At 70.5% G+C, this 173,952-nt stretch carries 144 protein-coding genes, 1 tRNA gene and 2 pseudogenes; 55 read left to right on the top strand and 92 right to left on the bottom strand.

Annotated elements, in window-relative coordinates; all coding sequences use genetic code 11:
* The first annotated feature begins 641 nt into the window (after window positions 1–641).
* A complete protein-coding gene (trpS, locus tag ACFYW8_RS29785; protein WP_365881239.1) occupies window positions 642–1,649 on the top strand; it encodes a tryptophan--tRNA ligase in 1,008 nt (335 codons plus the stop codon).
* 135 nt (window positions 1,650–1,784) lie between these two features.
* Here trpS and proC read toward each other — a convergent pair whose 3' ends face one another.
* From proC to ACFYW8_RS29800, 3 genes are all read right to left on the bottom strand, one after another.
* The gene (gene proC / locus ACFYW8_RS29790) at window positions 1,785–2,594 is read right to left on the bottom strand and encodes a pyrroline-5-carboxylate reductase (protein ID WP_365881241.1); all 810 of its coding nucleotides are present in this window, start codon (window positions 2,592–2,594) and stop codon (window positions 1,785–1,787) included.
* A gap of 200 nt (window positions 2,595–2,794) precedes the next feature.
* On the bottom strand, window positions 2,795–3,628 hold the full coding sequence (locus ACFYW8_RS29795) for an ABC transporter permease (protein ID WP_389083430.1): 834 nt from the start codon (window positions 3,626–3,628) through the stop codon (window positions 2,795–2,797).
* Window positions 3,625–4,572: an ATP-binding cassette domain-containing protein gene (locus ACFYW8_RS29800; RefSeq protein ID WP_389083433.1), complete on the bottom strand. Its 948-nt coding sequence runs from the start codon at window positions 4,570–4,572 to the stop codon at window positions 3,625–3,627. The genes ACFYW8_RS29795 and ACFYW8_RS29800 overlap by 4 nt, the downstream gene beginning before the upstream one ends.
* 308 nt (window positions 4,573–4,880) lie before the next feature.
* Here ACFYW8_RS29800 and ACFYW8_RS29805 point away from each other — a divergent pair, with 308 nt between their 5' ends.
* Window positions 4,881–6,302 (top strand): SulP family inorganic anion transporter, encoded by a 1,422-nt coding sequence (locus ACFYW8_RS29805; protein WP_389083438.1) that lies wholly within the window; start codon window positions 4,881–4,883, stop codon window positions 6,300–6,302.
* On the opposite strand, the gene ACFYW8_RS29810 is transcribed toward ACFYW8_RS29805, so the two are convergent.
* The 3 genes from ACFYW8_RS29810 to ACFYW8_RS29820 form a co-directional block, all read right to left on the bottom strand.
* Window positions 6,266–7,060: a class I SAM-dependent methyltransferase gene (locus ACFYW8_RS29810; RefSeq protein ID WP_389083443.1), complete on the bottom strand. Its 795-nt coding sequence runs from the start codon at window positions 7,058–7,060 to the stop codon at window positions 6,266–6,268. The two genes, ACFYW8_RS29805 and ACFYW8_RS29810, sit on opposite strands and share 37 nt — an antisense overlap.
* A gap of 238 nt (window positions 7,061–7,298) precedes the next feature.
* Window positions 7,299–7,796 (bottom strand): EamA/RhaT family transporter, encoded by a 498-nt coding sequence (locus ACFYW8_RS29815; RefSeq protein ID WP_389083447.1) that lies wholly within the window; start codon window positions 7,794–7,796, stop codon window positions 7,299–7,301.
* A gap of 93 nt (window positions 7,797–7,889) precedes the next feature.
* A complete protein-coding gene (locus ACFYW8_RS29820) occupies window positions 7,890–8,210 on the bottom strand; it encodes a peptidase (protein ID WP_365881254.1) in 321 nt (106 codons plus the stop codon).
* A gap of 134 nt (window positions 8,211–8,344) precedes the next feature.
* On the opposite strand from ACFYW8_RS29820, the gene ACFYW8_RS29825 reads away from it, so the two are divergent.
* Window positions 8,345–10,528, top strand: coding sequence for a PQQ-binding-like beta-propeller repeat protein (locus ACFYW8_RS29825; RefSeq protein ID WP_389083452.1), 2,184 nt, complete (start codon window positions 8,345–8,347; stop codon window positions 10,526–10,528).
* 83 nt (window positions 10,529–10,611) lie between these two features.
* Here the strand turns inward: ACFYW8_RS29825 and ilvD are convergent, their stop codons facing one another.
* The 4 genes from ilvD to ACFYW8_RS29845 all read right to left on the bottom strand — a co-directional run bounded on the left by ilvD (window position 10,612) and on the right by ACFYW8_RS29845 (window position 15,746).
* A complete protein-coding gene (gene ilvD, locus ACFYW8_RS29830) occupies window positions 10,612–12,465 on the bottom strand; it encodes a dihydroxy-acid dehydratase (RefSeq protein ID WP_389083456.1) in 1,854 nt (617 codons plus the stop codon).
* A gap of 363 nt (window positions 12,466–12,828) precedes the next feature.
* Window positions 12,829–13,446, bottom strand: coding sequence for a TetR family transcriptional regulator (locus tag ACFYW8_RS29835; protein ID WP_365881260.1), 618 nt, complete (start codon window positions 13,444–13,446; stop codon window positions 12,829–12,831).
* Window positions 13,443–14,267, bottom strand: coding sequence for a sugar phosphate isomerase/epimerase (locus ACFYW8_RS29840; RefSeq protein WP_365881262.1), 825 nt, complete (start codon window positions 14,265–14,267; stop codon window positions 13,443–13,445). Before ACFYW8_RS29840 ends, ACFYW8_RS29835 begins: the two co-directional genes overlap by 4 nt.
* A gap of 546 nt (window positions 14,268–14,813) precedes the next feature.
* A complete protein-coding gene (locus tag ACFYW8_RS29845) occupies window positions 14,814–15,746 on the bottom strand; it encodes a Ppx/GppA phosphatase family protein (protein ID WP_365881264.1) in 933 nt (310 codons plus the stop codon).
* Between the two features lie 125 nt (window positions 15,747–15,871).
* Here ACFYW8_RS29845 and ACFYW8_RS29850 point away from each other — a divergent pair, with 125 nt between their 5' ends.
* Entirely contained in the window at window positions 15,872–16,711 is an 840-nt protein-coding gene (locus tag ACFYW8_RS29850) for a hypothetical protein (RefSeq protein ID WP_389083470.1), read from the top strand.
* Window positions 16,712–16,747: 36 nt separating this feature from the next.
* Here the strand turns inward: ACFYW8_RS29850 and ACFYW8_RS29855 are convergent, their stop codons facing one another.
* Window positions 16,748–18,532, bottom strand: coding sequence for a hypothetical protein (locus ACFYW8_RS29855; protein ID WP_389083473.1), 1,785 nt, complete (start codon window positions 18,530–18,532; stop codon window positions 16,748–16,750).
* A 412-nt stretch (window positions 18,533–18,944) separates the two neighbouring features.
* On the opposite strand from ACFYW8_RS29855, the gene radA reads away from it, so the two are divergent.
* Window positions 18,945–20,354 carry a DNA repair protein RadA gene (radA, locus tag ACFYW8_RS29860; protein ID WP_355842583.1) on the top strand — a complete coding sequence of 470 codons (1,410 nt, stop codon included), beginning with the start codon at window positions 18,945–18,947 and terminating at the stop codon, window positions 20,352–20,354.
* Between the two features lie 68 nt (window positions 20,355–20,422).
* Entirely contained in the window at window positions 20,423–21,547 is a 1,125-nt protein-coding gene (gene disA / locus ACFYW8_RS29865) for a DNA integrity scanning diadenylate cyclase DisA (protein ID WP_389083478.1), read from the top strand.
* 71 nt (window positions 21,548–21,618) lie between these two features.
* On the opposite strand, the gene ACFYW8_RS29870 is transcribed toward disA, so the two are convergent.
* Window positions 21,619–22,485, bottom strand: a complete 867-nt coding sequence (locus tag ACFYW8_RS29870) for a hypothetical protein (RefSeq protein WP_389083483.1) — start codon at window positions 22,483–22,485, stop codon at window positions 21,619–21,621.
* Window positions 22,486–22,676: 191 nt separating this feature from the next.
* Between ACFYW8_RS29870 and ACFYW8_RS29875 the strand changes: the two genes are divergently transcribed.
* The 5 genes from ACFYW8_RS29875 (at window position 22,677) to cseC (ending at window position 27,314) form a co-directional block, all read left to right on the top strand.
* Window positions 22,677–23,594, top strand: a complete 918-nt coding sequence (locus ACFYW8_RS29875; protein WP_389083488.1) for an A/G-specific adenine glycosylase — start codon at window positions 22,677–22,679, stop codon at window positions 23,592–23,594.
* A 251-nt stretch (window positions 23,595–23,845) separates the two neighbouring features.
* The gene (locus ACFYW8_RS29880) at window positions 23,846–24,385 is read left to right on the top strand and encodes a SigE family RNA polymerase sigma factor (RefSeq protein WP_328554197.1); all 540 of its coding nucleotides are present in this window, start codon (window positions 23,846–23,848) and stop codon (window positions 24,383–24,385) included.
* A complete protein-coding gene (locus tag ACFYW8_RS29885) occupies window positions 24,373–25,023 on the top strand; it encodes a hypothetical protein (protein ID WP_389083492.1) in 651 nt (216 codons plus the stop codon). The genes ACFYW8_RS29880 and ACFYW8_RS29885 overlap by 13 nt, the downstream gene beginning before the upstream one ends.
* A gap of 19 nt (window positions 25,024–25,042) precedes the next feature.
* Window positions 25,043–25,750: a two-component system response regulator CseB gene (gene cseB / locus ACFYW8_RS29890; RefSeq protein WP_365881278.1), complete on the top strand. Its 708-nt coding sequence runs from the start codon at window positions 25,043–25,045 to the stop codon at window positions 25,748–25,750.
* 220 nt (window positions 25,751–25,970) lie between these two features.
* A complete protein-coding gene (cseC, locus tag ACFYW8_RS29895; RefSeq protein ID WP_389083892.1) occupies window positions 25,971–27,314 on the top strand; it encodes a two-component system sensor histidine kinase CseC in 1,344 nt (447 codons plus the stop codon).
* 114 nt (window positions 27,315–27,428) lie between these two features.
* On the opposite strand, the gene ACFYW8_RS29900 is transcribed toward cseC, so the two are convergent.
* From ACFYW8_RS29900 to ACFYW8_RS29910, 3 genes are all read right to left on the bottom strand, one after another.
* On the bottom strand, window positions 27,429–27,875 hold the full coding sequence (locus ACFYW8_RS29900) for a VOC family protein (protein ID WP_389083897.1): 447 nt from the start codon (window positions 27,873–27,875) through the stop codon (window positions 27,429–27,431).
* A 94-nt stretch (window positions 27,876–27,969) separates the two neighbouring features.
* Window positions 27,970–28,416: a helix-turn-helix transcriptional regulator gene (locus ACFYW8_RS29905; protein WP_389083901.1), complete on the bottom strand. Its 447-nt coding sequence runs from the start codon at window positions 28,414–28,416 to the stop codon at window positions 27,970–27,972.
* Between the two features lie 186 nt (window positions 28,417–28,602).
* Window positions 28,603–30,234, bottom strand: a complete 1,632-nt coding sequence (locus tag ACFYW8_RS29910) for an MDR family MFS transporter (RefSeq protein WP_365881280.1) — start codon at window positions 30,232–30,234, stop codon at window positions 28,603–28,605.
* 173 nt (window positions 30,235–30,407) lie between these two features.
* Between ACFYW8_RS29910 and ACFYW8_RS29915 the strand changes: the two genes are divergently transcribed.
* Complete coding sequence (locus ACFYW8_RS29915) at window positions 30,408–31,055, top strand: TetR/AcrR family transcriptional regulator (RefSeq protein WP_389083503.1); 648 nt, start codon at window positions 30,408–30,410, stop codon at window positions 31,053–31,055.
* Window positions 31,056–31,144: 89 nt separating this feature from the next.
* On the opposite strand, the gene ACFYW8_RS29920 is transcribed toward ACFYW8_RS29915, so the two are convergent.
* Window positions 31,145–31,831, bottom strand: coding sequence for a M23 family metallopeptidase (locus tag ACFYW8_RS29920; protein WP_365881284.1), 687 nt, complete (start codon window positions 31,829–31,831; stop codon window positions 31,145–31,147).
* Window positions 31,832–32,516: 685 nt separating this feature from the next.
* Here ACFYW8_RS29920 and ACFYW8_RS29925 point away from each other — a divergent pair.
* The 3 genes and pseudogenes from ACFYW8_RS29925 (at window position 32,517) to ACFYW8_RS29935 (ending at window position 34,130) form a co-directional block, all read left to right on the top strand.
* A pseudogene (locus ACFYW8_RS29925) lies at window positions 32,517–32,902 on the top strand (hypothetical protein).
* The gene (locus ACFYW8_RS29930; RefSeq protein WP_389083510.1) at window positions 32,899–33,798 is read left to right on the top strand and encodes a hypothetical protein; all 900 of its coding nucleotides are present in this window, start codon (window positions 32,899–32,901) and stop codon (window positions 33,796–33,798) included. Before ACFYW8_RS29925 ends, ACFYW8_RS29930 begins: the two are co-directional and overlap by 4 nt.
* Window positions 33,799–33,827: 29 nt before the next feature.
* Window positions 33,828–34,130, top strand: a complete 303-nt coding sequence (locus tag ACFYW8_RS29935; RefSeq protein WP_389083514.1) for a hypothetical protein — start codon at window positions 33,828–33,830, stop codon at window positions 34,128–34,130.
* 113 nt (window positions 34,131–34,243) lie between these two features.
* Here ACFYW8_RS29935 and ACFYW8_RS29940 read toward each other — a convergent pair whose 3' ends face one another.
* Window positions 34,244–36,769 carry an ATP-dependent Clp protease ATP-binding subunit gene (locus ACFYW8_RS29940; protein ID WP_365881290.1) on the bottom strand — a complete coding sequence of 842 codons (2,526 nt, stop codon included), beginning with the start codon at window positions 36,767–36,769 and terminating at the stop codon, window positions 34,244–34,246.
* Between the two features lie 430 nt (window positions 36,770–37,199).
* Between ACFYW8_RS29940 and ACFYW8_RS29945 the strand changes: the two genes are divergently transcribed.
* Window positions 37,200–38,042 carry an SCO3374 family protein gene (locus ACFYW8_RS29945; protein WP_389083521.1) on the top strand — a complete coding sequence of 281 codons (843 nt, stop codon included), beginning with the start codon at window positions 37,200–37,202 and terminating at the stop codon, window positions 38,040–38,042.
* On the opposite strand, the gene ACFYW8_RS29950 is transcribed toward ACFYW8_RS29945, so the two are convergent.
* From ACFYW8_RS29950 to ACFYW8_RS30000, 11 genes are all read right to left on the bottom strand, one after another.
* Complete coding sequence (locus ACFYW8_RS29950) at window positions 37,973–38,308, bottom strand: Lsr2 family protein (RefSeq protein ID WP_365881294.1); 336 nt, start codon at window positions 38,306–38,308, stop codon at window positions 37,973–37,975. The genes ACFYW8_RS29945 and ACFYW8_RS29950 overlap by 70 nt on opposite strands.
* Window positions 38,309–38,535: 227 nt before the next feature.
* Window positions 38,536–39,111, bottom strand: a complete 576-nt coding sequence (locus ACFYW8_RS29955) for an amino-acid N-acetyltransferase (RefSeq protein WP_389083528.1) — start codon at window positions 39,109–39,111, stop codon at window positions 38,536–38,538.
* Between the two features lie 9 nt (window positions 39,112–39,120).
* The gene (locus tag ACFYW8_RS29960; RefSeq protein WP_389083906.1) at window positions 39,121–39,537 is read right to left on the bottom strand and encodes a BlaI/MecI/CopY family transcriptional regulator; all 417 of its coding nucleotides are present in this window, start codon (window positions 39,535–39,537) and stop codon (window positions 39,121–39,123) included.
* 192 nt (window positions 39,538–39,729) lie between these two features.
* The gene (locus ACFYW8_RS29965; protein ID WP_389083911.1) at window positions 39,730–40,617 is read right to left on the bottom strand and encodes a DUF6480 family protein; all 888 of its coding nucleotides are present in this window, start codon (window positions 40,615–40,617) and stop codon (window positions 39,730–39,732) included.
* Between the two features lie 77 nt (window positions 40,618–40,694).
* Window positions 40,695–42,329, bottom strand: a complete 1,635-nt coding sequence (locus ACFYW8_RS29970; protein WP_389083533.1) for a hypothetical protein — start codon at window positions 42,327–42,329, stop codon at window positions 40,695–40,697.
* Between the two features lie 227 nt (window positions 42,330–42,556).
* A complete protein-coding gene (locus ACFYW8_RS29975) occupies window positions 42,557–44,194 on the bottom strand; it encodes an LPXTG cell wall anchor domain-containing protein (RefSeq protein ID WP_389083538.1) in 1,638 nt (545 codons plus the stop codon).
* Between the two features lie 118 nt (window positions 44,195–44,312).
* The gene (locus ACFYW8_RS29980) at window positions 44,313–45,110 is read right to left on the bottom strand and encodes a type III pantothenate kinase (RefSeq protein WP_389083543.1); all 798 of its coding nucleotides are present in this window, start codon (window positions 45,108–45,110) and stop codon (window positions 44,313–44,315) included.
* Window positions 45,111–45,118: 8 nt separating this feature from the next.
* Window positions 45,119–46,096, bottom strand: coding sequence for a carboxylating nicotinate-nucleotide diphosphorylase (gene nadC / locus ACFYW8_RS29985; RefSeq protein WP_389083548.1), 978 nt, complete (start codon window positions 46,094–46,096; stop codon window positions 45,119–45,121).
* Window positions 46,097–46,101: 5 nt separating this feature from the next.
* The gene (locus tag ACFYW8_RS29990; RefSeq protein ID WP_389083551.1) at window positions 46,102–47,871 is read right to left on the bottom strand and encodes an L-aspartate oxidase; all 1,770 of its coding nucleotides are present in this window, start codon (window positions 47,869–47,871) and stop codon (window positions 46,102–46,104) included.
* Window positions 47,868–48,860, bottom strand: coding sequence for a pantoate--beta-alanine ligase (panC, locus tag ACFYW8_RS29995; RefSeq protein ID WP_389083554.1), 993 nt, complete (start codon window positions 48,858–48,860; stop codon window positions 47,868–47,870). The genes ACFYW8_RS29990 and panC overlap by 4 nt, the downstream gene beginning before the upstream one ends.
* Window positions 48,857–49,795 carry a Rossmann-like and DUF2520 domain-containing protein gene (locus ACFYW8_RS30000; RefSeq protein WP_389083557.1) on the bottom strand — a complete coding sequence of 313 codons (939 nt, stop codon included), beginning with the start codon at window positions 49,793–49,795 and terminating at the stop codon, window positions 48,857–48,859. The genes panC and ACFYW8_RS30000 overlap by 4 nt, the downstream gene beginning before the upstream one ends.
* Window positions 49,796–50,014: 219 nt before the next feature.
* Here ACFYW8_RS30000 and ACFYW8_RS30005 point away from each other — a divergent pair, with 219 nt between their 5' ends.
* Window positions 50,015–51,244, top strand: coding sequence for a threonine aldolase family protein (locus ACFYW8_RS30005; protein ID WP_389083561.1), 1,230 nt, complete (start codon window positions 50,015–50,017; stop codon window positions 51,242–51,244).
* Between the two features lie 225 nt (window positions 51,245–51,469).
* Here the strand turns inward: ACFYW8_RS30005 and ACFYW8_RS30010 are convergent, their stop codons facing one another.
* Window positions 51,470–51,688, bottom strand: coding sequence for a hypothetical protein (locus ACFYW8_RS30010; protein ID WP_365881314.1), 219 nt, complete (start codon window positions 51,686–51,688; stop codon window positions 51,470–51,472).
* 159 nt (window positions 51,689–51,847) lie between these two features.
* On the opposite strand from ACFYW8_RS30010, the gene ACFYW8_RS30015 reads away from it, so the two are divergent.
* Window positions 51,848–52,954 (top strand): DUF5937 family protein, encoded by a 1,107-nt coding sequence (locus ACFYW8_RS30015; protein ID WP_389083568.1) that lies wholly within the window; start codon window positions 51,848–51,850, stop codon window positions 52,952–52,954.
* Between the two features lie 58 nt (window positions 52,955–53,012).
* On the opposite strand, the gene ACFYW8_RS30020 is transcribed toward ACFYW8_RS30015, so the two are convergent.
* Window positions 53,013–53,684, bottom strand: a complete 672-nt coding sequence (locus tag ACFYW8_RS30020) for a response regulator (protein ID WP_389083571.1) — start codon at window positions 53,682–53,684, stop codon at window positions 53,013–53,015.
* A gap of 97 nt (window positions 53,685–53,781) precedes the next feature.
* Entirely contained in the window at window positions 53,782–54,990 is a 1,209-nt protein-coding gene (locus tag ACFYW8_RS30025) for a sensor histidine kinase (RefSeq protein WP_389083575.1), read from the bottom strand.
* Between the two features lie 118 nt (window positions 54,991–55,108).
* On the opposite strand from ACFYW8_RS30025, the gene ACFYW8_RS30030 reads away from it, so the two are divergent.
* Window positions 55,109–56,302, top strand: coding sequence for an SAM-dependent methyltransferase (locus tag ACFYW8_RS30030; protein ID WP_389083580.1), 1,194 nt, complete (start codon window positions 55,109–55,111; stop codon window positions 56,300–56,302).
* On the opposite strand, the gene ACFYW8_RS30035 is transcribed toward ACFYW8_RS30030, so the two are convergent.
* Window positions 56,267–57,418, bottom strand: coding sequence for an NADH-quinone oxidoreductase subunit D (locus ACFYW8_RS30035; RefSeq protein ID WP_365881324.1), 1,152 nt, complete (start codon window positions 57,416–57,418; stop codon window positions 56,267–56,269). The two genes, ACFYW8_RS30030 and ACFYW8_RS30035, sit on opposite strands and share 36 nt — an antisense overlap.
* A 31-nt stretch (window positions 57,419–57,449) precedes the next feature.
* Between ACFYW8_RS30035 and ACFYW8_RS30040 the strand changes: the two genes are divergently transcribed.
* Both ACFYW8_RS30040 and ACFYW8_RS30045 read left to right on the top strand, forming a co-directional pair.
* Window positions 57,450–57,956, top strand: a complete 507-nt coding sequence (locus ACFYW8_RS30040; RefSeq protein WP_389083587.1) for a PH domain-containing protein — start codon at window positions 57,450–57,452, stop codon at window positions 57,954–57,956.
* Between the two features lie 68 nt (window positions 57,957–58,024).
* The gene (locus ACFYW8_RS30045; RefSeq protein WP_389083916.1) at window positions 58,025–59,341 is read left to right on the top strand and encodes a PH domain-containing protein; all 1,317 of its coding nucleotides are present in this window, start codon (window positions 58,025–58,027) and stop codon (window positions 59,339–59,341) included.
* Between the two features lie 202 nt (window positions 59,342–59,543).
* Here the strand turns inward: ACFYW8_RS30045 and ACFYW8_RS30050 are convergent, their stop codons facing one another.
* Together ACFYW8_RS30050 and ACFYW8_RS30055 are read right to left on the bottom strand one after the other, a co-directional pair.
* Complete coding sequence (locus ACFYW8_RS30050) at window positions 59,544–61,355, bottom strand: hypothetical protein (protein ID WP_389083590.1); 1,812 nt, start codon at window positions 61,353–61,355, stop codon at window positions 59,544–59,546.
* A 481-nt stretch (window positions 61,356–61,836) separates the two neighbouring features.
* Window positions 61,837–62,967, bottom strand: coding sequence for an alpha/beta hydrolase-fold protein (locus ACFYW8_RS30055; protein ID WP_365878483.1), 1,131 nt, complete (start codon window positions 62,965–62,967; stop codon window positions 61,837–61,839).
* Between the two features lie 200 nt (window positions 62,968–63,167).
* On the opposite strand from ACFYW8_RS30055, the gene ACFYW8_RS30060 reads away from it, so the two are divergent.
* From ACFYW8_RS30060 to ACFYW8_RS30085, 6 genes are all read left to right on the top strand, one after another.
* Window positions 63,168–64,997, top strand: coding sequence for a phosphatidylglycerol lysyltransferase domain-containing protein (locus ACFYW8_RS30060; protein WP_389083595.1), 1,830 nt, complete (start codon window positions 63,168–63,170; stop codon window positions 64,995–64,997).
* Between the two features lie 231 nt (window positions 64,998–65,228).
* Window positions 65,229–66,158 carry a dihydropteroate synthase gene (gene folP, locus ACFYW8_RS30065; RefSeq protein ID WP_389083599.1) on the top strand — a complete coding sequence of 310 codons (930 nt, stop codon included), beginning with the start codon at window positions 65,229–65,231 and terminating at the stop codon, window positions 66,156–66,158.
* A complete protein-coding gene (locus ACFYW8_RS30070; RefSeq protein WP_365878479.1) occupies window positions 66,155–66,649 on the top strand; it encodes a nuclear transport factor 2 family protein in 495 nt (164 codons plus the stop codon). Before folP ends, ACFYW8_RS30070 begins: the two co-directional genes overlap by 4 nt.
* A gap of 246 nt (window positions 66,650–66,895) precedes the next feature.
* Window positions 66,896–67,255: a dihydroneopterin aldolase gene (gene folB / locus ACFYW8_RS30075; protein ID WP_389083606.1), complete on the top strand. Its 360-nt coding sequence runs from the start codon at window positions 66,896–66,898 to the stop codon at window positions 67,253–67,255.
* A complete protein-coding gene (gene folK / locus ACFYW8_RS30080) occupies window positions 67,252–67,863 on the top strand; it encodes a 2-amino-4-hydroxy-6-hydroxymethyldihydropteridine diphosphokinase (RefSeq protein WP_365878475.1) in 612 nt (203 codons plus the stop codon). The genes folB and folK overlap by 4 nt, the downstream gene beginning before the upstream one ends.
* A gap of 72 nt (window positions 67,864–67,935) precedes the next feature.
* Window positions 67,936–68,424, top strand: a complete 489-nt coding sequence (locus tag ACFYW8_RS30085; RefSeq protein ID WP_261704685.1) for a DUF3180 domain-containing protein — start codon at window positions 67,936–67,938, stop codon at window positions 68,422–68,424.
* Between the two features lie 90 nt (window positions 68,425–68,514).
* Here the strand turns inward: ACFYW8_RS30085 and folE are convergent, their stop codons facing one another.
* The 6 genes from folE to dacB form a co-directional block, all read right to left on the bottom strand.
* The gene (gene folE / locus ACFYW8_RS30090) at window positions 68,515–69,120 is read right to left on the bottom strand and encodes a GTP cyclohydrolase I FolE (RefSeq protein ID WP_326721525.1); all 606 of its coding nucleotides are present in this window, start codon (window positions 69,118–69,120) and stop codon (window positions 68,515–68,517) included.
* 146 nt (window positions 69,121–69,266) lie between these two features.
* Window positions 69,267–71,294: an ATP-dependent zinc metalloprotease FtsH gene (ftsH, locus tag ACFYW8_RS30095; RefSeq protein ID WP_365878472.1), complete on the bottom strand. Its 2,028-nt coding sequence runs from the start codon at window positions 71,292–71,294 to the stop codon at window positions 69,267–69,269.
* A 199-nt stretch (window positions 71,295–71,493) separates the two neighbouring features.
* Complete coding sequence (hpt, locus tag ACFYW8_RS30100) at window positions 71,494–72,054, bottom strand: hypoxanthine phosphoribosyltransferase (protein ID WP_261704688.1); 561 nt, start codon at window positions 72,052–72,054, stop codon at window positions 71,494–71,496.
* A gap of 167 nt (window positions 72,055–72,221) precedes the next feature.
* Window positions 72,222–73,385, bottom strand: a complete 1,164-nt coding sequence (gene tilS, locus ACFYW8_RS30105) for a tRNA lysidine(34) synthetase TilS (RefSeq protein WP_365878469.1) — start codon at window positions 73,383–73,385, stop codon at window positions 72,222–72,224.
* Between the two features lie 192 nt (window positions 73,386–73,577).
* Window positions 73,578–74,726 (bottom strand): zinc-dependent metalloprotease, encoded by a 1,149-nt coding sequence (locus ACFYW8_RS30110; protein WP_365878467.1) that lies wholly within the window; start codon window positions 74,724–74,726, stop codon window positions 73,578–73,580.
* A gap of 142 nt (window positions 74,727–74,868) precedes the next feature.
* Window positions 74,869–76,425 carry a D-alanyl-D-alanine carboxypeptidase/D-alanyl-D-alanine-endopeptidase gene (gene dacB / locus ACFYW8_RS30115; RefSeq protein WP_389083622.1) on the bottom strand — a complete coding sequence of 519 codons (1,557 nt, stop codon included), beginning with the start codon at window positions 76,423–76,425 and terminating at the stop codon, window positions 74,869–74,871.
* Between the two features lie 79 nt (window positions 76,426–76,504).
* Between dacB and ACFYW8_RS30120 the strand changes: the two genes are divergently transcribed.
* Both ACFYW8_RS30120 and ACFYW8_RS30125 read left to right on the top strand, forming a co-directional pair.
* Window positions 76,505–76,996 (top strand): inorganic diphosphatase, encoded by a 492-nt coding sequence (locus tag ACFYW8_RS30120; RefSeq protein ID WP_261704692.1) that lies wholly within the window; start codon window positions 76,505–76,507, stop codon window positions 76,994–76,996.
* A 156-nt stretch (window positions 76,997–77,152) separates the two neighbouring features.
* A complete protein-coding gene (locus tag ACFYW8_RS30125) occupies window positions 77,153–78,811 on the top strand; it encodes a threonine/serine exporter ThrE family protein (RefSeq protein WP_389083627.1) in 1,659 nt (552 codons plus the stop codon).
* Between the two features lie 71 nt (window positions 78,812–78,882).
* Here the strand turns inward: ACFYW8_RS30125 and ACFYW8_RS30130 are convergent, their stop codons facing one another.
* Complete coding sequence (locus tag ACFYW8_RS30130; protein ID WP_389083632.1) at window positions 78,883–80,016, bottom strand: DedA family protein; 1,134 nt, start codon at window positions 80,014–80,016, stop codon at window positions 78,883–78,885.
* 139 nt (window positions 80,017–80,155) lie between these two features.
* On the opposite strand from ACFYW8_RS30130, the gene ACFYW8_RS30135 reads away from it, so the two are divergent.
* Entirely contained in the window at window positions 80,156–80,521 is a 366-nt protein-coding gene (locus tag ACFYW8_RS30135; protein WP_365878459.1) for a YbjQ family protein, read from the top strand.
* Between the two features lie 187 nt (window positions 80,522–80,708).
* Here ACFYW8_RS30135 and ACFYW8_RS30140 read toward each other — a convergent pair whose 3' ends face one another.
* Window positions 80,709–81,476, bottom strand: coding sequence for a MerR family transcriptional regulator (locus tag ACFYW8_RS30140; protein ID WP_365878456.1), 768 nt, complete (start codon window positions 81,474–81,476; stop codon window positions 80,709–80,711).
* A gap of 128 nt (window positions 81,477–81,604) precedes the next feature.
* On the opposite strand from ACFYW8_RS30140, the gene ACFYW8_RS30145 reads away from it, so the two are divergent.
* Both ACFYW8_RS30145 and ACFYW8_RS30150 read left to right on the top strand, forming a co-directional pair.
* Complete coding sequence (locus ACFYW8_RS30145; protein WP_389083642.1) at window positions 81,605–82,891, top strand: ion channel protein; 1,287 nt, start codon at window positions 81,605–81,607, stop codon at window positions 82,889–82,891.
* Between the two features lie 118 nt (window positions 82,892–83,009).
* A complete protein-coding gene (locus ACFYW8_RS30150; protein WP_389083647.1) occupies window positions 83,010–84,416 on the top strand; it encodes a glutamate decarboxylase in 1,407 nt (468 codons plus the stop codon).
* A 291-nt stretch (window positions 84,417–84,707) separates the two neighbouring features.
* Here ACFYW8_RS30150 and ACFYW8_RS30155 read toward each other — a convergent pair whose 3' ends face one another.
* From ACFYW8_RS30155 to ACFYW8_RS30165, 3 genes are all read right to left on the bottom strand, one after another.
* Entirely contained in the window at window positions 84,708–85,256 is a 549-nt protein-coding gene (locus ACFYW8_RS30155) for a DinB family protein (protein WP_365878449.1), read from the bottom strand.
* A gap of 160 nt (window positions 85,257–85,416) precedes the next feature.
* On the bottom strand, window positions 85,417–86,877 hold the full coding sequence (locus ACFYW8_RS30160; RefSeq protein ID WP_365878447.1) for an aldehyde dehydrogenase family protein: 1,461 nt from the start codon (window positions 86,875–86,877) through the stop codon (window positions 85,417–85,419).
* A 224-nt stretch (window positions 86,878–87,101) separates the two neighbouring features.
* Window positions 87,102–87,926, bottom strand: coding sequence for a helix-turn-helix domain-containing protein (locus tag ACFYW8_RS30165; protein WP_389083919.1), 825 nt, complete (start codon window positions 87,924–87,926; stop codon window positions 87,102–87,104).
* A gap of 338 nt (window positions 87,927–88,264) precedes the next feature.
* Between ACFYW8_RS30165 and ACFYW8_RS30170 the strand changes: the two genes are divergently transcribed.
* Window positions 88,265–88,786: an ATP-binding protein gene (locus ACFYW8_RS30170; RefSeq protein WP_365878445.1), complete on the top strand. Its 522-nt coding sequence runs from the start codon at window positions 88,265–88,267 to the stop codon at window positions 88,784–88,786.
* A gap of 140 nt (window positions 88,787–88,926) precedes the next feature.
* On the opposite strand, the gene ACFYW8_RS30175 is transcribed toward ACFYW8_RS30170, so the two are convergent.
* From ACFYW8_RS30175 to ACFYW8_RS30190, 4 genes are all read right to left on the bottom strand, one after another.
* Window positions 88,927–89,211: a DUF397 domain-containing protein gene (locus tag ACFYW8_RS30175; RefSeq protein WP_365878443.1), complete on the bottom strand. Its 285-nt coding sequence runs from the start codon at window positions 89,209–89,211 to the stop codon at window positions 88,927–88,929.
* A 216-nt stretch (window positions 89,212–89,427) separates the two neighbouring features.
* Entirely contained in the window at window positions 89,428–89,886 is a 459-nt protein-coding gene (locus tag ACFYW8_RS30180; RefSeq protein ID WP_389083924.1) for an SRPBCC domain-containing protein, read from the bottom strand.
* 122 nt (window positions 89,887–90,008) lie between these two features.
* Window positions 90,009–90,323, bottom strand: coding sequence for a metalloregulator ArsR/SmtB family transcription factor (locus ACFYW8_RS30185; RefSeq protein ID WP_365878494.1), 315 nt, complete (start codon window positions 90,321–90,323; stop codon window positions 90,009–90,011).
* 203 nt (window positions 90,324–90,526) lie between these two features.
* Window positions 90,527–90,916, bottom strand: a complete 390-nt coding sequence (locus ACFYW8_RS30190; protein WP_365878441.1) for a VOC family protein — start codon at window positions 90,914–90,916, stop codon at window positions 90,527–90,529.
* A gap of 143 nt (window positions 90,917–91,059) precedes the next feature.
* On the opposite strand from ACFYW8_RS30190, the gene ACFYW8_RS30195 reads away from it, so the two are divergent.
* Both ACFYW8_RS30195 and ACFYW8_RS30200 read left to right on the top strand, forming a co-directional pair.
* A complete protein-coding gene (locus ACFYW8_RS30195; RefSeq protein ID WP_389083663.1) occupies window positions 91,060–91,596 on the top strand; it encodes a hypothetical protein in 537 nt (178 codons plus the stop codon).
* A 292-nt stretch (window positions 91,597–91,888) separates the two neighbouring features.
* Window positions 91,889–92,446 (top strand): DUF4232 domain-containing protein, encoded by a 558-nt coding sequence (locus ACFYW8_RS30200; protein ID WP_389083667.1) that lies wholly within the window; start codon window positions 91,889–91,891, stop codon window positions 92,444–92,446.
* Window positions 92,447–92,722: 276 nt separating this feature from the next.
* Here ACFYW8_RS30200 and ACFYW8_RS30205 read toward each other — a convergent pair whose 3' ends face one another.
* On the bottom strand, window positions 92,723–93,850 hold the full coding sequence (locus ACFYW8_RS30205; protein ID WP_389083671.1) for a DUF2786 domain-containing protein: 1,128 nt from the start codon (window positions 93,848–93,850) through the stop codon (window positions 92,723–92,725).
* 283 nt (window positions 93,851–94,133) lie between these two features.
* Between ACFYW8_RS30205 and ACFYW8_RS30210 the strand changes: the two genes are divergently transcribed.
* Together ACFYW8_RS30210 and ACFYW8_RS30215 are read left to right on the top strand one after the other, a co-directional pair.
* Window positions 94,134–94,877, top strand: coding sequence for a Clp protease N-terminal domain-containing protein (locus tag ACFYW8_RS30210; protein ID WP_365878433.1), 744 nt, complete (start codon window positions 94,134–94,136; stop codon window positions 94,875–94,877).
* Window positions 94,878–95,039: 162 nt separating this feature from the next.
* Window positions 95,040–96,731 (top strand): bifunctional 3'-5' exonuclease/DNA polymerase, encoded by a 1,692-nt coding sequence (locus tag ACFYW8_RS30215; protein WP_389083678.1) that lies wholly within the window; start codon window positions 95,040–95,042, stop codon window positions 96,729–96,731.
* 178 nt (window positions 96,732–96,909) lie between these two features.
* Here the strand turns inward: ACFYW8_RS30215 and ACFYW8_RS30220 are convergent, their stop codons facing one another.
* The 4 genes from ACFYW8_RS30220 to ACFYW8_RS30235 form a co-directional block, all read right to left on the bottom strand.
* On the bottom strand, window positions 96,910–100,785 hold the full coding sequence (locus ACFYW8_RS30220) for a BTAD domain-containing putative transcriptional regulator (protein ID WP_389083683.1): 3,876 nt from the start codon (window positions 100,783–100,785) through the stop codon (window positions 96,910–96,912).
* Between the two features lie 349 nt (window positions 100,786–101,134).
* Window positions 101,135–102,049: a glycosyltransferase family 2 protein gene (locus ACFYW8_RS30225; protein ID WP_389083688.1), complete on the bottom strand. Its 915-nt coding sequence runs from the start codon at window positions 102,047–102,049 to the stop codon at window positions 101,135–101,137.
* A 113-nt stretch (window positions 102,050–102,162) separates the two neighbouring features.
* Window positions 102,163–102,588 carry a DUF3052 domain-containing protein gene (locus ACFYW8_RS30230; protein ID WP_365878427.1) on the bottom strand — a complete coding sequence of 142 codons (426 nt, stop codon included), beginning with the start codon at window positions 102,586–102,588 and terminating at the stop codon, window positions 102,163–102,165.
* A 118-nt stretch (window positions 102,589–102,706) separates the two neighbouring features.
* Window positions 102,707–103,003: a hypothetical protein gene (locus ACFYW8_RS30235; RefSeq protein ID WP_389083695.1), complete on the bottom strand. Its 297-nt coding sequence runs from the start codon at window positions 103,001–103,003 to the stop codon at window positions 102,707–102,709.
* A 353-nt stretch (window positions 103,004–103,356) separates the two neighbouring features.
* On the opposite strand from ACFYW8_RS30235, the gene ACFYW8_RS30240 reads away from it, so the two are divergent.
* Entirely contained in the window at window positions 103,357–104,919 is a 1,563-nt protein-coding gene (locus tag ACFYW8_RS30240) for an APC family permease (protein ID WP_365878423.1), read from the top strand.
* Window positions 104,920–105,018: 99 nt separating this feature from the next.
* Here ACFYW8_RS30240 and ACFYW8_RS30245 read toward each other — a convergent pair whose 3' ends face one another.
* The 14 genes from ACFYW8_RS30245 to bldG all read right to left on the bottom strand — a co-directional run bounded on the left by ACFYW8_RS30245 (window position 105,019) and on the right by bldG (window position 127,329).
* Entirely contained in the window at window positions 105,019–106,632 is a 1,614-nt protein-coding gene (locus tag ACFYW8_RS30245) for an MFS transporter (RefSeq protein ID WP_389083702.1), read from the bottom strand.
* A 242-nt stretch (window positions 106,633–106,874) separates the two neighbouring features.
* A complete protein-coding gene (locus ACFYW8_RS30250) occupies window positions 106,875–107,366 on the bottom strand; it encodes a MarR family winged helix-turn-helix transcriptional regulator (RefSeq protein WP_389083706.1) in 492 nt (163 codons plus the stop codon).
* Between the two features lie 150 nt (window positions 107,367–107,516).
* Complete coding sequence (locus ACFYW8_RS30255) at window positions 107,517–109,385, bottom strand: hypothetical protein (RefSeq protein ID WP_389083711.1); 1,869 nt, start codon at window positions 109,383–109,385, stop codon at window positions 107,517–107,519.
* Window positions 109,386–109,749: 364 nt separating this feature from the next.
* A tRNA-Thr gene (locus ACFYW8_RS30260) sits at window positions 109,750–109,823 on the bottom strand.
* A gap of 108 nt (window positions 109,824–109,931) precedes the next feature.
* Window positions 109,932–111,515: an alpha/beta hydrolase gene (locus ACFYW8_RS30265; protein ID WP_389083714.1), complete on the bottom strand. Its 1,584-nt coding sequence runs from the start codon at window positions 111,513–111,515 to the stop codon at window positions 109,932–109,934.
* Window positions 111,516–111,814: 299 nt separating this feature from the next.
* Window positions 111,815–113,020: a DNA polymerase III subunit delta' gene (locus tag ACFYW8_RS30270; RefSeq protein ID WP_389083718.1), complete on the bottom strand. Its 1,206-nt coding sequence runs from the start codon at window positions 113,018–113,020 to the stop codon at window positions 111,815–111,817.
* Between the two features lie 305 nt (window positions 113,021–113,325).
* On the bottom strand, window positions 113,326–116,736 hold the full coding sequence (tmk, locus tag ACFYW8_RS30275; RefSeq protein WP_389083723.1) for a dTMP kinase: 3,411 nt from the start codon (window positions 116,734–116,736) through the stop codon (window positions 113,326–113,328).
* Between the two features lie 107 nt (window positions 116,737–116,843).
* Window positions 116,844–119,654 carry a type I DNA topoisomerase gene (gene topA / locus ACFYW8_RS30280; protein ID WP_389083728.1) on the bottom strand — a complete coding sequence of 937 codons (2,811 nt, stop codon included), beginning with the start codon at window positions 119,652–119,654 and terminating at the stop codon, window positions 116,844–116,846.
* 248 nt (window positions 119,655–119,902) lie between these two features.
* Entirely contained in the window at window positions 119,903–120,100 is a 198-nt protein-coding gene (locus ACFYW8_RS30285; protein ID WP_365878336.1) for a hypothetical protein, read from the bottom strand.
* Window positions 120,101–121,141: 1,041 nt separating this feature from the next.
* The gene (locus ACFYW8_RS30290) at window positions 121,142–122,671 is read right to left on the bottom strand and encodes a methyltransferase (protein ID WP_389083735.1); all 1,530 of its coding nucleotides are present in this window, start codon (window positions 122,669–122,671) and stop codon (window positions 121,142–121,144) included.
* A gap of 210 nt (window positions 122,672–122,881) precedes the next feature.
* Complete coding sequence (locus ACFYW8_RS30295) at window positions 122,882–123,478, bottom strand: small secreted protein (RefSeq protein ID WP_389083740.1); 597 nt, start codon at window positions 123,476–123,478, stop codon at window positions 122,882–122,884.
* Window positions 123,479–123,708: 230 nt separating this feature from the next.
* Window positions 123,709–126,117 carry a sodium-translocating pyrophosphatase gene (locus ACFYW8_RS30300; RefSeq protein WP_365878330.1) on the bottom strand — a complete coding sequence of 803 codons (2,409 nt, stop codon included), beginning with the start codon at window positions 126,115–126,117 and terminating at the stop codon, window positions 123,709–123,711.
* Between the two features lie 312 nt (window positions 126,118–126,429).
* The gene (locus ACFYW8_RS30305) at window positions 126,430–126,858 is read right to left on the bottom strand and encodes an ATP-binding protein (RefSeq protein ID WP_365878328.1); all 429 of its coding nucleotides are present in this window, start codon (window positions 126,856–126,858) and stop codon (window positions 126,430–126,432) included.
* 117 nt (window positions 126,859–126,975) lie between these two features.
* Entirely contained in the window at window positions 126,976–127,329 is a 354-nt protein-coding gene (gene bldG / locus ACFYW8_RS30310) for an anti-sigma factor antagonist BldG (protein WP_028799135.1), read from the bottom strand.
* Window positions 127,330–127,409: 80 nt separating this feature from the next.
* Here bldG and ACFYW8_RS30315 point away from each other — a divergent pair, with 80 nt between their 5' ends.
* Window positions 127,410–129,863 carry a DEAD/DEAH box helicase gene (locus tag ACFYW8_RS30315; RefSeq protein ID WP_389083751.1) on the top strand — a complete coding sequence of 818 codons (2,454 nt, stop codon included), beginning with the start codon at window positions 127,410–127,412 and terminating at the stop codon, window positions 129,861–129,863.
* A 468-nt stretch (window positions 129,864–130,331) separates the two neighbouring features.
* Here ACFYW8_RS30315 and ACFYW8_RS30320 read toward each other — a convergent pair.
* The 7 genes and pseudogenes from ACFYW8_RS30320 to ssd all read right to left on the bottom strand — a co-directional run.
* Window positions 130,332–130,724: pseudogene (locus tag ACFYW8_RS30320) on the bottom strand (Rv3654c family TadE-like protein); the annotation flags it as partial.
* A 32-nt stretch (window positions 130,725–130,756) separates the two neighbouring features.
* Window positions 130,757–131,179 (bottom strand): TadE family type IV pilus minor pilin, encoded by a 423-nt coding sequence (locus ACFYW8_RS30325; protein WP_365878324.1) that lies wholly within the window; start codon window positions 131,177–131,179, stop codon window positions 130,757–130,759.
* The gene (locus ACFYW8_RS30330; protein ID WP_382783924.1) at window positions 131,166–131,303 is read right to left on the bottom strand and encodes a DUF4244 domain-containing protein; all 138 of its coding nucleotides are present in this window, start codon (window positions 131,301–131,303) and stop codon (window positions 131,166–131,168) included. Before ACFYW8_RS30330 ends, ACFYW8_RS30325 begins: the two co-directional genes overlap by 14 nt.
* A gap of 178 nt (window positions 131,304–131,481) precedes the next feature.
* Complete coding sequence (locus ACFYW8_RS30335) at window positions 131,482–132,264, bottom strand: type II secretion system F family protein (RefSeq protein ID WP_389083758.1); 783 nt, start codon at window positions 132,262–132,264, stop codon at window positions 131,482–131,484.
* Window positions 132,261–133,133, bottom strand: a complete 873-nt coding sequence (locus ACFYW8_RS30340; protein WP_365878317.1) for a type II secretion system F family protein — start codon at window positions 133,131–133,133, stop codon at window positions 132,261–132,263. The genes ACFYW8_RS30335 and ACFYW8_RS30340 overlap by 4 nt, the downstream gene beginning before the upstream one ends.
* Entirely contained in the window at window positions 133,120–134,463 is a 1,344-nt protein-coding gene (locus ACFYW8_RS30345) for a TadA family conjugal transfer-associated ATPase (RefSeq protein ID WP_365878489.1), read from the bottom strand. The genes ACFYW8_RS30340 and ACFYW8_RS30345 overlap by 14 nt, the downstream gene beginning before the upstream one ends.
* Window positions 134,464–134,717: 254 nt before the next feature.
* On the bottom strand, window positions 134,718–135,812 hold the full coding sequence (ssd, locus tag ACFYW8_RS30350; protein WP_389083765.1) for a septum site-determining protein Ssd: 1,095 nt from the start codon (window positions 135,810–135,812) through the stop codon (window positions 134,718–134,720).
* Window positions 135,813–136,383: 571 nt separating this feature from the next.
* Here ssd and ACFYW8_RS30355 point away from each other — a divergent pair.
* The gene (locus ACFYW8_RS30355; protein ID WP_365878313.1) at window positions 136,384–137,217 is read left to right on the top strand and encodes an HAD-IB family hydrolase; all 834 of its coding nucleotides are present in this window, start codon (window positions 136,384–136,386) and stop codon (window positions 137,215–137,217) included.
* A 367-nt stretch (window positions 137,218–137,584) separates the two neighbouring features.
* On the opposite strand, the gene ACFYW8_RS30360 is transcribed toward ACFYW8_RS30355, so the two are convergent.
* A complete protein-coding gene (locus tag ACFYW8_RS30360; protein ID WP_389083772.1) occupies window positions 137,585–138,409 on the bottom strand; it encodes an oxidoreductase in 825 nt (274 codons plus the stop codon).
* Between the two features lie 101 nt (window positions 138,410–138,510).
* Between ACFYW8_RS30360 and ACFYW8_RS30365 the strand changes: the two genes are divergently transcribed.
* A complete protein-coding gene (locus ACFYW8_RS30365; RefSeq protein ID WP_389083777.1) occupies window positions 138,511–139,491 on the top strand; it encodes an ATP-binding protein in 981 nt (326 codons plus the stop codon).
* Between the two features lie 59 nt (window positions 139,492–139,550).
* Here the strand turns inward: ACFYW8_RS30365 and ACFYW8_RS30370 are convergent, their stop codons facing one another.
* On the bottom strand, window positions 139,551–140,834 hold the full coding sequence (locus ACFYW8_RS30370) for a hypothetical protein (protein ID WP_389083781.1): 1,284 nt from the start codon (window positions 140,832–140,834) through the stop codon (window positions 139,551–139,553).
* A gap of 337 nt (window positions 140,835–141,171) precedes the next feature.
* Between ACFYW8_RS30370 and ACFYW8_RS30375 the strand changes: the two genes are divergently transcribed.
* From ACFYW8_RS30375 to ACFYW8_RS30400, 6 genes are all read left to right on the top strand, one after another.
* Window positions 141,172–143,559: a SulP family inorganic anion transporter gene (locus ACFYW8_RS30375; protein ID WP_389083786.1), complete on the top strand. Its 2,388-nt coding sequence runs from the start codon at window positions 141,172–141,174 to the stop codon at window positions 143,557–143,559.
* Window positions 143,560–144,015: 456 nt separating this feature from the next.
* Window positions 144,016–146,016 carry an acetate--CoA ligase gene (gene acs, locus ACFYW8_RS30380; protein WP_389083791.1) on the top strand — a complete coding sequence of 667 codons (2,001 nt, stop codon included), beginning with the start codon at window positions 144,016–144,018 and terminating at the stop codon, window positions 146,014–146,016.
* 388 nt (window positions 146,017–146,404) lie between these two features.
* On the top strand, window positions 146,405–147,757 hold the full coding sequence (gene nhaA / locus ACFYW8_RS30385; protein WP_389083935.1) for a Na+/H+ antiporter NhaA: 1,353 nt from the start codon (window positions 146,405–146,407) through the stop codon (window positions 147,755–147,757).
* Between the two features lie 43 nt (window positions 147,758–147,800).
* Window positions 147,801–148,277 (top strand): phage holin family protein, encoded by a 477-nt coding sequence (locus tag ACFYW8_RS30390; RefSeq protein WP_389083796.1) that lies wholly within the window; start codon window positions 147,801–147,803, stop codon window positions 148,275–148,277.
* Window positions 148,274–149,224: an alpha/beta hydrolase gene (locus tag ACFYW8_RS30395; protein WP_365878299.1), complete on the top strand. Its 951-nt coding sequence runs from the start codon at window positions 148,274–148,276 to the stop codon at window positions 149,222–149,224. Before ACFYW8_RS30390 ends, ACFYW8_RS30395 begins: the two co-directional genes overlap by 4 nt.
* Window positions 149,225–149,386: 162 nt before the next feature.
* Complete coding sequence (locus ACFYW8_RS30400; protein WP_261704743.1) at window positions 149,387–149,566, top strand: hypothetical protein; 180 nt, start codon at window positions 149,387–149,389, stop codon at window positions 149,564–149,566.
* Between the two features lie 15 nt (window positions 149,567–149,581).
* Here the strand turns inward: ACFYW8_RS30400 and ACFYW8_RS30405 are convergent, their stop codons facing one another.
* From ACFYW8_RS30405 to nth, 3 genes are read right to left on the bottom strand one after another with little or no spacing between them, the layout of a single operon-like run.
* Window positions 149,582–150,781, bottom strand: coding sequence for a MarP family serine protease (locus tag ACFYW8_RS30405; RefSeq protein ID WP_365878297.1), 1,200 nt, complete (start codon window positions 150,779–150,781; stop codon window positions 149,582–149,584).
* A 13-nt stretch (window positions 150,782–150,794) separates the two neighbouring features.
* On the bottom strand, window positions 150,795–151,505 hold the full coding sequence (locus tag ACFYW8_RS30410; protein ID WP_365878295.1) for a CoA pyrophosphatase: 711 nt from the start codon (window positions 151,503–151,505) through the stop codon (window positions 150,795–150,797).
* 52 nt (window positions 151,506–151,557) lie between these two features.
* Window positions 151,558–152,643 (bottom strand): endonuclease III, encoded by a 1,086-nt coding sequence (gene nth / locus ACFYW8_RS30415; protein ID WP_389083807.1) that lies wholly within the window; start codon window positions 152,641–152,643, stop codon window positions 151,558–151,560.
* Between the two features lie 357 nt (window positions 152,644–153,000).
* Between nth and ACFYW8_RS30420 the strand changes: the two genes are divergently transcribed.
* Entirely contained in the window at window positions 153,001–153,675 is a 675-nt protein-coding gene (locus ACFYW8_RS30420; protein WP_006382668.1) for a Crp/Fnr family transcriptional regulator, read from the top strand.
* Window positions 153,676–154,044: 369 nt separating this feature from the next.
* Here ACFYW8_RS30420 and ACFYW8_RS30425 read toward each other — a convergent pair whose 3' ends face one another.
* The 4 genes from ACFYW8_RS30425 to ACFYW8_RS30440 all read right to left on the bottom strand — a co-directional run bounded on the left by ACFYW8_RS30425 (window position 154,045) and on the right by ACFYW8_RS30440 (window position 156,602).
* Window positions 154,045–154,875 carry an MBL fold metallo-hydrolase gene (locus ACFYW8_RS30425; protein WP_389083814.1) on the bottom strand — a complete coding sequence of 277 codons (831 nt, stop codon included), beginning with the start codon at window positions 154,873–154,875 and terminating at the stop codon, window positions 154,045–154,047.
* Window positions 154,872–155,741 (bottom strand): NUDIX hydrolase, encoded by an 870-nt coding sequence (locus ACFYW8_RS30430; protein ID WP_389083819.1) that lies wholly within the window; start codon window positions 155,739–155,741, stop codon window positions 154,872–154,874. The genes ACFYW8_RS30425 and ACFYW8_RS30430 overlap by 4 nt, the downstream gene beginning before the upstream one ends.
* Window positions 155,742–155,973: 232 nt before the next feature.
* Complete coding sequence (locus tag ACFYW8_RS30435) at window positions 155,974–156,444, bottom strand: RidA family protein (protein WP_261704750.1); 471 nt, start codon at window positions 156,442–156,444, stop codon at window positions 155,974–155,976.
* Window positions 156,441–156,602 (bottom strand): DUF4177 domain-containing protein, encoded by a 162-nt coding sequence (locus tag ACFYW8_RS30440; protein ID WP_261704751.1) that lies wholly within the window; start codon window positions 156,600–156,602, stop codon window positions 156,441–156,443. Before ACFYW8_RS30440 ends, ACFYW8_RS30435 begins: the two co-directional genes overlap by 4 nt.
* Before the next feature lie 126 nt (window positions 156,603–156,728).
* On the opposite strand from ACFYW8_RS30440, the gene ACFYW8_RS30445 reads away from it, so the two are divergent.
* Window positions 156,729–157,706, top strand: a complete 978-nt coding sequence (locus ACFYW8_RS30445) for an ArsA-related P-loop ATPase (protein WP_365878288.1) — start codon at window positions 156,729–156,731, stop codon at window positions 157,704–157,706.
* Entirely contained in the window at window positions 157,703–159,091 is a 1,389-nt protein-coding gene (locus tag ACFYW8_RS30450; RefSeq protein WP_389083831.1) for an ArsA family ATPase, read from the top strand. Before ACFYW8_RS30445 ends, ACFYW8_RS30450 begins: the two co-directional genes overlap by 4 nt.
* Window positions 159,092–159,212: 121 nt before the next feature.
* On the opposite strand, the gene wblA is transcribed toward ACFYW8_RS30450, so the two are convergent.
* On the bottom strand, window positions 159,213–159,551 hold the full coding sequence (wblA, locus tag ACFYW8_RS30455; RefSeq protein ID WP_028799159.1) for a transcriptional regulator WblA: 339 nt from the start codon (window positions 159,549–159,551) through the stop codon (window positions 159,213–159,215).
* A gap of 405 nt (window positions 159,552–159,956) precedes the next feature.
* On the opposite strand from wblA, the gene ACFYW8_RS30460 reads away from it, so the two are divergent.
* On the top strand, window positions 159,957–162,242 hold the full coding sequence (locus tag ACFYW8_RS30460) for a transglycosylase domain-containing protein (RefSeq protein ID WP_389083836.1): 2,286 nt from the start codon (window positions 159,957–159,959) through the stop codon (window positions 162,240–162,242).
* A 196-nt stretch (window positions 162,243–162,438) separates the two neighbouring features.
* Here ACFYW8_RS30460 and ACFYW8_RS30465 read toward each other — a convergent pair whose 3' ends face one another.
* The gene (locus ACFYW8_RS30465; protein ID WP_365878282.1) at window positions 162,439–162,903 is read right to left on the bottom strand and encodes a GatB/YqeY domain-containing protein; all 465 of its coding nucleotides are present in this window, start codon (window positions 162,901–162,903) and stop codon (window positions 162,439–162,441) included.
* Between the two features lie 88 nt (window positions 162,904–162,991).
* Here ACFYW8_RS30465 and ACFYW8_RS30470 point away from each other — a divergent pair, with 88 nt between their 5' ends.
* The 3 genes from ACFYW8_RS30470 to fxsT all read left to right on the top strand — a co-directional run bounded on the left by ACFYW8_RS30470 (window position 162,992) and on the right by fxsT (window position 167,738).
* Entirely contained in the window at window positions 162,992–164,437 is a 1,446-nt protein-coding gene (locus ACFYW8_RS30470) for a recombinase family protein (protein ID WP_389083843.1), read from the top strand.
* A 188-nt stretch (window positions 164,438–164,625) separates the two neighbouring features.
* The gene (locus ACFYW8_RS30475; RefSeq protein ID WP_389083848.1) at window positions 164,626–165,099 is read left to right on the top strand and encodes a hypothetical protein; all 474 of its coding nucleotides are present in this window, start codon (window positions 164,626–164,628) and stop codon (window positions 165,097–165,099) included.
* 188 nt (window positions 165,100–165,287) lie between these two features.
* Window positions 165,288–167,738, top strand: a complete 2,451-nt coding sequence (gene fxsT / locus ACFYW8_RS30480) for an FxSxx-COOH system tetratricopeptide repeat protein (RefSeq protein ID WP_389083853.1) — start codon at window positions 165,288–165,290, stop codon at window positions 167,736–167,738.
* Window positions 167,739–167,949: 211 nt separating this feature from the next.
* On the opposite strand, the gene ACFYW8_RS30485 is transcribed toward fxsT, so the two are convergent.
* The 6 genes from ACFYW8_RS30485 to ACFYW8_RS30510 form a co-directional block, all read right to left on the bottom strand.
* Complete coding sequence (locus ACFYW8_RS30485) at window positions 167,950–169,398, bottom strand: replication initiator (RefSeq protein WP_389083859.1); 1,449 nt, start codon at window positions 169,396–169,398, stop codon at window positions 167,950–167,952.
* A 364-nt stretch (window positions 169,399–169,762) separates the two neighbouring features.
* The gene (locus ACFYW8_RS30490; protein ID WP_389083864.1) at window positions 169,763–169,954 is read right to left on the bottom strand and encodes a hypothetical protein; all 192 of its coding nucleotides are present in this window, start codon (window positions 169,952–169,954) and stop codon (window positions 169,763–169,765) included.
* Window positions 169,947–171,131, bottom strand: a complete 1,185-nt coding sequence (locus ACFYW8_RS30495) for an FtsK/SpoIIIE domain-containing protein (RefSeq protein ID WP_389083869.1) — start codon at window positions 171,129–171,131, stop codon at window positions 169,947–169,949. Before ACFYW8_RS30495 ends, ACFYW8_RS30490 begins: the two co-directional genes overlap by 8 nt.
* Window positions 171,132–171,280: 149 nt before the next feature.
* Window positions 171,281–171,463: a hypothetical protein gene (locus tag ACFYW8_RS30500; protein WP_389083874.1), complete on the bottom strand. Its 183-nt coding sequence runs from the start codon at window positions 171,461–171,463 to the stop codon at window positions 171,281–171,283.
* Window positions 171,463–171,699: a hypothetical protein gene (locus ACFYW8_RS30505; protein ID WP_389083877.1), complete on the bottom strand. Its 237-nt coding sequence runs from the start codon at window positions 171,697–171,699 to the stop codon at window positions 171,463–171,465. Before ACFYW8_RS30505 ends, ACFYW8_RS30500 begins: the two co-directional genes overlap by 1 nt.
* Entirely contained in the window at window positions 171,699–172,070 is a 372-nt protein-coding gene (locus ACFYW8_RS30510) for a hypothetical protein (RefSeq protein ID WP_389083883.1), read from the bottom strand. Before ACFYW8_RS30510 ends, ACFYW8_RS30505 begins: the two co-directional genes overlap by 1 nt.
* A gap of 222 nt (window positions 172,071–172,292) precedes the next feature.
* Between ACFYW8_RS30510 and ACFYW8_RS30515 the strand changes: the two genes are divergently transcribed.
* Window positions 172,293–173,027: a GntR family transcriptional regulator gene (locus ACFYW8_RS30515; protein WP_389083888.1), complete on the top strand. Its 735-nt coding sequence runs from the start codon at window positions 172,293–172,295 to the stop codon at window positions 173,025–173,027.
* Window positions 173,028–173,952: the final 925 nt, after the last annotated feature.

Here is a 173,952-nt window from a genome sequence, read left to right on the forward strand (position 1 = left end):
CAGACCGTTTCCGTATCCGATTTCCTCGGTGCTTTCCAGGTTCCCGCTTCCGCGTTTCCCTTTCCGGCGAGTCCGACTCTATCAGAACCTTTCGGGCCCGATTTCCTCGGCGCTTTCCAGGTAATCCGCTTTCGCGTTTCCCTTTCCAGCGGCTCCGACTCTACCAGACCCTTTCGGGTCTGACTCCCAGTCAGTGGGGCTTGTCTTCTCGGCTGTTGGGCCGTTCCGACGAGTGAGACATTAGCGGATTCCTGGCTCCCGAGCTAATCGGGGTGGCGCTCTTTCGAACGCGGATTCCTCATTTCGCAAACACGCATGAAAACGAGCCGACGACGAGTCGCCGATCGTTGAATGGTGGTGCGGAATGGCTGTCCGGGGACCGACCGGAGTCGACGCTCACGTCGGACAACTCGGAGAACACTACGTACGGGCACGGGTCGTGTCAACTCCGCTCCGGACCGGTCACCCGAGGCGTACGGTGAGGCCATGACTACCCATACGTGCACCCAACTGTGGTGGGCCGCCTGACGGCGGCCGTACACGTATGTACCCAACGGCCGCCGCCCTAGGCGGCCGTTTTTGCGTCTCCCTCCTGGGTGGCCGGCCGGTGGGCGCGGCGGCCTCGACCAGGAGGTGGAGAGATGACGCGGATCTTCAGTGGGGTCAAGCCGACCGGGCATCTGACGCTGGGGAACTATCTGGGAGCCGTGCGCCGCTGGGCCGCCGTCGATCAGAACAGGGCCGAAGCCCTGTTCTGCATCGTCGACCTGCACGCGCTGACCGTGGACCACGATCCGGGGCGGGTTCGCAGACTCAGCAGGCAGGCGGCGACGTTGTTGCTGGCTTCGGGGCTCGATCCAGAGCTGTGCACCGTGTTCGTACAGAGTCATGTGGACGAACACGCCCGGCTTTCCTATCTGCTGGAGTGCGTCGCGACCGACGGGGAGATGCGGCGGATGGTCCAGTACAAGGAGAAGGCCGCGCTGGAACGGAAGCGCGGTGGGAGCGTGCGGCTGTCGCTGCTGACGTATCCCGTGCTGATGGCGGCCGACATCCTGGCGTACGGAACCGACGAGGTACCGGTCGGGGACGACCAGACGCAGCACGTCGAGCTCACCCGCGATCTGGCTGTGCGGTTCAACCAGCGGTACGGCCATACGTTCGTGGTGCCTCGCGCGACCCGTCCTGAGATCGCGGCACGGGTCATGAACCTGCAGGAGCCGACGTCGAAGATGGGGAAGAGCGACGACGTCGGACCGGGCGTCGTCTATTTGCTCGATGAGCCGGAAGCCGTGCGGAAGAAGATCATGCGCGCGGTGACGGACAGCGGGCAGGACGTGGAGTACGACCCGGAGGGGCGGCCCGGGGTCTCTAATCTGCTGGAGATTCTCGCCGCGTGCGAGGGAGGGAGCCCCGAAGCCCTGGCCGGCGCGTACGAGTCGTACGGCGCGCTGAAGAAGGACACCGCCGACGCCGTGGTCGAACTCCTCAGGCCCGTGCAGGAAAGGCACAAGCGGTTGTGCACGGATCCCTCGTATGTGGAGGGGGTGTTGCGGGACGGCGCGCGGAAGGCCAGAGACATGGCGCGGCCCAGGGTGGACACGGCCTACGAGGCGATCGGGTTGCTGCCGCCCGCGACCACCGGGTGACTCCGGTTCCCTGGTCCCTGGTCCCAGGGTTCCGGGACCAGGGAACCGGTCCCGGAACCCTGAACCCTCGGACCAGGGAACCGAGACCAGGGACCGATCAGGACTCGGTGCCGAGGCCAGGTCGGCAGTAGCGGGTCAGCTGCTGCCCGAGGCGAGTTCGCGGCTGCGGTCGCGGGCTGCCTCCAGAGCGGCGATGAGTGCCGCGCGTACTCCGTGGTTCTCGAGTTCGCGGATCGCGTTGATCGTGGTGCCCGCGGGAGACGTGACGTTCTCGCGGAGCTTCACGGGGTGCTCGCCGCTGTCGCGGAGCATCACGGCGGCGCCGATCGCGGACTGGACGATCAGGTCGTGAGCCTTGTCGCGGGGCAGGCCGAGCAGGATGCCCGCGTCCGTCATGGCCTCGACGAGATAGAAGAAGTACGCCGGTCCCGAACCGGAGAGGGCGGTGCAGGCGTCCTGCTGCGACTCGGGGACGAGAAGGGTCTTGCCGACGGCACCGAAGACCTCCTCGGCGTACGCCACGTGCTCGGGGGTGGCGTGGCTGCCGGCGGAGATGACGGACATGGCCTCGTCGACGAGCGCCGGGGTGTTCGTCATGACGCGGACGACGGGAGTGCCGGGGGCCAGACGCTCCTCGAAGAAGGAGGTCGGGATACCGGCCGCGCCGCTGATGATCAGACGGTCGGCAGGGATGTGCGGGGCGAGTTCGTCGAGGAGCGAACCCATGTCCTGGGGCTTGACGGTGAGAATCAGCGTGTCGGCGGTCTTCGCCGCTTCCGCGTTGCTGACCGGGGTGACTCCGTGACGTTCCCGGAGTTCCCTGGCCCGCTCCGGCCGACGGGCGGTGACCAGGAGATCGGTGGGGGCCCAGCCGGCTCGGATCATTCCGCTGAGCAGGGCTTCGCCGATCTTGCCGGTGCCGAGGACTGCGACTTTCTGAGGCATGGTTGCGGGTGCCCTCCGAGGGTTGAGTCGTCCGCGTTCATCCTCCCACCGGGGTCATGGGGGCGGGTGGGATGTCCGGTGGGCGGACGGTGGGCTGCCGGTGGGGCGCCCTCGGTCCCGGCGGGCCGGACAGCGTCCTGCCCCGGCCCGGAAGGACCGGGGCAGGTGGGCGGACCGGCCCGGCGCCCCCGTCGCGACCCCTACGGCGTCCTGCGTCGCAGGGTCGCCGCTCCGAGTCCCAGGACCAGCAGCGCGCTCCCGCCGACGATCAGCGCGTCGCGCACGAAGGTCGCGGTCATGTCGGTGTGGTGGAGGACCTCGTTCATGGCGTCGACGGCGTACGACATCGGGAGGACGTCGGAGACGGCCTCCAGGACGGGGTGCATGTCGGAGCGCGGGGTGAACAGACCGCAGAGGAGAAGCTGCGGGAAGATCACCGCCGGCATGAACTGGACGGCCTGGAACTCGGAGGCGGCGAACGCCGACACGAAAAGCCCGAGGGCCGTGCCGAGGAGGGCGTCGAGAAGGGCGACCAGGAGCAGGAGCCAGGGGGAACCCGTGACGTCCAGGCCGAGGAGCCAGACCGCGAGTCCGGTGGCCAGGGCCGACTGGATGATGGCGATCGCGCCGAAGGCGAGGGCGTAGCCGGCGATCAGGTCACCCTTGCCCAGGGGCATGGCGAGGAGGCGTTCGAGGGTGCCGGAGGTGCGCTCGCGCAGGGTCGCGATCGAGGTCACCAGGAACATCGTGATCAGCGGGAAGATCCCGAGGAGGGACGCGCCGATGGAGTCGAAGGTCCTCGGGCTGCCGTCGAAGACGTAGCGGAGCAGGACCAGCATCACGCAGGGGACGAGGATCATCAGCGCGATGGTGCGCGGGTCGTGCCGCAGCTGGCGCAGGGCGCGGGCCGCGGTGGCCGTCGTGCGGGAGACGTTGAGCGCGCTCGGGCGTGGTGCCGGTGCCGCCTGCCCGGAGACTCCGGGACTCGAGGGTGCGGTGGGCGCAGTGGAGCTCGTGGGTGCGGTGGAACTCATCGTGCGGTCTCCTCGCGGGGGTGGGCACCGGCGGGGCGGGGGTCTGCGCCGGTGGCCGGGGGCTCCGAGGACGGGACGGGCGAATCCGGGGCCGGGGGTTCGGGGGTGGCGGGGTTCCGCGGTGAGGTCGTGGTGGTCGTCGCGGGCTGGTGTGCGGCCCCGACCGCCTCGTCCACCAGGTTCAGGAAGGCGGCTTCGACGGTGTCCGAGCCTGTCCGTTCACGGAGGGCGTCGGGGGTGTCGTCGGCGAGGATCCCGCCCTCGCGCATCAGGAGCAGCCGGTGGCAGCGCTCGGCCTCGTCCATGACGTGGGAGGAGATCAGGAGGGTCGTGCCGCGCTGCTCGGCGATGGAGTGGAAGAGGTTCCACAGGTCGCGGCGCAGGACCGGGTCGAGGCCGACGGTCGGTTCGTCGAGGACGAGGAGTTCCGGGGTGCCGAGGAGGGCGACGGCGAGCGAGACGCGGCTGCGCTGGCCGCCCGAGAGGTTGCCGGCGAGGGAGTCGGCGTGGGAGGCGAGGTCGACGTCGTCGATGACGCGGGTGACGTCCGCGCGACGGCGTTCGGCGGCGGCCCGGCCCGGGTCGAGGATCGCGGCGAAGTAGTCGAGGTTCTGGCGGACGGTCAGGTCGTCGTAGACGGAGGGCGCCTGGGTGACGTAACCGATGCGGGAACGGAGTGCGGCGTCGCCGGCGGGGCGGCCGAGGACTTCGAGGGTGCCGCCGACCTTGGCCTGGGTTCCGACGGTCGCGCGCATCAAAGTGGATTTCCCGCAGCCGGAAGGGCCGAGCAGGCCGGTGATCTGGCCGCGCGGGACGGTGAAGTCGAGTCCGTGCAGGACGGTGCGGGTGCCGCGGACGACGGTGAGGCCTTCGGCGCGGACGGCGGGCGGGGAAGAGGGCACGGGTGTTCCTGTGGGGTCGGGCGGACGAGGACGAATAATCATCACTCGATGAATATTCCTCTCGTGGGTTGCGCCGGTCAAGGGCCACGGCGTACCTGCCGAACGGACGGAGCGCCGGGCGGCGCGGGCGCGCGTCGGCGCGAACGGAACGGGACCGTCAGCGGTGCCGCCGAACCATGCGCTCCCGCTTTCGCGTGACGTCGGCCCGGAGGGGCTGCGCGATCAACCGGCTTACCTGACAATGGATTTCAATGTGCGATGCGGCTCCGTGCCGTGTCGTCAGGTCCGCCGTGCCCTCCCCCGGCACGGCACCCACGCATCTCCCGCTGTCGACCGGAGGTGCTGTCGTGATGCGCAAAGCCGATCTGTTCGCGTCCCTCGTCGTCTTTCTGGTGGCGCTGCCCCTGTGTGTCGGGGTCGCCATAGCGTCCGGTGTGCCCGCCGAGCTGGGGCTGGTGACCGGAATCGTCGGTGGCCTGGTCGCCGGGATACTGCCCGGCAGCAGCCTCCAGGTGAGCGGGCCCGCGGCCGGGCTGACCGTGCTGGTGTACGAGGCTGTGCAGTCGTACGGGGTCCAGGCACTGGGCGTACTGGTGCTCGGGGCCGGGCTGGTGCAGCTCGGCCTCGGGGTTCTGCGGCTCGGGCGGTGGTTCCGGGCCGTGTCCGTGGCCGTCGTGCAGGGGATGCTCGCCGGGATCGGGCTCGTGCTGATCGCGGGCCAGGTGTACGCCATGGGTGACGCGGCCGCGCCGTCCGACGGGCTCGGGAAGATCGCCGGGCTCGCGTCGCTGGCCGGTGCCGCGGATCCGGTGGCGCTGGCGATCGGCGGCGCCACCGTGGCCGTACTCCTGCTGTGGCCGCGCTGGCGGCGGGGAGCGCGGGTGGTGCCGGCGCCGCTGCTGGCGGTGGCGCTCGCCTCGACCGTGACCGGGATCTTCGATCCGGCGGTGCGACGGGTCGAGGTGCGGGGGCTGTTCGACGCCGTGCGACCGCCGTCCGTCGCGGACCTCGGGCGGCTCACGGAAGTGGGCGTGATCGGGACGGTCCTGGCCTTCGCGCTGATCGCTTCGGCGGAGTCGTTGTTCAGTGCGGCGGCGGTGGACCGGTTGCATCGGGGCCCGCGTACCGACTACGACCGGGAGCTCATCGCGCAGGGCGCCGGGAACGCCGTGTGCGGGATGCTCGGGGCGCTGCCGATGACCGCCGTGATCGTGCGGAGCGCGGCGAACGTACAGGCCGGGGCGCAGACCAAGGTGTCTCGGGTACTGCACGGGGTGTGGCTGCTGCTCTTCACGGCCGTGGTGCCCGCGGTGCTCGGGCTGATTCCGGTGGCGGCGCTCGCGGGGCTGCTGGTGCACGCGGGGTGCAAGCTCGTGCCGGTGCGGGAGGTGCGGACGCTGTGGCGTGGGCATCGCGGTGAGGTGGTCGTGCTCGCGGTGACCGCGGTGGCGATCGTGCTCGGGAACCTGTTCGAGGGGGTGCTGGTCGGGCTCGCGCTCGCCGTGGCCAAGACCGCCTGGGACATCAGTCATGTGCACGTGGAGACCGAGGACCGGGGTGCGGCGGGACTGGTCGTACGCGTGGTCGGCAACGCCACGTTCCTCCGGCTGCCGAAGCTGCTGGACGCCCTGGAGGCGTTGCCGCACGACCGTGCCGTACGGCTGGAGCTGGGCGGGCTGCGGCATGTCGACCACGCGTGCGCGGCGGCCCTCGACGCGTGGGCCGCCGGGCGGGATCACGAGCGGATCGCCACCAGCAGTTCCACGACGTAGGTCTCCTCCACGAACCCGTCCGGGAACGCCTGGAGGAGGTGGTTCCGTTCCTCGGCGAAGAACGCTCCGGTGGCCTCCTCGTCGAGGACCAGGAACTGCGAGTGGCTGGCGGTGCAGGCGAGGTGGGTGTCGATCGGAACGCGCCGGCTCCAGCGGACCTGGCGGCGGTCGAAGGAGAGACGGCCGCTGGGGTCGGCGGAGCGGACCCGGGCGGCGCGAGCGGCCTCGGCGCTCCTCACGGCCTCCTGGTCCCAGCCGAGGAAGCGCGCGGCCCGCCGGGCCGCCGCCTCGATCCACGGGACGTCGAGTGCCTCGGTGTTCCACCACAGGGCCAGTGCCCCGCCGGGGCGCAGGACGCGCAGCGCCTCCGGCACCGAACGGCTCGGGTCGGTCCAGTGCCACGCCTGGGCGTAGGTGAGGAAGTCCGCGGAGGCGGTGGCGAGGGGCAGGGCGTCACCGCTGCCCCGGACGATCGGGATGAGGGGGTGGGCGCGACGGAACTCGGAGGCCATGCCGGGGCCGGGTTCCACGGCGAGGACGTTCGCACCGCGCGCGTGCAGGAGCCCGGTCGAGATTCCGGTGCCCGCGCCCACGTCGACGACCTCGGCACCGGCCAGCGGGCGGGCGGCGAGGGCTTCGACGGCGTCGAAGAGGGCGGGCGGATACGACGGACGGTTCGCGGCGTACTGCGCCGCGGCCGAGTTGAAGGAGTGGGCCCGGGCGGCGCGGTAGGAGGCTTCGGAGGAAGTAAGAGGCATGGGGTCATAGTCGGGGGTGGTGTGGGTGCCGGGGTAGACCGCCGTTCCCTTCCCCCTCGGTCCAGCCGCCGGTCCCTCCCGGTTCTGGTGCCGAGGGGGTGTGTCCCCCCGGACCGGCCGGTCTTCGTGGCCTGTCGTCCCTGGCCCGTCGCCCTGGCCCGTCGCCCCTTGAGGGCCGTGTCGCTTCGCGGGCCGTGTCGCTTCGCGGGCTCACGCCCGGGTGCGGACCCGGACGGGGTCAGGGGCGGCGGCTCTTCTTCGAGGGGTTGCCGGCGCGGCGCGCGGTGCGGCGCGCGTACTGCTTCTTCGCCGCCTCGTACTCCTCGCGGTGGAGCTTCTCGCCCGGTGCCTCGGTGAGGGAGCGGAAGCAGTAGGCGAGGAGGGAGCCGACGAAACCGATGGCGAGCAGACCACGCAGGGATGCCTGGCGGTCGGGGTCCGGGCGCTTGGTGAAGGCGTCCGAGGTGTGCCGGAACGCGAGGGCGCTGCACACCGCGAACATCACCACGACCAGCACGGTCACGGGCGTGCCCACGTCCGCGATGGCCAGGCCCTGGTAGGCGAAGCGCAGCACGAGACAGGCGGCCACGGCGGCTGCGAGGGAGCCGGCGGCCACGGCGATCCGGCGGCCGGTGTAGCCGCCGTCGTGTTCCACCCAGGTCGTCCCGAAGAAGCGCAGGGGCTCGGGCTGGGGCCCCGCGGGGGTGCCGGTTCCGGTGCTGGTCTCGTCGCTCACGCCACGATTATCGCTCCGGTCGCGGCCCCGTCGACCGTCTCTCAGGTCACAGCCAGGTCGGCCGCCGCGGGTGCCCTCGGCTCAAGGTGTCGGTCAGGAGCAGGTCGGCGCGACATAGCCGTCGCTGCCCGTCTGCACATAAGCGTCCGACACGAACTGACCGTTGGAGATGTTGTCCCAGATCCTGCTCGTCCCGTAGGGGCCCGCGACGGCCTCTCCCGAACACTGGCAGGAGATCGGAACCCGCGAGCCCGCCGCCAGGGTGCGGACGATGCTGAAATGGGTGCCCGGACCGCTGCGGACGTTGACGTTGTGGCCCGGTGCGAGCGGATAGGTGCGGAGCGCCTGGGCGGTCAGCGGCTCCACGTCCGCCGCCTCCGCCGAGTCTGTGACGGCGATGTCTTCCAAGGCCATGTCGGTCTCCCCCGTTGATTGATTCACGCCAAAAGCATGTCGGGCGCCGAGGCTAGCAAGCCGTCGAGGTTTCGCACGAAGGATCGACTAGGCTCTGCGCGTCGCGCACGCGGTCGAACCCACGGGGGTGAGTGATGCCGCCACAGCGCAGCACCGGTACGGACTCGCAAGCGGAACATCCGCGCCATGCCGGGCAGTACCTGCTGGAGGCGAGGCTCGGCTCCGGCGGCATGGGGATCGTGCATCTGGCCCGGTCCGCCTCCGGATTGCGGCTGGCCGTCAAGGTCGTACATGCCGAGCTTTCTCAAGACCCCGAGTTCCGGGGGCGGTTCCGTCAGGAGGTCGCGGCCGCCCGGCGGGTCAGCGGCGCCTTCACTGCGCCCGTGGTGGACGCCGACCCCGAGGCCGAACACCCGTGGATGGCAACCCTGTTCATCCCGGGACCGACACTCGCCGAGCATGTGAAGCGGAACGGCGCGCTGTCCTCGGCGCGGCTGCGTCACCTGATGGCGGGACTCGCCGAGGCCCTGCGGGACATCCACCGGGCCGGGGTCGTCCACCGCGACCTCAAGCCCAGCAACGTGCTGCTGGCGGAGGACGGTCCGAAAGTCATCGACTTCGGCATCTCACGCCCCGTCGACAGTGAACTGCGCACGGAGACCGGAAAGTTGATCGGCACCCCGCCGTTCATGGCACCGGAGCAGTTCAGCAGGCCACGGCATGTCGGGCCGGCCGCCGACGTGTTCGCCCTGGGGTCGGTGATCGTGCACGCGGCCACCGGGAGCGGTCCGTTCGACTCGGACAGCCCGTACCTCGTCGCCTATCAAGTCGTCCACGAGGAACCGGACTTGACGGGCGTGCCGGAGGACCTGCTCGGCCTCGTCTCGCGCTGTCTCGCCAAGGAGCCCGAGGACCGGCCCACGCCGGACGAGCTGATGACCGCGCTGCGCTCGGTCTCGGCCTCGTACGACACGCGGGCCTTCATCCCCGAACAGCGCCCCGCGAAAGCGGAGTCGGCGCCAGCCGCGCGGGAACCGGCCCCCAGGCCGAGGCCAGAGCGTCCGCAGGGCGCCGAAGACCGTACCCATGTGGCCGCCCGGAAAAGGGGCGGGCGGGGACGGCGCCTGCCCGCTGTCATCGCGATCGCCGGGCTCGCCGTCGCCGGTGGCACCGTCGGCGCCTTCGGCCTCCTCGGCGGGCCACAGAGCCCCGTAGCGGAGCGGCACACCGCACGGCCGGCCAAGAGCGCCTTCCAGCCATGGGAACGCGACCTGAAGGCCTCCGGAACCGGGACCGACGGTCAGCCGCGGTGCACGTACGCGCCTCGCGCCCTGCTGTGCGTCCGGCCCGGCGTCCTCGCCGCGGCGGTCGATCCGGACGACGGCAAGGTGCTGTGGTCCCGGAGCGACACGGGGAACGCCGAGGGGAGTTCCTACTCCACCCCGGCGCCGGTCTACTCCGGGGGGCTCCTGCTGGTCGGCAACCGGAGCGGGAACCGGCTGACCGCCCTGGATCCCGCCACGGGCAGGACCCGCTGGACTCACGACGTCGCCCGCTACGAGGGCCGGGTCACCCACGTAGCCGGTGTCGTCCTGCTCACCGGGCCCGATTCCAAGGTCACCGCGCTGGACGCGGCCACCGGCGAGGAGAAGTGGCGTCACACGATCCCGGGGCTGGCGGTCCCCCAATTCCAGTCGTACGGCGACGGGCTCGCCTACGTGGTCTCGCCGCCCACCCCGCCCGGGAGCAGGACCGGGACCCGGGTGACCGCGGTGGACCCGACGACCGGTGCCACGACCTGGCAGCGCCGCATGGACGGAACGCTGAGCCTCGTGGCCGCCCGCGACGGAACAGCCTGGTTCACCTCGACCACCGTGGACCAGTACACGGACTCCGTGCTGCGCTACGACGTGGCGAACCGCAGGGTTCACCGCACCACGCTGCGCGTCCCGCAGGCGCAGACACAGGTGGCCGTACAGGGGGACACCGCGTACCTGCTGGGAAGCGACGGTTCGCTGGTCGCCGTGAACACCAGGACGTCGGAGCAGTCGTGGCGGGTGGAGACGTCCGTCAGCAGGGCTTCGGCTCCCACCGTGGCCGGTCATCGTCTCTACCTCACCGCGCCGGACGGGCGTCTCATCGCCGTCGACACCGATCGGGGCACGCTGCTCGGGCAGACAAGGACACGACTGGGCAGTGACCGAGGCTCGATCGCCGGCGCGCTCCCGGCCCCGCTCGCCGCCGAGAACCACGTCTGCGCCACCGCTCCCGACGGCTACCTCTTCGCTGTCGACGCGCGGGATCCCTCGGCCTGGTGAGACGCGAAGGGGCCGCCCCGGCGGGAGCGGCCCCTTCGCCGACTTATGACGCGTGACCGTCGGCCCGGTGCTCGGGCCGGTGATCAGCCCAGTTTCGAGACGTCCCGCACCGCGCCCTTGTCCGCGCTCGTCGCCATCGCCGCGTACGCGCGAAGCGCGGCGGAGACCTTGCGCTCGCGGTTCGCGGGGGCGTAGACGCCGTTCAGGGCGTCGCGGCGGGTGGCCAACTCGTCGTCGGACACGAGCAGTTCGACCGAGCGGTTCGGGATGTCGATGCGGATGCGGTCGCCGTCCCGGACGAGGGCGATCGTGCCGCCGGACGCGGCCTCCGGGGAGGCGTGGCCGATCGACAGGCCCGAAGTCCCGCCGGAGAAGCGGCCGTCGGTGATCAGGGCGCAGGTCTTGCCGAGACCGCGACCCTTGAGGAACGAGGTCGGGTAGAGCATCTCCTGCATACCGGGGCCGCCCTTGGGGCCCTCGTAGCGGATGACGACGACGTCGCCGTGGGTGATCTCCTTGCGGAGGATCTTGTCGACGGCCTCGTCCTGGGACTCGCAGACGACCGCCGGGCCCTCGAAGGTCCAGATGGACTCGTCGACTCCGGCCGTCTTCACGACGCAGCCGTCGACGGCCAGGTTGCCCTTGAGGACCGCGAGGCCGCCGTCCCTGGAGTAGGCGTGCTCGGCGGAGCGGATGCAGCCGCCCTCGGCGTCCTCGTCCAGGGCCTCCCAGCGCTCGGACTGGGAGAAGGCCTCGGACGAGCGGACGCAGCCGGGGGCCGCGTGCCACAGTTCGATCGCCTCGGGGGACGGCGAGCCGGCGCGCACGTCCCAGGTCTTCAGCCAGTCCGACAGGGACGGGCTGTGGACGGAGTGGACGTCCTCGTTGAGCAGGCCCGCGCGGTGCAGTTCGCCGAGGAGGGCGGGGATGCCGCCGGCGCGGTGCACGTCCTCCATGTAGTACGTGCGGTCCTTCGCGACGTTCGGGGCGACCTTGGCGAGGCACGGCACCCGGCGCGAGACCTCGTTGATCTCGTCCAGTCCGAACGGGACGCCCGCTTCCTGGGCGGCGGCCAGCAGGTGCAGGATCGTGTTGGTGGAGCCGCCCATGGCGATGTCGAGGGCCATGGCGTTCTCGAAGGCCGCGTGCGTGGCGATGTTGCGGGGCAGGACCGACTCGTCGTCCTGGTCGTAGTAGCGGCGCGTGATGTCGACGACCGTGCGGGCCGCGTCCTCGTACAGGCCCTTGCGGGCGGTGTGGGTGGCGAGGACGGAACCGTTGCCCGGCAGGCTCAGGCCGATGGCCTCGGTGAGGCAGTTCATCGAGTTGGCGGTGAACATGCCGGAGCAGGACCCGCAGGTCGGACAGGCGTTCTCCTCGATACGGAGGATGTCCTCGTCCGAGATCTTGTCGTTCACGGCGTCGGAGATCGCGTCGACCAGGTCGAGCGTGCGGACCGTGCCGTCGACCAGGGTGGCGCGGCCGGACTCCATGGGGCCGCCGGAGACGAACACCGTCGGGATGTTCAGGCGCAGGGCCGCCATCAGCATGCCGGGCGTGATCTTGTCGCAGTTCGAGATGCAGATCAGGGCGTCGGCGCAGTGCGCCTCGACCATGTACTCCACCGAGTCGGCGATCAGGTCCCGGGAGGGCAGGGAGTACAGCATGCCGCCGTGACCCATCGCGATGCCGTCGTCGACCGCGATCGTGTTGAACTCGCGGGCGATGCCGCCGGCCGCCGTGATGGCCTCGCCGACGATCCGGCCGACCGGCTGCAGGTGGGTGTGACCCGGCACGAACTCCGTGAAGGAGTTGGCGACCGCGATGATCGGCTTCCGTCCGATGTCCGCGCCCGGTACACCGGAGGCGCGCATCAGGGCGCGTGCGCCCGCCATATTGCGGCCGTGGGTGACTGTGCGGGACCTCAGCTCGGGCATCGTCGCTCGCTCCTTCGGGGAGGTATGAGGAGGGTTATGACTGAAGTCGAGCGTACGCCGGTGCTCCAGGATCCGGACATGCCGTCCGCATCCCGGAACGCACGTCTCGACCAGCGGCCGCCTCCGCATGACATACGCGCACGTCAGCGGCGTTCCGGTGCGACGGAACCCGTTCGACAGGCGGCCCACTCGCTCATGGGTTCGCAGGGGTCGCCATGGGTTCGCAGGGGTCGCCGGGGGCGCCATGGGTTCGCCGGGGGCGCCATGGGTTCGCCGGGGGCGCCATGCGTTCGTCAAGGGCCGTCATGCGTTCGCCAGGGGTCGTCATGGGCGTCATGGGTTCGCCAGGAGTCGTCATGGTCGTCATGGGTTCGTCAGGTGTCCCTGGACCACCGGCGCCACCCTGGCCACGATGCGCTCCAGGTCCACCGAGGCCAGCGGCTCGACCTTGATCACGTAGCGCAGCATCGCGACCCCGACGAGCTGGGCCGCCGCCAGCTCCGCGCGCAGCTCCGCGTCCGGGACGTCGAGCCGCCCCGCGATACGGCGTAGGAGCTGCGCGGCGACAAGACGGCGGAAGACGGCGGCCGCGGTGTCGTTGTTCACCGCCGACCGGACGATGGCGAGCAGCGGTGTACGGCTCGTGGGGTTCTCCCAGACGCCGAGGAAGAAGCGGGTCAGACGTTCACCGACGCCCTCGACGGGGCCCTCGACCAGCGTCTCCGGCGCGCCGAGCACGGGGGCGAAGGCGCCCTCGATGGCCGCCTCGAAGACCTGTTCCTTGGTGCCGAAGTAGTGGTGCACGAGCGCGGAGTCCACGCCGGCGGACTTGGCGATGCCGCGGACCGACGTCCTCTCGTACCCGCGCTCGGAGAACTCCTCGCGGGCCGCCTCCAGGATGCGGTCGCGGGTGGCGGGGCCCGCCTCCGTCTGCGTACGGGTGGGGCGTCCCCGGCCGCGGCGGGGGGCGGCGTCCGTCATCCGCGGGGCACCTTCACGGCGGAGGCGAGGTGGAGCCGGGTGAAGGCGAGGGCTTCGGCGAGGTCGGCCTCGCGTTCGGCACTGGACATCGCCCGGCGGGTGTTGACCTCGATGACGACATGGCCGTCGAAGCCGGACAGCGCGAGGCGGTCGAGGAGTTCGGCGCAGGGCTGGGTGCCGCGGCCCGGGACCAGATGCTCGTCCTTGCTGGAACCGTTGCCGTCGGCGAGGTGGACGTGGCCGAGGCGGTCGCCCATGCGGTCGATCATCCGCAGGGCGTCGGTGCGGGCGGTCGCGGTGTGGCTGAGGTCGATCGTGAAGTGCCGGTAGTCGTCCTTCGTCACGTCCCAGTCCGGGGCGTACGCGAGCATCTCTCGGTCGCGGTAGCGCCACGGGTACATGTTCTCGACGGCGAATCGGACGTCCGTCTCGTCGGCCATGCGCCAGATCCCGGTGACGAAGTCACGGGCGTACTGGCGCTGCCAGCGGAACGGGGGATGGACCACGACGGTGCTCGCGCCGAGCTTCTCGGCGGCCGCCCTGGCGCGCTGGAGTTTGGTCCACGGGTCGGTGGACCAGACCCGCTGGGTGATCAGCAGGCAGGGGGCGTGAACGGCGAGTATCGGGATCCGGTGGTAGTCGCTGAGGCGGCGCAGCGCGTCGATGTCCTGGCTGACGGGGTCGGTCCACACCATGACCTCGACGCCGTCGTACCCGAGGCGCGCGGCGATCTCGAAGGCCGTCGCGGTCGACTCCGGGTACACGGAGGCCGTGGACAGGGCGACCTTCGCATCCGGGATGCGCACCACTGGTTCTGCCACGAGGGACAGCGTACGGGGTGCCTCCGGCGGTCGGGCGAGGGGCGGCGAGCTTGGCCGGGAGGCTCCTGTGGGCCCCCGGCGGGGGTGGGTTGGGCTCCCGGCGGGGGTGGGTTGGGCTCCCGCGCGGGGGCGGACGAGCACTCCCGGCCGGGGGCGGACGGGCCCGCGACCTGGGGTGGACCGGCCTCCGGCCGGGGTGCGGCGGCCCTCGGACCCGAAGGGGGCGGGGCCCTGCCGGGACGCTCCGGCGACCGGCGCGGCGGCCCCGCGCCGACGTGCCCACGTGATCGACGCCACGGACCCACGGGGTACTCACGTGGCCGAGGCCACGCGCCCACGCGGTCCACACATGCCCGAGGCCACGCACCCACGCGGTCCACACCGGGGTGGCCTTCGCCGCCGGGCGGGTGCCCACTCGCACTGGGTGCGGGCGCCACCCCCCGCGGCCGGCCACCGCAGGGAGCCGGTCCCGTCGTCCCCCGGGGACCGTGCCCCGTCACCGCCGGGTCGGGCGATCCGGCGGGCCTCGTTCCGTACTGCTCCGAATTACTCCGAGGCCATCTGGTCCAGGCGGCGCAGGATGACGCCTTCGCGCAGGGCCCAGGGGCAGATCTCCAGGGTCTCCACGCCGAACAGGTCCATGGCGGCCTCGGCGACGAGGGCGCCGGCGAGGAGCTGGCCGGAGCGGCCCGGGGAGACGCCCGGGAGTTCGGCCCGTTCGTCCGCCGTCATGGACGTGAGGCGGGGGACCCAGTCCTCCAGGGAACGGCGCTTGAGCTCGCGCTGGACGTACAGGCCGTCGGTGGAGCGTGCGGCGCCGGCGATCCGGGCGAGCTGCTTGAACGTCTTGGACGTGGCGACCACGTGGTCCGGGGCGCCGAAACGGCTGAACTCTCCGACCGTCCGGGCGATCTGGGCCCGTACATGCCGACGCAGCGCCCGCACGGCCGCCGGGTCCGCCGGGTCGGTGGGCAGCCAGCCCGCGGTCAGCCGGCCCGCGCCGAGCGGCAGGGACGCCGCCGCGTCCGGCTCCTCGTCCATGCCGTACGCGATCTCCAGGGAGCCGCCGCCGATGTCGAGGACGAGGAGCTTGCCCGCCGACCAGCCGAACCAGCGGCGGGCCGCCAGGAAGGTGAGCCGGGCCTCCTCCGCGCCGGTGAGGACCTGGAGCTCGACATCGGTCTCGGCCTGCACCCGGGCGAGGACCTCGTCGGCGTTGCGGGCCTCGCGAACGGCCGACGTCGCGAACGGCAACAGGGCCTCGACACCCTTGTCCTCGGCGGCCTCCAAGGCCTCCTGGACGGTCTCGATCAGTTTGTCGACACCTTCGGGGCCGATGGCCCCGCTCTCGTCGAGCAGTTGGGCGAGCCGCAAATCGGCCTTGTGCGAGTGGGCGGGCAGCGGCCGGGCGCCTGGGTGGGCGTCCACCACCAGCAGATGCACCGTGTTCGATCCCACGTCGAGGACACCGAGTCTCATGGACGGAACGCTACTGCCCACACGGCGAAACACGAGGGGTGGGGCGTAAGCCCACGTCGAACGGTGATCTCCGGGCGTCCGCCGGGGCGTCCCCGGAGCGGGCGGAAGCGACTTACCCTGGACCCGTGCCAAAGACGAAAAAGGCGAAGCCCGACAAATCAGCCACGGATTCTTCGCAGGCGAAGGCCACCAAGCCCAAGAAGTCCGTGAAGAAGAGCGACGAGAAGGGGCTCGACTTCGCTCGCGCGTGGGTGGAGTTCCCTGATCCGGCCGATGACGAGCAGGTCTTCCGGTGCGATCTCACCTGGCTGACCTCGCGCTGGAACTGCATCTTCGGAAGCGGCTGCCAGGGCATCCAGGCGGGTCGCGCCGACGACGGCTGCTGCACGCTGGGGGCCCACTTCTCCGACGAGGACGACGAGAAGCGGGTGGCCGGGCACGTGGCCCGGCTCACGCCGGAGATCTGGCAGAACCACGACGTGGGCGTGGAGACGGGCTGGGTGTCCAAGGACGAGGACGGCGACCGCCAGACCCGCCCGTACGAGGGCTCGTGCATCTTCCAGAACCGTCCCGGCTTCGCCGGTGGCGCGGGCTGCTCGCTGCACATCCTGGCCATCAAGGAGGGGCGCGAGCCGCTGGAGACCAAGCCTGACGTCTGCTGGCAGCTGCCCGTGCGTCGCACGTACGAGTGGATCGACCGGCCCGACGACACCCGGGTGCTCCAGGTCTCCATCGGCGAGTACGACCGGCGCGGCTGGGGACCGGGCGGCCACGACCTGCACTGGTGGTGCACGTCGGCGACCTCGGCCCACGGCGCCGGCGACCCGGTCTACGTCTCGTACCGTCCGGAGCTGATCGAGCTGATGGGCAAGGCCGGGTACGACCGCCTGGTCCAGCTGTGCGAGGCGCGGCTGGCCTCGCAGCTTCCGCTGCTGGCACCGCATCCCGCGGACCCGGTGGACTGAGTCCGCGTCCGGGACGTACGGCAGGTGGCTCGGGGCCTACTGCGGCACGGCCGGGTCACCGCTGTCGCCCGGCGGCGGTGACGAGTTGCCCGGGTCCGGGGAGGACGAGTCGGTGACCGTCGGTGTCGGCGTCGGGTCGGTCGGGGACGGGGCCGGGCCTGTCGGGGTCGCGGTCGGGGTGGGGCCCGGCCCCGAGGGGCTCGGGCTGCTCGCGGTCGGGTCGGGGTGGGACGAGCCCGCCTTCCCGTACCCGGAGATGGTGACCACCGCGCCCGCCGGGGCGATCGCCACCCGCGCTGTCCAGTGGCCCGCCGGCTCGCGAAGGTGATCGACGTAGACCTTGATCGTCAACGACCCGCCCGGTTCGAGGGTTCCCGAGGACTGGGTGAGGTAGAGCCAGGACACGCCGGTGCGCGCGGACCAGTGGACCGGCGAGCTGCCGGACGCCGTCAGCGTGACCAGGGTCGTGTCGCCGCTGCTTCCGGCGGCCACCGACAGGTGTCCCGGAGTGCCTCCGCGGGCGCTGACGACCTCCACGGAGACATCCGGCGAGCCGCTGCCCTTGGTGAAGTGGGAGCCGGGTCCCGCGCTGGCGTTTCCGGCGTTCTCGTAACCGCCCGTCTGTCCGCCGTCCAGACCCTCCGAGTCCTGTGCCTCGCTCGTGCTGGCCGGGCGGCCGTCCACGCCCTCGCCGGTCAGGGGCGCGCCCCGGTACGCCGCCCAGAGGGCGAGCACGGGCGCGGCGACGACCGTGGCGACGATCGTCGTCGTGACGGCACGCGCGCGAAGACGGTCCCTTCGGGCGGCGTGGTCCTTCGGGTCCATCGGGAAGCCGCGCCGGTCGAAGCGCGGAGCGCTCCCCCGCGCGCGTGGGGTGTGTGCCATCGCGACGCGCAGGGCCGCGTGCGGGGCCTCCAGCACGGGAAGCGCCGCGGGTGTGACGCTGGTGCCGGGCCAGGCGCCGGGGACCGCGCGCTCGGCGGTACGGCGGCAGCGGGGGCAGTCGTCGACGTGCCGGACCAGCTCGCCGCGCAGGGTGGTGCTCAGCACGAGCCGGCTGTCGCCGGTGAGCCGGGCGACGCTGGGACAGGCGCCGGTCTCCACGACGGCGAGGGCGGCGCGGGTGCGTTCGACCTCGCAGGCGGCGGAGGCGAGCAGCTCGCGCGCCGCGGCGAGGTCCATGCCGAGGACCGCGGCGACCTCGTGGGCGGCGAGCTGGTGGCGCACGGCGAGTTCCAGCGCCTCGCGCTGCTCCGGGGTGGTTCCGGCGGCCTCCGGCCAGGCCAGCAGGGCGAGTTCGTGCCGACGGTCGTCCTGGACCTCCTGGGACACGGGAGCGGCGCTCAGCGCCTCGGCCGCGCGCCGGTCGGCGGCGGCCTTGTGCGCCCTCTTGAGGGCGGCCTCTTCGCGGGGGCCCCTTGAGGCACCCTGAGGGTCGCTCCCGTGGGGTGCCTGCCGCCCGGAGGCGTGCGCCGCCTGCCGCTTGCGCCGGGCTTCGGTGAGCTTGCGCAGGCAGGACCAGCGGGCGAGCGCGTAGAGCCAGGCCCTGCGGTCGCCGCCGGACTCGGGGCCGCGCGGGCCGCGCCGCTCGGCCAGCGCGAGGGCGTCCCCCAGGGCGGCGGTGGCCGCCTCGTGGTCGCACAGCACGGACAGGCAGTAGGTGAACAGGCCGTCCAGGTAGGGCTCGTAACGCGCGGGGGGACGCTGGACCAGGGTTCGAGGGGTCGCGCCACGGGGCGCGCCCGCCAGCTTGCGCGCGGCTCCGTGCGCCCGGTGTGCGCCGGTGGTGTGCGTTGAGGTCTCCGGACTGCTGCTCATCACCCGTGCGACCGTAGGTGCCCGGGGCAGCCCCTTCCTCCCCCTTGAGCACATTTAATCCGTACGGGTGAAACGATCCCTCATAAGGGGACAGGAACCCCCGACCCCTGGCCTGGGCCGTCACCGGTGGCGATGGCGGTCCATGGCAGATGGGCCGCGGTTGGCTCAGCGCGGGGCTCGCTCGCGCGGGGGCGGGAACGGGGTCCGGGGCTCGCGCCATGGGCCCAGGGTTCGGAGTGCGGGTCACGACGGCTCGGGGTACGAGTCACGACAGCTCGGAGTGCGGGTCACGACAGCTCCGGGTACGGGTAGCTGCGGCTCCGAATGCGGTGGATCAAGGCGGGGCACGGGCGGATCAGGGCGGGGCCGTACCGGCGGGTGCCGGGCTGTCAGTGGCTCCGGCTACGGTTCGGTCATGGCTGCCCGTACGAAAACCGCGAAGGACCGGCCGTCCTACCGCTGCACCGAGTGCGGCTGGCAGACGGCCAAATGGCTCGGGCGCTGCCCCGAATGCCAGGCATGGGGGACGGTCGAGGAGTACGGCACGCCCGCTGTCCGCACGACGGCACCGGGACGGGTCACCACGTCCGCGGTGCCCATCGGGCAGGTCGACGGCCGTCAGGCCACCGCCCGCAGCACCGGCGTGCCCGAGCTGGACCGCGTCCTCGGCGGCGGTCTCGTGCCCGGGGCGGTCGTCCTCGTCGCGGGCGAGCCGGGCGTCGGCAAGTCCACCCTCCTCCTGGACGTGGCGGCCAAGTCCGCGAGCGACGAACACCGCACGTTGTATGTGACGGGCGAGGAGTCGGCCAGCCAGGTGCGGCTCCGCGCGGACCGCATCAAGGCGATCGACGACCACCTCTATCTCGCCGCGGAGACCGATCTGGCGGCCGTCCTCGGTCACTTGGACGCGGTGAAGCCGTCCCTGCTCATCCTGGACTCCGTCCAGACGATCGCCTCCCCGGAGATCGACGGCGCACCCGGCGGCATGGCCCAGGTCCGGGAGGTCGCGGGCGCGCTCATCCGCGCCTCCAAGGAGCGCGGCATGTCCACGCTGCTTGTGGGCCATGTCACCAAGGACGGCGCGATCGCCGGACCCCGGCTCCTCGAACACCTCGTGGACGTCGTCCTGTCCTTCGAAGGCGACCGGCACGCGCGCCTGAGGCTCGTCCGAGGGGTCAAGAACCGCTACGGCACGACGGACGAGGTCGGCTGCTTCGAACTGCACGACGAGGGCATCACCGGCCTCACCGACCCCTCGGGGCTCTTCCTGACCCGCCGCACCGAGCCCGTCCCCGGCACCTGCCTGACCGTCACCCTGGAAGGCCGCCGCCCGCTGGTCGCCGAAGTGCAGGCGCTCACGGTGGATTCCCAGATCCCCTCCCCGCGCCGTACGACATCCGGTCTGGAGACCTCCCGCGTCTCGATGATGCTCGCCGTCCTGGAGCAGCGCGGCAAGATCAGCGCCCTCGGGAAGCGGGACATCTACTCGGCGACGGTCGGCGGTGTGAAGCTCTCCGAGCCCGCCGCGGACCTCGCCATCGCGCTCGCCCTGGCGTCCGCGGCCAGTGACACCCCGCTGCCCAAGAACCTCGTGGCGATCGGCGAGGTGGGGCTCGCGGGCGAGGTCAGACGGGTCACGGGCGTCCAGCGCAGGCTTTCCGAAGCACACCGTCTGGGCTTCACCCACGCTCTCGTACCGACCGATCCGGGCAAGGTCCCGGCCGGTATGAAGGTCCTGGAAGTGGCGGACATCGGCGCGGCGCTGAGTGTCCTTCCGCGCTCGCGTCGCAGAGAGGCCCCACGGGACGAGGAACAGCGCCGGTAGACTTTGCCCTGGTCTCGCCCGTCCGTACGAACCGAGGGCGGCCGGAAACCTTCGACCGGAGGAGTGCAGTGGCAGCCAACGACCGGGCAGCAGCTCCCGGAAAGTCCGGTGGGAGCTCCGGTGCCGATGGCCTGATGCGCGCCGCACTGAGCGCCGTGGCACCCGGCACGGCGCTGCGCGACGGGCTTGAGCGGATCCTCCGCGGCAACACGGGCGGACTCATCGTGCTCGGCTCCGACAAGACCGTCGAAGCGATGTGTACGGGCGGATTCGTCCTGGATGTGGAGTTCACCGCGACCCGTCTGCGTGAACTGTGCAAGCTCGACGGCGGCATCGTGCTCGACAAGGACATCACCAAGATCCTCCGGGCGGGCGTGCAGCTGGTGCCCGACCCGACGATCCCGACGGAGGAGACGGGCACGCGGCACCGCACCGCGGACCGGGTGAGCAAGCAGGTCGGCTACCCCATCGTGTCGGTCTCCCAGTCGATGCGTCTGATCGCCCTGTACGTCGGCGGTCAGCGCCGCGTCCTGGAGGACTCCGCCGCGATCCTCTCGCGCGCCAACCAGGCCCTCGCCACGCTGGAGCGCTACAAGCTCCGCCTGGACGAGGTCGCGGGAACGCTGTCGGCGCTGGAGATCGAGGACCTGGTCACCGTCCGGGACGTCTCCGCGGTCGCGCAGCGGCTGGAGATGGTGCGCCGCATCGCCACCGAGATCGCCGAGTACGTCGTCGAGCTGGGCACGGACGGACGGTTGTTGACTCTTCAGCTCGACGAGTTGATCGCCGGCGTCGAGCCCGATCGCGAGCTGGTCGTACGGGACTACGTGCCCGAGCCGACCGCCAAGCGCTCCCGCACGGTGGACGAGGCACTGTCCGAGCTGGACGCGCTCGCCCACGCCGAGCTGCTCGAACTCTCCACGGTGGCGAAGGCGTTGGGCTACACCGGCTCTCCCGAGGCGCTCGACTCCGCGGTGTCCCCGCGCGGCTTCCGCCTCCTGGCCAAGGTGCCGCGTCTGCCCGGCGCGATCATCGACCGGCTCGTGGAGCACTTCGGCGGGCTCCAGAAGCTGCTCGCCGCGAGCGTGGACGACCTCCAGACGGTCGACGGCGTGGGCGAGGCACGAGCACGCAGCGTCCGCGAGGGCCTGTCCCGGCTGGCGGAGTCGTCGATCCTGGAGCGCTACGTCTAGAAGCCCTCAGCCCCCTCAGCCCTCGGACAGGACGAACGGCCGAACGACCGACCATCAGGCAGGACGAACGGCTAGTCCTTGGACAGGACGAACGACGCCTGGGCCTTCGTCAGGCCCGGGGCCTTCGCCTCGACCAGATAGGTGCCGACGGGGGCCGAACCCGAAGGGGGCGTCGCGCACGCGGGGGCGCCGGGCTTGCGGTCCCACTTCACCGTGTGGACGACCTGGCTGCCGGCCGGTACGCGGTAGAAGACGGCCGCGGCGTCCTTCGGGCAGTCGTCCGAGGCCCAGATGTTCTTGTCACTTCCCGCCTGAGTGATCGTCAGAACCGTACCCTTCGGGCCGAGATCGACCTTGCAGTCACTGCCCGAGGTGTTCTTGGCGGTGAGCTCGACCATGGGCTGCTCACCGGGGGCGTAAGTGTTGTGCACGCTCTTGAGCGTCAACTTCACGTTGTTCGCGGTGCAGTTGGGGAGAGTGGAACCGGCCGGAAGCTGGTCGGCCGATCCACCGCCGCCGTTCTTCGCCCCGTCGTCGGAGCCGCCGCCGGTGCTCCCGCCGGAACCCGTGGACCCGTCGCCGGACCCGTCACCGGACCCGTCACCGGAGCCGCCGCCGGACCCCGCGCCACCGTCGCTCGCGCTCCCGCCGGCGCCACCGCTGCCGGCACCCCCGCTGCCACCCCCGCCGCTCGACTCGTCGCTGCCGCCCGGGTGTTGGCTGATCGCGGGACCTGAACCGGACGGCCCCGGCGTGATCGAGGTCGCGGGGTTCTTGCCGTTCGACCCGCCGGCACTGTTGTTGCCGCCCCCGCCGCCGGTGCCGACCACCCAGACGGTGAACAGCGCCAACAGCCCTACTACGGACAGCAGAACGGCCCTCCGACGCCAGTAAATGGTGGAGGGGAGCGGCCCGACCGGATTGCGCAGAGATCCCACGGCGCAAACTGTACGAGAGATCGGCCGCGCGGCTCGCCCCACCCGCCGCCCTGGTTCCAACTTTTCCGGATCATCATCCCGGCGAGACCCCTTCCCGGCGCCGCGAGGGCCGCCGGGTGCGGTCTTTCACCACCGCCCGCCCCGGCGTCGTCCCCGCAACCTCACCGGCACATGGCAGGATCGACATCGCCATGACTGCACCCACCAAGCCCACCGCGCCCACCCCGAACGCTCCCGGCGAGAACCTCCACACCCCCGTCATCGCCTGGTTCGACGAACACGCCCGCGATCTGCCCTGGCGGCATCCCGATGCCGGACCCTGGGCGGTGATGGTCAGCGAGTTCATGCTCCAGCAGACCCCGGTCAACCGTGTCCTGCCCGTGTACGAGCAGTGGCTGGCCCGCTGGCCACGCCCCGCCGATCTGGCGCAGGACGCCCCGGGGGAAGCCGTCCGGGCCTGGGGACGGCTCGGCTACCCGCGCCGAGCCCTGCGTCTGCACGGCGCCGCGGTGGCCATAACGGAGCGGCACGGCGGCGACGTGCCGACGGAGCACGCGCAGCTGCTGGCGCTGCCCGGCATCGGGGAGTACACGGCGGCGGCGGTCGCGTCGTTCGCTTACGGCCAGCGGCATCCCGTATTGGACACGAACGTCCGCAGGGTCTTCGCCCGCGCCGTCACCGGCGTGCGGTACCCGCCGAACGCCACCACCGCCGCCGAACGCAAACTCGCCCGCGCCCTGCTGCCCGAGAGCGAGAGCACGGCGGCGCGCTGGGCCGCCGCGTCCATGGAGCTCGGCGCGCTTCTCTGCACGGCGAAGAACGAGACGTGCCACCCCTGCCCGATCGCCGCGCAGTGCGCGTGGCGGCTGGCCGGCAAGCCGGAGCACGACGGACCGCCGCGCAAGGGGCAGACGTACGCGGGCACGGACCGCCAGGTGCGCGGCAAACTGCTCGCCGTCCTGCGTGAGGCCCATGTGCCGGTTCCGCAGAGCGCGCTGGACCGGGTGTGGGACGAACCGGTCCAGCGGGGCCGGGCCCTCGACGGACTCGTCGCCGACGGACTGGTGGAGCCGCTTCCCGGCGCTCTGTATCGGCTGCCCCTGACATAGCGGCGACACCAAAACCGAATCAACCGGGATGTAGACCCCCCTCCCTATACCCCGCGCCTCCGACCGTTACACAACCGACGGACAGCCGAGTGCTGGCCGCAGGCTGGCTCGGACAACCTCGTGACAACCCCTCCGTAGCTTCAGTGCCGTACCGCAGGAAAGGCCGCAACAAGCGGCGGAAGAGCGGCGGTTCGCAGGCAACGGACAACCGGCAGCAGTCAGGTCGGAAACGGGGATGGAGGCGGTTGATCATGGCGCACGGCGAGGTGCTCGAATTCGAGGAGTACGTCCGCACTCGGCAGGACGCGCTGCTGCGCAGTGCCCGCCGCCTGGTCCCCGACCCGGTCGACGCCCAGGACCTGCTCCAGACCGCGCTCGTGCGGACGTACGGCCGCTGGGAGGGCATCGCGGACAAGCGCCTCGCCGACGCCTACCTGCGCCGCGTCATGATCAACACGCGCACCGAGTGGTGGCGGGCCCGCAAGCTCGAGGAGGTGCCCACCGAGCAACTGCCCGACGCGTGCGTGGAGGACGCCACCGAGCAGCACGCGGACCGCGCGCTGCTGATGGACATCATGAAGGTGCTGGCACCCAAACAGCGCAGTGTCGTGGTGCTGCGACACTGGGAGCAGATGTCCACGGAGGAGACGGCCGCCGCACTCGGTATGTCGGCCGGAACGGTCAAGAGCACGCTGCACCGGGCGCTGGCCCGGCTCCGCGAGGAGCTGGAGAACCGCGACCTGGACGCCCGCGCGCTCGAACGTGAGGAGCGGGAGCGTTGCGCGGCCTAGGAATCCGGCCCAGAGCGGCCCTGAAGGCGGGGAGTTCGGCGGCGGCCGGGCTCGCCGCCCTCGGCCTTTTCATGACGTCGTGCGCCACCGGTGGCACCGGCGCCCGCGACGAGGGCCCGGCGGGCAGCGACGCGGTGGCCAAGGGCAGCATCACGCAGGCGGGCTCCGGCTCGCCCTCCAGGACACCCAAGCGCGTGGACGCGGTCAAGATCGTCAAGGACGACCCGGCGGTCAGCGCGGCGGTCAAGCGCGACCTGAAGCCGTGCGTCGCCGACGAGTACCCGGTCGACGTGTCGTACGGGGATCTGACCGGCGGATCCTCGAACGACATAGTGATCAACGTGATGACCTGTGCCGATGCCGTCGGCGTCGGCTCGTACGTCTATCGCGTGGAGAACGGCAGGTACCAGAATGTCTTCAAGGCCGAGGAACCGCCGGTCTACGCCGAGATCGACCGGGGCGATCTGGTGGTCACCCAGCAGCTGTACGAGAAGGGCGACCCGGTGTCGTACCCCTCCAGCGAGGAAGTGATCACCTACGGCTGGTCCGCGACGCGCTTCGTCGAGCAGTCCCGGATCCACAACGACTACAGCAACGCGGTGGGCGGCACCAGTTCGCCCGACCCCGACGCGAACTGAGAGCGGACGGAACAGCCGGATGCCAGAGCAGACCCACGTCCTGTTCGTCGAGGACGACGACGTCATCCGCGAGGCCACGCAACTCGCCCTGGAGCGCGACGGCTTCGCGGTCACGGCCATGCCCGACGGGCTCTCGGGCCTGGAGGCGTTCCGCGCCGACCGTCCCGACATCGCCCTGCTGGACGTGATGGTCCCCGGACTCGACGGGGTCTCGCTGTGCCGCCGTATCCGCGACGAGTCGACCGTGCCGGTCATCATGCTGTCCGCGCGCGCCGACTCGATCGACATCGTGCTCGGCCTTGAGGCGGGCGCCGACGACTATGTGACCAAGCCCTTCGACGGCGCCGTGCTGGTCGCCCGTATCCGCGCGGTGCTGCGCCGCTTCGGGCACGCGAGCGGCGGCATGGGCGCGACGGCCGAGGAGTCCGCGACGGTGGACGGCGGGGTGCTCGCCTTCGGTGATCTGGAGATCGACACCGAGGGCATGGAGGTGCTGCGGAGCGGTACGCCGGTGGCGCTGACGCCCACCGAGATGCGGCTGCTCCTGGAGTTCTCGTCGGCGCCCGGGACGGTCCTGAGCCGCGACAAGCTGCTCGAACGTGTATGGGACTACGGCTGGGGCGGGGACACCCGGGTGGTCGACGTCCATGTACAGCGGCTGCGTACGAAGATCGGCCAGGACCGTATCGAGACGGTCCGCGGCTTCGGCTACAAGTTGAAGGCCTGAGCACGATATGCGGGGGATATTTCAGCGCTCGGCTCCGGGGAAGCCCTCGGTTCCCGGGCAGGGACCGATCCCGGGGCGAGGACCGGTTCCGGGGAGACCCGCGGACGCGGGCGGTGGCGTGAACGCGGGTTCCCACCGCGGCGCAGGCGCCGGGATCGGCGCCCACGGAGATCCCGGCACCGGCGACATCCTGGGCAGGAACACCCGCAGGGGCCGAGGCATCGGCATCGGGATCGACCGAGGGGCGGATTCGGGTACGAGCATCCGTACGGGCATCCGCTGGAAGCTCAGCACGGCGATCGCCCTGGTCGGCGCGCTGGTCGCCATCGCGCTGAGCCTGGTCGTGCACAACGCGGCCCGCGTCTCGATGCTGGACAACTCGCGCGACCTGGCGGACGAACGCATCCAGCTCGCCGAGCGCATGTACGGGCCCGGCAGACAGCCGCCGTTCGGGGCCAAGATCGACGATCCCTCCATTCCGGCGGACCTGATGGTGAAGGTCTCGGAGGGACGGCGGGCGACCTACGTCTCCGACAGCCCGAACGGCGTGCCGGACATCTGGGCCGCCCTACCGCTCAGGAACGGCCAGGTGCTGTCCTGGCACGAGCGGTTCACGGACCGCAACGCGGACGTGATGAAGGACCTCGACCAGGCGCTGATCATCGGCTCCATCGCGGTCGTCTTCGGCGGCAGCGCGCTCGGCGTGCTCATCGGCGGGCAGCTGTCGCGCCGGCTGCGCAAGGCGGCGGCCGCCGCGAACCGGGTCGCCAAGGGCGAGCGGGACGTCCGGGTGCGGGACGCGATCGGTGGTGTCGTGCTCGACGAGACGGATGATCTCGCACGTGCCGTTGACGCCATGGCCGACGCGCTCCAGCAGCGCATCGAGGCCGAACGCCGGGTGACCGCCGACATCGCCCATGAGCTGCGGACCCCGGTGACCGGACTGCTCACGGCGGCCGAACTCCTGCCGCCCAGCCGCCCCACCGAGCTCGTACGGGACCGGGCGCAGGCCATGCGCACCCTCGTCGAGGACGTCCTGGAGGTCGCCCGGCTCGACGGGGCCTCCGAGCGGGCCGAGCTGCAGGACATCATGCTCGGCGAGTTCGTGACCCGGCGGGTGGCCGCCAAGGGCGCGGACGTCGAGGTGCGTGTGGTGCACGAGTCGGAGGTAACGACGGACCCGCGCCGCCTGGAGCGCGTCCTGCTCAACCTCCTCGCGAACGCCGCCCGGCACGGCAGGCCGCCGATCGAGGTCACCGTCGAGGGCCGCGTCATCCGCGTCCGCGACCACGGCCCCGGCTTCCCCGAGAAACTCCTCGCCGAGGGACCGAGCCGCTTCCGCACCGGCAGCACCGACCGCGCGGGCGACGGCCACGGACTCGGCCTCACCATCGCCGCGGGCCAGGCACGGGTGCTCGGCGCACGGCTGACCTTCCGCAACGTACGACCCGGCGGGGCCCCGGACGACGTACCCGCCGAGGGCGCGGTCGCGGTGCTGTGGCTGCCGGAGCACGCGCCGACGAGCACGGGGAGTTACCCGATACTGCCGCCCTCCAGGAAGTAGCCGTAGCGGCGAGGGCCGGTCCTGCCGGCTGCGGACCCGGCACCCCCGTCCCCGGCGGCTCCAGACCTGACGGGACTGTCCCGGCGGCTCCAGACCGACGGGACTGTCCCGGTCCTAGCAGCTCCAGTCCTTGTCCAGGTCGAGCTCGCCGGAGCGGTGCTGGGTGAGGGAGAACCAGTTCCCCGAGTCATCGCGGAACAGCGCTTCCGTGCCGTAGGGACGCTCCTGCGGTTCCTGGAGGAACTCCACGCCACGGTCCTTGAGCCTCTTGTAGTCGCCCTGGACGTCGTCGGTCCGCAGCACTCCCGCGCCGAGCATGCCCTTGGCGATCAGCTTCTTCATCATCTCGGCGGACTCGGGGTCCATGGCGGGCGGTCCGGGCACCATGAGGGTCAGGTCGATCCCGGGCTGATCCGGGGCACCGACGGTGAGCCAGCGCATGCCGCCCTCGCCCATCGTCATGTCCGTACGGAGTTCGAGCCCGAGCTTCTCGGTGTAGAACTCCTTGGCCCGGTCCTGGTCGAGGACCCAGACGGTCGAGATGGCGAGTCCTTTGATCATGGTGTGCTCCAGGTGTGCGGGATCGCGAGGTGTGCGCGGCCGGGCCGGGTCGTCGTCGGCCGCGCGCGCCCTGCCACGGTAGGCGCCCTCCCCGTCACGGCGCTTCTCCGGAATTGCGCTCTCCCGCAGCGGTGCCTTCACGGGATCCCGCGCCCGGCCCGGTCCGGAAGCCGCCGGCCCAGAGCATCGCGTAGCAGCCGGGTATGAGGGCGGCACCCCGCCCGACGTGTTTCGCCCGGTACTCGCTCGGCGTCATCCCGGTCCAGGCCTTGAAGCGCGCGGAGAAGGTGCCGAGGCTGCTGAAGCCGACCAGATGACAGATCTCGGTCACCGAGAGGTTCGCGGTACGCAGCAGGTCCTCGGCCCGGTCGATGCGCCGGTGCGTCAGATACTGGCCCGGGGTCTCGCCGTACGCCGCCTTGAAGGCCCGTATGAAGTGATACCGCGAATATCCGGCGCGCGCGGCCAGCGCGCCGAGATCGGTGCCGGACTCGGCCCAGTCCCGGTCGATGACGTCCTTGGCGAGCCGCAGCTGCCGCATTCGGTCCACGTTCCCGATGGTGGCACGCGGCACTGACAGCGACCCGGCACCGGGGCAGACCCGTGCGGGAGGAAGTCCGTGCGGGAGGAGGCCCGGCACAGGAGAAGGCCCCCGGGGCGGACAACGCCGGGGGCCTTCGTTTCGAGGAGTTCAGGGGCCGTCGCGAGGACCGGCCCCGCGATCAGGTCAGACCGGCTCGGCGAGCTGGACCTGGGGTGCCTCGTCCTGCGCGCCGTCCTCGGCGGGCTTGGGCGCTCCCGCTCCCTTGAGGGCGACCTCCTTGACGAAGACCGACGAGATCATCACGATCACGGCCACCGACGCGCCCAGCAGGAAGGCCGAGTGCGTACCGGCCGACACCGCGTGCTGGTAGGCCTCGCGCGCCGCCGCCGGCAGCTTCGCCAGGCTCGCCGCGTCCAGCTGCGGGGACTGCTCGGTGATCTTCGAGCCCAGCGCGCCGGCCTTCTCGGCCATGACGTCCTTGACGCGGTTGTTGAACAGCGCGCCCATGACGGCGACACCGAACGACGAGCCGAGCGTACGGAACAGGGTGGTGGAGGAGGACGCGACGCCCATGTCCTTCATCTCCACGCTGTTCTGCGCCACCAGCATGGTGACCTGCATCAGACAGCCCATGCCCAGGCCGAGGACGGCCATGTAGACGCCGGACATGAAACGGGTGGTGTCCGTGTCCATCGTCGACAGCAGGTAGAGGCCGATCACCATCAGCACGCCGCCGATGACGGGGAAGATCTTGTAGCGGCCGGTGGCGGTGGTGACCCGCCCGGCGACCATCGACGTCACGAGCATCGCGCCCAGCATGGGCAGCAGCAGCAGACCGGAGTTGGTCGCGGACGCGCCCTGCACCGCCTGCTGGTACAGCGGCAGGAACAGCGTGGCGCCGAACATGGCGAAGCCGGTGACGAAGCCGATGATCGACATCAGGGTGAAGTTGCGGCTGCGGAAGATGTGCAGCGGCACGATCGGCTCGGCGGCCTTGGTCTGCCAGAAGACGAACCCGACCAGCGCGGCGACGCCGAGGCCGATGAGCTCCATGATCCGCGCGGACGACCAGGCGTACTCCGTGCCGCCCCAGGTGGTGACGAGGACGATGGAGGTGATGCCGACGGTGAGCAGCGCGGCGCCGAGGTAGTCGATGCGCGTCTCGGACCGCTTCTTCGGCAGGTGCAGGACGATGCTGATCGCGGCGAGCGCGATCGCGCCGAGCGGCAGGTTGATGTAGAAGGACCAGCGCCAGCCCCAGTTGTCGGTGATGGTGCCGCCGATCAGCGGACCGCCGATCATCGCCAGCGCCATGATGCCGGCCATCATGCCCTGGTACTTGCCGCGCTCACGGGGCGGGATCAGGTCACCGATGATCGCCATGACGCCGACCATGAGACCGCCGGCGCCGAGACCCTGAATGGCCCGGAATCCGATCAGCTCACCCATGTTCTGGGCCATGCCGCTGAGCGCGGAGCCGATCAGGAAGATCACGATCGAGGTCATGAAGGCGCCCTTGCGCCCGTACATGTCGCCGACCTTGCCCCAGATCGGGGTGGAGGCCGCGGTGGCGAGGGTGTACGCCGTCACGACCCAGGAAAGGTGTTCGAGTCCGCCGAGGTCACCCACGATGGTCGGCATGGCCGTGCCGACGATCATGTTGTCGAGCATGGCCAGCATCATCGTGAGCATCAGCGCGAGCAGGACCACGCGCACGCTGCGCTGTCGCTTCCCGCCCTCGACCGCCGGCTGGCCGTCGGCCCCTGGCCCGGCCTGCTCCGCGGCCGGTTCGGCCGCTTTCGTCTTGTCCGCCATCGTTCTTCCCACTCCCCTAGTACCTCTGCCGCCGTCCGACTACTTACTTGCCGACCGGCAAGCTGACTACACTCAGGGAAAATAGCCCCGTAACTAGCCGGGCGTCAAGTAAGTATGACTAGTTTTACCAGCCGGTCGACAGGTAAGTTTCAGGGAGCGCGAGGAATACGAGGATGGGCGGCACGATGGACGGCACCAAGCGGCAGCGCCGGGGCGACACACGGCAGCGCATCCAGGACGTGGCCCTCGAACTCTTCTCCGAGCAGGGCTACGAGAAGACCTCGCTGCGCGAGATAGCCGAGCACCTCGATGTCACCAAAGCGGCGCTCTACTACCACTTCAAGACCAAGGAAGAGATCCTCATCAGCCTCTTCGAGGATCTGACGAGGCCGCTCGACGAGCTGATCGAGTGGGGCAGGCAGCAGCCGCACAGCCTGGAGACCAAGCAGGAGGTGCTGCGCCGCTACAGCGACGCCCTCGGCGGCGCGTCCCCGCTCTTCCGCTTCATGCAGGAGAACCAGGCGACTGTACGCGAGCTGAGCATCGGCGAGACCTTCAAGGACCGCATGATCAGCATGCTGGAGATCATCAAGGAGCCCGAGTCGCCGCTGACCGACCAGGTCCGCTGCATCAGCGCGCTCTTCACGATGCACGCCGGCATGTTCGTGCTCAAAGACGTCGAAGGCGACCCCGAGGACAAGCGCAAGGCCGTCCTGGAGGTCGCGATCGATCTGGTGACGCAGGCCCACGGGGGCGGAGCGGCCCACGGGGGCGGAGCGGCCCACGGGGGCGGAGCGGCCCACGGGGGCGGAGTTTCCTAGCGCCGCTTTCCTGACGCCGGGCCTCCGCCTCGGGCTCTGCTCCGGCATTCCGCGCCGGGGCTCCGCGCCGGGTCACCGGCGCGGGTGGGTCAGACAGTCACACCCATGCCGTGCAGGAACGCGACGGGGTTGATGGCCGAGCCGTAGTTGGGCGTCGTGCGGATCTCGAAGTGCAGGTGCGGGCCACTGGAGTTGCCGGTGTTGCCGGACAGGGCTATGTGCTGACCGGTGGCGACGACCTGACCGACGTGCACGTCGATGCGCGACAGGTGGGCGTACTGCGAGTACGTGCCGTTGCCGTGCTTGATGACGACGGCGTTGCCGTACGCCGGACCGTCGCCGGCGCCGTTGCCGCCCGCCTTGACGACGGTGCCGCCGTGCGCGGCCATGACGTTGGTGCCCTGCGGCACGGCGAAGTCCTGACCGGAGTGCTTGTGGGCCCACATGCCGCCGGCCTGGTCGAAGGAGGCGGACAGGGTGTACTTCGCGACCGGGTCGATCCAGGAGGCGGCCTTCTTGGCGACGGCCTTCTTCGCGACGGCGGCCTTGTTGGCGGCCGCGGCCTTCTTCACCGCGGCGGCCTTGGCCTGAGCGGCGGCCTGCGTCTGTACGGCGTTGGCCGCGGTGACGGTCGCGCTGGTGCTGACGCCCGTTTCGGCGGCGGTCGCGACCCCTGCGCCCAGTACGGCCGTGGCGCCCAGGCCGACGGCCAGAACGGCCGCCCGAGTGCGGACCAGGGACGTAAGGGACTTGCGGGACGTGACGCGCTTCGACATGAATACCTCGTTGAGCCGGGGACAAGGACTTGGAACAACCACTCCGGCGCAGTGCCTGCCGCCGAGTGGGCCATTCATTGGTAACCCGCGCCCCCAGGTCGACTCAAACCCTCCATCTACGACGCGAACTAGTACTTCATCGCAAAACTTGATGAACCTTGACACCTCGGACATTCAGGAGGGGATCTTGTCGCTTTCGCCCGGGAAACCCGGTTTAACCCCACTTCGGGGCGGCACACCCCTTGCTGAACATGCCTTCACCCCGCCCTTCGCGGCGCCGCGCCACAGGTCCTCCCCACCCCGGACCAAAGGTCCTTTATGTCCGTTTCGGCGTCTCTACTACTCGCCCTAGTACCGGCTGAAACGCCTGTGCCCCTTGTCACCGGGCCGCCGGATCCGGGACCCCCTGAATGTGACGCGGGCTACGCTCCGGCCCCTGGTTTCAAGGGTCTTGGGGACCCTGTCGGCCGCCCCCGGCCGCCCGAAATCAGTGACCGGGCGCACAAGAGGAGCCGACGACCGCCGCGAGTGGTGGTGAGACCGCGTTCCGCGGCGCGGATCAGCCGTCAGAACGTACGGTTGCCCTTCCGGCCCAACGTTCTCCCGGGGGATCGTCGTGGGCCCAGTAGCCGTCGGCACACGCCTGGCCTCAAGCGTGGCCGGGCCTCTCATCAGGAAGCTCTTCGTGGCGCAGGGCCCTGGAGCCGGGCTCGTGGACAAGCCCGTCCGCATATCCGCGTTCGTGTCCTTCAAGGGCGAGAAACGGGTCGTCGGCGAGAAGGAACTGGCCGGTCTCGCGGGCGCTCTGGTCGGCCGGGCGCTGCGCGGCGCCGAGGGTCCGTTCCCCGCCGACGAGGAAAGGCCGTCGTCCACGCCGTCGCGGCCACCCTGCACGTCCTGGGCGACCTCACCATGACGGACATCCAGGCGGTGGAGCTCGGCCACCGGGCGCTCGCCCTGCGGCTGCGCGCGGCCGGCGGAAACCCCGACCGGGACCTGTCCTTCGACGCGGCTGGATGGCCGTCGCCCACGCCCGGCCACGGGAACGGGCCGAGCTGCCGGGCGCCATGACCCGCGCTGCGGCGCGGCTCGACGGGCCGTCCGCGACCCGCGTACGGCTTCTCGCCCCCGCCTCACTGGAACACGCCACGCAGCTCGCGCCCGAGGTGCGGGCCGCTGTGGAGGGCGACGCGGCCGCCCTCATCCCGCCCAGGACGTCCGAGGAGGCCCGCGCCCTGGCCGAGGCCGGCCCCTCGCCCTGGCCGAGGCCGGCCCCTCGTCCTGGAGCTGCTGCCCGGACCGGAGGGCTGACCGAGGCCGAGGCCCGCGGGATCGTGGTCACCGCCTGCCTGATCGGCACCGACGCGGCCATCTCCGTACTGGCACGCTTCCGCTCGCACCCGGCCCTGTCCGTACGGGCCCAGCTCACCTGGGGACGGCACAGGTTCGACACCGGGCGCTACGCGTCCGAGGTCATCACCCAGCTCGACCCGGCCGACCTGTACTTCACCGCGCACTCGGCCGCGCAGCTCCGCACCCTGCGCGAACTGGGCGGCCGGTCCCGGCTGCAGACCGTCGGGGACATCGACTCGGCGGAGCTGCGCTCCTGCCTGCCGCCCGACCAGGTGACCCGGCTCGCGCTGCGCCACAACAGCCGGCTGCGGGACCTTGACTTCCTGACCGCCCAGGGGCGACTGGAGCAGCTCAACCTCGATCAGTGCACAGGGATCGACGGTCAGCCCTTGGCGGAGCTGCCGTTGTGGGGGCTGTACCTGATGCCCGCCTCGGGACGGACCCCGGCCCCCGGCGGTCTGGCCGGGCTGACCTCGCTGCGTGAACTGAACGTCGGACACCGGCTCGTGGGCCGGTCGCTGAGCGAAACCCTCCCGCTGAACTCGCCTCTGGACGTGCTCTCCTTCGGACTGGACGTACCGCGCGACACCGGGATGCGGGGGCTGAGCCACTGACAGTCCTGCGCACCCTGTGGCTGAGCCGCGTGCCCGGCGAACTCTCCCGCGCCGACTGGTCCGAGGTCGCCGCACTGGCGGGGCTCAGGGAACCGCGGATCCATCGGGGCGCCCTGGGATCCCTCGTGTCGGCGCCACCGCTGCCGGCCGTCGAGCACCTGGAGCTGAGAAAGCCGACGGGGAACGAGGACCTCTCCGGACTCCGGACCGTGCTGCCGAATCCGCGGACGGTCAAATTCGTCCTCGATTCGGACACCGGCACCGCGCCGGAACAACTCACGCGTCAATTGCCCGGCGAACACACGACGACCAAGAACCACAACGTTCTGTGACTTCTCCCCTCCAAAATCTGTGACTCCTCAACCTGTGGCTCCTCCCCTGCGAAAAAAGGGGCTGCCCCGGGACCGAAGTCCCGGGGCAGCCCCTTTTCAGACGGACCCGGAGGTCACGCCTCCTTGCTCAGGTTGGGACCGGCGCCGCCGGCGGCCTGCTCGATCGGCGGGACGTCGGGGAGCGCCGACTTCTCCTCACCGCGGAAGGTGAAGGCCTTGGCCTCGCCCTCGCCGTCGGTGTCGACGACCACGATGTGGCCGGGACGGAGTTCGCCGAAGAGGATCTTCTCGGAGAGAATGTCCTCGATCTCGCGCTGGATGGTCCGGCGCAGCGGCCGGGCGCCCAGCACGGGGTCGTAGCCCTTCTTCGCGAGGAGCGACTTGGCGGTCGGGCTGAGCTCGATGCCCATGTCCCGGTCCTTCAGACGCTCGTCGACCTTGGCGATCATGAGGTCGACGATCTGGATGATGTCTTCCTCGGTGAGCTGGTGGAAGACCACCGTGTCGTCGACACGGTTCAGGAACTCGGGGCGGAAGTGCTGCTTCAGCTCCTCGTTGACCTTGGCCTTCATCCGGTCGTAGTTGGACTTGACGTCGCCCACGGCCGCGAAGCCGAGGTTGAACCCCTTGGAGATGTCCCGGGTACCGAGGTTGGTCGTCATGATGATGACCGTGTTCTTGAAGTCCACGACCCGGCCCTGGGAGTCGGTCAGACGACCGTCCTCCAGGATCTGCAGCAGCGAGTTGAAGATGTCCGGGTGGGCCTTCTCGACCTCGTCGAAGAGGACGACGGAGAACGGCTTGCGGCGGACCTTCTCGGTCAGCTGGCCGCCCTCTTCGTAGCCCACGTAGCCGGGGGGCGAACCGAAGAGACGCGAGACCGTGTGCTTCTCGCTGAACTCCGACATGTCGAGGGAGATCAGCGCGTCCTCGTCACCGAAGAGGAACTCCGCGAGGGTCTTCGACAGCTCCGTCTTACCGACACCCGAGGGTCCGGCGAAGATGAAGGAACCACCTGGACGCTTCGGGTCCTTCAGACCCGCTCGCGTACGGCGGATCGCCTGCGAGAGCGCCTTGATGGCGTCCTTCTGGCCGATGACCCGCTTGTGGAGCTCGTCCTCCATGCGCAGCAGACGCGAGGACTCCTCCTCGGTCAGCTTGAAGACCGGGATGCCGGTGGCGGTGGCCAGGACCTCGGCGATCAGCTCGCCGTCGACCTCGGCCACGACGTCCATGTCGCCGGCCTTCCACTCCTTCTCGCGCTTGGCCTTCGCCGCCAGCAGCTGCTTCTCCTTGTCGCGGAGAGAGGCCGCCTTCTCGAAGTCCTGGGAGTCGATGGCCGACTCCTTGTCGCGGCGCACGCCCGCGATCTTCTCGTCGAACTCACGGAGGTCCGGCGGTGCGGTCATCCGGCGGATGCGCATCCGGGAGCCCGCCTCGTCGATCAGGTCGATCGCCTTGTCGGGGAGGAAGCGGTCCGAGATGTACCGGTCGGCGAGCGTCGCCGCCTGCACCAGGGCCTCGTCCGTGATGGACACGCGGTGGTGGGCCTCGTACCGGTCGCGCAGACCCTTGAGGATCTCGATCGTGTGGGGGAGGGAAGGCTCCGCCACCTGGATCGGCTGGAAGCGGCGCTCGAGGGCCGCGTCCTTCTCGAGGTGCTTGCGGTACTCGTCCAGCGTGGTCGCACCGATGGTCTGGAGCTCACCGCGGGCCAGCATCGGCTTCAGGATCGAAGCGGCGTCGATGGCGCCCTCGGCGGCACCCGCACCGACCAGCGTGTGGAGCTCGTCGATGAACAGGATGATGTCGCCGCGGGTGCGGATCTCCTTGAGGACCTTCTTCAGGCGCTCCTCGAAGTCACCGCGGTAGCGGGAGCCGGCGACCAGCGCGCCGAGGTCGAGGGTGTAGAGGTGCTTGTCCTTGAGGGTCTCGGGCACCTCGCCCTTGACGATGGCCTGGGCCAGGCCCTCGACGACGGCGGTCTTGCCGACGCCGGGCTCACCGATCAGCACCGGGTTGTTCTTCGTACGGCGGGACAGCACCTGCATGACCCGCTCGATCTCCTTCTCGCGCCCGATGACCGGGTCGAGCTTGGACTCACGAGCGGCCTGGGTGAGGTTCCGGCCGAACTGGTCGAGGACCAGGGACGTGGAGGGGGTGCCCTCGGCAGGACCACCGGCGGTGGCGGTCTCCTTGCCCTGGTAACCGGAGAGCAGCTGGATCACCTGCTGCCGCACCCGGTTGAGGTCTGCGCCCAGCTTGACCAGGACCTGGGCGGCGACGCCCTCGCCCTCACGGATCAGGCCGAGCAGGATGTGCTCCGTGCCGATGTAGTTGTGGCCCAGCTGAAGGGCCTCGCGGAGCGACAGCTCCAGGACCTTCTTGGCACGGGGGGTGAAGGGGATGTGGCCGGAGGGGGCCTGCTGGCCCTGCCCGATGATCTCCTCCACCTGCTGGCGGACCGCCTCGAGCGAAATCCCGAGGCTCTCCAGGGCCTTAGCGGCGACACCCTCACCCTCGTGGATCAGGCCCAGGAGGATGTGCTCGGTGCCGATGTAGTTGTGGTTGAGCATCCGGGCTTCTTCCTGAGCCAGGACGACAACCCGCCGCGCGCGGTCGGTGAACCTCTCGAACATCGTTAATCGCTCCTCAGAGCGGTCAGGCAGTAAGGGGACGCTCCCCTCCCTGTCCTTCCGCAGCTTAGTCCCGCAAGCGGGGACCGCTCATTCCAACTGCCGACACCGTCCTTGGCCTCCTGACCCCGAACGCCGACATCTGCTCCAACCTGATGGTGCGAGACGATGTTCCCGCAGGCCAGGCAGATACCCTCTCCCGCTGTACGCCGATGGCGAACGTGAGATGCCCGAGCCCTACGTGTCGCCCCTCCCACTAGGGATGTCTTACCCGCACGCACGGACACTCCATGCCGCGCGCACCGGTTCCCTCCGCTACGGGCGAACATCCATGCCCGGCGGAACGCTCCCGCACGCCCCTTTTCCCGGAACTCTGTGCGGTCCCGCAAACACCCAGCGTAACTCCGGGGCTCTTGTGGCGGTTGCTCCTTGCATGGTTCCCACCGTCCCTGTCCCTCGTCGGCCGTTCGGTCCCGGTGATCCGGTCGATCCGGTGCATCAGTGGTACGAGAACGAACTGGGATGGACGGCAGTGCCCGGATCGCCGGTACGGCTCGTCACCGGGCTGCGCTTCGACGTCCTGGAGGTACCGGCGGAGGCGGGATTCGCGGCGCTGCGGCATCTGGCGCCCGTTTCTCCGGTGGCACTGCAGGGGGACCGGATGCGGCTGCTGGTGGCCGCGGGGAGCGCGGAGGAACTGCCGGGGCTGCTCGACTGGCTGGAGTGGGGCTCTCTCGCGCTGGATCTCACGGCGATCGGCGCGGACGGAAGCATCGAGGCTCCCCCGCCGCCGGATCCCGGCGTCCCGGTGGCGCCGGAGCGCGGGACCGTGGAGCCGGAGCCGGAGCGGGACCGTGGAGCCGCCTCCGTGGCGCCGGACTTCGGGGCTCCGGTGTCACCGGGTCCCCGTCCTCCGCGGCCGGCCGGATTCGGGGACCTGCCCGAGGACCGGCCCGAAGGCCACCCGCGAGCCCGTCCCGCGGACCGGCTCGCGGCCGGTCCGAAAACGCAGAGGGGCCCGCGAGGGGCCGCCCGCTGGCTGCGACCCCCGGAGCCCGGCCGCGAGGTGGAACCGGCGTTGCCGACGCTGTCGGCGCTGGGCGGCGGGGGCGTCGGCGGGGGCGTTGGGGGCGCCCCCGATCTCGTACGACTGGTGCAGACGATGGCCACACAATGCCACCGGGTAAGGCTGCGGAGAGCGTGCGCTCAGCCGTTGGCCTTCTCGTATTCCTCGCGAATGGTCGCGGGAACGCGGCCGCGGTCGTTGACCTCGTAGCCGTTCTCCTTGGCCCAGGCGCGGATCAGCGCGGTGTCCTGGCTGCCACCGGAAGCGGCGCGGGCCTTTCCGCGTCCACCCGAGGCACGGCCTCCGGTACGACGGCCACCCTTCGTGTAGGGCTCAAGAAGGCCACGGAGCTTGTCCGCATTGGCGGTCGTGAGATCGATTTCGTACGTCTTGCCGTCCAACGCGAACGTCACGGTCTCGTCCGCCTCGCCACCGTCGAGGTCGTCGACAAGAAGGACCTGAACCTTCTGTGCCACCGGATTTCCTTTCATCGATAACTTCAGGGCAAGGAGGACCCGCGGCATCCGCCGTTTCGCCGTCCCTTGTTATATGCAGTACTGCACTACGTCGGAAAGCAAACCGCTTTTGCTGGAAAAACACAAACCCCTGGCAGAGACTCACTGGACACCGCCCGCCCGGAAACGTGCGCGTTTCGGACATAGGGAACGCGGGCAACGCACTCCGCCGGAATAGCCGGCCGCGATCACAGATGCAGAAGCATCCGACTGTTGCCCAAGGTGTTCGGTTTCACTCGTTCGAGACCGAGGAACTCTGCCACGCCCTCGTCATAGGAACGCAGGAGCTCGGCGTACACATCTGTGTCGACGGGAGTCTCGCCGATCTCCACGAAGCCGTGCTTCGCGAAGAAGCCGACTTCGAAGGTCAGACAGAAAACCCGTCGAACGCCGAGCCAGCGAGCGGTCTCCAGCAACTTCTCCAGCAACTGATGACCGACGCCCAGGCCCTTGACCGCGGGGTTCACCGCGAGAGTGCGGACTTCCGCGAGGTCTTCCCACATCACGTGCAGGGCGCCGCAGCCGACCACCTCGGCACTTGAGCCGGCGCCGCGTTCCGCGACCCAGAACTCCTGGATGTCCTCGTAAAGCGTGACCGTGGGTTTGTCGAGCAGGATACGGCGGCGCACGTTCGCGTCGAGGAGTCCGCGTACGGCCGCGACATCGCCTGTCCTGGCCCGCCGGACGGTGACGGTTTTCGCGGTGACTTCGGGATGCTGTGCCGGAAGCTCTGCCGGAACCTCCGCGGGACGCTCTGCTGGCATGAGCGGACGCTATCGCCCGGAGGCGCCCCCGTCGGCGGCGGGGTTCTCCTCGGAGGGCTCGGGCACCGGTGGCCTTTCGGCGGCTTCGGAGGCTTGCGGTTCGGGCCCTTGCACCATGCGTACGGCATCCCTGAGGGCGACCCGCTGTTCCTCGCTCATCATCCCGAAGAAGGCGACGAGAGCTGCCGCCGGGTTGTCGCTCTGCGACCAGGCGTCGTTCATCAGGGCCGCCGAGTAGGCGGCGCGCGTGGAGACGGCCTCATATCGATAGGCCCGGCCTTCCGCCTCACGGCGGACCCAGCCCTTCTGATGGAGATTGTCCAAAACGGTCATCACCGTGGTGTACGCGATGGACCGTTCCTGTTGAAGGTCTTCCAGGACTTCCCGAACGGTCACCGGGCGGTTCCACTTCCACACCCGCGTCATGACCGCGTCTTCGAGTTCTCCCAATGGGCGAGGCACAGTTCAGAACAATAGTGGGAGATGGTCGACAAAAAGGGCGTACGACTCGAAGAACGTATGAAACGTCCAAGTCGTACGCCCTGACAACGCGGTTCGTTGCGGGACGGCCATGACCGAGGGGCGCCCGGAGGAACCGCGCGCGAGGCCGCCCGGGGCTCAGGCCCCGGCGTCCTTGGGGGCCGAAGCCTGCTGGGCGGCGTCCACGCGGGCGAGGGCGGCGTCGACGACGCCGTCCTCCTTGGCCTTGTTGGCCCCGCCCTGACTCTTCACGATCGTCACGATGAGCCCGATGAAGAACACGGCCATCACTACGGGGGGCACGAGCGCGGAGACGTAGTCCATGGCTCCAGAGTAGCTAGCCCGCCGCGAGTTGCTGCGGCGGGTTCGCCGGAGGCGGTCCGGGCCTGCGCCTCGGCGGGAAGACCTCGCCCGGGGTGGGGATCGGCCGCTCGGGACGCGGCGTCCCGGCCGGTGGCCGGGACTGCGGTTTCGGCTCGGACTTCTTGGCGGGCTCGTCGGCGGCGCGGCCGCCGGGCAGGGCCAGCAGCCGGGTGCGGGACGACGGGACCGAGGCGACCACGCGACCCGCGAGCCTGGCGCGCACGTCCTGCTCGGCGAGGACCCGGCAGCGGTCCAGGAGGGCTGCCGCGGCGGGGTTGCCGCGCAGCGCGCGGAGCGCCGCGAGGTCGTCCGGGTTCGGCCGGTACCCGCGGGCGAGCACCTCCTCCAGGAGGAGCAGATAGCCGGCGGCGGTGCCCGGCAGTGCGGCCCGGTAGCGGGCGAGGTCGTCCAGCAGGAAGGCCCGGAGCCTGGCTCCCTCGCGGGCCGCCTCGTCGACCGACTCGGCGAGGCGGAGGCAGTCCTGGACGTCCTCGGCCGAGACGGGGCTGGGGTGCAGGGCGAGGGCGAGGGCACGTCGGAGCACACGCAGCTCCTCCGCGCCGAACGCCATGCCGCCGTGGGATCCGTATGGCGTGGGCATGAAAGTGACGATACGCACCGAATGCGAAGAATCAGACGAATGTACTTCTTGTGGCGCGGCACGGGCCCGCCATTCGGACCATGGAGGTCCGCATGGCGGGCCCGGCGGGGGCGGGGGTCACCTCACGGGCCCCCGCCGCTCAGCGTGCCGCTCGGCGGCGCAGGCCGAGGAACAGGCCGCCGCCGAGAAGCAGGGCCAGCGCCGACGCCCCGGCCGCGAACGTCACCGAGGAGCCCGCGCCCGTCTCGGCCATGCTGCCGCTCCCGGTACCGCCCGTCGCCGTGGCGGTACCGTTGCCGCCCGTGCCGCCGTTGCCGTTGCCTCCGGATGTGCCGCCGGAGCCCGCCGAACCGCCCGAGCCGCTGCTCGTACCACCCGTGCCCGAGGCGTTGCCCGGGACCTGGACGACGATCGCCGCGGTGTTGTTGGTCTTGTCGGGATCGATCGACAGCGAATCCACCGTGATCCGGCCCGGCTTCAGCTTGGCGGGATCGACGACGCGCAGGTCGAAGTCCCACGTCGTGTACTGGCCCGAGTCGATCCAGCCGTCGTGGACGTCCTCGTTGCACAGGTAGTAGTCGAGGACGCCGTGGTTCGTGAACTCGATGCAGGCCTTGGGGGTGGTGACCACCTTCGTCCCGGCCGGGATGTGGACGCGGGTCTCGTAGGCCGCGTCCTCGCCCGGCTCACTGCCGTTCCAGGCAGCCATCCCGGCGGGACCGTTGTTGCGTACGCCCACCGTGAACTTCACCGGGTCCCCGGCCTTCTTCTGCCGCACCGTGGCCCCCACGGCCTGGAGGTCCGCGGTGTTGTCGACCCTGAACTGCGTGACCCCCTCGACGTCCTGCGGATCGCCCGGGGGCGCCGAGGCGGGTCGGGGGGTCGGCTTCAGCTCGGGGCCGGTGCCGCGGTGGTGTGTCTCGCCCTCCTCCCACCGGAAGTACTTCGCCCCGTACGAAGCATGGAACTCCCCTTCCAGCACAGCGGTGTCGACCGTCATCGATCCCAGGTCCAGGTCGTACGAGCCGTCGACGCCGAACGGGCCCTCGAACTCGCACAGGGCCGTGCCGCCGCCGTGCGCGGTGCCGTGGGAGGTCGAGTACTCGCAGTTGCTGAATTCTTGATCGGGCGTCAGGCCCCCCCACCTCATGAGGAAGTCCGTTCCCTTCGCGGTGGAGCTGTAGTTCGTGAACCCGCTCGTGAGCTTCATGGAGGTTGCCGGCTTCACCTTCTCGCCGGCGGGCGTGCGCTCCAGCCGGTCCAGGACCAGTTCGGCTTCGGGAACCGTCACCTTGACCGTCTTCGATGCGAGCTCGACGCCCTTCGACTCGACGGTGATGTGGATCTCGCCCGAGGCACCGACCGTCGCGCCCTTCGCGCGCCGCAGCACGATCGAGTGCGGCGCGGACACATTAGGCGGGAGATTCCCGTTGGAAGCGCAGACCGTGACGAGTGCCGCCGCCTTCCCGCACGCCGCCACGTCGGCGACGCCCTTGAGCGACGTGGCATCGACGGTGAGCTTGTACGAGTCGACCATCGTCGACCCCCTGTTGGCCACGAACAGGTCCGTCAGTCCGCCAAAAGAAGCCTTGTACGGAAGAGCCTGCGCGGTCGCCGGAGCGTCCACCACCACGCGGGTGCCCGCCGGCGCGGGCGCCCCCGCCGCCGAGCCGGTGGACACGCCCGTCAGGGCCGTCGCCGCGACGATGGCGCACACGGCCGACCGGGCCCACCCCGTGCCGGCCGTTCCGGCACGCGCCGGAATCGATCCCATCTGAGCTCCCTCTAGTGGTGCGGGGCCCCGGGACACCCCCGAAGTCACCCGCCAAGACCCTTAACCCCACCAGAAGGTTGTATGAACTTCATACGAACACGGAGCCGATCGCCCTGCCCTGACCGCGGGACACGTTCGTCCTTGTGGCGCCGCACCGGCCGACCGTGCGGACCCATGAGGTCCGCACGGCGGGCCCGACAGGGGTCAAGCCACGGAACCCCCGGTAATCAGCGCGACGCTCGGCGGCGCAGGCCGAGGAACAGGCCACCGCCGAGAAGCAGGGCCGGCGCCGACGCCCCGGCCGCGAACGTCACCGAGTCCATGCCCGTCTCGGCCAGCTCCCCCTGCCCGGCGTCGACGCCGGTGCCGCCGGAGCCCTGCGCGCTGGGCGTATCGCCGGGGCCCTCGGTGCCGCCCGCGCCATCACTGCCAGAACCCCGGCCCGAGGCGCTGACAACGATGGCCGCTCTGTTGTTGCTCTGGTGGGGGTCGCTCCACAGCACCTCGACGCGGCCCGGCTTCAAAGCGGCCGGATCGGCCACGCGCAGTCCGAACGTCCAGGACGTCCGCTGGCCCGGTTCGATCCAGAAGTCCTGCTCGGTGCTCATGCCGCAGTCGTAGTAGACGGCGTCGTGCTCGTCCGTGAGCTTGTGACACTGCTCGGGAACGGTGGTGGCCTCCGTCCCGGCCGGGAGATAGACATGCGTCTGGTACGGCGGGTCCTCGCCCGGCTCGCTGCCGTTCCACGACCGCATCCCGGCGGGACCGTTGTCGCGCACACCGACCGTGGCCGTCACCGGCTCCCCGGCCGTCCTCTGCCGCACGGTGGTCCCCAGGGCCTGGATGTCCGCGGTGTTGTCGACGGAGAACCGGGTGTAGTCCCCGTTGCTGCTCCGCGGCACACCCGGTGGTGCGGAGGCCGGGCGCGGCGTCAGCTTCAGCTCGGCGCCGGTTCCGCGGTGGTAGCCGTCCTCCCCAGCCAACCGCATGTCAGGCACGTAGTGGACGGCAAGCTCACCGGAGAGCACCGCCGAGTCGACCGTCATCGAGCCCAGATCCACATCGTAGGAACCGCTCACGGCGGCCGGGCCCTTGACCACGCAGTGCGCCAGACCGCTCCCATGGGTGGAGTCGTCCCAGGTTCGGTATTCGCAGTTGCTGAACTCCTGGCCGGGCGTCAGGCCTTCGTACCGGACGGAAAAACCCACGCTCTCCTGCGGAGTGGCACCGTAGTTCGTGAACCCGCTCATCACCTTCAAGGAGGTTCCCGGCTTCACCTTCTCGCTGGCGGGCGTGCGCTCCAGCCGGTCGAGAACCATGCCCGCGTCGGGAACCGTCACCTTGATCGTCCGGGTCGTGAGCCGGACCCCGTGCGACCGGGCGATCACGCGGATCTCGCCCGAGGCCCCGACCGCCGCGCCCTTCGCGCGCCGCAGCCCGAGGCTGTACGAAGCGGACTCGCCGGGCTCGAGCGAGTCCTCGCCCCTCGCACAGACCAGGATGTGGTCCGCCTGCTCCGGGCAGCCCGTCACATCGGCGAGACCCGTGAGCGACGTGGTGTCGAGGGTGAGCGTGTAGGAGTCGACCGTCGTCGTTCCCTTGTTGCGCACGCCCGCGTACAGACCCTCGGAGTTCTGATCGTCGTACGGATATGCCCTCACGTCCGTCGGGCTCACCAGCACGACGTCGGTGCCGGCGGGCACCGACGCCCCCGCCGCCGGCCCGCCGCCCCTCACCGCGTCCCCGTTCGCGGCCGCCGGTCCGGTCGACGCGCCCGTCAGCACCGTCGCCGCGACGAGGGCGCACACGGCCAGCCGCGCGAACCCCGCACCGGCCTTTCCGGCGCGTGCCGGAATCGATCCCATCTGAACTCCCTCTGGTGGCCCAGGGCCCCGGGGCGTCCCCGAAGTCATCCGGCATGACCCCGGCTCCCACCAGAAGGTTGTACGAACTCCGCGCGACCACGGAGTCGGCCCTGCTGCCCTAGCTGCGGGACACGTTCCGCTCGTAGACCAGGCGCAGCCCGATCAGTGTCAGCCACGGCTCGTGCTCGTCGATCACCGAGGACTCGCCGAGGACCATCGGAGCCAGCCCGCCTGTGGCGATCACCGTGACGTCCTCGGGATCGTCGGCGAGCTCGCGCGCCATCCGGTTCACGACCCCGTCGACCTGGCCCGCGAACCCGTAGATGATGCCGGACTGCATCGCCTCGACGGTGTTCTTGCCGATCACCGCACGCGGCCGGGCCACCTCGATCTTCCGCAGCTGCGCGCCCCTGACGCCGAGCGCCTCGACGGAGATCTCGATGCCGGGGGCGATGACACCGCCGACGTACTCACCGCGCGCGCTGACCGCGTCGAACGTGGTCGCGGTTCCGAAGTCGACGACGATCGCCGGTCCCCCGTACAGCTCGACGGCCGCCACGGCGTTGATGATCCGGTCGGCGCCGACCTCCTTGGGGTTGTCCGTGAGGATCGGTACGCCCGTCTTGACGCCGGGCTCGACGAGGACCGCGGGGACATCGCCGTAGTAGCGCCGCGTCACCTCGCGCAGCTCGTGCAGCACGGACGGCACGGTCGCGCAGATCGCGATGCCGTCGATGCCGTCGCCGAGCTCCTCGCCGAGCAGCGGGTGCATGCCCATGAGGCCCTGGAGCAGCACGGCGAGTTCGTCGGCGGTCCGGCGCGAGTCGGTGGAGATGCGCCAGTGCTCGACGATCTCCTCGCCGTCGAAGAGACCGAGGACCGTGTGGGTGTTGCCTACGTCGATGGTCAGCAGCATGGTCGCGGTTACTCCGCCGCTCGCAGGTCGAGACCGATGTCGAGGATCGGGGAGGAGTGCGTGAGCGCGCCCACGGCCAGGAAGTCGACGCCGGTGCGCGCGTACGCGGCGGCGTTGTCGAGGGTGAGCCGCCCGGACGCCTCCAGGAGGGCCCGGCCCTCGACGACGCCCACCGCCTCCTCGCACTCCAGGGGCGTGAAGTTGTCCAGCAGGATCAGGTCGGCGCCCGCGTCCACGACCTCGCGCAGCTGGTGCAGGGTGTCGACCTCGACCTCGACCGGGACCTCCGGGAACATCTCCCGTACGGCCTTGAACGCCTCGGCCACGCCGCCCGCGGCGACCACGTGGTTGTCCTTGACCAGCGCGGCGTCGGCGAGCGACATGCGGTGGTTGACGCCGCCGCCGCAGCGCACCGCGAACTTCTCCAGGGAGCGCAGGCCCGGCGTCGTCTTGCGGGTGTCCCGCACCCGGGCCTTGGTGCCCTCCAGGGCGTCCGCCCACGCACGCGTGGCGGTCGCGATGCCGGACAGGCGGCACAGGAGGTTCAGGGCGCTGCGTTCGGCCGTCAGCAGGTCGCGGGTGCGCGTGGTGACGGTCAGCAGCTTCTGGCCGGCCTCGACGCGGTCGCCGTCCTCGACGTGCCGCTCGACCTCGAACTCGTCGGTGCAGATCACCGAGATGACGGCCTCGGCGACCCGCAGGCCCGCGACGACGCCCGCGTCCCGGGCGGTGAAGTCGCCCGTGGAGACGGCGTCCTCGGGGATGGTCGCGACCGTCGTCACGTCCACGCCGTGGTCGAGGTCCTCCTGGATCGCCACGTTCGCGATGTCCTCGACCTCCAGGGGGTCGAGACCGGCGTCGGCGAGGAGCTGGGCGAGCGCGGGGTCGAGGCCGCACTCCATGTAGGCCTCGTCCGTGTCGGCGCCGCAGCCGCAGCCGTCGCCGCAGCCGCCGCTCTGGGCGAGGGGAAGGTCGTGGGTGCTCACTTCGGTCACTGCTCCTGGGGACGGGACTGGGGCGCCGCGTGGGGCTGCCGGGATGTCGGGGGGAAGTCTGCGGTATCGGTGGTCCGGACCGCGAGCGTCCGGTCGGGATTCAGCCGTACGACGATGTGGCGGCGCCACTGGGCGTCGTCCCGGTCGGCGTGGTCCTCGCGCCAGTGGCAGCCCCGGGTCTCCTCGCGCTGGAGGGCGGCGGCGACCAGGACGCGGGCCACGCACAGCAGGTTGGTGGCCTCCCAGGTGTCGACGCCGGGCTCGGAGGTCTTGCCGTTCTCGTCGAGGGCGTCCCGCGCGTCGGTGTGCAGCCGCTGGAGCCGGCCGGCCGCGGTCGCGAGGGACTCGGCGGAACGCAGCACACCGGCGCCCAGGGTCATGATCCGCTGGATCGCGAACCGGTCCTCGGGGGCGAGCAGCGGGTGCGCGGGCTTCTCGGGGTGCGGGACGGGTTCGGGCACACGCGCGTGGAGACCGTCCTCGGCGTGGCTCGCCGCGATGTCGGCGGCGATCCGCTCGGCGTAGACCAGGCCTTCGAGGAGCGAGTTGGAGGCGAGCCGGTTGGCGCCGTGGACGCCCGTGCAGGCGACCTCGCCGCACGCGTACAGGCCGGGGACCGTGGTGCGGCCCCGGGCGTCGGTCCGTACGCCGCCGGAGGCGTAGTGCGCTGCCGGGGCGACCGGGACGGGCTCGGTCACCGGGTCGATGCCGTTGGCGCGGCAGGCGGCCAGGATCGTGGGGAAGCGGTGCTCCCACATGTCGGCGCCGAAGTGCCGGGCGTCGAGGAACATGTGCTCGGCGTCCTGCTCCTGCATCCGGCGCGTGATGCCCTTGGCGACGATGTCCCGGGGCGCCAGTTCGGCCAGTTCGTGCTGGCCCACCATGAAGCGCACGCCGTCACCGTCGACCAGGTGGGCGCCCTCGCCGCGTACCGCCTCGGAGACCAGCGGCTGCTGGCCCTCCGCGTCCGGTCCGAGGAACAGCACGGTCGGGTGGAACTGCACGAACTCGAGGTCGGAGATCTCGGCGCCCGCGCGCAGGGCGAGGGCCACGCCGTCGCCCGTGGAGACGGACGGGTTGGTGGTCGCGGAGTAGACCTGGCCCATGCCGCCGGTCGCGAGGACCACGGCGGGGGCGTGCACGGCGCCCACACCGTCGTGCTGGCCCTCTCCCATGACGTGCAGGGTCACGCCCGCGGTGCGGCCCTCGGCGTCCGTGAGGAGGTCGAGGACGAGCGCGTTCTCGACCGTGCGCAGGCCCCGCGCGCGGACCGCCTCGACGAGGGCCCGGGAGATCTCGGCGCCGGTCGCGTCGCCACCGGCGTGCACGATGCGGCGGCGGTGGTGGCCGCCCTCGCGGGTGAGTTCGAGTCCGCCCTCGGAGGACTCGTCGAAGTGCGCGCCGGTCGCGATGAGCCGGCGGACCGCGTCGGGGCCCTCGGTGACGAGGATGCGTACGGCCTCCTCGTCGCACAGGCCCGCGCCCGCGACCAGGGTGTCGTCGAGGTGCTGCTCGGGGGTGTCGCCGTCACCGAGGGCGGCGGCGACGCCGCCCTGCGCCCAGCGCGTGGAGCCGTCGTCCAGCCGTGCCTTGGTGACGACGACGGTCCTCAGCCCGGCCGCCTCGCAGCGCAGGGCCGCGGTGAGACCGGCGACGCCGGATCCGACGATCACGACGTCCGCGGTGAGGGACCAGCCGGGGGCGGGCGCGTGCAGTCGTATGCCGGTGCCCTTGGCTGTGTCTGAACCTGTGCCATTGCCGGTCACGAGGCGGCTCCGAAGGTGAGGGGGATGTTGTCGATCAGCCGGGTCGTCCCGACCCGGGCGGCGACGGCGAGGACCGCCTCGCCGGTGAAGTCGTCCGGGATCTCCGTGAAGTCGTCGGGGTCGACGAGAGCGAGATAGTCCAGGACCAGCGGCGGCTTCAGGCGGGCCGCCTCCTCCAGGACGAGCCGGGCCGCCGAGCGGACGCCGCCGGGCCAGCCGGGGACGGCCTTCGCGACGGCGTGCGCGTCGGCCGCGGCCCGCGACTCGCCTATGGCGCTCAGGGCCTCGGCACGCGCGCGCGTGGCGGGCACTTCGAGGGCCCGCGCGCGCAGCGCCTCCTGGGCGGCGTGCCGGTCGCGGCCCGCGAACAGGGCCTGCGAGAGGGCGAGCGCGGTGCGCCGCTCCTCCGCCGAGAGGTAGCGGTTGCGGCTGGAGAGGGCGAGTCCGTCCTCCTCGCGCACGGTGGGGACACCGGCGATCTCCACGCCGAAGTTCAGGTCGCGGGCCATGCGCCGGATCAGGGCCAGCTGCTGGGCGTCCTTCTGGCCGAACAGCGCCACGTCGGGCCGGGTGAGGTGCAGCAGCTTGGCGACGACGGTGAGCATGCCGTCGAAGTGGCCGGGCCGCACGGAGCCTTCCAGGCGCTCGCCCATCGGGCCCGCGGAGATCCGGACCTGGGGCTCGCCGCCGGGGTAGACCTCGTCCACGGAGGGGGCGAACACCACGTCCGCGCCCGCCTGTTCGGCGATCTTCAGGTCGGCGTCGAGGGTGCGCGGGTAGCGGTCGAGGTCCTCGCCCCGGCCGAACTGGAGGGGGTTCACGAAGACGGTCACGACCACTTCGCCCGCGTCGCCCGCGGCCTCGCGCGCGGTACGGATCAAGGTGGCGTGGCCCTCGTGGAGGGCGCCCATGGTCATCACGACGGCTCGGCGACCCGTGCGGGCACGCGCGTGCAGTTCGTCGGCGGTACGCAGCAGGGCGGTGGTCATCGGGCGTCTCCCTCGGTTCCCTGGGTCCCGTCCGCCCCGTCGGCGAGTACCCCCAGGAGGTCCTCGGCGAGTTCCGGCTTGAGCAGTCCGTGGGCGAGCGCGCGGTCGGCGGTCGCGCGGGCCATCGCCAGGTAGCCGGCGACGGTCCCCGGGGCGTGCTCGCGCAGCTCGGCGACGTGCGCGGCGACCGTGCCCGCGTCCCCGCGCGCGACGGGTCCGGTGAGGGCCGCGTCGCCGGACCTGAGCGCGTTGTCCAGAGCGGCGCCGAGCAGCGGGCCGAGCATCCGGTCGGGGGCCTCCACACCGGCGGTGCGCAGCAGTTCCATCGACTCGGCGACCAGGGTGACCAGGTGGTTGGCGCCGAGCGCGAGGGCCGCGTGGTAGAGCGGCCGGGACTCCTCGGCGATCCACTCGGGCTCGCCGCCCATCTCGATCACCAGGGCCTCGGCCGCCATCCGCAGCTGCTCGGGAGCGGTGACCCCGAAGGAGCATCCGGCGAGCCGCTGGACGTCCACGGGGGTGCCCGTGAACGTCATCGCGGGATGCAGGGCGAGCGGCAGCGCGCCCGCCCTGAGGGCCGGGTCGAGCACCCGCGCGCCGTACCGTCCGGAGGTGTGCACCAGCAGCTGCCCGGGGCGGACGGCGCCCGTCTCGGCGAGCCCTTCGACGAGCCCGGGGAGGGCGTCGTCGGGAACGGTCAGCAGCACGAGCTCGGAGCGCTCCAGGACCTGCGCCGGGGACACCAGCGGCACGTCGGGCAGGAGCTGCGCGGCCCGCCGCCTGGAGGCGTCGGAGACGCCGGAGACGGCCACCGGGCGGTGACCGGCGAGCTGGAGTGCCGCGGCGAGCGCGGGTCCGACACGGCCGGCGCCGACGACGCCGACGGTCAGCCGCGCGGGGCGGTCCTTGGGCTCTGGCTGGGGAAACGTACTCACTCGACGGCGGCCTTCCGTTCCAGTCCGCTCGGGGTACCGGACGATTTCTCGTCATGTTAACGCGATTGGTTCGAGGGCAGTTCGGCCGTCCACAGGCTGTGGGTTTCCGCGAGCCTCGGGAAAAGCACGTGCGCCGACCGTGTGAACGGGATTTCCGCAGGTCACCGGCGCGCGGGAATTCGGGTGACCGGCCGGGCGTGATCGGGACATCATCCTTGGATGAGCGATACGGCGGCACGGAGCGGGACGGAGCCTGCGGAGCAGGCCGGGGAGAAGACGGCGGCGATGTCTTCCGCGGAACGGTTCGAGCGGCGCGTCGCCGCCTGGAAGGCGGCCGGGCGGGTGCTGTGGCGGCCCGGCCACCAGCAGACGCTCCGCGAGCGCCTTGCCTGGCTGAGCGAGGCCGCGGGCGAGGTGTGCGACCTCGACGGGCGGGTCGACATGTACGGCGACGGCCTCGTCGAGGTTCTGGAGGAGCGGGTCGCCGCGCTGCTGGGCATGGAGGCGGCGGCCTTCTTCCCGACCGGGACCATGGCCCAGCAGGTCGCCCTGCGCTGCTGGGCGGGCCGGACCGGCGACGCGACCGTGGCACTGCACCCCCTCAATCACCCCGAAGTCCATGAACGGCAGGCGTTCAGCCAGGTCAGCGGTCTGCGCCCGGTCCGTCTGACGAACGAGCCCCGGATGCCGACCGCCGAGGAGGTACGGGACTTCCCCGAGCCGTTCGGAGCGCTGCTGCTGGAGCTGCCGCTCAGGGACGCCGGTTTCGTCCTGCCCTCCTGGGAGGAGCTGACCGAGGTCGTGGGGGCCGCCCGGGAGCGCGACGCGGTGGTCCACTTCGACGGGGCCAGGCTGTGGGAGTGCACCCCGCACTTCGACCGCCCCCTGAGCGAGATCGCGGGCCTGGCGGACAGCGTGTACGTGTCGTTCTACAAGTCGCTCGGCGGCTTCGGCGGTGCCGCCGTCGCGGGGCCGAAGACACTCGTGGACGAGGCCAAGACCTGGCGGCACCGGTACGGCGGCATGATCATCCAGCAGTTCCCGACCGTCCTGTCGGCACTGATCGGCCTGGAGCGCGAACTGCCCCGGCTGCCGGAATACGTCGCCCACGCGCGCGTGGTGGCCGGTGCCCTGCGCGAGGGCTTCACCGAGAGCGGGGTCCCCTGGGTCCGCGTCCACCCGGAGGAGCCGCACACCCACCAGTTCCAGGTCTGGCTGCCGTACGAGCCGGACGTCCTCGGGGACGCGGCACTGCTCCACGTCGAGGAGACGGGGACGGGCCTCTTCGCCCAGGGCTGGAACCGGGGCGGGCCCGGACTCTCGTACACCGAGGTCACGGTGGCCGGGCCGGGTCTGGAGTGGACGGCGGACGACGTCAGGGCGGCGGTCCGGACGTTCGTGGAGCGGCTGCCGGGCGGGATCACCGGACAGCGCGGGGTCACCGAGTAGCACGGGGTCACCGGACGGCTCGTCGGAGCGGTACGGGGGCGGGATCGTCACGACGGCACACACGCCGGGCACGGCGCGGCGGCACACCCGCTCGGCACGGCGCGGCGGCGCACCCGGGACGACGGCGCGGCTGCTGCACGGCCCGCGGAGCCCGCCGGGCCCGCCAGGGGAGACCGAGGGGGGAGACCGAGGGCGATCGAGGGCGATCGGGGGCGGCCGCGGAGGTCAGCCGGCCGGGTGCCGGTGCTGTCCGTGCAGCCACCGGGTGAGAGCGCCGCGTATCCGGCCGTGGGCCGGGTGCCCGGCCACGACGGCCCGGAACCGCCGGTACTCGCGCAGCTCCCGCGCGACCTCCCAGTCATGGCTGCCGGGTGCCGGAGGTGCCGCTTCCCCGTGCTGCGAGGCCCGGTAGGTGTCCAGGAGGTACTGCTGCGTGATGCTCATGACCGATCGCCTCTCGGGACGAGGGATGGGATCCGAGGCCCCGCGCGGACCGCCCCGGTTCGTCCCAGGTTGCACCTGATCACCACGGCTGTCGCTCCGATTGACGGCCGCCGTCAATCGACGGCGGCCGTTGTCGGTGGCGAGGTGCACCATGGGGACATGAGCGTGCACATCGACATCGGCGGGCTGAGGCCGGAGCGGATCGCCGTCGTGCCGTCGCCGCTGGCCGAGCTGGGGATGGCGCTGCACGCGCTCGCGGAGCCGGGCCACCACCCCGGGCTGCAGGGCTGGGTGACGGGGGTGACCGCCCGGCTCGACCCCCACCTCGCGGACCGGATGTGCGAGGCGGACTTCCTGTGGCGTACGACGTTCTCGGACCTGTTCCTGCCGTGCGCGGGCGTCCCGGGCGGGGCCTGCCTGCCGGGCGCGACGCTCGCCGAGGACCTGGACCTGCTGGACAAGCTCACGGACGAGCAGTTCGTGGACGCGGCTCTGGAGTTCACCTGCGCGCTGGCCTACGGCTCCGAGGGGCCGCACGCCCTCTCCGACCCCGAGGTGCGGCGGCGCGCCGTGGACCTGGCCGCTTCGCGCGGGCCGCAGCAGACCCGGTTCACCGAGCGGCTGCTGACGGACCCGCCGGGCGTGCGGGCCTGGCTGCGGCAGTTCCTGGAGGACTGCGACGAGGCCTTCTTCGCCGAGACCTGGTCCCGGCTGCGCCACCCGCTGGCCGCGGAGGCCCGCCACAAGACGGATCTGCTCCGGCACAAGGGCCTGTCCGAGGCGCTGGCCTCCGTCTCCTCCGCCCTGTCCCTGGACGAGAAGGCGCGGATCATCACCGTCGACAAGCTGACCGAGGGAAGCACGGTCACGGCCGACGGCGGCCTGCTCCTCGTCCCCACCAGCCTCGGCCGCCCGCACCTGATGGTGCTGCACCGGTACCGCTGGACGCCGGTGCTGCACTACCCCGTCAGCTCCCCCGAGCTCGCCGCCCCGCCCTCCGTGGAGCAGCTCACCCTGCGGATGACCGCCCTGTCCCACCCGGTCCGGATGCGGATCTGCCGCCATCTGGCGCGCAGCGCCTACACCACCGGCGAGCTGGCACAGGTGCACGGCATGACCGCACCGGAGATATCCCGGCACCTGGGCGTGCTCAAGAAGGCGGGTCTGATCACCACGCGGCGCCGCGGCCGGTATGTGCTGCACCAGCTGGACGTCGGTGTGGTGGCGCGGCTGGGCAGCGATTTCCTGGAGGGCATCCTGCGCTGAGGGCTGTCCGCATCCCGGTCACGCCCCGCCCCGGATGTCAGCCGTGCGCCGGAGTGCGTCAGCCGTGCCCGCCCGCCCGGACGAGCCCCGTCTCGTAGGCGAGCACGACCACCTGGACCCGGTCACGCAGGCCCAGCTTGGTGAGAATGCGCCCGACGTGGGTCTTCACGGTGGCCTCGGAGAGGACGAGGCGAGCCGCGATCTCCCCGTTGGACAGGCCCTGCGCGACAAGGATCATGACCTCGCGCTCGCGCTCGGTGAGCCGCTCCAGCCCCTTGTGCTGGGGCTCCTTGCCGGCGTTGGGTAGCAGCGGCGCGAACCTGTCGAGCAGGCGCCGGGTGGTGGACGGCGCGACCACGGCGTCGCCGCTGTGCACGGACCTGATGGCCGCGAGCAGCTCGCCCGGGGGCACGTCCTTGAGCATGAAGCCGGAGGCACCCGCCTTCAGCCCGGAGAAGGCGTACTCGTCGAGGTCGAAGGTGGTGAGGATCAGCACCTTCGGCGGGTTCGGGTCCGAGCAGATGCGGCGGGTGGTCTCCACGCCGTCCAGCTTCGGCATGCGTACGTCCATCAGCACCACGTCGACCTCGGTGGCGCTCAGTACCTGCAGGGCCTCGACGCCGTCGCCCGCCTCGGCCACGACCTCCATGTCCGGCTGGGCGGCGAGCACCATCCGGAAGCCGGTGCGCAGCAGCACCTGGTCGTCGACGAGCATCACGCGGATCGCCATCGGGGTCCTTTCACTTCGTAGGGATCATCCGTACGGATCGCAGGGATCGGATCATTTCGTACGGAATCATTCGTAGGGGATCAGGGGTGTACAGGTGTCAGTGGGCCGCTTTGAGCGGCAGCAGGGCGCTGATGCGGAAGCCTCCGCCGGGCCGCGGCCCCGCGTCGAGGGTGCCGCCGACCATGCCGACGCGCTCCCGCATACCGATCAGACCGTGGCCCTGCCCGTCGGCGCCGCCCTCCTCGTACAGCTCGTGGGGCGCGCCCTTGCCGTCGTCCTCGACGAGCAGGCCGAGGCCGTCGTCGAAGTAGACCAGGCGGACGCTCGCACCAGCGTTCGGGCCTCCGTGCTTGCGGGTGTTGGTGAGCGCCTCCTGCACGATGCGGTACGCCGTGAGTTCCACTCCGCTGGGCAGCGGGCGCGGGGTGCCCTCCACCTTGAAGTCGACGGGGAGGCCGGAGGTGCGGCACTGCTCGATGAGGTCGTCGAGCTGCTCGACGTCGGGCTGCGGCACGTACTCGCCGCCTTCCTGGTGCTCGCCGGTGCGCAGGACGCCCAGCAGGCGGCGCATCTCGGCGAGGGCCTGCCGGCCGGTCCCCGAGATGGTCTCCAGCGCCTTCCTGGCCTGGTCCGGGGCGGTGTCCATGACGTACGCGGCGCCGTCGGCCTGAACCACCATGACCGAGACGTTGTGCGCGACGACGTCGTGCAGCTCGCGGGCGATCCGGGCGCGCTCGGCGGCGACCGCCACCTTGGCCTGCGCCTCGCGCTCCTTCTCCAGCCGGGCGGCGCGCTCCTCCAGCTGCGCGAGGTAGGCGCGGCGGGTTCGGATCGAGTCGCCGAGCACCCAGGCGAGCGCGAACGGAACGGTCTGGAAGATCGCTATGAGGACGCCGCCGAGACCGCCGGCCTCGGTCGCGGGCCAGCGGAGCTGTGAGAGCGTTCCCGCGCACAGGCCGCCGATCAGCGCGAACCGGGAGGCCCAGCGGGCGCCGTCCGCGGCGACGGTGTAGATGATCACCAGCATCGCGAAGTCCTCGGGCGCCGACGGGACGTCCAGGACCAGCTGGGCGAGGCCTGCCGCCACGGCCAGGACCAGCATCTTCTCGGGCATGCGGCGGCGCAGCGCGACGACCGTGCTCAGTACGACCGCGATCGGGAGCGCCGGGGCGAGTGACGACCCCTGCTGGTCCCCGGCGCCGTTGACATTCGTGATGCTCACGCAGGAGATCCCGAACAGGGCGACGGCCCAGAAGCTGTCGACCCACGTCGGGTACCTGCGGAGAAAGTCATAGAGGCGCTGCACGTAACCCAGAGTAGGGAAGCCTGCAGTGTGCAGGGGTCAACCGGAGGATCGATCCGGGACCGCCCCTCGTACTCCCCAAGGTGGAGGCCCCCCGCTCCGGGACGCTTAGCCTGACCCCGTGAGACGTGCGGCGAAGGGCGAGTGGCGTGGGTGGCGCGAGGCGACGGAAGAGGCGCTGTACGGCCCCTCCGGCTTCTATCGCAGGTCCGAGGGACCGGCCGGACACTTCCGGACCTCGGTGCACGCGTCCCCGCTGTTCGCGGGCGCCGTGGCACGGCTGCTGTGCCGCCTCGACGCGGCGCTCGGCCACCCGGACACCCTGGCCTTCGTCGACATGGCGGCCGGCCGCGGCGAGCTGGTGACCGGTGTTCTCGCCGCCCTTCCCGCCGACGTGGCCTCCCGCGCGCGCGGCTACGCGGTCGAGCGGGCCGACCGGCCGGCCGGCCTCGACCGGCGGATCACGTGGCTCGCCGAACCCCCGAAGGGGATCACCGGGCTGCTCTTCGCCAACGAGTGGCTGGACAACGTGCCCGTGGACGTCGCCGAGGTGGGCCCGGACGGCGTTCCGCGGCTGGTCCTCGTACGCGGCGACGGGGCCGAACGTCTCGGTGAGGCCGTCACCGGGGCGGACGCACGGTGGCTGCGGAACTGGTGGTGGCCGCCGGCCGGCGCGCGGCTCGCCCGCACGCCCGCACCGGGAGCACGGCCGGACCGCACGCTCCCACAAGGAGCACGCCTTCCACAGGGGGCGCACACGTCCGCCGAAGAGCCCCTCGTGCCCGCCGAGGGCTCCCGTGCCGAGATCGGGCTTCCCCGGGACCTCGCCTGGGCCTCCGCCGTGTCGGCGCTCGACCGGGGCCTCGCCGTCGCCGTCGACTACGCGCACTTCGCGGGCGGACGGCCGCCCTTCGGGACGCTCACCGGTTTCCGGGAGGGCCGCGAGACGGCGCCGGTGCCGGACGGGTCGTGCGACATCACCGCTCATGTGGCGCTCGACGCGTGCGCGCTCCCCGGGGGGCGCGTGGTGACCCAGCGCGCGGCACTGCGCGCGCTGGGCGTGAGCGGCGCACGTCCCCCGCTCACGCTGGCGTCCACGGATCCGGCCGCCTATGTGCGCGCCCTCGCGGGCGCCGGCGCGGCGGCGGAGCTCACCGCGCCGGGCGGGCTGGGCGGCTTCGGCTGGCTGCTCCAGCCCATCGGCTTCCCCGACGGGCTCCGGGACACCCCGGCCGCCGCGGACAGCCCGGACGCCGAGAACGACCTCCTGCGCGATGCCCTACTTGTCGATGTCCCCGACCACGAAGAAGAGTGACCCCAGGATCGCCACCATGTCCGCGACCAGCGTCCCGGGCAGCAGTTCGGTGAGCGCCTGGATGTTGTTGAACGAGGCGGAGCGCAGCTTCAGCCGGTACGGGGTCTTCTCGCCCTTGCTGACGAGGTAGTAGCCGTTGATGCCGAGAGGGTTCTCGGTCCAGGCGTACGTGTGCCCCTCGGGCGCCTTCAGGACCTTCGGCAGGCGCTGGTTGATCGGGCCGGGCGGCAGCTCGGCGAGCCGGTCGAGACAGGCGTCCGCGAGGTCCAGGGAGACGTGCGTCTGTTCCAGGAGACATTCGAAGCGGGCCAGACAGTCGCCCTCCTGGCGCGTGACGACCTTCAGTGTGTCCTGGAGTTCGCCGTACGCGAGGTACGGCTCGTCCCGGCGCAGGTCGAAGTCGACGCCGGAGGCACGCGCGATGGGGCCGCTCACGCCGTACGCGTGCACGGCCTGCGGAGTGAGGACGCCCACACCGCGCGTGCGCCCCCGGAAGATCTCGTTGCCGAGCACCAGGTCGTCGTACACGCCCATTCGCGAGCGCAGCGCGGCGACGCAGGCACGCGCGCGCGATGCCCATCCGGCCGGAAGGTCCTCCTTGAGGCCACCGACCCGGTTGAACATGTAGTGCATGCGCCCGCCGGAGATCTCCTCCATGACGTGCTGGAGTTCCTCGCGCTCCGTGAAGGCGTAGAAGATCGGGGTGATCCCGCCCAGCTCCAGGGGGTAGGAGCCGAGGAACATCAGGTGGTTGAGGACGCGGTTGAGCTCCGCGAGGAGCGTGCGCGTCCACACCGCGCGCGCGGGTACCTCCATACCGAGCATCCGCTCCACGGCCAGGACGACACCCAGCTCGTTCGAGAAGGCGGACAGCCAGTCGTGGCGGTTGGCGAGCATGATGATCTGGCGGTAGTCGCGCGCCTCGAAGAGCTTTTCCGCGCCGCGGTGCATATAGCCGATGACCGGCTCCGCGTGCTGGATGCGCTCGCCGTCGAGTACGAGCCGCAGACGCAGCACGCCATGGGTCGAGGGGTGCTGGGGGCCGATGTTGAGCACCATGTCGGTGCTCTCGGCAGCTCCGCCGATTCCGACCGTGGTCTCCGTCGTAGGAGTCATGGACACAGTCTGTCGTACGTACGCTTGCACCATGGAGACGGGGAGCACGCGGACCGACGAGAGCGCGATGACGCCGGAGCCGGTGTGGACCGGGCTGCCTCCGGGGCTGCTGCGGATGCGACGACTGTTGCTGGTGGTGTGGCTGGGACTCATGGCGGTCACCGTCGGACTGCTCCTCGCCCTGTTCGCCGGTCCGGGCTGGGCGGCCTTCGCCCTGCTGCCGCTCGCCCTCATCGCGTGGGGCTGGCGCATGCTGGGGCGCAACTGGCGCTCCTGGAAGTACGCCGAACGCGCGGACGACCTGCTGATCAGCCGGGGTGTGCTGTGGCGTGAGGAGACCGTGGTGCCGTACGGGCGCATGCAGCTGGTCGAGGTGACCTCCGGGCCCCTCGAACGCCACTTCGGGCTCGCCGGTGTGCAGCTGCACACCGCCGCCGCGGCGACCGACGCGCGCATCCCGGGTCTCGACCCGGCCGAGGCCGAGCGGTTGCGGGACCGGCTGACCGAACTGGGCGAGGCACGATCGGCGGGACTGTGAGCACGGACACCCCGGACCCCGCCGGGCACACCTCCGCCGTGCCCGGCGGCCCTTCCGGTACGCCGGTCCTGCCGGGCGACGCCGACTCCGTAGCGGAAAAGCCGCTGTACGAGCGGCGGTTGCACCCCGCGACGCCGTTCCGGCGGGCCTGGGCGCCCTTCGCCGTACTCGCCGGCTGGGCCGTCCACGACCCCGACCAGGCACAGAAGCAGCTGACCGGACTCACCACGACCGCACTGCTCCTCGGACTCGCCGTGATCGTCCCGGGCGCCGCCCTCTACGGCTTCATGAGCTGGTGGTTCACCCACTTCGCGGTGACCGACACCGAACTGCGCATCCGCACCGGCCTGTTGTTCCGCCGCACCGCGCACATCCGGCTCGAACGGCTCCAGGCCGTCGACATCACCCAGCCGCTGCTGGCCCGCGTCGCGGGCGTCGCCAAACTCAAACTCGACGTCGTCGGGACGGACAAGAAGGACGAACTGGCGTATCTGGGCGAGGGAGAGGCCCGGCTGCTGCGCGCCGAACTCCTCGCCCGCGCCGCCGGGTTCGCTCCCGAGTCCGCCCGCGAGGTCGGCGAGGCTCCGGTCCACCGGCTGCTGCACGTCCCGCCCGGCGTCCTGGTCGCCTCGCTGCTGCTCACCGGCGCCACCTGGGGTTCCCTCGTCGCCGCGCTCGTCGTCCCGACACTGCTGTGGCTCGCCACGCACAGCGCGTGGACGGTCCTCGCGACCGGACTGCCGCTGCTCGGCGCCGCGGGCGCCAGCAGCGTGGGACGGTTCGTCGCCGAGTACGACTGGACGGTGGGCGAGTCGCCCGACGGACTCCGCATCGACCACGGGCTCCTGGACCGTACCCACGAGACGGTTCCTCCCGGACGCGTGCAGACCGTACGCATCGTCGAACCCCTGCTGTGGCGGGGCAGGTGGGTGCGTGTCGAGCTGGACGTGGCCGGGTCGTCGAACTCGGTCCTCGTACCCGTCGCTCCGCGCGAGGTCGCCGAGGCGGTGATCGCGGCGGTGCTGCCCGGGGTGACCGTCCCGGCGTCCCTGGACCGGCCGCCGCGGCGGGCCGGCTGGTGCGTGCCGTTCTGGTGGCGCGGGTACGGACTCGCCGTCACCGACACCGTGTTCGCGGCCCGCCACGGGCTGCTGCGGCGCAGCCTCTCCCTCGTCCCGCACGCGAAGGCGCAGAGCGTACGGCTGACACAGGGGCCGTGGGAGCGCTTCAAGGGGCTCGCCGACGTCCACATCGACGCCGGCGCCGGCAAGACGGTGACGGCGCGGCTACGGAACGCCGCGGAGGCGAGGGAGCTTCTCCAGGCCCAGGCGGACCGGTCCCGCACGGGACGGCGGGAAGCCCGGCCGGACCGGTGGATGGCCTGAGCGCCCGCACGGGCGTCGCGTTCGCGCCGAGGCGGACCGACAGGTGTACGGCCCGAGCGGAGGACGGACCGAGGCCGGGCCCACGGGCGCGGCGGGTGTGCCCCCTTGAAACGGGGTGAGGGCAGTGGCGTCGCGCCACTGCCCTCACCCCGCTACGCCGGTTCGGCAGGCAGGCGGGTGGGCGGGTGGGCGGGTGGGCGGTTCAGGAAACCGCGCTCCGCAGGTCCGTCATGTTGATGTGCTCGGTCTCGTCGTGCGCGGTCAGGTCGATGACCTGACGGCCGGCGTCGCGCGAAGCCTCGCTCGCGGGCTTGAACCCGGACTCGGCCTCGGCCTTGTGCAGAGCGAGCGCCTCCTGACCGACCACATCGGCCAGGTCCTCGTTCTGTACGGCCTCCATCGCGGCGGCGTCCGACGCCTCCTTCTGCGTACCGAAGAAGTCGAACCCGCCCTCGACCGAGGGGCGTCGCACCGGCGCCGTGTGCGGGACGACGGCGACCGCCGTCGGCACGGTGAAGTGTCCTGACCGCCGGGGAGGCTTGACGGGATGCGCCGCCCGGGCGGGCTGTGCCGCCTCGGCCTGGGGGGACGTCGCCGAGGGCGAGGACGGTGCGGGCTGCGACGGCTTGGCCTCGGCGGCCGCGCGCTGATGCTCGCCGACCGCCTCGGGCTTCCCCTGCGCCCCACCCGCCTCCGCGACGGAGTCCGAGGACGGACCCGCCTCGATGGCCGGAGCGCCCTGCGGGGCCTCGCCGTTCGCGGCCGAGTCCTTCGCCGCGACCAGTTCCCTCTTCGCGACCACGCCCTTCGTCGCGACCTCGCCCCTCGTCGCGACCTCGCTCTTCTGTGTCGCCGCGCGCTTCTTCGCCGCCGCGTCCCTCTTGACGGCCGCGTCCAGCGCGGACTCGCCGCGGGCGGGCACGGTGTTCGGGGACTCGGCCGTCGCCGAGTCGGCGTCGGGGGCGGCGGCCGGAACCGCGCCGTCGGAAGCGGGATCCGCATCGGGGTGCGAGTCCCGCAGCGCCAGGGCGACGGACGTCGAGACCGCCCCGGCCCCGACGCCTTCCGCCTTCGTGCCTTCCGTGTCCTGAGCACTGCCCGCTGTCCGGCTCAACGCCGCTCCGGCCCGCAGGAAGAGCGACGATCCGGCCGGAGAGAAGACCTCGGGAGACTCGTCGGTCTCGGGGCCGGCCTCCACCGGCACCTCCGAGTCCGCCACCGCGTCCGCGTCCAGGGGAGCCGTGTCGTCGTCGGGCGCCATGAAGGCCTCGATGGCATCCATCCCGCTCCCGGACGCGGAGACCACGCCTTCGGGCTCCCCCGGCTCTCCGGACTGTTCCGGCCCGTCAGGTTCCTCGGACGTCTCGACCGCCTCGGGCGCGTCCGGCGAATCCGGCGCGTCGGTGGGGTCCGTCACGTCCGGCGAATCCGGCGCATCGGTGGAGTCCGTCGCATCGGTGGAGTCCGTCACGTCCGGCGAATCCGGCGCGTCGGGTGAATCCGGCGTCTCCACCGAGTCCGGGGCCGTCCTCGCGGCAGGCAGGGCGCGTGCCGGCACCGCCGCCTCTATGGCGAGCTGCCGACGCCCCTCCAGAGCGGTCGCCCGCTCCGTCTCGGCCGTGGCGTACCGCCGCAGCAGTGCCGCGTGTTCATTGCGCAGGCCGGCCAGCTCGGTGCGCTTGGCGCGCAGCTTCTGCTCCAGCTTGACGCGCAGCTCGCGCGACTCGTCGAGGTCGGTCTCCAGTTCGGCGACGCGCTCCTCGTGACGCCACTCGTCGCTGGCACGCGCGCGCGTGAGGTCGGCGACGCGTTTGCCCGCCGAGGTGTCCCAGCGGCGCATGACGACCGCGCCGGCGACCGCCGTCACCGCGGCAGCCGCGGCCAGGACACGGAGCGCGAACGCATCCGTGAACAGCCAGGGCCCTACGGCGCAGACGAGCGACACGCCGGCGATCGCCGAAGGAGGCAGCACCCTGTGCAAGGGCGGGGAATGGCGGTGGCGTCCACGTGGCATGGCCAGAAACTTACCGCGCGTAGGCGAATCTTGGTGCCCCGCACGGTAAAAACACAGTCACCCCGGAGGCTTTGTCCTGTACCAGGCGCCCGCGGGGCACACCGCTTGTCCCACAAGGCCCGTCACGCCCCCGGTGACGCCCGCTCCTCGATCAATTCCGCCGGCTCCGGGAGTTCACCGAATCGGAATCATTGAGGCGCGGCCTTTCCCCGAGAGGCGGCCTTTCTCCGTACCGAGCACCCTAATTCGTCCGCTCGGCACGGCACTGCCCGACACGGGACGACCACCCCGGCACCGCACGGCACCGCACGGCTTCGGGCGGCTTCAGACGGCTTCAGACGGCATCGGACGGCATCGGACGGCGGGACACGATCCCGGCGCGGCGCGGTTCGGCGCGACACGACCCGGCACGGCGCGGCGCGAACCCGGTGCCGTGCGGCGCCGCGCGACCCCGGCGCCGCGCGGTTCGGCGCGGGACCCGTCAGCCGTCGCTCAGCCGTCCGCTGATCCACTGCAGCGTCCCCGGGATCTCCCGCCGCCACGTATTGAAGTTGTGGCCCCCGCTGTCGAGGATGATCGACGAGATCCTCGTGGGTTCCCTGGACTTCACCAGGTCTATGAAACCCAGTGTCGACCGGTAGTTGGCTTCTCCCACCTTGCTGCTCGTGACGAGGAGCGAGGTGTCGGGCGCGGGCTTGTTCTTCAGGTACCAGCGCAGGTCGGCGGCATTGCGCAATGCCTTGTCTCCGTGGAAGAGGTCGCCCGTCGTACGGTCGATCGGCGCCTTGTAGTACGGCGAAAGACCGGCGCCGGCCGCGTACACCCCGGGGTGGTGGACGGCGAGCTTCAGCGCGCAGTATCCGCCCGTCGAATCGCCGATGACGCCCCAGCTCCCGGGCTTCCCGCCCACCCTGTAGTGGGCCGACACGGCGTCGGGGAGGTCCTTGGCGAAGAAGGACTCGGTCTGCGGACCACCGGGGACGTCCACGCACTCGGTGTCCCTCGGGGGAGCGACGGTCGACCGCAGCATGACCAGGATCATCGGCTGGCCCTTGCCGCTCTTGACCAGACGATTCGCCGACTGCGGGACGTGCAGGGCCGTGATGAGCGCCTTGGCGGTGCCCGGATAGCCGGTCAGCACGGTGACGGCCGGGAACCTATGGGTGCGGTACTGCGGCTGGAAGTACTCCGGCGGCAGGTAGACGTACGCCGTTGTGGCGATACGGGTCGTACGGCCGACGATGTCGATCTTCTGGATCTGGCCGCCGGTCTGCGGCCGGGTCCCGCCCGAGACGGACACCTGCTCGGTGTCCACCACTTGGAGCGGGTCGCCGCCCGGACCGCCCGCTCCGTTGTGGTCGACGACCACACCCTCACCCTTCTCCCGGCCCAGGAGGTCCGCCCAGCTGGCATAGAACCCGAACGCCTGGTTGACGGACAGTCCGATCGAGGCGAACAACATCACCTGGGTGGCGAGGAGCAGCCCCACACGTCCGCTGACGGACCACCAGGTGTGCCGGGCGAGCCGCGGCCACCACCACACCGTGCCGATGAACAGCAGCACGGCGAGCAGGACCACCAATGCCAGCACCTTGTTGCTTGTGAGACCCATGGGAAGTTCCGCCTGCGCTTTCCGTCCGGGTCCGTCCCGCCCATTTGGCGAGGCCTTGCCCTGGACTTTCCTTGCCTTTTGAACCGGCTTTCCGGAAGGGAGTGAACCTGTCTCCCCAAGACACCGTCCTAGAGGGCGCAATGTCGCCGGATGCCGGAATGGCACCGGAATCAAGGTCTCTCGCAGAACTACGGGATGCGATGTCTGTCAGGGTAGATGGGGAATTGTCGGGTGGGGTTCCAGACCGAACAGGCCGAACGCGGCGCATACTCCGCGGTCCGAGCCCGGAGGTCGTCCCCGCCCTGGTCGCCAGGGCCTGCACGCTCGTAGGTCTCCTGGACATCGCCGCGGGCGTCTTCCCGCGCTTCCGTCACAGCCGTATGCACGCCCTGGCCGAGGTGCTGCCCGGCGCCTTCGGCCCCTTCGCCGCGGCGCTGTCGCTGAGCGCCGGGGTGCTCCTGCTGCTGCTCGCCCATGGGCTGCGCCGCCGCAAACGCCGGGCTTGGCGCGCCGCGGTCGCACTGCTCCCGGCGGGTGCCGTCGCGCAGTTCGCGTACCGCCACTCGGTGATCGGCGTGGTCATCTCGGCCGCTCTGCTCGCACCGCTGCTGCGCAACCGCGACGAGTTCGAGGCGCTGCCCGATCCGCGCAGCCGCTGGCGCGCGCTGGCCAACTTCGTTCTCATGGGCGCCGGTTCCCTCGTCCTCGGACTCGTCATCGTCAGCGTCCACGACGACCGCATGATCGGCGACCCGAGCCTGGCCGACCGCATCAGCCACGTCCTGTACGGCCTGGTCGGCTTCGAAGGCCCGGTGGACTACGCCGGTCCCACCTCCTGGACCGTCGCCTTCTCCCTCGGCGCGCTCGGCTGGCTCACCGCCGTCACCACCATCTATCTCGCTTTCCGGCCCGAACACCCCGCCGCCCGCCTCACGGAGGACGACGAGGCCCGGCTGCGCGTCCTCCTGGACAAACACGGCGGCCGCGACTCCCTCGGCCACTTCGCGCTCCGCCGCGACAAAGCGGTCGTCTTCTCTCCCAGCGGCAAGGCGGCGGTCACCTACCGGGTCGTCTCCGGGGTGATGCTCGCCAGCGGTGACCCCATCGGCGACGTGGAGGCCTGGCCCGGCGCGATCGAGCGCTTCATGGACGAGGCCAGGGCGCACTCCTGGACGCCCGCCGTCATGGGCTGCTCCGAGACGGGCGGCGAGGTGTGGACCCGCGAAACCGGCCTCGACGCCCTCGAACTGGGGGACGAGGCGGTGGTGGATGTCGCGGATTTCTCCCTCTCCGGGCGCGCCATGCGGAACGTGCGCCAGATGGTCAAGCGCATCGAGCGCGCTGGCTACGAGACCCGGGTACGGCGTGTCCGTGACCTCGGCGAAGGAGAACTGGACCGGATACGGCGAGCCGCGGAGGACTGGCGCGGCACCGACACCGAGCGCGGTTTCTCCATGGCGCTCGGCCGTATCGGCGACCCGTCCGACAGCGACTGTCTGATCGCCACGGCCCACAAGGCCGACGACCGGCCCGGCCCGTACGGCGACCTGAAGGCCGTCCTGCACTTCGTCCCTTGGGGCACGGACGGCGTGTCGCTCGATCTCATGCGGCGCGACCGCGCGGCCGACCCGGGTATGAACGAACTCCTCATCGTGGCGGCGCTCCAGGCGTCGCCCCGCCTCGGCATCGAACGGATCTCGCTCAACTTCGCGATGTTCCGCGCGGCGCTCGCCCGCGGCGAGAAGATCGGCGCCGGGCCCGTGCTGCGCGCCTGGCGCGGACTGCTGGTCTTCCTGTCCCGCTGGTTCCAGATCGAGTCGCTCTACAAGTTCAACGCCAAGTTCAACCCGCGCTGGGAGCCGCGCTTCGTCGTCTACGCCGCCTCCCGCGACCTCCCCCGCATCGGCCTCGCCGCCATGCAGGCCGAGGGCTTCGTGAACCTCGCCCTGCCCCGGATACTGCGCCGCCGCACGCAGGTCCCGCGTCCCTGCGCGCACGGTGTGGCGGAGCGGAGCGTGAGGGCCGTGTAGCCGGCGGGCCGAGCGATGGAGGCGGGCCGGCAGGCCGAGCGATGGAGGCGGGCTGCCGGCTGCTCGTGGACTACGGACTGCGGGCTGCCGACTACGGACGGGAAACGGGCCGCGAGCGGCCGAAGGCACCGGCGTGAGGCGCCGGCGGGAGGGATCCGCGCCCGCGCACCGGGAGCCACGGAGACCGGCAGCGGGCCATGATGCCTCCCGCAGGAGGCCTAGGCTGGACGTATGAGTATTGAGCGCGGGCGCGGCCGAGTCGCGGGACTGCCGACGTGGGACCGCTGCGCGGTCATGGGGGTCGTGAACGTCACCCCCGATTCCTTCTCCGACGGCGGCCGCTGGTTCGACACGACGGCCGCGGTCAAACACGGCCTCGGCCTGGTCGCCGAGGGCGCCGACCTCGTGGACGTGGGCGGTGAGTCCACCCGTCCCGGGGCCACCCGCGTCGACGAGACGGAGGAGCTCAAGCGCGTCATCCCCGTCGTCCGCGGCCTCGCCTCCGAAGGCGTCACCGTCTCCGTGGACACCATGCGCGCCTCCGTCGCCGAGCAGTCCCTCGCCGCGGGCGCCGCCCTTGTCAACGACGTCAGCGGTGGCCTCGCCGACCCGGCGATGATCCCGGCCGTCGCGGCCGCGGGCGCCCCCTTCGTTGTCATGCACTGGCGCGGCTTCCTGGCGGGCGGGAACGTCCAGGGCACGTACGAGGACGTGGTCCGCGAGGTCTTCGAAGAACTGCACGCGCGCGTGGAGGCCGTTCTGGCGGGCGGCATCGCCCCCGACCGGGTGGTCGTCGACCCCGGGCTCGGCTTCTCCAAGGACCCCGAGCACGACCTGGCCCTCCTGGCCCACCTCGACCGCCTCCGTGCCCTCGGCCACCCCCTGCTGGTCGCCGCCTCCCGCAAGCGTTTCCTCGGCCGCGTCCTGGCCGGCCCCGAGGGCGCCCCGCCTCCCGCGCGCGAGCGCGACGCCGCCACCGCCGCCGTCTCGGCGATCGCCGCCCAGCAGGGCGCCTGGGCGGTCCGCGTGCACGAGGTGCGGGCCACCGCCGACGCGGTACGGGTCGCCCGCGCCGTCGAGGGCGCCCGGACCGGCGGGGATGCCCGGACCGGCGGAGCACCGGGTGCCGTCGGCGGTCCGGCCGCAGAGGGAGCCCGGTGAGCACACCGCGTACCGACGTCGAACAGGTCGAACTCGCCAACACGGCGTTCTACGAGGCCATGGAGCGGGGTGACTTCGAGGAACTGTCCTCGCTGTGGCTGGCCCCGCTGGACACGTCCGACGACGACTTCGAGGGCGAGGGCGCGGTCGTCTCCTGCGTCCACCCCGGCTGGCCCGTCCTCAACGGCCGCGGCGAGGTGCTCCGCTCGTACGCGCTGATCATGGCGAACACGGAGTACATCCAGTTCTTCCTCACCGACGTGCGCGTCTCCGTCTCCGGTGACACGGCCCTGGTCACCTGCACCGAGAACATCCTCAGCGGCGGCCCCGCCCCCGACGACAGCGACGAGCTCGGCCCGCTCGTCGGCCAGCTGGTCGTCGCCACGAACGTGTTCCGCCGTACCGCCGTCGGCTGGAAACTCTGGTCCCATCACGCCTCGCCGGTGCTGGCCGAGTCCGGGGAGGAAGAGGACGAGGACACCGCCGGTTGAGTGGTGTGCGGCCCGCAGGGACCAACAGGCGATTGGAATCGCCGACCCGGGGTAGGGGCGGCTACCAACCCGTGAGCCGCGGCGTTCCCCAGGGGAAACGCCCGGTGAAGCCTCGTGGCCTTCACCGGGGCGCCCGTCCCCGTGGGCGAGCGTTGTCAGTGCCCGCAGGTAGATTCGTTCGAGGCCGGTGCGCCGACCGCACTCGGCGCATGACGGCCGTCACCGACAATTGCAGGAGTGATTCGCGTGGATCGTGTCGCGCTGCGCGGCCTCAAGGCCCGCGGGCACCACGGCGTCTTCCAGAAGGAGCGCGAGGAGGGCCAGACCTTCATCGTGGACCTGACGCTGGGCCTGGACACCCGGCCGGCCGCGGCCGACGACGACCTGGCGAAGACCGTGCACTACGGCATCGTGGCGGAAGAGGTCGTCGCCGTGGTCGAGGGCGAGCCGGTCGACCTCATCGAGACGCTCGCCGAGCGCATCGCCCAGACGTGTCTCAAGCACGACGCGGTCCAGGAGGTCGAGGTCTGCGTCCACAAACCGGACGCACCCATCACGGTCCCCTTCGACGACGTGACCGTCACGATCATCCGGAGCCGAGCATGACCGCGTCCTTCACCGAGGGTCACAGCGACCCGACCGTCCAGCCGGTGCCCGCCTCCGTGGTCGAGCGGGTGGACGCCGCCGACACGACCCTGCAGAACCCCCGGCGCGCGGTGATCTCCCTCGGCTCGAACCTGGGCAACCGTCTGGAGACCCTCCAGGGCGCCATCGACGCCCTGGAGGACACCCCGGGCGTCCGGGTCAAAGCCGTCTCCCCCGTCTACGAGACGGAGCCTTGGGGCGTGGAACCGGGCAGCCAGCCCTCGTACTTCAACGCGGTGGTGGTGCTCAGGACCACCCTCCCCCCGTCCTCGCTCCTGGAGCGGGCCCACGCGGTCGAGGAGGCCTTCCACCGGGTCCGGGACGAGCGCTGGGGCCCGCGCACGATCGACGTGGACATCGTGGCGTACGCCGATGTCGTCTCCGACGACCCGGTGCTGACCCTCCCTCACCCGCGGGCCCACGAGCGGGCCTTCGTCCTCGCCCCCTGGCACGACGTGGATCCCGAGGCCCAGCTCCCCGGCCACGGCCCCGTGGACCAGCTCCTCGCCGCGCTCACCCGGGACGGCGTCGCGGCCCGCACCGACCTGGAACTCCGGCTGCCCGAGTAGTCGTTAAGGTCAAGACGACCACAGGCCGGCCCGACACGGGGCCGGCCGCAGGCGGGCTACCGAAGGGGCATCGTGAAAGAGCTGCGTATCAGGACACTGGCCGCCGTGTTCGTGGTGGCCGGAGTGCTGTCATGGGCGGGCGCCCGCCTGTGGAACGCGGTGGGCACGCTGCCCCGGGTCCCGTTGGCCGCCCCCATCGTCCTCGCCCTGATCGCGATCGTCCTCCTCGCGACGGCCCTGTCGCTGCGCGCCCGCCTCAAGGCGCAGCGCGAGCGCCGTCCCGGCGCCAAGGGCGTCGATCCGCTGATGGCCGCCCGCGCGGTCGTCTTCGGCCAGGCGAGCGCCCTGGTGGCCGCGCTGGTGGCGGGCATGTACGGCGGCACCGGCGTCTTCCTCCTGGAATCACTGGAGGTCCCCGCCCGCCGCGACCAGGCCATCTACGCCGGCCTCTCCGTCATCGCCGGAATCGGCGTGATAGCGGCCGCCTTCTTCCTGGAGCGCGTCTGCAAGCTCCCGGAGGACGACGACGAACACCACGGCGGGGCCGCTCCGGTGGCATAGCCCGCGGCCGCCCCCACAGGTCTGAGACCGACCGCCCACATCGGCGTCCGTTCCGGGCCCGTTCCGGGCCCGCTCCTAGCTGGTCCGTTCCTAGCGGGCCATGATGAGGCTCATCGCCTCGTTGCGCGTCGCGGCGTCGCGCAGCTGTCCGCGCACCGCCGACGTGATGGTCTTGGCGCCCGGCTTGCGGATGCCGCGCATGGACATGCACATGTGCTCGCACTCGACGACCACGATGACCCCGCGCGGTTCCAGGATCTCCATCAGGGAGTCGGCGATCTGCGTCGTCAGCCGCTCCTGCACCTGGGGGCGCCGGGCGTAGACGTCGACGAGGCGGGCCAGCTTGGACAGGCCGGTGATCTTGCCGCTGGTGGCCGGGATGTAGCCGACGTGCGCGACCCCCCTGAAGGGGACCAGGTGATGTTCACACGTGCTGAACACCTCGATGTCCTTCACCAGGACCATCTCGTCGTGGCCCAGGTCGAACGTCGTCGTCAGCACGTCCTCCGGCTGCTGCCACAGGCCCGCGAATATCTCCCTGTACGCCCGCGCCACCCGCCCCGGCGTCTCCCTCAGGCCCTCGCGGTCCGGGTCCTCGCCGACCGCGATCAGGAGCTCTCGTACGGCGTTCTCGGCACGCTTCTCGTCGAACTCGCCGATCACGCCCTCGCCGTCCAGCGTCACGGGGTCGGTCATGTGGTCCTCGTTCCTGTGGATCCTTGTGCGTGCCTCGACGCGTCCAAAAGGTGCGGGCACACGAAAATACCGCGCCCCCCAGGCTAGAACCTGGGGGGCGCGGCATCCATTCCGGGCCTGGTGAGGCCGCCGGGAGCCGACCGATGTCAGCTCTCGGTGCGGTCCTCCGGGGCCGCCTCCGTCGCCGGGACGGACTCCGTCGCGGTGGCGATGGCCGCCGCCGAGCCGTTCGCCCCGTTCGTCAGTGACAGCTCCTTGGGGGAGAGCACCGGCGGGCGGGTGGACGGCGTGCGACGGGAGGAGCCGGTCCACGCGGGGCGGGCCGGGCGCTTGACGATGGGAGCGAAGACCTCGGCGATCTGCTCCTTGCTCAGCGTCTCCTTCTCCAGCAGCTGGAGCACCAGCGCGTCGAGTACGTCGCGGTTCTCGACCAGGATTTCCCAGGCCTCGTTATGCGCGTTCTCGATGAGCTTCTTGACCTCTTCGTCGACGAGCGCGGCGACCTCTTCCGAGTAGTCGCGCGGGTGCGACATCTCCCGGCCCAGGAAGGGCTCGGTGTTGTCGCCGCCGAACTTGATCGCGCCGAGACGCTCGGTCATGCCGTACTGCGTGACCATCGCGCGAGCGGTGGCCGTGGCCTTCTCGATGTCGTTCGCGGCACCGGTGGTCGGGTCGTGGAAGACGAGCTCCTCGGCCGCGCGGCCGCCCAGCATGTACGCGAGCTGGTCCAGCATCTCGTTGCGCGTGGTGGAGTACTTGTCCTCGTCCGGCAGGACCATCGTGTAGCCGAGGGCACGGCCGCGCGACAGGATCGTGATCTTGTGGACCGGGTCGGAGTTCGGAGAAGCCGCCGCGACCAGGGCGTGGCCGCCCTCGTGGTACGCGGTGATCTTCTTCTCCTTGTCCGACATGATCCGGGTCCGCTTCTGCGGGCCCGCGACCACGCGGTCGATCGCCTCGTCCAGCATGGAGTTGTCGATCAGCTTCTGGTTGCTGCGCGCGGTGAGCAGCGCCGCCTCGTTCAGCACGTTCGCCAGGTCGGCGCCCGTGAAGCCGGGGGTCCGACGCGACACCGCGGACAGGTCGACGTCCGGAGCGACCGGCTTGCCCTTCTGGTGAACCTTGAGGATCTCCAGACGGCCCTGCATGTCCGGGCGGTCGACCGCGATCTGGCGGTCGAAGCGGCCGGGGCGCAGGAGGGCCGGGTCGAGGATGTCGGGCCGGTTCGTGGCGGCGATCAGGATGACGCCGCCCTTCACGTCGAAGCCGTCCATCTCGACGAGCAGCTGGTTGAGGGTCTGCTCGCGCTCGTCGTGACCACCGCCGAGGCCGGCGCCGCGGTGGCGGCCGACCGCGTCGATCTCGTCGACGAAGACGATCGCCGGAGCGTTCGCCTTGGCCTGCTCGAACAGGTCACGGACTCGGGAGGCACCGACACCGACGAACATCTCGACGAAGTCGGAACCCGAGATCGAGTAGAAGGGAACGCCCGCTTCGCCCGCGACGGCGCGTGCGAGAAGCGTCTTGCCCGTACCAGGAGGCCCGTACAGCAGGACACCCTTGGGGATCTTCGCGCCGACGGCCTGGAACTTCGCCGGCTCCTGGAGGAACTCCTTGATCTCCTGGAGCTCCTCGACGGCCTCGTCCGAACCCGCGACGTCCGAGAACGTCGTCTTCGGGGTGTCCTTGGTGATGAGCTTCGCCTTGGACTTCCCGAAGTTCATGACCCGGGAGCCGCCGCCCTGCATCTGGTTCATCAGGAACAGGAAGACGACGACGATGAGGACGAAGGGAAGCAGAGAAAGCAGGATGCCCACGAAGGGGTTCTGCTTGGACGGCGAAACGGTGTAGCCGTCCGGGATCTGCTTGTCCTGGTACTTCTCCTGCAGTGTGTTGGCGAGGGCAACGCCCTGGTCGCCGATGTAGCTCGCCTGGATCTTCGAGCTGCCGTCAACCTTCTCGCCGTCCTTCAGCGAGACCTTGATGACCTGCTCGTCGCCAGTGGTGATCTTGGCTGACTGGGCCTTGTTGTCGTTGATCGCCCGGACGACCTGGCCGGTGTCCACCGTCTTGTAGCCGCCGGACGAACCGACGACCTGCATCAACACGACCACGGCAAGGACGGCCAGCACGATCCACATGACCGGCCCACGGAAGTATCGCTTCACGTCCATCCATACGGAGCGATGTCGCCCCGTCCCTCCTGCCATAGTGAGTTTGATAAAGACTGTTCTTCGGACGGTACCCCAGCATTGTCACCCGAAGCCGCAGGGGACTGCTGGCAATCCCGTCCACGCATGCTCCAACGGCGCGAAACCCGCTGGGGTTCCCGAACGTCTTGGAAGGACTGAGCCGCCCTCAGGAGGAGTGCGTTCAGCCGCCGTAGACATGAGGCGCGAGCGTACCGACGAACGGGAGGTTGCGGTACTTCTCGGCATAGTCCAGGCCGTACCCGATGACGAACTCGTTCGGGATGTCGAAGCCGACCCACTCCACGTCGATCGCGACCTTGGCCGCGTCCGGCTTGCGCAGCAGCGTGCACACCTTGAGCGAGGCGGGCTCGCGGGAGCCGAGGTTGGAGATCAGCCAGGACAGGGTCAGCCCGGAGTCGATGATGTCCTCGACGATCAGGACGTGCTTGCCCTTGATGTCGGTGTCCAGGTCCTTGAGGATCCGCACCACGCCGGAGGACTGGGTGCCCGCGCCGTACGACGACACGGCCATCCAGTCCATCGTGACGGGGGTGGACAGCGCACGCGCGAGGTCCGCCATGACCATCACCGCGCCCTTGAGCACTCCGACGATCAGCAGGTCCTTGCCCGCGTACTCCGCGTCGATCTTCGCGGCCAGCTCGACCAGCTTCGCGTCGATCTCTTCCTTGGTGATGAGCACCGACTTGAGGTCGGTGCCCATGTCTTTCGCGTCCACCCGCATCACTTTCGGTCGTCCGTCCCACTTTTTTGGGCTCGTTCACCTGCGGGGCGCCCGTGTCACTGGCGGCGGTCCCCTTCGGCTCACCCGCGCGGCCGCTCGGACCGCCCGCGACCCGGGTGAAGGGGTCCCGGGGAGCCGCGCGAGCGGCCCCGGTGCAGGGTCCGGTTTCAGCCTTGCCGAATCACCAGTCTGCCACCCTGGCGCTGAGCGACGACTTTGCCCGGGAGATTGATGGCCCCCTGACCGCGCCATCCGGTGATCAGCCGGTCGATTTCCTCGATGTGGCGGGCGAACAGCGAACCGGCCGGAGCGCCCGCCTCGATGGCCGCGCGGCGCAGGATCCGGCGGCGCACGGCGGGCGGCAGGGCGTAGAGCTTGGCGCACTCCAGGAGGCCGGCCGCGTCACGTACGGACGCCTCCGCCTGGCTGGCCCACGCGTCGAGGGCGTCGGCATCGTCCCGGGAGAGCTGGGCCGTCCGGGCGAGTGCCTCGACGACCCCTTTGCCGAGCGCCTTCTCCAGGGCGGGCAGGCCCTCGTGGCGGAGCCGGGAGCGGGTGTAGGCCGGATCGGCGTTGTGCGGGTCGTCCCAGACGGGCAGCGACTGGACCATGCACGCCTTGCGGGCAGTCTGCCGGTCCAGGTACAGGAAGGGACGGCGGTAACGGCCGTCGGCCCCCGAGACCGCGGCCATTCCGGACAACGAGCGGATGCCTGAGCCGCGGGCGAGGCCGAGCAGGACGGTCTCCGCCTGGTCGTCACGGGTGTGGCCGAGAAGGATCGCGCAGGCGCCGTGGCGCTCGGCGGCGGAGTCCAGGGCGGCGTACCGGGCGTCGCGGGCGGCGGCCTCTGGGCCTCCGTCGCGGCCGACGGTGACGGCGATGGACTCGGCCGGGGCGAGCCCCAGCTCGGTGAGGCGCAGCACGACGTCGTCGGCGCGCAGGTCGGAGCCGGGCTGCAGACCGTGGTCGACGGTGATGCCACCGGCGCGGATGCCGAGTTTGGGGGCTTCGAAGGCGAGTGCGGAGGCGAGCGCCATGGAGTCGGCGCCGCCGGAGCAGGCGACGAGCACGAGTGGTGTCGGGGACCCGTCCTCGCCCGGTCGGGGCCGGGAGCTCGCGGGGGGCTGGTCGTGCGGGGCCAGTGGGTGCGCGGTCATGCTGCGCCGCGTTCCGGGGGCGGGGACGCGCTCCGCGTCGGGCGCGCAGGGGCGCGCGGCACCGCGTGCGGGCGTACGCCGGGTGTCGGGGGTGGACGGTTGCTCGGTGAGGATGTCGTGGAGTACGCGGCGGACCGCCAGGCGTATCGCCGCGACCGCAGGATGGGGACCCATGTCCGGTTCCCTTCATGAAGTTTTCGGGGGGTTAGCCCGGGATCGGTCACTCAGAGTGTGTCGATGGTGACAGAACCGGGGCGTTCCCCGAGCATTGCACGCCTACCCATGCTCCACGGTCCCTCGGACGGGTGATAGCAGGAGCGTTTGACTGCCATCGGCCGGATTCGTTTCACGACCGTCCCGTAGGGTTCACGACTCCGTCTTGCGGTGCACCCGCGCGACCCAGTCCGCCGGTTTGGCGATCTCCGCCTTGGTCGGGAGAGTGTTCGGAGACGTCCACACACGGTTGAAGCCGTCCATGCCGACCTCGCCGACGACCGCCCGTACGAACCGCTCGCCGTCCCTGTACTGCCTGAGCTTGGCGTCCAGGCCGAGCAGTTTGCGCAGGGCCAGGTCGAGGCGGGAGGCGCCCTTGGCGCGGCGCTGCTGGAATTTCTCGCGGATCTCGGCGACGGAGGGGACCACGGCGGGCCCGACGCCGTCCATCACGAAGTCGGCGTGCCCCTCCAGGAGGGACATCACCGCGGTGAGCCGGCCGAGGATCTCGCGCTGTGCGGGCGTCTGCACGATTTCCACGAGGGAACGTCCGCCGTCGTCCTCCTCGCTGTCGGGGCGGGAACCGGAGAGCGACTGGGCGGCCTCCCTGATGCGCTCCAGGACCGTCATGGGGTCGACCTCGGTCTCCGCCAAGAACGACTGGATTTCACCCTCCAGGTGGTCGCGCAGCCAGGGCACGGCCGTGAACTGGGTCCGGTGCGTCTCCTCGTGGAGGCACACCCACAGGCGGAAGTCGTGGGGCTGGACGTCGAGTTCGCGCTCCACGTGCACGATGTTCGGGGCCACCAGCAGGAGCCTGCCGCCGCCGTTGCCCGAGCCGGTGGGCGCCCCGGCGGGCAGGTCCCTGGTCGCGGGCGCGAACGTCTCGTACTGCCCGAGGACCCTCGACGACAGGAACGACAGCAGCATGCCCAGCTCGACGCCGGTGACCTTGCCGCCGACGGCGCCGAGGACGGCTCCGCCCGGGGTGCTCCCGCGCCGTTCCTGCATCTTGTCCAGAAGGGGCTTGAGGATCTCCCGGAACCCGGCGACGTTCGCCCGGACCCAGCCGGGGCGGTCGACGACGAGGACGGGGGTGTCGTGGAGGACGTCGTCACCCATACGGGTAAAGCCCCGGACGTGCTCCTCCGAGGCCTTCGCGTGCCGGCGCAGCTCGGCGACGATGGCCCTGGCCTCGTCGCGGCTCACCTCGGGGCCCGGCCGCACGAGCCGGGTCGCGGTCGCCACCGCGAGATTCCAGTCGACCATCCCAGTAGATGCAGCACCACCGATGCTCGTCATGCGTCAACCGTACGTGAGCGGGTCCGGCTGCGGTGAGGGGTACGGCGCCGGATGCGCCCCGATCGAGGGGCTGATGGGTGCTTCTGGTGCCCACGGGACGGGAGGGGCCGGAGGTCTCCGTTCGGGGACGGTCAGGGGGTGTCTAGCGGCAGCCGCACGCCACCAGTGCCGTCGCCGTGTGGTCCAACGCGGCCCGCGCGTCCAGGGGGTTCGGGGGGTGGGCGGCGTCGGAGGTCAGGAAGGCGAAGGCCAGCAGGCGGCCGTCCTTGTCGACGACGGTGCCGGCGAGGGTGTTGACGCCGGTCAGGGTGCCGGTCTTGGCGCGGACGACACCGGTGGCGGTGGGGGCGTGCGCGTAACGGGTGCTGAGGGTGCCGGTGAACCCGGCGACGGGCAGGCCGGTGAGGACCGAACGGAGTTCGGGGTGGGCCGGGTCGCCGGCCTTGGCCAGCAGGGCGGTGAGCAGGTCCGCGGAGAGCTTGTCGGCACGGTTCAGGCCGCTGCCGTCCGCGAACTGCGCCCCGGACAGCGGGAGTCCGAGCTTCTGCAGCTGGGCGCGGATCGCCTTCGCGTCGCCGCCGAAGCTGGGTTCCTCACCGGTGGCGAGGGCGACCTGGCGGGCGAGGGCCTCCGCGATGTCGTTGTCACTGTTGGTCAGCATCCGCTCGACCAGGGCGGACAGCGGCGGCGAGGAGACGGAGGCGAGGGCCTCGGAGCGGCTCGTCGCCTTCGAGGGGCCGGGCGCCGTCGTGGTGATGCCGTGGTCGTGGAGCAGGTCCGCGAACGTGCGCGCGGCGGCCGCCGCCGGGTCGAGGGCGCGCCCGGCCGGCCCGCTGGTCGTGTCGTCCAGGCGGCCCTCGTCGGCCATCAGGGCGGTGACCTTCGCGATGTTCTCGTTGACTCCGATGGGGTGAAGACCGGGGCCGGAGTACAGCGAGGTGTCGTAGGAGAGCGTCACGTGGTCCATGTGACGGGCCTTCAGGGCGGTGGCCGTCTCCGCGGCGAGGGTGCTCAGGTCCGCCCAGCCGTCCGCGGGCTTGCGGGCGGTCAGCGTCGGGTCGCCGCCGCCGACGAGCACGACCTCCTTGGTGTCGGGCTCCAGGACCGTACGCGTCTGGATGCGGTGGTCGGGCCCCGACGCCGTGAGGGCGGCGACCGCGGTGGCGATCTTCGTCGTGGAGGCCGGCGTCTGGACCTGGTCGGCGCCCTTGCCGTAGAGCCGCCTGCCGGTCGCCACGTCGACCACGACGGCGGTGCGCACCGCGCCGAGGACGGGGTTGGCCAGCAGCGGGTCGAGGACGTTCGCGAGTGCCTTCTCGGCGGGCGCGGGCACGGCACTCGCCGAGCCGCCGAGTCCGGCCAGCACGGAGGCGGCGCTGGGGGCGGGCCGGGGTGACGTTCGGGGCGTACGGGATGTACGTGCGTGATCTGCGCCACCCTCGGGCGCCCGCGATGCGGCCCAGTCCCGCTCGGCCGTACGCTGGCCGGTGGAGTCCCAGGGGCCGGCCACGGCCGCCGCCCCGGCCGCCAGGGCCAGGCCCACGGTGGCCGCGACGGCTGTGAGCTGCGGTGTCGTCAACCGCACGGCACGCGGCCGCATGGCTCGGGTGACCCGCGCCACATGCGGTTTCACCGTCCGCGCGACCCGCACCACATGCGGTCTCGCAGCCCGCCAAGCCCTCAGCTCTGGCACGACCACCAGCCCCTTTCGCGATCACCCACCTGCGTGAGGGACACTTAACCACCAGAACTATGTGCTGATCATGGAGGAGCCACCGGTGGAGTTCGACGTCACGATCGAGATTCCGAAGGGTTCACGGAACAAGTACGAGGTGGACCACGAGACCGGTCGGATCCGTCTGGACCGTCGACTCTTCACCTCGACCAGCTACCCGGCCGACTACGGCTTCGTCGAGAACACTCTCGGCGAGGACGGCGACCCGCTGGACGCCCTGGTCATCCTGGACGAGCCGACCTTCCCCGGTTGCCTCATCCAGTGCCGCACGATCGGCATGTTCCGTATGACGGACGAGGCCGGCGGCGACGACAAGCTGCTGTGCGTCCCGGCGCACGACCCGCGTGTGGAGCACCTGCGCGACATCCACCACGTGTCGGAGTTCGACCGCCTGGAGATCCAGCACTTCTTCGAGGTCTACAAGGACCTGGAGCCCGGCAAGTCCGTCGAGGGCGCCGACTGGGTCGGCCGCACCGAGGCCGAGGCCGAGGTCGAGCGTTCCTACAAGCGCTTCAAGGACCAGGGCGGTCACTGACCTCCCCGTGGGCGGTCGATGACCTCCCCCTCTTCCGAACGGGCCGCGTGATCCCCATGGGGGTCTCTCGGCCCGTTCGTGCGTCCGTACGCATACTGAGGCATACGGAAGGCAAGAAGGAGAACCACACTCACGCGAAAGGCGAGGCTGGAGTTGGTGGCGGACCCGGAAGCGGAAGACCGCAAGCCGCAGTCGGACGAGGCGAGGAGCGCTTTCAGCCCGCCCGCGGGTGTGGCGGCGCCGGGACCGGCGGCGGCCGACGAGGAATCGTCGACGACATCGGAGTTCGCGCTGCCCGTGGGTCTCGACGCCCCGCAGCCGCACGGGCCGGAGCAGGAGGGCTCGGCATTCAGCACGCCGCGCACCTACAGCGCCAAGCACGCCCCGCCCGCCTTCACCCCGGCGACCGGCATCCCCCTGGTCAGCCTGACCAAGGACGCGCCGTGGCAGGACCGTATGCGCACGATGCTGCGCATGCCGGTGACCGAGCGGCCCGCGCCCGAACCCGTGCACAAGGAGGACGACTCGGGGCCCGCCGTCCCGCGCGTCCTCGACCTGACCCTGCGCATCGGCGAACTGCTGCTGGCGGGCGGTGAGGGCGCCGAGGACGTGGAGACGGCGATGTTCGCGGTCTGCCGCTCCTACGGTCTTGACCGCTGCGAGCCGAACGTCACCTTCACCCTGCTGTCGATCTCGCACCAGCCGTCCCTGGTGGACGACCCGGTGACGGCGTCACGGACCGTGCGCCGCCGGGGCACCGACTACACGCGCCTGGCGGCCGTCTACCGGCTCGTCGACGACCTGAGCGACCCGGAGACCGCGTTCTCCCTGGAGGAGGCCTACGGGCGCCTCGCGGAGATCCGGCGCAACCGGCACCCGTATCCCGGCTGGGTGCTGACAGCCTCCGGCGGGCTCCTCGCCGGAGCCGCCTCCGTGCTCGTCGGCGGTGACGCGATCGTGTTCGTCGCCGCGGCGCTCGGCGCGATGCTGGGCGACCGGCTCGCCTGGCTGTGCGCGGGACGCGGGCTGCCGGAGTTCTACCAGTTCACGGTGGCCGCGATGCCGCCGGCCGCGATAGGGGTCGCGCTCACTCTGGCGCACGTCGATGTGAACGCCTCCGCGGTGATCACCGGTGGGCTCTTCGCGCTGCTGCCGGGGCGGGCGCTCGTCGCGGGGGTGCAGGACGGGCTGACCGGCTTCTACATCACGGCGTCCGCGCGGCTGCTCGAAGTCATGTACCTCTTCGTGGGGATCGTCTCCGGCGTCCTGCTGGTGCTCTATTTCGGCGTCAAACTGGGCACGCAGCTCAACCCGGACGCCGGACTGCACATCTCCGAGCGGCCGCTGATCCAGATCGCCGCGTCCATGCTGCTGTCGCTCACCTTCGCGATCCTGCTCCAGCAGGAACGGTCCACCGTCCTCGCGGTGACTCTCAACGGGGGCGTGGCCTGGTCGGTGTACGGGGCGATGCACTACGCGGGAGGGCTCTCGCCGGTGGCCTCCACGGCCGTCGCCGCGGGCCTGGTGGGTCTCTTCGGGCAGTTGCTCTCGCGCTACCGGTTCGCGTCCGCGCTGCCGTACACGACGGCCGCGATCGGGCCCCTGCTGCCCGGCTCGGCGACCTACTTCGGGCTGCTGTCCATCGCCCAGAACGAGGTCGACAAGGGCTTGGTGTCGCTCACCAAGGCCGCGGCCCTCGCGATGGCCATCGCGATCGGGGTGAACCTGGGTTCGGAGATCTCCCGGCTGTTCCTGCGCCTGCCGGGCGGCTCCGCAGGCGGGCGGCGGGCCGCCAAGCGGACGCGCGGGTTCTGAGGCCCGGCCCGGAAGAACCGGGCCGCCGGAGGGCGGACCGCGGAAGGCCGGGCCGCCGGAGGGCGGGCGCCTCAGTTCTGCGCGGGGCCCTGGCCGTACGGGTACTGCTCCGAGCCGTACCGCTGCTGCGGGTGGTCCTGGGGGTGCTGCTGGGGGTACTGCTGGGAGTACTGCTGCGGCGGGTGGGCCTGGCCCTGGTCGGGGCCCTGCTGGTAACCCTGGTCGTACTGCTGCTGGTCGTAGCCGTAGCCCTGGTCGGAGCCGTAGGGCTGCTGGTGCTGGTACTGCTGCTGCGGCTGCGGCTGCCGGTACTGCTGCCGGGGCGGATAGCCGTTGCCCTGATGGCCGTAGCCCTGGTCCTGATTGCCGTACGACTGGTCCTGGCCCTGCTGGTTCCCGTACGACTGGTCATGCCCCTGGTTGCCGTACGACTGCCCGTGGCCCTGGTTGCCGTACGACGAGTCCTGGCCCTCGTGGACCGGCGGCACGCGCAGCGGCCTGGTCGCGTCGTCCATGACGGGCACGGCGGGCCGGGTGTGGGCGGCCGCGGGCTGGGCCGGGACGGGCTCCTGGGGCGGGTTCTTCTTGGCCTGGGAACGGGCACGCAGGAACTCGATCATGATCGGGACCACCGAGACGAGCACGATCAGGATCAGGATCAGCTCGATGTTCTTGTTGACGAACTCGATCTTGCCGAGCCAGGAGCCGAGCAGTGTGACGCCCGCGCCCCACATCACGCCGCCGATGACGTTGAAGGTGAGGAAGGGGCGGTACCTCATACCGCTGACACCGGCGATGATCGGCGTGAACGTGCGCACGACGGGCACGAAGCGGGCCAGGACCAGGGACTTGGGCCCGTACTTCTCGAAGAACTCGTTGGCCTTGACCACGTTCTCCTGCTTGAACAGGCGGGAGTTCGGGCGGGTGAAGAGCGAGGGCCCCACCTTTTTGCCGAAGAGGAAGCCCGCCTGGTCGCCGAGGACGGCGGCGAGGCAGATCAGCGGGATCGCCGCCCACAAGGGGAAGTCCATCGCGCCCGTGGCGATCAGCAGACCGCAGGTGAACAGCAGCGAGTCGCCGGGCAGGAAGAAGCCGATGAGCAGGCCGGACTCGGCGAAGACGACCAGCAGCAGGCCCCAGATGCCGAAGTTGTCCAGGAGCGTGTTCGGATCCAGCCAGCTGGGACCGAGGGCAAGCGTCATCACGGTTCCGGGCTCCTGAGGGGTGAGGGAGGTACGGCGGTCCTGTACGGCCGGCCAAAGCTATCAACGCATTGTGTCCACGCCAGGTTCCACCCGTGTCTCCAGGATGCACTGTGCGACGACTGGGACAAAGCTGTGAGCCATGGGCATCGATGAATACGGCGGCGGCCAGGGTCCCCACGAGGACGTCCTGGTCGTGACGACGAACGACGTTCCCGGCCATCGCGTCGAACAGGTGATCGGTGAGGTCTTCGGCCTCACCGTGCGCTCGCGTCATCTGGGCAGCCAGATCGGCGCGGGCCTGAAGTCGATGATCGGCGGTGAGCTCAAGGGGCTCACCAAGACACTGGTGGAGACCCGCAACCAGGCCATGGAGCGGCTCGTCGATCAGGCACGCGCGCGTGGCGCCAACGGCGTACTGATGTTCCGTTTCAATGTGTCGGAGGCTGCGGACGTGGGCACGGAGGTGTGCGCGTACGGCACGGCCGTGGTCCTGGCCAAGCAATAACACTCATCGGCACATCGGGACATCGGTAAGAGGCGCCCGCCATTGCCGACGCACCTTACCGATGCCGGCGCCCCTTACCGATGTGCCGGCACCGCCCGAGCGGGTCACCGACGCCGACGGCGTCGTCCGAGCGGACGGCGGCGAGCGGCCGGCTCTGCGCCCGTCGCCGTCACGGACACCTCCTGGATCAGCCCTCCCCGGTGTGCCGGGCGGCGTTCGCCGTGATCGCGTCCCTCAGGTGCTCGGCGAGCCCCGGCCGCATGGAGTCGTAGAACTCCTTGAACCGCTCGTCGGCGACGTACATGCCGCCGAGTCCCCGGTGGATCTCGTACGTGCACGCGTAGAACCATTTGGTGATGTGCTGCCGGTGTTCCTCGGCCATGTCCATGGCCCGCTCACCGTCCGGCCGCTCCCCGGCCTCCATCAAGGCGTCGTACCGCTCGCCCCAGGAGGCCACCTCGGCCCGCATGCGCTTCCAGTCGTCCTTGGTGTAGCGGGCGGCGCGACGTTGCGACTCGGCGTACGTGTCCGTGCCGCCCCAACGGCGCTCGGCCTCCTCCGCGTGCGCCTCCGGGTCCTTGTCCCCGAAGACCTCGAACTTCTCCTCGGGCGTGAGGTTGATGCCCATCGTGCGTGCCTCCATGGCGTGTTCCACGGCCGCGGCCATCTTCTGCAGCTTCTCGATCCGGGCGGTCAGCAGGTCGTGCTGGCGGCGCAGATGCGCGCGCGGGTCCGCTTCCGGGTCGTCGAGCAGGGCGGCGACCTCGTCGAGCGGAAAGCCGAGCTCCCGGTAGAACAGGATCTGCTGCAGCCGGTCGAGGTCGGCGTCGTCGTAGCGCCGATGACCCGCATGGCTGCGTCCGCCGGGCGCGAGCAGACCGATCTCGTCGTAGTGGTGCAGCGCGCGCACCGTGACTCCGGCGAATCCGGCGACCTGGCCCACTGAGTAGCTCACTTCCGCTCCTTCCTCGGTACGCCCTTCACGATGAGGCCTGACGCGACGTGAGGTGCAAGCCGGAAATACCGGGGTCCGACGACGGGACTCGGAATGTTATGTCCGTTTCGCGCGCTTAGGGTGAGCCCGTGACCCACGAAGCGGCTCCCCCGGGACCGGCCCTCACCCGGGCGACGCCCGCACGGACTCTGCTGCCGCTGTTCCTTCCGTCCGCGGTCGTCGGCGCTGTCTCGGCCCTTCTCTACGTGGGCGTGAGCAAGCTGGCCGACCAGCTCAAGGACGTCCTGTGGACGGATCTGCCGGACGCGCTCGGCATCGGCGGCTACTCCTCTCTCTGGATGATCGTCATGCTCACCACCACCGGCATCCTGGTCGGTCTGGTGGTGTGGAAGGCGCCGGGGCACGCGGGCCCCGACCCGGCCACCGTGGGGCTCCAGGCCGAGCCGATGGCGCTCTTCATCCTGCCCGGACTGCTGGTTGCCACCGCGCTGATGCTGGCGGGCGGCCCGAGCCTCGGCCCCGAGAACCCGATCATCGCCACCAACGTCGCGCTGGCGTTCTGGGCGGGCCGCAGGTTCGCGCCCGCGGCGCCCGGCGTGCTGTGGGTGACCCTGGCCGAGGCGGGGACGATCGGCGCTCTGTTCGGCACTCCGGTCGCGGCGGCGCTGGTCATCTCCGAGGCGCTCGCCGGGCGGCAGGTGAAGGGGCTGTTGTGGGACAACCTCTTCGCGCCGCTGACGGCGGCCTCGGTGGGTTCGATCACCACGGCGCTGCTGGGACACGCGAGCTTCGACCTCGGTCTGCCCCCGATCGGCAGTCCCGGCTGGGCCGATGTGCTGTCCGCGCTGGTGATCGCCTCCGTGACGGCGGTGCTCGGCATGGCCGGGGTCCGCGTCTTCCCCTACGTCCACAAGGTGTTCACGCTCCTGCGCCACCCCATGGTGGCGCTCCCCGTCGGCGGGCTCGTCCTCGGCCTGCTCGGCTGTCTCGGCGGGCCGCTGACGCTGTTCAAGGGCCTGGACCAGGTCGCCGAGATGGCCCGGAACCCGGACGGCTATTCGGCGGGCCGGTACGCGCTGATGGGCGGGGTGAAGCTGGCCGCGCTGGTCGTCGCGGCGTCCTGTGGGTTCCGGGGCGGCCGGATCTTCCCGGCCGTGTTCATCGGTGCCGCCTTCGGTCTGTGCGCCCACGCGCTCGTGCCGTCGGTCCCGTCGTCGCTGGGCTTGGCCGCGGGGGTGCTGGGCATGCTCCTCGCGATCACCCGGCAGGGCTGGGTGAGCCTGTTCACGGCCGCCGTCCTGGTGTCCTCGCCCACGATCATCGCCCTGCTCTGCATCGCCTCCCTGCCGGCCTGGCTGCTGGTGACCGGGCGGCCGCAGATGCAACTGCACGAGGACGGAAGCCCGATCCGGTGAACCGCCGGGTGGCCCTCATCCGATGAACCGGATGAACCAAAAGGGGACGCGCCGTCCCGCTGAACCGTTGGGAGAACCAAAGGGACGCGCCGTCCCGCTGAACCATTGGGAGAAGCACATGCCGCTCCACCAGGGCCACCAGAAGCCCGATGACCGCCCGCTCTCCGTCAATCCGTTCTACGGCGAGACCAATCCGGTCAGCGGCATGATCGAGGCGCCGCCGAAGCACCGCCTCCCGGACGGACCACTGCCGCCCACGACCGCGCTCCAGCTCGTCCACGACGAACTCATGCTGGACGGGAACTCCCGGCTGAACCTGGCCACCTTCGTCACGACCTGGATGGAACCGCAGGCCGGGGTCCTGATGGCGGAGTGCCGGGACAAGAACATGATCGACAAGGACGAGTACCCCCGTACGGCCGAACTGGAGCGGCGCTGTGTGTCGATGCTCGCCGACCTGTGGAACGCGCCGGATCCGTCGGCCGCGGTGGGCTGTTCGACGACCGGGTCGAGCGAGGCGTGCATGCTCGCCGGCATGGCCCTGAAGCGGCGCTGGGCACAGCGCAACGCGGACCGCTATCCGGGCGCGCGGCCCAACCTGGTCATGGGCGTGAACGTCCAGGTGTGCTGGGAGAAGTTCTGCAACTTCTGGGAGGTCGAGGCCCGCCGGATCCCCATGGAGGGCGACCGGTTCCACCTCGACCCCGAGGCGGCGGCGGAGCTGTGCGACGAGAACACGATCGGGGTCGTCGGAATCCTCGGCTCCACCTTCGACGGGTCGTACGAGCCCATCGAGGAGCTGTGCGCGGCGCTGGACCGGCTCCAGGAGCGCACCGGCCTCGACATCCCGGTCCATGTCGACGGCGCGTCCGGGGCGATGATCGCGCCGTTCATCGACGAGGACCTGGTCTGGGACTTCCGGCTGCCCAGGGTGTCGTCGATCAACACCTCGGGGCACAAGTACGGCCTGGTCTACCCGGGTGTCGGCTGGGCGCTGTGGCGGACGGCGGCCGAGCTGCCGGAGGAACTGGTCTTCCGGGTGAACTACCTGGGCGGCGACATGCCGACCTTCGCGCTCAACTTCTCCCGGCCCGGAGCGCAGGTCGTCGCGCAGTACTACACGTTCCTGCGGCTGGGCCGCGAGGGCTACCGGACCGTGCAGCAGACGACCCGGGACGTGGCGCGCGCACTCGCCGAACGCATCGAGTGTATGGGCGACTTCCAGCTCATCACCCGGGGCGACGAGCTGCCGGTGTTCGCCTTCACGACGGCCCCCGAGGTGACCGCGTACGACGTCTTCGACGTGTCCCGGAGAATGCGCGAGACCGGCTGGCTCCTACCCGCGTACACCTTCCCGGAGAACCGCGAGGACCTGTCCGTGCTGCGCGTCGTGTGCCGCAACGGCTTCTCGTCCGACCTCGCCGACCTCTTCATCGAGGACCTGACCCGACTGCTGCCCGAACTGCGCCGCCAGCCGGGTCCGATGACCCATGACAAGGGCGCGGCGACGGGTTTCCACCACTAGGACCTGCCGAGGCGGCCGGGCCGGGCCGCTCGCGGCTCTCCGGGAGGAGCCGCGAGCGGGCGGGCGGGCGGTTGGCGGGGGCGAGCGGTTGGCGGGCAGGCGGTAGGCGGGCAGGCGGTAGGCGGGCGGGCGAGCAGTGGGCGGCAGGCATCGGCCCGCGTCGCTTGCGACGAGACGGACAGCCGGCATGCCGTCAGGACGGGCGCAGTCGGGCCTCGGGCGCGGAGCTCAGCCCCGGGCAGGTGTAGGTGTCTTGCGGGGGCTCAGCCCCGGTAGGCGTCTCGTGGGGGCTCAGCCCCAGGAGGTGCCCTGCTCCATCGCCACCAGTTCGAAGGCCGTCTTGCCGTCCAGGGACTCGCGGATGATGTCGGCGTGCCCGGCGTGCCGGGCCGTCTCGCGGATCAGGTGGAGAGCCAGCCAGCGCATCGAGACACGGCCCTCGGGCGGGAACCAGGGGTCGCTCGGGAGCGCGAAGGTGTCGTCGAGGCTCGGCACCGCGCGGAGGAACTCGTCCGTCTCGGCGGCGACCTTCTCCCAGTACGCGAGCTGCGAGGCGACCGTCTCGCCCTCGGCCAGGACGAAGCACTCGTGCCAGTTCGACTCGTCCCGCTTCACCGCGGGCGACTCGCCCTTGGCGCGGGCCACCCAGCCCTGCTCGACCTCGGCGACATGCTTGAGCAGCCCCGAAAGGGAGAGTTCACTGGCGCTCGGGCGGCTCGCGGCCTGCTCCTCGGTCAGCCCGAGCAACGACCGGCGGATGCCGCCGCGCTGCTCCTCGATGAAGGCGAGCAGCGCCCCGCGCTCGTCGCCCCGCTCTTCCGCTCGCACCTGCGTGACCATGACCGGCCGCCTTTCATCGGGTCCTCCTGACTGACACCGACAACGCTACGGACCCTTGCGGTCAGGTTCTGTCCGCAAGGGCCCGGGCGCGCTGACGATCATGCGAAGGCGTATCGAGGTCGTATCGAAGGGGTTTGAGGGTCAGCGGGTCGGACGGGTCTCAGAAGGGGAAGCGGCTCCGCCCGTGCTGCACCGAGATCCACTTCGTCGTGGTGAAGGAGTCGACCGTCGTCTCGCCGTTCAGACGGCCGATGCCGGAGTGCTTCTCACCGCCGAAGGGGACGAGGGGCTCGTCGTGGACGGTGCCGTCGTTGACGTGGAACATGCCGGTGTCGATCTGCTTGGCGAAGTTCACACCGCGCTCGATGTCCGCCGTGTGGACGGCGCCGGAGAGGCCGTACGGGGTGTCGTTGACGATCCGGACCGCCTCTTCCTCCCCGTCGAACGGGACGAGGAAGACGACCGGGCCGAAGATCTCCTGCCGGAGCAGGTCCGAGCCGGCGGGGACACCGGTCAGGACGGAGGGCTCGACCATGTTGTCCGTGGTCGAACCCTGCAGCAGGGCAGTGGCGCCCTCCGCGATCGCCTGCTCGACGACGCTCGACAGCGCGTCCGCCTGGGAGGAGTTGATGACCGGGCCGATGACCGTCTGCGGGTCGCTCGGGTCGCCGGTCTTCAGCGTCCTGACCTTGGCGACGAACTTCTCGGTGAACTCGGCCTCGATCGACCGGTCCACGAGGACACGGTTCGCGGCCATGCAGACCTGGCCCTGGTGGACGAAGCGGCTGAAGACCGCCGCGTCGACCGCGTAGTCGATGTCCGCGTCCTCCAGGACCACCAGTGCGCTGTTGCCGCCCAGTTCGAGCACCGAGCGCTTGAAGTTCGCGGCGCAGACCGTGGCGACGTGCCGGCCGACCTTGTCGGAGCCGGTGAAGGAGATGACCTTCGGGACCGGGTGCTCGATGAAGGCGTCGCCGATCTCGGCGATGTCGGTGATGACGACGTTGAGCAGACCGCCGGGCAGGCCCGCTTCCTCGAAGATCTTCGCGACCAGGGAGCCACCGACGATCGGGGTGTTCTGGTGCGGCTTCAGGACCACGCCGTTGCCGAGCGCGAGAGCCGGCGCGACGGACTTGATCGACAGCAGGAGGGGGAAGTTGAAGGGGCTGATGACACCCACGACACCGACCGGGACGCGGTAGAGGCGGTTCTCCTTGCCGTCGACCGGCGAGGGGATGATCTTCCCCTCGGGGCGCAGCGCCAGCTGGACCGACTCGCGCAGGAACTCCCGGACGAGGTGGATCTCGAAGGCCGCCTTGAGGCGGGTGCCGCCGAGCTCGGCGATGATCACGTCGGCGATCTCCGCCTCGCGCTCGTCGATGACGGCGAGCGCCTTCTCGAAGACCGCGCGACGCGCGTACGCGTTTGTCGCGCCCCACTTCTTCTGCGCTCGCTCGGCGGCGCGGTAGGCCTCATCGACCTCGTCGACCGTCGCTATCGTGATCGACGCCAGCTTCTCGCCGTCGTACGGGTTGAAGTCGATGATGTCCCAGGAGCCCGTTCCCGGGCGCCACTCGCCGTCGATGTACTGCTGGGCCAGGTCGGTGAAGTAGGACGACATGTGCTCCCTCAATCCCTGTGCTGCCGAGGCAGTCCTTGGCCCGGGTCAGCAGACATCCGATCACGGTCTGATCACACGTCATCGTACTTGTGTTTCAAGGGAGTTGAAGGAGACCGGGGAAGTCCGGGGGAGCCTGTGGGCGCGCGCGGGGAAGTCCGTGGACGCGCGACACGGACCGGGACAGGGCGGAGGAGTACCGGGGTTCGCCGTCCCGCCAGCGGTTCTCAGGAGAGCTGGAGCAGCCCCCGCAGAAGATCGCGGCTCTCGGACGGCCCCGGGCTGTCCTGCTGCAACTGCTTGAGCGCGCCCTCGTACTGGGTGACGTCCTCGCGCTTGTCCAGATAGAGCGCGCTGGTGAGCTGCTCCAGATAGACGACGTCGGACAGATCGGACTCCGGGAAGCTCAGGATGGTGAAGGAGCCGCTCTCGCCGGAGTGCCCGCCGAAGCTGAACGGCATGACCTGAAGCCGTACGTTGGGGTGCTCCGAGACCTCGATCAGATGCTGGAGCTGTCCGCGCATCACCTCGCGGTCGCCGTACGGGCGGCGCAGCGCGGCCTCGTCGAGGACGATGTGGAACTCGGGGGCGCTCTCGGAGACGAGGTACTTCTGCCGCTCCAGGCGCAGGGCCACGCGCCGGTCGACGTCGGCGGCGGAGGCGCCCTTCATCCCGCGCCGGACGACCGCGTGGGCGTACGCCTCGGTCTGCAACAGGCCGTGGACGAACTGCACTTCGTACACCCGGATCAGGTGGGCCGCGCCCTCGAGGCCGACATAGGTGGGGAACCAGCTGGGCAGGACGTCGGAGTAACTGTGCCACCAGCCCGCGACGTTGGCCTCCTTCGCGAGCGAGACGAGGGAGGTGCGCTCGGCTTCGTCGTTGATGCCGTAGAGCGTCAGCAGGTCCTCGACGTCGCGTGTCTTGAAGCTCACCCTTCCCAACTCCATGCGGCTGATCTTCGATTCGGAGGCACGGATCGAGTAGCCGGCCGCTTCACGGGTGATGCCACGCGCCTCACGCAGGCGCCGCAGATGTGACCCCAGCAGCATGCGCCGCACCACCGAGCCGCTCGACTCACCAGCGCTCACGTTCGTCAGCCTCCCCAACCGTCTTCCAGACGCCGAAGTCTGCCACTAAAACACTTCAAGCAGTACTCGTTCAGTTACGGAAACGGAAAGTAGCCAAAGGAGCCGCACAGGAAAAGATCGCTCGGAGGTCAACAACCGAGAATAAGGTGAAGGAAGAAATGAGCAAGAAGTAGGAGAGGAAGGTCCAATTCGGGCGCGTGCACGTGCATCTGCCCTTGCATCTGCTGTACGCATTCGGAACCATGGTCCCCGCGCCACCGCTGCATCGCAACGATCGCGAACACCCGGGAGTGCCTCGCATGGGGACGAATGGATCGACCATGCTCGAACCCTTACGGCAGGGACTTCCGCCTCTCGATCCCGCGGCCGTGTCCAGCGCCGCTTCCTGCGCCTTGCCCGCCCGCTACGAAGCGGTGCGCGAGGCCCGGCAGTTCACCCGCGGAACGCTGGACCAGTGGGAGATAGGCGACCGTTTCGACGACGTCTGCCTGGTGGTCTCCGAGCTCGTCACCAACGCCCTGCGGCACGCGCTGCCCTCGGACACCCCCCGCAAGGACGACCAAGGGCCGCCCGTACGCCTGCACTTGATGCGGTGGACCTCGCGTCTGGTGTGCGCGGTGCGCGACCCCAGCCACGACAGTCCGGTCGCCGGCGACTCGGACGACTTCGCGGCGGAGTCGGGGCGCGGCCTCTTCCTGGTCGACTCGTTCTCGGACAGCTGGGGCTGGCACCCGCTCGCCGGAACGCTCAGCGGCAAGGTCGTGTGGGCGCTGTTCCGGCTGGGATCCCAGCCGGGGACGGCCGCAGGCCCCTCCGAATGACGAACCGCGGCGCCTTTTGGCGCCGCGGTTCTACGCGCGTTACAGAACGCTGCGCACCGTTCACCTTCGGTTGACGCCACCCGCCCCGTGACCGGCTCTCCCGCGACCGGCCCGTTCCGGACAGTTCACGATCACGGCTGTCAGCCCGCGATCAGATGGTCGAACTCGCCGTCCTTGACGCCCAGGAGCATCGCCTCGATCTCGGCGCGTGTGTAGACGAGCGCGGGCCCCTCGGGGAACCGCGAGTTCCGCACGGCCACGTCACCGCCGGGCAGCCGCGCGAACTCCACGCAGGAACCTTGCGAGTTGCTGTGCCGGCTCTTCTGCCAGGCGACGCCGTCCAGCTCGGTCGCAGCCATGCCGTTGTACACGAATTCAGCCATACCGTTGTACACGTCATCCACGTCGAACACGTCGTGGTCCACAGGTCGCTCCCCGGTCGTGCAGTGGCTGAGGTGGCCATAGATGCAGTAGTCAACTGACTCGGATCATAGCTCCGTTCATGTGCAAATGCATGTGCATATGCATGTGCAGATGCACGTGCACGCGGGGTGGTCCTGCGGTTACAGCTATTGCCGTCCTTGACTACCGGCTGTCGTTCGCCCGACTACGGTCTGCAGCTCACCGGAGTGCGGGCCGAACTACATCCGGTCCAGCGCATTCCCCAGAGATCGCAGCACATGCGATCTCCAGCCCCCGTCCATGATCTTCCGCGCCATCATCTCTGCGGGATCGTCCGGATCGAATCCCTCGTGTACTAGGAAGAGACGCGTACCGCGCCCTTCCTGTTCCAGTGTCCAGGTAATGGTCCAGTCCGCGGGACGGGATGCGTTCGCGTCGGCCCACCGGACGCTCAGCATCCGCTGCGGCTCGTAGGCGAGAACGCGCACGTCAACCGTGCCGGAGAAGTTCGAATTGGGGCGCGGGACCGCGGTCAGCGTGTACCGGTGGCCGACTTCGAGCCGGAAGTTCTCGGACCCCGGCATCTGCCACTGCGCGAGCAGTTCGGGCTCGGTGAGCGCACGCCAGACCTTGGCCGGCGGATGCGGCAGGAACTGGTCGACGCGGATGGTCGTGAGGTCGTCCTCGGGTGCGGGGATCGGGCCTTCTGGATCGGCGTTCGTGCCGCGCTTATCGGGGTTCGTGCCGTGCGGGTCGGGGGTCGCGCCCTGAGCGCCGTTCGTGCCCTGCGGGTCGGGGGTCGCGCCCTGCGGGTCGGGGGTCATGTCTCAGCATCGTCGGGCATGCGGTCCAGGAGATCGCCGAGACCCTTCAGTCTGTCGCGCCAGAACCGCTCGTACGGATGGAGCCAGTCCTGCACGTCGACGAGCGGGGCGGCCTCCAGGCGGTAGATCCGCTGCCGGCCCGCGCGCTCCTCGGACACGAGTCCGGCCTCCCGGAGCACCTTGAGGTGTTCCGAGAGGCTGGGGCGGCGCATGGCGAAGTGGTCGGCCAGGGCCTGGACGGGCTGGGGCCCCTGCTCGCGCAGCAGCCGGAGCACCTCACGGCGGGTGGCGTTGGCGAGCGCGGCGAAGATCCGGTCCTCGCGGGCACCGGCGAGAACTTCGGCGGACGCTCCTGCGGGAACCCCGGCGGTAGGTCCGGCGGGAACCCCGACGGAAGGTCCGACGGAAGATCCGCCGGGAACCCCGGCGGAAGCCACTGCCCCGCTGCCGGGCCCGGCCTCGGTTCCCGTTCCGGTCCCGGTCACAGTCATGGCGCGCTCAGCACCCTTCGCTCCTACTCCGAGGCCGTCTCCAGGGCGGCCTTCTCCGTGATCAGCATCAGACCGTTGCCGTCCGGGTCGCGGAAGGAGGCCATGCGGCCCCAGGGAAGGTCGTCGGGGCCCTCCACCGCGACACCCGCGGCAGTGAGCCGCGCGCAGTCGGCGTCGACATCGGTCGTGACCAACATGATCCCCCGGGTCTCACCGGGCGTGAAACTCCCCATGCCCGGACCCGAGAGGGTGAAGACGGTCTGCGCCCCCGCGGGCGCCACCTGGAGCCACCGGCCGGGCGGCATGTCCCGGTCGGCGGTGACCTCGAAACCGAGGACGTCCGTGTAGAAGCGCAGCGCCCGGTCCTGGTCGGCGACGGGAAGCGTGACGAAGGAGGCGTGGGTGATGTCCATAAGCGCAGGATAGGTAGGAGATTCCCTACCCGTCAAGCATAGGAAATCTCCTACCTATGGATCCGAGCGGGTTCCCCAGGTCCTCCTGGTAACTTGCTGCGATCGTTCGGGTGACCCGCATCCAACCCACTTTGGGGGCTTCAGTGACTACGGCGACCTTCCCGTCCCGCCAGGCGCGTATCGCGGCCGCGACCGCGGGAGTGGCGGCGGCGCTCGCGCTGACCGGTTGCAGCAGCGGGAGCAACGACTCCGGGGACGCGTCCGCGAGCCCGAGCGTGTCCGCCACGGACGGCACCGGTACGGGTGACGCCGGTACGGGTGACGCCGGTACGGGCGGCAGCTCCGGAAGCACCCCCTCCGCAGGCGGCGAACTCCAGGGCAGCTGGCTCACCACCGCGGGCGGCAAGGCCGTGGTCCTGATGATCAACGGCAAGCAGGCGGGTCTCTTCGCGACCGGCGGCACCGTGTGCAGCGGCACCTCGTCCGGCGAGGCGAGCATGCGGATGATCCGCCTCGCCTGTACGGACGGCAACAAAAAGCGCGCCGTCGGCATGGTCGACTCCGTGAGCGGTACGACCCTGAAGGTCACCTGGGAGGGCGGCCTCGGCAAGGAGACCTACACCAAGACCGCGGGCGGGAAGCTGCCGACGGACCTGCCCACGGCGAACCTGGGCTCCTGACCCCGCGAAGTTGACGGCCCGGGCGCCCGCACCCGGTCCCGCGCGGCAGGGCGTCCCGTCGTTTCACTACGGAAGGGCGTTCCGTCGGTTCGTTCAGACACTCCGTTCCGACAGCGGCCCGTTCCGACGGCAGTCCGTTCCGACCGCGGCCCGTTCCGACAATGCGGGAAAGATTCGCGGACAATAGCGGGCGATATCGGTCCCGGGTGGGTGAACGGCCAGGGGCGCGCAACCTCGGCGGCCCCGGGTGCGTGATGATCCATGCACATCGTCACGACCTCCAGGGGAACCCATGCGCGCTCTGCCCATCGCCGTCACCGTCCTCGCGGCGGCCCTCGCTCTGACCTCCTGCGACGGCGGCGGCTCCGGCAGCTCCAGCGGCTCCGGGAAATCGGGTGACTCGGCCGGCTCCGCCAAGAAGGCCGCCGTCGCGGCCTGCGTGATCGGTGACGCGGGTATCCAGGTCGGTCCCGCGAACGCCGCCACGGCCGCCGGGGACACGGGCAACATCCCGGTCACTCTCACCAACAAGGGCGCCCAGTGCACCCTGAAGGGCTTCCCCGGGCTCTCCGTACAGGCGGGCGGCACCTCGGCGGACATCGCCGCGGACAAGTCCGCGGCCCCGGAGCAGCTGACCCTCGCCAAGGGCGATACCGCGTCCTTCACCATCACCTACGTACGGGGCGCGACGGGCGACGCGAAGACCCTCGCCGTGAAGACGCTGAAGATCGGCCTGCCCGGCGCCGACACGACACGGAGCTTCCCGTGGTCGTACGGCCCGCTCGCGGGCAAGGGCTCGGCGAGCGAGCCGAACGCCTCCGTGACCCCGTTCCAGCACGCGGGCGACTGACGAACGAGCACCCTGCCGGGCCCGTACGGAACCGTCGGACCCGTACGGAACCGCCGGGCTCTCCCACGGGACGGCCGGGGAATCGCGAGACGCCGGGTGCTCACGGGTACGGGCAAGGGCGCACGTACGGGCGAGGTCGCACGGGTACGGGCGAGGTCGCACGGGTACGGGCGAGGTCGCACGGGTACGGGCGAGGTCGCACGGGTACGGGCGAGGTCGCACGGCACGACCGGGCGCCCACGGGAACGGGCGAAGTCGCACGGCACGACCGGGCGCTCACGGGAGTGGGCGCCTGCCCCGGACCTGCGCCCGGTCCGCCGCCGCGGCACCCTCGTGCCATCCGGCCTCGTCGGTGACCCCACGCATCCGGGTTGTCACCGTTTCCGGAAACATCTGGTCCAGGTGGTCCGCGACCGCCACGTCACGGGCCGCCAGCACCGGCAGCAACTCCCCCTCCGTGGCGGTCACCTGGCCCTCGGCGACCGAAGCGAGCCGGTCGCCGATCCGGTGCGCGTACGCGGCGAGGAACGACTGGCGGAACGTCTTCGTGCGCTTGCGGCCGCCCGCCCGCTGAGCCGCCTCCGCCTTCGTCATCGCCGCCGTGGCCTGCACGAGAAGCGAGGTGTAGAGGAGCTCGACCGCCTCCAGATCGGGTTCGAAGCCGACCACGGTCGAAAAGCAGAGAGCGTCGTTCCAGACGGCCCGGCAGCGGTTCGCCCCGGCCACCGCGTCCAGGAGCACCGCCTTGGCCGTCTCGTAGGGCGGCTCGACGCCGATACGGCAGGCGCCGGGCACGTCCTTCGCGTGGGTCCGGGCCGCGAGCAGCGCCTCGTCGATGCTGTGCCGCGCCATCAGCTCCTGCGCCTTGGCGCTGAGCGCCTCCGCCTCCTCCGGGAAACCGGTCGCCTCCGCCTTCGCGAGCAGGGCGCGGATACGGGTGAGCATGCGCGTCTCCTGCGGGGCGGCCGGCCCGGCCGGCAGCTTCGGCGGGTGCAGCGGCTCGATGGAGGGCAGACGCAGGAGCAGACGGTAGAGCTCCAGGACGGCGGTGGCGTGGGAGAAGCGGTCGGCGCGGAGGTCGTGGGGCTCGGCCTCCAGTTCGTCGAGCTGAGCCGCCCAGCGCGCACCCCGGGGCGAGCGGTCGCGCCGACTGTCACCGAGGATCGAGGACGTCACCAGGCGTACGTGTACGTCGTCCAGGTCGCGCCGCACGATCCGTACGACATCGGCGGGCTGCCATCCGCGCCTCCAAGCCGCCGCGACGAACTCCTCCCCGCGCCGGGCGAGTTCGGCGTCGGAGGCCGGGTCGGCGGCGAGCAGGGAGGCGCCGGTGTCGAGGGCCGCTTCGGAGTCGGCGTAGAGGGCGGCCCCGAAGGCGCGCTCCACGGTGCTGGACGTACTCATCCCCCGATCGTGTCACGGGCTGTCCGGGTGCCGAGGTACGCCCTGGTCTCGAAGCCCCCGGCTCGTCCACAGCCTGTGGATAATGCACCGGCCGCCGAACCCGGGACGACAGGAACCCTCCCTGGCGCCCGCCCGGAACTCGCCCGGCACTCGCCCGGCACTCGCCCGCCTCCATTCTCCGCGCGTCCCGCGGGCGCCCCGCCGATGCTTCACGAACGCCTCGGGCGACGACAGATGTCAACTTCGGGTTGACACCCCCAGACTGTCAACCTACCGTTGACACATGACGACGAATCCACCCGGCAAGGCATCCGTGCGTCTCGACGACCTCATCGAGGCCATCAAGAAAACGCACAGCGACGCGCTCGACCAGCTCCAGGACGCGGTGATCGCGGCGGATCACCTGGGCGACGTGGCCGACCATCTGATCGGGCACTTCGTGGACCAGGCACGACGTTCGGGAGCGTCCTGGACGGACATCGGCAGGAGCATGGGCGTCACCCGGCAGGCCGCGCAGAAGCGGTTCGTGCCGAAGGCCGAGGCGGACCTCGACCCCAGCCAGGGGTTCGGCCGCTACACGCCCCGCGCCCGGAGCGTGGTCATGGCCGCGCACAACGAGGCGAAGGCCGCGGGCAACGCGGAGGGGCTCCCCGAGCACCTCGTCCTCGGCCTCCTCTCCGAGCCGGAGGGGCTCGCCGCGAAGGCGGTCACCGCGCAGGGCGTGACCCTGGACGCCGTCCGCGCGGCCGCGGCCGCGGCGCTCCCGCCGGCGGCCGAGGAGGTCCCGGAACTCATCCCGTACGGCCCCGCCGCCAAGAAGGTCCTGGAACTCACCTTCCGCGAGGCCCTCCGTCTCGGCCACAACTACGTCGGCACCGAACACATCCTCCTGGCCCTCCTGGAGTACGAGAACGGCGACGGCGTCCTCAGCGGCATCGGCATCGACAAGACAGCGGTGGAGGCCTACCTCGCCCGCGTACTGGAGGTCATCTCGGCGGGGGGACAGCAGAAGACCGAGGACGAGTAGCGGATTCCGCGGCGGAATCCGCGGACGGATCAGCGGGGCTCAGGAGAGCAGACGGATCAGCAGGGGCTCCGAAGACACGGGACCCGAGCACCGCCGAGCCCCGCCGAGCCCCGCTGGTCGCGTCCGCGGCCATTGTCAGACCCTCCTGCGAGACTCGGAAGCATGACCGAGCGCTGGGCACTCGCGCCGGCCGAGGACGGTGGTGCGGAGATCGCCGCCCTCGGCCCGGACGGGCTGCCCAGGGGACCGGTCCGCCGGGAGGCGGACCTCGCGGAGGCCGTGCGGACGCGGCCGGACGTGAGCCGGTGGGTGTGGCGGTCGACGGCCGATGTCTACCCGCGTCTGCTCGCCACGGGGGTGCGAGTGGAGCGGTGTTACGACATGGAAGCCGCCGAGACCCTGCTGCTCGGACACGAGGGGCGGCTCGGCGAGCCCCGGTCGGCGGCCGCCGCGCTGGCGAGACTGCGCGGCGGCCCCGTGCCGCCGGACCCGCCGCAGCGCTCCGCCGAGCCCGGTTCGCAGTCCTCCCTCTTCGAACCGCGCCCGGTGCACCTGCCGTTGTCGGATCTCCTCACGGTCTACGCCGACCAGCAGCGCCGCCACGACACGACCGCGCATCCGGAGCGGATGCGGCTGCTGACCGCCGCCGAGTCAGCGGGGATGCTGGTCGCCGCCGAGATGAACCAGTCGGGACTGCCGTGGAGCGCGGACGTCCACCGGGACGTGCTGCACGAGTTGCTGGGCGAGCGGTACACCGGAGGCGGTGAGCCGCGGCGCCTCGCCGAGCTCGCCGGGGAGGTGTCCGCCGCCTTCGGGAGAAGGGTCAGACCCGATCTGCCGGCCGACGTCGTCAAGGCGTTCGCGCAGGCCGGGATCAAGGTCAGATCCACCCGACGGTGGGAGATCGAGTCGATCGACCATCCGGCCGTGAAGCCGCTTCTGGAGTACAAGAAGCTGTACCGGATCTGGGTCGCCCACGGCTGGTCCTGGCTCCAGGACTGGGTGCGCGACGGACGGTTCCGGCCCGAGTACCTGCCGGGCGGGACGGTCACCGGACGCTGGGTGACGAACGGCGGCGGTGCCCTCCAGATCCCCAAGGTGATCCGGCGTGCCGTCGTCGCCGACCCCGGCTGGCGGCTGGTCGTCGCCGACGCCGACCAGATGGAGCCCCGCGTCCTCGCGGCCATCTCGCGCGACCCCGGCCTGATGGAGGTCGCGGGCCGCGAGAGCGACCTCTACCAGTCGGTGTCGGACCGGGCCTTCTCCGGCGACCGCGCGCAGGCCAAACTCGCCGTGCTCGGCGCCGTCTACGGCCAGACGTCCGGCGACGGGCTGAAGAACCTCGCCCTGCTCCGCCGCCGATTCCCCAAGGCCGTCGCCTACGTGGACGACGCGGCCCGCGCGGGCGAGGAGGGGCGCCTCGTCCGGACCTGGCTCGGGCGGACCTGTCCCCCGGCGGTCGGGGCGGGCGACGACAGCGGGGAGGAAGCGGGCATCCCGCAGGACGAACCCGTCGACACCGCCGTCGACCAAGGCTGGGTGCCGGGGTACGCCTCCTCCAACTCCCGCGCCCGCGGCCGGTTCGCGCGCAACTTCGTCGTCCAGGGCAGTGCCGCCGACTGGGCCCTGCTGGTGCTGGCGGCACTACGCCGAACCTGCTCCCGGCTCGCCGCCGAACTGGTCTTCTTCCAGCACGACGAGGTGATCGTGCACTGCCCCGCCGAGGAGGCCGACACCGTGGTGGCCGCCATCCGCGACGCGGCCGAACTCGCGGGCCGCCTCACCTTCGGGGAGACGCCGGTGCGGTTTCCGTTCACTACGGCGGTCGTACGGTGCTACGCGGACGCCAAGTAGGGCGTCCGCGCGTCCTGCCGCGCCTTCGGCGCCGGATGCTCTGCGTGGCGGCGACGAAGGTCCGGTTCCCACCGTCGGCGTCGGGCATGGGCGTCGGCATCGACGTCGACGTCGACGTCGACGTCGACGTAGGCATCGGCATCGGCATCGAGGCCGGAACAGGCACCGCCGTCAGACGCTATTGCGCGAGCAGCTTTCGCAGTTCGCCCGTCACGGGGCTGTCCGTCTCCTCCAGGGCCTCCAGCGCCGACATCCACTCCTTGTAGGCCGCTTCGGCGTCGCCGCGCTCCCTGAGAAGCAGGCCCCGCTGATGGCGGGCGAGGCCGCCGGTGTAGCGGTCGGCGCGACGGTCGGCGCGACACCGCAGCAGATCGCACTCGCGCGCGGCCCGTTCCCATTGGCCGACGCCACGCAGGGCGCGCACCAGGCCGAGCCGGGTCTGCGACTCGCCGTGCCAGTCACCGTGGCCGCCCAGGATGCGCAGGCTCTCCTCGAAGTGCGGTACGGCGGCGGTCGGTTCGCCGAGCGTGAGGTGGGCGTAGCCGATGTTGCAGTGCGCGGAGTGCCGGATGATCACGTCCCGCACGGCGTCACCGATGGCGAGGCTGCGCTTGTGGTGATCGATGGCGGCCCGTGGATCGGTGTGCTCGTACAGGTTGCCCAGGTGGCTGTAAGTGATGGCCTCCATGTGCGGATCGCCCAACTCCCGCGAGAACTTCAGGCTTTGGAGCAGGGCTTCACTGGACTCGGCGTAACGGCCCAGGCTTTCGAGGAGCATGCCCCGGTTGTTCAGCCCCCGCCGTGTGCACGACAGCACTCCGAGGCGGCACCAGATCGCGAGCGCCTCGTCGTTCAGGGTGAGGGCCTCGCCCACGCGGCCGGTCACGAAGCGCAGGCCCCCGAGGTCGCCGAGCGCGAACGCCTCGGCGGCCTCGTCGCCGAGCAGCCGCGCCGCTCCGAGCGCCGCCTCGTGAAGGACCTCCAACTCGGCGACGCGACCACTGCGTTGCACGTACGGGTTGAGCTTGCGGGCGAGCACGGGAACGTACGGCGAGGTCTTCGCGTACCGTTCCGCCAGCGCGACCACGTTCGCCAGTTCCGTGTCGCCCCAGGCGAAGGCCTCCCGGGCGGAACAGAACGGGGGCGTGGCCGCGACGTCGGCCGCGTGCCCGGCCGGCTGCGAGGCGGTCGGCCTGCTGCGGTCCTCCCGGTCGAGTCCGGGTTCGAGGATCGCCTCCAGCGAACGGGCTGCGACACCGGCGTACCAGCGCAGGGCGCGCTCGGCGACGAGTGCGTCATGACCGAGGGGAACGGAATCGCCGTGACCGACCGGAACGACCGGACGGCCGCTGCCGGAGCCGGCGCCGACCCCGCCTCCGAAGGCACTCCCGGCGGCCGGAGCGTCCGCGTGCGCACCCGCTCCGGCTGCGGCTGCGGCGAGGACGCACTCCGCCGCACCCGCGATCTCCCGGGCGAAATCCCGTACGAGGTCGTGCGGCGCGTAACGGCCGTAGGCGGTCTCCTCCAGGAGGGCGACATCGACGAGGCGGTCGAGCGCGGCCTCGGCCCGGCGTTCGTCCGTGCCGGTGAGGCGGGCGACGAGGGCGGCTCCGTAAGCCGGCAGGTCGAGCGCGCCGATACGGCACAGGGCGAGCGCCGCGTCCCGGTCGGCCTCGCGCTCGGAGGCGCGCAGCGCGTCGTGCGCGACGGCGAGCGAACGGCGCACGCTCAGGTCGTCGTATTCCAGATGATGCAACCGCCCTTCCGTGGCAGCCAGTTGACCGGCCAGGACGTCCGGGGTCAGAGCGCGGCGGGCAGCGAGGCGTGCCGCGACGACCCGGAGGGCGAGCGGCAGCCGGCCGGTGAGTTCGACGAGGGGGTGCCCGCCGTCGAGTCCGTCCCGGCGGCCGGACACCGCGCGGAGCAGGGCCGCGCTGTCCTGGTCCGTCAGCGGCGCGAGCGGGAAGCGGTCGGCACCGTCCAGTGCGGTGAGCGGTGAGCGGCTCGTCACGATCACCGCGCAGCCCGCGCCAGCCGGCAGCAGCGGCCGCACCTGCGCGGCGTGCGCCGCGTCGTCCAGCACCATGAGAGTGCGGGTGGGCGCGAGCATCGAGCGGAGCAACGCCGCCGCCGCGTCGGGATGTTCGGGGATACGCCGGGGTTCCGCGCCCAGGTCCCGCAGGAGTGCGGCGAGCGCCTGACCGGCGGTGAGCGGGGTCATGCCGGGGGTGGCGCCGTGCAGGTTGACGTACAGCTGACCATCGGTGAATCGTTCCCTCAACCCGTGCGCGACGTGCAGCGCGAGCGCGCTCTTGCCGACCCCGGCCATCCCGCTGATCACCGCGACACGGGGCATCCCGGTGGCGGGGTCACCGCCGAAAAGCCCGCCGCGCGAACCGCTCCGCGTCCCGTCGGCGGCCCCGGAGTCCCTGCCGTAGGCCGTTCCGGGGAACCCTCCGGCGATCGTCGCGTTGCCGGGTGTGCCTCCTGGCGCATCTGCCGACACGCCTTCGGACGCGCCCACGGGTACGCCTCCGGGTACGCCTGCCGACACGCCCTCGGATGTTGCGCCGTCGGGCCCGCCGACGGGGTGCGCCTGGAACTCCGGGTGCGTCAGGTGCGCGGAGCGTTCCGGGTCCAGGACCTGGCAGAGCCGGTCGCGGACGTCTTCGCGGCCGGTGAAGTGTGCCGGGGGCGGTGGGAGTTGGGCGGGGCGGGGCGGCGAAGCCGTGGCCCGGTCGCCCCGGGCGGAGCCGGCCGCGGATTCCGTCGCGCCGCCGCTCCCGTCCCGGCCACCGCGTCGGTCGCCGCCTCTGCCCCCGGCCCTGCCTCCGTCACCACTCCGTGCCCGGTCGCTGTCCCCGTTCCCGTTGCCGTCACTGCTCCAGGTCCGGTCGCTGCTCCCGTTCCCGCCCCCCTCACCGTCCCTGCTCCAGATCCGGTCACCGCTCCCATCTCCGTCCCTGCTCCAGATCCGGTCACCGCTCCCATCTCCGTCGCTGCTCCGGATCTGATCGCCGTCCCCGCCCATGCTCCGGTCGTGGTCCCGGCTCCGGTCGTGCTCCCGGCCCCGGTCACCGTTCCTACCGCGGTCGCCGTTCCTACCGTCACCGTTCCTACCGCGGTCGCCGTTCCTACCGTCACCGTCGCTCCCGCGGTCGCCGCTCCTCCCCCGGTCGGCGTCGCCGCCCAGAACCCCGTTCCCGGCTCCGCCCCTGCCCGGGTCTCGGGCGCCGCTCCGTGCCCCGCCGCCGCCCGGGATCCAGTCCTCGGCGCGGGCCCCACCCGGGGTCCAATCGTTGTCGCGCAGGATCTCGAGGTGGGCCTTGCGCACCGCGGACCCCGGCTCGACACCGAGTTCGTCGACCAGGCGGGCCCGCAGATCGCGGTGGACCGCGAGTGCTTCGGCCTGGCGTCCGGTGCGGTGCAGGACGAGCATCAGAAGCCGGTGGAACGACTCGCGGAGCGGATGCTCCGCTGTACGGGCGGCCAGCTCCGGTGCCAGCCCGTCGAGCCGGGAGGCCGTCGGGGCGAGGTACAGCTCCGCCTCGTACCGCCACTCCAGGACCAGCAGCCGGGCCTCCTCCAGACGCTGGACGAAGGCGTGTCCTCCGGTCTCGGGCGGCAGGCCGCTCAGCGGGGTGCCACGCCACAGCGCGAGCGCGGCGGTGGACTCCCGCAGCGCCCGCTCCCAGTCGCGCTCGGCGTGCGCGTCGCGAGCGAGGGTGGCATGCCGCTCGAAGACGCGGACGTCCAACTCGCCCTCGCCGACCCGCAGGACGTACCCCGGCGGTACCGCGCGCAGCCGTTCCGGATCGTCGAGGAGGCGACGCAGCCGGGTCACATGGTTCTGCAGGGACGCCTGGGCGGAGGCGGGCGGCGCCCCACCCCACAGCGCGTCCTTGAGGACGTCGACGGATACGGCCCGGCCCGGTTCGAGGAGCAGCGCGGCCAGCAGGGCACGCGTCTTGCCGCTGCCGATCGAGCCGACCCCGCCGTCGGCGTCGTACAGGACCGGCGGCCCCAGCAGCCCGAACCGCAGCCCGTTCCGCATCTCGCCGCCCCACTGCCTTTCCGCCCGGCCGCTCCGGCCGCGCACCACGGCGGTTTCCCGCCCTCTCGGGGCGAGTTCACGCCGATCCACTGATCGTTCCCGTGGGAACCGTTGGCCTCATGTTAGCGATCCGTTGGCGCGGCCTGATGTGATCAGTCCATCGGATCTGGCCCGACGGTGCGCGCGTACTACGCGTAACTCGGGGGAGTGTCGCCGCCGCGGCCGGATCCGGGGACGTCAGAGGCCCCGGTCGCTAGGTGATCGACCGGGGCCTCCGTCCGTACAGGATCCGTCCGTACAGGATCCGTCCGTACAGGATCCGTCCGTACAGGATCCGCGAGCCGGGGGTTCAGATGACCGGCGGGCGCCCGAGACGGGTCAGCCGCCACACGGTCCGCCAGCGCATCGGGCGCCGCTCTCCGCCGGACTGCCGCAGCCCCTCCGCGAATCCGCCGAACCAGGCCCTCAGCCCGCCGACCGACCGCGTCCGCAGCAGCGTGAGCACGATCCAGATCCCCAGGTGCAGCGGGATCAGCGCCAGGGGCAGCCGCCGACGGGTGAGCCAGACCCGGTTGCGGGCGGTCACGCGGTAGTAGATGGCGTGCCGGGCGGGCGAGGTCTTGGGGTGCTGGAGCAGCAGTCCGGGCTCGTACAGCACGGTCCAGCCGGCGTCGATCGCCCGCCAGGCGAGGTCGGTCTCCTCGTGCGCGAAGAAGAACTCGGCGGGCCAGTCCCCGGTCTCGGCGAGCATCGGCATGGACAGCGCGTGGCCGCCTCCGAGGAACCCGGTGACCGGTCCGCCGCGCATCGGGTCCTTGGCCCCGACCCTCGGCACATGGCGGCGCTGCGTCTCCCCGTGCTCGTCGGCGATACGGAAGCCGACGATACCGAGCCGCGGCTGGGCGGCGTACAGGTCGCGCACCTTGCGCAGCACGTCGCCGTCGACGAGCAGCCCGTCGTCGTCGAGCTCGACGACGACGTCCACGTCCCCGAACTCACGGAGCCGGCTCAGACCGACGTTCCGGCCACCGGGGCAGCCGAGGTTGTCGTCCAGTTCGACGGTGGTCACCTCGCCCGGCAGGCCGAGGCGTTCGGCGAACTCCGGCAGCGGGCAGCCGTTGCCGACGATCACGATCCGGGTCGGTGCCACGTCCTGTTTGGCCACGGAGGTGAGCAGTGCGTCGACCTCGACGGGCCGGTTGCCCATGGTGACCACGGCAACGGCGATCCGTGGCCCCTCCTCCGCCTGTGACACGACACCCACCCCATCCCGGCCGACAACTGTGCCGCGATGCTAGCCGTTCACCGGGATTCCCCCTCACGTACGCTGCCCCGTCCGCCGCGCGTACGTCCTGGTCTACGTCCATACGTCCATGATCAGTGGCGCCGATTCTCCTTGCGCCGTACGAATTTCAGCCCCGACCAGTCCTCCCCCAGCGCCGCCACCTTCACGTCGACGACGCCGAGGGGCAGGAAGAGGTCGCGCAGATCGTTCTCCGTGATGTCGCTGCGGTGTCCGGCCGCGCGGCGGGGCCAGGCGATCCAGAGCATGGCCGCGTCTGACAGGTCCGTGACCAACCCGGCGGCCTGCTCGACCAGTTCGGCGCGCTCCCGGAAGAAGGCCACGGTGACGTCCGCCCCCTTCGGGCCGCCGGTCCCGACCTCGCAGTCCTCCGGCAGTCCGGGAATCTCCCAGTCCCGCGGCCCGTGGGCCAGCCGTACCCGGTGCCCCGCCTTGATGCCGATCTTCCGGGCGAGCGGAGTACCGGAGTACCCGCCACCCGCCGCGCTGGATCCCGTCATCCCCGCAGGATGACACCGTGTGGCCCGGATCCCGCGGGATGACAACCGCGTGGCCCGGATCCCCGCAGCATGACGACCGTGTGGCCCGGATCCCGCGGGATGACACGGTGTGGCCCGGTCAGCCCGCGTACGCGCCCCTGACCTCGAGGTGCTCGACGGCGGGCGGCCCGGCCATCCACTTCTTCAGGCCCGCCTGGAACTCACGGAACTCGGCGATCGCGGGCAGCGGGTTCTCGGTCCCGTCCGCGAGTTCCAGCTCGGCGAGGTAGGTGACGCCGTCGGGCAGCCGGTACGAGGCGTAGCGCACGCCCGCGGGCCGCGCCTCCTCAAGAGCGGTGAACATCTTGTGCAGCGCGTCCTCCAGCTCGCCGACGAACTCGGGCTTCACCGTGGCACGCACCATCAGAACGGTCATGTTCTCGTCTCCTCCTCCGCGGGCCGCCCCGTGCGGCGCCGTCGACTCCCTGACGCGCGGGAGCACGAAGGTGTGACAGGGCGGAGGTGTGCCGGACGCCGAAGGGGTGACCGGCGTCCCGGCGCTCTCGGGCCGGTCGGGGCGAGAGCGGGTCCACGGAGTGGAGACCGCGGCTTCCACGCGGTGGACCCACGGCTCGACTACCGGTTGTCGGCGAGCGGGTTCATGCTGGTGGGAGCGGCCCGGTGCCCCGGACTCCCTCGTGATCCCCGGGGATGCCCGAGGTCTCCCGAGCCGGGGACAGCGGGCGCCCCGTCCACCGCCGGCGGCGCCACAAGGTTCCGGAGGGCGCTATGAGTTCACCATCCGTCCCGCCTCCCGCACCGCTCCCCCCGCTGGGACCGGGAGCCACGGACAAGGGTCTCAAGGGTGGCGCCCTGGGCCTGTTCTCCAGCACGGTGATCGGACTGGCCTCCACCGCCCCCGCCTACAGCCTCGCGGCCACCCTCGGCGTCATCGTCGGAATCGTGGGCTTCCAGTCACCGATCGTGATCGTGCTGGCGTTCGTCCCGATGTTCCTGATCGCCTACGGTTACAAGGAGCTCAACCGGGCCGACCCCGACTGCGGCACCACGTTCACCTGGGCGGCCAGGGCCTTCGGCCCTCGTACCGGCTGGCTGGGCGGCTGGGGCATCGTCGCGGCCGACATCATCGTGATGGCCAACCTGGCCCAGATCGCCGGCGCGTACGGCTTCCAGCTCGTCGGCGCGGACGGGCTGGCGCAGGACACCTTCTGGGTCACCTTCGTCGGCGTCCTGTGGATCGCCGTCATGACCCTGATCTGCTACATCGGCATCGAGCTCTCGGCCAACCTGCAGAAGGCCCTGCTCAGCATCGAGATCGTGGTGCTGTGTCTGCTGGCGGTCACCGCCCTGGTCAAGGTGTACGGCGGTACGGCGCCGAACGTCTCGTCGGAGATCTCGTGGTCGTGGTTCAACCCCTTCGAGATCAACTCCTTCGACGACCTGACCAAGAGCATCCTCGCCGGCGTGTTCATCTACTGGGGCTGGGACACCGCGGTGTCCGTGAACGAGGAGACCGTCGACCGCGACCGCACCCCGGGCCGCGCCGCCGTCATCTCCACCGTCATCCTGCTGCTCGTCTACGTCATGGTCACCACGTCCGCGCAGGCGTTCGCCGGAGTGGGCCAGCACGGCATAGGCCTGGGCAACCCGGACAACTCCGGGGACGTCCTCTCCAGTCTCGGCGCCGAGGTCTTCGGTACCGGGGGCTGGGGCACGGTCGCCACGAAGCTCCTGATCGTGATGGTCCTCACCTCGGCTGCGGCCTCCACCCAGACGACCATCCTCCCCACGGCTCGCACCACCCTGTCGATGGCCGCGTTCAAGGCCATCCCGCAGCGGTTCGCCCGCATCCACCCCCGGTTCCTCACCCCTACCTGGTCCACCGTGGGCATGGGCCTGGCCTCGATCGCCTTCTACGTGATGCTGACCCGGGTGAGCGAGAACGTCCTGGCCGACTCCATCGGCTCGGTCGGGCTGATGATCGCCTTCTACTACGGTCTCACCGGCTTCGCCTGCGTCTGGTACTACCGCAGGGTCCTGACCCGCAGCCCACGCGACCTCTGGACGCGCGGGATCATGCCGGGCCTGGGCGGCGCCATGCTCCTCTACTTCTTCATCAACGCCTGCGTCGTGTACGCCGCCGCCGACTACGGCAGCACCTCGTGGACCATGCCGTTCCCGCCGCACTGGCAGCTCGGCGGCGTCTTCGTCACCGGCATCGGCGCCCTTCTCGTCGGAGCCGTCCTGATGTTCCTGTACAGCGCGTTCCGCCCGGCCTACTTCCGCAAGGAGACGATCGCGGTCTCGTCCCACGACCCGGGCGGCCACTGACCCGCACCCGCCCCGCGGAGGGGCTGGAGCGGGACAGCGGTGACCGGCCCGGTGGCGCGAGGGGAGGTGCCACCGGGCCGGTGGTCCGGAGGGGCGGCGTCAGGCCGGTGCGCCCACCGCGACATCCGGCGAGCCGTCGGGCCGCACTCCGCCGTCCTCGTCGACGTCAGGCGGAACGGTCGACAGGGCGGTGGCGTGCAGATCCTTCGTACGCACCATGGTGAAGCCGACGAGAGCGGCGATGAACCCGAGGACCGCGCTCAGGGTCATGGCGCCGTGGAAGGCGCTCATGAACGCGTCCTGCCCGGTGGCCAGCACCTCTTCGCGCAGGGGCCCCGCGGCCTTGGCGACGGTGTCGAGGGAGCCGGCGCTGATGCCGTGCGCGGCCTGCTCAGCGGCGCTGTTCCCCATCCGCTCGCCGACGACGGAGGAGGTGAAGTCCTGGGACACGCCGTGCTGGAAGTACGCGCCGACACCGGCGATGCCGACCGCGATGCCGACCTGCTGGAAGGTCTCGTTGATACCGGAGGCGACACCGGCCCTGGCCGGCTCCGTGACCCCGATGGCCAGCGCGGCCCTGGCCGGGTTGAAGGCGCCCATGCCGAAGCCGGCGACGACCAGCGCCGGGACGAGCACGGTCCAGGACGAGTCGGCCCTGGTGAGGTTCAGGAGCAGGATGCCGACGCCCATGACCAGGGTCGAGCCGCCCAGCAGCACCCGGAAGGGGACCTTGCCGATGAGACCGCCGCCGAGGGCGCCGGCCACGAACATCGCGCCGGTCAGCGGCAGGAAGCGCAGACCCGTGCCCCAGGCGTCCACGTGCAGCATGTTCTCCAGGTAGCTGGTCTCGAAGAACACCGACGGCAGGGCTCCGGCGTTGCCGATCATGGCGACGAGTGAGATGCCCACGAAGGTGGGGCTGCGGAAGAACGCGGGGTCGATCAGCGCGCGCTCGCCCAGCCGCCGCTCGATGGCCACGAAGAGAACCAGGAAGAGCGCGCTGCCCGCGTACAGGCCGAGCGTGGTGCCGCTGGTCCAGCCCTCGACAGGTCCGCGGACGGTCGCGAAGACCAGAGTTCCGAGCGCGACGCTGAAGGTGGCGAGGCCGGCCCAGTCGGTGGGGTGGGCCCGCCTGTTGAGCGACTCGCGGACGCGCAGGGCGCCGACGAGGAGGGCGATCACGCCGACCGGCACGTTGACGTAGAAGATCCAGCGCCAGGACAGCGCGTTGATCAGCGAGCCGCCGATGAGCGGGCCGGTGGCGACGGCGAGACCGACGGCGGCGCCGAACGCGGTGAAGGCCGTCGCCCGCTCCTTGCCGTGGAACTCGTGGCTGAGCATCGCCGGACCGACCGCGAACATGATGGCGGCGCCGACACCCTGGACGGCGCGGAACCAGCTCAGTTGCCCGGCGCCGTCAGCCAGACCGCAGGCCAGGGAGGCGGCGGTGAAGACGGCGAAGCCGACCTGGAAGACCTTCTTGCGGCCGATCCGGTCGGCGATCGAGCCCGCCGCCACGAGGAAGACCGCCAGCGTGAGGGCGTAGGCGTCGAACACCCACTGCAGGTCGGCGAAGCTGCTTCCCAGGGAGCGGTGGATCTGCGGGAGCGCGATCGACACCACGCTCAGATCGAGCATCAGCATGAACGAGCCCAACGCGACGATCCCGAGTGTCCACCACCTCGTGGGCGATAACGCGCGTTCTGCGGACATGCGAGACCCTTCCATTCAATGGAGTTTCTAGATGATGGAAATCTAGATGATTGGAAAGTCGTACGTCAACGGCCGCCGCGGTCGGTAGCGTCCCGCTGGGGCGATCGGGCGGCGCCCTACCGCCAGCCAGGCGAACGTCACCCGGAGTGACGGTCACCTGGCACGACAAAAGCCCGCGATGCCGGTTTCACGCGGCACCGCGGGCTTCTTCGAGGATGTGTGTGTCGGCCGGAACTCGTACGTCAGTCGGAACAGACGGACGCGGGCCAGCGGCCCGCCATCAGCACGCCGAGCATCTTGCGCAGCGCCTCGCGTTCGTCCTCCGCGAGCCCGCCGAAGAAGGTCGACTCGACCTCCGTGGCCACCCGGTCAGCCGTCGCGAGCGCCTCACGTCCGGACTCGGTCAGGATCAGGTTGTAGCGCCGCCGGTCGGCCGGGTTGCGCCGGCGCTCGACATGCCCGTTGCGCTCCATCTCGTCGATCACCGTCACCACCGTGGTGGGATCGAGGTTGAGCAGTCGGCTCAGGTCCTGCTGAGAGAGCTCGGGCCCTCCGGCCAGGGCGGCCAGCACGAAGAAGTCGCGGATGCGCATACCGACCGCGCCGAGCGCCTTCTCCACGTCCTCCACCAGCACCAGCCCCGCCTTGTGGAGCAGGTAGCCGGGACGCTCGGCGATGAGGAAGTCCTTCCGGGGGGAAGCCCCGTGCTGCCCGGCGTTGCCGCTGCGCACCATGAACCGACTCCTTCGATCGTGGCAGTCTCCACCATCGAAGATACAACGATTCCCGCGCCGGAAGGCTGCCCCGCGACCGCGAAGGCGAAGGCGAAGGGCGCCCCGGAGGTTCCCGCGGCGCCCTTCGTGGTGGTCGTCACCAAAGGTTGGTCAGCGCACGTCCACGTAGTCGTGGTAGCTCTCGGCGTCCACGTAGGAACCGGACGCGAGGTAGACCGCGACCCAGGTGCCGTCCTGCTTCGCGGTGAAGCGGGCGGTGAAGTGGCCGTGCGAGTCGGCCTTGACGGAGCCCAGCCCCGTCCAGGACTTCTTGCCCTTGGCCTGGAAGAGGATGTAGACGCGCTGCTTGCCGAACGCCGCCCACTTCGTGCCGCTCAGCCGCTGCAAGGTGCCGGTGGTGGTCACGGTGTGGCCCTTGCGCACCGGCTCGGGACCGGCGTTGAAGCCGGTGATCCGGGTGGCGGTGCGGTTGAAGTGCACGGAGTTGGAGTAGCCGGCCTGGTAGTCCGACGACCCCGCCGAGTACAGCCGCCAGTAGCCCTTCGGCACCGCCACGTACCCGTCGAGGTTGAAGGTGCCGTCGGCCTTCGTGTTGAACCAGCCGAGCGACTTCCAGCCGGTCTTGCCGTCGGCGGATTGCTGGAGGTACAGCTTCCGGTTCGGCGGCAACTTGCCGTTGCTGGCGCTCATGCTGCCCTGGATGTGCAGGTCCGAGTATTCGTCGATCCAGCTCGAACAGAAGCAGATGTTCGTCTTGTTGATGACGTCGACCTTGAACTGCGCGTGCGAGGCGGTCAGATACGGGTCGGCCAGATAGCTGTCGCGAGTGGTCTCGACCGTGAACGTGCCGTCGTCGTACGGGATGTACGGGTCGGTGAGAGTGAAGCGTCCGCCGACACCGCTGGTCGCCGTGGCGTAGTAGCCCATGTCGACCGCGACACCCCTGGCCGGGCGCCAGGTGCCGTTGTACAGGTACTCCACGACGCCGGACGAGGACGCCTTGGCGCCGAACTTGATCTGCACGCTGGAGTGGTCCAGCCGAATCCGGCTCGGGCTGATCACGACCGGCAGAGTCTTCGTGTCGACGGGCACATAGGTGCTCGTGCCGTCCGGGTTGGCGATCCAGAAGGAGAGTGAGACCGGCACGGACGTGGCGTTGTCGCCGTTCAACTTCGGTGCCACGTCGATCGCGTAGCTGCCGTCGGCGGCCGTCACGGCGCTGAAGCCGTTCTCGGCCACCACGTTCAGCGCCTTGCCGGCCAGCGGCGAGGTCTCGCCGGTGATCGGGTCGAAGAGCGAGATGCGGCCGCTGAGCGTGACGTGCGTGTGCTCCACGTCCAGTACGGCGGGGCTGATGCTGCGGTCGGCGAAGACCGACTTCGGCTCCACGTCCACGGTGGTGGCGTGCGGCGAGGAGGTGACGTCGCCATCACTGTCCTGGGCACTGACCGTCACGTCGTAGCTGCCGTACGACGGCAGTCGCGACATACGAGGCGAGCGCCAGACGCCGTCCTGTGCCGTGCCGGAGACAAGCGTGAAGCCGGTGACCGTGACGTTCGCCGGGTTCGCGCCGCGCAGCTCGGTCAGGTCGGCGGACACCTCGGTGACCGCCGAATCGGAGGAGACGGCGACCGTCAGGAAGCCGGTGTCGGAAGGGTCGGAGCCGACGTCGCCGAACACCGGGACGCCGGTGCCGTCGGCAGGCGCGCCGCTGCCCGGGCCGGGCGTCGGGTCGCCGGGGGGCTGGTCGGTCGGGGTCGGATCGGCGGGGGTCGGGGTGTCCGACGGTTCGCCGATGGGCGGGTCGGACGGGGTCGGGGTGTCCGAAGGAGCGTCGGACGGGGCGCTGGTGGGCGTGGCCGCCGGCGTGGGATCAGCCGTCGGATTCGTGGCCGCGGTGGCCGCCGGATCCTGCCCGAGCGTGCCGTTGTCGGCCGCGTACGCCAGCGTCGGCGCGGCGAGGAGCGCGGCGCCCAGTGCGGCGGACACCGCCGCCGACACCAAGGAGCGTGTTCTCACTGCTGGATTCCCCCCACGGGAATGGCGCGGCCGCGCTGCCCCGGCTGTCAGGGGGGGGCCGACCGCGCTCTTCTGTACGGTTGCTGTGAACATGACGCAACAGACCGGACTCTAGCGGCCACCCCCGGCACCGAGGCAAGCGGGTTACGGACTGACCGGATACCTCAACTGCCTCTGCTCCCAATGCCGTTGTCGGTAATCGCCGGGTTCGTGATCTCCGTGCCCGGCTGGAGAAGCGAGATCTCGCGACCGGAACCAGAACGGAGAGCGGGGACCGCCGCGCGGCCCGCGCTCAGCGCCACCGCCGCATCCGGAAAAAGCAAAAGCCCCAGGTCACGGCGAGTGAGTCCTGAGGCTTCCACAGAGCCGCCTTCGGGATTCGAACCCGAGACCTACGCATTACGAGTGCGTTGCTCTGGCCATCTGAGCTAAGGCGGCGCGCTGCCCACACCTATGGTGCGATCAGCAACGTCGGTAAGTCTACACAGTTTCCGGGGGTGCTCCGCACACGCCCCGGGGCATGCGCTCCAGGGGTGTTCAGCAGGGCTATGAGCAGCGCTTTCCCTTCTCGGGAGGGGTGCCCTGGAGGAGGTAGCGGTTGATCGTGGAGTCGATGCAGGAGCTGCCGCGGCCGTAGGCGGTGTGGCCGTCGCCGACGTAGGTGAGGAGGGTCCCGGAGGAGAGCTGGGAGGCGAGGGACTGGGCCCAGGGGTACGGGGTCGCCGGGTCGCGGGTGGTGCCGACGACGAGGATCGGCGCCGCGCCCTTCGCCTCGATGCGGTGGGGCTCGCCGGTGTTCTTCACGGGCCAGTACGCGCAGTTCAGCGAGGCCCAGGCCAGCCCCTCACCGAAGACCGGGGACGCCTTCTCGAAAGCGGGGAGTGACTGCTCCACCTGATCCGGGCCGGAGAAGGCGGCCGGCAGGTCGAGGCAGTTCACGGCGGCGTTGGCGGACATCAGGTTCGCGTACTGACCGTCGGCGTCCCGCTCGTAGTAGCTGTCGGAGAGGGCGAGCAGGCCCGCGCCGTCGTTCTGCTTCATCGCGGAGGTGAGCGCGTCACGCAGCTGGGGCCAGGCCGTCTCGTCGTACATCGCCGCGATCACCCCGGTCGTCGCGAGCGCCTCCCCGACCTTGCGGCCGTCCGGGTCGCCCGCCGGGATGGGCTCCTTGTCCAGCTGCTGGAAGAACGCCTTCAGGTTCCTGCCCACCTGGTCCGGGCTCGTACCGGCGTCGCCGAGCGGGCAGTCGCTGTGCCGCACACAGTCCTTCGCGAAGGACTGGAAAGCCGTCTCGAACCCCGCCGTCTGCTCCTCGTTCAGCTTGCGTGCGGTGAGGGAGGGGTCCAGCGCGCCGTCCAGGACCAACCGGCCCACCCGGTCCGGGTAGAGGCCCGCGTACGTCGCCCCCAGGAACGTCCCGTACGACGCCCCCACATACGTCAGCTTCTCGTCGCCCAGCACGGCCCGCAGGATGTCCATGTCACGGGCCGCCTCGACTGTGGAGACGTGCCGGAGCAGCTCGGGCGAGTGCCGTCCGCACCCCTCCGCGAACTTCTTGAACGCCTCGACGAGCTGATCGGTCTCCTGTCCGTCGTCCGGCGTGGTGTCCGTCTGGGTGAAGGCGTCCATCGCACGGCCGTTGAGGCACTCGACGGGCTCGCTGCGGGCCACGCCCCGCGGATCGACCGCGACCATGTCGTAGCGGGCGCGCACGTCCGCCGGGTAGCCGATTCCGGCGTACGACTGGAGATAGCCGACCGCCGAACCGCCCGGCCCTCCCGGATTGACCAGCAGCGAACCGAGCCGCTTGCCCGGCCCCGTGGCCTTCTTGCGGGAGACCGCCAGCCTGACATCGCCCGAGCCCGGCTTCGCGTAGTCGAGCGGCGCCTTCATCGTGGCGCACTCGAAGCCGGGGACACCACAGCTGCGCCAGTTCAGCTTCTGCCGGTAGTACGGCGACAGCGCCGACGGTGTGGCGCGCGGCAGCGCGGTGAGCGCCGCCTTGGTCGTCGCGGCCGTCGTCGTGGAACTCCCGGAGGAGCAGGCGGAGATGAGCAGCGCCGCAGCGGCCAGCGGCACGCCGCTCGCACGGAGGGGTCGGGTCGGCCGAGAGGTGCGCCTCAGGTGCATCCCGCGAGCGTAACCTTGCGCGATCGATTGATCACCTTCAGTCGCTGAAGCGGCTCGTACGAGTGACTCGGTCAACCGGTCGCCGGACGCGTCGCCCCTTGGCCGGGAGACCCGGGCAGCACGCCCTCGCCGGATGGTCCGAGCCGCACGGCCGCCTGATGGGGCGATCGGGTCCGCACGACATGGTCAGGCGATCCGGTCCGCACGATCTGATCCCGGACGGCCGGGATCGCGCACGTCCGCCGTGCCGCGCGCCGCGGCACCCCGGAAGCGGACGGTGCGCGGCGCGCGCAAGGTGCTCAGCCCGCCCGGAGCGCCATCGTCATCGCCTCCACCGCGAGCAGCGGGGCGACGTTGCGGTCGAGTGCCTCCCGGCACGCGGCGATCGCGTCGATGCGGCGCAGGGTCGACTCCGGCGAACTGCCGCGGGCCAGCCGCTCCAGCGTGTCCCCCGCCTCCACGTTGGCGATGGCCAGACGCGAGCCGAGCTGAAGGGCGAGTACGTCACGGTAGAAGCCGGTGAGGTCGATCAGGGCCAGATCCAGGCTGTCGCGCTGCGTACGCGTTCTTCGGCGCTTCTGCCGGTCCTCCAGCTCCTTCATGACTCCTGCCGTGCCGCGCGGCATCCGACCGCCCTGGACCGCGCCGAGTGCCGTCTTCAGATCCTCGGTCTCCTTGACGTCGACTTCCTCGGCGAGTTGCTTGGCGTCCTCCGAGGCCGTGTCGATCAGCTCCTGCGCCGCCTTGAGGCAGCCTCCGACGTCGTCGATCCGGAGCGGGAGCTTGAGGACGGCGGCACGGCGCTGCCGGGCGCTCGGGTCGGTGGCCAGGCGGCGGGCCCGCCCGATGTGGCCCTGCGTCGCGCGCGCGGCGGCCGCCGCGACGTCGGGCTCGATGCCGTCACGGCGAACGAGGATGTCGGCGACGGCTTCCACCGGCGGGGTGCGCAGCGTGAGCAGCCGGCAACGGGAGCGGATCGTGGGCAGCACGTCCTCGATGGACGGCGCGCACAGGAGCCAGACCGTACGGGGCGCGGGCTCCTCGACGGCCTTCAGCAGGACGTTGCCCGCGCCCTCCGTGAGACGGTCCGCGTCCTCCAGGACGATGACCTGCCAGCGGCCGACGGCGGGGGACAGCTGGGCGCGACGGACCAGGTCGCGCGTTTCCTTGACGCCGATGGAGAGCAGATCGGTGCGGACGATCTGCACATCGGCGTGAGTTCCGACGAGGCTCGTATGGCAGCCGTCGCAGAACCCGCAGCCGGGGATTCCGCCGAGCGCGCGGTCGGGGCTCACACACTGCAACGCGGCCGCGAACGCCCGCGCCGCCGTGGAGCGGCCCGATCCGGGCGGGCCCGTGAACAGCCAGGCGTGCGTCATCTTGGACGCCTCGGGGAGCGGGGCCTTCGCGGCGACCGCGGTGACGAGGGCGTCGGCGTCCCGGGCAGCGGCGGCGAGCTGCTCGCTCACCTTCTCCTGGCCCACCAGGTCGTCCCACACAGTCATGGGCTCCGCCCTTCCGTCGCATTTTGTCTCGCGTCGTCCATTGTGCGGGTCGCCACTGACAATCGGGCCCCACCCGCCGTTCGCCGTTCGCCGGATACGGGGAGCCGGACGCGTGGCTCCCCGGGCGGGGCATTCACACCACCGGACCGCGACCTGCCGGCCCAGGCAGCGGGGCAAGCCGCCGAACGCAGGCCGCAACCCCCACCCCGCAGGCCGCAACCCGCCGAACGCGGGCTGCCCGCCGCCCGGACTACGGGCCGTCGGAGCACCGGCACCACCGGTGCCCCGGGCTGCCCGGCCGGAGGCTAGCGCCGCCGCCCTCCTCGCCCCTGATCCTGCCCCTCGTCCCAGTCGTCCTCGTCCTCGCGCGGGCCCAGCAGTTCGTCCGCCAGGGTCGGGAGATCGTCGAGCGGGGTCTCCTCGGCCCAGTCGGGGCGGGGCCTGCGGCGCGGGGCGCCCGTCTCGTCCACCTGCGGCAGCTCCCGCGTGCGGTCGACGGGACCCTCTGGCCCGGCTGCCGGCCGGACGGGACCCTCTGGCCCGGCTGCCGGCCGCTCGTCGCGGAAGAAGCCCCGAGGCATCCGGTCCGCCGGGTCACCGGACGGCGCGTCGGACCTGGTCCCCGCACCCCCGTCCCGTACCGGAGGAAGGACGGCCGTCTCGTCGGCCGCGCCCGGAGCCGGAGAGACGGGCGGCAGCACCGCCGTCTCGTCCGCCGCCCCGCCCGGAACCGGCGGCTTCGGCAGCGTGGCCGTGTCCTCGGCGTCGGAACGGGCCGCCGGACGCTTACCGGCGCGTCCCTCACCCGGCCTGAGGGGCGGAAGCACGGCGGTCTCGTCGGCCGCCGGATCGGAGACGACCGGCGTGGGCAGCGTCGTCTCGTTGTCCGGCTCGGAAGCCGCCGCGGCCCATGAAGGCGTGGTTGCGGAGGCAGCCGCGGAAGGTGACTGAGACGGAGATGCCGAGGCTGTCGAGGACTGTCCGGCGCCGCGTCCCGTCCCGGCGCCGGCATCGCGCCCCGTCCATGTGCCGGCCCCCGGGCCGGTCGGGGCACCGCCCCTCGGACCGGCTCCGGTACCCGTCCCGGCGCTCGGCACAGCGGCCTCGGCCGAAGCTGCCGCGGCAGCCGAAGCGGCGGCCGCCTCCGCGGCGATCCGCCGGGCCTCCTCGGCGCGCAGCAACGCTTCCTCGGCCTTCCGCTGCTTCTCCAGGCGGCGCGCCTCGGCCTCGGCGCGCAGCCGCGCCTCCTCCTCGGCCTGCCGGCGCACCCGCTCCTGCTCCGCGGCGCGGGCCTCTTCCTCGGCGAGCAGCCGGACCCGCTCCTCCTCGGCGCGGCGGCGGGCCTCCTCGGCGCGCTGCCGGGCCTCCTCCGCCTGACGCTCGGCCTCGCGGCGCTGGGCCTCTTCCAGCTCGCGCTGCTTGCGCTCGTCCTCCTCGGCGCGCAGTTTCGCGAGCTGCGCCTGGCGCTCGCGTTCCAGACGCTCCTCCTCCGCCTTGCGGGCGGCCTCTTCCTCGGCCTTGCGCCGGGCTTCCTCCTCGGCCGCCCTGCGCGCGTCCTCCTGGGCCTTCACCTCGGCCTCGGAGAGGGGCAGCATCACGTCGAGCCGGTGCCGTACGACCGTGGTGACGGCCTCGGGCTCCTGCGCGGCGTCGACGACCAGGTAGCGGCTCGGGTCGGCGGCGGCGAGCGTGAGGAAACCGGACCGCACGCGCGTGTGGAACTCGACCGGCTCCGACTCCAGCCGGTCGGGCGCCTCGGTGAACCGCTCGCGGGCGGCTTCCGGCGACACGTCGAGCAGGACCGTCAGATGCGGTACGAGCCCGTCCGTCGCCCACCGGTTGATCCGGGCGATCTCCGTCGGGGACAGGTCACGGCCGGCGCCCTGGTAGGCCACCGAGGAGTCGATGTAGCGGTCGGAGATGACGACGGCGCCGCGCTCCAGCGCGGGCCGCACCACCGTGTCGACGTGCTCCGCGCGGTCGGCGGCGTACAGCAGTGCCTCCGCACGGTGCGAGAGACCCGCGGACGACACGTCGAGGAGGATCGAGCGCAGCCGCTTGCCGACCGGCGTGGCGCCCGGCTCGCGGGTCACTACGACCTCGTGGCCCTTGGCCCGGATCCAGTCGGCGAGTGCCTGCGCCTGGGTGGACTTCCCGGCTCCGTCGCCGCCTTCCAGGGCGATGAAGAAGCCGCTCGTCGCGGCAACCTGTGCCGGGTCGTCGCCGCCGCGCAGCGCGTCCAGCACGTCCTTGCGCAGCGGCACCCCGGAACGGTCGTCGACCTTGGCGAGCACCATGGCGGCGACGGGCAGCAGGAGTGCGCCGACCAGCATCAGGGTGAAGGCGGCACCGCCGTGCGCGAACACGAACTTGCCGCTTTCCAGGCGGTGCGGGCCGATCGCGGCGGCCACCAGCGGCGCCACGATCGCGCCGACCGCCACGAAGACCCGTACGACCGCGTGAAGGTGTTCGGTCGTACGGACTCGGCGGTGGTCCTCGGTCTCCTGGTCGAGGAGCGCGTGCCCGGTGTTGGCGGCGACACCCGCGCCGGTACCGGCGAAGGCGACGATCAGCAGCACGCTGGTGACATCCGGGACGAGACCGGCGACCAGCAGCGCGACCCCGGTGAAGGCGATCGCGAGGGCGAGCAGCCTGCGCCGCGACAGCGACGGAAGCAGTGCGGGCGCCGTGCGGATGCCGACGACGACGCCGCCGGTCAGGGCCAGCACCAACAGCCCGTACAGCACCGGTCCGCCGCCCAGGTCGATGGCGTCCAGCACGGCGACGGCGACGGCGGCCGAGATCGCTCCGGCGACGGCCGCGCAGGCCGGCACCAGGAGCGGAATCGCGCCGGTGCGGCCCTTGTCGATGCCGCCGCCCGTCTTCGGGCGGCGCAGCCCTTCGAGCGGCGACCGCGCGCGCGGGGTGCGGGCGTCGGGCAGTTCGAGGAAGGTGATCACCGAGAGGGAGGCCGCGAACAGCCCGGCCGCGACGTACGAGGCGAGCGCCGCCTGGTGCTGGTCGAACCAGTCGATCCCGGCGCCCAGCAGGTTGCTCACGAGGGAGACGGCGACCAGGGCGACGGCCGCGATCGGCACCGCGGCGAACGCCGTACGCAGGGACAACCGCCGCAGCGCGTCCAGGTGGTCCGGCAGCGGGCGCACCGTGGCGCCCTCCAGCGGCGGCGCGGGCAGCAGCGCGGGCGCCGCGCTCTCCCGGCACACCGTCCAGAACCGCTCGGCGACTCCGGACACGAAGACGATGACCAGCAGGACGGCGAGCGCGTTGTCCGGGGTCCAGTCGATGAACAGCGGCGCGACGATGAGGAGCGCGGCCCGCAGGCCGTCGGCTCCGAGCATGGTCCAGCGCCGGTCGAGGAGCCCGCCGGGAGAGGTCAGCGAGGTCAGGGGCCCGAGGAGCACGGCTCCGAAGAGCAGCGTCGCGAGGACGCGTGCTCCGAAGACGGCCGCCACGGCGAGGGCGGCCCCGCGGGCGCCGCCGCCGAAGGAACCCTCGGAGATCGCCGCCTGGAGGGCGAGAACGACCAGGACGAGCAGGGCCAGTGCGTCCGCGACACCTCCCACGAGGTGTGCGCTCCACAACCGCTTCAACTGCGGTTGACGCAGCAGGGCGCGGACGGCACGCTCGCGTGAATCCGCGACCAGGGAGTCGTCGGGGGCCCAATTCTGGGCCGTTGGCTGCTCGGCTCGCGTCATCCTGCCAGCCTATCCGGACCCACTGACTCCCCGGAGGGCTGCCCGAACATACGGACGCCCCCACACCAAATGGTGTAGAGGCGTCCACTTCTGCGACAAGGTAGGACTCAGCCCTCGGAGGCCGCCGTCTTCTTCGCGGCGGTCTTCTTGGCGGGCGCCTTCTTGGCGGCCGTCTTCGAAGCCGTCGTCTTGGCGGCCGTCTTCTTGGCCGGTGCCTTCTTGGCGGGCGCCTTCTTCGCGGCGGCCTTCTTCGCCGTCTTCTTGGCCGGACCCTTGGCACGCTTCTCGGCGAGCAGTTCGTAACCGCGCTCCGGCGTGATCTCCTCGACACTGTCGTCCGAACGCAGCGTCGCGTTGGTCTCGCCATCGGTCACGTACGGCCCGAAACGGCCGTCCTTGACCACGACCGGCTTCCCGCTGACCGGGTCCTCGCCGAGCTCCTTCAGCGGCGGCTTGGCCGCCGCACGGCCCCGCTGCTTGGGCTGGGAGTAGATCTCCAGCGCCTCTTCCAGCGTGATGGTGAAGAGCTGGTCCTCCGCGGTGAGCGAGCGCGAGTCCGTGCCCTTCTTCAGGTACGGCCCGTAGCGCCCGTTCTGCGCGGTGATCTCGACGCCCTCGGCGTCCTCACCGACGACGCGCGGCAGGGACATCAGCTTGAGGGCGTCGTCCAGGGTCACCGTGTCGACCGCCATCGACTTGAACAGCGAGGCGGTACGCGGCTTGACGGCGTTCTTGCCCGTCTTCGGGGTGCCCTCGGGGAGCACCTCGGTGACGTACGGGCCGTAGCGGCCGTCCCTGGCGATGATCTGACGGCCCGTCTCGGGGTCGGCGCCGAGCTCGAAGTCACCGCTCGGCTTGGCGAGCAGCTCCTCGGCGAGGTCGACCGTCAGCTCGTCCGGAGCCAGATCCTCGGGCACATCGGCGCGCTGGTGGTTCTCGGAGTCCTTCTCGCCGCGCTCGACGTACGGGCCGTAGCGGCCGACGCGCAGCACGATGTCGTTGCCGACCGGGAAGGAGGACACCTCGCGGGCGTCGATGGCGCCCAGGTCGGTGACGAGCTCCTTGAGGCCGCCCAGGTGGTCGCCGTCGCCGTTGCCGGCCTCGGCGGCGCCGGTCGCCTCGCCCTCACCGAAGTAGAACCGCCGCAGCCACGGCACGGCCTGCGCCTCGCCGCGCGCGATGCGGTCGAGGTCGTCCTCCATCTTGGCGGTGAAGTCGTAGTCGACGAGCCGCCCGAAGTGCTTCTCCAGGAGGTTGACCACGGCGAACGACAAGAAGGAGGGCACCAGGGCCGTCCCCTTCTTGAAGACGTAACCGCGGTCGAGGATCGTGCCGATGATCGACGCGTACGTCGACGGGCGGCCGATCTCGCGCTCTTCGAGCTCCTTGACCAGGGACGCCTCGGTGTAGCGGGCCGGCGGCTTGGTGGCGTGGCCGTCGACCGTGATCTCCTCGGCGGACAGCGGGTCTCCCTCGCCGACCTGCGGAAGGCGGCGCTCGCGGTCGTCGAGCTCGGCGTTCGGGTCGTCCGCGCCCTCGACGTACGCCTTCAGGAAGCCGTGGAAAGTGATCGTCTTGCCGGACGCGCTGAACTCGGCGTCACGGCCGTCGGCGGCCTGTCCCGCGATCTTCACGGTGACGGAGTTGCCGACCGCGTCCTTCATCTGGGAGGCGACGGTCCGCTTCCAGATCAGCTCGTACAGCCTGAACTGGTCACCGGTCAGTCCTGTCTCGGCCGGGGTACGGAAACGATCGCCCGAGGGACGGATCGCCTCGTGCGCCTCCTGCGCGTTCTTGACCTTCCCGGCGTACGTACGCGGCTGCGCCGGCAGGTAGTCGGCGCCGTACAGCTGCGTGACCTGGGCACGGGCGGCCGTGATCGCGGTGTCGGACAGGGTCGTGGAGTCCGTACGCATATAGGTGATGAAGCCGTTCTCGTACAGCTTCTGGGCCACCTGCATGGTCGCCTTCGCACCGAAGCCCAGCTTGCGCGAGGCCTCCTGCTGGAGCGTCGTCGTACGGAACGGCGCGTACGGCGAGCGGCGGTAGGGCTTGGACTCGACCGAGCGGACCGCGAAGTTCGTGTCCTGAAGGGCGGCGGCGAGCGCACGGGCGTTCGTCTCGTCCAGGTGGAGCGTGTTCGCGCCCTTGATCTGGCCCAGCGAGTCGAAGTCGCGGCCCTGCGCGACGCGCTTGCCGTCGACCGAGGTGAGGCGGGCGACCAGGTTGGACGGGTCGCTGGCGTCACCGGTGCGGCCGGTGCCGAAAGTGCCGTTCAGGTCCCAGTACTCGGCGGAACGGAAGGCGATGCGCTCGCGCTCCCGCTCGACGACGAGCCGGGTCGCCACGGACTGGACGCGGCCGGCCGACAGCCGCGGCATGACCTTCTTCCACAGGACCGGCGAGACCTCGTAGCCGTACAGGCGGTCGAGGATGCGGCGGGTCTCCTGGGCGTCGACCATGCGCTTGTTCAGCTCGCGCGGGTTTTCGACGGCGCTGCGGATCGCGTCCTTGGTGATCTCGTGGAAGACCATCCGGTGGACGGGAACCTTGGGCTTGAGGACCTCCAGGAGGTGCCACGCGATGGCCTCGCCCTCGCGGTCCTCATCGGTGGCGAGGAAGAGCTCGTCGGAGTCCTTCAGCAGGTCCTTGAGCTTCTTGACCTGGGCCTTCTTGTCGGCGTTGACCACATAGATCGGCTGGAAGTCGTTGTCGACGTCCACACCGAGGCGGCGGACCTCACCGGTGTACTTCTCGGGCACCTCCGCGGCGCCGCTGGGGAGGTCACGGATGTGCCCGACGCTCGCTTCGACGACATAGCCGGGGCCGAGATAGCCCTTGATCGTCTTCGCCTTGGCGGGCGACTCGACGATGACGAGTCGGCGGCCGCCGTGTGCGGTGTCGCTGGTCGGGGACAACTTCGCTCTTCTCTCCGGTCGACGCGGAATCTCCCCGGGACTTGATTCCCGAGGGGTCGGGTCATGCTGACGCTGCGGAGTGTGACGGTACATCCCGCCCCCGTGTCAAACGGGAAAAGCCCGCAACGGCCACTCGAACGGTAACCCGACTACCGCCATTCCTGCCGCCCGGAGCGTCGACCAGCCCTTTCGGGCCTATCCGGAGGGTAACTCCTCTGTTACTCGACCCGTGGTCCTCACGCGCGGTCTCACCCGCGCGTGAAGCACCACATTCCGAGCACCAGAGCCCCGCTTCCCGCGACGCCCGCGAGGGTCGCGGATGCGACACGGTTCACACCGTGGGCAACCGGCTCACCCTGCCGCACCCGCACCACTGTCCAGGCCAGGATTCCGCCTCCGAACAGGGCGAACACCACCCCCGCGAAGATCGCCGGTCCGCTCTCCATGGCTCTGTCCTTCCGCCCCGATTCCCCAGGCTCGGGAGGCTGACACGCCTTGGCAGCGTGCGTACGAACCCTCGGTGAACGGCGGGCAACCGGCGTCCCATGAGGTGCTCTCACCGCCCCCGGCGCCGCCGTCCACCCAACCGTCCGCTTCTCGTCGGCGCGGCTCGCGGCGCGCCCGACTGTGGCGAATCCGTCGTTCCCGTCCCGCTCGTCGCCCAGCCGGCCGGCCGGCTGTACACCTTCGCCCGTGTTCCCGCGCGCCCTGCGCGCCCTGCGCGCCTCGAACCTGCCACCACGGAGCTTTCCCCCAGCCGATCACCTTTTCCCGCGCACTTCGCAGGCCATTTCCCGCAGCCCTAGTCCGTCTCCGCACCCCTATACGTCTTCGTCTTCCAGGATCCCGACGACGGCAGTGCGAAGGCGGTGGCTACGGCTACGGCTGGATGCTCTGGCTCTACGGCTGGATGCTCTGGCTACCGCGGGTGTTCTCGACTGCGATGCGACGGCGACAGCGATGAGCCGGGGGTTCGTGGTTCGTGCGGTTCCGGCTGACGCGCGGCGCCGCGGTCAGCGAGGTGAGCGGCATGCGCGCCAGGGATGGCCGGAAGTGTCCGCCGCCCATCAGATGTTGGCCGGTTTCCCCTCCCGGTGGAAGATGCCGATCCGGTGTCCGGCGGAACGAGGCTCGGAGGGCCGGGGACCCGGAGGGCCGGGGCCCCGGAGGCTCAGGGACCCGGACACGAACCCGATCGCGGACGCCCGCGCTCCAGACCCCGGACACGGCCAGGCGACGCCCGCCCGCACCTCGCCGGACCACCCCGGGCGCGTGATGCGCTCCGGAGGAGCCACCCGGCGGGACGGCCCGAGGGACCGCGGGCAAAAGGGCAGCCACGCCGGGTGGCGCCGCACGCCGGACGCTCCGCAGGCCGGATGCTCCGCGGACAGCCGGCACCGCCGACCTCGCCTCACCCCCAGCTCCAGCTCCAGCTCCAGCCGAGGTCCGCCCCACACCGCCCCGGCATCACCCAGCTGCTCGACCGGCTACTCAACCGGCTCCAGGAATCCCTGTTCGACCAGCAGGCGGATCTGCGCGGGCGTCCTGTCGCGCAGCAAGACCGCGTCCTCACCGACCAGTTGGGCGATGGCATCAAGAATCCGCCCCGCGCTCAACGTGCCGTCACACACGCCGGCGAAGCCCGCGCCGACCGTGTCCACCTTGGTGGCCCGGCGCATTCCGCGGTGCTGACGCAGCACCACATGCTCCGGGTCCTCGGCGCCGGGCAGTCCGACCTGCTCCTGCACGACCTCGGTCACGAGTCTGAAGTGACCGGCGAGCAGGCCCGCGTCGTCGTGCCGCCGCAGATAGTCGACCCGGTCGAAGTGCTCGCGCACGGCCTCGCCGAGCGGCTGCTCGACGGAGTGCGGCCACTCCTCGACCGTGATGGAGGGCTCGGCCGCCGTCGTCCTGCGCAGCGTGATCCATCCGAAGCCGACGGCCTTCACCTTGCGCGCCTCGAACTCGTCGAGCCACGCGTCGTACCGGGCCTGGTACTCGGCCGGGTCCGCGCGGTGGTCACCCGCGTCGCGCAGCCACAACTCCGCGTACTGCGTGACGTCCTGTACCTCGCGCTGCACGATCCACGCGTCGCAGCCGCGTGGCACCCAGGAACGCAGCCGGTCCTGCCAGTCCTCGCCTTCCACATGCTGCCAGTTGGCCAGGAACTGGGCGTACCCCCCTTCGTTCAGCCGGGCCCCCGACTCCTGAACGAGCATGCGGCACAGATCGTCCCCGCCCATTCCGCCGTCGCGGTACGTCAGCCGGGCACCCGGCGAGATCACGAAGGGCGGGTTCGAGACGATCAGGTCGTACGTCTCGTCGGCGCGGACCGGCTCGAAGAGGGATCCCTGACGCAGGTCGGCCGCCGGGGCGCCGGAAAGTGCCAGAGTGAGCGCGGTGACGTGCAGGGCGCGGGGGTTCAGGTCGGTCGCGGTCACACGCGTGGCGTGCTGCGCGACGTGCAGGGCCTGGATTCCGGAGCCCGTACCGAGGTCGAGCGCGGAGTCGACGGGTGTACGCACGGTGATACCGGCGAGCGTCGTGGAGGCGCCTCCCACACCGAGGACGACACCCTCCTCCCGGCTGCCGATGCCGCCCGCCCCGCCGACGGCGCATCCGAGGTCGGACACGATGAACCAGTCCTCACCGCCGGGACCGCCGTAGGGCCGGATGTCGACACTCGCCGCGACCTCGTCACCGCCCGTCCGGGTCAGCCAGCCGCATTCGAGAGCGTCCTCGACGGGCAGCACGTCCGCCACACGCGCGTGCGGCACGGGCTGCTGCAGCAGGAACAGCCGCACGAGCGTCTCCAGCGGTGTGTCCCCACGGGTCGCCCTCAGGGCGGGCACGGTCTCACTGCGCGCCAGCGCCGCGTATGCGGGGGCGCCGAGCAGGTCGAGGAGTCCGTCCGCGGTGAAGGAGGCGTCGAGGAGGGCGCTCCGCAGCCGGGCGGCGATGTCGGTGCGATCGGACGAGGGCAGCGGTGACAGGCTGGTGTGGCTCACGCCTCCCATTGTGTCCGCTATCGCCCACCGGCACCCACACCTGTGGACAACGCGCCAGCTGTGGAGAGCACATCACCTGCGACTGTCGTCTGTGGACAGGGCATGCCGAGAGCCCGGCACGCCCGCGCCGGGCTCTCGTTCGATCGAACTTTCGTTCACCACTCCGAGACCCGTCACGGAGACTCGGCTCTGGGCCGCCACCGACGGTTCCCCGGGAACTCAGCCCGTGGTCGCCGCCGCGGACCCGGACGCCGACTTGCAGGTCTCCTGTTGCGCCATCGCCTTGCCCACGTCGCCCTTCTCCAACTGGTTCAGGGCGTCGTTCCCGCTCTGGCTCAGCTTGGCGAGCTGCGTCGCGATGTCCTTCAGGCCGTCGGCGAACTTGGCCTGGTCCTTGGTGTCGAGCTTGTCGACCTGCTTCTTCAGGCCGGCGTACGAAGCGGAGATGCCGTTGAGCTCATTGACCGCGTTGGTCTGCTTCGTCTGGCCACCGTCGACGTTCGGCGGCCCCGCGTTGTCGACGGCGGTACCGATCGCCTTGTAGGCGTCGGACATGTCCTGGAAGGCCTGTGCGTCCGTGTTCTGAACGGCTTCCGGCGTGCTGTTGTCAGAGGTCTGCTTCTGGATCGCGGCGTTGGCGTCCTCGATCTTCTGCGCCTGCGGCTTCACCGCGTCACAGACCGCCTTGGCCCATGAGTTCAGCTTGTCGTTGCTGCTGTTGGCGCTGCCGCCGCATCCCGACAACGCGAGCACCAGTACCGCACCGCCGGACAGTGCGACCGCGAGCTTCTTGTTCACCGGTTTGGTCCCTTCCATGGCTCTCGGCCCCGGAACATACACGCCATGTGGGCGACACTCACATGGCGAATGTCCGCTAAAACACTTGTTGAAGCCATTTGCACCAAGCGAGAGAAGGCTCACGACCGCGGAGTGAACACACACAGGGCGGGCGCACAGCACGTCAAAACGCGCCGTCCACCCGCCCGTTGGCCTGCCTCCCCGACCTGGCACGGAAGTCGTGCCACATCAGGCGCAGAACCTGTGAGCTAGGAAACCACCGCCGGATCGGCCGACTTGGCGACCCCTTCCTCGTTTTCCTCCTCATCGCCCATGACGATCCCGCGCCGCTTCGAGATGTACACGGCACTCACGATCACGAGGAGCGCGAGAATGGCGATGAACACCCGTACGCCGACACTCTTGTCGTCGCCGTACGAGAATTTGACGATCGCCGGAGCGATCAGCAGCGACACCAGGTTCATGACCTTCAACAGCGGGTTGATCGCCGGTCCGGCCGTGTCCTTGAAGGGGTCACCCACCGTGTCGCCGATCACCGTCGCGGCGTGGGCCTCGCTGCCCTTGCCGCCGTGGTGGCCGTCCTCGACCAGCTTCTTGGCGTTGTCCCACGCTCCACCGGAGTTGGCGAGGAAGACCGCCATCAGCGTTCCGGTGCCGATCGCGCCGGCGAGGAACGAGCCGAGCGCGCCGACGCCGAGCGTGAACCCGATCGCGATCGGCGTGAGCACCGCGAGCAGGCCTGGTGTGGCCAGTTCGCGCAGCGCGTCCTTGGTGCAGATGTCGACGACGCGCCCGTACTCGGGCTTCTCGGAGTAGTCCATGATCCCGGGGTGTTCGCGGAACTGCCGCCGCACCTCGTAGACCACCGCCCCGGCGGACCGCGACACCGCGTTGATCGCCAGCCCCGAGAAGAGGAAGACGACCGCTGCGCCCGCGATGAGACCCACCAGGTTGTTGGGCTGCGAGATGTCCATCATCAGGTTCAGCGGTGCGCCGGGACCCGAGACCTTCTCGCCCACGTCGCTCGCGGCCGTGGTGATCGCGTCACGGTACGAGCCGAAGAGGGCCGAGGCCGCGAGGACTGCGGTGGCGATGGCGATGCCCTTGGTGATGGCCTTGGTGGTGTTGCCGACGGCGTCCAGGTCGGTGAGCACCTGCGCGCCCGCGCCCTCGACGTCGCCGGACATCTCGGCGATGCCCTGCGCGTTGTCGGAGACGGGGCCGAAGGTGTCCATCGCGACGATGACACCGACCGTGGTGAGCAGGCCCGTTCCGGCGAGCGCCACCGCGAACAGCGCCAGCAGGATCGACGTACCGCCCAGCAGGAACGCCCCGTACACGCCGAGGCCGATCAACAGGGCGGTGTAGACGGCCGATTCGAGACCGATGGAGATACCGGCGAGGATGACGGTGGCCGCGCCGGTCAGCGAACTCTTGCCGATGTCCCGGACGGGACGGCGGCTGGTCTCGGTGAAGTAGCCGGTCAACTGCTGGATGAGCGCGGCCAGCACGATGCCGATCGCGACGGCGACGACCGCGAGGACCCTCGGATCACCGCCCTTGGCCTTGATCGCCGCGTCCGTGACACCGTCCAGCTCCCCGTAGGTTCCCGGAAGGTAGATGTAGACGGCCAGGGCGACCAGCACGAGCGAGATCACCGCGGAGATGAAGAACCCGCGGTTGATCGCGGACATGCCGCTGCGGTCGGTGCGCCGGGGCGCCACCGCGAAGATGCCGATCATCGCGGTGAGGACGCCGATCGCGGGCACGATCAGCGGGAACGCCAGCCCGGAGTCGCCGAACGCCACCTTGCCGAGGATCAGCGCGGCGACGAGCGTGACGGCGTACGACTCGAAGAGGTCCGCGGCCATGCCGGCACAGTCGCCGACGTTGTCGCCGACGTTGTCGGCGATGGTCGCGGCATTGCGCGGATCGTCCTCCGGAATGCCCTGCTCGACCTTGCCGACCAGGTCGGCGCCGACGTCGGCGGCCTTGGTGAAGATGCCGCCGCCGACACGCATGAACATGGCGATCAGTGCCGCGCCGAGACCGAAGCCCTCCAGGACCTTCGGCGCGTTGGCCGCGTACACGAGCACCACACACGAGGCGCCCAGCAGACCGAGCCCCACCGTGAACATGCCGACGACGCCACCGGTGCGGAAAGCGATCTTCATGGCCTTGTGCGAGACGGCGGTGAGATCCTTTTCGGGCTCACCCTCCGCCGGGGTCGCTTCCCGTGCCGCGGCGGCCACGCGGACATTGCTCCGTACGGCGAGCCACATACCGATATAACCGGTGGTCGCCGAGAACGCCGCGCCGATCAAGAAGAAGATCGACCGTCCGGCGCGCTGATTCCAGTCGTCCGCCGGTAGCAGCATGAGCAGGAAGAACACCACGGCGGCGAATACGCCGAGCGTGCGCATCTGACGTCCCAGGTAGGCATTCGCGCCCTCCTGGATCGCCGTCGCGATCTTCTTCATGCTGTCGGTGCCCTCGTCGGCCGCGAGAACCTGGCGCACCAGGATCCCGGCGACGACGAGCGCCGCCACGGCGACGACCGCGATGACCATCACGATGAGACGGTTGCCGTCCGTCAGAACCGCAGCTGCGAAGGTTGTGGGGTGGTCAAACTGATGAGGGGTAGAAAGCCCCGCCATTCGTCCTCCTTGACGCTTGGGCTGAGCTCAAGATGTGGACGGATTCTAGGTACCGGAACCTGATCAAAACAGTGCGCGGTAAGCGGAATTAGCCGTGACTTGCTCTTCAGCAAATGATCGACAGGCGTCCACGGACCCAAATGCAGTAATGCCCCAGAAGCGTTGACGCTTGATCCAATTATCGCGCGAATGATCGTGAATCAATTCACGAAACGCCGTGCACGATCACCATATGGACGAACGCGAGTTCCCGGACATGCCGAAGGGCCCCACCGAGTAGGGCCCTTCGGGGCAAAAAATGAGGGGCGGTTGTCAGGAAAGAGCCACGGCCGGCGGCGTAGTGGGCCAGCTCATCCTGATCAGTCCGCCGTGCTCTCCGGCGGTGACTTCCACGTCGTCGACGAGGCCGCTGATGACCGCGAGGCCCATCTCGTCCTCCTCGGTCTCCGCGTCCGAGGCGGCGCCGGACGCCGCCCCTCCGGGCACCGAACCCGGCGCCTCGTCACCGACCTCGATGGAGAACTGCTTCTCCTCCTCGATCAGCGTCACCTGCACCGGCGCCAAGATGCCGTTGCTCTGGTGCAGTCCGACGGCACGAGTACAGGCCTCGCCGACGGCGAGCCTGACCTCGTCGAGGACGGCCTCGTCCACTCCGGCCCTGCGCGCCACCGCTGCCGCCACCAGTCGGGCGGTTCTGACGTGCTCGGGCAGCGCGCTGAAGCGGAGTTCAACGGTGGCCATGCATCCCCCTCTGAACTACGGGCGTGCTGTACTACGGGCGTGCTCTCAGGGGACCGGGCCGTGGGCCCGGACCCCCACTCCTGCGAAGCCCGGGCCCACGACCCGGGAGACCGCTGGTCAGTCGGTCGCGTTGACCGCCTCCTCCACCGAGGTGTGGATCGGGAACACCTTGGTGAGACCAGTAATACGGAAGATCTTCAGAATGCGCTCCTGGTTGCAGACCAGACGCAGCGAGCCCTCATGGGCCCGGACGCGCTTCAGGCCGCCCACCAGCACGCCGAGACCGGTGGAGTCGAGGAAGTCCACGCCCTCCATGTCGACGACGAGGTGGAAGCTGCCGTCGTTCACCAGCTCGACCAGCTGCTCGCGCAGCTTGGGCGCGGTATATACATCGATTTCGCCGCCGACCTCGACGACCGTACGGTCGCCATTAGGGCCGGACACATTGCGAGTCGACAGGGACAGGTCCACGGATCCTCCAGCACCTTGCTATCGAGCGGTCGCCCCATGGGACACCTCGGCAGAGCCCCCGGGACGGTTCGCCAGCCGCGATGGCATTCAATCACTTACCGGCAGGCGTGCACGACGCCTTGGGCCCATTGTCCGTCACGCCAGTGACACACTCGATGCCGATGGCCAAGAATCACCGATCCGATCGATCCACGGCGGACACCGCTTCCCGCCCCTCGCCGAGCACCGTCCTGGACCGGCTCGCCTCGGGGCCGAGCCGGGCTTCGCGCATCACTCATACGGAGCACTTGCCCCCGCGAGCGGGTCGTCATGCCGCCTGGCCCGACCGGATCCGTTCGGAGGTCATCGCGGCGGTGCAGGCCGCGGGCATCGAACACCCCTGGGCCCACCAGGCACGCGTCGCCGAGCACGCCCTGGACGGCGAGTCGGTGATCGTCGCCACCGGCACCGCCTCCGGCAAGTCCCTGGCGTACCTCGCCCCGGTCCTGACGGCCCTCCTGGACGGCTCCGAGGCCCCGAACGGCCGGGGTGCCACCGCCCTCTACCTGGCCCCCACCAAGGCCCTGGCGGCCGACCAGCGCCGGGCGGTGAAGGAACTTTCACAACCGCTGGGCAATGCCGTACGCCCAGCCGTGTACGACGGCGACACGCCCTTCGAGGAACGCGAATGGGTGCGCCAGTACGCCAACTACGTCCTGACCAACCCCGACATGCTGCACCGCGGGATATTGCCCTCCCACCCCCGCTGGTCCTCCTTCCTGCGCGCCCTGCGCTATGTCGTGATCGACGAGTGCCACACCTACCGAGGTGTCTTCGGCTCCCACGTCGCCCAGGTGCTGCGCCGTCTGCGCCGCATCTGCGCCCGCTACGGCGCGTATCCCGTCTTCCTGCTGGCCTCCGCGACCGCCGCCGAACCCTCGGTCGCGGCACGCCGCCTGACCGGCCTCCCGGTCGTCGAGGTCGCCGACGACGCCTCCCCACGCGGGGAACTGGTGTTCGCCCTGTGGGAGCCCCCGCTCACCGAACTGCACGGCGAGAAAGGTGCACCCGTCCGGCGTACCGCCACCGCCGAAACGGCCGATCTGCTGACCGACCTCACCGTCCAGGGCATGCGTTCGATCGCCTTCGTACGGTCCCGGCGTGGCGCCGAGCTGGTCGCGGTGATCGCCCAGGAACGCCTGGCCGAGATCGACCGCTCACTGGCCCGGCGCGTCGCCGCCTATCGCGGCGGCTATCTCCCCGAGGAACGCCGTGCCCTGGAGAGCGCGCTGCACTCCGGGGAACTCCTCGGCCTCGCCGCCACCACCGCCCTCGAACTCGGCGTCGACATCTCCGGCCTCGACGCCGTCGTCATCTCCGGCTACCCGGGCACCCGCGCCTCCCTCTGGCAGCAGGCCGGCCGCGCGGGGCGCTCCGGAGAAGGCGCGCTGGCGATCCTGGTCGCCCGCGACGACCCACTGGACACTTTCCTCGTTCATCACCCCGAGGCCCTGTTCGACCAACCGGTGGAATCCACGGTCCTCGACCCCGACAACCCGTACGTCCTCGCCCCGCACCTGTGCGCCGCCGCCTCCGAGATCCCGCTCACGGACGACGACCTGGAGCTCTTCGGCCCCGCCACCGCCGATCTGCTGCCGCAGCTGGAGGCCGCGAAGCTGCTGCGCCGCCGGGCCACGGCCTGGCACTGGACACGCCGCGAGCGGGCCGCCGACCTGACCGACATCCGCGGTGGCGGCGGCAGCCCGGTGCAGGTCGTCGAGGCCGGGACCGGGCGCCTGCTCGGCACGGTCGACGAGGGCGCCGCGCACACGGCGGTCCACGAAGGCGCAGTCCATCTGCACCAGGGCCGTACGTACCTGGTGCGCAAGCTGGACCTGGAGGACTCCGTCGCGCTGGTCGAGGAGGCCAGCCCGCCGTATTCGACAGTCGCCCGCGACACCACGTCCATCGCCGTCCTCGAAACCGACGTCGAAGTCCCCTGGGGCGACGGACGGTTGTGCTACGGCTCTGTCGAAGTCACCAACCAAGTCGTCTCCTTCCTGCGTCGGCGTGTCATCACCGGTGAGGTTCTCGGCGAGACGAAACTCGACCTCCCTCCTCGTACGCTCCGTACCCGTGCCGTCTGGTGGACGGTCACCGAGGACCAGCTGGACGCGGCCCGGATCAACCCGGAGATCCTCGGCGGCGCCCTGCACGCCGCCGAGCACGCGTCGATCGGCATGCTGCCGCTCTTCGCCACCTGCGACCGCTGGGACATCGGCGGCGTCTCCGTCCCCCTCCACCCGGACACACTCCTGCCCACCGTCTTCGTGTACGACGGCCACCCGGGCGGCGCCGGATTCGCCGAGCGCGCCTTCCACACGGCCCGCTCCTGGCTCACGGCCACCCGCCAGGCCATCGCCTCCTGCGAGTGCGAAGCCGGCTGCCCCTCCTGCATCCAGTCCCCCAAGTGCGGCAACGGGAACGACCCGCTGCACAAGCGAGGCGCCGTACGCCTGCTCACGGAGCTGCTGCGGGCGGCACCGGAGGAATGAGGGCTGCCGAGTCAGCGCCGGAGCGGCCCGAGTGCGGAGTCAGGGCCGAACGGGTCCGGGCCGAACGAGCTCGGGTCTGGAGTCAGGGCCGGATGCGCGAGCCCCGAGAGCAGAGGGCCGGACGAGTGAAAGCCGTGGATGCGGGGCCAGACGGGTGAAAGGTGAGCGCGTAGGGGCCGAACGGGTGAACGTCCGGTGCGTGACGGCCGAGCGGTGAGGGCCGGAGAAGCCGGGGCCGAACGGCAAGGGCCTGGTGGGCCGGGTTGAGGACTCTCGATCGCGTCGGCCCTCAAGCCCCGCGGGTCCGGTGGAATCCGCAGGCTCCACGGGACCCTCGGACTCCACACGACCCGCAGGCTCGGTGAAATCCGCAGGCTCCACAGGCCCCTCGGACACCGCGGCACCCGCAGACTCCACAGGACCCGCAGACACCGCGGCACCCCAAATCCCTGCAGAGCTCCGAGGCTCTGCGGGACCCTCAAGCCCCGGAGAGCCCGGAGGCCCGGCCCTCGATCTGACCTCCGCGATGAGCGGTCCCGTTCCGGACGCCGTCGTCACATCCGAGATCTGGCCCTCGACGGCACACCGCACGAGCCGAGCGCTCTGCGCTCGGGCCACTCGGTCCGCGCGGGCACAGGCCGCCGCGCCGCCGTCTCTCCAGTGGTCCGCCGCGGCGAGGGCCGCCAAGTCAGCCGCCCCTGCCGCCCGGTGTCTCACCACGACGGCCTGCCCCATCGCCAGCACCGCTCCGAAGACTGCACACAGCACAGTGATCGCTCCCACCGTCCAGACGGTCGCCGATCCCCTGTCGGAGAACGAGCGCCACCGCGCGGACCGACGGCCTGCAACGAATGACCACACCCATCGCCCGCCCCGCCAGCGACTCCAGTCCCTCATCTCCTGTCCACCCCCACAGCCGTCTCCCCCACCGTCTCCTCCGCCAGCGCCACGGCCTCGTCCGTCAGTTCAAGGGACAGCGCTGCGGGACCCGGAGTCCTCGCACCGACCTTCACCCTGACCAGACCGGCCTCCCGGCTCACCGTGACCCGCGCGCCGGGCGGGGCCGCTTGGAGGGTCGTCGCCAGGACCGCTTCCGGCGAGTCCTGGCGTGCCGCCGCCCGAGCGCCCGCCCTCGCCGCGTCCACGCACTGGATCTGCGCGGACGCGGCGAGCAGGGCCCAGACCAGTGCCAGGCCGACGAGCACCAGCGAGGGCAGCACCACAGCGGCCTCGGCAGTCACGAACCCGCCGTCCCGACGCCTGACCGGACCGACCCTCAACAGAGCTCCTCCCGGGCCCCGTTCACATCTGGACATTGAGTGCCCGTCCCACGATGCCCTGCAGTTCCTCACCGACCTGCCCGCTCGTCACCACCTTGTAGAGCGCGGCCGCGAAGGCCACCGCCGCGATGACACCCACCGCGTACTCGGACGTGACCATTCCCGTGTCCCTCCGCGACGCGATCGACGCGAGCATCCAGGCCCGCATCCGCACGGACCATTGCCCTTGCCCTCGTCCGAGAACTCGCACCATCCTGCGCATTTCAACCTCCGTAAGATTCAGACCTGTCCGTCATTTCGCGCACGTGCCCATCACCGATCGCCGCTCCCGCCGCCCGTCACCCACCACCCCCTCGCAGCAGCCCGCCGGCCAGCCCGATCACCACCGGCAGCACGCCGATCGCGAGGAAGGCCGGCAGGAAACACAGCCCTACGGGCGCGGTGACCATGACCGCCGCCCGGCGTGCCCGCGCCGTCGCGGCGCGCCCCCACTCGGCGCGGGCCTCCGCCGCGATCCGGCCGACCGGCACAGCCGCCGGTACACCCGACTCACCCGCGCGCTCCAGCAGCCGCGCCAGTCCCTGGGCACCCGGTATCGAGGCCAGCCTCCGCCACGCGTCGCCCGGTTCACCCCCGAGCCGCACCTCGGCAGCGCCCCGGGCCAGCCGCTCACCCACCGGTCCGCCCAGCGCCTCACCGACAGCCTGAGCAGCCGACACGGGGCTCGCTCCCGCCGCGATACAGGCCGCCACCAAGTCGGCGGCGAGCGGTAGTTGGCGGGCTGCCGGCATCCCGTCGTACTCCTCCGGTGGGGTGGGATTCCGCCGCTGCCACCACCATCGGACCCCGAACCCGGCCACCAGCCCCACCAGAACACCGGCGAGACCACCGATCAGGACCCAGCCGGCGCACACCACGCCCAGCAAGGGCAGCCATCGCCGGACGTGGCTCCCGACCTCGCGGCGCCTCGGCGACGGCGCCGCCGCCAGGAGCAGCAACTCGGCCAATCGTCTGCGCACGCTCCTCGCGCGCCGCACCGCCCCGAGCCGGCGGGCCGACGTGCCGACCAGGAGAACTCCGCACACAAGCACCCCCAGCCTGTGGACAACTTCCGCGTTCATGCCGTCTCCGCCCCTCGTACGATCCGTAGCGCCCACCACAGACCCACGCTCTCCAGCACCCCGCCGACCAGCAGACAGCCCAGTCCGGGACCGGTGTGCAACAGCACGTGCAGCGGGTCCGCGCCGAGCGTGGTGCCGAGCAGGAGACCGAGAACCGGCAGGCCCGCGAGCATCGAGGCCGTCGAGCGTGATCCGGCCAACTGCGCGCGCATGTCGGCTCTTTGATCACGTTCGGCTCGCAGCGCGGCCTCCAGCCGGTCCAGGCCCGCCGCGAGTCCCGCACCCCGGTCCACGGCCACGCGCCAGCACGCGGCGAGCCCCACCAGTCCGTCCGCGCCAGGCTGTCGCGCCGCCTCGGTGAGCGCATCCGGCACATCCCCGCCGAACCTCGCCGCGGCCAGCACCACCGGCTGCGCGTCACCGAGCCCGTCCGAGTCCCGTGCGGCTCCCAGCAGCGCCTCGCCGGGCTGACGTCCGGCCCGCACCTCACCGGCGAGGGCACCGCACAAGGCGATCACCGCGTCGCCGCGTCGCTCCCGCTCTCGCCGAGCCTCTCCCGCCCGCCGCGCCCTCCCCAGCAGGGGCATTCCGGCGGCCCCGAGGAGAAGCGGCAGTACCGAGGTGCCCATCACCGCGATCGCCGATCCCGCCACCAGCGACCACGCTTCGGGCCGCAGCCGCGCGCCCAGCCGTCGCCAGTCGACCAGGACCCGCTCCCACCGGGGCGGCCCGATCGCCTCCCCATCGCCGGCGAGCAGCACCCTCGCTCTGCGCACCCCCGAGCCGCGCCCACCGATCAGCCAAGCCGCAATCCCCGCACACGCCACGGCCGCTCCCGCGGGCGCGTCCGCCATCTCACCGATCCCCATCCCACTCCCCGTTCGCATCCCGCCGCCTCTCCCCGGTCACCGCCCCGGCGTCCGTTCCGCCCGAAGCGCTCCTCGCCCACCGCCGGTCCGGAAGCACTGCATCCGCCCCGAGCCGAGTCGGCCCACGATGTCCGTGGTTCCCGTCCCGGAGCAGCTCCCGAAGCCGCGCCCACCCCCGCTCGTACACGAAGGCGTCCTCGCCCCACCGCAGCGCCGGCACCGTCACCACCAGCCCCGACGGGTCGCGTTCCAGCACGTGTACCTCGGCGATCCGGCGCCGTCCGGCCCGATCCCGCACGAGATGCAGGACCACGGACAGAGCCGCCGCCAGTTGGCTGTGCAGAGCTGCCCGGTCGAGCCCGGCCGCCGTGCCGAGCGCCTCCAGCCGGGCCGGGACCTGAGCCGCCGCGTTGGCATGAAGAGTTCCTGAACCACCCTCATGTCCTGTGTTGAGGGCGGCCAGCAGCGAGACGACCTCCGGACCGCGCACCTCGCCGACCACCAGCCGGTCCGGTCTCATCCGCAAGGCCTGCCGGACGAGATCCTGGAGCGAGACGAGGCCGACGCCCTCCTGATTGGCGGGCCGGCCTTCCAGGCGCACCACATGCGGATGATCCGGCCGCAGCTCCGCCGAGTCCTCGGCGAGCACGATCCGCTCCCCTGGACCCACCAGCCCCAGCAACGCGCTCAGCAAGGTCGTCTTGCCTGAGCCTGTGCCTCCGCTGATGAGGAAGGACAGCCGGGCGTCCAGCAGCGCTCTGAGCACCCGGTCCCCGCCGGGCGGCACCGTCCCCGCCGTCACCAGCTCGTCGAGGGTGAACGCACGTGGCCGTACGACGCGCAGGGAGAGGCAGGTGGAGCCGACGGCGACCGGTGGCAGCACCGCGTGCAGACGTGTCCCGTCCGGCAGCCGGGCGTCAACCCAAGGGCGGGCGTCGTCGAGCCTTCTGCCGGCCACCGCCGCGAGGCGCTGCGCGAGACGTCGTACGGCTGCCGCGTCCGGAAAGGACACAGCGGTCAGCTCCAGGCCGCCGCCGCGGTCCACCCAGACCCTGTCGGGCGCCGACACCAGCACGTCGGTCACCGACGGGTCGGCGAGCAGCGGTTCCAGCGGTCCGCTGCCGACCAGCTCGGACCGCAGCCGCTCGGCCGCGCCGAGAACCTCGGCGTCACCGAGCACCCGCCCCTGCTCACGCAGCGCCTGTGCCACGCGGGCGGGGGTCGGCTCGGAACCGCTCTCGGCCAGCCATTGCCGCACGCCGTCCAGCAGCCCCGCGCGTCCGTCCGAGCCGCCGCCAGGCTCGTCCCACGTCGCCGTACCTCCTGGCAGGGGGCCTCCTGGTGTGCCCCGCGCCGACGTCCGCCCGGAGAGGTAGCGCCGCGGCCCGTCCCGGGCGTCCGCACGGCCGGACAGGTCCGTCCCTGGTCCGTCCCGCGCATCCGTCCGCCCTGGCAGTCGGCGCCCGGGTCCGTTCGGCGGGTCCGTCCGAGCCGGCGGGCAGCCCTCTCGTGTGTCCTCGGGCCTGTGCCCCGTTCGGCTGTCGAGTTCCGCGCCGCGGTCCATGCCTGTGGTCGCGTGCCAGCTCATACGCCCCCTCCATCGACCGGAACCCGCTCCCAGAAGGCCGCGCAGAACCGGGCCAGAGGCCCCTTCGCCGCACTCCCCGGTGGCGGCCCGCCGTCCAACGGAAAGGACTCGGCCGGCAGTTCGCCGACCAGGGGCAGGTCGAGCAGGCGGGCGACCTCTCGGTCGTGGAGACCCGGCGCACAGGGTCCGCGGACCACGAGCCGCAGATCGCGCAGGACCATGCCGACCGCGGACGCCATCCGCCCGGCCGCCGCGATGGAGCGCAGGTCCGCGGGGACCACGAGCAGCCCCAGATCGAGCTGGGCGAGGATCTCGGCAACACCCTCGTCGATCCGGCGGGGCAGGTCGACGACCACCGCACCACCGCGCCGTCTGGCGGCGGCCAGGACCGCTCGTACCGCTTGCGGCGGGATGGTGACCGCGTCGCTCCGGTCCCAGCTCAGGACCCGCAGCGCGTGCAGTTCGGGCAGGGACTCCTCCAGGGCGCCGCCGCCGACCCTGCCGCGGGATGCGGCGAACGCCGGCCAGCGCAGTCCCTCGGACTTCTCTCCGCCCAGCAGTACGTCGAGTCCGCCTCCGAGAGGGTCCGCGTCCACGAGCAGAGTGCGATTCCCCTCACGCGCCGAGGTGAGGGCGAGCGCGCAAGCGAGCGTGGAGGCCCCGGCCCCGCCACGGCCGCCGAGCACACCGACGGTGAGAGCGGGCCGGCCGACTCCTTCGGCCACGTCGGCGATGCGGTCGACGAGCCATTGCTCGCCGTCCGGCAGCACCAGGACGTGGTCGGCGCCGATCTCGACGGCCCGCCGCCAGACTCCGGAATCGTCCTGGTCCCGGCCGACCAGCACCACTCCCCTTCTCCGCACCGCCCCCCGCACACGCGGTGCGGCGTCGTCGCCGACGAGAACGAGAGGTGCCGCCTCCCAACTGCCCCTGCGTTCCGGAATTCCGTGATGGACCTCGGGCCGCACGCCCGCCGCCGCGCACAGGCGCAACAGGTCGTCGAGAAGGTCTGCGTCCTCGGTGACGATCATTGGTCCGCCCTGCCGCCCCTCGGCGGTGGGCGGCCGGTCATGGGTGATGGCTCCCGCCACGATCTCCAGCCCCCTTCGCTGCTTCTTGCGCGAGGCCCTCCCGGACCCCGCGATTCCCACTCGTGTGAAGGGCCGTCAAGCGGCCTCCATATGTACGGCCGATACGAACCGGCCATACGCCTCCGACAAACGGAACCGGTCATGAACCGGCCGCGAACGGAACGCGTGGGAATCACGGTGCAGCGATCCCGGAAATCGTGTGGATCTTGGTCGAAAACTGTGGACAACTCAGCGGCTGTGAATATCGCCTTCACGCTCACCCGTGAACGCTGAACGACTTCCGCAGAGCATCCTGACGACTACACACAGTGACGGATCGAGGGCGCGCGAAGAGCGCGGAATCAACGGTGCCGAGAAGGCTCCCGGGCCGCGCAGAAGAGGGGAAAACCCATCCGGACATGCGACGACCCCCGCCGGGGGGGAGAGCGGGGGTCGTCCCCACGGCCGACTCGGGGGGGGAGGAGTCGGACCGGGTTAGCACGGTCGCGAACGATCCGTGACTTCCATGGTGTACCCGAGAGCCCTCTCAGGCAAACCCACGCGCCTCACCTTACGCCGAATGGTGGGCCCTATGCTCAACCTCGTGGAAAACCACTCCTTGCCCCGTACAGCGGCCTTCTTCGACCTGGACAAGACGGTCATTGCGAAGTCGAGCACGCTCACCTTCAGCAAGTCGTTCTACCAAGGCGGACTGATCAACCGCAGGGCGGCCTTGCGCACCGCATACATCCAGTTCGTGTTCCTGGCGGGCGGCGCGGACCACGACCAGATGGAGCGGATGCGCAAGTACCTGTCCTCGATGTGCCGCGGCTGGAACGTGCAGCAGGTCAAGGAGATCGTCGCCGAGACACTGCACGACCTCATCGACCCGATCATCTACGACGAGGCCGCGTCGCTCATCGAGCAGCACCACAGGGCCGGTCGCGACGTCGTGATCGTGTCCACGTCCGGCGCCGAGGTCGTCGAGCCGATCGGTGAACTGCTCGGCGCGGACCGCGTGGTGGCGACCCGCCTGGTCGTCGGCGAGGACGGCTGCTTCACCGGCGAGGTGGAGTACTACGCCTACGGGCCCACGAAGGCCGAGGCGATCAAGGAGCTGGCCGCGTCCGAGGGCTACGACCTGCCCCGTTGTTACGCCTACAGCGACTCGGCCACCGATCTGCCGATGCTGGAGTCGGTCGGACATCCGCACGCGGTGAATCCGGACCGCGCGCTGCGCCGCGAGGCGGTCGCCCGCGCGTGGCCGATCCTGGACTTCCACCGCCCGGTCCGCCTGAAGCAGCGGCTGCCCGCCCTGTCCGTGCCTCCCCGGCCGGCACTCGTCGCGGCGGCCGCCATAGGAGCCGCGGCGGCCACCGCCGGGCTTGTCTGGTACGCCAGTCGGCGTCGCGCGACGGTGACCTGAACCGTCACGCGTGCGCGTACGGCATATTGAAGTCCATTTCTCACCCTTTTGAACCTAAAAGTAAAGAAGTGTGGTCAGGGGTTCCACTTCCTCCGGACCTGGAGTACAAAGGGTTTAACGGCCCGCGAGACCAAGGACATCCGAGAGGATCACCTTCAAACGCAACCAGGCCCCACGGACCGAGCATGGACATCGAGCACCCACGCGACGTCGACCCGTCGATTACGGGCCAGCCGCACCAGGTGACGGGCAGAAGTTCCCGACCTGATGGGCAACATCTCGAGGACGCTTGGTAACCCGGTGAACATGCCAGCGGCGGTACGAGAACTCGTACCGCCGCAACCCTGTCCGGGGAATCGGACACCCCTTACGCGGCGCCGCGCTGAAGCGCCTCACAGACGGCGGCGGACTCCCTGGCTCCCAGCTCGACGGCTCTGCCGCAGTGCGCGATCCAGGCGGCCATGCCGTCCGGGGTGCCGGAGACGTAACCGTCCAGCGCCGCGAGATAGGCCGCACGGCCCAGTTCCGCGTGGCCGACCTCCGCCGGACAGATGGACTTCGGGTCGAGACCGCTGCCGATCAGGACGATGCGCTCGGCCGCGCGAGCGACCAGCCCATTGTGGGAGGCGAAGGGGCGCAGGGCGATCAGTTCACCGTGGACCACGGCCGCAGTGACCAGGGCAGGGGCCGAACCGCCCGCGATGATCAGCTGGGACAGTCCCTCGAGACGCCCGGCGACCTCGTCCGCGTCCGGCAGCGGCAGCTCCACCAGGGGCTCGTCGGCCTTCTCCCCGCTCCGCCGCGGCCGGCCCACCGCGTCGTCCCGATCGGCTGCCGCCACCAGATGCAGCCGGGCCAGCACCCGCAGGGGCGACTGCCGCCAGATGGACAGGAGCTGGCCCGCCTCGGCGGTCAGCCTCAGGGCGGCGCCGACCGTACGGGCCTCGTCCTCCGCGCTGAAGTCGGTACGCCGACGCACCTCTTCGAGGGCCCAGTCGGCACCCGAGAGCGCCGCGGAACCGCGGGCCCCGCGCAGCGCCGCCTCGGACGTGATCTCGTTGCCGCGACGCCGCATGATCCGGTGTCCGTAGACCCGGTCCACGGCCTTGCGGACGGACTCCACGGAATCGGCAACCCCGGGAAGCGAACCCAGGGCCGCGAGCGGATCAGCGGTCGCACCTGTCGTACTCATGAGTACGACATTACGCACCCAGGCCGCACGCCCCACGAAGGAGTGGTCTTCTTCACGCGGCGCAAGCACCGAAAGCGACACTCGCACTACCCTTGGTGAACATGAAAATTGCTTTCGTCGGGAAGGGCGGCAGCGGCAAGACCACCCTGTCGTCGCTCTTCATCCGCCAGCTCGCCGCCTCGGGGGCACCTGTCGTCGCCGTGGACGCCGACATCAACCAGCACCTGGGGGCCGCGCTCGGGCTCGAAGAGACGGAGGCCGCCGCGCTCCCCGCCATGGGCGAGCGGCTCCCGCTCATCAAGGAGTACCTCCGCGGCTCCAATCCGCGCATCGCGTCCACCGAGACGATGATCAAGACGACCCCGCCCGGCGACGGCTCACGGCTGCTGCGGGTCGGTGAGGTCAATCCGGTGTTCGACGCCTGCGCCCGGCCGGTGGAACTCGACGGCGGCACCATCCGTTTGATGGTCACCGGCCCGTTCACCGAGGCCGATGTGGGGGTGGCTTGCTACCACTCCAAGACCGGTGCAGTGGAGCTCTGCCTGAACCATCTCGTCGATGGCCGGAGCGAGTACGTCGTCGTCGACATGACGGCGGGCTCCGACTCCTTCGCGTCCGGCTTGTTCACCCGCTTCGACATCACGTTCCTTGTCGCCGAGCCGACCCGGAAAGGAGTCTCCGTGTATCGCCAGTACAAGGAGTACGCCCGGGATTTCGGCGTCGCCCTGAAGGTCGTCGGCAACAAGGTGCAGGGTCAGGACGACATCGACTTCCTGCGAGCGGAAGTCGGGGACGACCTCCTGGTCACGGTCGGGCACTCGGACTGGGTGCGCGCCATGGAGAAGGGCCGCCCGCCCCGGTTCGAGTCTCTGGAGAAGGCCAACCGGCGCTCGCTGCACGCCTTGCAGAAGGCCGCCGACGCCACGTACGAGCTGCGCGACTGGGAGCGGTACACGCGCCAGATGGTGCAGTTCCACCTGAAGAACGCCGTCAACTGGGGCAACGCCAAGACCGGGGCGGACCTCACCGAACAGGTCGACCCCGATTTCATGCTCGGGGAGAGTCCGATGGCCACCGCGTGAGCGGCCCGCCGACCCGAAGCACCATCGTGGCCTGAGCGACAGGGCCGCCCCGGGCATCGCTACGGCTTGACCGCCGGCGCCCCCGGGACGCCCTTCGGGGCCGGGGCCGGGCGGCCGGAGATGAAGGACGCCCAGCCCTGTTTCGGCGCCTCGCCGACCTCAAGGCCCCGGAGTTTGTCGAGGGTGGCCGGGTCCTGGGCGTCCAGCCAGTCGGCGAGCTGCCGGAAGGAGACGCAGCGCACCTCGGCCTTGGTGCAGACGCGCTCGACGACCTCGTCGACGGCACGCATGTAGTTGCCGCCGTTCCAGGACTCGAAGTGGTTGCCGATGATCAGCGGGGCGCGGTTGCCGTCGTAGGCGCGGTCGAAGCCCTTGAGCAGGCCGTCACGCATCTGGTCACCCCAGAACTCCTGCTTGACGGGGTCGCCCTGGGTCTTATTGCCCGACTGGTCGACCATGAAGTTGTAGTCCATGGTGAGCTGCTCGTGGGAGTGTCCCGGGAAGGGCACGAGCTGCATCGACAGGTCCCACAGCCCTTCCTTCCTCTTCGGCCAGAGCTGGTCGTCGACTCCGCTGGTGTCGTAGCGGAAGCCGAGCTCGCGGGCCGCCTTCATGAAGTTCTCCCGGCCCTCCAGACAAGGGGTGCGGGCGCCGATGAGTTCCTTGTCGTAGTCGAAGGGCAGCGACACGGCGTCCTTCAGGCCCGCGTTGGTCTTCCAGGACTTCACGAACGACTTCGCCTGGGCGATCTCGCTCTTCCAGTCCGCGACCGACCACTGACCGACCCCGCCCTCCGTGCCGCAGAAGTGGCCGTTGAAGTGCGTCCCGATCTCGTTGCCCTCCAGCCACGCGCCGCGCAGCTGCTTCACGGTGTCCTCGATGCCCTGCCGGTCGTTGAAGCCGATCTCCGAGCTGCCGGGCGAGTGCTGCGGGGGCCGGTACAGGTCGCGCTTGTCCTCCGGCAGCATGTACACGCCACTCAGGAAGTACGTCATGGTCGCCCTGTTGGCCTTGGAGAGCTTCCGGAAGTGGGAGAAGAGCTTCTGGCCGTCCTCACCGGCACCGTCCCAGGAGAAGACCACGAACTGCGGGGGCCTCCGACCCGGCTTCAACCGTTCGGGCCGGGGCAGATGGGGCTGCCCCCCGGTGTACGAGGTGGAACCGTCACCGATCAGGCGGACCGCGGCTCTGGGCGCGGAAGCCCCCGCCGCCCCCGCCGCCGCCTTCTTCCCAACGCGTGCGCCTTCCTGGGAAGCGGTGGTACCGCCCGCGCAACCGGCGAGCGCCGTGGCACAGGCCGCGGCGAGCACTACACCCGCGGCGATCCTCGGGGTGGCGGCCATGCTCCGCCCTCCTTTTCCTCGGTCGGGCAACGCCACTCGGGGCGCTATAGCGGTTGTGCGCAGCTATGAACCGGCAGCGCCGCCAAGGTTTCACGGGACCGAGAAGTAATAAGTACGACAAGCCGATCAAAAGACCGCTTCATCCAAAAGAGTGGAATACTGCACCATTTGCTCCCATTTTCGACATCTTCCCTTTACTCTGCATTACGATCCGTTTACCGAGCGTTGAAAGTCCCGCCACTGCACGCCGTGACCCACGGCCGCGACCCGCCCCCCGCCGCTTCGGACGGGGGATCACCTGTTCCGCGACCGCGCTGCCCCGGAGGAGACGGGAACCATGTCTGCCTGCGTCCCCACCCGCGCCGCCGACCCGACTCGGCCCGCGCACGTCCACCAGCCCCACAGTCCCCCGCCGACCCCGCCTCGACGCTTCCGTGTCGCGGGCGCCGACCTGTCGGCCTCGATCGCGGTCTTCCTGATCGCCCTCCCTCTGTCCCTCGGTATCGCCCTCGCCACCGGCGCGCCGCTCCAGGCCGGCCTCGTCGCCGCCGCCGTGGGCGGGCTGGTCGCGGGGCGCCTCGGCGGCTCACCCCTCCAGGTGAGCGGGCCCGCCGCCGGGCTCACAGTCGTAACGGCCGAGCTCATCCACCACTACGGCTGGCGCGCGACCTGCGCCATCACCGTGTTCGCGGGATTCGTCCAACTGGGCCTCGGCTGCCTGCGCGTGGCCCGAACCGCCCTGGCCGTGAGCCCAGCGATCGTGCACGGCATGCTCGCCGGAATCGGCGTGACCATCGCCGTCGCCCAGTTGCACATCGTGCTGGGAGGCATCCCGCAGAGCTCCGTCCTGGACAACCTCGTCGCACTGCCGGGCCAGGTGGTGCGCATGCACCCCGCGGCGGTGTCGATGAGCGTGCTGACGCTGACGCTGCTGCTTGCCTGGCCTCGCGTTCCCGGGCGGACCGGGCAGGTTCTGCGCAAGGTGCCCGCCGCACTGGTCGCCGTCGCCGGAGCCACGCTGACCGCCTCGCTCGCTGGACTGACACTGCCCCGGGTGGACCTGCCGTCCTGGAGCAGCCACGCGCTGGCCGGACTGCCCGAGGGACCGGTCCTCGGCATCGCCACCGCCGTTCTCACGGTGACGCTGGTGTGCAGCGTGCAGTCGCTGCTCGGTGCGGTCGCCGTGGACAAGTTGGTGAGCGGCCGCCCGGAACTCCAGGCACGCGTGGGCCGTTCCCGCCTCGACCGGGAGTTGCTCGGGCAGGGCGCCGCCAATGTCGTCTCCGGCGCGCTCGGCGGCCTGCCCGTCGCCGGGGTCGCCGTACGCAGTTCAGCGAATGTGCAAGCAGGTGCCGTAAGCCGGAACTCCACGATGCTGCACGGCGTTTTCGTAGTAATTGCCGCGCTGCTGATGGTCCCGATCCTGGAGCTGATCCCCCTCGCATCGCTCGCCGCCCTGGTGATGGCCGTCGGCATCCAGATGGTGTCCCTGCACCACATCCGCACGGTCACCCGCCACCGCGAGGTGCTGGTGTACGCCGTCACCACGCTCGGCGTCGTGTTCCTCGGAGTTCTCGAGGGCGTGGCCCTGGGTGTCTCGGTGGCCGTCGGCGTCGCCCTGCACCGCCTCGGGCGCACCCGCATCACGCACGAAGAGAGAGAAGGAGTCCACTACGTACATGTACGAGGCCAGTTGACGTTTCTCGCGGTGCCTCGACTCAGCCGTGCCCTGCATCTCGTGCCCCAAGGGGCTGACACCGTCGTGGAACTGGACGGTTCGTTCATGGACCATGCGGCGTACGAGTCCTTGCAGGACTGGCAGAGCGCGCACATCGCCCAGGGAGGAACGGTCGATCTCGCCGGGCGAACCGGAACACGGATCGTCGAGCCCGCGGACTCCAGGCACTGCCACTGCCGGCCCTGGACACCCTGGCGGAACCACCAGTGCGAAACCTCCGCCGATCCGGGGTCCGATTCCCCGGATGCCCCGCCGGTCGTGCAGTGCGAGAGAACCGGCGAGGCCAGAGTCGGCGGGAACCAACTGGCGCGCGGCATCAGCGCGTTCCAGCGAAACACCGCGCCTCTGGTGCGGGACGAGCTGGCCCGGCTCGCCCGGGAAGGGCAACGGCCGTCCCAGCTGTTCCTGACCTGCGCCGACTCCCGGCTCGTCACCTCGATGATCACATCCAGTGGTCCGGGCGACCTCTTCGTCGTGCGGAATGTGGGCAACCTCGTGCCGTTGCCCGGAGAGGAGAGCGGGGACGACTCGGTGGCCGCGGCCATCGAGTACGCGGTGGACGTGCTGAAGGTGCGGTCCATCACGGTGTGCGGACATTCCGGGTGCGGGGCCATGCAGGCCCTGCTGGCGTCGGAGCCCGGAGGGGCACTCACGCCACTCAAGCGGTGGCTGCGGCACGGGCAGCCGAGCCTGGACCGGATGGCCGCCGACGACCGGCCGTGGGCGCGGCTCGCCGGACGGGCGTCCGCCGACTCGGTGGAGCAGCTCTGCCTGATCAACGTGGTGCAGCAGCTGGAGCACCTGCGGGCCCACGAGTCCGTGGCGCGGGCCCTGCGGGAGGGCGTGCTCGAACTGCACGGAATGTACTTCCACGTCGGCGAGGCCCAGGCTTACCTGCTGGCCGACACCGACGGGGCCGAACTGTTCGATCACGTGGGTGCGTTCGATCATGTGGACGCCACGGAGGATCTACGGCATCCGGCGTGACTGGGCGGTGGTGCGCGGCCCTGGTCGGCGGGACCGCGCACCACGTACAAACCTCCGATGTCGGCACTCCGGCCCCGGTCGCGAGGTGAGGGGACGCCCTACTGCCGGCTCTCCCCGGCTCCCGGCTCCCGGCTCCCGGCTCCCGGCTCCCGGCTCCCGGTGGAGTCTCGGCGGGTCGCGGTTTCCGCCCGTCGCGGGAAGTGGCTCCGGCCTGTTCTCCGCTGCGCCCCCACCGATGTTGTCCATGTGAACCCGGGAGCCGGAACGTACCTGCCCAGGGGGCAGACTCGTGCGGGCTCGTGTGGCCTTGTGAGAGGCGCCGGGGGAGAGGCGCCGGGGCGGTAACGCGGGGCAAGGACGTGCCGCGTGGACCGCGGGCCCGGACCAGCGACACAGGATAGGTCTAAACCAATCTTGGGGCGGGCCTTGTCATCGGGCCCCCCGGTCTGATGAGCTGTGGCCTGGGACACAACGGACACCCTGGGAAAGGGAGATGTCGTGAGCAACGAAAGCCTGGCCAACCTGCTGAAGGAAGAGCGCAGGTTCGCGCCGCCCGCCGACCTGGCGGCGAACGCCAATGTCACCGCGGAGGCGTATGAGCAGGCCAAGGCTGACAGGCTCGGCTTCTGGGCCGAGCAGGCCCGCCGGCTGACCTGGGCCACCGAGCCGACCGAGACACTGGACTGGTCCAACCCGCCGTTCGCGAAGTGGTTCGCCGACGGAAAACTGAACGTCGCGTACAACTGCGTGGACCGGCACGTGGAGGCCGGGAACGGTGACCGCGTCGCCATCCACTTCGAGGGCGAGCCGGGCGACAGCCGGGCCATCACCTACGCCGAGCTCAAGGACGAGGTGTCGAAGGCCGCGAACGCCCTCACCGAGCTGGGCGTCGGGAAGGGCGACCGGGTCGCCGTCTACCTGCCGATGATTCCCGAGGCCGTCGTCGCGATGCTGGCCTGCGCCCGTATCGGCGCGGCGCACTCGGTGGTCTTCGGCGGCTTCTCCGCCGACGCCATCGCCACCCGCATCCAGGACGCCGACGCCAAGCTGGTCATCACCTCCGACGGCGGCTACCGGCGCGGGAAGCCGTCCGCGCTCAAGCCCGCCGTCGACGACGCGGTGAGCCGGGTCGACGGGGTCGACAAGGTACTGGTGGTGCGCCGTACGGGCGAGGACGTCGCCTGGACCGAGGGCCGCGACGTGTGGTGGCACGACATCGTCGGACGGCAGTCCGCCGAGCACACGCCGGAGGCTTTCGACGCCGAGCACCCGCTGTTCATCCTCTACACGTCCGGGACCACCGGGAAGCCGAAGGGCATCCTGCACACCTCGGGCGGCTACCTCACACAGACCTCGTACACGCACAACGCCGTCTTCGACCTCAAGCCGGAGACCGACGTGTACTGGTGCACGGCCGACATCGGCTGGGTCACCGGGCACTCGTACATCACGTACGGACCGCTCTCGAACGGCGCGACGCAGGTGATCTACGAGGGGACCCCGGACACCCCGCACCAGGGCCGGTTCTGGGAGATCGTCCAGAAGTACGGGGTGACGATCCTCTACACGGCGCCCACGGCCATCCGTACGTTCATGAAGTGGGGCGACGACATCCCCGCGAAGTTCGATCTGTCGTCGCTGCGGGTGCTCGGGTCGGTCGGCGAGCCGATCAACCCCGAAGCCTGGATCTGGTACCGCAAGCACATCGGCGGGGACCGTACGCCGATCGTCGACACCTGGTGGCAGACCGAGACCGGCGCGATGATGATCTCGCCGCTGCCCGGGGTCACCGAGACGAAGCCGGGATCGGCCCAGCGGGCACTGCCGGGCATCGCGGCCACGGTGGTCGACGACGAGGCGAACGAGGTGCCCGACGGCGGTGGCGGCTACCTCGTGCTGACCGAGCCGTGGCCGTCCATGCTGCGCACGATCTGGGGCGACGACCAGCGGTTCCTCGACACGTACTGGTCTCGCTTCGAGGGGAAGTACTTCGCCGGGGACGGGGCCAAGAAGGACGACGACGGCGACATCTGGCTTCTGGGGCGCGTCGACGACGTGATGCTCGTGTCCGGGCACAACATCTCGACGACCGAGGTCGAGTCGGCCCTCGTCTCCCACCCGTCGGTCGCCGAGGCGGCGGTCGTGGGTGCGGCGGACGAGACCACCGGGCAGGCGATCGTCGCCTTCGTCATCCTGCGCGGGACGGCTTCCGCCGAGGACGCCGGCCTGGTGGCCGACCTGCGCAACCACGTGGGCACCACGCTCGGCGCGATCGCCAAGCCGAAGCGGGTCCTGCCGGTGGCCGAGCTGCCCAAGACCCGGTCCGGGAAGATCATGCGCCGCCTGCTGCGCGACGTGGCCGAGAACCGCGAGCTCGGTGACGTCACGACGCTCACCGACTCCACGGTGATGGACCTGATCCAGGCGAAGCTGCCGGCCGCGCCCAGCGAGGACTGAGGCAGGCCCACCCCGCCGGACCGGCCCTGAGGGGTGCGGGAGCACCCAGTGCTCCCGCACCCCTCAGGCGTTCCCGCCCCCCGCACATATTCCGCACCCGTCACGCGTTCCCACGCCCGGGCCGAACCTGAAGCTCCCCTCCGAGGGCGCCCGGAGTGCCTCTCTCAGTCCAGCCGGCACGCCCCGCGCCCGGTTCGGCCGTAATGTGAAGATCCCGCACCGACCCGGCCGCATCTTAGGTAAAGTAAGCAAAGCGTCAAGGCGCGACAAGATCGTTCATGGTGTGCCGGGAAGTCTGGTCGGCGAGTACTCAGTCCTGCCTGCTCGACCGGAGGTCCTCCTCGTGCCCGCGCCCCCCAGCACCACCACCCGCAAGTTCTTCGGCCGGATGTCCCTGCCCGAGCGGAACTTCGTGGCGGACGCGCTGCGCACCGAGACCGTGGGCGGCGTACTGCTGCTGATCGCCGCGATCGCGGCACTGATCTGGGCGAACACCCTGCCGCACAGCTACGAGACCGTCTCGCACTACCACTTCGGACCGGCCGCACTCGGGCTCAACCTGTCCGTGGAGCACTGGGCGGCCGACGGTCTGCTCGCCGTGTTCTTCTTCGTCGCCGGGATCGAGCTGAAGCGCGAGCTGGTGGCCGGGGACCTGCGGGACCCGAAGGCCGCGGTGCTGCCCGTGGTCGCCGCGGTCTGCGGCATGGCCGTTCCCGCGGTCGTCTACGTCCTGACCAACGTGGTCGGCGGAGGATCGCTCGAAGGGTGGGCCGTCCCCACCGCCACCGACATCGCCTTCGCGCTCGCCGTGCTCGCCGTCATCGGGACGTCACTGCCGTCCGCCCTGCGCGCCTTCCTGCTCACCCTCGCCGTCGTCGACGACCTGTTCGCGATCCTGATCATCGCGGTCTTCTTCACGGACTCCATCAACCTCGCGGCGCTCGGCGGGGCGGTCGTGGGCCTCGGCGTCTTCTGGCTGCTGCTGCGCAAGGGCGTACGAGGGTGGTACGTGTACGTTCCGCTCGCGCTGGTCATCTGGGCCCTGATGTACAACAGCGGCATCCACGCCACCATCGCCGGTGTCGCCATGGGTCTGATGCTGCGCTGCCATCCGCTCGAAGGCGAGGAGCACTCCCCCGGCGAGCACATCGAGCATCTGGTGCGCCCGGTGTCGGCGGGACTCGCGGTGCCGTTGTTCGCCCTGTTCAGCGCCGGAGTCTCGATCTCCGGCGGAGCGGTCCACGATGTGTTCACCCGTCCCGAGACACTCGGCGTGGTGCTCGGACTCGTCGTCGGCAAGGCGGTCGGCATCTTCGGCGGTACATGGCTGACGGCCCGGTTCACCAGGGCCTCGCTCAGTGATGACCTGGAATGGGCCGACGTCGCCGCCGTCGCCACCCTCGCCGGCATCGGCTTCACCGTCTCCCTGCTCATCGGCGAACTCGCCTTCGAAGGCAATACGAGCCTCACCGACGAGACCAAGGCCGCCGTCCTGATCGGCTCGTTCATCGCGGCCGTGCTCGCCACGGTGCTGCTGAAGATGCGCAACACCCGGTACCGCGCGCTGTGCGAGGACGAGGAACGCGACGAGGACCTCGACGGCATCCCCGACATCTACGAGGAGGACAAGCCGGAGTATCACCTGCGCATGGCCGCCATCTACGAGCGGAAGGCCGCGGAACACCGCAGGCTTGCCGAAGTGGCGGGTGGGGCAAGCGAGGGGAACGACGGTCCGGCATGATCTGACAGGACCGTACAAACACATGCAGAAGAGGGAGACAGCGATGAGCGCACCCGACGGCAGCCCGGTCGGCGCCGAACGCAGTATCGGCCAGTTGGTCGCCTCGGCGACGACCGAGATGTCCGCACTGGTGCACGACGAAATCGCACTGGCGAAGGCGCAGCTCAAGCAGGACGTCAAGCGCGGCGCGGCCAGCGGCGGCGCGTTCTCGGCGGCCGGCGCGGTGCTGATCTTCTCCTTGCCGATGCTCAATTTCGCCCTCGCGTACGGCATCCGGACCTGGAGCGACTGGAATCTCGCGATCTGTTTCCTGCTGTCCTTCGCGGCGAACGTGCTGGTCGCCGCCGTACTCGCGCTGATCGGCACGATCTACGCGAAGAAGGTCAAGAAGGGCCAGGGCGCGCAGAAGGTGGCCGCCTCCGTGAAGGAGACGGCGGCTGTTCTGCCGAACGCCAAGCCGCACCCCCGGCCCGAACCGGTCGAGGACGCCGTCAAGGCTGTGGCACGCTCATCCTCATGACGGACCCCGCCACACCTTCGGCGCAACCCACCTCGGTCGTACGGATCGACCTCCCTGGCGGACAGAAACCGACGCACCGGGACGTGGCCGCCAACGGCGCGCGCTTCCACATCGCCGAGCTCGGCGACGGGCCGCTCGTCCTGCTGCTGCACGGCTTCCCGCAGTTCTGGTGGACCTGGCGGCACCAACTCGTCGCGCTCGCCGACGCCGGCTTCCGGGCCGTGGCCATGGACCTGCGGGGTGTCGGGGGCAGCGACCGCACCCCGCGCGGCTACGACCCCGCCAACCTCGCGCTCGACATCACCGGGGTCGTACGGTCCCTCGGCGAGCCCGACGCGGCGCTGGTCGGGCACGACCTCGGCGGCTATCTGGCGTGGACGGCGGCGGCCATGCGGCCCAAACTCGTCCGCCGACTCGCGGTGTCGTCCATGCCGCATCCACGGCGCTGGCGTTCCGCCATGCTCTCCGACGTCAAGCAGACGGCGGCGGGCTCGTACATCTGGGGCTTCCAGCGTCCCTGGATCCCCGAGCGCCAACTCCTCGCCGACGACGGCGCCCTGGTGGGCCGTCTGGTACGCGACTGGTCGGGTCCCCGGCAGCCGGACGAGGACACCCTGGAGACGTACCGCCGGGCCATGCGCATCCCGTCGACCGCGCACTGCTCCATCGAGCCGTACAGGTGGATGGTTCGGTCCATGGCGCGCCCGGACGGCATCCAGTTCAACCGGCGCATGAAGCGGCCGGTGCGGGTGCCGACGCTGCATCTGCACGGCTCACTCGATCCGGTGCTGCGGACGCGGAGCGCGGCGGGCTCCGGCGAGTACGTCGAAGCGCCGTACCGCTGGCGGCTGTTCGACGGGCTCGGTCACTTCCCGCACGAAGAGGATCCGGTCGCCTTTTCCACCGAACTGATCAACTGGCTGAAGGATCCGGAACCCGACCGGTGACTCCTCGGTCACTCTTGCGTGACCGCCCGAACGCGCCCCGCGCCATGCCCGGAACACGAGCCGTGAACACCTGTCCGACGAACAGCCAATTGCCTGGCGCATAGGCCAATTGAAGGGCAGGGGCGAGGTTATCGACCTTGGGGCAGGGGCAGACGTCGGGGTATGGGCTGGACGCACGACTACAGTGACGCAGCACGCAATCGCCGCTCGGCCACGGGTCTGAGCTCCCATCAGAGGGGCACCCCGCAGCTGACGGGCACGGATCCTCGCGTGGGGATTCCGCACATTCTGCGCCGCCGGGCCCGCTGGGTCTCCGTGCGGCTGCGCCATCCACGCGGCTGAGGTCCCGCCCGCCGGTCAGAGCGCGCAGCTGTCGCTGTCCACCTGCTGGTTGGCCGTACGCCCCTTGGCGATGTCCGGCCGGACCTCGTCCGCGGTGAGCGCGTAGCCGGTCTCGGCGTCGTCGAGCGACTTCGCGAAGACCACGCCGTAGACCTTGCCGTCGGGGGTCAGCAGCGGTCCGCCGGAGTTGCCCTGACGGACCGTCGCGTACAGCGAGTAGACATCGCGGCGCACCGTCTTGCGGTGGTAGATGTCCGGGCCGTTGGCCGTGATGCGGCCCCGCACGCGCGCGGGCTGGACGTTGTACGAGCCGTTCTGCGGGAACCCCGCGACGATCGCGCTGTCGCCACTGCTCGCGTCCTTGGGGCTGAACCGCAGCGCGGGCGCCCTCAGGTTCGGTACGTCGAGTACGGCGATGTCGCGCTCCCAGTCGTACAGGACGACCGTGGCGTCGTACTTCTTGCCCTCGCCGCCTATCTGGACGGTGGGTTCGTCGACTCCGCCGACCACGTGCGCGTTGGTCATCACACGGCGGTCGCTGAAGACGAAACCGGTGCCTTCGAGGACCTTGCCGCAACTCTGGGCGGTTCCCATGACCTTGACGATGGAGTTCTGCGAGTGGGTGGCGACGGGGCTGCCGGCGAGCTGTGGGTCGGGCGGCCGGACCTCTGTGATGGGCTCGTTGGCGAACGGGCTGAAGACCTGGGGGAAGCCGTTCTGCGCGAGGACCGAGGAGAAGTCGGCGAACCAGGTGTTGGCCTGGGAGGGCAGCGCGCGGGACACACCGAGCAGCACCTTGGAGTTGCGGACCTCCTTGCCGAGCGTCGGCAGCGTCGTACCGGCGAGGGCCGAGCCGATCAGCCAGGCGACGAGCAGCATCGCCACGACGTTCACCAGGGCGCCGCCGGTCGCGTCCAGGGCTCTGGCCGGGGACCATGTGATGTACCGGCGCAGCTTGTTGCCGAGGTGGGTGGTGAGGGCCTGGCCGACCGAGGCGCAGACGATCACGACGACCACGGCGACGACGGCGGCGGTCGTGCTCACCTTGCTGTCGTCGGTCGTCCAGCTCCAGATGATCGGGAGCAGGTAGACGGCGACGAGACCACCGCCCAGGAAGCCGATCACCGACAGGATGCCGACGACGAAGCCCTGGCGATAGCCCACGATCGCGAACCACACAGCGGCGACCAGCAACAGGATGTCCAGCACATTCACGAAGGTCACCTTGTCACGCGCGCCAGTCGAGCGGGACCTGCTTCTCGCGGTCCCACGGGCGCTCCCAGCCCGCGAAATGCAGGATCTTGTCGATCACTCCGGCCGTGAAGCCCCAGACCAGGGCGGATTCGACCAGAAACGCCGGACCCCGGTGACCGCTGGGGTGCACGGTGGTCGCACGGTTGGCCGGATCCGTGAGATCCACCACGGGCACCGTGAACACCCGGGCCGTCTCGCCCGGGTCGACGACGCCGACCGGCGTCGGGCGGCGCCACCACCCGAGGACCGGGGTGACCACGAAACCGCTGACCGGGATGTACAGCTTGGGCAGCACGCCGAAGAGCTGGACGCCGGTCGGGTCGAGGCCGGTCTCCTCCTCGGCCTCGCGCAGGGCGGCCCGCAGCGGCCCGTCGGCCTTCGGGTCGCCGTCCTCCGGGTCGAGCGCGCCACCGGGGAAGGACGGCTGCCCGGCGTGCGATCTGAGGGTGCCGGCGCGCTCCATGAGCAGCAGCTCGGGGCCGCGCCCGCCTTCGCCGAAGAGGATGAGGACCGCGGACTGACGGCCCGTGCCGTTCGCCGGCGGCAGAAATCGGCTCAGCTGGAGCGGTTCCACCGTCTCCGCGGCGTGCGCGACCGGGCCCAGCCAGTCGGGCAGGCCGTCCTTGCTGAGCACCGGCCCGCCCTGCGTATTGCTCGCGTCCTGTGTGTTGCCTGCGTGCTTCATCGCCGCCCCCGTTCTGCTGTTCCCAACGCCCGCCGGGGCCGTGTTCGTTCCGTCATCCGGCACCCAGTGGGGGCGCGGGGATGCCGCCCGCGTCCAGATAGGCCTGCGGGGGGTTGAGCCGCTGGCCGGGGAAGCCGCCCTTCTCGTACTTCAGGAGCTTCTTCGCCTTCTCGGGGTCGGTCTCGCCCTCCCCGTACGCCGGGCAGAGCGGGGCGATGGGGCAGGCGCCGCAGGCCGGCTTGCGGGCGTGGCAGATACGGCGGCCGTGGAAGATCACGTGGTGCGACAGCATGGTCCAATCGCTCTTCGGGAAGAGCCCGCCGACGGCCGCCTCGATCTTGTCCGGCTCGCTCTCCGCCGTCCACTGCCAGCGCCGCACGAGCCGCTGGAAGTGGGTGTCCACGGTGATCCCGGGGCGCCCGAAGGCATTACCGAGCACGACGAAGGCGGTCTTGCGGCCCACACCGGGCAGTTTGACGAGGTCTACGAGGCGGCCGGGCACCTCGCCCCCGAAGTCGTCCCGCAGGGCCTTGGAGAGCCCTATGACGGACTTGGTCTTGGCCCGGAAGAACCCGGTCGGGCGCAGGATCTCCTCGACCTCCTCGGGGTTGGCCCCGGCGAGGTCCTCGGGGGTCGGGTATCTGGCGAAGAGCGCCGGCGTCGTCTGGTTCACCCGCAGGTCGGTGGTCTGGGCGGACAGGACCGTGGCGACGACCAGCTGGAACGGGTTCTCGAAGTCCAGTTCCGGGTGGGCGTACGGGTACACCTCGGCGAGCTCGCGGTTGATACGGCGGGCCCGGCGGACGAGGGCGGTGTGCGACTCGTTCCGCGGCGGGGCGGGGGCGACGGGACGCGCGGGTGCCGCCTTCTCGGCGGCCGTCCTCACGCCCTCCTCCTTGGAAGCCGCCGTCGCCGAGACAGCCTTCTTCGAGACCGCCTCCTTGGCGACCTCGTTCTTGGAGACGGCCTTCTTGGAGACGGCCTTCTTGGCGGTCGCCTTCGCCGGCGTCACCTTCTTGGCGGCCGTTTTCGCGGGCGTCTTCGCGGGCGTCACCTTTTTGGCGGTCTGACGGGCGGTCTTCTTCGCGCTCTTCCCGCCGGCCGTCTTCGATGCCGCCTTCGACGCTCCCTCGGACACGGTCTTCGGTACCGCCTTCACCGGCGTCGACTTCGGAGCTTTTGTCGGTTCTTTGGTTCCGTCGGGGGCCTGTTCGCCCACAGCGGAATCACGACGTACAACCACCCGCCCAGCCCCCTTGGCCTGTGCTCTCACCGGCGATTTGGACACCCGGCCAGCCTAAAGCCCGGCACCGACATCCGCCCCGGACCCTGAAGATCGGCCCCCAATTGGCCCCCTGCCGCACTCGTCGGGACGCCAGTGCGGCAGACTTGTGACTGATCACACTGTTTGGACGGTCCGGCAAGATGGGGAACACGGTCCCCTGGTACCAAGGGGGAGCAAGATCCCCTGAGCAGGTCGACAAGGAGAGAACTCGTGGACGACGTTCTGCGGCGCGCCCCGCTCTTCGCGGCGCTCGATGACGAGCAGGCCGCGGAGCTCCGCGCCTCCATGAGTGAGGTGACCCTCGCGCGAGGTGACGCTCTCTTCCATGAGGGCGACCCCGGTGACCGCCTCTATGTGGTCACCGAAGGCAAGGTGAAGCTCCACCGCACCTCCCCCGACGGGCGGGAGAACATGCTGGCCGTCCTCGGCCCCGGTGAGCTGATCGGCGAGCTGTCGCTGTTCGACCCGGGCCCGCGCACGGCGACCGCCACCGCGCTCACCGAGGTCAAGCTGCTCGGCCTCGGCCACGGCGACCTCCAGCCGTGGCTGAACGCGCGGCCCGAGGTGGCCGCCGCCCTGCTGCGCGCCGTCGCACGGCGCCTGCGCAAGACCAACGACCAGATGTCCGACCTGGTCTTCTCCGACGTGCCCGGCCGTGTCGCGCGCGCCCTGCTCGACCTGTCGCGCCGCTTCGGCGTGCAGTCCGAAGAGGGCATCCACGTCGTGCACGACCTCACGCAGGAGGAGTTGGCCCAGCTGGTCGGCGCCTCCCGCGAGACCGTGAACAAGGCGCTCGCCGACTTCGCGGGCCGCGGCTGGCTCCGCCTGGAGGCCCGCGCGGTGATCCTCCTGGACGTGGAGCGGCTCGCCAAGCGCTCACGCTGACACCTTTTGCCGTACGTCGACGGGGTCCCGCCTTCTTCCGAGGCGGGACCCCGTCGTCGTAACCCTCCCGAGCGGGCCCCATCGGCGTACCCCCGCTGAGCTGAACCCGTCCGCGGAACCGCTCTCCCGGCCTGGACCGGGCCGACGCGGACGCTCCCGGTCCTCCTTCCCCGGCCCGCGCAGCCGTGGACGGCGACCTGCCTCTGCTGCTGCCGTGAGTGGATCCGGCCGTGCTCCGCTCGTACGTGGCGGGCCTGGGGCCGCGGCCCGCCGGGGAGTACGCGCGCGTGCGCGGCATCAAGGCGCCCCGCCCCTGAAGGTCCACTTCAGGACCACCCCGGAGGACGCCGCCCCGCCCCAGGACCTGTCCTAGATGAGCCCGTGCTCCCGCAGATATTCCATCTGCGCCCGCACCGAAAGCTCGGCCGCGGGCCACAACGACCGGTCCACGTCCGCGTAGACGCGCGCGACGACCTCGTCCGGCGACCGGTAGCCGTTCTCGACGGCGGTCTCGACCTGGGCGAGCCGGTGGGCGCGATGGGCCAGGTAGTACTCGACCGCGCCCTGCGCGTCCTCGAGGACCGGCCCGTGACCGGGCAGGACGGTGTGGACGCCGTCGTCGACCGTCAGCGAGCGGAGCCGGCGCAGGGAGTCGAGATAGTCGCCCAGACGTCCGTCGGGATGGGCCACCACGGTCGTACCGCGCCCCAGTACGGTGTCCCCGGTCAGAACGGCACGATCGGCCGGGAGATGGAAGCACAGCGAGTCGGCGGTGTGCCCCGGGGTCGACACGACGCGCAGTTCGAGTCCGCCGAGACTGATCACGTCTCCCGCGGCCAGCCCCTCGTCCCCCAGCCGCAGCGCGGGGTCCAGGGCCCGGACCTTGGTCCCCGACAGTTCGGCGAACCGCGACGCGCCCTCCGCGTGATCGGGATGCCCGTGCGTGAGCAGGGTCAGCGCGACGCGCTTCCCGGCCTTCTCGGCCGTGTCCAGGACCGTGCGCAGATGTACGTCGTCCAGCGGCCCCGGGTCGATCACGACCGCCAGCTCGGAGCCGGGCTCGGACACGATCCAGGTGTTCGTGCCGTCCAGGGTCATCGCCGAGGCGTTGGGGGCGAGGACGTTCACCGCGCGCGCGGTGGCGGGGCCGGAGAGGACCGTGCCCCGCGGTTGACCTGGGAGGGCTGCCGCGTCGGTCATGCGGACGCTCCGCCGGTCGGGATGTGCTTGGTGAACTCGTCGTGTCCGGGCCAGGAGAGGACGACCTCGCCCTCCTCCAGGCGCGCCTTGGCCAGGACGGGGGTCAGATCACGGGCGGGCGCGGCGGCGAGGGCCTCGGCGGCCCTGTCGTACTCCACGATCCCGCGCAGGGTCGCGATGGTCGGCGGCATCATCAGCAGCTCGCCCTTGTCGTAGCCGGCCGCCGCGTCGGCCGGACGGATCCACACCGTGCGGTCGGCCTCCGTGGAGGCGTTCCGCGTGCGCTGGCCCTCCGGGAGCACGGCGACGAAGAACCACGTGTCGTAGCGGCGGGACTCGAACTCCGGGGTGATCCAGCGGGCCCAGGCCCCGAGCAGGTCCGAGCGGAGCACGAGTCCCCGTCGGTCGAGGAACTCCGCGAAGGACAGGTCCCTGGCGACCAGGGCCGCCCGGTCCGCCTCCCAGTCGTCCCCCGTCGTGTCACCGACCACGGTGTCCGGGCCGGGGCCGGCGAGCAGGACGCCCGCCTCCTCGTACGTCTCCCGTACGGCCGCGCAGACGACGGCCTGGGCGGCGGTCTCGTCCACGCCGAGCCTCTGGGCCCACCACGCGCGCGTGGGCCCCGCCCAGCGGATCTGGTGCTCGTCGTCGCGCGGATCCACGCCGCCGCCCGGATACGCGTACGCGCCTCCGGCGAAGGCCATGGAGGCGCGTCTGCGCAGCATGTGGACCACGGGGCCGGCCTCGCTGTCCTTGACCAGCATCACGGTGGCCGCGCGCCGGGGCGCGACCGGCGTCAGCGTGCCCTCGGCAAGCGCCCGGATCCGCTCCGGCCACTCCGCCGGAAACCATTGCCCATTCCCCATGGCCGGAGGCTATCCCGAGCCGGGCGGATGTTCGAGGCCTCACCGCCCCCACAAGCGCTCCCCGCCCCCTCCGCCTCCGCCCTGCCCACCCGAGGGACTCCGGCCCCGGACTCGGCTCCTTGAACGCCGGAGGGTCTGAGACGTGCGTGCGGAAGGGCGGTGCCCGTACATCCCTGATGTACCGGCACGACCCTTGCCCACGACGAACCGGGCGCCCGAAGACGCCCGGGGACTACGCGTGCGTCAGCTCCACCTGGATCTCGACCTCGACCGGCGCGTCCAGCGGCAGCACGGCCACACCGACCGCGCTCCGCGCGTGCACACCCTTGTCGCCCAGGACGGCGCCCAGCAGTTCACTCGCGCCGTTCAGCACACCCGGCTGCCCGGTGAAGTCCGACGCCGAGGCCACGAAGCCCACGACCTTCACGACACGCGCGATGCGGTCGAGGTCGCCCACGACCGACTTCACCGCCGCCAGGGCGTTCAGCGCGCACGTACGGGCCAGCTCCTTGGCCTCCTCGGCGGTGACCTCGGCGCCCACCTTGCCGGTGACCGGAAGCTTCCCGTCCACCATCGGAAGCTGCCCGGCCGTGTACACGTACACGCCCGACTGCACGGCGGGCTGATACGCGGCCAGCGGCGGAACGACACCCGGAAGGGTCAGCCCGAGCTCGGCGAGCTTCGCCTCGACCGCCCCGCTCACGCGGACTTCTCGCGCTTCAGGTAGGCCACCAGCTGCTCCGGGTTGTTCGGTCCGGGCACGACCTGGACGAGCTCCCAGCCGTCCTCGCCCCAGGTGTCCAGAATCTGCTTCGTGGCATGGACGAGCAGCGGCACAGTGGAGTATTCCCATTTGGTCATGTGGCCGACTGTAGCCGCTGCCGACCACCGTCCACCGCCCGAGCCACCCGCTGTCCGGCCCCCGAAAGCGCAGCTTGTCCACAGCCTCCTGCTTACTCCGGCGGCGGACTGGTTAGGCTCGAATACGTGAGCAGGCTCCAGGTCGTCAGCGGCAAGGGCGGTACCGGCAAGACCACGGTAGCCGCGGCCCTCGCGCTCGCCCTCGCGACCGAGGGCAAGCGCGCCCTCCTCGTCGAGGTCGAGGGCAGGCAGGGCATCGCGCAGCTCTTCGAGACAGAAGCGCTGCCCTACGAGGAGCGGAAGATCGCCGTCGCTCCGGGGGGCGGGGAGGTGTACGCCCTCGCGATCGACCCCGAACTGGCGCTGCTGGACTACCTCCAGATGTTCTACAAACTGGGCGGTGCCGGCCGCGCCCTGAAAAAGCTCGGCGCGATCGACTTCGCGACCACCATCGCCCCGGGACTGCGCGACGTGCTCCTCACCGGCAAAGCCTGCGAGGCGGTGCGGCGCAAGGAGAAGAGCGGCCGCTTCACGTACGACTACGTGGTGATGGACGCACCCCCCACCGGCCGCATCACCCGCTTCCTGAACGTCAACGACGAGGTCGCCGGCCTCGCGAAGATCGGCCCGATACACAATCAGGCCCAGGCCGTCATGCGCGTCCTCAAGTCCCCGGAGACGGAGGTCCACTTGGTGACGCTGCTGGAGGAGATGCCCGTACAGGAGACCGCGGACGGGATCGCGGAGCTGCGTGCCGCGAAGCTTCCCGTGGGCCGGATCATCGTGAACATGGTGCGCCCGGCACTCCTCGACGAGGCGGACCTGGCACTCGTGGAGGCCGCTCCCCGTACGGCGATCGCCAAGTCGCTCTCCGCGGCCGGCCTCGGCGGCGCACGGCGCGGCGGACTGGCCGAACGGCTGGTGGGACCGCTCCTGCAGCAGGCCGAGGAGTACGCCGAGCGGTACGCCCTGGAGACCGAGCAGCGGAGCGTGCTGGCCGAACTGGGCCTGCCGCTGCACGAACTCCCGCTGCTCTCCGAGGGCCTGGATCTGGCGGGCCTGTACGAACTGGCGGCACAGCTGCGACAGCAAGGGATGTCATGAGTCTGGACCCCGCCCGCGTCCTCGATCTCGACCCGCTGCTCGACGACCCGAAGACCCGCATCGTGGTGTGCTGCGGCTCGGGCGGCGTCGGCAAGACGACCACGGCGGCGGCCCTCGGGCTGCGTGCCGCGGAGCGCGGCCGCAAGGTGGTCGTGCTCACCATCGACCCCGCGCGCAGGCTGGCGCAGTCCATGGGCATCGACTCCCTGGACAACACTCCACGCAGGGTGAAGGGCGTCGAGGGGAGCGGGGAACTGCACGCCATGATGCTCGACATGAAGCGCACGTTCGACGAGATCGTCGAGGCGCACGCGGACGGCGACCGGGCGGCCGCCATCCTCAACAACCCCTTCTACCAGTCGCTTTCGGCGGGCTTCGCGGGCACGCAGGAGTACATGGCGATGGAGAAGCTGGGCCAGTTGCGGGCACGCGACGAGTGGGACCTGATCGTGGTCGACACTCCGCCGTCCCGCTCGGCACTGGACTTCCTGGACGCCCCGAAGCGGCTCGGGTCCTTCCTCGACGGGCGGCTGATCCGGCTGCTGACGGCGCCGGCGAAGCTGGGCGGCCGGGCGGGCATGAAGTTCCTGAGCGTCGGGATGTCGATGATGACCGGCACCCTGGGAAAGCTGCTCGGGGGCCAGCTCCTCAAGGACGTCCAGACGTTCGTCGCGGCCATGGACACCACCTTCGGCGGCTTCCGCACACGGGCGGACGCCACGTACAAGCTGCTCCAGGCGCCCGGCACCGCCTTCCTCGTGGTGGCGGCGCCCGAGCGGGACGCGCTGCGCGAGGCCGCGTACTTCGTGGAGCGGCTGGCCGCTGAGGACATGCCGTTCGCCGGGCTGGTGCTCAACCGGGTGCACGGCAGCGGGGCCGCCCGGCTGTCCGCCGAGCGGGCACTCGCCGCCGCGGAGGATCTCGATTCCGTCGACGCGGAAAGTCCTGGATCCGCCACCGCGGAAAATCTTGACGAGGCCCGCATTGTGGATCAGGGGGACGGGAAAGCTGGACTTCGTAACTCTCCCGACACGTACGGCAGTTCAGAATCACCGGCTTCCGAGACATCAGCTCCTGACGAAGGCTCCCCCGCCGCCACGGACAGGACAGCCGCCACGGACCGCACCACCGCTACGGACAGGACCGCCGCCACGGACCCCGAGCGATCCATCGACCAGCTCACCGCAGGTTTGTTGAGGCTCCACGCCGAGCGCATGCAGCTGCTCTCCCGCGAGCAACGCACGCGTGACCGCTTCGCCGCGCGTCACCCGGAGGTGCCGGTGGCGGAAGTGGCCGCGCTGCCCGGTGACGTACACGATCTCACCGGGCTGCGGGACATCGGGAACCGGCTCGCGGCTCACCGGCCGGAGCTGCCCGAAAGCTGAGCCTGCCGGGAGGCCCTGAGGGGGCGCCCTCGCCCCTGTCGACCTCGGCCGCCCCGGAAGGACCCCGGACGGCCCTGAGAGGCCTGAACGTGGCGTCCCGCCCCGAGGGGGGCGGACTCCCTCAGCCCACCGCCGCGTAGCGCTCGTACACCTCTTCCTCGTCGAGGGGCAGGAGGCCCGCGCCGCGCTCGTACTCCGTGCGCGCGGTCTCGAGCAGGCGACGCCACGAGGTGACGGTCGGCCGCCGGCGCAGCAACGCGCGCCGCTCGCGCTCGGTCATGCCACCCCACACGCCGAATTCGACGCGGTTGTCGAGCGCATCGGCGAGGCACTCCGTGCGAACCGGACATCCGGTGCACACTGCCTTTGCCCTGTTCTGTGCTGCTCCTTGAACGAACAGTTCATCTGGATCGGTAGTGCGGCAGGCCGCCTGCGCACTCCAGTCGGTTACCCAGCCCATACCGGCGCCGTCCTCTCCCGAATCGAGGCTCCCCCACGGCGGCAGCGGCATATTCACCGCCGCCAGTTGAGGACGTTACGGAAGGTGGGCACAGCGCAACACCCCCTTCGGGCCCAATCTTGAATGGCCCGAACGGACTATGCGTAAGCGGCAGATCACCCGGGGGAGTGAGCCGAGGACATGCGCGACTATCCCGGCAAATCCGGATAGTTCAGTCGAGTCACAACGGACGCCATGTGACACACAAGGCTGATTCGGACACGCGCTCCACAAGAGCGCGGAACCTCCGGAACGATTCGGGGTCGCCGGACGTATTGATACATGGCCGCACTGCTGTGACAGTTGAGAGCAGCTTAGGCCAAGGCATATACGCGTGTCCGGCGAATGAGAACGTAGGCTGCCCTCATGCCAAAGAAGCGCTCGGGCGGTGGTCTGTCCCCTACGCAGCAGGCCGCCAAGTTCCTCGGTGTCAGCGTGCTCGCGGGCGCCGTCATGGCCGGAATCGCGCTGCCCGCCGCGGGCGCGCTCGGTCTTGCGGCCAAGGGCTCGGTCCAGGGGTTCGACGACATTCCGGACAATCTGAAGAGTCCGTCGCTGAGTCAGCGGACCACGATCCTGGACAGCAAGGGCGGTCAGATCGCCACGGTCTACTCGCGGGACCGCACAGTGATCGACATCAAGAACATCTCGCCGTACATGCAGAAGGCGATCGTCGCGATCGAGGACTCGCGCTTCTACCAGCACGGCGCGATCGACCTGAAGGGCATCCTGCGCGCGGTCAACCAGAACGCGCAGAACGGCGGGGTGGCGCAGGGTGCCTCCACCCTGACCCAGCAGCTGGTGAAGAACTACTTCGTGGAAGAGGCCGGCGACGACCCGACCAAGGTCGCCCAGGCCACCCAGCAGACCATCGGCCGCAAGATCCGCGAGCTCAAGTACGCGATCCAGCTGGAAGAGAAGCTGGGCAAGAAGAAGATCCTCGAGAACTACCTGAACATCACGTTCTTCGGGGAGCAGGCGTACGGCATCGAGGCCGCCTCCCAGCGCTACTTCTCCAAGCCCGCCAAGGCCCTGAACCTCCAGGAGTCGGCGCTTCTCGCGGGCATCGTCCAGTCGCCGAGCCGGTACGACCCGGTCAACGACGAGGAGGAGGCCACCAAGCGCCGCAACACCGTCCTGCAGCGCATGGCGGAGGTACATGACATCTCCCAGGAGCAGGCCGACGCCGCGAAGGCGACGAAGCTCGGGCTGCACGTCAGCCAGCCGAAGAACGGCTGTATCACGGCCATCAAGGGCGCAGGCTTCTTCTGCAAGTACGTGGAGCACGTCTTCCTGAGCGAGCCGGTCTTCGGCAAGACCAAGGAGGAGCGGGCGAAGGTCTGGAACCAGGGCGGCCTGACGATCCGTACGACGCTCGACCCGCAGTCCCAGGCGTCGATCCGGGCGTCGCTGAAGGATCACGTCTACAAGTCCGACAAGGTCGCCGCGGCGGCCACCCTGGTCGAGCCCGGCACCGGGAAGATCCTCGGGATGGGCCAGTCGAAGCCGTACGGCTACGGAAAGAACGAGACCGAGTACAACTACTCGGTCAACTACGACATGGGCGGCTCGAACTACGGCTTCCCGACCGGTTCGACGTTCAAGCCGTTCGTGGCCGCGGCCGCGCTGGAGCAGGGCCGTCCCGCGACGCAGGAATACTCCTCGCCGAACTCGATGCCGTACCCCAGCCCCGTACAGACCTGCGGCAGCAAGCCGTGGACGAACCAGGCGAACGAGAAGGTCCCGAACGAGAGCGCGTCCGAGAAGGGCCCGTATCAGCTGAAGGAGGCGATGGCCAAATCGGTCAACACCTACTTCGTGCAGATGATCTCCGACATCGGCCTCTGCCCCGTGATGAACCAGATCGACAAGCTCGGTGTGGTCCAGGGCAACGGCGACAAGCTCCCCCAGGTGCCCTCCATCGCCCTGGGCGCCAAGGGCATCTCGCCGCTCACCATGGCCACGGCCTACGCGGCGTTCGCCTCCCGCGGCATGTACTGCACCCCGATCGCGATCGAGTCGATCAGCCAGCAGATCGGCGGGCGCGACAAGTCCCTGGACGTGCCCAAGTCGACCTGCTCACGGGCCATGTCCGAGCAGACCGCGGACACGGTCAGCACCCTGCTGAGCGGCGTGATCGACTCCGGTACGGGCCAGCAGGCCGGTCTCACCGACCGCGCCAACGCGGGTAAGACGGGTACCACCGACGAGCGCAAGAACGCCTGGTTCGTCGGCTACACGCCCAACCTCTCCGGCGCCGTCTGGGTCGGCAGCGCCACCCAGCAGGTCCCGATGACCAGCATCCGGATCGGCGGCGTCTTCCACGACAAGGTGTACGGCGGTCAGGTCCCCGGCCCGATCTGGCGGGACCTGATGACGGGCGCGCTCGCGGGCAAGGACGCACCGTCCTTCAACCTGGTCAACATTCCCGACCCCGTGAAGGACAAGGGCAAGGGCGACGGCCAGGACGACGGGAACAACGGCCGCCACGGCGGGAACGGGAACGGCGGCAACGGCAACGGCAACACCATCGTCGGCCAGACCGACGGTGGAGTGGTCTTCCCGACGCCCTCCTTCTCCATTCCCCAGGGATGGATCCAGGGCAACACGAACAGCGGCAACGGCAACGGCAACGGCGGTCAAGGCAACTGACCGTACGCCGGAACCGGGCGCGTGAGCGCCTGAACGCCCTGTGGGCCAGGAGTCGATCCTGGCCCACAGGGCGTTCAGCGTGAGCCGACCCCGGGACCGGCAGTGGAGTCGTTCGACCCGGGAACGGGCGCTGGATCGGCCGACCCCGGGACCGGCAGCGGCCGCAGCGTTGTCCCAGCCTCGCCTCAGCCTCGCCTCAGCCTGCGAGCAACTGCTTCACGACGGCGGCGACACGGCCGCCCTCGGCCAGGCCGGCCACCTTCGGGTTCACGATCTTCATGACCTGGCCCATGGCACGCGGGCCTTCGGCACCCGCGGCCTTCGCCTCCCCGACGGCCTGCGCGACGATCTGCTGAAGCTCCTCGTCGGTCAGCTGCTTGGGCAGATACGTGGCGAGCAACTCGCCCTCCGCCCGCTCCCGCTCGGCCGACTCGGGGCGCCCGCCCTGCGTGAAGGCCTCGGCGGCCTCACGACGCTTCTTCGCCTCGCGGGCGATCACCTTCTGCACCTCGTCGTCGGAGAGTTCGCGCTTGGTCTTGCCCGCGACCTCCTCGTTGGTGATCGCGGAGAGGGTCAGCCGGATCGTCGAGGAGCGGAGCTCGTCGCGCCCCTTGATCGCGGCGTTGAGGTCTTCCTGCAACTTCGACTTGAGCGTGGTCATGGTTTATTCATAGCCTTTTGTCATGGACCCGGTCAACGAGATATCGCAGGTCACAAGCGACTCGGCACGACTCCGCAAGTTGGCCCGGATGACCGAAACTCAAAAGGCCCGACGCGGACGTACCGACTGGACGGGAGAACCGGCGGCGATCTACTGCCGGATCTCCCACGTGAACGATGACGACCAAACGGGCGTCGACCGACAAGAGCGTATCTGCCGTGACATCGCGGAACGGCTCGGAGTCACCGTCAGCCACGACATGATCTACGTGGACAACAACCGATCGGCGTGGCAGCGCAACCGAAAACGCAGGGGTTGGGACGAGCTGTTGGAAGCCGCACGGTCCGGCCACGTCCGCCACATCCTGACGTATCACCCCGACCGCCTGATGCGTCAGCCGCGCGATCTCGAAGAGCTTCTACAGATCGCGGACGACCACAACATCACGCTTCACGGCGAAGCGAACCAGCGCGATCTAGCCGACCCCGATGACCGCTTCTTCCTCCGCATCGAGGTGGCGCACGCCTGTCGGTCCAGCGATGACACCTCCCGACGGCTCAAGGACGCGTTGATCGACCGCGCCCAGGACGGCAAGCCGCACACCGGTAAGCGCCGGTACGGATACGACAAGAGCGGCACGGCCATCATCGAGGCAGAAGCCGAGATCGTGCGCGAGATTTTCGTCCGCTACCTCAACGGCGACTCGACCACGGTTCTCGCCGTTGACCTCAACCGCAGGCAGGAGTTAACGGCCCTCGGACTGGAGTGGAACACGTACAACGTGGACACGGTCCTACGCAGTCGGCACGTCGCAGGCATTCGCGTCTTCCGCGGCGAGGAGATCGGCCAAGGTGACTGGCCCGCGATCGTGGAGCGCGGCATGTGGGACGAGGTCCAGGAGCGGAGGAGCTACCGAGCTGCGGCCAGCCGGGGCAGGTTCGTCGCGAAGCACCCGTACATCCTCCGGGGACTCGTGATCTGCAAGGGCTGCGGAAATCGCATGGGAGGCAGCGGGGGCAAGTACATGTGCAACCGTCAGCGGCGGAACGACTCCCTACGTTGTTACCGCACGGCAAGCGGTGCTCCACTCGAACAGTTCGTCACTGACGCCGCGATCAAGCTCCTCGAACGTCTCGACGTATCGGGCGACGAAAGTGCGTCCGTCCTCTCCGCGGAGGATCAGGCCTCCATGGAGGCCGACCGCGAAGAACTCTCGGAACTCCGCGACATGTGGAACAAGCGGGAGCTGAAGACCAGCGAGTACAGGGCGATGAAGAAGACAGTGGAGACGCGGATCTCCAAGGTCGAGAAGAAGTTGGTCGTACGGCCGGCCGCGGAAGTCCTCCACGGGTTGATCGGGCCCGATGCACGGCAGAGCTGGACGAGGCTGAAGGAGGCCGAGGACTACGCACGCATGAACGCAGTGCTCCGGTTCCTCTTCGCCGCCGTGATCATCGAGGAGGGATCGTCCAAGGGCAGGTACTTCGACTTCGGACGCGTGGAGATCGAACCGAACCCGTTGTCGGTGACGTGAGCCCGCATCAAGCGTTGGCAGCGTCGCTGGCTCATCCTTGACCGCTGTCTGCCCTAGCTGACAGACGAAGCTGGGCTATTGGTAACAGGTCTGTCATGAACCGCAATAGGGCAGATGTCCGCGGAGGCGCGTCGATACGGTCGCACTGTCATACCTCCGAGCACGTTAAGGGGTTGCGGGTGACAGGCGTGGAGATCGCGGTCGGGTATGTGTTCGCGTGGGCGGTGCGTAAGGCCCGCCGGGTAGCCGGGCGGGCGGACGGGGAAGTCGACCGGGGCCTAGATGCGGGCATGGACCGGCTGCATGACTTGGTGAGCAGCAAGCTCGGTCAGGACCCTGCGCTGGAACGAGCCCGGGAGGAGGCCGAAGCCGGGCAGGAGGAGCCTTCGGAGCGCACCCGGCGTCGGTTGACGGACTCCCTGGAGGATGCGGCCGAACGCGACACCGCCTTCGCCGAAGCCGTGACGGAACTGGTCAGGGAGCTGCAGGACGCGGCTGCCGCCGCGGGGGGCGGTGGGGTGTCGGCGTCAGGTGACGGGCAGGCCGTTGGCGGGAACGTGAACGTCCATGCCGAGAGCGGGTCGGCTGCCGCGCTGAAGATGGGGGACGTAGCGATCGGGTCCATCGCAAACCCTCCGCAGCCGGGTACGGCCCAGGGCTGACCGTCCCCGGCACCAGCACCCGCCCACCGGCTCACCCGCACCTCGCCGTCGGCATCACCGGTTCCGGTGGCACGGTCATCGCCGCTACAGACGGCAGCGTCGCCGCCGGGAAGGTCCGTGAGCTGCACACCCACCGGCACGAGCACGCCGCGGCGCGCCAGCCAGCGGCGTGGCCGCATCAGGTGGGCGTGATCCCGCTACGAGCGGGCTGCTTCCAGGACAGGGCCGAAGTGGCCCGGTTACGGCAGGCACTGGCTGGCGGCGGGACCGCGGTCGTCGGGCCGACGGACGCGGCGCTGGTGGGTGGGGTGCTGGCGGGGATGGGCGGGGTCGGCAAGACCCAACTGGCCGCCGACTACGCCCGCACCGTCTGGCAGGCGGGCGAGCTGGATGTGCTGGTGTGGATCACTGCGAGCAACACCAGCACAGCCGCGTCCGGGTACACGCAAGCTGGCATCGAGATCCTGGGAGCCGAACCGGAGCAGGCGGAGAAGGCGTTTCTAGCGTGCCTGGAACCCAAGGCCCAACAGCGCCCGATGCGGTGGCTGGTGATCCTGGACGATGTCGCCGACCCGGCCGACCTCAACGGATTGTGGCCGCCGACGAGTCCGTACGGGCGGACCCTAGTCACCACCCGCCGAAGAGATGCCGCACTGACCGGCGACGACCGGCGCCTGATCAAGGTCGGCCTGTTCACCGAAGCCGAATCCCTGACCTACCTCACCGCCGCGCTGGCCGCCCGCAACCGGACTGAACCCGGCCGTGAGCTGGCCGCCCTCGCCGACGACCTCGGACACCTACCGCTGGCCCTGTCCCAGGCCGTCGCCTACATCATCGACGCAGGCATCGGCTGCGCCGCCTATCGGGCCCTGCTCGCCGACCGCGCCACGAAACTCACTGATGCGACCCCCGACGCTCTGCCCGATGGCCAGACCCACACCACAGCCGCCGCCTGGGCCATGTCCATCGACCGCGCCGACACCCTGAACCCTGCAGGCCTGGCCCGGCCGCTGCTCCAACTCGCCGCATTCCTGGATGCCAACGGCATCCCCGAAACCGTCCTGGTCAGCCCACCTGCCCTCACTTATCTCACCAGCCACGCCACAACTGCCGACGCCAAGCGGGACCAGGCCACCCCCGAACAGGCCCGGCGCGCGCTGCGAGTGCTGTACCGGCTCAGCCTGATCGACCAGACCCCCACCACCCCCTACCAGACGGTCCGGATCCACCAGCTCATCCAGCGCGCCGTCCGCGACAGCCTCACCCCCGACCAGCGCGACCGGAGCGCCCGCAGCGCCGCCGACACCCTGACCGCGGCCTGGCCCAACATCGAATACGACACCACCCTCGCCCAGACCCTGCGCGCCAACGCCACAGCCCTAACCGCCTGCGCCGAAGACGCGCTGCACCGTCCCGACACGCACCCGGTGCTGTACCGGGCAGGCCGCAGTCTCGGCGAAGCCGGACAGGTCACGGCCGCCCGCGACCACTTCCATCACCTCAACAACACCACCACCTCCCGCCTCGGTCCCGACCACCCTGACGCCCTCAGCGCCCGCCTCAACCTTGCCCATTGGCGGGTTCACGCAGGGGACGTGGTCGGCGCCGCAACCGCATTCGCCGAACTGCTCGACGACCAGGTGCGGGTACTGGGACCCGACCATCCCCACACCCTCACCACCCGACACAACCTCGCCTACTCACGAGGTCTGGCGGGGGATGCAGCCGGCGCCGCAACCGCATACGCCGAACTACTCGACGAACATGTGCGGGTACTGGGACCCGACCACCCCCACACCCTCACCACCCGACACAACCTCGCCTACTTGCGGGGGGAGGCGGGGGATGCAGCCGGCGCCGCAACCACATACGCCGAACTACTCGACGACCGAACGCGAGTGCTCGGACCCGACCACCCCAACACCCTCACCACACGGTCCACCCTTGCCCGTTGGCGGGGGGAAGCGGGAGATATGACGGGCGCCGCAACCGCATACGCCGAACTACTCGACGACCGAACGCGCGTACTGGGACCCGACCACCCCAACACCCTCACCACCCGACACAACCTCGCCTACTCACGAGGTCTGGCGGGAGATATGACGGGCGCCGCAACCGCATACGCCGAACTACTCGACGACCGAACGCGAGTGCTGGGACCCGACCACCCCGACACCCTCTCCACCCGGCACAACCTCGCCTACTCACGGGGGGAGGCGGGGGATGCAGCCGGCGCCGCAACCACATACGCCGAACTACTCGACGACCAGGTGCGGGTACTGGGACCCGACCACCCCAACACCCTCGCCACCCGACACAACCTCGCCTACTCGCGAGGTCTGGCGGGGGATGCAGCCGGCGCCGCAACCACATACGCCGAACTACTCGACGACCGAACGCGAGTGCTGGGACCCGACCACCCCGACACCCTCAAGACTAAGGGCAATCTCGCCCACTTGCGGGGGGAGGCGGGGGATGCAGCCGGCGCCGCAACCACATACGCCGAACTACTCGACGACCGAACGCGAGTGCTGGGACCCGACCACCCCAACACCCTCTCCACTAAGGGCAACCTCGCCTACTGGCAGGCCCAGGCGGAGGACGGAGATGCAATGTTGGGAAACGATGATCGCTCGTGAAATACGAGAAACTGCATGACGTTACCGCAGAGACCGACCGTCACCCGTGCCGGGTACACGACCGTGCAACGCACACTCCCCTTGAGCCCCTCACGATCGCTCTGGCCCTCGGGGCGGATTGAGCAGGACAGCCAGGCGCCGCGCCTTCTCAGGGGCGATCTTCCTCGGGAAGCGAGAACAGACCCTCTCCAGGTGAAATGCTCGCTCAGCGTCAAGGTCCCGTCTCTGTGGCACGCCCCCTCCCCCGCGCCCTGATCTCCTCGCGAGCGATGTCCCTCAGTTGGGCAAGGTCCTCCGCTATCCCCGCCGCCACCTCCGCTTCACCGGGCGTGTGACCGGAGCCCACGTATCGCCAGGAAACGTCGCTCACCGCAGGTTCAGGAACCTTCTCTCCGCTCCTCTTGTGATCAGCACGCTCGGTCCGCAGAGCGGCGTAAGTGGTCGAGTACCGGCGAGACTTGGTGAGGACGTGCCCCCGGTAGCCCAACGTGTGGGCCCAGGCCCGAAGCGACAGCCGATCGAGTTCGCCGAGCCGTCCGAGACGCCAGCACGTACCCATAAGGGCCCGTGTGTGGGCCGACACGGGGAGAAGATCCAGTTCCTCGTACGAGGTGATCGGACGGTCCGTGCCGCCCACATCGCCGACGCTCTTGGATACGTACTTCGCCACGTACGCGGCTACGGCCTGATCAGTGACGGGCCCGTCATCCAGCGCCCGGCGTATCGGGTGCACGTCGAGTTGAGTCCCCCACCGAAAGACGCGCTCCCCGAGAGCGAACACGTACGGCATGGAGGCTTCCACAGCGGGCACGGCGGCTCGCACGGCGGCTTCAAGGACGTGTACCGATGCCCAGTCGGGTGGAGCCGCCTCAGGCCCGCCAGGGCCGTCGACGCGAACGACCGCGTGGAAGTGGACGGCTCCCCTGCGTTGGTACTCCGCGACCTTGGCGAAGCTCAGTCTCAGATGTTCGCCGATCCGGGATTGCGTGATGCCGGCCGCAGTGGCGAGCTGACGGCGAATGGCCCTCGTGGTCCGATTCCATAGTTCGCCCGCATGGGCGTGCCAGAGCACGTGGCCTGTGTAGTCGTAGCACTCCGGGCAGAGTGGCTGACCGACTGCGCCGTCGTCAGAAGCGTGCGCAGCGCCGCAGGAGAGCGGTCGTCCGTGCCCGCACCGTGTGCCGACTGCGCGGGGTCGGCAGGGTTCCCCGTCACTGGTCGCGCGGTGCACCGCCCCGAAGGAAGGCGCGGTGAGAGTGACGAAGAGCCGCGGGTGACTCGCGACTGTCGAGGGAATCCCCTTGCCCCCGAGTAGTCCCGAGCGCACCAGGTGGAAGGTGTCCCCGGAGTGGAGCCGGGAACACGGCTGACAACGGGAGTCACGCCGGTTGCGGCACCGCACCGGCAACCGCCCGCCGGGTTCGTCGTCGGTGTCGTAGTGGCGCAGCACCTGCCCCGTGTCCGGATGGATCACGGTCGTACGGCCAGCTAGGTAGATCGGGTGGGCGCACCCTCCGGTGGCCTTGATCTGTTCGAGCCAGCGCGGAAAGCCAGGTTCGTTGGCGAGACGTATCAAGTCCCGTTCTGTTTCGGAGAGTCCACGCAGACGCTCCGCCCGGTGAAGAGCAGAGCGCCGCGCGTCAGCGGTCGTGAGATGCATGCAGGGGCGGTGACCTTTCAGCGCGGGTAGCCGGACGGGCTACGCGGACACGACTGCGCGGGCGGCAATGCACGTTGCTCCTCAAGGAGTTGGATCTGGGAAGGTCAGGAGTGCCCGGAACACGTACCGACCAGGACACCGAGAAGGACGATGAGAGCGAGGAGCGAAAGGAACCGGGGCATGGGCAAGACCTCCCCTCAGGCCACGGCGTACGGGAGTTGATCAGCCCTTGTGCCGTCGTTGGTCACGACAGCAGCGGCACCGCCGCAGGTGTCCCCCGCGGGTACGGAGTCGGACGCGGCGGCAATACGGACAGCGGATGTATCGATGGGGCATGGGTGCCACCTACCGGGGCCGAGGCCAGTCAGACCGAGAAGCGGGCGAACACCCAGGCCACGAACTCTGAGACCATGAAGAAGGCCGGAGTCTGACCGAGGTAGAACCCGAAGAGACCGATCAGCACGGCAACCCACCACGGCACCTCGCGCGAGCGGACGAGCAGCACCGTGATCACGCCGAAGAAGACCACGTAGGACAGTGCTTGACCATCAGTCATGAGGCCCGCCCCCGGCTTTCACGGCTGCGGCCAAGTCGGGCAGGTCCGGGCGACGATCTGCATTGAGAGCGGCGTAGTGGCGCACCTCGTCGGGCGACAGCAGGAGCGAGCGAGCCCGGACCCAGTGACCACCGATCGTCGTTACTGCCACGCCCTTTTCGTCTTCCGTGATCGCTTGAGCTACGGCAATCGCGTCCGGAGACAGATCGCCCAACGCCATCTCGGCCGAGGCCTCATCGTTGACCCGGTGACATATCCGGCCGCCGAGTTGCGCCCGCAGTGCAGTGACACCGGGGCCGAGTTCGGAGCCGAATCGCTGAGCCGCCACCACGAGGTGAATCCCGAGAGCCGCGCCGAGCTGGGCAAGGCGCAGGAGCGCTGTCGAGCACTCCACGGCTTCCTTCCGGCCGGCCAACGTCGCACCCGACAGGTACAGCTCCGCGATCTCGTCGACCAGGACCACGATGGGCACGGGCCGTTGATCGTCGGAGAGATCCCAGATGGATCGGGCCCCAGCTGCGCGGCACATCGCCATACGAGACTCAGCTTCCGCGGTCAGCGCGTTCAGCAACCCGATGGCCTCGCGTCGATTGGTCGCCAGAGCCGAGAGCCGCTCGACGAAGAGAGAGAACTCCATCCCGCCCTTGCAGTCGATCCCCACAAGGGCGACCGGCTGCGCGCCCAGGTGCGTCACGAAGGCAGCGAGGAGCGTGGATTTCCCCGACTGCGTTGCGCCAACGACCAGCCAGTGAGGGACCTTGCGCAGGTCGATGGTCCAAGCCGAGCTGTCTCCGGTACGGCCGACGACCGCAGCCATGAACCGTGGCGCGGGATACAGCCGCCTCACCGGATCTCCGGCAAGAGGATCACGTGCCGTCGCAACGATCAGCACTTCGCCCCGCTCCGGTGAGATCACCCGCACCGAGTGAACACGCCAGGCGTGCACGATCGCTTCCGTCGCGGCGATGAACTGCGCCGGGGTCTGGCCGGGATGCAGCCGAACCCTTACCGACAGGCCGGCGCCGAGTCGATTGATCTTCGGCACACCCAGACGAGGCGGAATCGGCCGTAGCGCCGTTCCTCTGACCATCACGTCACGCCCGACCACGGTGTAGCGCGGGCGCCGGGCTACGGCGAGATCGGTGTTCTGGCAGAGCCGCCGCCAGGTGAACCACATACGGCATGCCGTGATCGGGAACCCGACGAAGTACCAGCCCCACGGCACTCCGCCCAGGTGCCGGCGAACTCGGGGCTCCCAGTACGACTGCGTCAGAAGTCCCGCGCACAGCAGAGCCGTAACCGTCCAAACGATCAGCGTGCCGGACGTCAGCGCCCACCATCCCGGTTCATGCGATCCCGCTGGTCGAGCACCATGAGCACCTGACGGCCGTTGTCCGCCGCCGAGTCCGCATGGGTGATCACCAGCGCGAGAACGTCCTTGATCATCGGACCGTCGCGCAGTGCCGACAGCAGCGAGTCACAGCCCGCAAGCACACGGAGATCTCTCATCAGCCCTTTGACCGCGTCGTCGTCTCGGAGCGCCACCAGTCCTCACCGCCTCTCTCGCGAGCGAGGACGAAGCGCGCCATCTCGGAGGCTTCCGTCGTGTCCTTGGCGAGCCGTTCCAGCGAGATCAGACGCGTACTACCGCTGGGGCGCATGGAGTCGATGAGGTGAGCGACCGTCGCCAGGCTCAACAAGCGGTCGTGCAACGCCTCCCAGTCCCAGTCCGGGGGTAAGGCCATCAGCCCTCACCTCCTGGAGACTTGCTCCGTGCCGGAGCCGTCCCGCCCAGGCCCGAAGCTCCGTTCGGCGTGACCGACGAGGCCCGGAACGACGTCCCCTTGCGTCCCTCGATCTCCCAGGCGACCGCGACCAGGTCCGCCACGTGTACGCGAGTCCCCTCCTCGATCCCCCTCGGTTCGTTGGGCACGGCGACTTCGATCACGTCCGCACGCCGGTTGTCCCGCTGCCGGACCGAGATCCCGACGACGTAGATCGTGTTGCCGTCGCGATCCTTCCGGACCTCACCCGTCTCTTGGTTGACCCTCGGTTCGGGCGGGACCACGCACATCAGCGCGCCGAGTCGCCCCACGTCAACCGGGATGTTCTGCATGGGCACTCATGCCTCTCAGTTCGATCCCCGCGAGCCGCGATATTTGCAATCGCGTACTCATCCTGATGAGTAGTGAGCATGACTCACCACGGCTGACGTTGGCAAGCACTTAAGCTGACGAGTGTGGGGCGAACCTGCCCTAAAGTGCAGCGCAGACCGCAGGCCGGCGGAACGCCGTAGGGAGAACAGAGCATGCCCGGGGACATCGTTCGACCAAGCGCCATGTACAAGCAGCTGGCTGATCGACTTGCTGAAGCAATCGCCGGGGGCGAATACCAACCGGGCAGCATGCTCCCGAGCGAAACTCAGCTCATGGAGCGATACGGAGTCTCCCGACCCACCGTGCGCTCAGCCATCGCGGAGCTGCGCTCCATGGGCCTGGTCGAGAGCCAGCACGGCAAAGGCTCCTTCGTTCGCACGCACGGACTCCCGGCAGCAGTCATCGAGCGCACGATCACCCGCAGCGGCAAGGCTTTCGCCCTCGGGTGGCCCGCCGACGAGGTGGACTTGCCCGCCGTCACCCGCGGACGGACGACCGGCATCGCCGCAACTCTGCTGGAACGCGACGACGAAGACGCGTTCATCACGGATCGCATTGTGGCCGACCCCGCAACGGGCGCCCGCGCGGCTCATCGCACCTACATCCCGTTCGATGTGGCCGAGCAAGTGCCGGAACTGGCAAAACGTCCGGACGCCGAGCCTTCCGACGTCTACGCAGCGCTAGCCGCAGCCGGACACGCTCTCACGTGGACCGAGACCGTCACCGCCCGCAGCGCCCTCCCCAACGAGCGCGCCGACCTCAACCTGACCGACGGCACGCCCATCCTGATCACCTACCGCGTGACGGCCACCGCCGACGCTCGCCCCCTGATTCTCGAAGAGTTGCGTGTCAGCGCCGACCGCGCTCAACTCGCCTTCCACATCAGCGTGAATCAGAGCGCGTCGCCCAAGTCCTGATCGGTCTAAGCCGTCTCTACTTACTCAAGGGCGCGCCTGCGGCGCGCCGGTCGGCCAGGCGCATCGGTCGGGCTGCGGCGTAGCCGCCGGTCCCGACCGAGCCCCCGCCGCCCGGCAGTCAGTACGCACCCTGGAGACAGAGAGGCCCGCGGATGGTCGAGGACCTGTCACCCAGCGCTCAACGAGTGCATGCGTCTGCGTGCTTCCGCGCCTGAAACTTGGCGGGCGAGACGCCGGGGGCGTAAGCGTTGAGACGACAGCCTGAACACGTCACCCATTGATGGCCGTTCGCGTCCTCTTCCACACGCACCTTGCCGCGCCCACGAGTTCGTAAGGGCGATCCGATCGTCTTACGCGTCATCCGTTGGCCTCCCGCATGCTCCGCTCATCCATGGTGAGAGCAAACGCATCGGGGCACCAGTGAGCACCAGTGAGGTACGCGACTTTGCGTCAGTGCGTACACACCGATCGGCCGCGGTCGACGTGAAGAGTTACGAGCCGGCCTCGGGGCCCCAGAACTCCGGGCCGGCACCTCGCCAGTCGATCGGGGGCGAGGTAGCGACCTCATGCGGCTCGACCTCAAGGCCCGCGCGACGCAGGAACTCGGAAAGGTCTTCCAGGCCGTAAGCAAGACCGAGGATCTCCCCCGTCCACGCATACCCGACGGCCCCTGTAGGAGAGGGCGGAGCCACGATCACCCGCAAAGAACTGGGCATAGATCCAGGCTCGCCCGAGAGTCCTGGACCCGCATCCTGGGACCCGATGCCCTCCTGACCCTGCAAAAAACCCAGGCCGCACGGGGCTGGGGCGGTCAGCTCCACGGCTTTAGACCAAGCCCGGGAAGTTAGGGGCTGGTGCCGTTCGTCAAGGTGATCCTTGGTGTGATGGTGAATCTCGTAGTGATGCAGCGTTTTGCCCAACTCTT

This window comes from Streptomyces sp. NPDC002742, assembly GCF_042888885.1.
Taxonomy (GTDB): Bacteria; Actinomycetota; Actinomycetes; order Streptomycetales; family Streptomycetaceae; genus Streptomyces.

Coding starts and splice junctions, on each gene's coding strand:
- trpS (WP_365881239.1), top strand. CDS start 642: ATGACGCGGATCTTCAGTGGGGTCAAGCCGACCGGGCATCTGACGCTG.
- proC (WP_365881241.1), bottom strand. CDS start 2,594: ATGCCTCAGAAAGTCGCAGTCCTCGGCACCGGCAAGATCGGCGAAGCC.
- ACFYW8_RS29795 (WP_389083430.1), bottom strand. CDS start 3,628: ATGAGTTCCACCGCACCCACGAGCTCCACTGCGCCCACCGCACCCTCG.
- ACFYW8_RS29800 (WP_389083433.1), bottom strand. CDS start 4,572: ATGATTATTCGTCCTCGTCCGCCCGACCCCACAGGAACACCCGTGCCC.
- ACFYW8_RS29805 (WP_389083438.1), top strand. CDS start 4,881: ATGCGCAAAGCCGATCTGTTCGCGTCCCTCGTCGTCTTTCTGGTGGCG.
- ACFYW8_RS29810 (WP_389083443.1), bottom strand. CDS start 7,060: ATGCCTCTTACTTCCTCCGAAGCCTCCTACCGCGCCGCCCGGGCCCAC.
- ACFYW8_RS29820 (WP_365881254.1), bottom strand. CDS start 8,210: ATGGCCTTGGAAGACATCGCCGTCACAGACTCGGCGGAGGCGGCGGAC.
- ACFYW8_RS29825 (WP_389083452.1), top strand. CDS start 8,345: ATGCCGCCACAGCGCAGCACCGGTACGGACTCGCAAGCGGAACATCCG.
- ilvD (WP_389083456.1), bottom strand. CDS start 12,465: ATGCCCGAGCTGAGGTCCCGCACAGTCACCCACGGCCGCAATATGGCG.
- ACFYW8_RS29835 (WP_365881260.1), bottom strand. CDS start 13,446: ATGACGGACGCCGCCCCCCGCCGCGGCCGGGGACGCCCCACCCGTACG.
- ACFYW8_RS29845 (WP_365881264.1), bottom strand. CDS start 15,746: ATGAGACTCGGTGTCCTCGACGTGGGATCGAACACGGTGCATCTGCTG.
- radA (WP_355842583.1), top strand. CDS start 18,945: ATGGCTGCCCGTACGAAAACCGCGAAGGACCGGCCGTCCTACCGCTGC.
- ACFYW8_RS29875 (WP_389083488.1), top strand. CDS start 22,677: ATGACTGCACCCACCAAGCCCACCGCGCCCACCCCGAACGCTCCCGGC.
- ACFYW8_RS29880 (WP_328554197.1), top strand. CDS start 23,846: ATGGCGCACGGCGAGGTGCTCGAATTCGAGGAGTACGTCCGCACTCGG.
- cseB (WP_365881278.1), top strand. CDS start 25,043: ATGCCAGAGCAGACCCACGTCCTGTTCGTCGAGGACGACGACGTCATC.
- ACFYW8_RS29900 (WP_389083897.1), bottom strand. CDS start 27,875: ATGATCAAAGGACTCGCCATCTCGACCGTCTGGGTCCTCGACCAGGAC.
- ACFYW8_RS29905 (WP_389083901.1), bottom strand. CDS start 28,416: ATGCGGCAGCTGCGGCTCGCCAAGGACGTCATCGACCGGGACTGGGCC.
- ACFYW8_RS29910 (WP_365881280.1), bottom strand. CDS start 30,234: ATGGCGGACAAGACGAAAGCGGCCGAACCGGCCGCGGAGCAGGCCGGG.
- ACFYW8_RS29915 (WP_389083503.1), top strand. CDS start 30,408: ATGGGCGGCACGATGGACGGCACCAAGCGGCAGCGCCGGGGCGACACA.
- ACFYW8_RS29920 (WP_365881284.1), bottom strand. CDS start 31,831: ATGTCGAAGCGCGTCACGTCCCGCAAGTCCCTTACGTCCCTGGTCCGC.
- ACFYW8_RS29930 (WP_389083510.1), top strand. CDS start 32,899: ATGACCCGCGCTGCGGCGCGGCTCGACGGGCCGTCCGCGACCCGCGTA.
- ACFYW8_RS29940 (WP_365881290.1), bottom strand. CDS start 36,769: ATGTTCGAGAGGTTCACCGACCGCGCGCGGCGGGTTGTCGTCCTGGCT.
- ACFYW8_RS29945 (WP_389083521.1), top strand. CDS start 37,200: ATGGTTCCCACCGTCCCTGTCCCTCGTCGGCCGTTCGGTCCCGGTGAT.
- ACFYW8_RS29955 (WP_389083528.1), bottom strand. CDS start 39,111: ATGCCAGCAGAGCGTCCCGCGGAGGTTCCGGCAGAGCTTCCGGCACAG.
- ACFYW8_RS29960 (WP_389083906.1), bottom strand. CDS start 39,537: ATGACGCGGGTGTGGAAGTGGAACCGCCCGGTGACCGTTCGGGAAGTC.
- ACFYW8_RS29970 (WP_389083533.1), bottom strand. CDS start 42,329: ATGGGATCGATTCCGGCGCGTGCCGGAACGGCCGGCACGGGGTGGGCC.
- ACFYW8_RS29975 (WP_389083538.1), bottom strand. CDS start 44,194: ATGGGATCGATTCCGGCACGCGCCGGAAAGGCCGGTGCGGGGTTCGCG.
- ACFYW8_RS29980 (WP_389083543.1), bottom strand. CDS start 45,110: ATGCTGCTGACCATCGACGTAGGCAACACCCACACGGTCCTCGGTCTC.
- panC (WP_389083554.1), bottom strand. CDS start 48,860: ATGACCACCGCCCTGCTGCGTACCGCCGACGAACTGCACGCGCGTGCC.
- ACFYW8_RS30005 (WP_389083561.1), top strand. CDS start 50,015: ATGAGCGATACGGCGGCACGGAGCGGGACGGAGCCTGCGGAGCAGGCC.
- ACFYW8_RS30010 (WP_365881314.1), bottom strand. CDS start 51,688: ATGAGCATCACGCAGCAGTACCTCCTGGACACCTACCGGGCCTCGCAG.
- ACFYW8_RS30015 (WP_389083568.1), top strand. CDS start 51,848: ATGAGCGTGCACATCGACATCGGCGGGCTGAGGCCGGAGCGGATCGCC.
- ACFYW8_RS30020 (WP_389083571.1), bottom strand. CDS start 53,684: ATGGCGATCCGCGTGATGCTCGTCGACGACCAGGTGCTGCTGCGCACC.
- ACFYW8_RS30035 (WP_365881324.1), bottom strand. CDS start 57,418: ATGACTCCTACGACGGAGACCACGGTCGGAATCGGCGGAGCTGCCGAG.
- ACFYW8_RS30040 (WP_389083587.1), top strand. CDS start 57,450: ATGGAGACGGGGAGCACGCGGACCGACGAGAGCGCGATGACGCCGGAG.
- ACFYW8_RS30050 (WP_389083590.1), bottom strand. CDS start 61,355: ATGCCACGTGGACGCCACCGCCATTCCCCGCCCTTGCACAGGGTGCTG.
- ACFYW8_RS30055 (WP_365878483.1), bottom strand. CDS start 62,967: ATGGGTCTCACAAGCAACAAGGTGCTGGCATTGGTGGTCCTGCTCGCC.
- ACFYW8_RS30060 (WP_389083595.1), top strand. CDS start 63,168: ATGTCTGTCAGGGTAGATGGGGAATTGTCGGGTGGGGTTCCAGACCGA.
- folP (WP_389083599.1), top strand. CDS start 65,229: ATGAGTATTGAGCGCGGGCGCGGCCGAGTCGCGGGACTGCCGACGTGG.
- folK (WP_365878475.1), top strand. CDS start 67,252: ATGACCGCGTCCTTCACCGAGGGTCACAGCGACCCGACCGTCCAGCCG.
- folE (WP_326721525.1), bottom strand. CDS start 69,120: ATGACCGACCCCGTGACGCTGGACGGCGAGGGCGTGATCGGCGAGTTC.
- ftsH (WP_365878472.1), bottom strand. CDS start 71,294: ATGGACGTGAAGCGATACTTCCGTGGGCCGGTCATGTGGATCGTGCTG.
- hpt (WP_261704688.1), bottom strand. CDS start 72,054: ATGCGGGTGGACGCGAAAGACATGGGCACCGACCTCAAGTCGGTGCTC.
- tilS (WP_365878469.1), bottom strand. CDS start 73,385: ATGGGTCCCCATCCTGCGGTCGCGGCGATACGCCTGGCGGTCCGCCGC.
- ACFYW8_RS30110 (WP_365878467.1), bottom strand. CDS start 74,726: ATGACGAGCATCGGTGGTGCTGCATCTACTGGGATGGTCGACTGGAAT.
- ACFYW8_RS30135 (WP_365878459.1), top strand. CDS start 80,156: ATGGGCATCGATGAATACGGCGGCGGCCAGGGTCCCCACGAGGACGTC.
- ACFYW8_RS30150 (WP_389083647.1), top strand. CDS start 83,010: ATGCCGCTCCACCAGGGCCACCAGAAGCCCGATGACCGCCCGCTCTCC.
- ACFYW8_RS30155 (WP_365878449.1), bottom strand. CDS start 85,256: ATGGTCACGCAGGTGCGAGCGGAAGAGCGGGGCGACGAGCGCGGGGCG.
- ACFYW8_RS30160 (WP_365878447.1), bottom strand. CDS start 86,877: ATGTCGTCCTACTTCACCGACCTGGCCCAGCAGTACATCGACGGCGAG.
- ACFYW8_RS30165 (WP_389083919.1), bottom strand. CDS start 87,926: ATGCTGCTGGGGTCACATCTGCGGCGCCTGCGTGAGGCGCGTGGCATC.
- ACFYW8_RS30170 (WP_365878445.1), top strand. CDS start 88,265: ATGGGGACGAATGGATCGACCATGCTCGAACCCTTACGGCAGGGACTT.
- ACFYW8_RS30190 (WP_365878441.1), bottom strand. CDS start 90,916: ATGGACATCACCCACGCCTCCTTCGTCACGCTTCCCGTCGCCGACCAG.
- ACFYW8_RS30200 (WP_389083667.1), top strand. CDS start 91,889: ATGCGCGCTCTGCCCATCGCCGTCACCGTCCTCGCGGCGGCCCTCGCT.
- ACFYW8_RS30205 (WP_389083671.1), bottom strand. CDS start 93,850: ATGAGTACGTCCAGCACCGTGGAGCGCGCCTTCGGGGCCGCCCTCTAC.
- ACFYW8_RS30210 (WP_365878433.1), top strand. CDS start 94,134: ATGACGACGAATCCACCCGGCAAGGCATCCGTGCGTCTCGACGACCTC.
- ACFYW8_RS30215 (WP_389083678.1), top strand. CDS start 95,040: ATGACCGAGCGCTGGGCACTCGCGCCGGCCGAGGACGGTGGTGCGGAG.
- ACFYW8_RS30220 (WP_389083683.1), bottom strand. CDS start 100,785: ATGCGGAACGGGCTGCGGTTCGGGCTGCTGGGGCCGCCGGTCCTGTAC.
- ACFYW8_RS30230 (WP_365878427.1), bottom strand. CDS start 102,588: ATGACGGGATCCAGCGCGGCGGGTGGCGGGTACTCCGGTACTCCGCTC.
- ACFYW8_RS30235 (WP_389083695.1), bottom strand. CDS start 103,003: ATGACCGTTCTGATGGTGCGTGCCACGGTGAAGCCCGAGTTCGTCGGC.
- ACFYW8_RS30240 (WP_365878423.1), top strand. CDS start 103,357: ATGAGTTCACCATCCGTCCCGCCTCCCGCACCGCTCCCCCCGCTGGGA.
- ACFYW8_RS30245 (WP_389083702.1), bottom strand. CDS start 106,632: ATGTCCGCAGAACGCGCGTTATCGCCCACGAGGTGGTGGACACTCGGG.
- ACFYW8_RS30250 (WP_389083706.1), bottom strand. CDS start 107,366: ATGGTGCGCAGCGGCAACGCCGGGCAGCACGGGGCTTCCCCCCGGAAG.
- ACFYW8_RS30265 (WP_389083714.1), bottom strand. CDS start 111,515: ATGCACCTGAGGCGCACCTCTCGGCCGACCCGACCCCTCCGTGCGAGC.
- ACFYW8_RS30270 (WP_389083718.1), bottom strand. CDS start 113,020: ATGACTGTGTGGGACGACCTGGTGGGCCAGGAGAAGGTGAGCGAGCAG.
- tmk (WP_389083723.1), bottom strand. CDS start 116,736: ATGACGCGAGCCGAGCAGCCAACGGCCCAGAATTGGGCCCCCGACGAC.
- ACFYW8_RS30285 (WP_365878336.1), bottom strand. CDS start 120,100: ATGGAGAGCGGACCGGCGATCTTCGCGGGGGTGGTGTTCGCCCTGTTC.
- ACFYW8_RS30290 (WP_389083735.1), bottom strand. CDS start 122,671: ATGGGAGGCGTGAGCCACACCAGCCTGTCACCGCTGCCCTCGTCCGAT.
- ACFYW8_RS30295 (WP_389083740.1), bottom strand. CDS start 123,478: ATGGAAGGGACCAAACCGGTGAACAAGAAGCTCGCGGTCGCACTGTCC.
- ACFYW8_RS30300 (WP_365878330.1), bottom strand. CDS start 126,117: ATGGCGGGGCTTTCTACCCCTCATCAGTTTGACCACCCCACAACCTTC.
- ACFYW8_RS30305 (WP_365878328.1), bottom strand. CDS start 126,858: ATGGCCACCGTTGAACTCCGCTTCAGCGCGCTGCCCGAGCACGTCAGA.
- ACFYW8_RS30315 (WP_389083751.1), top strand. CDS start 127,410: ATGGCATTCAATCACTTACCGGCAGGCGTGCACGACGCCTTGGGCCCA.
- ACFYW8_RS30325 (WP_365878324.1), bottom strand. CDS start 131,179: ATGTCCAGATGTGAACGGGGCCCGGGAGGAGCTCTGTTGAGGGTCGGT.
- ACFYW8_RS30330 (WP_382783924.1), bottom strand. CDS start 131,303: ATGGTCACGTCCGAGTACGCGGTGGGTGTCATCGCGGCGGTGGCCTTC.
- ACFYW8_RS30335 (WP_389083758.1), bottom strand. CDS start 132,264: ATGAACGCGGAAGTTGTCCACAGGCTGGGGGTGCTTGTGTGCGGAGTT.
- ACFYW8_RS30340 (WP_365878317.1), bottom strand. CDS start 133,133: ATGGGGATCGGTGAGATGGCGGACGCGCCCGCGGGAGCGGCCGTGGCG.
- ACFYW8_RS30355 (WP_365878313.1), top strand. CDS start 136,384: ATGCTCAACCTCGTGGAAAACCACTCCTTGCCCCGTACAGCGGCCTTC.
- ACFYW8_RS30360 (WP_389083772.1), bottom strand. CDS start 138,409: ATGAGTACGACAGGTGCGACCGCTGATCCGCTCGCGGCCCTGGGTTCG.
- ACFYW8_RS30365 (WP_389083777.1), top strand. CDS start 138,511: ATGAAAATTGCTTTCGTCGGGAAGGGCGGCAGCGGCAAGACCACCCTG.
- ACFYW8_RS30370 (WP_389083781.1), bottom strand. CDS start 140,834: ATGGCCGCCACCCCGAGGATCGCCGCGGGTGTAGTGCTCGCCGCGGCC.
- ACFYW8_RS30375 (WP_389083786.1), top strand. CDS start 141,172: ATGTCTGCCTGCGTCCCCACCCGCGCCGCCGACCCGACTCGGCCCGCG.
- nhaA (WP_389083935.1), top strand. CDS start 146,405: ATGTCCCTGCCCGAGCGGAACTTCGTGGCGGACGCGCTGCGCACCGAG.
- ACFYW8_RS30390 (WP_389083796.1), top strand. CDS start 147,801: ATGAGCGCACCCGACGGCAGCCCGGTCGGCGCCGAACGCAGTATCGGC.
- ACFYW8_RS30395 (WP_365878299.1), top strand. CDS start 148,274: ATGACGGACCCCGCCACACCTTCGGCGCAACCCACCTCGGTCGTACGG.
- ACFYW8_RS30400 (WP_261704743.1), top strand. CDS start 149,387: ATGGGCTGGACGCACGACTACAGTGACGCAGCACGCAATCGCCGCTCG.
- ACFYW8_RS30410 (WP_365878295.1), bottom strand. CDS start 151,505: ATGAAGCACGCAGGCAACACACAGGACGCGAGCAATACGCAGGGCGGG.
- ACFYW8_RS30425 (WP_389083814.1), bottom strand. CDS start 154,875: ATGACCGACGCGGCAGCCCTCCCAGGTCAACCGCGGGGCACGGTCCTC.
- ACFYW8_RS30430 (WP_389083819.1), bottom strand. CDS start 155,741: ATGGGGAATGGGCAATGGTTTCCGGCGGAGTGGCCGGAGCGGATCCGG.
- ACFYW8_RS30440 (WP_261704751.1), bottom strand. CDS start 156,602: ATGACCAAATGGGAATACTCCACTGTGCCGCTGCTCGTCCATGCCACG.
- ACFYW8_RS30450 (WP_389083831.1), top strand. CDS start 157,703: ATGAGTCTGGACCCCGCCCGCGTCCTCGATCTCGACCCGCTGCTCGAC.
- wblA (WP_028799159.1), bottom strand. CDS start 159,551: ATGGGCTGGGTAACCGACTGGAGTGCGCAGGCGGCCTGCCGCACTACC.
- ACFYW8_RS30460 (WP_389083836.1), top strand. CDS start 159,957: ATGCCAAAGAAGCGCTCGGGCGGTGGTCTGTCCCCTACGCAGCAGGCC.
- ACFYW8_RS30465 (WP_365878282.1), bottom strand. CDS start 162,903: ATGACCACGCTCAAGTCGAAGTTGCAGGAAGACCTCAACGCCGCGATC.
- ACFYW8_RS30470 (WP_389083843.1), top strand. CDS start 162,992: ATGACCGAAACTCAAAAGGCCCGACGCGGACGTACCGACTGGACGGGA.
- ACFYW8_RS30485 (WP_389083859.1), bottom strand. CDS start 169,398: ATGCATCTCACGACCGCTGACGCGCGGCGCTCTGCTCTTCACCGGGCG.
- ACFYW8_RS30490 (WP_389083864.1), bottom strand. CDS start 169,954: ATGACTGATGGTCAAGCACTGTCCTACGTGGTCTTCTTCGGCGTGATC.
- ACFYW8_RS30495 (WP_389083869.1), bottom strand. CDS start 171,131: ATGTGGTTCACCTGGCGGCGGCTCTGCCAGAACACCGATCTCGCCGTA.
- ACFYW8_RS30500 (WP_389083874.1), bottom strand. CDS start 171,463: ATGAGAGATCTCCGTGTGCTTGCGGGCTGTGACTCGCTGCTGTCGGCA.
- ACFYW8_RS30505 (WP_389083877.1), bottom strand. CDS start 171,699: ATGGCCTTACCCCCGGACTGGGACTGGGAGGCGTTGCACGACCGCTTG.
- ACFYW8_RS30510 (WP_389083883.1), bottom strand. CDS start 172,070: ATGCAGAACATCCCGGTTGACGTGGGGCGACTCGGCGCGCTGATGTGC.
- ACFYW8_RS30515 (WP_389083888.1), top strand. CDS start 172,293: ATGTACAAGCAGCTGGCTGATCGACTTGCTGAAGCAATCGCCGGGGGC.